Source organism: Streptomyces roseoverticillatus, assembly GCF_000719265.1.
In the GTDB taxonomy this organism is placed as follows: Bacteria; Actinomycetota; Actinomycetes; order Streptomycetales; family Streptomycetaceae; genus Streptomyces; species Streptomyces roseoverticillatus.
Window position 1 is genome coordinate 1 of record NZ_JOFL01000001.1, and the last position, 226,192, is coordinate 226,192.

Annotated in this window: 199 protein-coding genes, 1 tRNA gene, 4 pseudogenes and 1 riboswitch (1 of these 205 cut by a window edge); of the genes and pseudogenes, 104 read left to right on the top strand and 100 right to left on the bottom strand. The window is 73.7% G+C overall.

Features of this window, described 5'->3' with window-relative positions:
• A pseudogene (locus IF61_RS34975) lies at nt 1-474 on the bottom strand (transglycosylase SLT domain-containing protein); the annotation flags it as partial.
• 106 nt (nt 475-580) lie between these two features.
• Here IF61_RS34975 and IF61_RS0100010 point away from each other — a divergent pair.
• Together IF61_RS0100010 and IF61_RS0100015 are read left to right on the top strand one after the other, a co-directional pair.
• Nucleotides 581-2,107, top strand: a complete 1,527-nt coding sequence (locus tag IF61_RS0100010; RefSeq protein ID WP_052392257.1) for an SDR family oxidoreductase — start codon at nt 581-583, stop codon at nt 2,105-2,107.
• A 132-nt stretch (nt 2,108-2,239) separates the two neighbouring features.
• Entirely contained in the window at nt 2,240-2,692 is a 453-nt protein-coding gene (locus IF61_RS0100015) for a hypothetical protein (RefSeq protein ID WP_107042940.1), read from the top strand.
• Nucleotides 2,693-2,794: 102 nt separating this feature from the next.
• On the opposite strand, the gene IF61_RS0100020 is transcribed toward IF61_RS0100015, so the two are convergent.
• A complete protein-coding gene (locus IF61_RS0100020; protein ID WP_030364034.1) occupies nt 2,795-4,354 on the bottom strand; it encodes an ADP-ribosylating toxin in 1,560 nt (519 codons plus the stop codon).
• Between the two features lie 250 nt (nt 4,355-4,604).
• On the opposite strand from IF61_RS0100020, the gene IF61_RS0100025 reads away from it, so the two are divergent.
• The 7 genes from IF61_RS0100025 (at nt 4,605) to IF61_RS0100055 (ending at nt 12,753) form a co-directional block, all read left to right on the top strand.
• Nucleotides 4,605-5,288, top strand: a complete 684-nt coding sequence (locus tag IF61_RS0100025) for a Crp/Fnr family transcriptional regulator (RefSeq protein ID WP_030364035.1) — start codon at nt 4,605-4,607, stop codon at nt 5,286-5,288.
• Between the two features lie 184 nt (nt 5,289-5,472).
• Nucleotides 5,473-6,339 carry a hypothetical protein gene (locus tag IF61_RS0100030; RefSeq protein WP_043187279.1) on the top strand — a complete coding sequence of 289 codons (867 nt, stop codon included), beginning with the start codon at nt 5,473-5,475 and terminating at the stop codon, nt 6,337-6,339.
• Nucleotides 6,336-8,636, top strand: a complete 2,301-nt coding sequence (locus IF61_RS35675; protein ID WP_052392258.1) for a hypothetical protein — start codon at nt 6,336-6,338, stop codon at nt 8,634-8,636. The genes IF61_RS0100030 and IF61_RS35675 overlap by 4 nt, the downstream gene beginning before the upstream one ends.
• Nucleotides 8,637-8,709: 73 nt before the next feature.
• Nucleotides 8,710-9,909, top strand: a complete 1,200-nt coding sequence (locus IF61_RS0100040) for a hypothetical protein (RefSeq protein ID WP_052392259.1) — start codon at nt 8,710-8,712, stop codon at nt 9,907-9,909.
• Nucleotides 9,906-10,430 carry a Pycsar system effector family protein gene (locus IF61_RS0100045; RefSeq protein ID WP_030364039.1) on the top strand — a complete coding sequence of 175 codons (525 nt, stop codon included), beginning with the start codon at nt 9,906-9,908 and terminating at the stop codon, nt 10,428-10,430. Before IF61_RS0100040 ends, IF61_RS0100045 begins: the two co-directional genes overlap by 4 nt.
• Before the next feature lie 615 nt (nt 10,431-11,045).
• Nucleotides 11,046-12,143 (top strand): M48 family metalloprotease, encoded by a 1,098-nt coding sequence (locus IF61_RS34985; protein WP_052392260.1) that lies wholly within the window; start codon nt 11,046-11,048, stop codon nt 12,141-12,143.
• A gap of 121 nt (nt 12,144-12,264) precedes the next feature.
• Nucleotides 12,265-12,753, top strand: coding sequence for a glutathione peroxidase (locus IF61_RS0100055; RefSeq protein ID WP_030364041.1), 489 nt, complete (start codon nt 12,265-12,267; stop codon nt 12,751-12,753).
• A gap of 46 nt (nt 12,754-12,799) precedes the next feature.
• On the opposite strand, the gene IF61_RS0100060 is transcribed toward IF61_RS0100055, so the two are convergent.
• Nucleotides 12,800-13,855: an aldo/keto reductase gene (locus IF61_RS0100060; protein ID WP_030364042.1), complete on the bottom strand. Its 1,056-nt coding sequence runs from the start codon at nt 13,853-13,855 to the stop codon at nt 12,800-12,802.
• Between the two features lie 94 nt (nt 13,856-13,949).
• On the opposite strand from IF61_RS0100060, the gene IF61_RS0100065 reads away from it, so the two are divergent.
• The 3 genes from IF61_RS0100065 to IF61_RS0100075 all read left to right on the top strand — a co-directional run bounded on the left by IF61_RS0100065 (nt 13,950) and on the right by IF61_RS0100075 (nt 15,866).
• A complete protein-coding gene (locus IF61_RS0100065; protein ID WP_030364043.1) occupies nt 13,950-14,570 on the top strand; it encodes a TetR/AcrR family transcriptional regulator in 621 nt (206 codons plus the stop codon).
• A gap of 113 nt (nt 14,571-14,683) precedes the next feature.
• Nucleotides 14,684-15,343, top strand: a complete 660-nt coding sequence (locus IF61_RS0100070) for a dienelactone hydrolase family protein (protein ID WP_030364044.1) — start codon at nt 14,684-14,686, stop codon at nt 15,341-15,343.
• A 103-nt stretch (nt 15,344-15,446) separates the two neighbouring features.
• A complete protein-coding gene (locus tag IF61_RS0100075; RefSeq protein WP_030364045.1) occupies nt 15,447-15,866 on the top strand; it encodes a hypothetical protein in 420 nt (139 codons plus the stop codon).
• A 63-nt stretch (nt 15,867-15,929) separates the two neighbouring features.
• On the opposite strand, the gene IF61_RS0100080 is transcribed toward IF61_RS0100075, so the two are convergent.
• The gene (locus tag IF61_RS0100080) at nt 15,930-16,343 is read right to left on the bottom strand and encodes a hypothetical protein (protein WP_157848523.1); all 414 of its coding nucleotides are present in this window, start codon (nt 16,341-16,343) and stop codon (nt 15,930-15,932) included.
• 119 nt (nt 16,344-16,462) lie between these two features.
• On the opposite strand from IF61_RS0100080, the gene IF61_RS0100085 reads away from it, so the two are divergent.
• From IF61_RS0100085 to IF61_RS0100100, 4 genes are all read left to right on the top strand, one after another.
• Nucleotides 16,463-17,563: a polyprenyl synthetase family protein gene (locus IF61_RS0100085; protein ID WP_030364047.1), complete on the top strand. Its 1,101-nt coding sequence runs from the start codon at nt 16,463-16,465 to the stop codon at nt 17,561-17,563.
• A gap of 168 nt (nt 17,564-17,731) precedes the next feature.
• Nucleotides 17,732-18,844 (top strand): PP2C family protein-serine/threonine phosphatase, encoded by a 1,113-nt coding sequence (locus IF61_RS0100090; RefSeq protein WP_043187282.1) that lies wholly within the window; start codon nt 17,732-17,734, stop codon nt 18,842-18,844.
• A 41-nt stretch (nt 18,845-18,885) separates the two neighbouring features.
• The gene (locus IF61_RS0100095; protein ID WP_030364049.1) at nt 18,886-19,410 is read left to right on the top strand and encodes a GNAT family N-acetyltransferase; all 525 of its coding nucleotides are present in this window, start codon (nt 18,886-18,888) and stop codon (nt 19,408-19,410) included.
• A gap of 76 nt (nt 19,411-19,486) precedes the next feature.
• The gene (locus IF61_RS0100100; protein ID WP_030364050.1) at nt 19,487-20,266 is read left to right on the top strand and encodes a class I SAM-dependent methyltransferase; all 780 of its coding nucleotides are present in this window, start codon (nt 19,487-19,489) and stop codon (nt 20,264-20,266) included.
• Here IF61_RS0100100 and IF61_RS0100105 read toward each other — a convergent pair.
• Both IF61_RS0100105 and IF61_RS0100110 read right to left on the bottom strand, forming a co-directional pair.
• Nucleotides 20,253-20,531, bottom strand: a complete 279-nt coding sequence (locus tag IF61_RS0100105; protein ID WP_223267682.1) for a DUF1540 domain-containing protein — start codon at nt 20,529-20,531, stop codon at nt 20,253-20,255. The genes IF61_RS0100100 and IF61_RS0100105 overlap by 14 nt on opposite strands.
• A 230-nt stretch (nt 20,532-20,761) precedes the next feature.
• Entirely contained in the window at nt 20,762-21,154 is a 393-nt protein-coding gene (locus tag IF61_RS0100110) for a DUF5997 family protein (RefSeq protein WP_030364052.1), read from the bottom strand.
• Between the two features lie 58 nt (nt 21,155-21,212).
• On the opposite strand from IF61_RS0100110, the gene IF61_RS0100115 reads away from it, so the two are divergent.
• Nucleotides 21,213-22,019, top strand: coding sequence for a LysR family substrate-binding domain-containing protein (locus tag IF61_RS0100115; RefSeq protein ID WP_030364053.1), 807 nt, complete (start codon nt 21,213-21,215; stop codon nt 22,017-22,019).
• A gap of 24 nt (nt 22,020-22,043) precedes the next feature.
• On the opposite strand, the gene IF61_RS0100120 is transcribed toward IF61_RS0100115, so the two are convergent.
• The 3 genes from IF61_RS0100120 to IF61_RS0100130 all read right to left on the bottom strand — a co-directional run bounded on the left by IF61_RS0100120 (nt 22,044) and on the right by IF61_RS0100130 (nt 24,975).
• Nucleotides 22,044-23,312 carry a DUF1266 domain-containing protein gene (locus IF61_RS0100120; protein ID WP_030364054.1) on the bottom strand — a complete coding sequence of 423 codons (1,269 nt, stop codon included), beginning with the start codon at nt 23,310-23,312 and terminating at the stop codon, nt 22,044-22,046.
• Nucleotides 23,313-23,474: 162 nt separating this feature from the next.
• Nucleotides 23,475-23,906: a protein-tyrosine phosphatase family protein gene (locus IF61_RS0100125; protein WP_030364055.1), complete on the bottom strand. Its 432-nt coding sequence runs from the start codon at nt 23,904-23,906 to the stop codon at nt 23,475-23,477.
• Between the two features lie 10 nt (nt 23,907-23,916).
• Complete coding sequence (locus tag IF61_RS0100130) at nt 23,917-24,975, bottom strand: CaiB/BaiF CoA transferase family protein (protein WP_030364056.1); 1,059 nt, start codon at nt 24,973-24,975, stop codon at nt 23,917-23,919.
• Between the two features lie 146 nt (nt 24,976-25,121).
• Here IF61_RS0100130 and IF61_RS0100135 point away from each other — a divergent pair, with 146 nt between their 5' ends.
• Nucleotides 25,122-25,538, top strand: a complete 417-nt coding sequence (locus tag IF61_RS0100135; protein WP_030364057.1) for an organic hydroperoxide resistance protein — start codon at nt 25,122-25,124, stop codon at nt 25,536-25,538.
• Between the two features lie 78 nt (nt 25,539-25,616).
• Here IF61_RS0100135 and hemL read toward each other — a convergent pair whose 3' ends face one another.
• From hemL to IF61_RS0100195, 12 genes are all read right to left on the bottom strand, one after another.
• The gene (gene hemL, locus IF61_RS0100140; RefSeq protein WP_030364058.1) at nt 25,617-26,915 is read right to left on the bottom strand and encodes a glutamate-1-semialdehyde 2,1-aminomutase; all 1,299 of its coding nucleotides are present in this window, start codon (nt 26,913-26,915) and stop codon (nt 25,617-25,619) included.
• Nucleotides 26,916-27,017: 102 nt separating this feature from the next.
• The gene (locus IF61_RS0100145) at nt 27,018-29,075 is read right to left on the bottom strand and encodes an acetate--CoA ligase family protein (protein ID WP_030364059.1); all 2,058 of its coding nucleotides are present in this window, start codon (nt 29,073-29,075) and stop codon (nt 27,018-27,020) included.
• Nucleotides 29,072-30,433 carry a glutamyl-tRNA reductase gene (gene hemA, locus IF61_RS0100150; RefSeq protein WP_245684342.1) on the bottom strand — a complete coding sequence of 454 codons (1,362 nt, stop codon included), beginning with the start codon at nt 30,431-30,433 and terminating at the stop codon, nt 29,072-29,074. Before hemA ends, IF61_RS0100145 begins: the two co-directional genes overlap by 4 nt.
• 132 nt (nt 30,434-30,565) lie before the next feature.
• Nucleotides 30,566-31,588, bottom strand: a complete 1,023-nt coding sequence (hemB, locus tag IF61_RS0100155) for a porphobilinogen synthase (protein ID WP_052392262.1) — start codon at nt 31,586-31,588, stop codon at nt 30,566-30,568.
• Nucleotides 31,589-31,596: 8 nt separating this feature from the next.
• Nucleotides 31,597-32,406: an aspartate/glutamate racemase family protein gene (locus IF61_RS0100160; RefSeq protein ID WP_030364062.1), complete on the bottom strand. Its 810-nt coding sequence runs from the start codon at nt 32,404-32,406 to the stop codon at nt 31,597-31,599.
• A 66-nt stretch (nt 32,407-32,472) separates the two neighbouring features.
• Nucleotides 32,473-33,678 (bottom strand): FAD-dependent oxidoreductase, encoded by a 1,206-nt coding sequence (locus tag IF61_RS0100165; protein WP_030364063.1) that lies wholly within the window; start codon nt 33,676-33,678, stop codon nt 32,473-32,475.
• A complete protein-coding gene (locus tag IF61_RS0100170) occupies nt 33,675-34,427 on the bottom strand; it encodes a maleate cis-trans isomerase family protein (protein WP_030364064.1) in 753 nt (250 codons plus the stop codon). The genes IF61_RS0100165 and IF61_RS0100170 overlap by 4 nt, the downstream gene beginning before the upstream one ends.
• Before the next feature lie 141 nt (nt 34,428-34,568).
• Nucleotides 34,569-35,111, bottom strand: a complete 543-nt coding sequence (locus IF61_RS0100175) for a helix-turn-helix transcriptional regulator (protein ID WP_052392263.1) — start codon at nt 35,109-35,111, stop codon at nt 34,569-34,571.
• A gap of 199 nt (nt 35,112-35,310) precedes the next feature.
• A complete protein-coding gene (locus IF61_RS0100180; RefSeq protein WP_030364066.1) occupies nt 35,311-36,261 on the bottom strand; it encodes a DMT family transporter in 951 nt (316 codons plus the stop codon).
• 274 nt (nt 36,262-36,535) lie between these two features.
• The gene (locus tag IF61_RS0100185; RefSeq protein ID WP_052392264.1) at nt 36,536-37,498 is read right to left on the bottom strand and encodes a LysR family transcriptional regulator; all 963 of its coding nucleotides are present in this window, start codon (nt 37,496-37,498) and stop codon (nt 36,536-36,538) included.
• Nucleotides 37,499-37,511: 13 nt separating this feature from the next.
• Nucleotides 37,512-38,429, bottom strand: coding sequence for a TIGR03619 family F420-dependent LLM class oxidoreductase (locus tag IF61_RS0100190; protein ID WP_030364068.1), 918 nt, complete (start codon nt 38,427-38,429; stop codon nt 37,512-37,514).
• Between the two features lie 337 nt (nt 38,430-38,766).
• A complete protein-coding gene (locus IF61_RS0100195) occupies nt 38,767-40,044 on the bottom strand; it encodes an MFS transporter (RefSeq protein ID WP_107042941.1) in 1,278 nt (425 codons plus the stop codon).
• Nucleotides 40,045-40,338: 294 nt separating this feature from the next.
• Here IF61_RS0100195 and IF61_RS0100200 point away from each other — a divergent pair, with 294 nt between their 5' ends.
• On the top strand, nt 40,339-42,009 hold the full coding sequence (locus IF61_RS0100200; RefSeq protein WP_030364070.1) for a glutamate--tRNA ligase: 1,671 nt from the start codon (nt 40,339-40,341) through the stop codon (nt 42,007-42,009).
• 120 nt (nt 42,010-42,129) lie between these two features.
• Here the strand turns inward: IF61_RS0100200 and IF61_RS0100205 are convergent, their stop codons facing one another.
• Nucleotides 42,130-42,687, bottom strand: a complete 558-nt coding sequence (locus IF61_RS0100205) for a LuxR C-terminal-related transcriptional regulator (RefSeq protein WP_397945438.1) — start codon at nt 42,685-42,687, stop codon at nt 42,130-42,132.
• Nucleotides 42,688-43,040: 353 nt separating this feature from the next.
• Between IF61_RS0100205 and IF61_RS0100210 the strand changes: the two genes are divergently transcribed.
• From IF61_RS0100210 to IF61_RS0100220, 3 genes are all read left to right on the top strand, one after another.
• Nucleotides 43,041-47,102, top strand: coding sequence for a type I polyketide synthase (locus IF61_RS0100210; protein WP_052392266.1), 4,062 nt, complete (start codon nt 43,041-43,043; stop codon nt 47,100-47,102).
• Nucleotides 47,103-47,400: 298 nt separating this feature from the next.
• On the top strand, nt 47,401-48,063 hold the full coding sequence (locus tag IF61_RS0100215; protein ID WP_030364073.1) for a TetR/AcrR family transcriptional regulator: 663 nt from the start codon (nt 47,401-47,403) through the stop codon (nt 48,061-48,063).
• 223 nt (nt 48,064-48,286) lie between these two features.
• Nucleotides 48,287-48,907, top strand: a complete 621-nt coding sequence (locus IF61_RS0100220; RefSeq protein ID WP_030364074.1) for a 2OG-Fe(II) oxygenase — start codon at nt 48,287-48,289, stop codon at nt 48,905-48,907.
• On the opposite strand, the gene IF61_RS0100225 is transcribed toward IF61_RS0100220, so the two are convergent.
• Both IF61_RS0100225 and IF61_RS0100230 read right to left on the bottom strand, forming a co-directional pair.
• Nucleotides 48,908-50,152: a sulfite oxidase gene (locus IF61_RS0100225; RefSeq protein WP_245684343.1), complete on the bottom strand. Its 1,245-nt coding sequence runs from the start codon at nt 50,150-50,152 to the stop codon at nt 48,908-48,910.
• 346 nt (nt 50,153-50,498) lie between these two features.
• Nucleotides 50,499-51,761 (bottom strand): MFS transporter, encoded by a 1,263-nt coding sequence (locus IF61_RS0100230; RefSeq protein WP_052392267.1) that lies wholly within the window; start codon nt 51,759-51,761, stop codon nt 50,499-50,501.
• Nucleotides 51,762-51,857: 96 nt separating this feature from the next.
• Between IF61_RS0100230 and IF61_RS0100235 the strand changes: the two genes are divergently transcribed.
• Nucleotides 51,858-52,850 (top strand): ArsR/SmtB family transcription factor, encoded by a 993-nt coding sequence (locus IF61_RS0100235; protein ID WP_030364077.1) that lies wholly within the window; start codon nt 51,858-51,860, stop codon nt 52,848-52,850.
• A gap of 133 nt (nt 52,851-52,983) precedes the next feature.
• Here the strand turns inward: IF61_RS0100235 and IF61_RS0100240 are convergent, their stop codons facing one another.
• From IF61_RS0100240 to IF61_RS0100250, 3 genes are all read right to left on the bottom strand, one after another.
• Complete coding sequence (locus IF61_RS0100240; protein ID WP_030364078.1) at nt 52,984-53,199, bottom strand: hypothetical protein; 216 nt, start codon at nt 53,197-53,199, stop codon at nt 52,984-52,986.
• 181 nt (nt 53,200-53,380) lie between these two features.
• Entirely contained in the window at nt 53,381-53,686 is a 306-nt protein-coding gene (locus IF61_RS36465; protein ID WP_030364079.1) for a hypothetical protein, read from the bottom strand.
• A 101-nt stretch (nt 53,687-53,787) separates the two neighbouring features.
• A complete protein-coding gene (locus tag IF61_RS0100250; protein WP_030364080.1) occupies nt 53,788-54,144 on the bottom strand; it encodes a hypothetical protein in 357 nt (118 codons plus the stop codon).
• A gap of 216 nt (nt 54,145-54,360) precedes the next feature.
• On the opposite strand from IF61_RS0100250, the gene IF61_RS0100255 reads away from it, so the two are divergent.
• Nucleotides 54,361-54,753 (top strand): hypothetical protein, encoded by a 393-nt coding sequence (locus tag IF61_RS0100255; RefSeq protein ID WP_030364081.1) that lies wholly within the window; start codon nt 54,361-54,363, stop codon nt 54,751-54,753.
• A 40-nt stretch (nt 54,754-54,793) separates the two neighbouring features.
• Nucleotides 54,794-55,003: riboswitch (cobalamin riboswitch) on the top strand.
• Between the two features lie 178 nt (nt 55,004-55,181).
• Complete coding sequence (metE, locus tag IF61_RS0100265) at nt 55,182-57,506, top strand: 5-methyltetrahydropteroyltriglutamate--homocysteine S-methyltransferase (RefSeq protein ID WP_030364082.1); 2,325 nt, start codon at nt 55,182-55,184, stop codon at nt 57,504-57,506.
• A 69-nt stretch (nt 57,507-57,575) separates the two neighbouring features.
• Here the strand turns inward: metE and IF61_RS31930 are convergent, their stop codons facing one another.
• Entirely contained in the window at nt 57,576-58,349 is a 774-nt protein-coding gene (locus tag IF61_RS31930; RefSeq protein ID WP_043187291.1) for a TetR/AcrR family transcriptional regulator, read from the bottom strand.
• 114 nt (nt 58,350-58,463) lie between these two features.
• Between IF61_RS31930 and IF61_RS0100275 the strand changes: the two genes are divergently transcribed.
• Nucleotides 58,464-58,739, top strand: coding sequence for a hypothetical protein (locus IF61_RS0100275; protein ID WP_030364084.1), 276 nt, complete (start codon nt 58,464-58,466; stop codon nt 58,737-58,739).
• 103 nt (nt 58,740-58,842) lie between these two features.
• The gene (qcrB, locus tag IF61_RS0100280) at nt 58,843-60,489 is read left to right on the top strand and encodes a cytochrome bc1 complex cytochrome b subunit (protein WP_043187293.1); all 1,647 of its coding nucleotides are present in this window, start codon (nt 58,843-58,845) and stop codon (nt 60,487-60,489) included.
• Here the strand turns inward: qcrB and ctaF are convergent.
• Together ctaF and ctaD are read right to left on the bottom strand one after the other, a co-directional pair.
• Nucleotides 60,486-60,881, bottom strand: a complete 396-nt coding sequence (gene ctaF, locus IF61_RS0100285; protein WP_030364086.1) for an aa3-type cytochrome oxidase subunit IV — start codon at nt 60,879-60,881, stop codon at nt 60,486-60,488. The two genes, qcrB and ctaF, sit on opposite strands and share 4 nt — an antisense overlap.
• A gap of 61 nt (nt 60,882-60,942) precedes the next feature.
• Complete coding sequence (gene ctaD / locus IF61_RS0100290; protein ID WP_052392268.1) at nt 60,943-62,625, bottom strand: aa3-type cytochrome oxidase subunit I; 1,683 nt, start codon at nt 62,623-62,625, stop codon at nt 60,943-60,945.
• Nucleotides 62,626-62,785: 160 nt separating this feature from the next.
• On the opposite strand from ctaD, the gene IF61_RS0100295 reads away from it, so the two are divergent.
• The 3 genes from IF61_RS0100295 (at nt 62,786) to IF61_RS0100305 (ending at nt 65,668) form a co-directional block, all read left to right on the top strand.
• A complete protein-coding gene (locus tag IF61_RS0100295; RefSeq protein ID WP_030364088.1) occupies nt 62,786-62,941 on the top strand; it encodes a DUF5670 family protein in 156 nt (51 codons plus the stop codon).
• A 136-nt stretch (nt 62,942-63,077) separates the two neighbouring features.
• Nucleotides 63,078-64,478 (top strand): glutamine synthetase family protein, encoded by a 1,401-nt coding sequence (locus tag IF61_RS0100300; RefSeq protein WP_052392269.1) that lies wholly within the window; start codon nt 63,078-63,080, stop codon nt 64,476-64,478.
• Between the two features lie 32 nt (nt 64,479-64,510).
• Nucleotides 64,511-65,668, top strand: coding sequence for an amidohydrolase family protein (locus IF61_RS0100305; protein ID WP_211264822.1), 1,158 nt, complete (start codon nt 64,511-64,513; stop codon nt 65,666-65,668).
• Nucleotides 65,669-65,672: 4 nt separating this feature from the next.
• Here the strand turns inward: IF61_RS0100305 and IF61_RS0100310 are convergent, their stop codons facing one another.
• From IF61_RS0100310 to IF61_RS0100325, 4 genes are all read right to left on the bottom strand, one after another.
• Nucleotides 65,673-65,882: a hypothetical protein gene (locus IF61_RS0100310; protein ID WP_030364091.1), complete on the bottom strand. Its 210-nt coding sequence runs from the start codon at nt 65,880-65,882 to the stop codon at nt 65,673-65,675.
• Nucleotides 65,883-66,020: 138 nt separating this feature from the next.
• Nucleotides 66,021-67,277: a hypothetical protein gene (locus IF61_RS0100315; protein WP_157848524.1), complete on the bottom strand. Its 1,257-nt coding sequence runs from the start codon at nt 67,275-67,277 to the stop codon at nt 66,021-66,023.
• Between the two features lie 167 nt (nt 67,278-67,444).
• On the bottom strand, nt 67,445-68,725 hold the full coding sequence (locus IF61_RS0100320; RefSeq protein ID WP_030364093.1) for a cytochrome P450 family protein: 1,281 nt from the start codon (nt 68,723-68,725) through the stop codon (nt 67,445-67,447).
• Between the two features lie 98 nt (nt 68,726-68,823).
• Nucleotides 68,824-69,486 (bottom strand): DUF4360 domain-containing protein, encoded by a 663-nt coding sequence (locus IF61_RS0100325; protein ID WP_030364094.1) that lies wholly within the window; start codon nt 69,484-69,486, stop codon nt 68,824-68,826.
• A gap of 267 nt (nt 69,487-69,753) precedes the next feature.
• Between IF61_RS0100325 and IF61_RS0100330 the strand changes: the two genes are divergently transcribed.
• Entirely contained in the window at nt 69,754-70,749 is a 996-nt protein-coding gene (locus tag IF61_RS0100330) for an NAD(P)/FAD-dependent oxidoreductase (RefSeq protein ID WP_052392271.1), read from the top strand.
• Here IF61_RS0100330 and IF61_RS0100335 read toward each other — a convergent pair.
• Both IF61_RS0100335 and IF61_RS0100340 read right to left on the bottom strand, forming a co-directional pair.
• Nucleotides 70,727-71,389 (bottom strand): NADPH-dependent FMN reductase, encoded by a 663-nt coding sequence (locus IF61_RS0100335; RefSeq protein ID WP_030364096.1) that lies wholly within the window; start codon nt 71,387-71,389, stop codon nt 70,727-70,729. The genes IF61_RS0100330 and IF61_RS0100335 overlap by 23 nt on opposite strands.
• A 1-nt stretch (nt 71,390) precedes the next feature.
• Nucleotides 71,391-73,250 (bottom strand): glycosyltransferase family 2 protein, encoded by a 1,860-nt coding sequence (locus tag IF61_RS0100340; RefSeq protein WP_397945430.1) that lies wholly within the window; start codon nt 73,248-73,250, stop codon nt 71,391-71,393.
• A gap of 236 nt (nt 73,251-73,486) precedes the next feature.
• Between IF61_RS0100340 and IF61_RS0100345 the strand changes: the two genes are divergently transcribed.
• Both IF61_RS0100345 and IF61_RS0100350 read left to right on the top strand, forming a co-directional pair.
• On the top strand, nt 73,487-74,404 hold the full coding sequence (locus IF61_RS0100345; protein WP_078659867.1) for an ATP nucleotide 3'-pyrophosphokinase: 918 nt from the start codon (nt 73,487-73,489) through the stop codon (nt 74,402-74,404).
• Between the two features lie 259 nt (nt 74,405-74,663).
• The gene (locus tag IF61_RS0100350) at nt 74,664-74,993 is read left to right on the top strand and encodes a putative quinol monooxygenase (RefSeq protein WP_030364099.1); all 330 of its coding nucleotides are present in this window, start codon (nt 74,664-74,666) and stop codon (nt 74,991-74,993) included.
• Here IF61_RS0100350 and IF61_RS0100355 read toward each other — a convergent pair.
• The gene (locus tag IF61_RS0100355) at nt 74,974-75,177 is read right to left on the bottom strand and encodes a hypothetical protein (RefSeq protein WP_030364100.1); all 204 of its coding nucleotides are present in this window, start codon (nt 75,175-75,177) and stop codon (nt 74,974-74,976) included. The two genes, IF61_RS0100350 and IF61_RS0100355, sit on opposite strands and share 20 nt — an antisense overlap.
• 279 nt (nt 75,178-75,456) lie before the next feature.
• Between IF61_RS0100355 and IF61_RS0100360 the strand changes: the two genes are divergently transcribed.
• From IF61_RS0100360 to IF61_RS0100370, 3 genes are all read left to right on the top strand, one after another.
• On the top strand, nt 75,457-75,963 hold the full coding sequence (locus IF61_RS0100360) for a hypothetical protein (protein ID WP_030364101.1): 507 nt from the start codon (nt 75,457-75,459) through the stop codon (nt 75,961-75,963).
• A 116-nt stretch (nt 75,964-76,079) separates the two neighbouring features.
• On the top strand, nt 76,080-76,793 hold the full coding sequence (locus IF61_RS0100365; RefSeq protein ID WP_052392272.1) for a L,D-transpeptidase family protein: 714 nt from the start codon (nt 76,080-76,082) through the stop codon (nt 76,791-76,793).
• Between the two features lie 185 nt (nt 76,794-76,978).
• Nucleotides 76,979-77,170 carry a hypothetical protein gene (locus tag IF61_RS0100370; RefSeq protein WP_030364103.1) on the top strand — a complete coding sequence of 64 codons (192 nt, stop codon included), beginning with the start codon at nt 76,979-76,981 and terminating at the stop codon, nt 77,168-77,170.
• A 53-nt stretch (nt 77,171-77,223) separates the two neighbouring features.
• On the opposite strand, the gene IF61_RS0100375 is transcribed toward IF61_RS0100370, so the two are convergent.
• The 12 genes from IF61_RS0100375 to IF61_RS0100430 all read right to left on the bottom strand — a co-directional run bounded on the left by IF61_RS0100375 (nt 77,224) and on the right by IF61_RS0100430 (nt 90,804).
• The gene (locus tag IF61_RS0100375) at nt 77,224-77,985 is read right to left on the bottom strand and encodes an SDR family NAD(P)-dependent oxidoreductase (protein ID WP_030364104.1); all 762 of its coding nucleotides are present in this window, start codon (nt 77,983-77,985) and stop codon (nt 77,224-77,226) included.
• Between the two features lie 22 nt (nt 77,986-78,007).
• Entirely contained in the window at nt 78,008-79,696 is a 1,689-nt protein-coding gene (locus tag IF61_RS0100380; protein ID WP_030364105.1) for an FAD-binding oxidoreductase, read from the bottom strand.
• 33 nt (nt 79,697-79,729) lie between these two features.
• Entirely contained in the window at nt 79,730-80,248 is a 519-nt protein-coding gene (locus IF61_RS0100385) for a cupin domain-containing protein (protein ID WP_245684344.1), read from the bottom strand.
• 223 nt (nt 80,249-80,471) lie between these two features.
• The gene (locus IF61_RS0100390) at nt 80,472-81,551 is read right to left on the bottom strand and encodes a hypothetical protein (protein WP_043187296.1); all 1,080 of its coding nucleotides are present in this window, start codon (nt 81,549-81,551) and stop codon (nt 80,472-80,474) included.
• Between the two features lie 51 nt (nt 81,552-81,602).
• A complete protein-coding gene (locus tag IF61_RS0100395) occupies nt 81,603-83,210 on the bottom strand; it encodes a M48 family metalloprotease (RefSeq protein ID WP_030364108.1) in 1,608 nt (535 codons plus the stop codon).
• A gap of 181 nt (nt 83,211-83,391) precedes the next feature.
• Entirely contained in the window at nt 83,392-83,808 is a 417-nt protein-coding gene (locus IF61_RS0100400) for a hypothetical protein (protein ID WP_030364109.1), read from the bottom strand.
• A gap of 122 nt (nt 83,809-83,930) precedes the next feature.
• Nucleotides 83,931-85,169 (bottom strand): MFS transporter, encoded by a 1,239-nt coding sequence (locus IF61_RS0100405; RefSeq protein WP_211264823.1) that lies wholly within the window; start codon nt 85,167-85,169, stop codon nt 83,931-83,933.
• Nucleotides 85,166-86,662 (bottom strand): FAD-dependent oxidoreductase, encoded by a 1,497-nt coding sequence (locus IF61_RS0100410; protein WP_030364111.1) that lies wholly within the window; start codon nt 86,660-86,662, stop codon nt 85,166-85,168. The genes IF61_RS0100405 and IF61_RS0100410 overlap by 4 nt, the downstream gene beginning before the upstream one ends.
• Nucleotides 86,659-87,027: a hypothetical protein gene (locus IF61_RS0100415; RefSeq protein WP_030364112.1), complete on the bottom strand. Its 369-nt coding sequence runs from the start codon at nt 87,025-87,027 to the stop codon at nt 86,659-86,661. The genes IF61_RS0100410 and IF61_RS0100415 overlap by 4 nt, the downstream gene beginning before the upstream one ends.
• Nucleotides 87,027-88,442, bottom strand: a complete 1,416-nt coding sequence (locus tag IF61_RS0100420) for an aspartate aminotransferase family protein (protein ID WP_030364113.1) — start codon at nt 88,440-88,442, stop codon at nt 87,027-87,029. Before IF61_RS0100420 ends, IF61_RS0100415 begins: the two co-directional genes overlap by 1 nt.
• Before the next feature lie 14 nt (nt 88,443-88,456).
• Nucleotides 88,457-89,833: an NAD(P)/FAD-dependent oxidoreductase gene (locus IF61_RS0100425; RefSeq protein WP_052392273.1), complete on the bottom strand. Its 1,377-nt coding sequence runs from the start codon at nt 89,831-89,833 to the stop codon at nt 88,457-88,459.
• A complete protein-coding gene (locus tag IF61_RS0100430) occupies nt 89,833-90,804 on the bottom strand; it encodes a glycosyltransferase family 2 protein (protein ID WP_157848525.1) in 972 nt (323 codons plus the stop codon). Before IF61_RS0100430 ends, IF61_RS0100425 begins: the two co-directional genes overlap by 1 nt.
• A gap of 373 nt (nt 90,805-91,177) precedes the next feature.
• Between IF61_RS0100430 and IF61_RS0100435 the strand changes: the two genes are divergently transcribed.
• Nucleotides 91,178-92,191, top strand: coding sequence for a hypothetical protein (locus IF61_RS0100435; RefSeq protein WP_245684345.1), 1,014 nt, complete (start codon nt 91,178-91,180; stop codon nt 92,189-92,191).
• Nucleotides 92,192-92,227: 36 nt separating this feature from the next.
• Nucleotides 92,228-92,542, top strand: a complete 315-nt coding sequence (locus tag IF61_RS0100440) for a putative quinol monooxygenase (protein ID WP_030364117.1) — start codon at nt 92,228-92,230, stop codon at nt 92,540-92,542.
• Nucleotides 92,543-92,566: 24 nt separating this feature from the next.
• Here IF61_RS0100440 and IF61_RS31935 read toward each other — a convergent pair whose 3' ends face one another.
• Nucleotides 92,567-93,946: an LCP family protein gene (locus IF61_RS31935; protein ID WP_078659869.1), complete on the bottom strand. Its 1,380-nt coding sequence runs from the start codon at nt 93,944-93,946 to the stop codon at nt 92,567-92,569.
• Complete coding sequence (locus IF61_RS0100450; RefSeq protein WP_157848526.1) at nt 93,939-94,364, bottom strand: DUF6542 domain-containing protein; 426 nt, start codon at nt 94,362-94,364, stop codon at nt 93,939-93,941. The genes IF61_RS31935 and IF61_RS0100450 overlap by 8 nt, the downstream gene beginning before the upstream one ends.
• Before the next feature lie 307 nt (nt 94,365-94,671).
• Here IF61_RS0100450 and IF61_RS0100455 point away from each other — a divergent pair, with 307 nt between their 5' ends.
• The 10 genes and pseudogenes from IF61_RS0100455 to IF61_RS0100500 all read left to right on the top strand — a co-directional run bounded on the left by IF61_RS0100455 (nt 94,672) and on the right by IF61_RS0100500 (nt 105,331).
• A complete protein-coding gene (locus IF61_RS0100455; protein ID WP_030364120.1) occupies nt 94,672-95,091 on the top strand; it encodes a hypothetical protein in 420 nt (139 codons plus the stop codon).
• A 198-nt stretch (nt 95,092-95,289) separates the two neighbouring features.
• A pseudogene (locus tag IF61_RS0100460) lies at nt 95,290-96,333 on the top strand (chitinase); the annotation flags it as partial.
• Between the two features lie 297 nt (nt 96,334-96,630).
• Nucleotides 96,631-97,248, top strand: coding sequence for an RNA polymerase sigma factor (locus IF61_RS0100465; protein WP_052392275.1), 618 nt, complete (start codon nt 96,631-96,633; stop codon nt 97,246-97,248).
• Between the two features lie 5 nt (nt 97,249-97,253).
• Nucleotides 97,254-98,114, top strand: a complete 861-nt coding sequence (locus IF61_RS33120; RefSeq protein ID WP_157848527.1) for a hypothetical protein — start codon at nt 97,254-97,256, stop codon at nt 98,112-98,114.
• A gap of 61 nt (nt 98,115-98,175) precedes the next feature.
• Nucleotides 98,176-99,336: a thioredoxin family protein gene (locus IF61_RS33125; protein ID WP_107042942.1), complete on the top strand. Its 1,161-nt coding sequence runs from the start codon at nt 98,176-98,178 to the stop codon at nt 99,334-99,336.
• Between the two features lie 53 nt (nt 99,337-99,389).
• On the top strand, nt 99,390-100,760 hold the full coding sequence (locus tag IF61_RS0100480; protein ID WP_030364125.1) for an OFA family MFS transporter: 1,371 nt from the start codon (nt 99,390-99,392) through the stop codon (nt 100,758-100,760).
• A gap of 26 nt (nt 100,761-100,786) precedes the next feature.
• The gene (locus IF61_RS37660) at nt 100,787-100,870 is read left to right on the top strand and encodes an MFS transporter small subunit (protein ID WP_424888802.1); all 84 of its coding nucleotides are present in this window, start codon (nt 100,787-100,789) and stop codon (nt 100,868-100,870) included.
• A gap of 177 nt (nt 100,871-101,047) precedes the next feature.
• Complete coding sequence (locus tag IF61_RS0100490; protein ID WP_030364126.1) at nt 101,048-103,288, top strand: HelD family protein; 2,241 nt, start codon at nt 101,048-101,050, stop codon at nt 103,286-103,288.
• A 196-nt stretch (nt 103,289-103,484) separates the two neighbouring features.
• Complete coding sequence (locus IF61_RS0100495; protein ID WP_052392329.1) at nt 103,485-104,498, top strand: alpha/beta hydrolase family protein; 1,014 nt, start codon at nt 103,485-103,487, stop codon at nt 104,496-104,498.
• Nucleotides 104,499-104,557: 59 nt separating this feature from the next.
• Complete coding sequence (locus tag IF61_RS0100500) at nt 104,558-105,331, top strand: SDR family oxidoreductase (protein ID WP_052392278.1); 774 nt, start codon at nt 104,558-104,560, stop codon at nt 105,329-105,331.
• 60 nt (nt 105,332-105,391) lie between these two features.
• Here IF61_RS0100500 and IF61_RS0100505 read toward each other — a convergent pair whose 3' ends face one another.
• The 4 genes from IF61_RS0100505 to IF61_RS0100520 form a co-directional block, all read right to left on the bottom strand.
• A complete protein-coding gene (locus IF61_RS0100505) occupies nt 105,392-105,781 on the bottom strand; it encodes a VOC family protein (protein WP_030364129.1) in 390 nt (129 codons plus the stop codon).
• Nucleotides 105,782-106,025: 244 nt separating this feature from the next.
• Entirely contained in the window at nt 106,026-106,655 is a 630-nt protein-coding gene (locus IF61_RS0100510) for an MBL fold metallo-hydrolase (protein WP_030364130.1), read from the bottom strand.
• Nucleotides 106,652-107,791 (bottom strand): S-(hydroxymethyl)mycothiol dehydrogenase, encoded by a 1,140-nt coding sequence (locus IF61_RS0100515; protein WP_052392279.1) that lies wholly within the window; start codon nt 107,789-107,791, stop codon nt 106,652-106,654. Before IF61_RS0100515 ends, IF61_RS0100510 begins: the two co-directional genes overlap by 4 nt.
• Before the next feature lie 99 nt (nt 107,792-107,890).
• Complete coding sequence (locus tag IF61_RS0100520; RefSeq protein ID WP_030364132.1) at nt 107,891-108,772, bottom strand: LysR family transcriptional regulator; 882 nt, start codon at nt 108,770-108,772, stop codon at nt 107,891-107,893.
• Nucleotides 108,773-109,084: 312 nt separating this feature from the next.
• Here IF61_RS0100520 and IF61_RS0100525 point away from each other — a divergent pair, with 312 nt between their 5' ends.
• Nucleotides 109,085-109,636, top strand: coding sequence for a hypothetical protein (locus IF61_RS0100525; RefSeq protein ID WP_030364133.1), 552 nt, complete (start codon nt 109,085-109,087; stop codon nt 109,634-109,636).
• Between the two features lie 120 nt (nt 109,637-109,756).
• On the opposite strand, the gene IF61_RS0100530 is transcribed toward IF61_RS0100525, so the two are convergent.
• The 3 genes from IF61_RS0100530 to IF61_RS0100540 are packed head-to-tail and all read right to left on the bottom strand — an operon-like array spanning nt 109,757 to nt 111,907.
• Nucleotides 109,757-110,494, bottom strand: coding sequence for a dienelactone hydrolase family protein (locus IF61_RS0100530; RefSeq protein ID WP_030364134.1), 738 nt, complete (start codon nt 110,492-110,494; stop codon nt 109,757-109,759).
• A 40-nt stretch (nt 110,495-110,534) separates the two neighbouring features.
• Nucleotides 110,535-110,732, bottom strand: a complete 198-nt coding sequence (locus IF61_RS0100535; RefSeq protein WP_030364135.1) for a DUF6372 family protein — start codon at nt 110,730-110,732, stop codon at nt 110,535-110,537.
• A gap of 56 nt (nt 110,733-110,788) precedes the next feature.
• On the bottom strand, nt 110,789-111,907 hold the full coding sequence (locus IF61_RS0100540; protein ID WP_030364136.1) for a GNAT family N-acetyltransferase: 1,119 nt from the start codon (nt 111,905-111,907) through the stop codon (nt 110,789-110,791).
• Nucleotides 111,908-112,157: 250 nt separating this feature from the next.
• Between IF61_RS0100540 and IF61_RS0100545 the strand changes: the two genes are divergently transcribed.
• Nucleotides 112,158-112,364, top strand: a complete 207-nt coding sequence (locus IF61_RS0100545; protein WP_030364137.1) for a cold-shock protein — start codon at nt 112,158-112,160, stop codon at nt 112,362-112,364.
• A 37-nt stretch (nt 112,365-112,401) separates the two neighbouring features.
• Here IF61_RS0100545 and IF61_RS0100550 read toward each other — a convergent pair whose 3' ends face one another.
• Genes IF61_RS0100550 through IF61_RS0100560 form a run of 3 tightly spaced genes read right to left on the bottom strand, consistent with a single transcriptional unit; the run spans nt 112,402 to nt 116,790 of the window.
• Nucleotides 112,402-113,595 carry a MalY/PatB family protein gene (locus IF61_RS0100550; RefSeq protein WP_030364138.1) on the bottom strand — a complete coding sequence of 398 codons (1,194 nt, stop codon included), beginning with the start codon at nt 113,593-113,595 and terminating at the stop codon, nt 112,402-112,404.
• Nucleotides 113,596-113,647: 52 nt separating this feature from the next.
• Entirely contained in the window at nt 113,648-116,041 is a 2,394-nt protein-coding gene (locus IF61_RS0100555; RefSeq protein ID WP_052392281.1) for a glycoside hydrolase family 65 protein, read from the bottom strand.
• The gene (locus tag IF61_RS0100560) at nt 116,038-116,790 is read right to left on the bottom strand and encodes an HAD family hydrolase (RefSeq protein WP_030364140.1); all 753 of its coding nucleotides are present in this window, start codon (nt 116,788-116,790) and stop codon (nt 116,038-116,040) included. Before IF61_RS0100560 ends, IF61_RS0100555 begins: the two co-directional genes overlap by 4 nt.
• 149 nt (nt 116,791-116,939) lie before the next feature.
• On the opposite strand from IF61_RS0100560, the gene IF61_RS0100570 reads away from it, so the two are divergent.
• The 5 genes from IF61_RS0100570 to IF61_RS0100590 all read left to right on the top strand — a co-directional run bounded on the left by IF61_RS0100570 (nt 116,940) and on the right by IF61_RS0100590 (nt 122,174).
• Nucleotides 116,940-117,458 (top strand): hypothetical protein, encoded by a 519-nt coding sequence (locus IF61_RS0100570; RefSeq protein ID WP_157848528.1) that lies wholly within the window; start codon nt 116,940-116,942, stop codon nt 117,456-117,458.
• 319 nt (nt 117,459-117,777) lie between these two features.
• A complete protein-coding gene (locus tag IF61_RS31945) occupies nt 117,778-118,359 on the top strand; it encodes a hypothetical protein (protein WP_043187302.1) in 582 nt (193 codons plus the stop codon).
• A 208-nt stretch (nt 118,360-118,567) separates the two neighbouring features.
• Complete coding sequence (locus IF61_RS0100580; protein WP_043187305.1) at nt 118,568-119,101, top strand: 2Fe-2S iron-sulfur cluster-binding protein; 534 nt, start codon at nt 118,568-118,570, stop codon at nt 119,099-119,101.
• Nucleotides 119,098-120,108, top strand: coding sequence for an FAD binding domain-containing protein (locus tag IF61_RS0100585; RefSeq protein WP_030364143.1), 1,011 nt, complete (start codon nt 119,098-119,100; stop codon nt 120,106-120,108). The genes IF61_RS0100580 and IF61_RS0100585 overlap by 4 nt, the downstream gene beginning before the upstream one ends.
• Nucleotides 120,105-122,174 carry a xanthine dehydrogenase family protein molybdopterin-binding subunit gene (locus IF61_RS0100590; RefSeq protein ID WP_030364144.1) on the top strand — a complete coding sequence of 690 codons (2,070 nt, stop codon included), beginning with the start codon at nt 120,105-120,107 and terminating at the stop codon, nt 122,172-122,174. Before IF61_RS0100585 ends, IF61_RS0100590 begins: the two co-directional genes overlap by 4 nt.
• A gap of 33 nt (nt 122,175-122,207) precedes the next feature.
• Here the strand turns inward: IF61_RS0100590 and IF61_RS36725 are convergent, their stop codons facing one another.
• The 4 genes from IF61_RS36725 to IF61_RS0100610 all read right to left on the bottom strand — a co-directional run bounded on the left by IF61_RS36725 (nt 122,208) and on the right by IF61_RS0100610 (nt 125,410).
• On the bottom strand, nt 122,208-122,333 hold the full coding sequence (locus IF61_RS36725) for a DUF6126 family protein (RefSeq protein WP_245684346.1): 126 nt from the start codon (nt 122,331-122,333) through the stop codon (nt 122,208-122,210).
• Between the two features lie 433 nt (nt 122,334-122,766).
• On the bottom strand, nt 122,767-123,573 hold the full coding sequence (locus tag IF61_RS0100600; protein WP_030364145.1) for an alpha/beta fold hydrolase: 807 nt from the start codon (nt 123,571-123,573) through the stop codon (nt 122,767-122,769).
• Nucleotides 123,574-123,617: 44 nt separating this feature from the next.
• Entirely contained in the window at nt 123,618-124,451 is an 834-nt protein-coding gene (locus tag IF61_RS0100605) for an ABC transporter permease subunit (RefSeq protein WP_030364146.1), read from the bottom strand.
• On the bottom strand, nt 124,448-125,410 hold the full coding sequence (locus IF61_RS0100610; RefSeq protein WP_052392282.1) for an ABC transporter ATP-binding protein: 963 nt from the start codon (nt 125,408-125,410) through the stop codon (nt 124,448-124,450). Before IF61_RS0100610 ends, IF61_RS0100605 begins: the two co-directional genes overlap by 4 nt.
• 152 nt (nt 125,411-125,562) lie before the next feature.
• Between IF61_RS0100610 and IF61_RS0100615 the strand changes: the two genes are divergently transcribed.
• Complete coding sequence (locus IF61_RS0100615) at nt 125,563-125,850, top strand: dsRBD fold-containing protein (protein ID WP_030364148.1); 288 nt, start codon at nt 125,563-125,565, stop codon at nt 125,848-125,850.
• Nucleotides 125,851-125,948: 98 nt separating this feature from the next.
• Here IF61_RS0100615 and IF61_RS0100620 read toward each other — a convergent pair whose 3' ends face one another.
• On the bottom strand, nt 125,949-126,992 hold the full coding sequence (locus tag IF61_RS0100620) for an ABC-2 transporter permease (RefSeq protein ID WP_030364149.1): 1,044 nt from the start codon (nt 126,990-126,992) through the stop codon (nt 125,949-125,951).
• A 101-nt stretch (nt 126,993-127,093) separates the two neighbouring features.
• On the opposite strand from IF61_RS0100620, the gene IF61_RS0100625 reads away from it, so the two are divergent.
• The 8 genes from IF61_RS0100625 to IF61_RS0100660 all read left to right on the top strand — a co-directional run bounded on the left by IF61_RS0100625 (nt 127,094) and on the right by IF61_RS0100660 (nt 136,501).
• Nucleotides 127,094-127,546: a MarR family winged helix-turn-helix transcriptional regulator gene (locus IF61_RS0100625; RefSeq protein WP_030364150.1), complete on the top strand. Its 453-nt coding sequence runs from the start codon at nt 127,094-127,096 to the stop codon at nt 127,544-127,546.
• 141 nt (nt 127,547-127,687) lie between these two features.
• Complete coding sequence (locus IF61_RS0100630; protein ID WP_169748791.1) at nt 127,688-131,575, top strand: nSTAND1 domain-containing NTPase; 3,888 nt, start codon at nt 127,688-127,690, stop codon at nt 131,573-131,575.
• 194 nt (nt 131,576-131,769) lie between these two features.
• Nucleotides 131,770-132,465: a CHAP domain-containing protein gene (locus tag IF61_RS0100635; protein ID WP_030364152.1), complete on the top strand. Its 696-nt coding sequence runs from the start codon at nt 131,770-131,772 to the stop codon at nt 132,463-132,465.
• 37 nt (nt 132,466-132,502) lie between these two features.
• The gene (locus IF61_RS0100640) at nt 132,503-132,724 is read left to right on the top strand and encodes a hypothetical protein (RefSeq protein ID WP_030364153.1); all 222 of its coding nucleotides are present in this window, start codon (nt 132,503-132,505) and stop codon (nt 132,722-132,724) included.
• Between the two features lie 11 nt (nt 132,725-132,735).
• Entirely contained in the window at nt 132,736-133,413 is a 678-nt protein-coding gene (locus IF61_RS0100645) for an AIM24 family protein (protein ID WP_030364154.1), read from the top strand.
• 5 nt (nt 133,414-133,418) lie between these two features.
• Complete coding sequence (locus IF61_RS0100650; protein ID WP_030364155.1) at nt 133,419-134,081, top strand: lysophospholipid acyltransferase family protein; 663 nt, start codon at nt 133,419-133,421, stop codon at nt 134,079-134,081.
• A 669-nt stretch (nt 134,082-134,750) separates the two neighbouring features.
• Nucleotides 134,751-135,143 carry an SDR family oxidoreductase gene (locus IF61_RS0100655; RefSeq protein ID WP_030364156.1) on the top strand — a complete coding sequence of 131 codons (393 nt, stop codon included), beginning with the start codon at nt 134,751-134,753 and terminating at the stop codon, nt 135,141-135,143.
• An 83-nt stretch (nt 135,144-135,226) separates the two neighbouring features.
• Nucleotides 135,227-136,501 (top strand): benzoate/H(+) symporter BenE family transporter, encoded by a 1,275-nt coding sequence (locus IF61_RS0100660; protein ID WP_078659872.1) that lies wholly within the window; start codon nt 135,227-135,229, stop codon nt 136,499-136,501.
• A gap of 2 nt (nt 136,502-136,503) precedes the next feature.
• Here IF61_RS0100660 and IF61_RS0100665 read toward each other — a convergent pair whose 3' ends face one another.
• The 6 genes from IF61_RS0100665 to IF61_RS0100695 form a co-directional block, all read right to left on the bottom strand.
• Nucleotides 136,504-137,001: a nucleoside deaminase gene (locus IF61_RS0100665; protein ID WP_030364158.1), complete on the bottom strand. Its 498-nt coding sequence runs from the start codon at nt 136,999-137,001 to the stop codon at nt 136,504-136,506.
• Nucleotides 137,002-137,095: 94 nt separating this feature from the next.
• Nucleotides 137,096-137,566 (bottom strand): cyanase, encoded by a 471-nt coding sequence (gene cynS / locus IF61_RS0100670; protein ID WP_030364159.1) that lies wholly within the window; start codon nt 137,564-137,566, stop codon nt 137,096-137,098.
• A gap of 101 nt (nt 137,567-137,667) precedes the next feature.
• The gene (locus IF61_RS0100675; protein ID WP_030364160.1) at nt 137,668-138,255 is read right to left on the bottom strand and encodes a carbonic anhydrase; all 588 of its coding nucleotides are present in this window, start codon (nt 138,253-138,255) and stop codon (nt 137,668-137,670) included.
• Between the two features lie 134 nt (nt 138,256-138,389).
• Complete coding sequence (locus IF61_RS0100680) at nt 138,390-140,804, bottom strand: SpoIIE family protein phosphatase (RefSeq protein ID WP_030364161.1); 2,415 nt, start codon at nt 140,802-140,804, stop codon at nt 138,390-138,392.
• Between the two features lie 183 nt (nt 140,805-140,987).
• Nucleotides 140,988-141,380, bottom strand: coding sequence for a thiol-disulfide oxidoreductase DCC family protein (locus tag IF61_RS0100690; RefSeq protein WP_030364162.1), 393 nt, complete (start codon nt 141,378-141,380; stop codon nt 140,988-140,990).
• A gap of 73 nt (nt 141,381-141,453) precedes the next feature.
• The gene (locus IF61_RS0100695) at nt 141,454-142,581 is read right to left on the bottom strand and encodes an FAD-dependent monooxygenase (RefSeq protein WP_030364163.1); all 1,128 of its coding nucleotides are present in this window, start codon (nt 142,579-142,581) and stop codon (nt 141,454-141,456) included.
• Between the two features lie 202 nt (nt 142,582-142,783).
• On the opposite strand from IF61_RS0100695, the gene IF61_RS0100700 reads away from it, so the two are divergent.
• A complete protein-coding gene (locus IF61_RS0100700) occupies nt 142,784-143,782 on the top strand; it encodes a TetR/AcrR family transcriptional regulator C-terminal domain-containing protein (protein ID WP_245684347.1) in 999 nt (332 codons plus the stop codon).
• 145 nt (nt 143,783-143,927) lie between these two features.
• Nucleotides 143,928-145,130, top strand: coding sequence for an acyltransferase family protein (locus IF61_RS0100705; RefSeq protein WP_245684348.1), 1,203 nt, complete (start codon nt 143,928-143,930; stop codon nt 145,128-145,130).
• Nucleotides 145,131-145,473: 343 nt separating this feature from the next.
• Here IF61_RS0100705 and IF61_RS0100710 read toward each other — a convergent pair whose 3' ends face one another.
• The 3 genes from IF61_RS0100710 to IF61_RS0100720 all read right to left on the bottom strand — a co-directional run bounded on the left by IF61_RS0100710 (nt 145,474) and on the right by IF61_RS0100720 (nt 147,904).
• Entirely contained in the window at nt 145,474-146,124 is a 651-nt protein-coding gene (locus IF61_RS0100710) for a DUF4360 domain-containing protein (RefSeq protein ID WP_030364166.1), read from the bottom strand.
• A gap of 67 nt (nt 146,125-146,191) precedes the next feature.
• A complete protein-coding gene (locus IF61_RS0100715; RefSeq protein WP_030364167.1) occupies nt 146,192-146,839 on the bottom strand; it encodes a DUF4360 domain-containing protein in 648 nt (215 codons plus the stop codon).
• Between the two features lie 384 nt (nt 146,840-147,223).
• Nucleotides 147,224-147,904 carry a ribonuclease H family protein gene (locus IF61_RS0100720; protein ID WP_030364168.1) on the bottom strand — a complete coding sequence of 227 codons (681 nt, stop codon included), beginning with the start codon at nt 147,902-147,904 and terminating at the stop codon, nt 147,224-147,226.
• Between the two features lie 263 nt (nt 147,905-148,167).
• On the opposite strand from IF61_RS0100720, the gene IF61_RS0100725 reads away from it, so the two are divergent.
• The 9 genes from IF61_RS0100725 to IF61_RS0100770 all read left to right on the top strand — a co-directional run bounded on the left by IF61_RS0100725 (nt 148,168) and on the right by IF61_RS0100770 (nt 167,986).
• Nucleotides 148,168-149,427 carry an MFS transporter gene (locus IF61_RS0100725; protein WP_211264824.1) on the top strand — a complete coding sequence of 420 codons (1,260 nt, stop codon included), beginning with the start codon at nt 148,168-148,170 and terminating at the stop codon, nt 149,425-149,427.
• 589 nt (nt 149,428-150,016) lie between these two features.
• Nucleotides 150,017-151,312 carry a condensation domain-containing protein gene (locus IF61_RS0100730; protein ID WP_043187310.1) on the top strand — a complete coding sequence of 432 codons (1,296 nt, stop codon included), beginning with the start codon at nt 150,017-150,019 and terminating at the stop codon, nt 151,310-151,312.
• A 131-nt stretch (nt 151,313-151,443) separates the two neighbouring features.
• On the top strand, nt 151,444-154,593 hold the full coding sequence (locus IF61_RS0100735) for a non-ribosomal peptide synthetase (protein WP_030364171.1): 3,150 nt from the start codon (nt 151,444-151,446) through the stop codon (nt 154,591-154,593).
• On the top strand, nt 154,590-155,771 hold the full coding sequence (locus tag IF61_RS0100740; RefSeq protein ID WP_030364172.1) for an acyl-CoA dehydrogenase family protein: 1,182 nt from the start codon (nt 154,590-154,592) through the stop codon (nt 155,769-155,771). The genes IF61_RS0100735 and IF61_RS0100740 overlap by 4 nt, the downstream gene beginning before the upstream one ends.
• Before the next feature lie 56 nt (nt 155,772-155,827).
• The gene (locus tag IF61_RS36735; protein WP_245684349.1) at nt 155,828-160,048 is read left to right on the top strand and encodes an amino acid adenylation domain-containing protein; all 4,221 of its coding nucleotides are present in this window, start codon (nt 155,828-155,830) and stop codon (nt 160,046-160,048) included.
• The gene (locus tag IF61_RS0100755; RefSeq protein WP_030364173.1) at nt 160,045-162,759 is read left to right on the top strand and encodes a condensation domain-containing protein; all 2,715 of its coding nucleotides are present in this window, start codon (nt 160,045-160,047) and stop codon (nt 162,757-162,759) included. Before IF61_RS36735 ends, IF61_RS0100755 begins: the two co-directional genes overlap by 4 nt.
• 364 nt (nt 162,760-163,123) lie before the next feature.
• Nucleotides 163,124-165,919 (top strand): M4 family metallopeptidase, encoded by a 2,796-nt coding sequence (locus tag IF61_RS0100760; protein ID WP_030364174.1) that lies wholly within the window; start codon nt 163,124-163,126, stop codon nt 165,917-165,919.
• Nucleotides 165,920-166,129: 210 nt separating this feature from the next.
• Nucleotides 166,130-166,558 (top strand): hypothetical protein, encoded by a 429-nt coding sequence (locus tag IF61_RS0100765; protein WP_030364175.1) that lies wholly within the window; start codon nt 166,130-166,132, stop codon nt 166,556-166,558.
• Between the two features lie 228 nt (nt 166,559-166,786).
• Nucleotides 166,787-167,986 carry a PP2C family protein-serine/threonine phosphatase gene (locus IF61_RS0100770; RefSeq protein ID WP_425428194.1) on the top strand — a complete coding sequence of 400 codons (1,200 nt, stop codon included), beginning with the start codon at nt 166,787-166,789 and terminating at the stop codon, nt 167,984-167,986.
• A 13-nt stretch (nt 167,987-167,999) separates the two neighbouring features.
• On the opposite strand, the gene IF61_RS35680 is transcribed toward IF61_RS0100770, so the two are convergent.
• The 3 genes from IF61_RS35680 to IF61_RS0100785 form a co-directional block, all read right to left on the bottom strand.
• Nucleotides 168,000-171,143, bottom strand: coding sequence for an NACHT domain-containing protein (locus tag IF61_RS35680; protein ID WP_052392285.1), 3,144 nt, complete (start codon nt 171,141-171,143; stop codon nt 168,000-168,002).
• Nucleotides 171,144-171,417: 274 nt separating this feature from the next.
• Nucleotides 171,418-172,197 (bottom strand): AfsR/SARP family transcriptional regulator, encoded by a 780-nt coding sequence (locus IF61_RS0100780; protein ID WP_030364178.1) that lies wholly within the window; start codon nt 172,195-172,197, stop codon nt 171,418-171,420.
• An 81-nt stretch (nt 172,198-172,278) separates the two neighbouring features.
• Nucleotides 172,279-172,352 (bottom strand) — tRNA-Lys (locus IF61_RS0100785).
• A gap of 159 nt (nt 172,353-172,511) precedes the next feature.
• Between IF61_RS0100785 and IF61_RS0100790 the strand changes: the two genes are divergently transcribed.
• The 3 genes from IF61_RS0100790 to IF61_RS0100800 all read left to right on the top strand — a co-directional run bounded on the left by IF61_RS0100790 (nt 172,512) and on the right by IF61_RS0100800 (nt 174,459).
• The gene (locus tag IF61_RS0100790) at nt 172,512-172,925 is read left to right on the top strand and encodes a DUF7144 family membrane protein (RefSeq protein WP_030364179.1); all 414 of its coding nucleotides are present in this window, start codon (nt 172,512-172,514) and stop codon (nt 172,923-172,925) included.
• Nucleotides 172,926-173,089: 164 nt separating this feature from the next.
• Entirely contained in the window at nt 173,090-173,428 is a 339-nt protein-coding gene (locus IF61_RS0100795; RefSeq protein ID WP_052392286.1) for a hypothetical protein, read from the top strand.
• Nucleotides 173,429-173,493: 65 nt separating this feature from the next.
• A complete protein-coding gene (locus IF61_RS0100800; protein ID WP_030364181.1) occupies nt 173,494-174,459 on the top strand; it encodes a MurR/RpiR family transcriptional regulator in 966 nt (321 codons plus the stop codon).
• 375 nt (nt 174,460-174,834) lie between these two features.
• Here the strand turns inward: IF61_RS0100800 and IF61_RS0100805 are convergent, their stop codons facing one another.
• Nucleotides 174,835-175,863: an Lrp/AsnC family transcriptional regulator gene (locus IF61_RS0100805; RefSeq protein ID WP_245684351.1), complete on the bottom strand. Its 1,029-nt coding sequence runs from the start codon at nt 175,861-175,863 to the stop codon at nt 174,835-174,837.
• 115 nt (nt 175,864-175,978) lie between these two features.
• On the opposite strand from IF61_RS0100805, the gene IF61_RS0100810 reads away from it, so the two are divergent.
• Nucleotides 175,979-177,523, top strand: coding sequence for an MFS transporter (locus IF61_RS0100810; protein ID WP_030364183.1), 1,545 nt, complete (start codon nt 175,979-175,981; stop codon nt 177,521-177,523).
• A 129-nt stretch (nt 177,524-177,652) separates the two neighbouring features.
• A complete protein-coding gene (locus IF61_RS0100815; RefSeq protein ID WP_043187319.1) occupies nt 177,653-178,930 on the top strand; it encodes a phosphatidylserine decarboxylase family protein in 1,278 nt (425 codons plus the stop codon).
• A 60-nt stretch (nt 178,931-178,990) separates the two neighbouring features.
• Here the strand turns inward: IF61_RS0100815 and IF61_RS0100820 are convergent, their stop codons facing one another.
• The 5 genes from IF61_RS0100820 to IF61_RS33135 form a co-directional block, all read right to left on the bottom strand.
• Entirely contained in the window at nt 178,991-180,328 is a 1,338-nt protein-coding gene (locus tag IF61_RS0100820; RefSeq protein WP_030364185.1) for a ferritin-like domain-containing protein, read from the bottom strand.
• Nucleotides 180,325-180,984 (bottom strand): HvfC/BufC N-terminal domain-containing protein, encoded by a 660-nt coding sequence (locus tag IF61_RS0100830; protein ID WP_052392287.1) that lies wholly within the window; start codon nt 180,982-180,984, stop codon nt 180,325-180,327. The genes IF61_RS0100820 and IF61_RS0100830 overlap by 4 nt, the downstream gene beginning before the upstream one ends.
• Entirely contained in the window at nt 180,977-181,840 is an 864-nt protein-coding gene (gene bufB, locus IF61_RS0100835; RefSeq protein WP_052392288.1) for an MNIO family bufferin maturase, read from the bottom strand. The genes IF61_RS0100830 and bufB overlap by 8 nt, the downstream gene beginning before the upstream one ends.
• Nucleotides 181,833-182,315: a hypothetical protein gene (locus IF61_RS33130; RefSeq protein WP_052392289.1), complete on the bottom strand. Its 483-nt coding sequence runs from the start codon at nt 182,313-182,315 to the stop codon at nt 181,833-181,835. The genes bufB and IF61_RS33130 overlap by 8 nt, the downstream gene beginning before the upstream one ends.
• A 137-nt stretch (nt 182,316-182,452) precedes the next feature.
• Nucleotides 182,453-183,295, bottom strand: a complete 843-nt coding sequence (locus tag IF61_RS33135; RefSeq protein WP_157848529.1) for a hypothetical protein — start codon at nt 183,293-183,295, stop codon at nt 182,453-182,455.
• A gap of 69 nt (nt 183,296-183,364) precedes the next feature.
• On the opposite strand from IF61_RS33135, the gene IF61_RS0100850 reads away from it, so the two are divergent.
• A complete protein-coding gene (locus tag IF61_RS0100850; protein ID WP_030364189.1) occupies nt 183,365-184,090 on the top strand; it encodes a VC0807 family protein in 726 nt (241 codons plus the stop codon).
• 87 nt (nt 184,091-184,177) lie between these two features.
• Here IF61_RS0100850 and IF61_RS0100855 read toward each other — a convergent pair whose 3' ends face one another.
• Entirely contained in the window at nt 184,178-184,591 is a 414-nt protein-coding gene (locus IF61_RS0100855; protein WP_052392290.1) for an esterase/lipase family protein, read from the bottom strand.
• Nucleotides 184,592-184,696: 105 nt separating this feature from the next.
• Nucleotides 184,697-185,708: pseudogene (locus tag IF61_RS31955) on the bottom strand (RNA-guided endonuclease InsQ/TnpB family protein).
• A gap of 477 nt (nt 185,709-186,185) precedes the next feature.
• Between IF61_RS31955 and IF61_RS34995 the strand changes: the two are divergent.
• Complete coding sequence (locus IF61_RS34995; protein ID WP_030364191.1) at nt 186,186-186,806, top strand: LuxR C-terminal-related transcriptional regulator; 621 nt, start codon at nt 186,186-186,188, stop codon at nt 186,804-186,806.
• Nucleotides 186,807-186,820: 14 nt separating this feature from the next.
• Here IF61_RS34995 and IF61_RS0100870 read toward each other — a convergent pair whose 3' ends face one another.
• Entirely contained in the window at nt 186,821-188,065 is a 1,245-nt protein-coding gene (locus IF61_RS0100870) for an alpha/beta hydrolase (protein ID WP_030364192.1), read from the bottom strand.
• Nucleotides 188,066-188,223: 158 nt separating this feature from the next.
• Here IF61_RS0100870 and IF61_RS0100880 point away from each other — a divergent pair, with 158 nt between their 5' ends.
• Nucleotides 188,224-189,207 carry a helix-turn-helix domain-containing protein gene (locus tag IF61_RS0100880; RefSeq protein WP_030364193.1) on the top strand — a complete coding sequence of 328 codons (984 nt, stop codon included), beginning with the start codon at nt 188,224-188,226 and terminating at the stop codon, nt 189,205-189,207.
• A gap of 192 nt (nt 189,208-189,399) precedes the next feature.
• Here the strand turns inward: IF61_RS0100880 and IF61_RS0100885 are convergent, their stop codons facing one another.
• Nucleotides 189,400-190,674 (bottom strand): MFS transporter, encoded by a 1,275-nt coding sequence (locus IF61_RS0100885; protein WP_030364194.1) that lies wholly within the window; start codon nt 190,672-190,674, stop codon nt 189,400-189,402.
• Nucleotides 190,675-190,762: 88 nt separating this feature from the next.
• On the bottom strand, nt 190,763-191,332 hold the full coding sequence (locus tag IF61_RS0100890; RefSeq protein ID WP_030364195.1) for a helix-turn-helix domain-containing protein: 570 nt from the start codon (nt 191,330-191,332) through the stop codon (nt 190,763-190,765).
• A 117-nt stretch (nt 191,333-191,449) separates the two neighbouring features.
• Between IF61_RS0100890 and IF61_RS0100895 the strand changes: the two genes are divergently transcribed.
• A complete protein-coding gene (locus IF61_RS0100895; protein WP_030364196.1) occupies nt 191,450-192,307 on the top strand; it encodes a class I SAM-dependent methyltransferase in 858 nt (285 codons plus the stop codon).
• 44 nt (nt 192,308-192,351) lie between these two features.
• Here IF61_RS0100895 and IF61_RS0100900 read toward each other — a convergent pair whose 3' ends face one another.
• Nucleotides 192,352-193,140, bottom strand: a complete 789-nt coding sequence (locus IF61_RS0100900; protein ID WP_030364197.1) for an alpha/beta fold hydrolase — start codon at nt 193,138-193,140, stop codon at nt 192,352-192,354.
• Nucleotides 193,141-193,355: 215 nt separating this feature from the next.
• Between IF61_RS0100900 and IF61_RS0100905 the strand changes: the two genes are divergently transcribed.
• The 3 genes from IF61_RS0100905 to IF61_RS0100915 all read left to right on the top strand — a co-directional run bounded on the left by IF61_RS0100905 (nt 193,356) and on the right by IF61_RS0100915 (nt 196,673).
• Entirely contained in the window at nt 193,356-194,162 is an 807-nt protein-coding gene (locus tag IF61_RS0100905; protein ID WP_052392292.1) for an endonuclease/exonuclease/phosphatase family protein, read from the top strand.
• Between the two features lie 408 nt (nt 194,163-194,570).
• Complete coding sequence (locus tag IF61_RS0100910) at nt 194,571-195,230, top strand: DUF4142 domain-containing protein (protein WP_043187451.1); 660 nt, start codon at nt 194,571-194,573, stop codon at nt 195,228-195,230.
• Between the two features lie 6 nt (nt 195,231-195,236).
• On the top strand, nt 195,237-196,673 hold the full coding sequence (locus IF61_RS0100915) for a DUF1996 domain-containing protein (protein WP_030364200.1): 1,437 nt from the start codon (nt 195,237-195,239) through the stop codon (nt 196,671-196,673).
• Between the two features lie 264 nt (nt 196,674-196,937).
• Here the strand turns inward: IF61_RS0100915 and IF61_RS0100920 are convergent, their stop codons facing one another.
• Entirely contained in the window at nt 196,938-198,026 is a 1,089-nt protein-coding gene (locus IF61_RS0100920) for a PucR family transcriptional regulator (RefSeq protein ID WP_342667951.1), read from the bottom strand.
• 530 nt (nt 198,027-198,556) lie between these two features.
• Between IF61_RS0100920 and IF61_RS31960 the strand changes: the two genes are divergently transcribed.
• The 4 genes from IF61_RS31960 to IF61_RS0100940 all read left to right on the top strand — a co-directional run bounded on the left by IF61_RS31960 (nt 198,557) and on the right by IF61_RS0100940 (nt 202,304).
• Nucleotides 198,557-199,198: a hypothetical protein gene (locus IF61_RS31960; RefSeq protein WP_043187321.1), complete on the top strand. Its 642-nt coding sequence runs from the start codon at nt 198,557-198,559 to the stop codon at nt 199,196-199,198.
• A complete protein-coding gene (locus IF61_RS0100930; protein ID WP_030364203.1) occupies nt 199,195-200,709 on the top strand; it encodes an NADH-quinone oxidoreductase subunit NuoF family protein in 1,515 nt (504 codons plus the stop codon). Before IF61_RS31960 ends, IF61_RS0100930 begins: the two co-directional genes overlap by 4 nt.
• Before the next feature lie 124 nt (nt 200,710-200,833).
• On the top strand, nt 200,834-201,811 hold the full coding sequence (locus IF61_RS0100935; protein WP_030364204.1) for an SCO0930 family lipoprotein: 978 nt from the start codon (nt 200,834-200,836) through the stop codon (nt 201,809-201,811).
• Nucleotides 201,812-201,947: 136 nt separating this feature from the next.
• Entirely contained in the window at nt 201,948-202,304 is a 357-nt protein-coding gene (locus tag IF61_RS0100940) for a peptidase inhibitor family I36 protein (RefSeq protein ID WP_030364205.1), read from the top strand.
• Between the two features lie 74 nt (nt 202,305-202,378).
• On the opposite strand, the gene IF61_RS0100945 is transcribed toward IF61_RS0100940, so the two are convergent.
• The 3 genes from IF61_RS0100945 to IF61_RS0100955 form a co-directional block, all read right to left on the bottom strand.
• Entirely contained in the window at nt 202,379-203,464 is a 1,086-nt protein-coding gene (locus IF61_RS0100945; protein ID WP_030364206.1) for a polyprenyl synthetase family protein, read from the bottom strand.
• A 166-nt stretch (nt 203,465-203,630) separates the two neighbouring features.
• Nucleotides 203,631-204,128, bottom strand: a complete 498-nt coding sequence (locus tag IF61_RS0100950; protein WP_030364207.1) for a flavin reductase family protein — start codon at nt 204,126-204,128, stop codon at nt 203,631-203,633.
• Nucleotides 204,125-205,135: a D-2-hydroxyacid dehydrogenase family protein gene (locus tag IF61_RS0100955; RefSeq protein WP_030364208.1), complete on the bottom strand. Its 1,011-nt coding sequence runs from the start codon at nt 205,133-205,135 to the stop codon at nt 204,125-204,127. Before IF61_RS0100955 ends, IF61_RS0100950 begins: the two co-directional genes overlap by 4 nt.
• 952 nt (nt 205,136-206,087) lie before the next feature.
• Between IF61_RS0100955 and IF61_RS0100960 the strand changes: the two genes are divergently transcribed.
• On the top strand, nt 206,088-207,605 hold the full coding sequence (locus IF61_RS0100960; protein ID WP_052392333.1) for a glycoside hydrolase family 47 protein: 1,518 nt from the start codon (nt 206,088-206,090) through the stop codon (nt 207,603-207,605).
• 30 nt (nt 207,606-207,635) lie between these two features.
• Here IF61_RS0100960 and IF61_RS0100965 read toward each other — a convergent pair whose 3' ends face one another.
• A complete protein-coding gene (locus IF61_RS0100965) occupies nt 207,636-208,307 on the bottom strand; it encodes a hypothetical protein (RefSeq protein ID WP_030364210.1) in 672 nt (223 codons plus the stop codon).
• Between the two features lie 667 nt (nt 208,308-208,974).
• On the opposite strand from IF61_RS0100965, the gene IF61_RS33805 reads away from it, so the two are divergent.
• The 4 genes from IF61_RS33805 (at nt 208,975) to IF61_RS0100985 (ending at nt 213,907) form a co-directional block, all read left to right on the top strand.
• Nucleotides 208,975-210,480 carry a serine hydrolase gene (locus IF61_RS33805; RefSeq protein ID WP_245684352.1) on the top strand — a complete coding sequence of 502 codons (1,506 nt, stop codon included), beginning with the start codon at nt 208,975-208,977 and terminating at the stop codon, nt 210,478-210,480.
• 130 nt (nt 210,481-210,610) lie between these two features.
• Entirely contained in the window at nt 210,611-211,639 is a 1,029-nt protein-coding gene (tdh, locus tag IF61_RS0100975; protein WP_030364212.1) for an L-threonine 3-dehydrogenase, read from the top strand.
• A gap of 79 nt (nt 211,640-211,718) precedes the next feature.
• The gene (locus IF61_RS0100980) at nt 211,719-212,918 is read left to right on the top strand and encodes a glycine C-acetyltransferase (RefSeq protein ID WP_030364213.1); all 1,200 of its coding nucleotides are present in this window, start codon (nt 211,719-211,721) and stop codon (nt 212,916-212,918) included.
• A 74-nt stretch (nt 212,919-212,992) separates the two neighbouring features.
• Complete coding sequence (locus tag IF61_RS0100985) at nt 212,993-213,907, top strand: LysR family transcriptional regulator (protein WP_030364214.1); 915 nt, start codon at nt 212,993-212,995, stop codon at nt 213,905-213,907.
• A 59-nt stretch (nt 213,908-213,966) separates the two neighbouring features.
• On the opposite strand, the gene IF61_RS0100990 is transcribed toward IF61_RS0100985, so the two are convergent.
• Nucleotides 213,967-214,602, bottom strand: coding sequence for a DUF4352 domain-containing protein (locus IF61_RS0100990; RefSeq protein ID WP_030364215.1), 636 nt, complete (start codon nt 214,600-214,602; stop codon nt 213,967-213,969).
• Between the two features lie 204 nt (nt 214,603-214,806).
• On the opposite strand from IF61_RS0100990, the gene IF61_RS0100995 reads away from it, so the two are divergent.
• Together IF61_RS0100995 and secD are read left to right on the top strand one after the other, a co-directional pair.
• On the top strand, nt 214,807-215,244 hold the full coding sequence (locus IF61_RS0100995) for a hypothetical protein (RefSeq protein WP_030364216.1): 438 nt from the start codon (nt 214,807-214,809) through the stop codon (nt 215,242-215,244).
• A gap of 98 nt (nt 215,245-215,342) precedes the next feature.
• Nucleotides 215,343-217,682: a protein translocase subunit SecD gene (secD, locus tag IF61_RS0101000; protein WP_052392294.1), complete on the top strand. Its 2,340-nt coding sequence runs from the start codon at nt 215,343-215,345 to the stop codon at nt 217,680-217,682.
• 91 nt (nt 217,683-217,773) lie between these two features.
• Here secD and IF61_RS0101005 read toward each other — a convergent pair whose 3' ends face one another.
• Complete coding sequence (locus IF61_RS0101005; protein ID WP_157848530.1) at nt 217,774-218,820, bottom strand: hypothetical protein; 1,047 nt, start codon at nt 218,818-218,820, stop codon at nt 217,774-217,776.
• A gap of 219 nt (nt 218,821-219,039) precedes the next feature.
• On the opposite strand from IF61_RS0101005, the gene IF61_RS0101010 reads away from it, so the two are divergent.
• Nucleotides 219,040-219,882 (top strand): hypothetical protein, encoded by an 843-nt coding sequence (locus tag IF61_RS0101010; RefSeq protein WP_030364219.1) that lies wholly within the window; start codon nt 219,040-219,042, stop codon nt 219,880-219,882.
• A gap of 70 nt (nt 219,883-219,952) precedes the next feature.
• Here the strand turns inward: IF61_RS0101010 and IF61_RS0101015 are convergent.
• The 3 genes and pseudogenes from IF61_RS0101015 to IF61_RS0101025 form a co-directional block, all read right to left on the bottom strand.
• A pseudogene (locus IF61_RS0101015) lies at nt 219,953-220,405 on the bottom strand (DUF4291 domain-containing protein); the annotation flags it as partial.
• A 40-nt stretch (nt 220,406-220,445) separates the two neighbouring features.
• Nucleotides 220,446-221,159, bottom strand: coding sequence for a creatininase family protein (locus tag IF61_RS0101020; protein WP_043187323.1), 714 nt, complete (start codon nt 221,157-221,159; stop codon nt 220,446-220,448).
• 32 nt (nt 221,160-221,191) lie between these two features.
• Entirely contained in the window at nt 221,192-222,475 is a 1,284-nt protein-coding gene (locus IF61_RS0101025) for a tetratricopeptide repeat protein (protein ID WP_030364222.1), read from the bottom strand.
• An 83-nt stretch (nt 222,476-222,558) separates the two neighbouring features.
• Between IF61_RS0101025 and IF61_RS0101030 the strand changes: the two genes are divergently transcribed.
• From IF61_RS0101030 to IF61_RS0101050, 5 genes are all read left to right on the top strand, one after another.
• Nucleotides 222,559-223,065, top strand: a complete 507-nt coding sequence (locus IF61_RS0101030; RefSeq protein ID WP_245684353.1) for an ATP-binding protein — start codon at nt 222,559-222,561, stop codon at nt 223,063-223,065.
• A gap of 1 nt (nt 223,066) precedes the next feature.
• Entirely contained in the window at nt 223,067-223,231 is a 165-nt protein-coding gene (locus IF61_RS35685) for a hypothetical protein (RefSeq protein ID WP_157848531.1), read from the top strand.
• Nucleotides 223,232-223,764: 533 nt separating this feature from the next.
• Nucleotides 223,765-224,034 (top strand): hypothetical protein, encoded by a 270-nt coding sequence (locus tag IF61_RS0101040; RefSeq protein WP_157848532.1) that lies wholly within the window; start codon nt 223,765-223,767, stop codon nt 224,032-224,034.
• A 58-nt stretch (nt 224,035-224,092) separates the two neighbouring features.
• The gene (locus IF61_RS37370; RefSeq protein ID WP_030364225.1) at nt 224,093-224,374 is read left to right on the top strand and encodes a CPCC family cysteine-rich protein; all 282 of its coding nucleotides are present in this window, start codon (nt 224,093-224,095) and stop codon (nt 224,372-224,374) included.
• A gap of 1,416 nt (nt 224,375-225,790) precedes the next feature.
• Nucleotides 225,791-226,192 carry the 5' portion of a hypothetical protein gene (locus IF61_RS0101050; protein WP_030364226.1) on the top strand. It continues 180 nt past the right edge of the window, so only the first 402 of its 582 coding nucleotides appear in the window; the start codon lies at nt 225,791-225,793; its stop codon lies off the right edge, out of view.

Genomic DNA, 226,192 nt, shown 5'->3' on the forward strand with positions numbered 1-226,192 from the left:
CGACTCACGCATCACGTTCTTCTTGATGCCCTCGTACGAAGCCGGAATGCCCTTGGCCCGCAGAATGTCCAGGGCCTCACTGATCCAGCCGTCCACATTATTGGCGTACGTCTTCTTCGCCGGAGCGGCGGGCTTGGCCTCGAGGGCCTTGCGCTCGGTGGAACGGTTGGCGGCCTGCTTCTCCGCACGCTCCTTCTCGGCGCTCGCCTTGCCGGCGTCGGCCTTGGCGGCCGTGACGGCGGCGGCGGTGTGCTGCTCCAGCGCGTCGTGCTGCGTCTCACCGAAAGCCTTGGCGTTCCACGCGACCGTCTTCACCGCAGCGGTCGACGCACCGGAGGCGGAGGCGGTGTCGGCGGCGAAGGCGTGCGGGGCGACAGCGACCGCGACGACGGCGGCACCGGTCGCGGCAATGCCGGCAACGGAGAACTTGTGAATCTTCGGGAGACGGGTATAGCCGGAGATGGTGGAGCGCATAACTGAGCTGAACCTTCCAATCGCGGATGTCGCCCGGCCCTGAAGCGCGAGCGCGGTACTGCGTGGCGTCAACCAACCCGGGGACGCGTAGGGAAACGTGGAGCCCATGGACACCAGCGCGCACGTCCCCGGCACCGCAGCGGAACCGTCCCGCGTGCTCGTCGTCGGTGCGACGGGCTACATCGGCGGGCGGCTCGTGCCCGTGCTGCTCGGGGCCGGGTACCGGGTGCGGTGCCTCGTCCGCGAGCCGCGGCGGCTGCGGGACCAGCCGTGGGCCGACCGGATCGAGACCGTCAAGGCGGACGTCACCGACCCCGGCACCCTCCCCCCGGCGTTCGAGGGCGTGGACGTCGTCTACTACCTCGTGCACGCCCTCGGCGCCGGCACGGACTTCGAGGAGAAGGACCGGCGGGCCGCGCTCGCGGTCGCCCGGACGGCGAAGGAGGCCGGCGTACGGCGGATCGTCTACCTCGGCGGGCTCGCTCCCCGGCAGGTGCCCGAGCGGGACCTCTCGCCCCATCTGCGCTCGCGCGCCGAGGTCGGCCGCATCCTGCTCAACAGCGGCGTGCCCACGGCGCACCTGCGCGCCGCGGTCGTCATCGGCTCGGGTTCGGCGTCCTTCGAGATGCTGCGCCACCTCACCGAGCGGCTCCCCGTGATGATCACCCCACGCTGGGTGAACACGCGCATCCAGCCGATCGCCGTCCGTGACGTGCTGCGCTGCCTGCTGGCCGCGGCCCGGCTGCCGGACGAGCTCAACCGCGGTTTCGACATCGGCGGCCCCGAGGTCCTCACGTACCGGCAGATGATGAACCGCTACGCGGCCGTCGAACACCTCCCGCGACGCCTCGTCCTTCCGGTGCCGGTGCTCACGCCCGCGCTGTCGAGCCTCTGGGTCGGCCTGGTGACCCCGGTCCCCGGCAGCATCGCCCGGCCGCTGGTGGAGTCGCTGCGCCACGAGGTGGTCTGCCGCGAGCACGACTTCGCGCGCTACGCCCCGGATCCGCCCGAGGGGCTGCTGGGCTTCGACGAGGCCGTCCGCCTGGCCCTCAAGCGCGTACGGGACGCGGACGTGGCCACCCGCTGGTCCTCCGCGTCGCTGCCCGGCGCTCCGAGCGACCCTTTGCCGTCGGATCCCCAGTGGTCGGGGGGCAGCCTCTACGAGGACCGCCGCGAGGTGGCCGTGGCCGCACCGGCCGGGGAGCTGTGGCGGGTGGTCGAGGGCATCGGGGGCGACAACGGCTGGTACTCGTTCCCGCTGGCGTGGTCGGTGCGCGGGCTCCTGGACCGGCTCGCCGGCGGCGTCGGGCTGCGCCGCGGCCGGCGGGACCCGCACTCCCTGCGCATCGGCGACTCCCTCGACTTCTGGCGCGTCGAGGAGATCGAGCGCGGCCGTCTGCTGCGGTTGCGCGCGGAGATGCGCCTGCCCGGGCGCGCCTGGCTGGAGCTGACGGTCACTCCGGACGGGCCGTCGCGCGCCGTCTACCGGCAGCGGGCGTTGTTCCGCCCGCACGGCCTGGCCGGGCACGCCTACTGGTGGAGCGTGACGCCCTTCCACGCCGTCGTCTTCGGCGGCATGGCGCGCAACATCGCGGGGCGGGCCGTCGCGGACGCTCCGGCACCGGGCACGTGAAGGAGCCCAGCGCGCTACGGGACCCAGGAGGCGCGCGCCGCTTCCCGCACCACCGCTCGCCCGAGCCGTACCGCACCGTTCGGGCGTCACTCCGTGTCTGATAGGGACAAAGCGGGAAAAGGAGACCGATCCATGCCCATGCGCGTACCCCTGTCCACATACCGTTCGCGTGCCGCCGGCGTCACCGCAGGCTGCGCCCTGGCCCTCGCGCTGAGCACGGCCGGCATCGCCGGTCCGGCGCCGGTGGCCGCAGCCCAGCCGAAGCAGTACACGGCGGCGCAGGTCCGCAGCTTCCTCGTGAAGTTCTACGGCCAGCACGGCCCGAGCGCGTCCGACCGGATCCACAAGGTCGATGCGGAGCTCCGGCGGAGGGCCGCGGCGGCCAAGGGCCAGGACGTGCTGCTCTGCGCCCGGAGCACTCCGCGGCACATCGTCGTCGGCAAGGTCACGGCCGAGCCGTCGGGCATGGGGTGGGCCACGGTCACCACACGGTGGAAGGCCGGCCCGGACAAGCACCTCACGGCGTACGTGGGCCTGAAGGGCAGCCTGCCGTTGAAGCTGTACGACGTGACGTGCGACGGGTGAACCGGCAAGAACAAGAACCTGCCCTCGTACGTGGACGCCCGGAAGTCCGTCACCGGCAGCTGACGGTGACGGACCCGGGAGCGGACCGCGGGCGCTTCGGCGTCAGCGCTCCCAGTCCTCGTTCCAGATCAGGGTGTTGCACTGCGCGATCTCGGACTTCGCCCGGACCACCGCCCGCTGCTTCGACTCCAGGACCCTGCCCTGGTCCGTCTTGAGCCGGTAGAAGACGTCGAAGGTGCGGGTGGTGCCGTAGCCCTTGGGCACCAGCCAGCCGGGGGACTTCCCGTCGGCCACCGGGTACGTGTACTCGCTGCCGCCCCGCTCCCGCACCACGACCTGCGTCTTCGAGGGGACCTTCTCGTTCGCGGGCACCTTCCCGGCCGTTTCCCACAGGACGTCCATGTACGTCCACCACACGCTGCACGGCAGGGACGCCCGCGGCACGGGCAGCATCGGCAGGGCTCCGGCGTCGAGGCGCGGCGCCGGGGGCGGGTCGGCCGTCGCCGTGCGGAAGACGTCCACGAGCACCTCGACGAGCTGCTCGGTGAGGAGGACGGCGTCGACGACCTCGCCGACGACGGGGACGACCTGGGCGGCCGCGAGCGCGGCGAGGGCCACGGCGTTGACGGCGATCGCCTCGGGGTCGCCGTGCTGGATCCCGTCGGCGATGCCGAGCGCCTGGCCGAGGCCCGGGACGACCGCGCCGGTGACGGCGGCCTTGTCGAGGGTGGTGGCGTTCTTGTCGGAGAACGTCTTCGCCATGCCGTAGACCCAGGTCCCGACGCCGGCGGCGGAGGCGGCCACGTGGGCGCCGCTGACCTCGCGGACCTTGGCGTGGGTGAGCTCCGCGGTGGAGTGCGCCTCGCCCCAGGTGGGCCCCTTGGGGCTGCGCTTGGGCAGCCGCTCCACGTGCTCGGCGTCCTGTGCGACCTTCTTCGCCGTGGCCTTGGCCTTCTCCTCGACCTTGTCCCAGTCCACGGGCAGGCAGCGGTCGGCCGACCGCTTGACGCGTCCGGTGGGGGCGAGGCAGTTGGCCGGGGCCGCCGCGTAGATCGCGGCGTCCATGGCCGAGTTCTTGCCGCGGAACTCGACGGCCTTCTCGGCCTTGGCGCGCTCGGCCATCTTCCAGGGGACGATGAACTCGCTCTGTCCCGTGCCGTCGTCGGCGATCTTCAGGACGGTGTTCTTCTCCCCGAGCGCGTCCATCAGCGGCTTGCCGGCGGGAACGCCGAACTCTTCCTTGACGAATCTCAGCTGGCGGTCGAGGAAGGCGTCGCCGGTCTCGTCGGCTCTGTGCGCGAGGTGGACCGTGGCCACGTTCACCTCGTCCGGCAGGGTCACCCGGACGACTCCGCCGGCGGCCGTGCCCTCCTCGTTGGTGCTGTAGCCGGCGGCGTGCCCGGTGGTCTCGGCCAGGTAGAGCCCCTTCCAGTCGGGGTCGTGGTTCCCGGCGCTGCCGACCGGGCGCAGCCCTTCGAGGATCGAGTCGAGGTGGCCGGGCTTGTAGCCGTGGAACGCTTCCAGGCCGGTCTGCGTGGCCTGGGTGATCCGGTCGCCGCCGGGGGCGGGGGTGGGGGCGGCGTGGGCCGGTTCGGCGGAAGCGGCCGCCATCATTCCGGCGAAGGCCGTGGTGGCGAAAACGCGCTGCGTCGATATGCGCATACTGCTCCTCATGCGTGACGAGGGGGGACAGGAGGGGTGATGCGGAAGTTGAGGATGATCCTGCCGTAGAGGATGAGACCGGGAACATTGGCCTCAAGCAGGACAGTCCGCGCCACGACCCCCGCCGGGGGAACGGCCCACCCCCGCCAACCGGAGGGGTTTAGTCCGCGGTCGTGGCCGTACTCTCCGTCTTCCCGCATCCGGACCGGACGCGGAGGCCGTCGGGCAGGCGGGAGAGGAGAGGCAGGCGATGGAGTTCGAGGACCGTGTTCCCTTCGTGGTCCGGCTGGAGGCCGAGGACCGGCAGGCGCTCTTCGAGAGCGCGACGCCCCTCGTCTTCAGCGCCCGGCAGGTGCTCCTGCGCGAGCACGAGCCCACGGCGCACGTGCTGATCCTGCTCTCCGGCTGGACGAAGGTGACCTCCGCGGCCGCCAACGGCTACGAGGCCCTGCTCGCCCTGCGCGGGCCCGGCGACATCGTCGGGGAAGGGGCCGTGCTCAGCGGGCGCCCCCGAGGGGCGACGGTGACGGCGCTGGGACGGGTCGAGACGCTGGCCGTCGACGCGGACCGGTTCAGCGGCCTCCTCGACGAACGGCCCGACATCTCCCGGAAGTTGCTGGCGCTGACCGCGGACCGGATGCGCGACAGCGACCGCCGCCGCCTGCAGTACGCGGCCCTGAACGTCCAGGAGCGGCTGGCCCTGCTCCTGCTGGAGCTGATCCGCAGCCACGGCGAGGAGGCGGAGGACGGCGTGCAACTGACGCCCGGGCTCACCCAGAGCGAACTCGCCGGCTCGGTCGGCGCCTCCCGCGAGGCCGTCGCCCGGCTGCTGAAGGGGCTGCGGGAGCGCGGCATCGTCCGCACGGGGCGGCGCGGGCTGGTGGTGATGCGCCCGGACGTGCTGCGGAGGATGGCGCGCCAAGGGGACCGGTGACGGGGCGGCGGCCGGCGGGTCCCGCGCTTCCCGGGGGCCGTTGTGTGTACGCCGTCACATCGCGAGTGTGCTAGTTTCCGTCGCCTCAAACTCCGTTTCAGTGGCACCTTTCCAGTGTCAAGAAGGCCTTAACGGCCCATGTCTCCAAAGGCCTTCACGGCCACGTCTCCAGCGGAAGGCGGCCATGCGCGAGCCTGTCAACCGGACCATCCTGCTCCTCGATATCGAGCGGTTCAGCCGCCGCGACGACGTGGTGCAGGCCGTGCTCCGGCGCACCCTGAACACGGTCGTCGACCAGACCCTGGTGACGGCCGGCGTCGAAGCCACCCAGCAGTACCGCGAGGACCGCGGTGACGGCCTGATCGTGCTCATCAGCGGGGACGTGGCCAAGACCGCGGTCCTGCGCGCGCTCCTCACGATCACGCCCGAACTCCTCCACGACCACAACCGGCTCGCCTCGGGCGGCGCGCAGATGCGCCTGCGGATGGTGCTCGCCGCCGGCGAGGTCGCCCACGACCCGCAGGCCGGCACCACCGGAGGGCTCGTCGGGCACGACCTCAACCAGGCCTTCCGCCTGCTCGACTCGGACGCCCTGCGCCGGGCGCTCGCCGAACAGGCGGACGAGCACTGCGTCCTGGCCGTGAGCACGCCGGTGTACGAGGGGGTGGTCCGGCACGGTCACCACGGGGTCCGGCCGGAGCTGTTCCGGCGCACGGACGTGACGGTGAAGGACGGGGTCCTGTCCGCGTGGATCCAGGGGGGCGGGACGGAGGTGCCGGCCGAGGGCGGGGAGGCCGGAGGCGTCTCCTCCCGGTCCCCCGCACCACAGCCCCCGGCCCGGGCGCAAGCTCCCGCTCCCGAGCGTTCCGGTGGCGCTGTCTTTCACTTCCACGGCGCTCCGGTGGTGCACGGCTCGCTGGTCGGCGGCGACCAGCACGGGGTGAGCGGCGGACAGGTCACCGGCGACGTCATCCTCGGCGGCTCCGGCACCAAGTCCGCCCCGGCCGACCGCGCCGGGGAATCCCGTACCGAGGACGGAGGCCGGTCGTGAACGCCCCCTACGAAGCCCCGTCGGCCGCCGGCGAGCCGGCGCCGGCAGCGTCCGCCCCGCCGGGCCACGACGCGGGCCGTGCTCCGGGCGCGGATCCGGAACCGGGCCCGGCCGGCCCGGACTCCGCAACCGCCACCGGCCCCGAGCCCGACCCCGAGACGGAGCACGCCTGGGACTCCCGCCGCGACCTCTACCGCCACAGCCCGGGCATCATGCTCGGCCGCTCCGCGCAGCTCGGCGGCTCGCTGGTCGGCGGCGACCAGCACGGCGTGAGCGGCGGACAGGTCACCGGCGACGTCATCCTCGGCGGCAGCAAGGTCGAATACCGTCTCGGCGGGGACGAAGAGGAGCGGTCCGGCGAGATCCCCGCCGCGGAAGTCGAGGCCCTCGCACGGAACTTCGCCTTCCCCTCCTGCGGTGAAGACGGAGACGGCGCACCGGGCGACACTTGGGAGCCCGGCAGCCCCTTCGGCCTCGCGCTCACCCGGCTCAGGGAACACCGCGTCGCCGTCCTCTCCGGCCCCGCGACCACCGGGCGCCGCGCCGCGGCCCTCATGCTGCTGCGCGCCGTCGGCTCGACGGCCTACCGGGCCCTGGACCCCGCGCTCTCCCCCGGGCGCCTCGCCGGGGAAGTGCGCGACGGGTGCGGGCACCTCATCGACGACTTCCCCACCAGCGCGGAACAGCCCCTGCGCGAGCACCACTTACGCGCCCTGAGCGAGAAGCTCGGCGCGGCCGGGAGCCACCTCGTGGTGGTGGTCGGGCCGCACCCCGTCGTCCACGGTGGCGCCGGGCCCGTCCCGTGGCGGCCGCCGGAGCCCGCGGCCCTGCTCCGCAGCCATCTGCGCCACAAGGACCTGGCCGGTCACAGCATCGGAACGCTCCTGGCCCTCCCCGAAGTACAGGCGGTCCTGGGACACCGGCGCCCCGTCGCCGACCTGGCCGCCTTCGCCGACCGCATCGCCGCACACGCCCAGGGGATCCTTCCCCTCGCCGGCCTCGCCGCCTACGGCCACTACGCCGCCGAGCGGCAAGTCCGGACCTGGTTCGACGGCACGGAACAGACCCTGCACGACAAGGCGTTCCTGATCGCGCTCGCCACCTTCAACGAGGCCCCGTACCCGCTCACCGCCGAGCTCAGCGACGTCCTCTTCGGCCTGCTGCAGCGCATCGAGAACCCCGGGGAGCCGGCCCGCATCCCCGTCTTCGGCACCTCCAGCGCCCAGCGCGTCGAACACGCACAGGCCGACCGTTACCTGGAGACCGAGGAGACCGAATGGGGGCCGGTGCTGCAGACGAAGGTGCAGTTCCGGGACCCGCTCACGGCCATCACCCTGCTCCGTGAGGTCTGGACCGGCCACCCGTCGGCCCGCCCCGCCCTCGTGACCTGGCTGCGCCGCCTGGCGGACGACCCCCGCCCGGTCGTCCGCACCCGGGCCGCCTCCACCGCGGCGGTCCTGGCGCACGCCGACCTGCCGTCGACCATGGCCCTCCTCATCCGCCCGTGGGTCTTCGAAGCACGGCTGCGCGCGCGGCTGGCCGCCGCCAACGCGCTCGCCCTCGCCCACCACCTGGGCGCGCCCCACGTGCCGCGCATTCTGCGGGAGTGGTGCACGACCAACGACCACCGGCTGCGCCGGGCGGCCGTGCGGACGTACGCCCTCGTGGGGGACGCCTTCGCCGGGGAGGCCGTCGAGGCGCTCCTGGCGGCGGTGCGCGCCATGGAGGCGCGGGGCGGACCGGTCCGCACGTGGCCGGCCGAGCTCGACGAACTCGCCCAGTCCGCCGCCGCCGTGCTGCTCGCGGCAGGCCAGAACGCGGGCGCGTGGGAGGCCGGGGGCGCCGCGGCCGAGCTGTGGCCCGCCCTCGTGCCGCTGACCCGCGGCGGCCTCGCCCGGGACTTCGTCCTGCGCACGGTCGTCCACGCCTGCGGTCCCGTGGACGGCGCCGGCGGCCGCCCGCTCCTCCTCGACCTGTTCGGCCGTGCCGAGGCCACCGCCGGCACCCCCGGCGCGCTGCTCCGGCAGTCGCTCGCCGCCCTGTGGCGCATGGTCCTCAACGACCCGCTGTACTCCGCGTCCGGCCTGGAGGCCATGCGCGGCTGGGTCCGGGCAGCGGGCAACGACCCGGACGCCGAACGGGTCCTCTCCGAGCTGCTCCCGCTGCTGGCCGTGTCCGTCGAGGACACGAAGCGGCTCGTCTACCTGCTGGAGAACCTGCGCGCCGGGGCGGACCCGGCTCCGCCCGCCGTCGCCCTCCGGCTGCGCGGGGAGCTGTCCCCGCCGCCCGCACCGTGACCGGCGCCGTGACCATCCGGCAGCCCCGCTCCACTCGTTCCCGCCTGCAACCGTCCCGAGGAGAAGCCGCACCATGAGCCCGCAGCCCCAGTGGCAGCAGGACGCGAACCGCCACTCACAGCTCGTCGACCCCGTCGTCACCATCCAGGAGCTGTCGCGCTTCAAACCGCTGCGCACCACGCGCGTCGACTACGCCCTGGTCTTCACCACGGCCCAGGGCGGACTGGACACCTTCCTGCCTCCGAGCCGCCCGAGCCGCGCCGAAGTCGCCACCCGCCGGTGGACCACCGTGTACGAGGTGGACATGGGCCTGCACGACGCCGGCGCGGTCCTCTCGCTGCCCAGCAGCAACGACGCCTTCCTCTTCGAGGTGACCCTGACCTGCAGCTGGCAGGTGCTGGACCCCGCGGCGTTCGTCTCCAGCGGAGAGCGCAACGTGCCCGCCCTCGTGCAGCGGCGCGTCGACGACGCCGTACGGCCCGTCCTGCGCGCGTACGCGATGGAGGACAGCGCGGCGGCGGACAAGGAGGCGCAGCAGGCCCTCGCCGCCGCCGGGCCGCTGGGCGCGGGCGCCGGGCTGCACGTGCGGTGCGGCATCCAGATCCGCCGGGACGAGGAGGCCCTGACGCACGCGCGGGAACTGCGCGACATCGAGTTCGCGCGGCAGAAGCTCGACCCCCAGCACGCCCTGCTGATGCGGGAGGACGAACTGGCGGCCGAGCGGGCGCTCGCCCAGGGACAGCACGAGCACCGGATCGAGCTGCAGCACCAGAACCTCGGGCACGAGCGGCAGCTGATCCGCGGGCAGCAGGAGCTGGAACTGCAGGAGATCGAGGCCCAGAAGATCCAGTACTACGCGTACTACCTGGAGCGCGGCGGGCCCGCCGCCCTGGCCTTCCACCTCGCCCAGCACCCCGAGGACGCGCGCATGGTCCTGGAGAACCTCCGGGCGGACCAGACCCACGCCATGCAGAACCAGCTGCAGGTCGCGCTGCAGGCGTTCGGCGGCGGACCGGGCCGACTGGAGGAGCACCAGCTGGACGAGCTGCGCAGGCAGACGATGAACGCGGCGAGGGGGGCGCTCATGCCCGACGGCGCGCCCGCGGTCGAGGGGCCGGCGCGCGACGACGCGTCCGACGGCCACGGGTCCGCGGTGGAGGGCGACGCCGTACCGCCGGCCGCACCGCCGCAGGAGCCCCGGGACGGGACGCCCCCGCAGGACGCGGGCCCCGTCTTCGGGTACCGTCCCCCGACGCCGCCTCCCGGCCGATGACGACCGGCGGGCCCGCGCCGACCGCCGCCGCACCGCGCACCGCCGAGCGGCTGCTCTCCGAACTGCGCCAGGAGGCGGCCCGAGCCGACACCAAGGGCTCCGTCCTGGTGGCGGCGCAGGGCATGGCCGCCTCCGTGCTCGTCGGCGTGCTCGCCGTCCGGGGCTGGCAGCCGGCGTCCCTCTCGCTCCTCGGAGAGGTGCTGTGGTGGGCGGGCGCGGTGTGCTTCCTCGGCTCGCTGCTCTCCCTGCTGATGTCGGTGATCCCGCGCTACCGGACGCGCGGTTGGCGCCCCGGCCTGCCGATCACCCACTTCGCCGACATCCGCGGGGCCGCCCGCCGTGGACCGGAGGCGCTGGAAGAAGCACTACGGGAGACCGAGCGCGCTCCCACGGCCGCGGTCCTCGCGGCGCTCACGGAGAACAGCCGGATCGTCGCCGGCAAGTACGGGTGGCTGCGCGCGGGCATGGCCGGTTTCACGACGGCGATGGTGCTGCTGCCGGGCGCGCTCCTCGTCGGCTGACCCGCCGGCCACCTTCTTTTCGTACGACCAGTCAGGAGGCGCACAGCCATGCCCGAACAGAACCGGCCCGGCACGCCCGAGGCACCACCGCCGACGGCTCCGTTACGGCAGGAGCCGCCGATGCCGCCGCCGTACCCGCAGGCACATGGGGCGGCGCCCCTGCCGGGGTATCCGGGGGAGGAAGCGGCGCCGGGGTATCCGGGCGAGGACGCGCCTCCGGCCTACCCGGACCCGGCAGAACCTCCGGCGTACCCGGGCCAGGAGACAACGCCGCCGTACCGTCACCAGGCAGAGCCCCCGGCATACCCCGAGCAGACGCGCCCTCCGGCCTACCCGGGCCCGGCAGAACCCCCGGCGTACCCGGGCCGGGAATCGCTCCCGGCGTACCCGGGCCAAGCAGGACCCCCGGCCTGTCCGGGCGAGGAAGCGCCACCCCCGTACCCGCGGGAAGCAACGCCCCCGCCGTATCCGGGTCAGGAGACCCCACCCGCCTACCCGCAGGAAGCACCCGCGGCGTACCCGGGCGGCAGCGCACCGCCACCGGCGTACCCCGCCGATGCGGCCCCTCCCGCCTCCCCCGGGCCCGTTCCGCCTCCCCCGGCAGGGGACCTCGGGGTGCCGCCCCGGCCGGAGCTCCCGCCGTCCGTCGCCGTCAACGCCGTCGGCCATGACGACTTGACGCTGCAGTCGGGGCGCAAGCACCTCAAGGCGTACCAGCGCGGAGTGGACGGCGCGGCCCTGTCCCAGCTGGTGGTGACGATTCCCACGGCGCTGATCAGTCTCGCCGTGGTCTCGTTCGCCTCCTCCCTGCTCAACCCCGTACTCGGCCTGGTGCTGCCCGTGGTGTGGCTGCTGTCCGGGCCCCTGGTCTTCCACCGCTCCGCCGAGGCGGCCATCGCCCGGTACGTGCTGCGCATGCGGCGCCCCACTCCCGCGGAAGCGGAACGGCTGAGCGCGGTGTGGGAGGAGGTGACGCGTCGTGCGGGGGTGAACCAGGGCACCTACGAGCTGTGGGTCCAGGAGCGTGCCGAGCTCAACGCGACGGCCGCGGCCGGCCACATCGTCGGTGTCACCCGGCACGCGCTGGAGCGGCTGCCGAACTCCCGGCTGGCGGCCGTCCTGGCCCACGAGCTGGGCCACCACGTGGGCGGGCACACGTGGGCGGGCATGCTCGCCGACTGGTACGCGCTGCCGGCCCGTACGGTGTGGCGGTTGATCACCACGGGCCTGCTTCTGCTCCTGGGCTCGAGGAACGTGGCGGGCATCGCCTGCGGGGGGTGTCTCTCCGTGACGTTCGTGTGGTTCGTGTACGTGCTGACGTTCACGGAGTCGATGTGGTGGCTCACCCTGCCGGTGGCGATCGGCCCGTTCCTCGTCGCCTGGCTGCACCGCCGGGCCGAGTGCCGGGCGGACGACTACGCGGCGGGGCTCGGGTTCGGCGACGAGCTGATGGCGGTGCTGGCCGAGGAGCACCAGGCGCGGACGATGCCGCCCGTGCCGGCCGCGCCGCCGGTGCCGCCGACGGCACCGGCACCGTACGGGACCTACGGGCCTCCCGCCCCGCCGGACGCTCCGCCGGCGCCCCCGCGGCCCGCCGAGGCCGAGCCAGCCGCCCACCCGGCAGTGCGCGGAGCCCACTCACGCTTCGAGGCCCGCCTGCAACACCTGCAACGCAAGGCGTCCGCCCGCCACCGCCTCACCGGGCGGCCATAGGGCCCGGAAGAAGACCGTGTGCCCCGGGGCCTGGAGGCCGGGCCGCGAGGGGCTGGGGCGGGGCGGGCATACTGGGGCGCGGATGCAGTGACCTGATCATGCAGAGAGCAAGGAGCACGACGTGTCCGTCCACGAAGTGGAGATCGGCGCCCTCCAGGGCGGCCCCGCGAATCTCGCGCAGTACCGCGGCAAGGCCGTCCTGGTCGTCAACGTCGCCTCGAAGTGCGGCCTGACCCCGCAGTACGCGGCGCTGGAGAAGCTGCACGAGAACTACGCGCCGCGCGGCTTCACCGTGCTGGGCGTGCCGTGCAACCAGTTCATGGGGCAGGAGCCCGGCACCGCCGAGGAGATCGCCTCCTTCTGCTCGGCCACGTACGGCGTGACGTTCCCCATGACCGAGAAGACCGACGTCAACGGCGCGGACCGGCACCCCCTGTACGCCGCCCTCGTCGGCACGCCGGACGCCGAGGGGCACACCGGTGACATCCGCTGGAACTTCGAGAAGTTCCTCGTCGGCCGCGACGGGAGTGTCCTCGCCCGTTTCAGCCCGCAGACGGAGCCGGACGCCCCCGAGGTGCTGGCGGCCGTCGAGGCCGCTCTGCCCGCCTGACGGCCCCTCCTTGCCCGCCGCCCGGCCCGCGGCGGGCAAGGGCGCGTCAGACCGCGCCGTCCGCGCGCCGCAGCGGGTGCGGGTTGAGCCGTGCGAAGCCTTCCTGGCGCTCGTACGGGAAGTAGGGGTACGGAGCCGCCTTCGCGCTCGCGGCGTCGAGCCGTGCCACCTGATCGGCGGTCAGGTTCCAGCCGAGCGCGCCGAGGTTCTGCCGCAGTTGTTCCTCGTTGCGGGCGCCGATGATGACGGAGGAGACGGTCGGGCGCTGCAGCAGCCAGTTCAGGGCGATCTGCGGGATGGTCCTGCCGGTTTCGCCGGCGATCTCGTCGAGGGCGTCGACCACGCGGTAGAGGAGTTCGTCGTCCACGGGCGGGCCGTAGTCCGCGGTGGCGTGCAGGCGGCTGCCGGCCGGCAGCGGCTGGTCCCGGCGGATCTTGCCGGTGAGGCGTCCCCAGCCCAGGGGGCTCCAGACGACGGCTCCGACGCCCTGGTCGAGCCCGAGGGGCATGAGTTCCCACTCGTAGTCGCGGCCGATGAGGGAGTAGTAGACCTGGTGGGCGACGTAGCGCTGCCGGCCGTGCCGGTCGGCGGCGTCGAGCGACTTCATCAGCTGCCAGCCGGCGAAGTTGGAGACGCCGGTGTAGCGGAGCTTCCCGGCCCGTACCAGGTCGTCGAGGGTGGAGAGGACCTCCTCGACGGGGGTTGCCGCATCGAAGGCGTGGAGCTGGAAGAGGTCGATGTAGTCGGTGCCGAGGCGGCGCAGCGCGTCGTCGACGGTCTTGATCAGGCGTGAGCGGGAGGTCCCGGCGTCCGCCGGGCCGTCGCCCATCGGCAGTCCCGCCTTGGTGGAGAGGATCACCCGGTCGCGGCGGCCCTTGACGGCGGCGCCGAGCACCTCTTCGGAAGCTCCGGCGGAGTACACGTCGGCGGTGTCGAACATGTTGAGCCCCGCGTCGAGGCAGATGTCGATGAGGCGGCGCGCTTCGGCGGCGTCGGTGTCGCCCCAGGCGCCGAAGAGCTCGCCGCGCCCCCCGAAGGTCCCCGCGCCGAAGCTCAGTGCCGGAACCATCAGTCCTGAAGCGCCCAGTCGTCGGTATTCCACAGCCGTTCCCTTCCCCTCACTATCGGGACGCACATCCCGTTAAGATGGGTCCACCGTAACAGAGCTCAGCCGCTAATGGAATGGGAGTCCCGTTATGACATCCAGGAGTGCGGACCCCGGCACCCTGCGCCCGGGCGGGCGCACCGCGCGCGTGCGGGCCGCCGTCCTGCAGGCCGCCGGAGACGCGCTGGCCGAGGGCGGGCTCGCCGGTCTCGACCTCGCCGACGTGGCCCGCCGCGCGGAAGTCGGCCGGACGACCGTCTACCGCCGCTGGGGAACGCCCGCCAACCTCGTCGCCGACCTGCTCGCGGACATGGCCGAGCAGTCGCTCCCGCGCACCGAGACGGGCACGCTGCTGGGCGACCTGCGCGCCAACGCCCGCCTCGTGCAGCGCACGCTGGCCGACCCCCGGCAGGGGGCGCTGTTCAAGGCGGTGATCGCCGCGGCGACCTGTGACGACCAGGCGGCCGCGGCCCTGCACCGCTTCTACGACACCCGGGTCACGGAGTGGGAGCCCTGCGCACGGCAGGCCGTCGAACGGGGCGAGCTGCCCGCGGGGACCGACACCCGGGAGGTCGTCCGCGCCGTCTCCGCCCCCCTCTACTACCGTCTGCTCACCACCGGCGAACCGCTCGACGAGGCGGCGGCGGAGCGTGCGGCGGCGGCCGCGGCGGCAGCCGCGCAGGCGGGGGCCTTCGTCAGCGAAGCCGCCTGAAGCGAAGCACCCTGAACGGCGCGGACGCTGCGCGCGGCACCGCGACGGCGCCCGGCTGGTCGTGACGCCCGTGCAGAGAGAGGCTGGAGAGGGGCGGAAGAGGGTGAATCGCGATGACCTCCGACGCAGTGCTCATACCCGCCGGCGGCGCGGCACTCGCCGGCGACCTCGTCGTTCCCGCTTCTGCCGGCGCGGTGGTGCTGTTCGCCCACGGCAGCGGCAGTTCGCGGCTGAGCCCGCGCAACCGGGCGGTCGCCGCCGCGCTCCAGCGCTCCGGGCTGGCCACCTTGCTGATGGACCTCCTGACCGAGCAGGAGGAGGCGGTGGACGCCCTCACGGCCGGGCACCGCTTCGACATCGCCCTGCTGAGCAGCCGCCTGACGGCGGCGATCGACTGGCTCGGCGGTCACCCGGGCACGGCGGACCTGCCGGTGCACTTGTTCGGGGCGAGCACGGGTGCGGCGGCAGCGCTGACGGCGGCGGCGGAGCAGCCGGACCAGGTGCGGTCGGTGGTCTCGCGCGGCGGCCGCCCCGACCTCGCCGACGACGCGCTCAGCCGTGTCCGGGCGCCCGTCCTGCTGATCGTGGGCGGCGAGGACCACGAGGTGCTGCGGCTGAACCACGCGGCAGCGGCCCGGCTGCAAGTGCCCCACGAAGTCCACGTCGTACCCGGCGCCACCCATCTGTTCGAGGAGCCGGGGGCGCTGGAGGAGGTCGCCGAGGTGGCGTGCCGCTGGTTCCTCCGGCCCTCGCAGCCTCAGGGCGAAGCGTGAACGGAGCGTGAGACGGTCCGGGTGACGACGAGGCGGTGCGTGTCCGTAAGGCCCGCCGGTCGTTCTCGTGAGAAGACCCGCTCGCGTCCCCGGAGGAGACCTGATGCGCCGAGCCATTGCCACCGCCGCGCTGGCCGCGGCCGCCCTGACGCTGGGGTCGGCCGCCGCCTCGCACGCCGCCGACCGGCCGAAGCCGCCGGACCTCGGGGAGCTGGCCGCCGTCGACGCCGGCAACCTGGGCGACAGCCTCGACGGAGTCGCGCAGAAGGCGACCACCCTCGCGGGGGCGTCGGGAGCCGAGCTGGTGAAGCAGGCTGTTCCCGCGGTGGGCAAGGCGGCCGGCTCGGCGGTGAAGAAGACGACGGATCCGGTTCAGCGGACCATCGGCACCGCGGCGGGGACGGCGGGGCGCGGCGTGGGCGACACGATGACGGCTTCGCAGGGCAGGTCGGCGCCCGCTCCGCTCCCGGCGGGACCGCTCCCGATCGCAGGCCTGCCGATCGCCGGACTGCCGACCGGCTGAGATCTCCCGCAGGGCCGTCCGCGCCGGAGCCCTCTGCGCGCCGGCCTCACCCGTGCGCCGGCCTCACCCGCGGGCCGCGCACACCACGAACGCCCGCATCGACTCGCTGCCGTTGCTGGTGTTCGTGCCGCGCGTGACCCATTGCGGGCCCTGCGCAAAGGAGTCGGTGAGGTAGATGCGGTGCGCGGAGGTCTCGCCGCCGCCACCGACCGGCACGCGTCCGACCGGACAGACCGCCACGGCAGGGGCGTTCGCCCCCGGCCCGACTTCGACGGGATCTCCGAAGACCTGCAGGAATCCCCCCGCCTCCGCGCCGGCCCCGGCGGCCTGCTGCGGGGCCGCATGGGGCGTGGAGGCGAAGCCCTGCGCCTTCTCGTGCTCGCTGTACGCCCCCTGCTCGCCGTGCGCGTCGGCGGTCGCCACACCACAGGCAAGGGCGGCGGCAGCCGCACACGCAAGGCTGGCGATACGTTTCATCGTGACCCCCTCCGGACGTCCGGAACCCCTGATTCCACAATGCTACGTAGAGTGTTGCGGCGATGACAAGACGTAGCGACGGTCGCACCCTTCCCCGGCTGCTGGAAGGGTGGACCCCCATGAGCACCACGAACCATGCGCAGCGCACGACCGCGGCCGCCGCCCGGGAGCGGCTCGCCGGATACCGGCACCGCTTCGACGCCCGCTTCGAGGCGTACTTCGACTCCCTCTCCGAGCACCTGGACACCCCGCCGCTCAGCCGCTTCACCCCCCGCTGCCTGGACCTCCTGCGCGACCTCTCCCTGCGCGGCGGCAAGCGCCTGCGCGTCGCCCTGCTGTACGAGGCGGCCCACCTGGTGACCGACGAGGAACCGCCCGGTCTGGAGGAAGCCGCGCTGAGCATCGAACTGCTGCAGACGCACGGGCTGGTCCACGACGACATCATCGACGACGCCCCCGTGCGGCGCGGCGGCCCGTCCACGTACTACGCCTACCGCCGCGAGTTCCCCGGAGATCCCCGGACCGCGCTGGGGCTCGCCGTGCTGGCGGGGGACCTCGCCGCCTTCCTGTCGATGCAGGTCCTGCTGGAGGCCGCCGCGCCCGCCGCGGTCAAGCAGGGCATGCTGGAGGTGCAGTTGCGCGCGGGCGCGGAGACCGTCGCCGGCCAGATCACCGACCTGGAACGCGACTTCGAGCCGCTCCCCTCCGAGGACCTGCTGCACACCGTCTGCGAGTACAAGTCCACCCGGTACTCCATCCTCGCCCCGCTGCGGCTGGGGCTGCTGGCCGCGGGAGAACACCTGGCCGACCATGACGAACGCCTGCGCCGCTACGCGACCCTGGCCGGCATCAGCGGGCAGATGCGGGACGACTACCTCGACCTCTTCGGCGACGAGCGCACCACCGGCAAGTCCCCGGGCTCCGACATCCGCTCCGGGCGCCGCAGCTACGCCGTCCGCGCCGTACTGGCCGCCGCGACCACCGCGGAGCGCACGCTGCTGGAGTCCGCACTCGGCGACCCGGGGTGCACGGCCGCCACGATCGACCGCATACGCGGCATCGCCCGGGACCGCGGCGTCGACGACGAACTCCGCGCCGCCGTACGGCACTACGCCGAGGACGCCGCCGCCGAGGCCTCCTCCTGGCGCCCGCACTGGCGCACGGAAGCCGTGTCCTTCTTCGAAGGCCTCCCCTTGTGGAACGCACAGCGCACGCAGTGATCGTCTGCGGCACCGGCGGCCGCCCGATGACGCGGGCACGGCGACGTGGAGTACACGCTTACCCGCCGGGAGTGGCTGCGCCATACGGGCGCCTCATGACTGGCAGCCCTCATCCGGCCCGACGATGCTGGAGCGTGTCGTACGACGCGGAAGAGCGGGAGCGGGCACGTGAGGGCACCGGGCACGGAGCGTACCGGCGTCGGGCGCTGGTGCCTGCGTCACCTGCAGTGGATGCCCGCCTTCCTGCTCGTCGGGGGCGCCGCCCTCGACTACAACACCCCACCGCACTTCAGCGCGGAGGCCTTCTACACGGCCGCGCCGATGTCGGCCGCCGCACTACTGTCGCTGCGGGCGACGATCCTGGCGGGCATCGGCGCGTGCGCGGCCGACACCGCGCTGCTGATCCACTTCGGCTTCCTCGGGGACTCCGGCGGGCAGAGCGAGCTGGCCACCGTCACGGTGGTCTCGGCCTTCGCCGTCGTCGTCAACCGCCTCATGTACTACAGCGACGTGCGGCTGCAGTCCGCACGCAAGATCGCCCTCGCCGTACAGCGCGCCGTGCTGCCGCAGCCGCCGGCCTCGATCGGGCCGTTGCGGATCGCCGTGCGCTACCAGTCGGCCGTGAAGGACGCACACATCGGCGGTGACCTCTACGGCGTGCAGGACACCCCGTACGGCGTACGCTGCCTGGTCGGCGACGTGCGGGGCAAGGGCATGGACGCGGTCAAGGCCGTGGACGTCGCCCTGGGGGTGTTCCGGGAGGCCGCCGACGACGAACCCGCGATCACCACGGTCGCCGCCAGGCTGGAGCGGGCGCTGCGCCGGGAGGCGGACCGGCGGAACGGGGTCGAGCGGACCGAAGGGTTCGTCACGAGCATCCTGGCCGGCATCCCGCACTCCGGCGACGCGCTGCAGCTGCTCAACCGCGGTCACCCGGCGCCCCTGCTGCTGCACGGCGGCCGGGCGCGCTACGCGGAGCCGTCCGAACCGGCCCTCCCCCTCGGTCTGGCGGACCTGGGCGCCGGCGAGGACCGAACCGACACGGTGCCCTTCCCACCGGGAACGACGCTCCTGCTGTACACCGACGGCCTCACCGAGGCACGGGACCGCGCCGGGGTCTTCTACGACCCCGGCGCCAGGCTGACCGGGCGGGAGTTTTCCGGGCCGGACGCCCTGCTCGACGCCCTCCTCGCCGACGTCGCCCGCCACACCGGCGGCTGCATCACCGACGACCTGGTCCTGCTCGCGATCACCCGCGGCGAGGGTCCTGAGGCCGCCTAGCAGCACGTACGTGCAGCATGACGCACCGGTAGCCTGCCACCATGCTGACTGGTGATCTTGTACGGCTCCGGCCCCTCGAACCGGCCGACGCCGAGACGATGTGGCGGTGGAACAACGACCCCGAGATCGGGCGCTGGATGTTCGGCGGCTACCCGGAATCGCTGGCGCAGATCACCGAGCGCTTCGCGGCCCTCCCCCGCAACGCGTACGCGGGCACGTTCCTCGGCGTCGAGCCGCTCGGCGAGCGGCGGCTGATCGGCTCGGTGCGGCTGCGCGACGCCGCACCCGAGACCGGCGCGGCCGAACTCGACCTCCGCATCGGCGACAAGGACTACCAGGGGCGCGGCTACGCGACCGACACCATGCGCGTGATCTGCAGGTTCGGCTTCGACGAGATGCGCCTGCACCGCATCGCCCTGACCGTCGTCGCGGACAACGAGCCGGCCCGCCGCGTGTACGAAAAAGTCGGCTTCGTCGAGGAGGGCCGGCAGCGGGAGTGCTTCCGCCGCGCCGGCAAGTGGCACGACATGATCCTCATGGGGCTCCTCGAAGGCGAACTGCGCTGACCACGCCCGTCACACCGGCCGCTCCCGTACCCGGAATTCCCGGCGGGAGGGGAAGGTAGGGAGCGAGGATGGGCGGATGAACGCCCACTTGCGCGCCCAGTCGTTCAACGCGGCCGCCGCCCAGTACGCCGCGAACCGGCCCTCCTACCCGCCCGCCCTCCTCGACGCCGTCGAGGAGCTCGCGGGCCGCCCCCTCGCCGGTGCCCGCGTCGCCGATGTCGGCGCGGGCACCGGGATCGCCACGGCCCTGCTGCGCGAGCGCGGCGCGGAAGTCGTCGCGGTCGAGCCGGGCGAGGGCATGGCGGCCCGGTTCCGCCGTGATCTGCCCGGCGTGCCGGTCGTCCGGGGTGACGGCAATGCCCTGCCGCTCGCCGACGCGTCCGTCGACCTCGTCACGTACGCGCAGGCCTGGCACTGGACCGACGCCGCCCGCTCCGTCCCCGAAGCGCTGCGGGTCCTGCGCCCGGGCGGCGCGATCGCCGTCTGGTGGAACACGACCGCGCTCGACGTGCCGTGGCTCGCCGCCCAGCACGAGCGGATCGCGCGCCACACCGGCACGGAACCGCCGACCAGGGAGCCGGACGACGACCGTGCCGTCCGGCTCGCCGGCTTCGGGAGGCTGCACTGCGTGCGCCGCCAGGTGCGCTGGAGCCGGGTCGTCCCCCTCGGCGTCCACCTCGCCAACATCGGCAGCCACTCGGCGTTCCTCGTACTCGGCGAGGCCGGCACCCGGGAGTTCCTTACCGCCGAGCGCAGCCGCCTGCGCGCGCTCTTCCCCGGCGAGGAGATCGAGGAAGCCTACGTGGCCGACCTGTTCGTGGCCGGAGAACAGCCCCTCGCCGCTACCTCGCCGTGAACGTCAGGCAGTCCGCCGAGGCTCCCAGGGCGGCCACCGTGATGCCGGGGGCCTGGCATTCCAGCCCGACGTTGTGCAGGCACCCGGCCATCTTGCAGGCGCCGACCCGGCCGACGGACGAGGCGTCTCCGCCCTTCGAGGGGAAGACGAAATAGGTGTCGCAGTGGGCGTGGGCGGAGTCGCCCACGGTGATCGCGAGTGCGTGGCAGGCGCTGTCCTGGTTGTAGGCGCACTCGTCCACCTGACAAACGCTCACCTGAGGCATTTCCACGGCGCTTCTCCTCGGCACGACGTCCCGACCCGGCCACGGTCCGTTCTCCCGACGCCTTCCTCGGGCGCCGCAGGGCGACACCGGTGACCCCGGGTGTTCACCCGGACGCCGGACCGGCAGTCGACGGCGCCGCGTGGGCGGAGGAGCGCAGGCCCGTGCCGGGACGGCCGGGCCTGCCGCCCGACATGCGGATCTCGTTCACCGGGGACGGGACGGGCGCAGGGTCAGGCGCCCTGGTCCGCCTGCTTCGCCTGCTTCTCCTTGATGCGCACGGCTTCCTTGCGGACCTCGGCCTGGGTGGCGCGCTCGCGCTGCAGCCACTCGGGCATGTCCTTCTTCAGCTCGTCGATCTGCTCGGTGGTGAGGGGGTCCGTGATGCCGCCGCGGGCGAGGCCCGCAATGGAGACGCCCAGCTTCGCCGCGACCACCGGCCGGGGGTGGGGGCCGTTGCGCCGCAGCTCCTGCAGCCACGCGGGCGGCTCGGCCTGCAGCGCGTTCAGCTCACTGCGCGTGACGACCCCCTCCTGGAACTCGGTGGGGGTGGCCTGGAGGTACACACCCAGCTTCTTCGCCGCGGTCGCGGGCTTCATCGTCTGGGCGGTCTTGTGCGACGTCATGGCGTCAAGGGTATTCGAGCATGTGCACTACCTCGACCACGACCGGTAGCCTGGCGGAGTGACAGGCTCGGAAGTTTCCCCTTCGTTCCGGCTCGCCTATGTCCCGGGAGTGACGCCCGCCAAGTGGGTGCGAATCTGGAACGAGCGGCTGCCCGACATCCCTCTGCAGCTCGTGGCGGTCCCCGCCACCGAAGCGTGCGACGTGCTGCTGGGCGGCGACGCCGACGCGGGTTTCGTCCGGCTGCCGCTGCCGGCCGACCGCACGGACTTCAGCGCGATCCCCCTGTACACCGAGACCACGGTCGTCGTGATCCCGAAGGACCACGTCGTGGCGGCGGTCGAGGAGGTCACCTCGGCGGACCTGGCCGACGAGATCGTGCTGCACCCCCTCGACGACGTGCTCGGCTGGGAGCGGCTGCCGGGCCGGCCCGCGATCGAGCGCCCGGCCACGACGGCGGACGCCATCGAGCTGGTGGCCGCGGGGGTGGGCGTCCTCGCCGTCCCCCAGTCGCTGGCCCGCCTGCACCACCGCAAGGACCTCACGTACCGGCCGCTCACGGACGCCCCCCAGTCGCGGGTCGCCCTGTCGTGGCCCGAGGACGCGACCACCGACTTGGTCGAGGACTTCATCGGGATCGTCCGCGGGCGGACGGTCAACAGCTCGCGCGGCCGCACCCAGCCCCAGGCCGAGGCCCGGTCCTCCAAGGCCGCGGCCAAGTCCCCGGCCAAGGGCCAGGGCAAGGCGCAGCCCAAGGGGAAGCGGCCCGGTGCGGGCGGCGGCGCCCCGCGCAAGGCCGCGGCCGGCAAGAGCCCGCGGGGCGGTTCCGGCGGTGCCAAGCGCGGCAAGCCCCGCCGCCGCTCGTAGCGGCGGGCCGCCGCGTGGCGGAGCTCACACCCCGGGTGCGGGCTCTTTGAAGGGCACCGTCCGCCACGGGCTGTCCGGGTCGCTGGTCAGTGCGCGGTGCGCGTCGAGGACCGTCGTGTACCAGGGGCCGAACTCCTCCTCGTCGAAGTGCAGGCACCGGCCGAGTACGTAGCCGGCGGAGAACTCCTCCCACGAGTCGTACGCGGCCCGCGCGGCCACGGCCGCGCGCTCGATCGCCGCGTGCATCTCGGCCTCCGTCGCGTAGCGCGCGCCCCTGCCCCAGCGGGCCATCTTCGAACCGCGGCCGATGTCCCAGGCCGCGACCGTACGCACGAGGCCGTCGGGCGGCAGGAGGCCGTCGGCGCGGAACCGGGCCTCGTAGCGCAGCACCTGGCCCACGAGGTCGCGCAGGTGCGCCACGAACCCGGCGAAGTCGGGGTCGCCGGCGGGGGTGCCGTTCTCCAGGGCGCGGGCGCGCACCGTGGCCTCGACGGTGTCCCGCCACTGCCCCGGGTCGGCGCGGCCGCCGCCCTGCGACCGGAGCAGCGCGGTCCGCGCGCCCAGGACGAAGTCCCAGTACCAGGGGCTCACGTCCTGGCCGAGGAGTCGCTCCTCCGTCTCCAGCCAGTCCTCGCGGCCGTGCACGCCCCAGTCGTCGGCGATCCGCTCGGCCTCGCCGCGGTAGCCCATGCCGTGCCAGTGGAGGGTGTTCCACGCGTCGCCGTTGCGGAAGCACAGGTGCGCGCCGCAGGCCAGGCCATGCAGCAGCGGGCCGGGGGCGGGGGCGCCGGTGCGGCGGGTCACGACGCGGTCCATCAGGTCGTCCGGGGAGAAGAGGTCGTGGTGCAGATCCAGCCACACCTCCCGCTCCTCGTCGCTGACCAGGAAGTACTGCTCGCAGGGCGTGGCCGCGTTGACGGCGAGGACGTCCACGCCGTCCGGGACGATCTGCGCGAGCGCGCCGAGGGTCGCGTACTCGTAGACAAGGAACGGGTGCGGGCGCGGCAGCATGCCGGAGGTGTAGACCTGCAGGACGGTGCGCCCGTCCGGGGTCTCGATGGTCAGCATGGGGTGGGCGTCATCGCCGGCGGCCTGCGCCTCGTCGAGGCGGACCGGGTAGTAGACGCCCTCGATCGCGAGGGTGCGCAGGTAGGCGTAGGAGTCGTCCGACCTCGTCACCTTGTACAGGTACTGCTCCACGTCGGTGGGGGCCTGCCAGCGGGCGCCGTCCTCCGGTGCCGGGACGAAGGGGAAGAACTCGTCGTGGGCCTCGTCCTGGGCTGCGGCGTGCATGGGGCTCCTGTTCACTCCGGTCCGGCCGGCCGGTTCCGGCTCAAGATCGCCCGAGTACGGTAACGGTGGCGATTCCGGGGGTGCGGGGAGGGGCGGCGGGCCACCATGGACGCCGGGTGCCGGAGCCGGCCGGATTCGCGCGGCGGCTGGTCCGGGGCGGCGTCAAGCGGTGAAGCGCCGCACGTAGCGCCTCTGCCAGGGCGTTTCGACCGCGTGGCGGTCGTAGTGGTGGCGGACGTAGGCCACGGCACGGTCCGCGGGGACGCCGTCGAGGACGGCCAGGCAGGCCAGGGCCGTGCCCGTGCGGCCGCGGCCGCCGGCGCACGCGATCTCGACGCGTTCGGCCGCGGCCCGCGTCCACGCCTCGCCGAGGACGGCGCGGGCCCCGGCGGGGCTGCTGGGGAGGCGGAAGTCCGGCCAGCGCAGCCACGCGGCCTCCCAGGGGACTTCGGGAGGCCGCTTGCCGAGCAGGTACACCGCGAAGTCGGGATCCGGCCCCGCGGGGAGGGGGCGGCGCAGGCCGCGGCCACGGACGAGGCGGCCGGAGGGCAGTTGCAGGATCCCGGCGTCGCCGGCCTTCCACGTCTCGGTCACGCCGCCGAGGTTACGCCCAGGCGCTCAGGACGTCGGCGGCCGTGTGCGCGCCGGGCGCCGGGGCCGGGGCGGGGACGGCGGCGGGGGTGCGGCTGAAGCGGGGGGCCGGGGCGGGCTGGGGCGCGCCGGCCACGTCCACGAAGGCGGCCCGCTCGCGCAGCGCCGGGTGCGCGGCGGCCTCGGCCGGGTCCAGGACCGGGACGACGCACGCCTCGTGCTCGTCGAAGACCTTGGTCCAGTGGTGGCGGGGGTGTTCCGCGAAGGCGGCCGCGAGGAGGTCGCGCAGGGCGGGCCAATCGGCCTCGTCGGCGCGGTCGGGCAGGGCGGCCGGGTCGAGGGCGAGGCACTCCAGCAGCGTGTCGTAGAAGCGCGGTTCGATGGCGCCGACCGCGACGTGGAGGCCGTCCTGGCAGGCGTAGGTGGTGTAGAAGGGGGCGTCGGTGACGGTGGTCATGCCGGGGAGGTCGCGCCATTGACGGGTCATCACGTCCAGCATGGCGGCGCCGTCGACCATCGCCGCGTCGACGACCTGGCCGCGGCCGGAGCGGTCGCGCTCGTGGAGGGCGGCCAGGATGCCGAGGGCTTGGAGCATGCCGCCGCCGGCGAAGGTGGACAGGTAGGTGGACGGGGGCACCGGAGCGCCCCCGGCGGGGCGGTTGCCGTCGAGGAGTCCGGCCATGGCCAGGAAGCTGATGTCGTGGCCGGGCCGCGCGGCCCAGGGGCCGGTGCGGCCCCAGCCGGAGAGGCGGGCGTAGACGAGGCGCCGGTTGCTCTCCATCACGTTCTCCGGGCCCAGGCCGAGCCGTTCGCACATGCCGGGGCGCAGCCCCTCCAGGAACACGTCGGCGCGGTCGATCAGTGAGCGGACGGTGTTCAGGTCGTCCTCGTCTTTGAGGTCGGCGGCGACCGAGCGGCGGCCGCGGCCGAGGGGGTCGGCGGCCTGGTGGCGGCTGCCGGGGCGGTCGATCCGTACGACGTCGGCGCCGAGGTCGGCGAGCAGGGTGGCGGCGTAGGCGGTGGGGGCGCCGGCGGCGAGTTCCACGACGCGGAGGTGGTCCAGGGGGCCCATTTCGGGTTCCTCACTTCTGTTCTGAGCAATGCGTCTGTTCTGAGCGGTTCGGTTCGGGGTTCCGTATGGCCTGCCGGCCGTCTCTCTTCCTAAGTTCCGGGTGTTTTCCCTTTCTGTTTCTCCGGTCGTGAATGGAGTGTTTTTCCATGGGAGTTGTGTACACAGCCGATGTCGTGTCGTCGGGGGACGGCCGCAACGGCAGCGTGCGTTCGCCGGACGGTGTCCTGGAGCTGGGTCTGGCCGCGCCCAAGGAGGTCGGCGGCCCGGGTGGCGCCACCAACCCGGAGCAGTTGTTCGCGGCGGGTTACGCGGCGTGCTTCCACAGCGCGCTGCGGCTGTCGGCCCGCGAGGCCAAGGTGGCCCTGGCGCAGGACACGGTGTCCGCGCGGGTCCACCTGGAGCGGGACGAGAGCGGGTACTCGATCAGCGCGGACCTCGTGGTGGACCTGCCGGGGGTGCCGGAGGACGTCGCGCGGTCCCTGGTGGAGCAGGCCCACGGCCGCTGCCCGTATTCCAAGGCGGTGCGTGACACCATCCGGGTCGGCATCTCGCTGGCGTCCTGACGGCTCCCCCGCTCCCCCGCTGCCGGGTCCGGTGATCGCACCGGGCCCGGCAGCGCTGTCGTCACGCGCCCGGGCGCCTCAGGCGGGCTGCGCCGCCGCGGCGGCCTTGGCGGCCGCGGGCAGGGCGGACAGCACCCGGTCCACGGCGCGGTCGTCGTGGGACGCCGACACGAACCACGCCTCGAACGGCGACGGGGGCAGGTACACGCCCTGGCGCAGCATCGCGTGGAAGAAGGCGCGGTAGCGGTGCGCCTCGGTGGCCTTGACCGCGTCGTAGTCGGTGACGGGCGCGGAGGCGAAGAAGACGGAGAACATGGTGCCGGAGTACTGCAGCCGGTGGGCGACGCCCTCGGCGTCCAGGGCCTGCGAGACGTGGCTGCCGATGGTGGCGGAGACCGTCTCCAGGCGCTCGTAGACCTCACCGGTGCAGTGGCGCAGCGTGGCGAGGCCGGCGGCGGTGGCCACCGGGTTCCCGGCGAGCGTGCCGGCCTGGTAGACGGGGCCGGACGGGGCGAGGTGCTCCATGACGTCGGCGCGGCCGCCGAAGGCCGCGGCGGGGAAGCCGCCGCCCATGACCTTGCCGTACGTGAAGAGGTCCGCGGCCACGCCGTCGCGCCCGTACCAGCCGTCCCGGGCGGCGCGGAAGCCCGTCATGACCTCGTCGGAGATGTAGAGGGCGCCGTGGCGCCGGCAGAGGTCGGCGAGGCCCTGGTTGAAGCCGGGCAGGGGCGGGACGGCGCCCATGTTGCCGGGGGCGGCCTCGGTGATGACGCAGGCGATGTCGCCGCCCTGCTCGGCGAAGGTCTTCTCGACGGCGGCGAGGTCGTTGTAGGGCAGGACGATGGTGTCGGCGGCCTGAGCGCCGGTCACGCCGGGGGTGTCGGGCAGGGCGAAGGTGGCGAGCCCGGAGCCGGCGGCGGCGAGGAGGGCGTCGACGTGGCCGTGGTAGCAGCCGGCGAACTTCACGATCTTCGTGCGGCCGGTGAAGCCACGGGCCAGGCGGATGGCGGACATCGTCGCCTCGGTGCCGGACGTCACCAGGCGCACCCGCTCGACGGGGGCGACGCGGTCGGTGATCTCCTCGGCGAGGGCGATCTCGCCCTCGGTGGCGGTGCCGAAGGACGTTCCCTTGGCCAGGGCCCCGCGGACGGCGTCCATGACGGCGGGGTGGCGGTGGCCGAGGATCATCGGCCCCCAGGAGCAGATCAGGTCGACGTACTGGTTGCCGTCGGTGTCGGTGAGGTAGGGCCCCTGGGCGGAGGCCATGAACACGGGGGTGCCGCCGACCGAACCGAAGGCTCGTACGGGGGAGTTGACGCCGCCGGGGATGACGGTGCCCGCGCGGGCGAACAGCGTCTCGGACATGGGGGTGGTCATGACACGGGCCTTTCACAAGGAGAGTTCACAAGACAAGAAAGAAAGAGGGAGGGGAAGGGGGGCGGAGCCGGCGGCCTCGGGGGCCGCCGGCTCCGGTGTCCGTCAGGCGGGGGTGCCGGCCTCGGCCACCGTGTACGCGGCGTCGAGCACCACCGCGCCCGCGCCCTCCTTCAGGACGCGCACGGGGTTGAGGTCGAGCTCGAAGCCTTCGGGCCAGTCCTGGACGGCGAGGGCGACGTTCTCCAGGAGGCGGGCGAGGGCGGTGGTGTCGGCGGCGGCCGTGCCGCGGGCGCCGTTCAGGAGGGCCGCGCCGCGCAGTTCGGCGATCATCGCTTGGGCGTCGCCGGGGGCCAGCGGCAGCAGGCGGTGGCTGACGTCGTCGAGGATCTCGGCGAAGATGCCGCCGAGGCCGACAGTCAGGACGGTGCCGAGGGCGCTCGTGCGGGCGCCGACGATCATCTCGACGCCGGCGGGGGCGAGTTCCTCGACGAGGACGTCGCCGCCGAGTGCGGCGAGCTTGTCGTAGGCCCCGGGAGCGTCCTGTTCGGTGATGCCGACGAGGACTCCCCCGGCCTCGGACTTGTGCAGCAGCCCGGGGACGACGGCCTTGGCGACGGCGCGGCCGCCGAGCTCGGCCACCAGGCGTGCCGCGTCCTCGGCGCCGGTGGCGGTGCGGCCCTTGGGGACGGTGGCGCCGGCGGCCGCGAGGAGCGACTTGAGCTGCGGCTCTGTGGCGTCCTGCGCGGGGGCGGGGGCGCCGGGGCCGGCGGGGGCGGTCGTGGCGGTGCGCGGGCGGCTGACCTGCCAGAGGGCGGACGCGGCGCGCAGGGCGCGGGCGGGCGTGGGGTAGTCGGGCAGGCCGGCCTCGCGGAGCTGGGCGGGGGCGTCGGGGGCGAGGAAGTCGGCGCCGGTGCGGGCGACGAGGATGGGCTTGCCGCCCTTGCGGGCCGCCTTGGACAGGGCGGTGACGGCCTTCTCGACGTCGGGGCCTGCCATGACGCAGAAGCAGGCGATGATGATGTCGACGGCGGGGTCGGCGATCAGGACGTCGAGGGACTTGTCGAAGAGCGAGGGGTCGCTCAGGACGGTGGCGGTGATGTCGACGGGGTTGTCGACGGCGCCGAAGGGCGGGACGATCTCGGCGAGCGCGGCGGTGCTCTCGGGGCTGAGGGCGCTCAGTTCGAGGCCGGCGTCCTCGACGGCGTCGGCGGCGAGGATGCCCGAGCCGCCGGAGGTGGTGACGACGGCGACCTTGGGGCCCTTGGGGCGCAGGGGGAACTCGAAGGCCTGGGCGACGTCAAGGAGTTCGTCGATGTCGCCGACGCGGACGATGCCGAGCTGGCGCAAGGCGACGTCCAGGACGCGGTCGTCGGTGGCGAGGGCTCCGGTGTGGGAGGCGGCGGCGCGGCCGCCGGCCTCGGTGCGGCCGGACTTCAGCAGGGCGACGGGCTTGCCGGAGTCGGCGAGCGTGCGCAGGGTGGCGGGGTCCGGGGTGTCTTCCAGGTAGCCGAGGAGGCCCGTGCACTCGGGCTCGGCGGAGAGCTCGCGCAGGACTTCGAGGGCGGTGACGTCGGCGTCGTTGCCCGTGCTGACGACCCAGCCGGGGCGCAGTCCGCGCTGCAGGGCGAGGCTGGCGGCGCCGAAGCCGAGGGCGCCGCTCTGGCTGACGAAGGCGAGGGTGCCGGGCTCGAAGGGGACGCTCTCGGCGCCGAAGAGCGGGCTGAAGGTGGCGAGGACGCGGTTGTTGAAGCTGACGGCGCCGATGCAGTTGGGGCCGATGAGGCGCAGCCCGCCGGCGCGGGCGCGGGTCACGAGGTCGTCCTGGAGGGCGGCGCCCTCCTCGCCGGTCTCGGCGAAGCCGGAGGAGGCGATGATGGCCAGGGGGACGCCGGCGGCGATGCAGTCGTCGACGGCGCCGGGGACGCGGTCGGCCGCGACCATGATCAGGGCGAGGTCGACGGGCCCCTGGACATCGGTGAGGCCGGGGTACGCGGGGACGCCCAGGACCTCGCCGCCGCGGGGGTTGATGGGCAGGATGCGGCCCTTGTAGCCGTGGCGCAGCAGGAAGTCCATGGGCTTCCTGCCGAGGGCGCCGGGGCGTTCGGTCGCTCCGATGACGGCGATCGAGTCGGCGTTCCACAGGGCGGATATTGCACTCATGCCATGATCTCCTGGGCGGCGGGGGCGGTGTTCGCGGTGGGCGAGCCGGCTGCGGCGGCGGCCCCGCGCGGACCGGTCTCGGGGGCGAAGAGGGCGCGCAGAGCGTCGACGTAGACGTCGCCGTCGGGGGCGCCGGCGAGCCGGCGGGCGCGCACGGTGGGCTGGTGGAGCATCTTGTCGACGATGCGCCGGACGCTGTGGGCGACCTCCTCCTGGGCGGCGCTGTCCATGGCGTCCAGGCGGCGGCTGAGCCGGTCGAGTTCGGTGGCGGTGGCCTCGGCCGCGCTGGTGCGCAGCGCGGCGAGGATGGGGGTGGCGCGGGCGGCGCGGCGGTCCGCCTTGAAGGCGGCGACCTCGGTGTCGACGATGCGGTGGGCGGACTCGACGCTGGCGACGGAGAGTTCGTCGTCCCCGCCCTCGGCGGCGATGCGCTGGAGGTCGACGAGGACGGTGCCCCCGGCCTCGGCGACGCCGGCCTCGATGTTGCGGGGCAGCGAGAGGTCGAGCAAGTACAGTTCGCGGCCCGCCCGGGCCGCCATGGCCTCGTCGACGTGCCGGCGGGTCACCAGCGGGACGGTGGAGGCGGTGCAGCTGACGACGACGTCGACCTCCGCCAGGAGGCGGGGGATGTCCTCCAGGGGGTATCCGGTGCCGCCCGCGGTCTCGGCCAGGCGCTGGGCCTTGTCGGGCGTGCGGTTGGCCATGTGGACGGTCTGCAGGCCGGAGCGGCGCAGCGCGGCGAGGACGACGCCGCCGAAGGAGCCGGCGCCGATGACGAGGGCGGTCTTGCCGTCGAGCGAGCCGACTAGGCGCTCGAAGAAGGCGAGCCCGGCGGTGGCCAGGGAGCGGCCGGCCTCGTTCAGGCCGGTCTCGTTGCGGGCGCGCTTGCCGGCGCGCAGCGCGGCCTGGACGGCCTGGTTGAGGGTCTTGCTGGCGGTGCCGGTGCGCTGGGAGCGGTCGAGGGCCTCCTTGACCTGGCCGAGGATCTGGTCCTCGCCCAGGACGACTGAGTCGAGGCCGGCGGCGACCTGGAAGAGGTGGCGCAGCGCGTCGTCGGCGGAGCGCACGTAGGCGTACGGGGCGATCTCGTCGGCGTGGACGCCGGTGTGCTCGGCGATCAGGTGTGCGACGGCGGGCGCGGGGTCGGTGCCGGGCTCGGCCTCCAGGTAAACCTCCATCCTGTTGCAGGTCGACAGGACGAGGGAGGAGCCGAGGCCCGGGGCGCCGGCCATGTCGCCGGCCAGGTCCTCCAGCGGGCGCGGGGTTTCGTAGAGGCGCTCGAGGAGGTCGAGCGGGGCGGTGGCGTGGCTGATGCCCACGGCCATCAGCCGGCTGTCATCGGGTGTGTGTCGTTCCACGGTCTGTGCACCTTGGTGTGTGGCGGGCGGGAAGCGGGGCGCCTGCCGGCCGGGCGGAGGGGGGCCGTCCCGGCCGGCAGGAGAGGGCGGTTCGCCGCGCGGGGCGCGGGACGCGGAGTGCGGGACGGCGGGTCAGCGGCCCACGCGCGGGGCGAACTCGGTGGCCCAGTACGTGATGATCTGGGAGGCTCCGGCGCGGTGGATGGCGGTGAGGCTCTCCACGATGGTGCCGTCGCGGTCGATCCAGCCGCGCTCGGCGGCCGCCTCGATCATGGAGTACTCGCCGGAGACCTGGTAGGCGGAGACGGGCACGTCGACGCGGTCGGCGATGAGGCGGACGATGTCGAGGTAGGCCAGGGCGGGCTTGACCATGACCATGTCGGCGCCCTCGGCGAGGTCGAGGTCGACCTCGCGCAGGGACTCCCGGATGTTGCCGGGGTACTGCTGGTAGGTGCGCCGGTTGCCCTGGAGGGAGGACTCGACCGCGTCGCGGAAGGGCCCGTAGAAGTGGGACGCGTACTTGGCGGAGTAGCCGAGGATCGCGACGTTGTGGTGGCCGGCCTGGTCGAGGGCGGCGCGGATGTGGCGAACCTGGCCGTCCATCATGCCGCTGGGGGCGACGATGTGGGCGCCGGCGTCGGCCTGGACGACGGCGGCCTGGGCGTAGAGCAGGACGCTGGCGTCGTTGTCGACGTCGCCGTCGGCGCCGAGGACGCCGGTGTGGCCGTGGGTGGTGTACTCGTCGAGGTTGATGTCGCCGATGACGACGGTCGCGTCGCCCACCTCGGCGGTCACGTCGCGCAGGGCGGTCTGCAGGATGCCGTCGGGGTCGACGGCTCCGCTGCCCCGCTCGTCCTTGTCCTTGGGGATGCCGAAGAGCATGACGCCGCCGACGCCCGCGGCGACCGCCTCGGCCGCGGCCTTGCGGAGGCTGTCGCGGGTGTGCTGGTAGACGCCGGGCATGGAGGGGATGGGGCGGGGCTCGGTGATGCCCTCGCGCAGGAACAGCGGCTGGATGAGGTTGTTGGCGTTGACCTGGGTCTCGGCGGTCAGGCGGCGCAGCTGGGGGGTGCGGCGCAGCCGGCGGGGCCGGTGCAGCGGGGCCGCGGCGGGGGTGCTGGCGGGGGCCGGGCCGAGGGTGGAGTGGGTGTTCATGGGGTCTTTCACGCTCCCTGGAGGGTCGAGCCGAGGAATACCTTTTCGAGGTGGTGCGCGATGTCGGAGGGCGGCCGGTGGAACCAGTAGCCGGCGGTGGAGCGGGCGAAGACGCCCAGGCGCCCGAGTTCGGCGGTGAGTTCGGCGAGCTTGACGGCGAGGCCCGCGGGGTCGACGACGGGCATGCCGGCGAGTTCGCGGACGCCGAGGTGCCAGAGGATCTCGTTGGGGATCCCCTCGGCGGGGACGATCACCTCGGCGCCGGCTGCGCGGGCGCGTTCGGCGGCTTCGGTGTAGACGGTGAGGAAGGGGTCGCAGTCGCCGTCGAGGGCCCGGTGGACGCCGTCCCAGCCGCCGGGGACGACTTCGTACGCGGCGAGGTGGGAGTCCAGGCCGTAGCGGGTGATGTTGGCGCGGATGGGTTCTTCGAGGGGCGGCATGAAGCCGAGGAGGCCGAAGCGCTGGCCGGTCATGGCGGAGAGGAAGAAGGCGCTCTCGCCGTAGCCGAGGGTGGGGATGCCCGCGAGGTGGCGGGCGTCGCGCAGGCCGGGGTCCTGGCCGGCGGCGGTGATCCAGGCGTCGTAGCCGGAGCGTTCGGCGCGCACCGCGGCGTGGGCGAAGTGCTGGGAGAACAGCACCTGGGCGGCGTGGTGGCCGACCAGGCCGAAGGGGGTGTTGTCGGGGTAGGTGTCGGCGGGCAGGGTGTGGACGTCGATGACGGTGCCGGGGGCGGCGATGGCGTCGAGGTGGTCGCGGTACCACTGGTCGAGGAGGGGGATGCGGCCCTCCACGGTGTGTTTGTGAAACCAGATGCGCATGGGGTTCCTTTGGGCGGATGACGTTCCATCAGAGGAAGGGGGGGTGGCCCGTGAGGGGCCGGAGGCTCAGGCCGCCACGCGCCCGGGGCGGGGAGCGCAGTCCAGCAGCGACGCCTTGAGGAGGTAGTCGGTGCGGGCGTCCGCGTCGGCGGTCATGCGGCCGATGTCGTCGAGGGCGGAGCGCAGGGCCGTGGCGTCGTCGATGCCGGCGGTGCGGGCCTCGCTGCGCGGGATGACGGCGTCCTGGACGACGGCGCGGCGGGCCGCGGCCACGGTGGTCAGGGAGCGGTCCCCGGCCTCGCCGCGGTACAGGCGGATCAGGGCGCGGCCGTAGGCGACGGCGTCGTGCAGGCCGCAGTTCATGTTCATGCCGCCGGCGGTGGAGGTCAGGTGGGCGGCGTCGCCGGCGAACAGCACGCGCCCGGCCCGGAACCGCGGCAGGACGAAGGCGGCCAGGCGGTACGTGTGGGCGTCGAGGATGCGGATGCGGGAGTCGAGGCCGGGCAGGCTGCGCGCGACCAGGGCGTGCACGGCCGCGGGGGCGGTGACGTGCTCGCGGGGGGTGGTGGCGGGGATGCGGTGGATCAGGCGCCAGTGGTCGGGCATGCCCAGCACGCTGAAGGAGGTGCGCGCGTCGCGGACGTACGTCAGCGGGGACAGGTCCGGCACCAGGGCGTCGAGCGGGGTGTCGGTGACGATGCGCAGGGCGTAGGAGGGATAGGGGCGGGCCCGGGAGTCGAGCTGCAGCAGGTCGCGGACGGTGCTGCGGGCGCCGTCGGCAGCGATGACGTGGCGGGCGGTGACCGGGGCGCGGGCGCCGTCGGGGCCGCGGGTCCACACGCGCAGGCCGTCGGGCTCCTGGCGGAGGTCGAAGACCGTGTGTCCGAAGGCGACGTCGGCGTGGGGGTGGCGGCCGAGGGCGGCCAGGAGCAGCGGGGTCAGGCGAGCCTGTTCGGCGTGGACCCGGTAGGGGTGGGCGGTGCGGCCTTCGAGGGGCGCGTAGGGCAGGCGGTGCAGGAGGTTCCGGTCGAGGTCGCGCCACTGGATCTCGGTGACGTCGCGGCCGGCCGCGCGCAGGGGCGCGGCGATGCCGAGTTCGTCGAGGAGGTCGAGGGTGGCGGGGTGGAACGTCGACGCCCGGGAGGCGGTCGACAGCCCGTCGGCCGCTTCGAGGACGGTGACCGGCACGCCGCCGTGGGCCAGGACGAGGGCGGCGGTGAGCCCGACGGGGCCGGCGCCCACGACGACGACCCGGTGCCGGCGTGGGTTCATGCCCGGCTGCCGGCGCGGTCGGCGAGGCGCTGCAGCGGCCGGGGCAGGGCGCCCTCGGGGCCGGCGGGCGTGGCGTCGGTGTGCTTGAGGGCCCACCGGGCGGAGCAGATGTTGGAGGTGAGCAGGGTGCGGTCGTTGCCGTCGCCGATGCGCTCCAGGGCCTCGAAGGTGAACATGCCGGTGCCGGTGAACAGCAGGGTGGCGTCCGGGGCGAGATCAGTGGCGCCGGCCTGGCGCACGAGGTCGTCGGTGGTGACGTCGTACGGGGAGAAGCGCTCGCCCGCCCGGACGGGGACGACACGGGTGATGTTCAGGCCGGCCTTCTGCCAGTACCGGGCGGAGAGTTCGGTGAGCCACGGCTCGTACGGGGAGACCAGCACGATGTCGGTCAGGCCGAGGTCGGTGCAGGTGTCGAGGGTGGCCAGGGTGGAGGAGGCCACGGGATAGCCGGCGCTCTGCGCGATACGGTCGCACAGTTCGCGGTCCCCGTCGGGGTCGAGGAGGTAGTGCGAGCCGCTGCAGGCGACCACGACGGCGTCGAGCGCCAGTCCGCCGAACCCGGCGATGACGCCGGGCAGTTGCTCGTTGTAGACGTCCAGGCGGTCGCGCAGGGTGCGGCCGGGCAGGACGGGGAAGCGGGAGGTGTGCAGGTGCATGGCCGGGGCCGTGAGCCGGGCGATCTCCGGTTCGGCGGCGGCGTTCCCGGACGGGACGACGACGCCGAGGCGCGCGGTGCTGTGCATGGTCATGGAAGGAAGCCCCCTGGTGTGCGGAATGGCGGCGGCAACGGCCGCGGGAAGTCCTCGGTCGCCGCGGGCCGGTGCGTGTCCGGCGCGCCCTGCGGCGTAACTGGACGGTATGACGGGGGCGTTGGGTGGTGCACTACGGGATCACGCAGTCAGCCGTTCCTGCGGGCGGGCCGGGGTGAGGGTCTCGGGGAGGGTGGCGCCGAGGGCGGGGGCGAGCTGGGCGCGGCGCCGGATGGAGAGCTTGCGGTAGACGCGGGTGAGGTGCTGCTCGACGGCCCGGCAGGAGACGCCCAGGCGCGCGGCGATGTCGTTGTTGGTGTGCCCGGCCAGGACGAGGCGGGTGATGCGCCGCTCGTGCGGGGTCAGGGCGGCCGCCGCGGGCGGAGGGGTGCGGGTGGCGCCACCGGTGAAGTCCGGGCGGCCGTAGGCGATGTTCCAGTTGCGGATCCGGGACTGGGCGACGAGGGATTCGCGGACCAGGGGGTCGGGGCGCAGGGCGCGGTGGAGGGCGATCTCGTCGGGGGCGTCGACGAGGAGGATCTCGCCTCCTTCGCCGTCCCAGGGGCCGCCGCCGATGAGGGTGCCGCGGGCGGACAGGGTGTGCAGGAAGGTCTCGTGCGCGCCCCAGAGGCGGCCGAAGCGGTGGTCCAGGGTCCTGAAGGTGCGTTCGACGACGTACGTCATGGCGGGTTCCTCGGGTGCTTCGTCGCGTCCGGCCGGTGGCGGGCGGGCCGGGCCGGTGCGCGGGGTGGGCTGGTGACGGCGAAGGGGGCGGGATGGCGGGGACACGCGGTGTCCGCCGGGGCGGTGCGTGCTTCCCGAGTCCCGCCCCCTGGGGGCGAGGCCGCCGGGGAGGGGGCGGCCGTCGGTGCGGTGCGGCGGGCTACTGGGCGCCTGCGGCGGGGGCCGTGCCCACCCGGGAGGCCGGTGCGGCGTCCGCGGCCGGCGCGGGGGCGGCGGCGGGGGCCGGCTTGCGGCGCAGCAGGGCGGTGGCGGCGAGGACGGCCGCGGTGCCCAGCAGGACGGTCCAGCCGAGGGGTTCGTCGAGGAAGACGGCGCCCAGGACGACGGAGACGACGGTCATGAGGTAGATGACGGTGGCTGCCGCGGCGGCGCCGTCCTTGGTGATGATGATGGTGTTGAGCAGGACGGCGAAGCCGGTGCAGACGATGCCCAGGATGATCAGGGCGATGACGGAGTCGGTGCGCCACTCGACCGGTTCGAGGCCGATGAAGGGCACGGCGACGAGCGTCATGAGGGCGGCGATGGCGAGCTGGCCGCCGGCGAGCATGAAGACGGGGATGCCGCGGCCGGCCAGGAAGCGCCCGACGTAGGCGAAGCTGCTGCCGAAGCTGACGGCGCCGAGCACGAAGCAGACGATGCTGCCGGTCGAGGCGTGCGTGCCGTCGCTCCAGGGGGCGGCGACGAGGACGACGCCGAGCAGGCCGATGGCCATGCCCCAGATGCGGGCCGCGCCGAGGCGCTTCTCGGAGCCGAGGAGGACGGCGGCTCCGAGGGTCCACACGGGGCCGGTGCCGCTGACGATGCCGGCGATGTTGCTGGAGCCGGTGCGCTCCCCTTCGGCGAACAGCAGCCAGGGGACGGCGTTGCCGAGGAAGGCGGCCACGGCCATGTGGCCGAGGACCTTCTTGTCGCGGGGGAGCTTCTGGCCCTTGGCCACGCCGATGGTCAGCAGGACGGCGGCGCCCAGGACGAGGCGGACGAAGACCATCTCCACGGGGGAGAAGGCGTATCCGGAGATTTTGATCCACAGGAAGACGGAGCCCCACAGCAGGCTCAGGGCGGAAAGCCGCAGGACGGCACCCTTCGACATGATTCTCCTCGGCGTCGCGGTGCCCCGGGGGTCCGGACGGTCACGTCCACGGACGGGCCATTCGGGGCATTTCGGTCTCGTTGGGGGCAGGGCCGTACCGGGCGCAACAGGGGGAACGAGCAAGGGCGTTGCGGCGCCGGTGCGGGCCGAGCCGGGCAGAGTCCCGGGGGTGGTGCGGCGGCCGGGCTCTGGGATAGAGCCTCACACCGCCGCCCCCGCGGCGTCCATCGAGGGATTCTTCCGATGATCGTGAAGGCGGGCTTACGGTTCGCTTCTACCGTTCGCCGTCGTCCTGCGCGCGGGCCGTCGCGGCCGCCTGCGCCAGGGCCTCGACGACGGCCGCGACCTGGGGCAGGCTCCCGTCGCCGGCGCGCACGGCGGCGAACACCTGCCGGCAGGGCGCGTCGTCGAAGGTCTTGACGACCACGCCGGAACGGGCCGCGGAGCGGGCCAGGCGCGGGACGAGGCTGATGCCCATGCCGTGCCGGACGGCCGCGAACGTGGCCTCCCAGTCGCCGATGGCGTGCGTGGCGCGCGGCGTGAACCCGGCGGCGGCGCAGGCCGCCAGGGGGATCTCCTGGCACATGCCGGCGGTGGCGAAGATCCACGCCTCGTCGGCGAGGTCGGCGAGCGTCAGCGACGCCGCCTCCTCCAGCCGGTGGCCCAGGGGCAGCGCCACGTCGAAGATCTCCTGCATGAGGGGGAACTTCTCGAACCGCGGGTCGCCGACGGGCGCGTTCGGGGACTCCACGGCGATGACGACGTCGGTGCGCCCGTCGGCGAGCATCTCGAAGCTGACCGGCGGGTCGACCTCGGCGAGGGTCGTGCGCAGCTGGGGCCGGCTCTCCTTGAGGATGGCGGCGGCGGGCAGGATCAGCGGGGTGAGCGTGGTGGCGAAACCGGCCACCGACACCTCGCCGGTCTCCCCCTCGCGCCAGGCGGCCACCGCCTCGTGGAGCCGGTCGGTCCAGGTGAAGATCTCCTCGGCGTGGCGCAGCACGATGCGGGCCGCGCCGGTCAGGCGCAGCCGGCGGCCGGCCGGTTCGGTCAGGCGCACGCCCAGCTCCTTGGAGAGGGCGGCCAGTTGCTGGGACACGGCGGAGGGCGTCAGGTGCAGGGCGGCCGCGGCGGCGCTGACCGTCTTGCGGCGGTCGAGCTCCGCCAGGACTCTCAGGCGGCGCAGGTCCACGTCGGGGTGGCGCGGCGCGGGGGCCGCGCCGGGGGTGGGTGTGGTCATGCTGCGGGCAACATCAGCGCAGGCGCTGCTGTTCCGGGTCGATGACCTTACGGGCGAGGGTTTCGAGGGCGTCGAGGTCGCGGGCGTTGCGCTCGGGGGTGCGGGGCTCGCCGGGGAACGTCGGGTCGAGGACGACGGTGGGGACGCCCAGGGCGTCCAGGAGGGCCAGGTCCTGGTGGATCTCGTCGAGGCTGCCCTCGCCCATGAGCCGGCCGTTGCCCAGGGGACGGGCGGTGACGCGGAGTTTGATGCGGGGCACGAGTGCGGGCACGGGCAGGTCCAGTTCCTTGGCCGTCCGCTCCAGGGCGGGCAGGCCGTAGCCGGTCAGCCACTGGGCGGTGACGGAGGTGGGGTGCCAGGCGTCGCCGAAGCGCACGGCGCGGCGCAGGGCGCCGGGGCTGTGCCCGCCGACCCACACGGGCGGGCCCGGGCGCTGCAGGGGTGCCGGGCCGGTGTGCAGGTGGTCGAAGGACACGAACTCGCCGTGGTGGCTGACCACGTCGTTCGCCCAGCAGGCCTTGATGACGGCGAGGTACTCGTCGCTCCGGGCGCCGCGGCGGGCGTAGGGGACGCCGAGCGCGGCGAACTCGCCCGGGGCCCAGCCCGCGGCCGCGCCGAGGACGAAGCGGCCGCCGCTGAGCCGGTCGATGGCCGCTGCCATGCGGGCGGTCAGGACGGGGTGGCGGTAGGGCAGGATCGTCACGGTCGTGCCGAGCCCGATCGTGCGGGTCACGCCGGCCAGGTAGGACAGCACGGTGAACGGGTCGTAGAAGGGGGCGGCGAACAGGCGCTGGACCTCGGGGGTGGGGGCGACGTGGTCGGACACCAGCAGGTGGTGGTAGCCGAGCTGTTCGAGCCGGCCGGCCCACTCCCCCAGGGTCTCGGGGGTGGCGCCGGGGCCGTAGTTGGGGACGTTGACGCCGAACTTCACGGGGATCTCCGATCGCTGGGGGCCGGGGTGGGGCCGGGGGGCGGTGCTGATGACGGGTGACGGGTGGGTGACGGGTGACGGGTATCGGGTTGCTGATGCGGATTTCGGGTTACGGGTTACGGGTCCGGCGACCGGTCACGGGGGGGCGACCGGTTACGGGGCCGGACGGCTGATGACGGAACGGCCGGCTGATGACGGGACGGACGGACACCGCATCGCGGGGTGCCCAAGCCGGCGTCCGGTGCCGGCCACCCCACTTCCGCCGCGGCGGCGGTGTGCCACAACGGTGGCGATCGGCGGTGCCGTGCGGCCTGAGGCCGGGCGACGGCACCGCCGGTCACCCGGGCGGGGGTTGCGCGCCCTGGCGGCGGGAGCCTTGTTGCCGCGGTAGCCGGCGGGGCCGGGTGCCTTGGGGACCCGGGACGGGGCCGTGAGGCGGCGGGCCCGGAGCCCCGTCCCGGCGGACGCCGCGACGGGCGCCGCGGCGGGCACCACGGCGAGCACCGGCCAGGTGGACGGCCAACGCGACCACGGCGCAGCCGGACGCGGCCAGCGGCAGGTCGTACGGGGCGAGGCCCGCCGCCAGGGCCGCGCCGCCGAGGGCGGCGCCGGCCGATCCGCCGAGGTACGTGGCCGAGCTGTTGAGGGCGAGGGCCGCGGCCCCGCGGGCGGGCCCGGCCGCCAGCAGGCGGTGCTGCTGGGGGACGACGAAGGCCCAGCCGGCCGCGCCCCACACGGCCAGCAGCGGCCACAGCCACCACGGGCCGCGGGCGAACCCGATCGCCGCCAGGGCGAGGGCGAGTGCCGACAGCAGCACCCCGGTCAGCAGGCCGGGACGGGGGACGCGGTCCAGCAGAGGGCCGATGGCGAAGCTCCCCAGCACGCCGCCCAGCCCCCACACCCACAGCCCGGCGCCGCCGGGCCCTCCGTCCGCCGCGTCCAGCACCGGCAGGAGATACGTGTAGAGGCCCAGGCTGGCGACGGTCTGGCAGAAGGTGGTCAGGACGGCGGCGCCGGTCCGGGGGGCCTTCAGCTGGGCGGCGCGCTCGGCGAGCGAGGGCAGGGTCGCGCCGCCCATGGGCGGCAGCAGGAGGGCCGTGCCCAGGTGGGCGGCGGCTCCGATGCCGGTCACCAGCCACAGCGCGGAGCGCCACCCGGTGTGGCCGGCGAGCAGCAGGCCCACGGGGACGCCGAGGACGGTGCCGCAGCTGAGCCCGCCCAGGACCACGGCCAGGGCGCGGCCCCGGCGTTCGGGTCCGGCGAGGAGCGAGGCGGCCGCAGCGGCGGTGGGCATGAAGACGCCGGCCGCCGCGCCCGCCAGCACGCGCGTGCCCGCCAGGCTCACCGCGTCCGGGGCGAGCGCGCCGGCGGCGTTGGCCAGGGTGAAGGCGGCCAGGGAAACGAGCAGGATCCGGCGCATGCCCAGGCGGCCCAGCGCGGTCTGCGCGAGCGGGGCGAGGAGCGCGTAGGAGACGGCGAAGACGGTCACGAGCTGACCGGCCGCCGCGGCCCCGCCGCGGAACTCGCCGGAGATCTGCGGCAGCAGTCCGGCCGTCATGTAGGCGTCGGTGCCCACCGCCAGGGCGCCCAGCGCCAGCAGGATCACGCGCAGCACATCGGCGTCCTTTCCCTCCGTCCGGGCCGGCCCTCTTGCGGGGCAGCCGGGAACAGCGTGGCTCACCGCCCGTCGTGACGGGCCGGTGCGCGGCGCGGAGGGTTCGGGTTCCCACATCACCGTCAGCGCCGGGACGGGGCACGGGGGCCGGGGCGACCTAGTGTCGGCACCCGGACACCCGCTCTGTTCACCGCAGTTGACCCGTTGCCCCGTTCATCGCTGCTGCTTCATCGCTGCCGATGCTGCCGATGCCGATGCCGCTGATGCCGCTGTTGCACGACGGAAGGATGTGCCATGCAGGACCGTGACGTCATCGATTCGTGGTTCCCCGCCGACCTGCGCTCCTGCGAGGTCTGGGAGGAGCACTTCGCCCCGCGCAGGCTCCCGCAGGACGCGCACGTGACGCGCTTCGCCCCCAGCCCGACGGGCTCCGTGCACCTGGGCGGGCTGTACGTGGCGCTGCTCGCGCAGGAGGCGGCCCGGCGCAGCGGCGGCACGTACGTCGTGCGCATCGAGGACACCGACAAGCGCCGGGAGGTCGCGGGCGCGGCGGAGGAGTTCGCGCGGGTCTTCGGCTACTTCGGCCTCGACCCCGACGAGGGCGCCGGCCGGCCGGGCGCGTGGGGCCCGTACCTGCAGTCGGACCGGGAGGGCATCTACCTCAGCTACGTGCGCGAGCTGGTGCGCACGGGTCAGGCCTATCCCTGCTTCTGCTCGCCGGAGGTGCTCGCGCGGAACGCGGACGAGCAGCAGCGGACGCGGTCGCCGCTCGGCTACTACGGCAAGTGGGCGCGGTGCCGTGGGCTGAGCGTGGAGCAGGCGCAGGAGCGCATCGCCGCGGGCGAGGCGTTCACCGTCCGCTTCCGCTGCCCGGTGGGGCTGCCGGGCCGGGTGCGCTTCCGCGACCGGGTCCGCGGTGCCCTGACGATGCTCGACAACGGCAACGACGTGGTGATCCTCAAGTCGGCGGAGCAGGGCCGGCGGCTGCCCACGTACCACTTCGCGCACGTCGTCGACGACCACCTGATGCGGGTGACCCTGGTGATCCGCGGCGAGGAGTGGATCTCCTCGCTGCCGGTGCACCACCAGCTGCACCGCGCCCTGGGCTTCACGCCTCCCCAGTACGCCCACATCGCCCCGCTGATGAAGGTCGAGGGCTCCAGCAGGCGCAAGCTCAGCAAGCGCAAGGACCCGGAGTCCGCCGCCGCGTTCTACCTGACCGCCGGCTACCCGGCGCAGGCCGTGCGGCACTACCTGCGCGGCCTGGCCAACAGCCGGCTGGCCGACCTGCCGGCCGGCCGCGCCCTGGCCGAGCCCGTGCGCCTGGAGGAGGCGGGGACGGCCGGCCCCATGGTGGACCTGGGCAAGCTGCGCTCGGTCAGCCGCGACTACATCGCCTCGCTGTCCCCGGACGAGGCCCTGCGGGCCCTGTCGGCCTGGGCCGGGGAGAACGACCCCGCGCTCGCGCGCGTGCTGCGGGCCCACGGGGACCTGGCCGTACAGGCCCTGGAGATCGGCCGGAGCGGTACGGGGACGCCGCGCAAGGACCTGGCCTGCTGGAGCGAGTTCCGCCGCGCGTACGGGTTCTTCTTCCCTGGCCTCCACACTCCGGTGGGCGCGCTGGACGACGCCCGGCTGGGGCTGCCCGCCCGGCAGGTCGCCGAGCTCGTCACCGACCTCGCCGGCAGCTACCGGCACGCCGGCCCCGCCGAGGTCTGGTACGCGCAGTGGCGCGACCTGGCGCAGCGGCACGGTTTCGCGCCGGACGTGCGGACGTACCGGGCGGATCCGCAGGCGTACCACGGCTCGGTGCGCGAGGTCGTCAACGTCCTGCGCGTGTGCGTGACGGGCACGGACCGCAGCCCGGACCTCTTCCAGGTCACCCGCGCCCTGGGCGAGACGGAACTCCTGGACCGGCTGCGCCCGCTGGCGGACGCGGCGGCCGCGGAGCACGCGGCCGTGTAGCGGAGGGCTGCGCAAGAAGAGCCGTGGCGGAAGACGGCGCACGGGAAGCGGCCGGTGCCGGGCGGGCTGGGGGTCCAGCTCACCCGGCACCGGCCGCTTCGGCGTGCTGCGGGAGACGTCTCAGCCGGCGGCCGCGAGCTCGCCGGCCCTGGGCAGGTCGCCCTGGATGGCGACGGCGAGCTGCGCGCGGCGGCTGATGGACAGCTTCCGGTAGATCCGGGTGATGTGCTGCTCCACGGCACGGGGCGAGACGGCGAAGCGCTCGGCGATCTGCCGGTTCGTCAGGCCGGCGAGCATCATGCGGGCGACGCGCCACTCGTGCGCGCTGAGCTGCGTGTCCGTGCGCGGTCCGGCCTCCCCGGCCGGCCCGCTCTCCCCGGCGGGCCCGGGCCGTCCGGGCACGGCGGCCGGCGGCTGCTCGGCGGCCTCGACGAGGGCTTCCAGAGCCCTGATGCGCGTCTCCAGGACGAGGTGCTCCTGTACGTACGGGTCCTCGCCCAGCACCTGCTGGAGCTCTCCGCGGGTCGCGGCCTTGACGACGAGCATCTCGCCGCAGCCCTCCCGCCAGGAACCGCCGTGCAGCAGCACGCCCAGGCGGGACATCCTGCGCCAGTAGGTGCGGTGCGCCGGAAGCGTCCGCCGCAGGCGGTCGTCGTCCCGGAACTCCCTGTCGACCAAGTACCTCACCATCGCTGCCCCCGTCTGTCGTCCGTCACGAAGCCTGTTGTGAACCAGCGCCTAAATTTATATTTGCATGCAATCTTGAACTCAAGCCCAACTTTTCGGAAGGACTGCACCCCCGGCGGACGCCCGCCGGGCATCACAGAAACCGATCAACCGGGATGCAACGGACGGAACATGGCGCGGATTCAGCCAGTCCAAGGAGGGACCTACAGGCCAACATTGATCTCCAGTGCATCTTTGGACCACAATCGCCCACGCCAGTGGGGCCGTTGCTTCCTCTCTCGCCGCCCCGCCGCTCCGCACACGTTCGGCAATGACCTTCAGCACGTGACGAAGTGGGGTTTCACATGGACGTCTTGGCTCCCGAACACACCGTCGCCGTGGTGGGCATGGGATGCCGGTTCCCGCAGGCCACCGGGACCGGCGAGTTCTGGCACAACCTCCTCGCCGGGCGGGACTGCGTCACGCCCGTCCCCCGCGAGCGATTCGACATCGCCCCGTACCACACCGACACGCCCGGCACTCCGGGCAAGACCGTCTCCCGCCACGGCGGCTTCCTCGGCGACCCGTTCTCCTTCGACGCCGCCTTCTTCGGCATCTCCCCCGCCGAGGCCGCCGGCCTCGACCCCCAGCACCGGCTGCTGCTGCCCGTGGTCTGGGAGGCCCTGGAGGCCGCCGGCATCACCCCCTCCTCCCTGGCCGGCAGCCGCAGCGGCGTCTTCATCGGGCAGGCCACCGCCGACTACGCGGACGGCGGCCGGCACACCCTCGGCGACGTCACCGGAAGCCACCTGCGCGCCATGGCGGCCGGCCGCATCTCGTACGCCCTCGACCTGCGCGGCCCCAGCATGACCCTGGACACCGCCTGCTCGTCGTCCCTGGTCGCCGTGCACTCCGCGCGCCAGAGCCTGCTCAGCGGCGAGACCCGGCTGGCGATCGCCGGCGGCGTGAACGTCATCCTCTCCCCGCAGGACGCCATCGCCTACTCCCAGGCCGCGATGCTCTCCCCCGGCGGCCGCTGCAGGTTCGGCGACGCCGGCGCCGACGGGTTCGTCCGCAGCGAAGGGGCCGGCGTCGTCGTCCTCAAGCTCCTCGCGGACGCGCTGCGCGACGGCGACCCCGTGCTCGCCCTGCTGGCCGGCAGCGCCGTGACCAACGACGGGCGCGGCAGCGGGCTGCTCCTCAAGCCCGCCGTCTCCGGGCAGGTCGACATGCTCACCGCCGCGTGCGCGAGCGCCGGGATCCGCCCCGCCGACCTCGCCTACATCGAGGCCCACGGCACCGGCACGCCCGTCGGCGACACGGTCGAACTGCGGGCCCTGGCCCAGGCCCTGGAGGACCTGCCCGCCGGCCGGCGCATGCGCACGGGCTCGGTCAAGAGCAACATCGGCCACACGGAGGCCGCCGCCGGCATCGCCGGGCTGATCAAGACGATCCTCGTCGCCCGGCACGGCATCGTGCCCGCCTCGCTGCACCAGCACACGCCCCACCCCCTGCTCACCCGCCCGGGCTTCCCCGTCGAGGTCATCACCCGCAACGAGCCCCTGCAGCGGGCGGAGGACGGCGCCGGAGCGCCGGGCGGGCGCACCCTGCTGGGCGTCAGCTCCTTCGGGCTGTCCGGCACCAACGCCCATGTCGTCGTGGCGCGTTACGACGCGCCCGCGCCCGAACCCGCGGCGCCCGCCGTCGCGTTCCCGCCGCGGACGGCGGACCCGGCCGCGCCGTCGACGGCGGTGCGGCCGGTCCACCTGCTCGTCCTCAGCGCCCGCTCCCGCTCCTCCCTCGCCCGGCTGGCCACCGCCTACGCCGATCACCTCGGCCCCGGCGGCGCGGGCCGCGACCTGCCGCTGCGCGACATCTGCGCCACCGCGGCCCTGCGCCGCGACGCCCACCCCTACCGGCTGTGGGCCACCGGCGCCGACCACGACGGGCTCGCCCGCACCCTGCGCGACCTGGCCGCCGGCACCGGCACGCCGCACGGGGCCCCGGGCCCGGGCGTCTTCGGGCCCCCGCGCCGCACCGTGCTCGTCTTCCCCGGGCAGGGCTCGCAGTGGGCGGGCATGGGACGGTCCCTGCGGGCGTCCTCCCCCGCCTTCGCCCGCGCGCTGCAGGCCTGCGACGAGGCCGTACGGGACGAGGCGGGGTGGTCGCTCACCGAGCTCCTCGACGCCCCGGAGGAGGACTTCCCCGCCGAGGTGGACAAGGTCCAGCCCCTCCTGTGGGCGGTCGAGGTGGCGCTCGCAGCGCACTGGCAGGACATGGGCCTGCTCGCCGACGCCTGCACGGGCCACAGCATGGGCGAGGTCGCCGGGGCCGTCGTCTCCGGAGCCCTCACCACCGCGCAAGGGGCCGCGGTCATCTGCCGCCGCAGCCGCCTCATGCGCACCGTGGCCGGGCAGGGCGGCCTGCTCGCGGCCGAACTGGCGGGCCCCCAGGCGCAGGAGACCGCCCTGCTGGAGGGTCCGGGCGTGTGCGTGGCGGCGGAGAACGCCCCCACCACCACGGTCCTCGCCGGCGACCTGGCCGCCCTCCACCGCGTCAAGTGCCGCCTGGACGCGGCCGGTGTCTTCAGCCGCTTCGTCAAGGCCGACGTCGCCTCCCACTCCCCCCTCATGGACCGGCTCACCGGCCCGCTCCGCGAGCGGCTCGCGGACCTGGCCCCGTCAGCCGCCGGCATCCCGCTGCACTCCACCGTCCGCAGCGCACCCGTCGGCGGCCACGAGCTGGACGGCGCCTACTGGGCGGCCAACCTGCGCGAGCCCGTACGGTTCCACGACGCCGTCCAGACCTTGGCCAAGGCGGACGACTCCGTCTTCGTCGAGGTCAGCCCGCACCCCGTCCTCCAGGCCGCGATGGAGGAGACCCTCGCCGAGACCGGCGTCCCCGGTGCCGTCGTCGCCTCCGGCCACCGCGGCCGGGACGAGGGCACGGAACTGGCCGGGGCGCTCGGCCGGCTCTTCGCCGCGGGCGGGCGCGTCGACTGGGAGCGCTGGTTCGGCGGCCCGGCCCGGCACGTGCCGCTCCCCGCCTACCCCTGGGACGAGCAGCACTTGCGCCGCCCGGACGCCCCGGACACCGGTCCCCGGCCGGCCGGGGGTGTCACCGCCGACTTCCCCCAGGATCCCGGCGCACCCGCCGTCTCCCTGCGCGGCCTGGCGCCCATCCCTCCTGTCGTACACCTGCGCGCCCTGCACGAGGCCGCCGCGGCAACGGCGCACGAGGGCGCGAGGTTCGTCATCAAGGACGCGCGCCCGACCTCCGGGGCCGCCGCCGTCACCGCCGCCGGCGGGCCGACCCTGCGCGCTCGTCTGGGCAGCCCTCTGGACGGAGCCCGCCCGGTCCTGGTCGAAGCCCTGCCGGGCGCAGCGCACAGAGCCACGGCCCCCCTGACGTGCCTGACCGCGACGGTGCACGCGGCGGGCGAAGGGGACGGCCCCGCGCCCGACCTCCAGGACGCCGTCGCAGCGGCCCTCTCGCGCTGCCACGACTACCAGCCCGCCGGGCGGTTCCTGTCCGGCACGGCGCAGCGCGGCTACGGCATCCCCGGCGCGTACGGGGCTGCCGTGCAGCACGTGTGGCGGCGCGACGGGGAGTCCGTGGCGCTGGTCGCCCCGCCCGGCGGCCTCGGGCAGGCGGCTTGGGAGGCGTGCCTGCTGCCGTTGCTGGCCGCGGTGCCCGCCGGCGCGTCCGCGCGTCACGCCTACCACCCGGTCTCCTTCGGGCACGTGCGCTTCGACGGCGAACTGAGCCCGCACGTATGGGTGATGGCCGCCTTCGCCCCCGACCGGGCGGGCGCAGGGGCCCGTGCCGACGTGACCGTCGTGGGGGCGCACGGCAGACGTCTGGCCGAATTCCGCGGCATCCATCTCGAACGCCTTTCCGAGTCGCCGGCGACAGGAGCACGGCCCGGTTCGGCACTGCGCCTGCCCGAATTCGCGGCCCATCTCGTGGAAGGTGCGGTGCACGCTCCCAGAACGCTGGCTTCCGCGCTGCGCGGGGCCCTGGCCCCGGCCCGTGCCCGCGCATTCGCGAATTCCCCCGCAATTCCCGCAGCCCTTCCGGCAAATGCCGCGTCCGGTCGCGATCCGGAACCCGGATCCGGCCATGAAGCGGAAGAGGCTCCCCGAATGCCTGACAGAGCGGGCCCGGCCGGCGGCCGGGCGACGGAGGGGGAAGCGGCCGGGCCGACGGCGCTCGTCCACGGCGCGGCCCGCCTGCTGGCCATGGCCCCCGACGGCATCGACCCCCGCCGTCCCCTGCGCGATTATGGCCTGGATTCACTCATGGCAGCCCGGCTGCGGCAGCAACTGCTCGCCGAGCACGGCCTGGTGGTGTCCGTCACCCGGCTGCTGGGAGAGGAGAGCGCCGAGCGGCTGGCCCGCGATCTGCAAGGAACCGACATCTCGTAACCGGAAGGCGGGCGGGCTTTGTCGGGCGGGGATACGGGCGGGGATACGGCGCGAAATGCCGTATCCCCGCATCGCCTCACAGCGCCTCCACACTTCGTGAACTTCCAACCATTCATGGATCGTGGTACAAGTAGATCGCCAGACGGGGGCGGGGTCTTCATGCCGGGGACGCACGACCGTGTCGGCAAGGCGACGGCATGATCATCCATTCGCGGCGGGGCGGATTCGCCGGTCCACCCCGGGCAGCTGGCATGCGAGGCCGCAAGCCGGAGAAGCGATGAACCCAGCAGGAGCAGCCATGGATGACACGCCCGCCACGACGGATTGCGCCGCCCCCCTCGGGCGCCGCGAGCGCAACAAACTCAAGGTCCGCAGCCGCCTGTACGACTCGGCGCTGAAGCTCTTCACGGAGAAGGGCTACGAACAGACCTCGGTCGACGAGATCGCCGAGGCCGCCGACGTCGCGCGCGGCACGTTCTTCAACCACTTCCAGCGCAAGGAAGACCTCATCAGCGCCTGGGGGGAACAGCGGCGCGCCCGCCTCAGGGACGGCCTGAGCACCTCCGGGATCGAGCAGCAGGAGACCCTGCGCGCCGCCCTGGAGCGCTGCATGCGCATCCTGGCCGACATCAACGAGGAGGAGCGGGACGTCACCCGCTCCATGCTCATGGCCTGGGTGAAGGCCGGCCGCCCGATGCAGGAGGCCCCGTACGCCGGCGAGATCTTCGCCGAGGTCGTCGACGCCGCCCTGGAGCGCGGCGAACTGCCCGCGGACATCAACGCCTACCGCGTCGGGTGCCTGCTGCGCGACATCTATCTCGGGACGCTCTACCGCTGGTCCCAGGCGGAGGAGCGGGACGCCCACCTGGAGCTGAGCACCGAACTCCACGCGGCCTGCGGCATCATCCTCGACGGGATCCTCCCCGCGGGGCGGGCGGAGCCGGCAGCCGTGCCCTGCTGACGGGGGCCGCCGCCCTACGGGGCCTCCGCTGCCGGTCCTTCCTCTGCGGTCCCTCTTCCGCCGGTGCTTCCTCTACGGGTCCTCCGCTACGGACCGTCCCCCGCGGTCGTCGTTCCTGTACGGATCTCCGTACAGCCCGCCTCCCGCCGGCGCGCCTAGCATCACCGCCTGCCCTCGCCCGCACCCCGTGCGGGCGCCCGCCAGCAGGAGAGGTCTGTTCCAGATGCTGCGCACCACCGCCGAATTCACCAGGACCAGCGGACCGATCGCCGCCCACGTGGCGACGGGGATCCTCACGGAGTCCGCGATCCGGGAACTGGACGCCGCCTATCCCGGTGACGACCGCTTCGGGAAAGTGGTCTTCTCCAGCCCGGTCAAGCGCTTCCGGCTGGGCTCCCTGTGGCTCTCCCGGGACGGCAAGCGGCTGCCGGCCGCGGAGAGCCTGCCCGCGGTCTGGTCGCAGCTGCTCGACGGCCTCGACGGGCCGGAGTTCACCGCGCGGCTGGAAGAGGTCACCGGGCTGGCGCTGGCAGGCCTGCCGCGCGACACCGGGCTGTTCACGCACGCCGAGGGCGAGTTCATCTCGCTGCACCACGACGAGCCCGAGAAGGCCCTGACCGTGGTGCTCTACTTCAACCGGGACTGGCCCGCCGACGGCGGGGGCCACTTCGAAGTCCGCGCCTCGCACAACCCCACGACCGCGCCCGTGCGTTCCCTGCCGCCCGTGGCCGGCACGGCCGTCGCCTTCGACTCCTCCGTCTGGCACGCCACCTCCACGGTGACCACCGGGCGCACGCTGCGGGCGGCCGTCCTGGAGTTCTGGCGCGACCGCCCGCAGCGCTGATCAGACGACGCGGACGGGGTGGCGGACCACCGCGTCGAAGAAGAAGCCCTGGTCGTTGGGGACCGAGCGGAAGGGCTGGGTGACACCGGACGTGTCCGTCGCCCGGGCCATGAGGCGGGCGGGGCCGGGCTCCTGCGGGTGCCAGTGGGTGCTCCAGCGGACCCAGCCGCCCGGCCGGGGCGCGTCGTGCAGGCGGGCCTCCCGCCACGAGGCGCCGCCGTCCGTGCTGACCTCCACCCGGCGGATGCCCCCTCCCCCGGACCACGACCGGCCCGTCAGCCGGTGCCCCCGGCCCGCGGCGAACGCCTCACCAGGGGCCGCTTCGAACGCGCTGCGCACGGGCTGGCGGGTCAGGGGAGCGCTGCCGCCGGGTGGGTGGGCGGAGCCGAAGAGGCGATAGAACACGGTGTTCCACGGGGAGAACAACGGACGGTCCGACACCTCGACGTCCCCGACCCACTTCACGGACGCGATGCCCACCCAGGACGGCACCACCAGGCGCGCCGGGCAGCCGTGGTCGGGCAGGAGCGGCCGGCCGTTCATCTCGTACGCCAGCAGGACGTCGTCGAGGGCCTTCGCCACGGGCAGCGGCCGGCGCACGTGCCCGTAGCCCGTCCCGCCCGCGGTGAACACCGGGTCGAGGCCGCGCGGCATCACGTCCACCGCCCGCCGCGACAGGCCCGCCGCCCGCAGGACGTCCGACAGGCGCGCGCCCCGCCAGCGCGCCGCGCCGACCGCGCCCATCGTCCAGGGGGTGCCGGTGACCCGGTCGCCCTGCTGGGAGGCGTAGTAACTGCGGCCGTTGCCCGCGCACTCCAGGCACGCGCTCGACGTCACGGCCGGCAGGGACCGCAGGTCGTCGTAGGAGAACTCCACCGCCCGGCCGCGCAGTCCGCCGCCCCACACCGTGAGGCGCCACCGCGCGGGGTCGAGGACGGGGGTCGACGTGTGGTTGCGGACGAAGAACCGGTCGACCGGCGTGTGGTAGCCCGTGCCCCGCAGCGCCGCCCAGTTCGTCTCCGCGTTGGTGTCCCGTACGGTGAACAGCTCAGGCGGCAGGGGCTTGACGATCCCCGGCCTCCCCGCGGCGGCCGCCGCGCCCGCTCCGGTGCCGGCCCCGGCGGCGGCGAGCCCTGCCGCGGCGCTCAGCATGCGCAGCACGCCCCGGCGCGAGAGCCCTTCCCCCACGGCTTCACCCGACAGGAACTGCCGCAGCCTGTCGCGGTCGTAGGCGCGCTCGGACATGTACCGGTTCCTCCCCGACATCCCGTAGAGCGGGCGTCCCGAAGAGCGGGGCGCGGACTCCACCACACGCTGGAAGCAGACTCCACCACACGCTAGGACACGCCCGGCGCTCTGTCCCCACCGCAATCCGGCCGCACCACGGGTCCGGCCGTGCCGGGTTGACCTGAGCCGAGCAGAGCACTGACGGCCGCAGCGACCCCGGATTTCGCCACCACGGCGTTCTCGCCCGACGGGCGCTTCGGCAGCCGCCACGGCAGCGACGAGGCGCTCGCCAGGGGCACCGCCGAGGAGTGAGCGACCGCGCCAAGGCCTGATCGACGGTACGGGGTACCGGCAGAGGCTCCTGTCACAGGCCGGGGATCTCGCGCAGCCGACGCAAGGGTGAGCAGTTGACCGGCACCCAGGCGAGCGCCAGGCCGAGGGCGCCGGCCCAGAGCGCGGCGCGGACCGAGAGCAGCTCGCCGAGGAGGCCGGCCAGCGCGGCGCCGACGGCGAGGGAGCCGGTCAGGACCAGGCGCATGGTGGCGTTCATCCGGCCGAGCAGCCGGTCGGGGGTGGCGCTCTGCCGGAAGGTGACCAGCAGGACGTTGTGCACGCCGACCTTGAAGGTGGTGACCAGCCAGCCGCCCGCGGCCGCCCAGAGGGCCGGCCCCCGGTCGGCCACGGCCAGGAGCAGGCCGAACGGCGCAACGGCCGGGCCCAGCAGCCGGAGGACCCGCCCGGCGCCGAGCCGGCGGGCCAGGGCGCGGGCCGACAGCGAGCCGAGCAGGACGCCGGCGGCGCCGGCGGCGAAGAAGAGACCGACGGCGAAGCCGGGGAGGGCGAGTTCGCGGACGAGCAGGAGCGGGAGCACGGTCTGGCAGAGCTGGATCGACAGATTGGTGCAGGCGCCCGCGACGGCGACCGCACTCAAGGACGGGTGGCCGAAGACGAAACGCACGCCCTCGCGGATGTCTGCGAGCAGGCGACCGCGTTCGGTCGGCTCCGGCGCCGGTTCCGGCCGGCGGATCCGCGCGAGGCAGAGAGCCGAGCAGAGGTAGCTGGCCGCGTCGGCCACGATCGCCGCGGGGGCGGACAGCAGCCCGATGAGGAGTCCGCCCACGCCGCGGCCGCCGATCTGGGCCGCGGCGTCGACCGTCACCAGCAGGGAGTTGGCCGGGGCGAGCCGGTCCCGGCCGATCAGGTGCGGCAGGTGGCTCAGCGCGGCGACGTCGTAGAAGACGGTGGCCGCGCCCGACAGCAGGACGACGACGTACAGCTGTCCGATGGTCAGGACGCCGAGCGCCCAGGCCGCCGGCACGGAGAGCAGGAGAGCCGCTCTGAGCAGGTCCGCGGCGATCATCACCGGCCGCCGGCGCATCCGGTCGACCCAGGCCCCGGACGGCAGGCCGATCAGCAGGAACGCCAGGGTGCTCAGCGTCGCCAGCAGGCCGACCTGGCCGGCGGTGCTCCGCAAGGCCACCACGGCGACCAGGGGGATCGCCAGGTAGCTGATCGAACTGCCGAGTTTGCTCACCGCCGTCGCGGTGACGAGCAGCCGGTAGCCGGGGTCGTGGAGCAGGGGGCGGGGAGTCGTGGCCGGACGTATGTCCGGTTCGGTCGTGGTCATGGCGGGAGCCTGTCCGCCGCCCCGCGTCCGGGGCCATGAATTTAGGCTGTACTGAATCTACGGAGCCACCGGATGGGGCGAGGAGAGGGGCGCGGCATGCTGGAGCTGGAGTTCACGGCCCGGGACGTGGCGCGGACGAGGTTCGCCCTGTCCCCCCTGTGGGAGGTCGTGGCCGGCGTCCGGATCCTGAAGAACGACACCGGGGAGTTCGGGCTCTTCCGCCCCTGGGCGGAGCGGGCGAGGCAACGGCTGGCAGCCGCCGGGCTCGACTGGGGCCTGCTGGCCGATCTGGTCCCCGCCCCGCCCCGGACCATCCCGCTCTTCGTCGCGCCGCCTCCCACGACGCCGCTGGCCGATCTCGGGGTGGAACTGGCCGTGCTCCGCGCCACCCCCGTGGAGCAGGTGCGCTCCGGCCTCGGCGGAAGGCGGGCGCCGCGATCCGCCCGCCTCGAGGCCCTGCGCGAGGACCCGCGGCGCGGCCTCGCGGAGCTCGCCGAACTCGTCGAGGCGTACTGGGAGATCGCGCTCGCACCGTACTGGCCGAGGATGCGCGCGCTGCTGGAGGGCGACGTGCTCCACCGGGCGCGGCTCCTGGCCGAGGGCGGCGCCGACAGGCTGCTCGGCGACCTGGACCCCGCCGTCGGCTGGGACACCGACACCCTGCGCGTCCGGCACCTCCACGCCCGGGACACCCGCCGGCTCGACGGGCGCGGCCTGCTGCTCGTGCCGTCGGTGTTCGCGTGGCCGCGCGTCTTCTCGATCACCGCCCCCGGCTGGCAGCCCACGCTCCGGTACCCGCCGCGCGGCGTGGCCACGCTGTGGGAGCGGCGCACAGCGGTCGCCGGGCCGCTCGCCGCGGTCATCGGCCGCGGCAGGGCCCGGCTCCTCGCCGAACTCGACACCCCCGCCTCCACCACCGAGCTGGCCCGCCGTACGGGCATGACCCCGGGCGGCGTCTCCCAGCACCTGACCGTGCTCCGCTCGGCAGGCCTGATCGACGGCCATCGCACCGGCCGCTACGTCCTCTACACCCGCACCGAGGCCGCTGAGGTCCTGCTGACCGCCGCGGCCGAGGGCCTAGGGCACTGACAGCGCCGCGCGCTCGGCCTTCTCCGGCCGGCCGGGGCCCCGGCGGTTCTTGCGGGTCACGGGATTCCGCCCCCTGCCCACAGCCGGCTCCGGCCACGCAGAAGTTCCGGCCCCGACCGGCAAGGCTCCGGCGTCAGGAGTCCTTGCCCTCGACGACGCGCCGGGCCGCCTCGCTCTCCGCGGCGGCCGGTGACAGCTCGCTCAGCGTGTCGAGGTCGGTGTCTTCCCGGAGCTCGGTCTCCCAGGCGGCGGCCAGCTTCTCCTGCTGCTGGCGCGGCTGCCTCCGGACCTCCTCGCGGTGGGCCGGGCTCAGGGCCTCCAGGAATCGCGCGACATCGTCGGTCGGCATGGGTTCTCCCTCGTCAGCGTCGACGGCCAATCCCCTTCCCGCTGCCGGGAGCCCCCGGATCAACCGGCCCCTCCGCTTCACCTGAAAGGGGACCGGGCGGGCGCCGGCAGGCGGAGCGGCCGCCGGGCGGCTGCCCGTCCCGGCGAAAGCGAAGGGACGGGCAGCCGCGCGACGGCGGGGACTACTCCTGCCGTACGTACAGCAGCAGCCGGGCGAACAGGCCGGGCCTGCGCGGCGCACCGCGGGGCGCGGCGGGCCCGGCTTCCGCGACGGGCGCGCCGGGGGCGGCGGGCGGCTTCTCCCCGCCCCGGCTCGCGGGGGGCGTGGTGCGCGGTCCTCCCGGCGGGCCCGGTGGGTTCTGCGGGTCCGGGGCGGTGGCCGGGGGCTGCTCGCCGCCGGCGGAGGCGTGCTCGGGGCCGGGTTCGGGGGCGCGGTAGACCTGGGCGCGCAGATAGGCGCTCAGGACGCGCGCGGGATCGAGGGGCATGACGTCTCTCTGCTTCTCGTGCCTGCAGGTGTGAGGAAAGTTCCGGGCGTGCCGGACGCGGCTGCCCGTCCCGTACGGGGCGGGACGGGCGGGGGTTCCTCTCAGCAGCGCAGGACGTCGTTGCGCGCGTGGCCCGCGGTGGCCGCGGGGCCTTCGGGGGCCGGCGGTGTCAGCCGGCAGCCGGGGGCCGGCGGGGATCCGGCTCCCGTGGAGTCCTGCGGGGCGGGGATGCAGGTGCGCCTGCCCGGAGACGCCTGGACGCGGGGCGTGCGGTTGTCCGCGACGCAGTCGTCCGCGGTGGCGAACTCCACGGACACGGGGGTCTCTTCCGGGCCGGAGCCCAGGGCGAGCACCGTGCCGCTCCCTCCGGAGAAGAGCAGCAGGACGGAGACCAGCACGGCGACCGCGGCGCGCAACACGGGCTGCGACGGCGGCGGTGCGGGGCTCCACAGGGTCATGCACCAAGCGTAATCAGTCAATTACTTTGGGCGCATTCCACCGTTCGGGTGAGGCCACGGGCGCCGGGGCGGCATCTCCCGGCGGGAACGGGGCAGCTGGCCCGTATGGTCGCACAGCCCGCGGCACGGAACCCGGGCGCGCCGTACGGTCGGAGCAGGGCTTCTCCGCGCACGGCGGCGGCCCCGGTCACGGCAACGACGGCGGAGGAGGAGCAGGTGACGGATGCCCGGGAGAGTGCGGACCACGTCAGCGTGCATCTGACGGACTGCGGCCACCAGGACGCGGGCGCCGTCTTCGGCGTCCTGGAGGCCGTCTTCCCCGAAGCCGGTCCGCCGCGCAGCGAGACCAGCCCGGGCGCGCCCGGCGCGGGCCCGATGATCTGGTGCATGACGGTCGACACCCGCACGCGGCTGGGCGAGGGCACGGCGCAGCCGGGGAAGGCTCCCCTCTCGGGCACGGTCACGGCCGACCTGTTCGGCGCCGCCGACCCGGTCCGCCAGGTCAAGGAGGAGCTGGAGCGCGCCTTCGCCGCCGAGCACCGCGGTCACGTCTCCGGCGAGCACGAGATGGAGCTGCGGCTGCGGCTGGCGACGCGAACCGGCTCGTGAGGCGCGCCACTTCACTCTTCCGTGACCCTGCCCCGCGGCCTAGAGTGACGGTGCAGCTGGTTCGCCCTGCTCTCCAGGCAGGCGCGTCGCAAGAGGGAACCCGGTGGGAATCCGGGACTGCCCCGCAGCGGTGAGCGGGAACGACCGCCGTCATACGCACTGGATCCGTACGGGTCCGGGAAGCGACGGCCAGTAGGTGCCATGTGGCGTGCCCGCAAGTCCGAAGACCTGCCAACTGCCCGTGCGCAGCCGAGCGCACGGAGATCCCGGTGACCTCGAGGGCGGGTCGGCGCACACATCAGGCGGGCACACGCGGCGGCGCGACGAGCGACCGCATCGCGGCGGCGGCCCGCCCGGTCTGCCGTTCCTTCGCGCCTTCCGCCCGTCCCGGGGTCATGGACGCACGCACGCTCGCGAAGGAGAGTTCCGTGACCAGCAAGTCCGCAGCCGCGGCAGCACAGGCCACCGTCCACGGCTACCCCCGGCAGGGGCAGGGCCGTGAACTGAAGAAGGCGATCGAGGGGTACTGGAAGGGCCGCGTCACGGCCGGTGCCCTGCGGGACACGGCCGCCGCACTGCGCCGTACGAACTGGCAGCAGCTGGCCGGGGCCGGTGTTCACGAAGTGCCCACGGGCGACTTCTCGTTCTACGACCACGTCCTGGACACCAGTGTGATGGTCGGTGCGATCCCCGCGCGGCACCGCGCGGCCGTCGACGCCGACGCCCTGGACGGCTACTTCGCCATGGCCCGTGGCACGCAGGAGGTGGCGCCGCTGGAGATGACCAAGTGGTTCGACACCAACTACCACTACCTGGTCCCCGAGCTCGGCCCCGACACGGTCTTCGCCGCGGACTCCGCCAAGCAGGTCGCGGAGCTGAAGGAGGCCCTCGCGCTCGGCCTGACGGCCCGTCCGGTGCTTGTCGGCCCCGTCACGTACCTGCTGCTGGCCAAGCCCGCGCCCGGCGTCGCCGCCGGCTTCGAGCCGCTCACCCTCCTCGACCGGCTGCTGCCGGTGTACGCCGAGGTCCTCGCCGACCTGCGGGCCGCGGGCGCCGAATGGGTGCAGCTGGACGAGCCCGCCCTGGTCCAGGACCGCTCCCCCGCCGAGCTGAACGCCGCCGCCCGCGCCTACCGCGACCTGGGTGGTCTCACCGACCGGCCCAAGCTGCTGGTCGCCTCCTACTTCGACCGGCTCGGCGAGGCCCTCCCGGTCCTCGCCAAGGCGCCGGTCGAGGGCCTCGCCCTGGACTTCACCGGTCCCGCCGCCGCCAACCTCGACGACCTCGCGGCCGCCGGCGGGCTGCCCGGCAAGCGGCTCCTCGCCGGCGTCGTCAACGGCCGCAACGTGTGGATCAACGACTTCGAGAAGTCCCTGTCCACCCTCGGCACGCTCCTCGGCCTCGCCGGCCGGGTCGACGTCTCCTCGTCCTGCTCCCTGCTGCACGTGCCGCTGGACGCGGCGGCCGAGCGGGACATCGACCCGCAGATCGCCCGCTGGCTCGCCTTCGCGCGCCAGAAGGCCGCCGAGGTGGTCACGCTGGCCCGCGGCCTGGCGCAGGGCCCGGACACCATCGCGGCCGCACTGGCCGCCAACCGCGCCGACCTGGCCTCGCGGGCCGGCTCGGCCATCACCCGGGACCCGGCCGTCCGCGCCCGCGCGGCCGCCGTCACCGCCTCCGACGGCCGCCGCTCGCAGCCGTACGAGCAGCGGGCGGCCGCCCAGCGGGCCCACCTCGGCCTGCCCCTGCTGCCGGTCACCACGATCGGCTCCTTCCCGCAGACGAGCGAGCTGCGCACCGCCCGTGCCGACCTGCGCTCCGGGCGGATCGACACCGCGGCGTACGAGGAGCGCATCGAGGCCGAGATCCGCGAGGTCATCTCTTACCAGGAGAAGGCGGGCATCGACGTCCTCGTGCACGGCGAGCCCGAGCGCAACGACATGGTGCAGTACTTCGCCGAGCAGCTGACGGGCTATCTGGCCACGCAGCACGGCTGGGTCCAGTCGTACGGCACGCGCTACGTCCGCCCGCCGGTCCTCGCCGGTGACATCTCCCGCCCGGAGCCGATGACGGTCCGCTGGACGCGCTACGCCCAGTCGGTGGCGGGCAAGCCCGTCAAGGGCATGCTGACCGGTCCGGTCACCATGCTCGCCTGGTCGTTCGTCCGCGACGACCAGCCGCTCGGCGACACCGCCCGCCAGGTCGCCCTCGCCCTGCGCGACGAGGTCGCCGACCTGGAGGCCGCGGGCACGTCGGTGATCCAGGTGGACGAGCCGGCGCTGCGCGAGACGCTGCCGCTGCGCGCCGCGGGCCGCGCCGGGTACCTGGCGTGGGCGACCGAGGCGTTCCGCCTCTCCACCGCGGGCGTCCGGCCGGACACCCAGATCCACACGCACATGTGCTACGCGGAGTTCGGCGACATCCTCCGGGCCATCGACGACCTCGACGCCGACGTCATCAGCCTGGAGGCCGCCCGCTCGCACATGCAGGTCGCCGCCGAGCTGGCCACGGCGGGCTACCCGCGCGAGGTCGGGCCCGGCGTCTACGACATCCACTCCCCGCGCGTTCCCGGCGCGGACGAGGCCGCGGCGCTGCTGCGCAAGGGCCTGGAGGCGATCCCCGGCGAGCGCCTGTGGGTCAACCCGGACTGCGGGCTGAAGACCCGCGGCTGGCCCGAGGTCCGGGCCTCGCTGGAGAACCTGGTCACGGCGGCGCGGGAGGTCCGGGCGGAGCTGCCCGGCGGCGCTTCCTGACGCTGAAGTGAAGGAGTGACGGAGGGGCGGGCGCCGGTGCGGCACGGCGTCCGCCCCCCTGCCGTGAGGTCACCGCGCGGGCAGGATCCGGTCGAGGTGGTAGTCCAGCGTGGTCCGCACGTCGGCGAGGGTGCGCCGGCCGTGGAGCACGTCCATCCCCAGCCCCGTCACCCCTGACACCAGCAGATCGGCCTCCCGTTCGGGGTCGAGGCCGGGCGCCGGCCCGCCGCCGGCCGCGCACGCCTGCCGGATCAGGCCGGCGACGAGCCGCTCCACGGGCTGGGCGTCGTGCAGGAAGACCTCGGCGAGGGCGGGGTCGTTCAGGCTGCGCACGTAGTACGCGACGAAGACGCGCAGCGCGCGGCGCCGCTGCTCGTCCAGCGGCAGGAATTCGCCGAGGACGGCGCCCAGCACGGCCCGCAGGTCCGCCGGGTCGGCGAGCCGCGCCATGCGCGCCCGGGCCCGCCGCTCGTTCTCCTCGTGCAGCAGGTGCAGCGCGGCGACGAGGAGTCCGTGCTTGCTCCCGAAGTGGTACTGGACCACGCGCAGGGAGACCCCCGCCGCGGCCGCGACCTCGCGCATGCTGGCGGCCTCCAGGCCCCGCTCCGCGGCGATCCGCCAGACGGCCTCGGCGATCTGCTGCCGCCGCGATCCCCCCTCGGTGCGAGGAGCGGTGGGCTCGGTGGCCGCGGGCGGGGCCGCCGCCCGGCCGCGCGCACCGGCCCGCCGCCGGTAGGCCTTGGCCTGGCAGCCGCGCGAGCAGTAGACGGGCGGGCGACCCCGGACGGCTGTGGCGAGCGGCGCCCCGCAGACACGGCACCCCACCGGATTTTCGTCACGCATGAAAACACTGTACTCCGCCAGAAAATGCGTGCCGAAATACGCCCTGGTGCCCGATTTCCATGCATCATTGATACAGTCGTATCAAGCAACCGAACCGTGGTCGGAGGAGGCGTCGTGCACGAGGCCTGGTACAGGGTGATGTCCATCGTGGTGCTCATCGTGGGTGTCTGGGAGGGACCGCTGGCGATCGTCTACCGGCTCGTCAGCGGCGACGAGGGCACCGTCATGCGAGCGGCGAACTACCTCCCCTCGCCCTGGTGCTACGTCGTGGCGGTCGTGGCGGCACTCCTCCTGTACGGCGTGCTGGCCGTGCTCGACACCGGGCACAAGAAGGCGCTGGCCCGTCAGAAGGCGCGGAACGACGCCCGGAGCGCCGCGCAGTCCGGGTGACACCCGGCGACCATGCGGTTGAGCTCCCGGCGCGCCGGTTACCCATCAGCCGCGGCCTCGCGCGAGGACGCGGGTGCGGGCGAGCCGACAGGGAGCGTGGCGGGTGAAAGAGAAGGTCCGGGAGGCGGCCCTGACCGGCTTCGTGGCGCTGGACCGGCGGCTGCCGGCCGCCGAGGCGGCGAAGGCGCTGCTGCGCAAGGCGTTCCCCGACCACTGGTCGTTCCTGCTGGGGGAACTCGCCCTCTACAGCTTCGTCGTCCTGGTGCTCACCGGCTCCTACCTGACGCTCTTCTTCGACCCGGGCATGACGCAGAGCGTGTACGCCGGCCCGTACGAGCCGCTGCGCGGCCTGCGGATGTCGCAGGCCTACCTGACGACGCTCGACCTGAGCTTCGAGGTGCGGGGCGGGCTGCTCATCCGTCAGGTCCACCACTGGGCCGCGCTCGTCTTCGTGGCGGCGATCGCGGTCCACATGCTCCGCGTGTTCTTCACGGGCGCCTTCCGCAGGCCCCGGGAGGCCAACTGGGTCGTGGGCCTGACGTTGTTCGTCCTCGCGCTCCTCGAAGGCTTCGCCGGCTACTCGCTGCCGGACGACCTGCTCTCCGGGACGGGGATGCGGACGGCGCACACGATCGTGATGTCGATCCCCGTCGTGGGCACGTACCTGAGCTCGTTCATCTGGCGCGGGCCGTTCCCGGGGCATGTGATCCTTCCCCGGCTGTACGTCGTGCACGTGCTGTTCGTGCCCGGTGTGCTGATCGCCCTGATCACCGTGCACCTGATCCTGGTGGTCTACCTCAAGCACACGCACTGGGCGGAACGCGGCCGGACGAACCGCAACGCCGTCGGGCAGCCCATGTTCCCGCAGTTCGCCACGAAGTCCACGGGCCTGTTCCTGATGATCTTCGGCCTGCTGACCGCGCTCGGCGGGCTCGCCCAGGTCAACCCCGTCTGGGCGTACGGGCCCTACCGGGCCGACCAGGTGGCCACCGACGCCCAGCCCGACTGGTACGTGGGGTTCCTGGAGGGCGCCCTGCGCGTGATGCCCCCGTGGGAGACGGTGCTGTGGGGGCACACCTTCATGTGGAACGTGCTGATCCCGGCGGTCGTCCTGCCGGGCCTGCTGTTCACGGGCCTCTACCTGTATCCCTTCCTGGAGAAGTGGATCGCCGGGGACCGCTCGGAGCACCACCTGGCCGACCGCCCGCGCAACCAGGCCGCCCGCACGGCGCTGGGCGTGGCCGGCATCGTCTTCTACGCCGTCCTGCTGGCGGCCGGCGGCAACGACGTGATCGCGTACTCCTTCCGGGTCTCCGTCAACACCCTGACCTGGATCTTCCGCATCGCGGTGGTCCTCGGCCCGGTGCTCGCGTTCTGGGTCACCCGGCGCATCTGCCTGGCCCTGCAGGCCCACGACCGCAGACTGCTCACCGAGGGCCAGGAGAGCGGTGACGTCGAGCAGGACGTCCAGGGCGGGCTCGGCGAGGGCCACGAGACGCTGTCCGCCGGGCAGGGCTACCGCCTGATGGTGCGTGAGGTGCCGCGGCCCCTGACGGCGCCCCGGGGCGAGCTGCCGCGCCGGCAGCGGCTGCGGCTGGCCCTCAGCTCCTGGTACTACGGTGACCGCGTCGAGCTCCCGGTGACGCCCGAGCAGCGGCGCGCCATCGAGGAGCGGACGGCCGCACCGGTCGAGCCGGAGGAGCCGGGCACGGCCGCCGAGCGGGGCGAGCCGGCCGGGCGCGGTTCCTAGCGGTTCTCGCGCTGGACGTACTGGAAGGCCATGCCGCCCACCCCGGCGGCCAGGACGCCGAAGCCGATGACGAACAGCCACAGCCCGTAGACGATGCCCAGGGCCGAGAGGGCGGCGCCCAGGGCGGTCAGCGGAGGGTAGGCGCTGCGCGGCGGGAAGAAGTCCAGCGGGCCCGCGCGGTCGGCGATCGCGGCCTTCTTGTCGTCCTCCGGCCGGGCGCCCCGGCGGCGGTAGTTCATGGCGAAGAAGAAGGACATCAGCGACGCCATGATGAAGGAGACCGTCAGCGCGGCGGTCCCCGCGGGTTCCCGCCCGGAGAGCCAGACGTAGACGGCTCCGGTGACGAGGAAGAAGCCGGCGACGCCGGCGAAGAGGACGGCCTCGGTCTTCATCGGGACATGTTCCTCGCTATCAAGGGAGGCGCTATGAGGGGAAGTGCAATGAGGGGAGGTGCTACCGGGGGAGGCTCTTGGCTTCCGCCGCCTCCAGGGCTTCCGGGTGATGCAGGTCGAAGGCGGGGGAATCGGACCTCACCCGCGGCAGTGCGCGGAAGTTGTGGCGCGGCGGCGGGCAACTCGTGGCCCACTCCAGGGAACGGCCGTAGCCCCAGGGGTCGTCGACGGTCACCTTCGGCGCGTGCCGGGCGGTGCGCCACACGTTGTACAGGAACGGCAGGGTCGAGATGCCGAGCAGGAACGCGCCGATGGACGAGACGGTGTTCATCAGGGTGAACCCGTCGGCGGCGAGGTAGTCGGCGTAGCGCCGGGGCATGCCGGACTCGCCGAGCCAGTGCTGCACCAGGAACGTGATCTGGAAGCCGGCGAAGAGCGTGAAGAAGTGGATCCGCCCCAGCCGTTCGTCGAGCATGCGGCCCGTCCACTTCGGCCACCAGAAGTAGAAGCCGCCGAACATGGCGAAGACGACGGTGCCGAAGAGCACGTAGTGCAGGTGCGCGACGATGAAGTACGTGTCGGTGACGTGGAAGTCGAGCGGCGGCGAGGCGATGAGGACACCGCTGAGGCCGCCGAGCAGGAAGGTGACGAGGAAGCCGACCGCCCACAGCATGGGCGTCTCGAAGGAGATGCTGCCGCGCCACATCGTGCCGATCCAGTTGAAGAACTTCACCCCGGTGGGGACCGCGATCAGGAAGGACATCAGGGAGAAGAAGGGCAGCAGGACGGCTCCGGTCGCGAACATGTGGTGCGCCCACACGGAGGCCGACAGCATGGTGATGGCGATGGTGGCTCCCACCATCCCGGCGTAGCCGAAGAGCGGTTTGCGGCTGAACACCGGGATGATCTCGGTGATCACGCCGAAGAACGGCAGCGCGACGATGTAGACCTCGGGGTGGCCGAAGAACCAGAACAGGTGCTGCCACAGCAGGGCGCCGCCGTTGGCCGCGTCGAAGACGTGGGCGCCGAACTTCCGGTCCGCCTCCAGGCACAGCAGGGCCGCGGTGAGGACGGGAAAGGCGAGCAGCGCCAGGATGGAGGTGAAGAGGATGTTCCAGGTGAAGACCGGCATGCGGAACATCGTCAGGCCCGGCGCACGCAGGCAGACGATGGTGGCGATGAAGTTCACCGACCCCAGGACCGTGCTGAGGCCCGCCACGACCAGGCCCATCGCCCACAGGTCGCCGCCCGCGCCGGGCGAGTAGACGGCGCTGTTGAGCGGGGCGTAGGCGAACCAGCCGAAGGGCGCGGCACCGCCGGGCACGACGAAACCGGAGACGACGATCAGCCCGCCGAGGAGGAACAGCCAGTACGTCATGGCGTTCAGCCGCGGGAACGCCACGTCCGGGGAGCCGATCTGCAGGGGCATCACGGCGTTGGCGAATCCGGCGAACATGGGCGTCGCGAACAACAGCATCATGACGGTGCCGTGCATGGTGACCAGCTGGTTGTACTGGGCGGTGCTGACGAGTTGCAGCCCCGGCCGGGCCAGTTCCGCCCGCATGACCATCGCCATGAGCCCCGCGAGGAGGAAGAAGCAGAAGGCGGTCACCAGATACATGTTCCCGATCACCTTGTGATCGGTGGTGGTGAGGTACGTCAGCATCCTGCCGCCCAGCCGGCCCGGAGGGCCGTCGGCGGTCTCCGTCGCCCCGTCGGTTCTCTCCTGCTCCAGCTGCGGCATCGCCCCTCCGTGGGCCCGTGCCCGTTGCGGCGGGCGCCTCGTGTGTAGCCGGGTGCGCCGGAGCGCAAACCACGACTGGGCCATTCGGACGGGCGGCCGGAAGCACACCGGTCATGACCGGCCCGGATGCGGGCAGACGAAGGAAAAGGAGGTGAACCTCATGGTTCCACTGCTGATCGTCCTGCTCCTCGCGCTGCTCCTCTTCGGCGCCGGCTTCGCACTCAAGATCCTCTGGTGGGTCGCGATCGTCGTGCTGGTCCTCTGGCTCCTCGGCTTCCTCGTCCGTTCCGGCGGGGGCCGCTGGTACCGCTGGTAGCAGCCGGGCCCGGCTTCGGCTCCGAGGCCGACGGCCTGATCGGGCCAGGGGTACGGCGTTTCGTCACCGGGCGCGCCCTCGTGCGGTGTAATGGCCCACAAGAGTGGCGAGACACCGGCACCCCTCAGGAGCGAGCGTGGACACACCACCGCACGAAGCCGCGGCCTCGGCCGCACGTCAGGAAGCGGCGCGGCTGACGGCCAAGGACATCCACGGCATCGCCCTGACCTGGGTCGACAACGCGGGCATCACCCGCATGAAGGCCGTCCCGACCGCCCGGCTCGCCCACGCGGCACAGTGGGGCGTGGGCATGTCGCCCGTCTTCGACGTGTACCTCAGCGACGACTCCGCCGTCACCAGCCGCCACATCGGCGGCCCCGACGGGGACCTGCGCCTCTTCCCCGACCTCGACCGCCTCACCGTCCTCGCCGCTCAGCCGGGCTGGGCCTGGGCCCCGGCCGACCGCCACGAACAGGACGGCACCCCGTACGCGGCCTGCCAGCGCCTGTTCGCGCGGCGCATGACCGACCGGGCCGCGCAGGCCGGCCTCGAACTGCGCATGGGGTACGAGACCGAGTGGGTCGTCACCCACGCCGCGGGACGGGCCGGCGAGCAGGCCGCCGGGAACGGCTCCCGCACGGAGGAGGGTGCGCCGCGCTACGCCGGCCCCGGCCCCGCCTACGGCATGACGCGCGTCGTCGCCCTCTCCGACTACGTGCGCGACGTCCTGCAGGCCCTGGCCGCCCAGGGCATCGACGTGCTGCAGATCCACCCGGAGTACTCCCCCGGCCAGTTCGAGGTCTCCACCGCCGCCGCCGGCCCCGTCACCGCCGCCGACCACACCGTGCTCGTCCGCGAGACCATCCGCGCCGTGTCCGCGCACCACGGCCTGCACGCCACGTTCGCGCCCCTCGTCGAGCCCGGGACCGTGGGCAACGGCGCGCACCTCCACCTCAGCCTCTGGCGGGACGGCGCCAACCTGTTCCGCGGCGGCGACGGGCCGTTCGGCATGACCGGGCCCGGCGAGGCGTTCCTCGCCGGCATCCTCCACGAGCTCCCCGCCCTGCTGGCGATCACCGCCCCGCACCCCGCGGGCTACCTCCGGCTCACCCCCTCCCGGTGGGCCGGCGCCTTCCAGTGCTGGGGCCCCGAGAACCGGGAGGCGGCGCTGCGCTTCATCCCCGGCCCGGCCCGGGACGCGGGCAGCGCCAACGCCGAGATCAAGTGCGTCGACGCGACGGCCAACCCGTATCTGACCGCAGGCGCGGTCATCGCCGCGGGCCTCAACGGCATCGAGCGGAAGCACACCCTGCCCGACCCCGTCAGCGGCGACCCGGCGGTCACCGGCGCCGACGTGCCCCGCCTGCCCACGAGCCTGCCGGAGGCCCTCGACCGCCTCCGCGGCTCGGAACTGCTGCGGGACGCCCTCGGGGAGCCGCTCTACGAGGCGTTCCTGGCCGTCCGCGAAGGTGAGCACGCGCGCACGCAGCACGACTCCCCGGAGGCCGTCGTCTCGGGCCTCCGGCACCGGTACTGACGACGACCCGACTCCAGGGAGGGACTGCGCCCATGGTGAACCCGGCGGGAACGGGGCCGTACGACGACGGGCCGGCGGACTTGGTGGACTCGATGGACCTGGTGGACCACCACTGCCACGGCGTGGCGCGCGGCCCCCTCGACGAGACCCGGTTCCTGTCCTACCTGACCGAGTCCGACGCGCCGGCCGCCGGCGGCACCACGTTCTTCGACAGCCAGCTGGGCTTCGCGGTGCGCCGCTGGTGCCCGCCGCTGCTCGGGCTCCCCGCCCACTGCCCGCCCGCCGACTACCTCGCCCGCCGCGCCTCACTGGGAGAAGAGGAAACCGGCCGGCGGCTGCTGCGCGCCACCGGCATCAGCGACTACCTCGTCGACACCGGCCTCGCCGACGGCCTCACCACCCCCGAGGAGCTCGCCGCGGCGGGCGGCGGGCGCGCCCACGAGATCGTCCGGCTGGAAACCGTCGCCGAGCACACGGCACAGAAGGCCGGCACCGGCCGGGAGTTCCTCGGCGGCCTGGAGGAGGCCGTGCACGAAGCGGCCCGTACGGCCGTGGGCTTCAAGTCGGTGGCCGCCTACCGCCACGGCCTCGACTTCGACCCCGCGCCACCGGGCCCCGGAGAGCTCGGCGCCGCCGTGGACCGGCTGCTGGCCGCGCGGGACGCAGGCCGGCGCCTCCACGACCCCGTCCTCCTCCGGCACCTGCTGTGGACGGCCGCCGGTACGGCGCTGCCGCTGCAGATCCACACCGGGTTCGGCGACCCCGACCTGCGCCTGCACCGCAGCGACCCGGCCCTGCTCACCGACTTCATCAAGGCCGTACGGCCCACGGGCTGCCCGCTGGTCCTCCTGCACGCCTACCCGTACCACCGCAACGCGGCCTACCTCGCCCACGTCTTCCCGCACGTCTACGCCGACGTCGGGCTGACGCTCTCGTACACCGGGGCGCGCGCCGCGGCCGTCCTCGCCGAGGTGCTGGAGCTGGCCCCGTTCGGGAAGGTCATGTTCTCCACCGACGCCTACGGGCTGCCCGAGCTGTACGTGGCCGGCAGCCGCCTGTTCACGCAGGCGCTCCGGCAGTTGACGCGTGCGTGGGTGGGCGAGGGCGCGTGGCCCGCCGCCGACGCGCCCCGGATCGCCGCACTGATCGGCTCCGGGAACGCGCGGCGGCTGTACGGGCTGGCGCCCTGAGCCGTCAGACGATGCCTTCGAGCGGGTTCTGAACGCTCACGACGGTGCCACCGAATAGGCCCGCCTCGATCACTCCGTCCAGCCCTACCGCGACAGCGTCGCCCAGGATGCTGACGCTGCCCTCGGCATGGGCCGGGGACGCCGGCACCACCCCGCACACGCTCAGCAGGACGGTGGCGGCGGCCGTCGTCAGGGCGGAGCGCAGACGCTTCATCGCGAACTCCTCGCTACGTGGGGAACTGTCACCCGACTGCTACCGTCCGGGCACGCCCGTCACCCCCGTTCTGCCCGCACGCGCCGAAGCGCACCACCGCGCGCCCCGGTGGTGAGCCGGGGCCGGCCTGGCGGGGCGTCAGCGGGCTACCGTGGGCGGGACGTTCTCCTCCGCTCCCTGCAGGTGCGCCCGAATGTGACCGGCCGCGCCCTCGCCGCCGGGGACCCGCTCCCACAGGGCGAGCAGGTCGGGGGCGAGACGGTGTGCCTGGTCGCCGCTGTGCTGCCAGCAGTAGTGCGCGCGTTTCAGCGCCGCCAGGGCTTCTCCGTCGGCGGGTCCGCTGCGGCCGAAGCGTGCGGCGGCGGCCGTCATCCACAGTTCGGCGGCCCGGGAGTGGTCGCCGGCCATGCGGGCGAGGTCCGCGCGGACTTCGACCCACAGCCCCGCCTCGGGGCTGTCCGGCCCGTAGTGGCGCAGGGCTTGCTGCTCGCCCGCGGCGGCCATGGCTGCGGCCTCGTTGTGCCGGCCGGCGTGAGCGGCGGCCAGGATGCCGGGCAGGAGGTCGTCCTGCGCGGGGACGGGAGCGGCGGCAGGTGCGGGACCGGGGTCCGGGGGCCGGACCGGGGCGGGCTCCGGCTGCCGCAAGGAAGCCGGTGGCTGCAAGGAAGCCGGTGGCTGTAAAGGGGCCGGTCCGCCGGCCGGCCGGGGCTCCGGCTGCGGGTGCGGGCGGGCCGCGGCGGCGACGTTGGCCAGGACCGGGCCGGGCGCTCCCCACTGCAGGGGCACGGTGTCGGGGCCCGGGCCCGCTGCGAGCAGGGCGCGCCGGTGGACCGTGGGCACGTCGAGCACGGGGCCCGCGTGGGGGTCGCCGGTCTGCAGGGCTTCGATGAGGGCCCGCGTGTACGGGCCGGCTTCGCGCGCGGGCACCGGCGGGACGGGGTTGACGACGCCGAACAGGGGCACTCCCCCGGCGAGTTCGCCGGAGCCCGCCCCGTTCACGACGTGGGGCCGGGCGGCCGCGTCGGCCTCCAGGTCCGCCATCAGCAGCACCGGCCCCGCGTGGGCCTGCAGGGTGCGCAGCAGCCACGCCCAGGGCAGCCCGGTATAGCGGACGGTGGCCGGAGTGCTGCCGGACAGGGCCAGGTGCAGTTCGCCGCCGCGGCGGGCGGGGACCATCAGCCGTCCCGTCACCCAGACCAGGAGCGGCCCGGGCACCGCCGCGGCGTGCTGCAGATAGGCGAGGGCGCTCTGCGGGCCCTCCACCGCGGGCAGTTGGACCACGTCCACGGCATCCGCGGCGAGGAAGCGGCGGGGGTGGGCGCCCGCGACGGCGTGCGCGGTCGGATTCGGCAGGACACCTCGTCGCCGGTCAGGCGTACCGTCCAGTAACAGCACGCAACCCCGGACCGTGTCGACCACTACGCACTTCCTCCCTGGCAGCACACAAAGGCACAGGCCACTGTAGAGCCCATGCGTGCGACCGGGGGAGGAAGTCCCTCCGACCACCCGGCCGACAGGTCTGCGGAGGTCGTGGCCTCAGCACCCGGGCGGATCCGGACGGGTCAGCCGGAGGACCCGGCGCTGACCACCGGGAGGTGCCGCGGGCCGCGGACGAGGAGACCAGGGCGGTAGGGAAGCGTGGCGGGGTCGGCGGCGAGGGTGAAGGCCGGCATCCGGCCGCCCTCGCCGAAGAGCATCGGAAGAGCCACCTCCGCTTCAAGCCGGGCGAGCCGGGAGCCGAGGCAGAAGTGCGGGCCGTGCCCGAAGGCCGCGTGGGGCGCCGCCCGTTCAGCAGCCCGTTCAGTCGCCCGTTCGCCGGAGGAGGCGTAGCGGCCGGGCCGGAACGCGTCCGGCTCCGGGAAGACGCCGGGGTCGCGGTTGGCCGCGGCGAGGACCACGAGGACCGAGGCGTCGGCGGGCAGCACCACCCCGTCGCCCAGGTCGACCTCCTCGGTCGTGCGCCGCCACGTCGTCCCCTCCAGCGGGCTGGCGTGGCGCAGGGCCTCCTCGGCCACGGCGGCCCAGCGCGCGGGCCCGCCCTGCCGGGCCGCGGCCAGTTCCGCGGGGTGGGTGAGCAGGAGGAGCGAGGCGGAGGCGAGCAGGTTCATGGTCGTCTCGTAGCCGGCGAAGAGCAGCAGGAACGCCATCGCGAGCAGTTCGCCGTCGTCCAGCCCGCCCTCGGCCTCGTCGTGGACGAGGGCGCTGAAGAGGTCGTCCCCTGGGGCCCGCCGCTTCCGGGCGATGAGCGCGGTGAAGTAGCCGTGGAGGCTGGTCCACGCCCGGTCGACGGCGCCGGCGGGGAGGGCGTCCGCGGGCGAGCCGACCTGGTAGGTCCAGGTGCGCAGGTCGGCCCGGTCGGCGGTGGGCACGCCGAGCACCTCGCCGATGACGAGGACGGGCAGCGGGAAGGCGAAGGCGTCGACGAGGTCGGCCGTGCCTTCGCGGGCCAGCCGGGCCGCCACGTCCGTCACCAGTTCCGCCGTGAGCTGCTCGATGCGGGGGCGGAGGGCGTCGACCCGGCGCGGGGTGAAGGCGGCGGTGGTCAGCCGGCGCAGCCGGGTGTGGTCGGGTGCGTCGGTGTTGAGCATGTGGCGGGCGAGGCAGCCGCGGGCGCGCTGGGCCGGCGAGTCCGGCTTGGGGCGGCCCGCGGCGCGCGGGGGCACGTTGGAGAAGCGCGGGTCGGCCAGGACCTCGCGGGCCTGCCGGTAGCCGGTGACCAGCCAGGCGTCCGTGCCGTTGGCCAACGCCACGCGTGCCGCGGGGCCCGTGGTGCGCAGGTGCGCGTAGTACGGGTACGGGTCGCGTGCGAAGGAGGGGTCCGCGGGGTCGAGGGTGTCGAGCACCTGTTCATCCTCGTCGGTCCCTGCCGCTTCGGGACAGCGGGGCCGATACCAGTGCCGGCGAGGGGTACCTTGTGCGGTTCCCACAACCCCGGGGGCGGCTACCGCTTGGGCGGGCACTCCTTCCAGGCCAGGCGGTAGACGGTGTTGATGGCGCCGTCCGTGGAGTCCATGGCCATGAAGCTGGTGGTCTTCGCGGGGTCGGAGGTGCCCGCTCCGACGGTCAGCTCGGTGTTGACGTTGAAGTTGCGCTGCTCCCCGCAGGGCGCCCATACGTACTGCGCGATCTCATTGGTGTCGGTCGACTGCCAGCTGTCGTCCAGCGCGCCCTTGAACTGGTGCGATTTGACGGCGGTCTGCGATTGTCCCTGGAAGTAGTACGAGGCCTTCTGCTCGCCGGTGGCGCCGGATTCGAGATGGGCGTATCCGCGGTAGTCGACGCTCGCAATCGCGTACGTGAATCCGTGCGGCACATGGACGATCAGATTCAATTGGCAGTTCTTACGGAAGTCCGTCGGTTTCGTCCCCAGTCCCACCTGGGCGAGGTATTGGCTGTACGTGACGGTGAACGCGGTGTTGTCGAGGGAGACGGCTACTGCCGCGGTGCCCTGGGGGCAGCCGGAGCCATTCACGGTCGCGACCTCGATCACGATTTTGTCCGGCGGTACGGCGATCGCCGGGGCCGCCGCGTGCGCGGGCAGCACGGGACCGCACAGTGCGGCGATCGCCGCACTGCTGAGGACGAATACTCTGGGTCTGGACATGGCGCTCCCTTGGCTGGTTGTCGCTGTGCTCAGGGGGCATCTCTCCCGGAGGACCGGAATGGCGAAAGGCCGGATCCGGGTGAGGAATCCATTCCACAGGGCGGCGGAGAAGTCAACAGCGCAATATCTGGGAAATGAAGTTCCGGACGCGTGCACGTGCCGTTCTCCGCGCCTGCTCGCGGTGCCGGAATCCGGTGCCGCGATCCGGCGCGGGGCCCGTCGCCCCTGCGGGCCGCAGGCCGTCGCCCGCGGCGGTAGCGTGTCGCCATGCCGAGCGATGCGATCGTCGTGGGAGCCGGGGTCATCGGGCTGACCACCGCGGTGGTGCTGGCGGAGGCCGGGCGGCGGGTGGAGGTGTGGAGCCGGGAGCGGCCCGCGGAGACCACCTCCGCCGTGGCCGGCGGCCTCTGGTGGCCGTACCGGATCGAGCCCCGGGAGGCGGTCGCCGCCTGGGCCCTCGCGTCCTTCCGGCAGCTGTCCCTCCTCGCGGACCGGCCGGACGAGACGGGCGTCCGGCTCGTCGACGGGACGCACGCGAGCACGGGGCCGGAGGAGCGGGCCGGCTGGGCCGCGGGCGTGCCCGGGCTGCGGCCGGCCGGAGCCGGCGAACTGCCCGCGGGCTACGGCCACGGCCTCCGCGCCCGTACACCCCTGGTGGACATGCCGGTATATCTCGGATATCTGCAGCGGCGGTTCGCCGCGGCGGAAGGCATCGTCGTCCGCCGGGCCGTACCGCACCTGGCCGAGGCGGGCCGCGCCGCACCGGTCGTCGTCAACTGCACCGGGCTCGGCGCCCGCGACCTCGTCCCCGACCCGCGGGTGCACCCCGTGCAGGGGCAGGTCGTCGTCGTGGAGAACCCGGGGGTCACCGAGTGGCTCGTCGCCGAGGACAGCGCGACGGGAGAGTTCGTCCACGTCTTCCCGCAGCCGTACGGCGTGGTCCTCGGCGGGATCGCGCGCGAGGACGTCTGGGACCGCACCCCCGCACCCGCCACGGCCCGGTCGATCATCGGCCGCTGCGCCCGCGTGGACCCCCGGCTGGCGGTGGCCCGGGTCCTGGCGCACCGGGCGGGCCTGCGCCCGGCCCGCTCCCCCGCGCGGCTGGAGGCCGGCCGGCTGCCGGGCGGCGCACGGCTGGTCCACAACTACGGCCACGGCGGGGCGGGGGTGACGGTGTCGTGGGGCTGCGCGCTCGCGGCGGCGGAGCTCGCGGACGGGGACGGCGGCCGGGAGGGCCCGGTCAGTCCTGGGCGCGCTGGGTGACCGGGGCGTCCGTGCAGTCGCCGAGGAACTCGTACCAGCGGCGGCGCAGGCAGACGTAGCGCGTGTCCGCCTCGACCAGCCGCAGGAACGACGTCACCGCCTCCGCCAGGCGTGCGTGGAGTCCGCCGTCGGAGAGGTCGCCGTCGCCGGTGAACCCCTCGTGCGCCTTGGCGAGGCTGAACATGTCGGGGTACACGCGCGTGCCCAGGTGTTCGAGCGGGACGCGCAGCGCCCACAGCCCGCGGTTGCCGCCGACCATGGAGGGCGACGCGGAGACCAGCAGGGCGTGCTTGTCCTTGAACGGCTGGGGGCGGACGCGGGAGACCCAGTCGATGGCGTTCTTCAGCACGCCGGGCATCGAGGCGTTGTACTCCGGGGAGGAGATGACCAGCGCCTGGCAGGCGGTCAGCCGGTCGCGCAGCGCGAGCGCCCCGGGCGGCAGGCCCTCGGCCTCCTCGGTGTCGCCGTTGTAGAGCGGCATGGCAAACTCGTCCATGTGGGCGTGGTCGACGTCCGCACCCGCCTCGTCCCGCACCAGGCGGGCCACCAGCGAGGCCAGCCGGGCGTTGAGCGAGTCGGTGCGCAGGGACGCGCCGAGCACGAGCACGCGCATGGGGCCGGGGGCGGTTCCGCCGGCCATGTCAGGCGGCACTGTGCTGGGTGCGGGGGCGGGAGACCGCCGGGCCGTCGCCGGTGCCCCGGCCGCTCGGCCAGCGGTCGCGCGCCCGGCCCGCCAGCCACACCCCGGGCGGCCCCAGCGCGGTGACCAGCGCCATGCCGGCCCATACGCGCATGGCGACCGAGGAGTGGCCCATCAGCACCGACGCCACCAGGCACACCCCGAACATGCAGGCCCACCACAGATGCGTGCGGAACGTCGCCGTGCAGTCCCCCGAGGCCGACGCGCCCTTAGGCGTCACCACGAAGCCCGAGCGGCGGCGCAGCAGGGCCTGGCCCATGGCCCGCGCGTACAGGGGGGCCGACACCGCCGACATCACCATCCCGGCCACGCCCGAGGAGCCCTCCGGCTCGTGCGGGCTGACGTTGTGGCGGCGGTTGATGACGTACAGGCAGATCTGCAGCACGGCCGCGTCGCCGTAGAGCATCAGCCACACCTGCGAGGGAACGTTGATCCCCGAGGCCCCGAGCCCGAGGAAGAGGACGCAGGAGACGCCGCCGAGGACCCAGGTCATGGCGGCCATGGGGTAGTAGGCGACCAGCAGGCAGTAGTTCCACAGGCGGCCCGGGGACAGGGACCACACCGCGCGCCCGAACTGCCGCAGGAGCGTCTCGAAGGTCCCGCGCGACCAGCGCAGCTGCTGGGAGAAGAAGTCCGTCCACGACGAGGGGCCCTCGCCGACCGCCAGGACGTCGGGGGTGTAGACCGAGCGCCAGCGGCGGCCCGTCGCCGGGTTCTTCCGCCGGTGGATCTCCAGGCCCGTCGCCATGTCCTCGGTGATCGAGTCGTAGAAGCCGCCGATCTGCTGCAGGACGCTCACGCGCACGCAGTTGGACGTCCCCACGAACATCGGCGACCCGTACCGGTTGCCCGCGCGCTGCACCAGGGCGTGGAAGAGGAACTGCTGGCTCTCGGCGGCCTTCGTCACCCGGGCCGAGTAGTTCCCGTACACCTGGGGGCCCACCACGAAGGCCACGTCCGGGTCGCGGAAGTAGCCCAGCATGCGCTCCAGGAAGTTCGGCAGCGGCACGTGGTCGGTGTCCACGCACGCCACGAAGTCGTAGTCGTGGCCGTGCGCGTCCAGCCAGGCGTTGTAGTTGCCGTGCTTCGTCCGGGCCCGGAACTTCCCCGACGGCCGGTTGTAGCGCGCCACGCCCTTCCGGGAGAAGTGCCGTACGCGCAGCCGCTCGCACAGCGCCCGCGCGCCCGGGTCGTCGCCCTCGTCCAGCAGCCACACGTCCACCAGGCCGTCGTAGCCGACCCGCACCGCCCCCTCCAGCGTCGCCGACACCATGGCGAGGGGCTCCTTCCCCGGCACGAACGTCGTACAGAAGGCCACCCGCGCGCCGGGCTGCGCGCGCACCGGCACCGGATCCCGCGCCACGCACGAGGCGTGGGCCACCGAGACCACGTTCACCACGCGGAACACCTCGACCAGCCCGACCGACGCGAGCATCACCGCGTCCACCGTCCCCGGCCATCCGTCCCGCACCACCCAGTGCCCCGGCCACAGCAGCCACACCAGCACTCCCGCCGCCGTCAGGGGCGCCAGCCCCACCAGCAGCCCCACCCAGACCCCCGCGAAACCCGCCCGGCCCCGCAGCGCCCGGTACCCCACCCGGTAGGACCCGCGCGGCGGGGGTTCCTCCACCGTCCCCGCCAGGCGGCTGAAGCCCTCGTAGTCGTAGTCCCCGCCCGGTGCCGCGGTCACCACGGGCGACGCCGCGCGCCACTCCCCCGCGGGCCCCGGTACGGCGCTCCCGCCGCCGGCATCCTCGTCGGCGACCACGCCGCACCCCGACACCCGCACTCCACCCGCCACCGCAACCACCGCCCATTCCCCCACCGCCGGAACTACCCCAAAGGGGTCATTAGTCAGCAAAACCTAACAACGCGCCGGAGCGATCATCCGAAGAATGCGGCCAACACACCCCCTGGTCACCCGCACGGCCCACAGGGCTCGGACGGCCACATTCCGCCCCGCAACCGCCGTGATCCGGCCAAAGGCGGGCCGTGGCGCGTGCCGTTCAGTTACCGGTGCGGGTGACGACCAGTTGTATGGGGCGCCGGACACCACACCTCACGCGCCGAAGGACGAATCACACGGTGATCAACAACCGCACTGCCCCTCGACTCGCTGTCGCCGCGGCGCTCGCCGCCGCCCTGGGCGCCGGACCGGTGCAGAGCGCCCTTGCCGACGTCCGGGCCGGGGCGCACCCCTGGTCCGCCGGCAAGACGGTCACAGCAGCCAAGGCGGCCGAGCCGGTCAAGGCGGAGCGGCTCCCCGACGGCGACGGCGGATGGCAGGGCGACGGCCTGTCCCTCAACGCCGCGGACAACAAGAAGGTCGACGCGTTCCTCACCCGCGCCCGGTCCGCCGAGCGGACGGTCAGCCCCGAGATGGAGGCGGTGGCCCGCATCAGCCACGCCACCCTCGTCGGCTTCGACCACCGGCTGAAGTCGCCGGACTCGCTCAAGCGCAAGGTCGCCACGGCCATGAAGGAGGCCCCCGGGCAGACCGTGGACGCCACCCTGGCCAGGATCAGCGACTCCGTCCGCTACACCCTCCAGTGGCCGGACGGCAGCTACACCAACGGAGTGACGATCGCCTCCTCCGCCCTGGCCCTCTGGGGCAACGACAGCGTCAAGTGGTCCAACACCTGGGGCCGGAAGCACGGCTACAAGGGCATCAACGCCGCCTGGCGCGACCCGCACTCCCAGCACGTCTTCGAGGTGCAGTTCCACACCCCGTCGAGCAAGTGGGCCCAGGAGGCGACGCACAAGCTGTACGAGGAGCAGCGGCTGCCCACCACCTCGCCCGAGCGCGCCCGCGAGCTCCAGGAGCGGCAGGACGCCATCTTCATGTCCGTGCCCGTCCCCGACGGCGCGGAGGACCTCGCCGTGCCCGCGCAGGCCCGGCCGCAACAGGCGCAGACGCTTCCGGCCCCGGTCGAGCGGACCGCGCCGGCCGCGTAGCGGGCTCCGGCGGACGGGTCCGCGGCCCGGCGGGCGGCTCCGGCGGACGGGCGGACGGCCGCCTGCCCGACTGGCCGTCCCGCCGCAACCGGGGTGCAATTTTCCGGGAGGGCCGGAATCGCTGTCGTCCCTGCTTCACCGGGTGCCCACGCCTCCGCCAGCGTGGGCACCGGCACGGGCGCTCCCGCCCGCCGCCGTCGGCAGGGGCCGGGAACCGGCCCGGTGCCCGGACCGCCGCCCGAACACGACAGGAGCCGCCATGATCTTGATCGTCGTCAAGATGACCGTCCGCCCCGAGTACACCGAGAAGTGGCTCGACCTCGTCAAGGACTTCACCCAGGCCACCCGGGACGAGCCGGGCAACCTGTTCTTCGAGTGGTCCCGGAGCGTCGACAACCCGAACCAGTTCGTCCTCGTGGAGGGCTTCGCCTCCCGCGAGGCCGGTGACGCGCACGTGAACTCCGCGCACTTCAAGACCGCCATGGACGAGATGGCCGAGGCCATCGCCACCACGCCGCAGATCATCAGCACCGAGGCCCCCGGCAACGGCTGGTCCGCGATGGCGGAGCTCACCCCGCGCAACCTCTGAGCGGCGTCTTCCGGTGGCGGAGCGGCACGGCCGTTCCGCCACCGTGGCGTTTCCCGGGGGCCCGGCGCGTCAGTCGGGCGTAGCCGACGGCGGCCATCCCGCCGAGCCAGGCCCTGCGGCGCAGGAGTTGGGCGAAGAGGGACAGCCGCAGCACCGAGAAGAGGATCGCGGGGAAACTCCGCACGATGCCGCTCCTTTCGGGCCCCACCGCCGGAATCGGGTATTCCTAGGCGGTGCATCCGGAATGCTCACTGCTGCCTGTCTTCTGCCGGTCACGGGCACATGCGGACCAGGCACACGACGGACGCCCCGGCACCCATGGCGGAGAATCGCTGACCGTCCGCACGGAGAACTGAGCGGACATTGACAAGCGGGCGCGGCGCCGCAAGGGTTGGCCCGCAAGCGAAAGGCACGGGAATGCAAGCGAGTTGAGCTCATCCCCTTCTCCGCAGCTGGAGGAAAAGTGTCCAGACGCTCGTGGTTCGCCGCCCTGGCCCTCGTGGCCGCATCCGTTTCCGGTCTCGCGGCGGCCCCCGCCGCCCAGGCCTCCGGCACCGCTCGGGAATCGGCCTCCGCATCACCATCCGGCGCCGCGGAGCTCCGGGGCAGACATCCCGAACTCAACGGCGCCCGGCTCAAGGGCGTGAACAGCCCGGCCGTCTATCTGATCCTCGACGGCAAACGCCGCTGGATCCCCAACCCGGCCACGTACAACAACCTGTTCCGCAACTGGAACGGAATTCAGTCCGTCGTCGACATCGATGCCATCGACGACGGCGGGCAGCTGTCCGACGGCGCCATTCTCGCGAAGTCGCCCAGCGGGCCGGCGGTTTACCTCGTGAGCAATGGAATCAAGCGCTGGATCACCAGCCCGGCCGCGATGGACAAGTATTACTTCGACTGGAACAAGATCGTGAACATCTCGCCCGTCGCCCTGAACTCGATCCCCACGGGTGCCCCCGTCTCGTAGCGGCGCGCCCGCTGCTCCGTTCGAGGGGTCCCCGTCCGGAGTGGCGGCGCCCCCTCCCCCTCGCCCCCTCCGGTCCCGGCTGCAACCACCGGCCGGTGCTATCAGTCTTACGTCATATGGGAACACTTAGCAGGAACAAGACGGTGCGCCCGGTCGCGGCACGCCGGCTCGGGGTGCTGCTGGGCACGCTCGGGCTGACGGCGCCGCTGACGCTGGCGATAGGCGGGCCGGCCCAGGCCGCGCCCGCCTGCACGACCCGGACCGGGCCCTACCAGAAGGAGGCCGAGAAGTTCCTGGGCAGACCGGTGGACGGTCAGCAGTCGCCCGCCGACTGCAAGGCCATCCAGGACTTCCAGACCAGTCACCGCATCACGCCGAACATCGGCTTCGCGGGGCCCATCACCTGGGCGGCCATGCAGGACGAGATCACCCGGCGGGACCCCAACGCCGCCGGGAAGTGCCCGGTGAACAAGGGCCGGATCGCCTGCGTCGACCTCACCCGCCAGATCAGCTGGATACAGGACGGCCGGACCGTCAGGTTCGGCCCCGTGCCGGTCCGCACGGGACGGGCCGGCTACGAGACGCGGACCGGCCCGAAGAAGATCTACTGGCGGGCGATCGACCACTGGTCGACGATCTACAAGGTGCGGATGCCCTACGCGCAGTTCTTCGACGGCGGGCAGGCCTTCCACGCCATCGACGGCAGCGTCTGGTCCCCACCCGGCTCGCACGGCTGTGTGAACATGCGCACCGGCGACGCCAAGACGTACTGGTCCATGCTGGGCAACGGCGACAACGTCTTCGTCTACGGCCGCAAGCCCGGCACCTGAGCGGACCCGGAGAACCCCTCCGCTCCGCGGTCCGGACGGCCCCCGCTCCCCGAGCGCGGGGGCCGTCCCCGCCACCCGTACGGCCGAGGCCGACGTCGTCGTCCTCGCCGCCCATGCGATCGAGAACGCCAAGCCGCTCCCCTCGCCCGGCTCGGCAACCACAGCGACCAGGCCGGGCGGATCTGATGGCCCACCCGGTGCTGCTCGGCCGGGGGCTCCTGGACCACCCGGTCGGACCATTCCGCGGGCCCGCTTCCACCGCGGGCCTGGAGTGCTTCCGCACGGGCCCCGCCCGGCGCTCCCGGTCCCCCGTCCGCGTCGCCACGTACGAGATCACCGACGAGCTCCTCGGCCGGGCCCGCCGGAGCCTGTGGTGAACGCACGGGTGCGGGGCGGGCGCCCGGCGCCCGCCCCGCACCCCTCGTGGTGCTCAGGCCGTCATGCCGCCGTCCGCCACCAGGTCGTGGCCGACGACGAAGCTCGCGGCGTCCGAGGCGAGCCACTGGACCGCGGCGACGATCTCCTCCGTCTCGGCGACGCGGCCGATCGGCACCGTGCCGGCCACCCGCGCGTTGCGGTCGGCCTCGCTCTCGCCGGGACGGAAGGACATGGAGGTGTTGGAGGCGCCGGGGCTCACGGCGTTGATGCGGACGCCGTCCTTGATGTGGTCCAGCGCGGCCACCCGCGTCAGGGCGCTGACGCCGGCCTTGGAGGCGACGTAGGCGGCCATGCCGGGGCGGCGGCCGTGGAAGCCGATATTGGACGAGGCGTTGACGATCACTCCGCCGCCGTGCTCGCGCATGTGGGCGACCTCGTACTTCATGCACAGCATCACGCCGGTGAGGTTGACGCCGACGAGCCGGTGCCAGGTGGCGAGGTCGGTGTCGGCCAGCGGCGCGGGCGGGGCGAAGAGCCCGGCGTTGTTGTGCGCGATGTGCAGACCGCCGTGGCGGGCGACCGCCGTGGCGACCATCGCCTCGACGTCCTGGGCGCTGGTGACGTCGGCGGCGACGGCACTGGCCTTGCCGCCCTCCTCCTCGATCAGCCGCACGGTCTCCGTGGCGGGCTCCAGCGCCACGTCGACGGCCACGACGGTGGCCCCCTGGCGTGCGAAGGCCAGGGCACTGGCCCGGCCTATGCCGGAGCCCGCCCCGGTGACGAGGGCGACCTTGCCTTCGAACTGTGCGGTCATCTGGTTCTCCTCCATGAGGGGGTCACTGCTTGGGCAGGGCGATGGACTGCGAGTGGCGGAAGACGTTGCGCGGGTCGTAGGCGGCCTTCACGCGCTGCAGGCGGGGGTAGTTGTCCTTGTAGTAGAGCGTGGTCCAGGGCACCCCGGACTTGTTCTGCTGCGGGTCGGTGATGTCGCTGTCGGGGTAGTTGATGTAGCAGCCGTCGGCGGCCGGGCCGGGGACGGGATAGCCGCCGGTGGAGGCGAAGACGTCGGCGTAGACCTCGCGGGTCCAGGCGAGGTTCTGCGGATCCTGGTCCTTGCCGGGCCAGAAGCTCTGGAAGAGGCCCTTGAAGATGGAGTCGCGCTGGGCGGAGGCCGTGTCGCCGGAGCGCACCGTGTTGATCTTCCCGCCGTAGGAGAGCAGGACGACCATCGAGTTGGGGTTCTGCAGGTCGGTGCGCGTCAGGTGCTTGTAGAGGGAGGCGATCTGGGCGTCGTTGAAGGCCTTGCGCAGGTAGGCGGACTTGTGGATGCCGCGCAGGGTGGGGTTGGTGAGCGTGGGGTTGTTGGTGCCCAGGAAGCGGACTGAGGCCAGCCAGGGCACGCGCTGCGGGGTGAAGAAGTCGGGCATCGGGCCCTGCTCGCCCACCGCGGAGGTCAGCGGCTCGGCCTTGATGCCGAGGGCCGAGGTGATCGAGGCGACGTAGGCCGTGATGAGCTTCTCCGCATCGGGCACGGTGGCGTCCATCTGCGTGAGCAGCCCGATGCTGTTGTTCGCCCGGTGGTTGATCATCAGGAAGCTGCAGAGCGAGGCGTACGGCGAGTCGGGGCTGCCGTTCTTCTCGTGCCAGGTCCCGAAGTTCTTCACCAGGGTGGCGAAGCGCGTCTTGTCCAGCTTGCTCCAGGGCAGGGAGATCGCGCTGACGTAGACGTCCTTCGGCGGGTGCATCAGCTGCTTGGCGGGCTCGCTGCCGGTCGCGTCCGGCGAACGGAACCAGTAGCGGGTGATCACGCCGTAGTTGCCGCCGCCCGCGCCGGTGTGCGCCCACCACAGGTCGCGGTTCGGGTCGTCGGGCTCGCGGGTCGCCACCACGGCCCGTGCGGTGCCGTCGGCGTTCACGACGACGACCTCGACGGCGTAGAGGTGGTCGACGGTGAGGCCGTGCCTGCGCGAGAGCATTCCATAGCCACCGCCGCTGATGTGACCCCCGACGCCCACGGAATAGCACATGCCGCCGGGGAGGGCCACCCCCCAGCCCTTGTAGAGGGATTCGTAGACGTGCAGCAGCGTGGCCCCGGCCTCGACGACGAAGGCCTTGCGCTGCTCGTCGTAGCCGACCTGGTCCATGGCCGTCATGTCGACGACGATCTGGACGTCGGGGTTGTAGACGAAGTCGGCGTAGCAGTGCCCGCCGCCGCGTATGGATATCCGCTTGCCGGCTCGGACGGCCTCCTGCACGGTCCGGACGACCTGTTCGGTGGTGTGCACGATGCGCACGGACTCGGGTCGGCCCACCCAGCGGGTGTTGTTGCCGACGACCAGGTCGGCGTAGCGCGGGTCGTCCGGGAGTACGGTGACCGCCGCAGGTGCACCCGCGCCGGCCTCCGCCCCGGCGCCGGTGCCCGCCGCGGCGGCCCGGGTGGGCGCGAGGCCCGTCTGTGTCACGGCGACGCCCGCCACTGCGGCGGCGGTGCCGGTCAGCATGGTTCGTCTGTTCAGCATGCCCATGGTTCTCTCTGTGCGTACCAGTGTTTTCGCCGGTCAGCTGCCCCAGATGATGCCGAGACCGAGCTTCTCCGCGACCTCCTGCGTGCGCTCGACGGACCAGCGGTCACCGACCGGTGCGGCGGCCCCCATGTGCACGGGATATCCACCGTCCAGGAAGAACCGCTCGAATCCGCCGGGGCAGGTCAGCACGTACAGATCGGCCGTCTCGCTCTCCACCAGATACGAATGCGGGATTCCGCGCGGCAGGAAGAGCACGCTGCCGCCTTCGAGGAGTTCGGTGCGGTCGCCCACGGTGGCGCGTACGCCACCGCTGCCGATCATGAAGATCTCGTCCTCGAGCGTGTGGATGTGGCTCGGGGAGCGCTCGCCGAGCTTCGCCGCGAAATGGGTCATCCCCATGGCGCCCCTGGTCTGTTCGGCCGTGAGCTTCACGGTCACCAGGGATCCCTTTCCCCACAGCCGCTGTGCTCCGTCACCCGGTTTGAGGACGGCCGGCAGGATCTCGTCCTTGCCGAAGGGGAGTTCTTCCCGCCCGTGCGGCGCTGTCGTCATTTCTCCTCCAGATCCCTTGCGGTGCTGGGCAGCGCCCGACCGGCTGGTTCCGAGCGTTGCCCAGGGAACCCGGGAGCGACAAGACAGCTGAGCCCAATCCGTCAAGTGGCTCTGCGCAGCGATGAGTTCACGCTGCGCGAGACCGGAAACGGATTGGGCTCTGCTTTTCTGTTCGGTTGTGGTGGGGGCGGGCGCAGGCTGCGCGCCGCTGAACGGAAAGTGACTACCGGGCGCCCTGAACGGCTCGTTCCCGGTAATCGCAGTACTTTTCCGCGGGGTTCTCGAAGTAGCTCCAGGGCAGGGAGCCGACGCAGCCGTCGACGAGCCGGAATTGTTCGAGGGCCTCCGCGTGGCGCTTCTGCTTGACGAGGAAGAAGGCCAGCAGGTGCCGGGCCTCGGGCAGGCGCGGGTGGTCGGGCCGGACGGCCGGGAGGTCGGCGAGCAGGGCGTCGACCATGGCCGTGGCCTCGGGGGTGCGGTAGTGCTTGCCGTTGAACGGCCGGTCGAGGTGCTCGAAGTGGGCGACGAGCCGCAGGGCGGGCAGGAGGGTGCCGGCCGGGGCGCCGGCTGCCGCCTTGTCCGCGAAGTCGCGGGCCAGTTCCGCCGAGCCGTGCCACTTCTCGCACCAGTACTGGAGGGCGCTGTAGTGCGCCTCGTAGTGCAAGGGGGCGCGGCCGGTGATCTCGGCCCAGAGCTCGTGCACGTACGCGTGCGGGTAGCCGAGGCCGAGTCCTGCCCAGAGGTCGGAGACGAGCGGGGAGGGGTCCTCGGGGTTGAGCTCGACCGCCCGGGTGATGTCCTCGCGGGCCCGCAGCAGGACGCGGTGGAAGCCCTCGAACTGCTCGGCCGAGGTCCGGTCCGCAGTACTGGCGCCCCGCAGTTCCCAGGCGAGGAAGACGGTGGACCGGGCGCGCACGGCCGCGGCGTCGGGGTCGCCCGGGCGTGCGGCCTCCCAGGCCGTGAGCCAGGCGTCCTCGTCGGCCGCGGCCTGCGCGAGGGAGATGACGAGCGCGGTCCGGCGCTCCCAGTCCTTGCCGATGGCGGTCATGGCCCGGGCCGCGGGCTCCCAAGCGCCGCGCTCCGCCGCCTCACGTGCGCCGTCGATCTGCGGGTCGTGCAGCAGCCGCTCGGCGTCCTGCCGGTCCTGCGGGAGCAGGCCGAGGGCGGCCGCTTCCTTGGAGAGCCGGGCGGGCGAGGGGGTGGTTGCCTTCTCGCGCTCGGGCCGTGCGGCGGCGCCCTTGCGGTTCCGGTACCAGAAGTAGATCCAGACGGCTATGACGAGGAGGGGCAGCAGTCGTGCCACGGGAGTTCGGCTCGATTCGTGAGAACGGGAAAAGGAGACTGGGCGCGGAGGTCACGCGTGCGCGGCCCGCGGCAGCAGCCTGCGCAGCGGCGCGGTGTCGGGGACGTCAGCGACGGCCGCCTCCAGGGCCTGCGGCAGCAAGGTGTCGTAGCCGTCCGGCAGGTGCAGCCGGGCGCTCTCCGCCCAGGACAGCTCCCACCAGGCGGCCCGGGCGTCCACGAGCTCCAGCAGGACGAGGCTGGACAGGCCGTCGAGGAGCGCCGGGCGCAGGAATTCGCGCGCGGCCCGGCCGCTCGCCTGCTGCGCGGCCCGCGACTGCGGGAGGCCGGCGGCTATCTGCCACATGGTGCCGCGGTCTGCCGCGTCGAGCAGGGCGTGCACGGTGGTGCGGCCGCCGATGACGCGGGCCATGGCGTCCCGGAGGGGCTCCGCGTCGGCCTCGTGGCCGGCGCGGATGCCGTGGTGGACGAGCTCGGGCCAGTCGGCGCGGGGCATGTGCAGCGCTTCCCGGGTGAGGGTGGCCGCTTCGAGGTCGGCGAAGACGCGAGCGGGGTCGTCCAGCAGGGCCATGGCGGGGCCGGCGGGCCGGCCGCCGCGCCCGTCGTCGGGCATGGCCTCGATGAGGCGGACCCGCTCGGCGGTCGGGGGGTGCGCGTCGTACGGGGAGGGGTCGCCCGGCGGGAGGTCGCGGCGCAGCGCGTCGAGCTCTTCCTGGCGGGCCGGTTCGGCGAGCAGCCGGCCCAGCCCGCCGTAGAACTGGCCGTACGGGGGCAGGAGTCCGGCGGCCACGCCGACGGAGGCGTACCCGCGGAGGTAGAAGCCGTGGGCGGCGTCGAGGACGACGGTCTCCCGCAGGGCGGAGGCGGTGGCGTCGCGGCCCGCGATCCGGGCGGCGAGCCGGTCGGCGGCGAGCTCCTGGCGGCGGGCGTCGCTCCGGGTGGCCCGCAGGGCGAACTTGCCGTAGGCGATGAAGAGCTTGCTCATCTGACGGTAGCTCCACCCGGCGCCGCGGGTGTCCACCTCCTTGGCCTTGCGGCCCTTGCGGAGGGCCTTCTCGGCGGCCTCCTCCTGGCGCAGCCGCTCCTTCTCCACCCGCTCCTCCGCCCGCTCGGCGAAGGCGTTCACCGTGCGGGCGACGGCGTGCCGGCCGCGGGCGGTGATGGCGGAGAGGCGGGTGTCGGCGTGCCCGTAGTGGCCGAACTCGTGGGCGAGGACGGCGCGCAGCTGGGCCTCGTCGAGGCCGGTCATCAGGGGGACGCCGAGGTAGAGCCGGCGGCGGCCGGGCAGGAGGCCGAGCAGACGGGCGTTCTCGGAGACGGCGGCGTTGACGGTGCCGGTGAGGAGGATCTCGTCGGGCATGCGGGTGCCGGCGGCGCCGGCCACCTCGCGCACGGCGGCCCAGAGCCGCGGCTGCTGCTGCTCGGTGACGGGCAGGCCTTCGTCACCGTCGTCCTTGGGAGTGCGGACGAGCAGCATTCCGCGGATGACGGGGAAGGCCAGCAGGGCGAGGACGACGGTGAGCTTGAGGGCGAGGGGATTCACGCCCCGCCAATAAACGGCGACTCCGATTCCGGCGAAGACGCCGAGGACGACGAAGCACAGGAGATAGAAACCCGCGAGCACGACAAGTGCACGCAGGGCACGCAGAACAACGCCCATGGGGCAGGGGCCCTCACACGGAAATAGAGGAATGGTCGGTGCACCGGGGGGAGAATCGCCAGTATGCCGCACAGGGTTTTGAATTGGCAAAATATTATGAAATGCGGCAACACGTGCAGCGGCGGCGGCCCGAGGGGCCGCCGCCGCTGGGTACCGGACGGGTCCGGGTCAGGTCAGGGCGTCAGGTCCAGGTCTCCGGCCGCGGGTCGTGGAGGGCGGGGTCCTCGGGGGCGGGGCGGTCCCGGAGCTCGGGCGGGACGGCTCCGTTCGACGGGTAGAGCAGGCGCCCGAGGGCATAGGGCTCGGCGTAGGTGGTGACCAGGCGGCGGACGGTGGCGGCGTCGGCCGTCACCGGGAAGGGGCGGCGGTCGGCGTCCGCGTCGTCCGCGCTGGGGTCGGGGTCGGTCAGGGTCGACCACATGTCCTCGGCCGCGCTGATGAGCTGGTCGAGTTCGTCGCGCACCCCCTGCCAGGCGCCTTCGCGCACCGCCTCGTCGATGCGGGAGAGGGTGCCGAGGATGCTGGCGTAGTCCTCGGCCAGCTGGTCCTCCTGGGGGGACGGGGCAAGGGTGTTGGCGACTGGCTCGGTGGTGTACACGGCACCTCCACGCAAGGGGAAACGGTCAAGGCCGGGGTGGATGCGTACGAAACCCCCGCCCCGGCATCGTCGCGCGCCGCGGGGCCGACCAGCGCTCTCCACCGTCACCGGTCGGCGATATATCACTCGCACGGGCGAGCGGGGTGGTGACGCCGCGGGCCGGGGGGCCGCGGCGGCCGGGTCGCCCGGGCGAGCCACACCGTCGCGAGCAGGCACACCGCGGTCATGGCGCACAGCACCGCCGGCACCGCCCGTACGCCCGACAGCTCGATCGCCCTGCCCAGTGCGGGGCCCGCGGCGACGCCGCCCACCATGGACGCGGCGATCACGTAGGCGGCGGCGCGGCGGGCGGTGGGGACGGTGCGGTGGAGCCACGGCAGGCCGGTGGGGAAGATCGGCGCGATGAACAGGCCCACGCCCGCGTACGCGTAGGGGGCGAGGCCGGGCACGGCCGCGGCGCCCGTGCAGAGCAGCATGCCGGCGCAGCTGACGGCGACGATCACCGGCTCGGTCAGGCGTACGGCCAGCGGCACCACCAGGAAGCGGCCGGCCGTCAGCATCAGCCAGTAGACGGAGGTGGCGGATGCGGCCGTCGCGGTTCCGTATCCGACGGTTTCGAGGTGGGTGGGCTCCCAGCCGCCGACGCCCGCTTCGACGCCGACGTGCACGACGTACAGCAGGACGAACGCGCCCATGAGCAGCACCGTCCGGCCGGCTCGCGGCGGAGGGGCGGGCGGCCCGGCCGGGCCTTCGGCGGCCGGGGCCGGTTCCCGGTCACGGACCCCCTTCAGGAAGAGGAGGAGGCCGGCCGCGAGGGCTCCGCAGGCGAGGAAGGCCACGGGGTAGCGGCCGGGTCCGAGGAGGCCGATGAGGGCGGGGCCGGCGACCGCGCCGATGCCGAAGTGGGCGTTGAGGACGTTGAGCATGGCGGTGCTGCGGCGTCCGAAGCCGGTGGCGAACAGCTGGTTGAGGCCGTAGTCGATGCCGCCGAAGCCGAAGCCCGCGACCAGCGCGGCCGCCAGGGCGAGCGGCCAGGCGGGGGCGAGGGCGAAGGCGATGCTGCCGAGGGCCATCAGGGCGTAGGAGGAGCCGAGGAGCACGCGGTTGCCGGTGCGGCCGTGGATGCGGTTGAAGGCGAGGACGCCGGTCACGCCGCCGGCGAAGTGGGCGCTCAGTCCGAGCCCCGCGGCGGAGGGGGACAGCCCGAACTCCTCGCGCAGGGCGGGGATCGCGGGCCCGTAGAGGGACTGGAGGGCGCCGATGAGGACGAACCCCACGCAGGAGGCGGCGACGGCGGCGCGCGTGAACAGGGCCGTGTCCCGTCGCACGGGGACGCGCACGCCGGTGATCGGGTCGGTCATGGGCGCCCCGGTGCCGTGTTCAGGAAGCGTTCGGCGATCTCGTGGGCGAAGGCCATCACGGTGCCCTGCGGGCTGATGCCGGTGACGCCGGGCAGGACGCTCGCGTCGCACACGCGCAGGCCCCGGAAGCCGTGGGGGCGGCCGTGCTCGTCACAGACGCCGCCGCGCTCCGGGAGGCCCATGCGGGCGGACGCCATGCCGTGCACGGACACCAGTTCCCAGTCGCCGGGGCGGACGCGGCGGCAGAACTCCTCGGCCTCGGCGCGGGAGTGGAGCGGGCGCGCCGAGGCCACCGGCGGTATCAGCTCCCGGGCGCCCGCGGCGAACAGCACCTCGCAGGTGTGCCGGAACGCCTCGCGCAGCCGGCTGTGGTCGGCGGAGGTCATGCCGTGCCGCAGGAGGAGCCCGCCGCGCGGCATGGCCGTGATCCGCGCCCTGCCCTGCATGCGGACCTGGGTGGTGTACGACCCGAGCGTCGCGAAGGCGGCGAGCAGCCGGTCGAGGAGCTGCGGGGGGCGGCTCGCGAGCGCGGCGGCGAGCGTGCCGCGCGTGACGTTGGACGGCATCATCAGCACCCCGTCGCCGGCGAATTCGTGGACCTGTGCGGTGAAGATGGTGCCCCGGTCCGCGTGGACGGGCTCGTCGAAGCGGGCGACGGTGCGGAGGTTGACGTGCAGGGCCAGCTCGCGGCCCGCGGTACGGCGGTGGATGCGGCTGCGCTGCAGGAGCGCGGGCGTCTGCAGCGGGCCGGCGGCGAGGAAGACCTCGCGGGCCCGGTGGACGGCGGTCCGCCCGCCGGGCCCCGCCGCGAGGACGCCGACCGCCGCGCCGTCCTGGTGCAGGATCCGCAGGACGCGGGTGCCGGGGAGGATCCGGGCGCCCAGCGCCTCGGCTTCGGGGAGGTAGCTGACGGCCATGCTCTGTTTGGCGCCGGTGGGGCAGCCGGTGGTGCAGCGGTTGCTGTGGCGGCAGCCGAGGACGGCCCGCCGGGCGTGCTGCCAGCGCCGGCCGAGCCGCTCGGCCCCGGCCGCGAGCAGGCGGGAGTCGTGGTTGCCGGCCCCGTGCGGCTGGGCGGCGACGCCGAGGCGGCGGGTGATGAGGGCAAGGTGCGCGGCGAGGTCGGCGGCGAGGTATCCGGCCACGCCGGACTCGGCGGCCCAGCGGCCCAGCAGGGCGGGCGGTGGCTCCCACAGCAGCCCGCCGTTGACGACGGTGGTGCCGCCGACGCAGCGCCCTTCCCCGTAGGCGAAGGTGGGGGTGCCGAACACGGGGGTCAGGCCGCCCTGCCGGTAGAGGCCGCGCATGTTCTCGGCGGGCGTGGCGGCGGCGATGCGGTCGGTGCTGACGCGCGGGCCCTCCTCCAGGACGGTCACCTGCAGCCCGGCGGCCGCGAGTTCCCGCGCGACGACGCTGCCGCCGGCGCCTGATCCGACCACGAGGATGTCGCTGTCGGTGCCGGCGGGGTGCCGCGTACGGAAGGGACGCGGGCTCACCGGTCCGCTCCCCGGTGCGGCGCCGGCGGCTGCTGCCCGGAGCGGCCGTCGAGGGCGCCGAGCAGGGCGAGGGCCGTGCTCGACCGGACGACGTCCCCGAAGCCGGGCAGGGCGGCCAGCCGTTGCATGCCACGGCGGCCCTCGGCCGCGGAGGCCGTGCGGAGGCCGCGCCCCGACACGAGGAGGAAGGCCGCCGGGAGCAGGCGCAGCGTGAGGGCGTATGCGGCCCGGTAGGGCAGCGGGAGGGTGTTCAGGGTGCCGGCGACATGGGCTTCGGCGGCGGTACGGGCCTGGAGGGTGCGCAGGCAGCCGTACTGCCGCAGCCAGTACGAGCGCAGGCCGCTCGCGCGCAGCGCGCCGCGCATCAGGCGGTCACCTTTTCCTTGAGGAACGCGGCCAGCAGGCGGGTCGCGCCCTTGGAGAGCACGTCGTCGAGGGCGCGCAGGAAGAGGGCCGTCTCCTCCTCGCCCGCGACCAGGGGCGGGGAGACGATGAGGGCGATGTCCCGGTTGGAGCCGAAGAAGGTCAGGATCCCGTGCTCGCGGTACAGGGCGGCGATCACGGCAGCGGTGAGCAGTTTGGGTACGGCCTGCGGGTCGCGGGCGGCCGCGGGGAGCAGGGTGCGGACGGGGTCCGGGAGCTCCGGGCCGGATCGCAGGAAGACGCCGTGGAGGGCGCCGCGCCCCGTGGTGGAGGCCACGAGGCGGGGGTGGCGTGCGGCGATGCGGGCGAGGCCGGCGGACAGCTGCTCGCCGAGGGCGCGGGCGCGGGCGGGGAAGTCCTCCTCCACCGCCACCAGGACCGCTTCGAGGGCGGTAGCGGTCTCCTCGCCGAACCCGTAGTAGGTGGTGCTGTGCAGCGTGGCGTCGGCGAGGTTGTCGTAGGCCCTGCGGAAGACGGGTTCGCGGGCCACGTACCCGGAGATGGAGGACTTCCCGCCGCCGAAGGACTTCGACATGGTGAGGACGTCGGGGACGAGCCCGGGGCAGCGCATGAAGTGGAAGAGCTCGCCGGTCTTGCCCCAGCCGGTGTACACCTCGTCGAAGACCAGGACGATGTCCTGCCCGGTGCACAGCCGCCGGACCTCGCGCAGGAACGCGGGCGGGCACTCGCGCAGGGCGGAGGCGCTGAAGGGTTCGAGCACGACGGCGTAGACGTCGCTGCGGCCGGTGGAGTCGCGGTGGCGTTCCAGGGCCAGTTCGAAGGAGGCGAGGTCCCCGTAGGCGAAGGAGTCGGTCCCGGGGATCCGGGGGAACTCGAAGTGGATCTCGGGGGAGGCGGTGAGGCTGCCCGCGCCGAGGAGCTTGCCGTGGAAGGCGATGTCCGTGTGGAGGACGGTGCCGCGTCGGCCGCCGTGGTATTTGTACGCCAGTTTGACCGCGCCTTCGACGGCCTCCGCCCCGGAGTTGGGGAAGTAGCAGACGTCGAGGTCGCCCGGGAGCAGCGCGGCCAGGTTGTGGCTGAGGGCGGCGACGTAGGGCGAGAAGAAGTTCTTGTGGACTTCCATGCGGCGGTGCTGCCGGAAGCGGTCGCGGGCGGCGAGGACGCGCGGGTGGTTGTGGCCGTGGTTGAGGACGCCGATGCCGCCGGTGAAGTCGAGGATGCGCCGGCCGTCGCGGAGGGTGATCCACGCTCCTTCGGCGCGCTCGACGAGGTCGCGGCCGAAGCCGAAGGAGCCGATGAGGGAGACCTGGCTGCGGCTGACGTGCTTCTCGTAGAGGTCGTGGATCTGGTCGATGCCGAGGTGTTCGGCCTGGTCCAGGGAGATGAGTTCGGGCATGGGGGTCCTCGGGTTCAGGCGTGGGAGTCCTCGGGGGAGTTCCGGCGGCCGCCGGGTTCGGTGCGCAGCCGGTCGGCGATGAGGCGGCCGGCGCGGCGGCCGTCCCGCACGGCGTAGTTGGTGCCGCGGTCCTCGGGGAAGACCTGGGCCATCCCGGCGAGGTAGAGGCCGGTCACGCGGCTCTGCACGGGGGGCATGATGCGGGTGTAGCCGGGGGTGATGACGGGCTGGGCGTGCTCGGCGCGCCACACGTGGTAGGCGTCGACCCAGGTGCGGTCGAAGCCGGGGAACATCCGCCGCAGGTACGGCAGGCTGTGTTCAAACACCTGCGCGTCGTCCATCCGGTACAGCTCCGCGTCGGCGGGCAGGTACTTGGAGAGGTACGCGATGTGCCGGCCGCCGTAGCGGGCCGGGTCGTCCATGTTGGTGTGCTCGATCACGCCGACGTAGGGGAACGACGGGTCGTTGACGTTGAGCCAGTAGGTGTCGGAGAGCCGGCGGTTGTTCTCCAGGACCAGGCAGATGTTCGCGAGGTAGCGGATCCTGCGGAGCTGCCGCAGGAGGGGCGGCACGGAGGGGTGGGTGTCGCTCTGGTCCTCCAGCATCCCGGCGGCCAGTGCGGGGGCCACGGTCAGCAGGACCTGGCGGGCGGGGTGGAGCTCGCCGTCCGCGGTGCGGACGCCGGTGACCCGGCGGCCGTCGGTGACGACGGACCGCACGGCGGTGTCCGTACGGATGTCGACGCCGTGGTCGGCGAGGCGTTTGCGGAGGGCGGTGAGGAGGGCGTCGCTGCCGCCGCGCAGGTAGTAGAGGGTCTCGCTGCCGGAGCGGGTGCGGCTGCCGCCGCGCAGGTGGAGCTTGGTCCACATCCAGGTGGCGCCGACCTCCGCCGCGTGGTCACCGAACTTCCCCTCCAGCAGGGGCCGCCACACGACCTCGTAGACCCGGCGGCCGCCGAGGGAGACCAGCCATTCCTCGGCGGTGCGGTGCTCCAGCAGGCGCCAGTCGCGCACGCGCTGGGCGCGTACGGTCAGCAGGCCGAGCCGGAGCCGGTCGAGGAGGGGCAGCGGGGCGAAGCGGAGCAGGTCGAGGGGTTTTGACAGGCGGTAGACGGAGTTGGCGTAGTACATGCCGGTGCGCGTCAGGTGGGGTTCCATCAGGCCGGCGATGCCGAGCCGGGCGCAGAGCCGCAGCATCTCCTCGTCGGAGGCGAACCAGTGGTGGTAGAAGCGTTCGAGGCGGCGGTCCCCCACGGTGAAGCTGCCGGCGAGGCCGCCGACGTCGGAGTCGCGTTCGAGGAGCCGTACGGTGTGGCCGAGCTCCGCGAGTTCCAGCGCGGCGGAGAGGCCGGTGAAGCCGGCGCCGACGACGATGACGTCCGGGTGCTGCATCACGCGACCTCCTCGACCGAGGCGAGGACGGCCCCGGGAATCGTGCTCCGTATCCGTTCACTGACCACGTAGGCGGGCCTGCCCTGCACTTGGCGCAGGACCGCGTGGAGGTACTCCCCCACGGTGCCGACGGCCAGCGACTCCAGGCCGAACAGGGCGAGCGGCAGGGCGTTGGCGCGGCCGCGGCGGGTGAGCGCCATGGCGAGGGCCCCGGCGAGGGAGGCAGTGCCGGTCCACAGGGGAAGCCGCAGCGGGAGGACGGAGCCGCTGGTGAGGAAGGCGCTGCGGGAGAGGGCGACCATTTTGGGAAGGGTGTATTTGGATTCGCCCGCGGCCCGCGAGTCCCGTTGGTATTCGATGGCCGTCTCGGGGAATCCCGCCCAGCTGACGGCGCCGCGCAGGAAGAGCTCCCGGTCCGTCAGTCCGGTGAGCAGGTCGACGACTTCCCGGTCGAGCAGCCGGAAGTCTCCGGTGTCGAATGCGACGGGGTGGTCGGAAATCCTGCCGAGGAGCCGGTAGAAGGCGAACGCCGATAAGTTCTTGAAGGCGGTCTCGCCGTGTCTGGCGGTGCGCCGGGCGGAGACCACGTGCCATCCCTGGCGCCAGCGGGCCACCATTTCCGGGATGATTTCGGGAGGGTCCTGCAGATCGGCGTCGATGACGACGACCGCGTCGCCCCGCGCCTCCTTGAGCCCGCCGAGGCAGGCCGCCTGATGACCGAAGTTGCGGCTGAAGCGGACGGCCCGCACCATCGGGGACTCGCGGGTGAAGGTCCGTATCAGGTTCCAGGTGGCGTCGGCGCTGCCGTCGTCCACGTAGATGACCTCGTAGCGGACGCCTTCCACGGGGCGCAGGGCCCGGGCGATGCGGTCGTGGGTGCGGGCGAGCACCGCTTCCTCGTTGTAACAGGGCAGGACGACGCTGATCAGGTGGGTGGTCGGGGACGGTGGGCTGGTCTGGCTGGCAGGCATGGGCCTCTCCTGTGCCGGGAGCCGGTTGTCGCCGTGCGGGATTGTTGCCGCAGGGGATTGTCTCCGTGCCGCGCTTTTCGCCATGCCGGCGTCTTCGCGCTGCCTTCATTGCCGCGCTTTTTGGATACTTTCCCCTTGCATCGATCGACGGTAGCCGACGGCCGAGCGGGCGGGCAAGATCCCTGCAGCCGGGGACCGCGGCCCCGCGAATACCGGTTTCCGGACCGTATTTCCCGGGTGGCTCAGTGCCGCGTGCGGTGGCGGCGGCACCGGCCGAGACTGGATGCGGGCCCCGGCCGGCTGCCGCCCCCTGTCCGGGCGGTGCAGGCCCCGGACCGGGCATGACCCGGACGTCTGGAGGAAGGGGACGCGCGTGTCCGGACACGGCGTGCCCCGCGGCCCGGAGGCTCCCGCGGCCGCTCCCACGAGGCCCGCGGTGCTGGGCCGCCGGGCCGTCCTGGCCGGGGCCGCGGGCCTCGCCCTCGGCGGGTCCGGGTGCGGGACCGCGCCCCCGCGCAACGCCATGGGCAGCGGGCCGCCGTCACCCGCCGGGCTCCCCCGCCCGGCGGCGTGGCGCCCCGATCCCTCCGACGTCCGGCCGGACGTGAAACTGCGCGCCGTACAGCTGGTCGAGGCCCTGGGCACCTGGCGCGACGGCGCCGGAGGCCTGGCGAAGGCGCGGGAGCGGGTGGCCGCGCTCGGCCTGCCGCCCGCGCTCGCCGGGCAGGCCGGACCGCTGCTGTCCGGCGCGGACGCGGCCGTCGTCGAGGTGACGGACGCCCAGTACGGCGGGATCCTGGCCGGCTCCGCGAGCGTCCTGGTCGTCTGCCGGCAGTGGACGCGCACGGGCGGCGGGCCCGTGGTGGCGGGCGGGACGACCGTGGACGTGCGCCTGACCGAGGGGGCGCCGCGCTGGGCGGTCGGCGAGCTGCACCCGGCCGCCCCCGGGCCCGCGGCGGACGGCCTGCCGGAGGAAGCACGGCGGGTGCTGGACGAGGAACGGATCCGGCTGCCCGCGGCCGCCGAGGCCGACATCCGGGGCGGCGGCGTCCACGCGAGCGTGCTGCGGGCGATGCTCCGGCTCGCGCAGCGCTACCGCATCGACGTCAGCGTCGTGCGCTCCGGCCATCCCCTGAACGTGTTCGGCACCGGCCGGCCCAGCGACCACCCGCCGGGCCGGGCCTTCGACGTGTGGCGGATCGACGGCCGCGCGGTGGTCGACCGGGCGACGCCGCGCGCGCTGGTCGAGGCGTTCATGCGCGACGCCGCCGCGGCCGGCTCGTACAACGTCGGGGGCCCGCTCCTGCCGCCGGGGGCGGGCGCGGGGCGGCAGTTCTTCACCGACGACACCCACCACGACCACGTGCACGCCGGCTTCGGCAGCTGAGCAGGCCGACCGCAGGGCGCGGCAAGAGGAGTCTCCATGACCGTCGAGTACATCCGCTACCGCATCACCGACCCGGAGCGGCGCACCGCCTTCGAGAAGGCCTACGCGGCGGCCGCCGAACACCTGTACGCGGCGCCGCAGTGCCTGGGTTACGAACTCGCGCGCGGGGTGGAGGAGCCGGAGCGGTTCGTCCTGCGGATCGAGTGGACGTCGGTGCACGACCACGAGCAGGGCTTCCGCGAGGGGCCGCACTTCCGGCCGTTCCTCGCGGAGATCCACCCGTTCGCGGGCGACATCGAGGAGATGAAGCACTACGAGCGGCTCCTCGTCGTCGCCAAGGGGCGCGTATGAGGTCACGCGGGGGCCCTCGGCGGGTCAGTCGACGCAGGGGACGCCCCCCATCTTGACCGTCGGGCCCTGGAAGGAGTCGGAGGAGACGGGATCCGACCCGTCCGGCTTGGCGTCACCGCCAGGTTTGGCGTCACCCGGTTTGGCGTCACCCGGTTTGGCGTCACCGCCGCCCGAACCCTGCCCCTGACGCTGCGGCCCGGCCGCCGGCGTGTCCTTCTGCCCAGCCTTCGGCCCCGTCATCGCCTGGACGAGGGACTTGACCTTGGCCGGGTCGACGAGGTTGACGGCCTCTCCCTTGCGGGTGGCGAAGCCCTCGATGGGGAGGGTGTGGAACTCGGCGTTGCCGCCGGTCAGGTTGGGCGCCTGCCGGGCGAAGTCCAGGATGTTCCACCGGTTGTCGATGACGACGTCCTTTTTGATGACGTCGAACAGCCCCTGCAGCTTGCCGAGGTCGCTCCAGACGCCCTGTTCCTGGAGCTTGTGCGTGACCGACGACAGGAACGCCTGCTGGCGGCGGGTGCGGTCGAGGTCGCCGCCGGCCAGGCCGTGCCGCTGCCGGACGAAGGACAGCGCCTGGCGGGCGTCGAGCTGCTGCGGCCCGGCGGGGAAGTCGGCGCCGGAGTAGCGGTCACGCACGGGGTGCTTCAGGCACACCGGGACGGGCTGGACCACCTTGGCGATGTCGTAGAAGCCCAGCAGGTTGAGCTCGGCGAAGTGGTCGATGGGCACGCCGAGGAAGCGCTGGACCGTGGCCAGCGTGGCCTCGCGGCCGGCCTCGCGCCCGCGGTGCTCCAGCTCGGCACCCTTGACTCCCCGGGCCGACAGCTTCTCCTCGGCCTCGGCCTTGGCGATCCCGTACGCCTCCTTGATCTTGTGCTCGCCGCGCCCGCCGGCGATCTCGACGTAGTCGTCGCGCGGTATCGAGAAGGCCGTCACCTTGCCGCCGCCGGGCGGGATGTGCATGAGGATGAGGGTGTTGGTGTTGTAGCCGCCGATGTCGCTGGAGCCGGCGTGCAGTTCGTCCTGGACGAACTCCTTCGGCAGGTCGTTGCCGTTCATGTCCTTGCGGCTGTCGAGGCCGATCAGGAGCAGGTTCACCGCGCCGTCGCGCCCCGGCGGCGCACCGTCGCGCAGGGCGTCCAGCGCGCTGGAGGTGTTCACGCCGCGGTCCAGCCAGTGGTAGGCGCACCAGCCGACGCCGCTGGTGAGCATGACGAGCGCGGAGGTGAGACAGACCGCGATGCGGGCCGCGCGCCCGGGTTTGAGGGAGGGGCCGGCGCGGCGCCCGCGGGGGCGCGGCCCGCCGGCAGGGCGGCCGCGGCCGGTGCCTTGCGCACGGGGCCGGGCTCCGGGGCGCCGGCTGTCGCGGCCACGGTTGCGGTCGTGGCGGTACGGCTCAGGCATGGCAGGCCCTCCTCCCCCGGCCCGGGCGCAGCGCGCGCCCAGCCAGGACGACGGCCGCCGCGGCCTCGGCCGCCGCCATGGCGGGGAACGTGTCGAGGGCCCAGTGCACGACGGCCATCACGAGGCTGCCGCCGCTGCTGCCCGCGCCCGCGGCGAGCTGGGCGCCGACGGCCACGACGGCGATGACCAGGGGCGGGGCGGCGAGCACCCACCACGTACGGCCGCGGGGGCAGAGCGCCGCGGCGAGGGCGGCGGCGGCCGCGGCGGTGAGCACGAAGACCAGGCCGAGGCCGGCTCCTGCCGCCTCGTCCGCGCCGGCGCCCGCCACGAGCAGCGCTGCCGGGGCGGACACCGCCGCTCGGGCGCGCCGCCCCCGCTGCCGCACCTTCCCCGGCGCCTCGGTCCGCCTACGACCCATACGTGCTCCCCATCGGATCCGGCCGCCGCACGCCCGCGGCAACCTGGCAACTTTCACAGTTGCGCAATATAGCAAGTGTTATTTCCGGACCGCTCCACGACCCCCGGATCCCCGGCCGCCGGAGGGCGGCGGGTCCACGACCGGCACCCCCGGAGGCGTATCGTCTCATTCGCCGGGACCGTACCAATAACAGTGGTTCAAAGGGGAGTTAGCGCGGAAAATATGAATTCCCCGGAAAAATTCCATGTGCACGACGGAATCAGCGGCACGACCGGAACCGCATGCTGGAACCGCAGAAGGGTGGGCCATGACACTCGACCCCAAGCGCCACCTCCCCCGCGCCGCCGCCGCGGCACTCCTCGCCACCGCCGCCGTCCCCCTCCTCGCCGTCCCCGCGGCCGCCGAAGGGGCGATGGAGATCACCGCTCCCGGGCATCCCGTCCGCACCGGGCAGGCCCTGCGCATCAGCGGGGACGGTGACGACGACGCCGCGCGGTACCTGCGCGCCTGCGTCCAGGAACGCACACTCGGCGCCGGCGCCTGGCGCACGGTGGGCTGCGGCCGGACCGTGGCCTCGGGCGACGGCGCGACCGTCGAGGCGCTGGTGCGGGCCCGGCGCCGCGGCGCGCTGCAACTCCGCGGCATCCTCTACGGCCTCGACGCGCCGGGGGACCCGCACCCGGACGTGGTGCGCAGCTCCGCCGTGCGCATGGTCCGCATCCACTAGCGCCCGCAGCCACCGGGCCCGCACGCCGCACGTCCCGCCCGGGAAGCCCGCGACGCACGTCCCGCCACGGAGCCCCCGCGGAACGAGCCCTGCCGGAAGCCTTGACACAACTCTGGTCCAGACCAACGATGTTCAGCGCGCAACCGGTCCCCCGCCCCTCGCGCGCGTCCGGCCCCGCCCGGACCATCGGGAGCTTCCGTGAGACGACACCGAATACGCCGTGCCCTGCTGTCCTCCCTCGCCACCGCGGCCACGGCCGCCGGGCTCGTCCTGGGCGGGGGCGGCGGCGCCCGCGCCGCCGTGGCGCCCCTGCCGCCGCACGTCTTCGCGCCCTACTTCGAGACCTACAGCCCCGAGAGCCCGGCGGACCTCGCCGCGCGGTCCGGGGCGAAGCACCTCACCATGGCGTTCCTGCAGACCGAGGCCCCGGGCTCCTGTACGCCCTACTGGAACGGCGACACCGGCAAGCCCGTCTCCGCGTCCGTCTTCGGCAGCGACATCACCACCATCCGCGCCCGCGGCGGCGACGTCATCCCCTCCTTGGGCGGATACGCCGCCGACAACGGCGGGACGGAGCTGGCGGACAGCTGCCCGGACCCCGCCCGGATCGCCGCCGCCTTCGAGAACGTCGTCACCACGTACGGCGTCACCCGTATCGACCTCGACATCGAGGACAACTCCCTGACGAACACCGCCGGGATCGACCGCCGCAACAAGGCCGTCAGGCAGGTGCAGGACTGGGCGGCGAGCACCGGCCGCACCGTGCAGTTCTCCTACACGCTGCCCACGACGACCCACGGCCTGGCCGACAGCGGGCTGGCCGTGCTGCGCAACGCCGTCGCGAACGGCGCGCGCGTCGACGTCGTCAACATCATGACGTTCGACTACTACGACGGCGCCGCGCACGACATGGCCGCGGACACGGTGAGCGCCGCGAACGGGCTCCAAGCCCAGCTCGCACGGCTCTACCCGGCGAAGACGCAGGCGGAGCTGTGGGCGATGACCGGCGTCACCGAGATGCCGGGAATCGACGACTACGGCCCGGCCGAGACGTTCACCGCGCAGGACGCGGTCCGCGTCCGCGACTGGGCGGTCTCCCAGGGCATCAACACCCTCTCGTTCTGGGCGCTGCAGCGCGACAACGGCGGCTGCCCGGGGACGAAGGGGTCCGACTCCTGCTCGGGCATCGAACAGGACACGTGGTACTTCAGCCGGACGTTCGCGCCGTTCACGAGCGGAGGCTGACGGCCCGGCCGGCCTCGGAGATTGACGTCCCGTCGCGGAGGCCGGCAACCCGTCCGGTCGCGCCGGGGGCGCGCGGCCGGCGCCACGCGCCCGCTATGTGTCCCTTGCCTCCCTCTCGGCACGACATTCGGACGATCGGCCTGCACGCCAGGGGCTCCGTTTCGCTTGGCTGATGGGTGAGGGCCCTGTGGCCCTCGGGTGCCGAGAGGACGGCACCGTCCATCGGCGAAGGGACGTACAGGTGCAGGTACAGGCATGCGATTATCGGCCGCCCGGGCCCGGGGAGGGAGCCGCATGACCGGCATGACCGGGCGGCGGACCGGGCCCCGGCCCTGGCCGGCACTGCGGGAGGACCTGTCGGAGGGCCTGCCGGCCGACTTCGTCGCCTTCTTCTCGCTCCACCACCGGCCCTACCTCCGCTACGCCCACCTCCAGCTGGACAGCGAGCCGGACGCCGAGTGGGTCGTGGAGGAGGTCTTCTGCCAGCTGGCGCTGGCCTGGGGCGAGGTGCGGCGGCAGCCGAACCCCGCCGCGTACGCCCTGGCCGCCCTCAAGGAGAAGATCACCAAGCTGCTGGCGGCCAGGCGGCGCGGCGCCACGGCGCTCGTCGAGACGGCGGCGTTCGCGGTGGTCCGGCAGGCGAGCCGGGCGCGCATGGAAGTGCTGGAGTCGCGGCTCGGGCTGTACGCGGCCATCACCCGGCTCCCCGACCGCCAGTTCGACGTGGTCGTGCTGCGCTACGTGCTCGGCTATCCCGTGCACCGCGTCGCCGGGATCATGGGCATCTCGCCCGCCACGGTGCGCTCGCACGTCCGGGGAGCGAGACGGCGCTTGGCCCGCGATCTGGAGATCGCATGGACTCCGGAAGCCCCTGACGCTCCGGAAGCCCCGGAAGGAGAAGAGGAGGCGTGAACCACATGCGCCAGGAACAGGGAAGCGACCGGCCGGCCGGCATCGACGGGGTGCTCGCGGAAGCCGCCGTGCCGGCGGGCACGTTCGACGGCTACAACGAGCGGGCCGCCCTCGCGCGGATCGCCGGCCGCGTCGTGTGGAACCGGGCGGACGCCATGGACCGCCGCGCCCAGAGCATCCGCCACGACCACGACCGCGCCGGCCGCGCGGTCCCCGCCGCCCCGCCCCTGGGCACCGGCAGGCGCACCGCCCTGCACGAGCGGGCGGCCACGGAGCTGAGCTCGCTCTCGGCCCGCGTCGTCCACGACCGCTCCGCGGTCGCCGCGATGGCCCGGCTGGTCGACGACCCGGCGATCGAGCCGCGCGGCGCGCTGGCCTTCGCCTGCCTGCTGCACCTCGCCGGACGCCACGAAGGCGCGGCGTTCTGGTGGCGGTTCGCCGCCGGCGCCGGCTCCGCGACGGCGGCCCGCTGCCTGTACCTGCACCACTTGCAGCACAGCGAGCGGCAGGCCGCGCAGTGGTGGCTCCAGCAGGCCGCCGGGCTGTACGCGCAGGACGGCGACCGGATCCTCGGCACGCCGCCCACCCCCATCCGCGGCGACCGGCGGCCGAGCCGCTACGGCGTGGTCGAGTCCTCGGCACGCTTCTTCTGGGAGGAGGGCGAGGAGGGCACGGACCGGCCCGCCGGCCCGTGCGCCCCCGCCGCGCCCTCGCCCGACGAGCGGTGGTGGCGGGCGGTGACCACCCATCTCACCGCCGCCGTACGGAACCTGGAGGCGCACAGCGACGCCGACTACGGCACGGTCCCGCGGCCCGCGCCGTACCTCGCCGCGGAGCTGGAGGACTGCGCGGGGACCCGGGCCTGAGCCGTACGGCCCGCGGTGGACGGCCGGCTCGGCGCCACCGGGCCGCGCCTAGCATGGAGGCATGAGCGCACGTGTGATCGAGTTCCCCGAGCAGGGCATCCCCGGCACCCTCGTCCGCTACACGGAGGGCGGCGGCGAGCCCGTGGAGCTGGCCGCGTGCGGCCCGGTGGCGCTGTCGTCCGGCTCCCGGCTCGTCTACGTGCTGGACGCGACCGGTGCGGACGGCGGCGAGGGCGGCGAGGACGCCTTCGACGCGGACGCCGTCGCCACCGCCCTCGCGCAGTTGCCGTCCGACGCGTTCGTCGTCGCCGACCTGGCCGGGGCGACGGACGCCATGGTCCGGGCGATCGCGGGGCAGCGGGCGCTCAGGACGCTCGTGCTGGCGGGCGACTTCACCGACGAGGGCGTCGCCGCGCTGGGCGGCATGCCCGAGCTGACCGATCTCGTCCTGGAGTCCCCGCGGTTCACCGGCGCGGGGCTGGCCGCGCTCACGGGGTCGGAGACGGCCGCGTCCCTGGACTCCCTCGTCCTCAGCGAGGCGACGGCCTTCCGGCCGGAGCACCTCCGCGCCCTCGCGAAGACGCCGCACCTCACGTCCCTCACCTTCGACGGCATGCCCGTCGGCCACGATCTGGCCGGCGCCGTGCTCGCACATCTCCCGCGGCTGGCCGAGGTGTCGGTGGCCGAGCGCCCCGGGCACGCGCTCGACCCGGCCGTGCTGGAGCGGCTGCTGGCCGCCGGGCTCTGCGTCAACGGGATCTCCGCTCCGCCCGAGAACGCCGCCCTCTTCGCCGGTGCGGCCGCCGAGGCCGCGACACCCTCCTCCGCCGCCGGGCAGGACGACGAAGACGAAGACGGGGAGGACGGCGAAGAGGCCCCGGAGGAGCGCGGCGTCCTGCGCGAGGTCGTGGCAGAGGACGAGCTGGAGCGGCTGCTGGCCGGACCCGTGCCCGTACTGGTCGACCTGACGGCTCCGTGGTGCGGCCCCTGCGCCTTCCTCACCCCCGTCCTGGAGGACGCGGTCGAGGCCCGTGGAGCGGCCCTGACCGGCGTGAAGGTCGACGTCGACCGGGCGGCGTGGGCGCAGGAGCGCTTCGGCGTCCTGGGCGTCCCCACGGTGCTGCTGCTGCGCGAGGGCCGCGAGGTCTTCCGCTTCAGCGGTGTCGCCACGCGCCGGCAGATCGACGGCTGGCTGGCCACGGCGGGGGTCGCCGCCCGCTAGCCCGGGGGGTGCGCGGTCTGTCCGGGAGCCGCCGGGCGCTGTAGCGTCCGGGCATGCCTGCCCGATCCGGTGTCGTCGCGCCGCCGGGATGGAGCCGCTGGCTGGTCCCGCCCGCCGCGCTCTCCATCCACCTGGCCATCGGCCAGGTCTACGCCTGGAGCGTGTTCAAGCCGCCGCTGGAGTCCTCGCTGGGCCTGTCCGGCACCGCGTCGGCGCTGCCGTTCCAGGTGGCGATCGTGATGCTCGGCCTGTCGGCGGCGTTCGGCGGCACTTTTGTTGAGCGCAGGGGTCCGCGCTGGGCGATGGCCGTGTCGGCCGCGTGCTTCTCGTCCGGTTTCCTGGTGGCCGCTCTGGGAGCGGCCACGCGCGAGTACTGGCTCGTGGTGGCGGGCTACGGCCTCATCGGCGGTACGGGGCTGGGCATCGGCTACATCTCGCCGGTGTCCACGCTCATCAAGTGGTTCCCCGACCGTCCGGGCATGGCCACGGGCATCGCCATCATGGGCTTCGGCGGCGGCGCCCTCATCGCCTCGCCGTGGTCGGCGGAGCTGCTGTCGGCTTTCGGCACGGACGCGCCGGGGATCGCCCGGACGTTCCTGGTGATGGGCGGCGCGTACGCCGTCTTCATGACGCTCGGCGTGCTGCTGGTCCGGGTGCCGCCGGATTCCCCGGAAGCGGCGGCCGGACGCGCGGCGGGAGCACCGTCCCGCGGATTCGTCACGACGGGGCAGGTGTCGGCGCGCAACGCCCTGCGCACACCGCAGTTCTGGTGTCTGTGGGTCGTCCTCTGCACGAACGTCACCGCGGGCATCGGCATTCTGGAAAAGGCCGCCCCGATGATCACCGACTTCTTCGCGGACTCCTCCTCCCCCGTCGGTCCCGCCGCGGCCGCGGGTTTCGTCGGTCTGCTCTCGCTCGCCAATATGCTCGGCCGGATCGTATGGTCCTCCGTCTCCGACACCGTGGGGCGGAAGAACATCTACCGCCTGTATCTCGGGGCGGGTGCGCTGATGTATCTCCTGCTCGCCCTCGCGGGCGATTCCGCGAAGCCGCTGTTCATCGCGTGCGCGGCGGTGGTGCTGTCGTTCTACGGCGGCGGGTTCGCGACCGTGCCCGCCTATCTGAAGGACCTGTTCGGGACCCACCAGGTCGGTGCGATCCACGGCCGGCTGCTGACGGCCTGGTCCACGGCCGGGGTACTCGGGCCGCTCATCGTCAACGCGGTCGCCGACGCCGGGAAGTCCGCGGGCCGGACGGGGCCCGGCCTCTACACCACGTCGTTCCTCGTCATGATCGGGCTGCTGGCGGTGGGCTTCGCCGCCAACGAGCTCGTACGGCCGGTGCACCCGCGCCACCACGAGCCGGCCGGCGGCGGGGACGGGCGGCCGGCGGCCGCCGTACCGGAGAAGGGAGCTGGCGCGTGACCCCGGTCCGCAAGGTGGTGCTCGTGGTGAGCTGGCTGTGGGTGGGAGCGCCTTTCGCCTACGGCGTGTACGAACTCACCCTACGGCTTCGGCAATTGTTCACCGGGTGAGCGGGCCGGGAATTTAAGCAGAGGGGCTCCGGCGCACGAGAAATCCCCCGGACGTATTGACGTCCGGGGGATTTCTCTGCGTATATTGGGGGTTTCCCTGCCTTGCGCAAATCGGGGCAGGGGGAAGCTTTATGAGGCCATCATATCCCGGCGGGAGCTGAATTGTCAATCGCGGACATGCGCAACGAGCAAGAATTCATCGATCTGCTCCACGAGCGGCTCGCCGAACTGCGCGCCGAAGCCGAGAAGGCGGTGGCGCAGGCCCTGGCCCAGGGCGGCAGCACCTTCCAGGCGCGGCTGGAACGCGATGTCATGGTGGCCGAGCAGTCCGGGCTCCTCTCCGCGTTCAACGCCGGAGAGCGCGGCCTGTGCTTCGGCCGGCTCGCCTTCCGCGACGGCCGCGACCACCACATCGGCCGCATCGGCATCCGGCGCGATGCCGCCGATGACACAGAGCGCACCCCGCTCGTCATCGACTGGCGCGCCGAGGTCGCGCGCCCGTTCTACCTCGCCACCGGGCACACGCCCATGGGGCTGCGGCGCAGGCGCCACATCACCACCGAGGGCCGCCGGGTCACCGCCCTGCACGACGAGATCCTCGACCTCACCGACACCGAGCGCACCGGGCACGAGGGCTCCGACGCGGACGCCGTGCTGCTCGCCGCGCTCGACGCGGCCCGCACCGGCCGGATGCACGACATCGTGCAGACCATCCAGGCCGAACAGGACCGCATCATCCGCGCACCGCAGCCCGGCGTCCTCGTCGTCGAGGGCGGGCCGGGCACCGGGAAGACCGTCGTCGCCCTGCACCGCGCCGCCTACCTGCTGTACGCCCACCGCGAGCAGTTGTCCCGGCGCGCCGTGCTCATCGTGGGCCCCAACCCCGCGTTCCTGGGCTACATCGGCGAGGTGCTGCCCTCGCTCGGCGAGACGGGCGTGCTGCTCGCCACGCCCGGCGAGCTCTTCCCCGGCGTGACGGCGACCGGGACCGACACGCCGCGGGCCGCCGAGGTCAAGGGCGCCGCCGCGATGGCGGACGCCCTAGCCGCGTACGTCCGCGACCGGCAGACCCTCCCCGACCCCGTGATCGTCATCGACCACGAGGACGGCGAGCTGCTGCTGGACGCCGGCATCGCCTCCGACGCGCGCCACCACGCCCGCGCGGCGAAGCTGCCGCACAACCTCGCCCGCCCGTACTTCGCCTTCCACGTCATCGACGCGCTCACCCGGCAGCTCGCCGACCGCATAGGCGCGGACCCCTACGGCGGGCCGAACTTCCTCGGCCCGGACGACATCGCCCAGCTCGGCAAGGCCGTCGCGGCCAGCCGCGAGGTGCACGCCGCGATCGACGAGCTGTGGCCGCAGCTCACGCCCCGTCAGCTGGTCGCGGACTTCCTCGCCGATCCCGCCCACCTGCCCGCCGCGGACGCCGGGGCGATCCGGCGCACCGGCGGCCCGTGGACACCGGCGGACGTCCCGCTCCTCGACGAGGCCGCCGAACTGCTCGGCGAGGACGACTCGGCCGCCCGCGCCGCCGCCGAAGCCGAGCGGCAGCGGCGGGTCGCGTACGCCCAGGGCGTGCTCGACCTGTCGTACGGCTCGCGCACCCAGGAGTTCGAGGACCTCGCGGACGACGATTCGGAGGTGCTGGCCGCGCACGACCTCGTCGACGCCGAGCGGCTCGCGGAGCGGCACGAGGAGGAGGACCACCGCAGCGCCGCCGAGCGCGCCGCCGCCGACCGCACCTGGGCGTTCGGCCACGTCATCGTGGACGAGGCGCAGGAGCTGTCCCCGATGGCGTGGCGGCTGCTCATGCGCCGGTGCCCGACCCGGTCCATGACGCTGGTCGGCGACCCGGCGCAGACGTCCGAACCGGGCGGCTGCGGCGCGTGGGCCCCGATCCTGGAGCCCTACGTCGGCGATCGCTGGGAACACGTGCGGCTCGGCGTCAACTACCGCACGCCGGCCGAGATCATGGAGGTCGCGGCGGACGTGCTGCGCTCCGCGGACCCGTCGTTCGAGCCGCCGCGCTCGATCCGCTCCACGGACGTGAGCCCCTGGGCGCACCGTGCCGGGGACCTGCCGGACGCGGTCGCCGCGGCCGTGGCCCGGGAACTGCCGCAGGACGGCCGCCTGGCCGTGATCGCCCCGCGGGCGCACCACGCGGCCCTGTCCGCCGCGCTCCCCGACGCGTCGCACGGCCCCGCACCGGACCTGACCCGGCCGGTCGTCCTGCTGGACCCCCGGCAGGCCAAAGGCCTGGAGTTCGACGCGGTGGTCGTGGCGGAACCGGCGGAGTTCGGCGTGAGCGACCTGTACGTGGCCCTGACCCGGGCGACGCAGTCGCTCGGAATCGTCCACACGGGAACGCTCCCGGAGGGATTGAAGTCCCTGGCCCCGGCCGCCCTCGCGAGCTGATGCGTACGGGCCGGGCGCCGCGGAACGCGTAGCGACCCGGCCCGCCTCGGAGTCCCCTTCGAGGGGCGCGGCCGGGTGCCGGCCCGTACCGTGGCGTCGGCGGCTGCCACTCTCACCATAGGTGACAACCAAAAGTTGTCGGCTTCCCTGATGGGTTGTTGGATCGCGGAGCCGCCGCCGGGGTTGCATGCCCGGCATGCAAAGAGAATTCGCCGACGCCCAGTGGACGCGCGCCACCGGCGCGGGCGTCGACCCCCACGAGTACCGCCGCGTCACCGGCGGCCTCGCATCCGTCGCCGACTGGGGACCGTCCTTCGTGCGTACGGGACAGGCCTACCTGGAGCGCGCGGAGATCGCGGAATCCTCCGTCTCGGCAGGCGAGCACCTGCTGATGGCGGCCCGGTGGTTCCACCTCGCCACGCTCGCGCCGTACGCGGAGGCAGGCCGCGCCGCCGCCGAAGCGGACCGCGCCCTGGGCCGCGCGCTCGCCGTGCTGGAACCCGGTGCGCGGCGCGTGAGCGGCGAGGGCTTCACCGGCTGGCTGCGCGGCCCTTCCGACGCGCCCGGCACCGTGGTCGTCGTCCCCGGCCTGGACTCGGCCAAGGAGGAGTTCCTCGATCTGGTGTCCGCGCTGCTGGCCAGAGGACTGGCGGTGTTCGCGATGGACGGCCCGGGGCAGGGGGCGCTCGCAGCCACGTCGTCCCTCCGGCCGGACTACGAGCAGGTCGTGGGCCGGGTCATCGACGCCCTCGGCGTCCCACGTGTCGGGCTCGTCGGCCTCAGCCTGGGCGGCTATTTCGCGGCCCGGACCGCGGCACTGGAGCCCCGCGTGGCGGCGGTCGCGACTGTGAGCGGGCCTTTCCGCCTCGACTGGGAGGAACTTCCCCCGCCCGTACGGGACATCATGTCGCTACGTACCGGAGGAATCGACGCCGCCCGCGCGTTCGCCCGCCAGGTGGACCTCGCCGCACTGGCACCCCGCATCACGGCCCCGCTGCTGGTCGTGGACGGTGGTGAAGACGTCATTCCCGGCGTGACGAACGGCGAGCCGCTCGCCCGGCCAGCACCGCACGCCACCCACCTGTCCGTTCCCCACGGTGACCATCTCCTCGGGAACGCCCGGCCCGACTGGCTCCCCCGCCTCACCGACCACATCCGTCAGGCACTGGAGGAGGAATCGCGGAGAGGAGACGTCACGGAGACGGAATGAAATGATCACCGGTGGGGTTCGGCCGAGCAGAGTCCGCGTCCCACCGAAAGGCGAACCGCATGACTGCCCCTGCTTCCCCCGCTTCCCCCGCCCCCGCTTCCGCTCCCGCCCCCACGCTCACGCTCACCGGCCGCGACGTCGTCATCGTCGGCGGGAGCTCCGGCATCGGCCTGGAGGTCGCGCGGCGCGCCGTCGCCGCCGGTGCGCGCGTCGTGATCGGCGGGCGGAACGCGGCGAAGCTGGCGTCGGCCGCGGAATCCCTGGGGGACAGGGCGAGCTGGGGCGTGGTCGACGCCACCGACCAGGGGTCTCTGGCCGCTTTCTTCGACGGCATCGACCGGATCGACCACCTCTTCACGCCCGCCGCCTCCTACCAGGTCGGCCCCATGCGGGAGCTGACCGACAGCGAGGCCGAGAGCCCCTTCGTGTCCAAGTTCTGGGGGCAGTACCACGCGGTTAAGCACGCGGCGCCGAAGTTCACCGCGGGCGCGTCCGTCGTGCTGATGTCCGGAGCGGCGAGCGTCCGCCCCCCGGCCGCCGCGCCCGCCTACGTGGCCTGCAACGCGGCGATCGAGGGGCTCGGGCGCGGGCTCGCCGTGGAGCTCGCGCCTGTCCGCGTCAACGTCGTCTCGCCCGGCACGGTCGACGGCAACCTGTGGGCGCAGCGCCCGGCCGAGGTGCGCGAGGAGAGCTTCGCGCAGTACGGCCGGGACGCCCTGCTGCGCCGGCCCGGCACCGAGGGCGAGGTCGCCGACGCGGTGCTCTTCCTGTTCACGAACACCTTCATGACCGGCTCGACGCTCTACCCGGACGGTGGCTATGCCCTGCGCTGACCGCGCCCCGCCGAGCGGGCCCGGCGGGGCGCAGTGAGTGGGCGAGGCCCTGGCGAGGTCCTAGGAACCGCTGCCGTACGGGCGGGTGAGCACCTCGAGGTAGTGGCCGGAGGGGTCGGGGAAGTAGACGCCCCGGCCGCCGTCGTTGTGGTTGATCTCGCCCGGGCGGGTGCGGTACGGATCGGCCCAGTAGGGCAGGCCGGCTTCTTGGATCCGCGCGAAGACGGCGTCGAAGGACTCCTCCGGCACCAGGAACGCGTAGTGCTGCGGGACGATGTTCTCGGGCTGGTCGCTGGTGGCGAAGTCCAGCGCGACGCCGTTGCCGGTGACGACGGGGACGAACGGCCCCGTCTCCGGTGCGACCTCCAGGCCCAGGATGTGCGCCAGGAACTCGGCGGACTCCTTCTTATCCCGGGAATGAACGATGGTGTGATTCAGCTCGACTGACACGATGCAATGCCTCCACAGGCATCTCCCGGACACCGGCCCTCCTCCCACCCGGATGGTGGAAGCGACCGATGTCCGTAAACGACCCTAAGCGGCTGTCCATGAGATGTCATGGGGCTTCGGACCTACTCCGCGAGGACCGGTCAGCGGGCCCACCGCGGGAGCGTGACCGGCCTCCCGCGAGCCTTCCGCGGGACCACGACCAGCCCTCCGCGAGCCTTCCGCCGGCCTTCCCCGGGCCCCGCTTTCAGTGCCCGCGCGCGATCCACTCCGGCAGGGCGGGCGCCTCGCCGCCGACCGTCGTGTTCTCCCCGTGCCCCGTGCGCACCACGGTCTCCGGCGGCAGCGACAGCAGCCGCTCCCGGATCGAGTCGACGATGGTCGGGAAGTCGGAGAAGGACCGGCCGGTCGCGCCCGGCCCGCCGTGGAAGAGCGTGTCGCCGGTGAACACCGTGCCGAGCTCCGGGGCGTGCAGGCAGACGCCGCCCGGGGAGTGGCCGGGCGTGTGCAGCACCGTCAGCGCGGTGCCCGCGACGGTCAGCACCTGGCCGTCCGTCAGTTCCCCGTCGGGGGAGGTGCCCGGGTGGGTCTGCTCCCAGAGCTCCCGGTCGGCCGGGTGGAGGAGCACGGGAGCGCCCGTACGGGCCGCGAGCTCCGGCGCCGCGTCGATGTGGTCGTTGTGCGCGTGGGTGCAGACGATCGCGGTCAGCCGGCGGCCGCCCACCGCCTTCTCGATCGCGGCCGCGTCGTGGGCCGCGTCGATGACGAGGACCTCCTCGTCGTCGCCCACGAGCCACACGTTGTTCTCGACGTCCCAGACGCCGCCGTCGAGCGCGAAAACGCCGGACGTGACGAGGTGTTCGATGCGGGCCATCACACGGTCCCCGGCGCGGTCGTCGGCGTCGCGGGGGACGGGCCCTCCGCCCCCGGCATCAGCACCACCGAGCGCAGCACCTCGCCCTTCTCCATGCGGTGGAAGGCCTCCTCCACCTCGTCCAGTGCGATGGTCTCGCTGACGAACGCGTCGAGGTCGAGGCGGCCCTGCTGGTAGAGGTCGATCAGCAGGGGGAAGTCCCGGGAGGGCAGGCAGTCGCCGTACCACGACGACTTCAGCGCGCCGCCGCGCCCGAAGACGTCCAGCAGCGGCAGCTCCAGCTTCATCTCCGGCGTGGGCACGCCCACCAGGACGACGGTCCCGGCCAGGTCGCGCGCGTAGAACGCCTGGCGGTACGTCTCCGGGCGGCCGACCGCGTCGATGACGACGTCGGCGCCGAAGCCGCCGGTCAGCGAGCGGATCGCCTCGACGGCGTCCACCGAGGACGAGTTGACGGTGTGGGTGGCGCCCAGTCCCTTCGCCTGCTCCAGCTTGGCGTCGGAGAGGTCCACCGCGATGATCTTCGCGGCGCCGGCCAGCCGGGCTCCGGCGACGGCCGCGTTGCCGACGCCGCCGCAGCCGATGACCGCGACGGAGTCGCCCCGGCCCACGGCGCCGGTGTTGATGGCGGCACCCAGGCCGGCCATCACGCCGCAGCCCAGCAGCCCGGCGGCGGCCGGCGACGCGGCCGGGTCGACCTTGGTGCACTGCCCGGCGGCGACCAGGGTCTTCTCGGCGAAGGCGCCGATGCCCAGCGCGGGCGAGAGCTCCGTGCCGTCGGTCAGCGTCATCTTCTGCTTGGCGTTGTGCGTGTTGAAGCAGTACCAGGGGCGGCCGCGCAGACACGCGCGGCACTGCCCGCACACGGCGCGCCAGTTGAGGATGACGAAGTCGCCCGGAGCCACTTCGGTCACTCCGTCACCGACCGACTCGACCACACCCGCGGCCTCATGGCCGAGGAGGAACGGGAACTCGTCGTTGATTCCGCCTTCCCGGTAGTGCAGATCGGTGTGGCACACCCCGCACGCCTGGATCTTCACGACGGCCTCGCCCGGGCCGGGATCCGGGACGAGGATCGTCTCGACCCGTACCGGATCGCCCTTGCCTCGGGCGATGACACCGCGTACTTCTTGCGCCATGGGGGTGCTGCCTTTCTCGGTGGTCGGATCTCTGCGTCGGACCGCACCCCACTCTGCGCGGGAATCCGTGCGGTGTCCAACATCCCTTCCCGATCACATTCAGCAGTCCTGATGATCAATCATGGCCAGCAGGGCCCGGGCGGCGGCCGTCGGCTGACCCGCCGCCGGCACGGCGACGGCCACCTTCCACCGCGTGGGCCCCGCCAGCGGTACGGCGCTGAGCCCGCGTGCCTGCTCCTTGAGCGTCACCGGGCGCGGCACGACCGCCGCGCCCAGGCCGCGCGAGACCAGATCGAGCAGCGTGTAGACGTCGTTGACCTGCAGGGCGACCTTCCGCGCCACGCCCGCGTCGGCGAACGCGAGGTCCGCGGCCCGGCGTGCGCCCCAGTCCGGATGGAGGTCCACGAACACCTCGCCGGCCAGCCGCGCCGCCGGCACCGGCCCGCCGATCCCGGCCAGCGGATGATCCGCCCGGCAGAGCAGCATCAGCGGCTCCTCCGCGACCCGCCGCAGCCGCACCCCCTCGTGCAGCCCGTCGTGCACGACGAACGCCACGTCGAGCTCGCCGCGCCGCACCTGCTCCAGCAGCCGGCCCGAACCCGCCTGCTCCATGTGCACCTCCACCTGCGGGTGGCGCGCGTGGAAGGAGGCCAGCAGCGCGGCGGCGTCGACCGTGCCCATGCACTGCTCGGTGCCCACCGACAGCGTGCCGCCCATCAGCCCCTGCACCGCCGCGACGGCCTCCCGGGCGGCCGCGGCGCACGCCAGCGTCCGCCGCGCCTCCACCAGCAGCGCCCGTCCGGCGTCCGTGAGCCCCACCCGCCGCGTCGTGCGCAGGAACAGCTCGGCGCCCAGCTCCCGTTCCAGCGCCCGCACCGAGGCCGACACCCCGGACTGGGCCACGCGCAGCCGCTCGGCGGCGTGCGTGAAGTGCTGCTCCTCGGCAACCGCCACGAAGTGCTCAAGGTGTCGGAGTTCCATGATTCAGCATCGTAGGTGCTGGATGGGAATTCCCTCCCGCCCACCGGGAACCGTCCGGCGCCACCGGCGCGTCCCGCCCTTCAGGCGGTCCCCGCCCCTGGCCGATACGGGGCCTTCCAGCACCGCGAGTCGGCCATCCGCGACCCCTGTCACACCCGTCCCGAGGGTATTCCCGGCCAACTACGTCACTGGCGGAACCGCTGCCTCACGGCCCGTACCTGGTCAGCAGGGCGTGGAGGGCGTTCCGGCGGTGGCCAATCCTCTACCTGTGGTGCAGTCAGGACGCGAGGGGTCTGTCTAATGTCCCTCGCCATGCGCAGACACACGTTCGGACGCCTCGGGCTGTCCGCCACCCTCGCCTCTGTCGTCGCCCTCATGGGCATGGCTCCGTCGGCTTCCGCCGCCGACACGCCTCCGATGACGGTCACCGCCGACAAGGCGTCCGCCTCGCCGGGCGACACAGTCACCATCACTCTGAAGTTCACCAACGACCAGACCACGAACACCCAGTTCGTGTACCAGTCGATACAGCCGACGTGGAACACGTCGCAGGACCCCGCGCTCAAGTACGCGTTCGCCTCCTGCACGGGTGACGTGACCCGCTGCGACGTTTCGGGCAAGCAGAGCGGCTCGATGAACTACAGCGTGCCGGTCCTCCCCGGCGCCAGCCGCACCGTGACCCTGAAGTACAACATCGCCGCGGACTCGGCGTGCGGCCCGAGCCGGCGCATCGAGTTCTACACCTACCTGTACTACGAGTACCAGGGCGGCCAGGCCAAGAAGGACGGCGTCAACTCCATCGGCACGGACATCGCCTGCAAGACGCCGGCGGCCCCCGCGAAGGCGGCTCGCGCCGGGCTCTGAACCACGCTGGACCACCGCGGCACCACGCCGTAGGTCCGGCCCCGGCCAGGAGCGCGCCCTGGCCGGGCCCGGTCCGCCCGGTCCCCGGCCGGGTGCTTGCCGGAGAAGGCCTCGGTCCGCTCAGTCCGCGGCCAGGTGCCTGCCGAAGAACGCCTCGATCCGCCGCCAGGCGTCCGCGGCGGAGGCCGGCTCGGGCCCGATGCCCATGACGGCGCGCATGACCGGCCGCAGCAACGGCGGCACGTTGTCGGTCTCGTTGAGGAACGAGTGCCCGGCATCCGGGTAGAGCTTGACGTCGTGCTCGACGCCGGCGCGCTCCAGCGCCGTCCTGACCTTGGCCGCGTAGCCGCGGAAGGCCCGGTCCTCGGCCCCGTAGCTGGCGATCACCGGGCACGCGCCCTTCATCGCCGCGTCCACGTCCGACGGCGCCCGGCCGTAGTTGGCCGAAGCCGCGTCGAACCGCCCCTGGCCGGCCAGCACGAGCGCGAAGCCGCCGCCCATGCAGAAGCCGATGACCCCGACCTTGCCCGTACAGCCGGGGTCGGCCAGCAGCCACTGCCGGGCCGCCTCGATGTCGCCGTACACCCGGCCGCGGCCGGAGAACACCGACCGCATGGTCGGCACCAGGCAGCGGTACGGGGACCGGCCGTGGTAGAGGTCGGGCATCAGGGCCAGGTAACCCGCCTCGGCCATCCGCTCGTTGAGCCTCTTGTTGACCGCGTCCGCGCCCGAAGCCTCGAAGAGGACGACCACTCCCGGCCGCGGGGCGTCCCCCGGAGGCCGCGCCAGAAAGCCCCGGAGACCGGGGAGGCCGCCGTACCGGGTGCTGAACTCGGACAGATCGACTTGTTCGGTCATCCCTGAACCGTATGTCAACAACGGCCGGGACGGGGGAGGTTCAGGACTGGTGGTGCCAGCGCGGCGACGCCGCGTCGTAGCAGGTCTCGCAGACGGGGAACGACATGCTGCCCAGGGCGGGCACCCGGAGGGTCAGGGCGAGGCCCGGATAGGCCTCCTCGGAGCAGATGTGCGTCATGCCGTGGTGCGCCAGGGCGCATACGCAGTGGCACGGCTCGACCTGCTCCACCGAGCCCATGGCCGGTGCGGGCGCCCGTTTAAGGCTCCCGAAAACTGACATACAGGGATTTTATCTCAGACGGCCCATGACGGCCTCTTCCATGCCGACGGCGACTTCGGCACCGGCCCGTCCGCCTCGGGCGCCGGATCCGGCAGGTCCACGGCCCGGGCCGCGAGACCCTCGCGCGCCAGGTCGCGCACCCGGCCTCCCGCGGTGACGGCCACCGTCCACAGCGGCTCCAGCCGCGCGCCGCGCCGCGCCTTGGCCCGGGACGTGCCGATGCCGAGGTGCACGGCGCGGGCCCCCAGCTCGTGGGCCAGCCGCAGCGGCTCGTAGAACATCAGGCCGAAGTAGCAGCCGCGCGTGCCGGGCCGGGTCTCGTCCACGCCGATCAGCCGCACCCACAGCACGTCGCCGTAGTGGAAGACCAGGTGGCAGCCGACCGTGCGGCCGGCGAGCCGCGCCCGCACGACGTACGCGCCGGGGAGCTCGGCGCAGCGGGCCAGATAGCGGGAGAAGCGCCCGCCGGGCCGGTCGTAGGCGGTGCCATACATGCGCTCGTGCAGTACCAGCAGGTCCTTGATCTCGTCGTCGGGGCCGGTCAGCGGGCGGGTGGAGAAGGCGACGCCCGCCATGGTGTAGCGCCGCAGGTCGTCCTTGACCTGATTGCGGTGGGTCTTCTCCAGGCCGGAGAGGTAGCCGTCGAAGCCGGTGCCGGGCACGTCGAGCCAGGCGTCCCACGCGATCAGGCCCGCCGGGTGGCCCGCGCTCTCGAAGGCGGCCGCGGGCCCGCTCGGCAGATACGGCAGGAGGGCGGCGCCGGGCGGCCGCTCCCGGTGCTCCCCGGCGAGCAGGCCCTCGGCGACCTCGGCGGCCGGCAGCCGCTCCGGCCCGTAGCGGAGTTCGTTGAGGTAGCCCGTGCGGGGCCCGGCGACGACGCAGCGCTCGGCCGGGAGCCGCTCGTCGAGGAGGAACCCCGGGCGGTAGCGCCCGGCCTGCACGGCCGGGCCGTCGGTGACCGGGGCGAGGGCCGCCGCGCGCTCCCGCGCGCACATCAGCAGCCAGCGGTACCGGTGTCCGTGCTCACGCAGCAGCTCCAGCCAGGAGTCGCTGCTGTACAGGCCGCGCGCCGGGGCCAGGGGATGGCGCGCGGTCGCTTCCGGCAGTGATGCGTACGCGTACGAGCCGATCACTTGGTCCTTTCCGCCGCTCCGCGGTCACGGACACCGTCGAATATAGCGGCGGCGCGCCACCAAATGGGGTCAAACGAGGACGGGGGCCGGGAAGCGGCGGCTTTCCCTCCGAAGGGGTGAAGAGGGGAGGACGGAGGTCATCTCCGCCCGCACGGCGGGGAAAGGTGAGGGACCGGGCCGGCCGTCACCGGTCTCGGCCGGCGCGTCGAACCCGTCGCGCCGCGCGAGAAGGACGAAGGACTGGAAACACATGGCAACAGGCACGGTGAAGTGGTTCAACGCGGACAAGGGCTTCGGCTTCATCACGCAGGACGACGGCGGCCCGGACGTGTTCGTCCACTTCTCCGCCATCCAGACGGCGGGGTTCAAGGAGCTGCACGAGGGTGACCAGGTCGAATACGACGTCACGCAGGGCCCCAAGGGGCCCCAGGCGGAGAACGTCACGGTCCAGCGGTGAGCGTCCGGCGGTGAGGCCGTAACGACTCCCGGCAGGCCTACGGCAGGGCCGCCGCCATCCTGCGCACCCCCTCGGTGAGCAGCTCCGGCGACGTGGCGAAGTTCAGCCGCACGTGCCCCGCTCCGCCGGTGCGGAACGGCAGCCCGCCGGTCAGGGCGACCCGGCCGCGCTCCAGGAACACGGCGGCCGGGTCGTCCCCCAGCCCGAGCTCCCGGCAGTCCAGCCACGCCAGGTAGGTGCCTTCCGGCCGCAGGTAGCGGACGGCGGGCAGGTGACGCTCCAGCAGCTCGCCGAGCAGCCGCCGGTTCTCGTCCAGCCCCGCCAGGACGGCGTCGAGCCACTCGGCGCCGTCCCGCAGCGCCGCCGTGTGCGCGAGGACTCCGAAGTGGCTGGGGCCGTGGCTGACGATCCCGGGCAGCCGCGCCAGGTCGTCCGCGGCGGCCGGGCCGGCGACGGCCACGGCCGCCTTGAGCCCGGCCAGGTTCCAGGCCTTCGACGCGGAGAGCAGGGCGAAGGCGTCCTCCGCGCCGGGCACCGACAGATACGGCACGTACTCCGCGCCCGGCAGCACCAGCGGGGCGTGGATCTCGTCGGCCACGACCCGTATGCCGTACGCGCCCGCCAGCTGCGCCACCGCCGTCAGCTCCGCGCGCGTGTGCACCGTGCCGGTCGGGTTGTGGGGGTTGCACAGCAGGTACGCGGCCCGCCGCCCGCCCGCCGCGGCCCGCCGGAACGCCGCTTCCAGGGCCGCTGTGTCAAGCCGCCCGTCCGGGCCCAGCGGGGCCTCGGCCACGCGCCGGTCCTCGTGCTCCAGGAAGCCGAAGAACGGCGGGTACACGGGCGGGTTGACGACGACCGCGTCGCCCGCGCCGGTCACCAGCTTCAGCATCTCGACCGAGCCGCGCATCACGTCCGCGACGGTCGCCGTCCGCTCGACCGCCACGCCGTCCCAGCCCCAGCGCTTCCTGGCGAAGGCGTCCAGCGCCTCCGCGTAGGCCGTGCCGGAGGCGTAGCCCGTGTCGCCCAGGGCGACCGCCTCGGTGAGCGCCCGCGCCACGGGCGCGGCGGGCATCACGTCCATCTCGGCCACCCACAGCGGCAGGACGTCCGGCGGGTAGGCGCGCCACTTCGCGCTCGTACGGCGCTGCAGCTCGCCGGGGGAGAGCCTGCGCAGCGGATGCGTCCCGCCACCGGGCAGGTCGTCGCGAGAGTCGTATGACATGGAGGTCATTGTGCGAACGCGGGTGCGGGACCGGTAGAGGGGCGGCGCACGCGCCGCGTGCTCACTTCTCCGCCGCCCCGACCGGCCCGCTCTCGTGGCGTCCCGCCGCCCAGCCCCGGTGCGCGGGATGCCGGCCCGCCGGCTGCCCCACCTGCGGGACCTCGGGGAGCTGCGGCACCTGCCGGGTCACCACCGCGCCCTGCTTCAGCGTCACCGTCTCGCCGTAGTGCTCGATGTCCAGCGTGTCGCCGTCCACCAGCTCGTACGTGACCGCCGGTCCGGTGATCTCGACCCGCAGCCGGCGCTGCAGGACCTGCACCGTGAACGCCAGCCGGCCCAGCTGCTCCGGGAGCTTCGGCGCGAAGCCGACCGAGCCGTCGAAGTGGCGCAGCCCGCCGAAGCCCGCGACCAGGGCGATCCACGCGCCCGCGAGCGAGGCGATGTGCAGGCCGTCGCGCGTGTTGCTCTCCAGGTCGGACAGGTCCATCATCGCGGCCTCGCCGAGATAGTCGTACGCCAGCCGCAGCTGGCCCACCTCGGCGGCCATGACGGCCTGGACGCACGCCGACAGGGAGGAGTCGCGCACCGTCAGCGGCTCGTAGTAGGCGAAGTTGCGGGCCTTCTCGTCGGCGGTGAAGGCGTCCCCGCGCAGGTACATGGCCATGACCAGGTCCGCCTGCTTGATCACCTGCTTGCGGTAGATGTCGAAGTAGGGGAAGTGCAGCATCAGCGGGTACTGGTCGGGGTGGGTCCCCGCGAAGTCCCACAGCTGGTGGCCTGTGAAGCCGTTGGACTGCTCGTGGACGCCGAGCACCTCGTTGTACGGCAGGTTCATCCGCTCCGCCGCGTCCCGCCACTCGGCGGTCTCCTCGTCGTCCACGCCGAAGTCCGCCGCCAGGTCCGGGTGGCGCTCGGCCGCGTCCGCCGCGGCCCGCAGGTTCTGCTGGGCCATCAGGTTCGTGTAGACGTTGTCGTCGGAGATGGCGCTGTACTCGTCCGGGCCCGTCACCCCGTCGAGGTGGAACCGCCCCTGGTGGTCGTGGTGGCCCAGGGAGCGCCACAGCCGTGCCGTGTGGACCAGCAGCTCCAGGCCGACCTCCCGCTCGAAGGTCGTGTCGCCCGTGGCGTGCATGTAGCGCACCACGGCGTCCGCGATGTCCGCGTTGACGTGGAACGCCGCCGTGCCGGCCGGCCAGTACGCCGAGCACTCGTCGCCGTTGAGGGTCCGCCAGGGGAACGCCGCCCCCTTCAGGCCCAGCTGCTGGGCGCGGTTGAGCGCGGCCGGCAGGGTGGCGTGGCGCCAGCGCAGCGGCTGCGCGGCCGCCAGCGGGGCGGTGCACGTGAGCACCGGCAGGACGAACGTCTCGGTGTCCCAGAAGCTGTGCCCGTCGTAGCCCGGGCCGGTCAGCCCCTTGGCCGCGATGGCCCGGCACTCCGCGCGCGCCCCCGCCTGCAGCACGTGGAACAGCGCGAACCGCACGGCCTGCTGGATCTCGGCGTCGCCGTCGACCTCCACGTCCGCGCGCTCCCAGAACTCGCTCAGGAACTGCTCCTGCTCGGCGCACAGCCCCTGCCAGCCGGTGCTGGTCGCGCCCGCGAGCGCCGCGTCCACCTGGTCGTGCATCGCCGGCAGGGAGCGGGTGCCCGACCATCCGTAGGCGACGGTCTTCTCCAGCCGCAGCCGCTGCCCGCGGCGCAGCACCGACGTGACCGTGTACCGGCTGAGGTCGTCGGTGCTCGTCGCGTACGTGCGCGTGTTCTCCGGGCCGTCCACGGCGTGGACGGCGGCGGTCGCGATGCGCAGCCCGCTGCGCTGGGTCCGGTGCACCAGCCGCAGCACGTCCCCGTCGGCGGAGTGCTCCTCCGCCACCAGCGGGGACTCCAGCACGGACGCCACCCGGGGGTCCCCGGCGGCCTTGGGCAGCTGCTCGTTGGCCACCAGCTCCGACTGCAGGACGATCCGCGCGTCGCCGTTGACCGGCTCGACCTCGTAGGCGATGGCGGCGACCGCGCGCTGGGTGAAGGACACGAGCCGGGTCGAGCGCACCCGCACCGTGCGGCCGGAGGGGGAGGTCCACTCGACGGTGCGCTCCAGCAGGCCGGTGCGGAAGTCCAGCACCCGCTCGTGGTGGAGGAGCCGGCCGTAGCGCAGGTCGAAGGGCTCGTCGTCGACGAGCAGCCGGATCACCTTGCCGTTGGTGACGTCGATGACGGTCTGCCCGGACTCCGGATAGCCGTAGCCGGCCTCGGCGTACGGCAGCGGCCGCAGCTCGTACACCCCGTTGAGGTACGAGCCCGGCAGGCCGTGCGGCTCGCCCTCGTCCAGATTGCCGCGCCAGCCGATGTGGCCGTTGGCGAGGGCGAAGACGGACTCGCTCTGCGGCAGCACCTCCAGGTTGAGCGCGGTCTCGCGCAGGCACCAGGGCTCGACGGCATAGGCCGGATGGGTGATCACGTGTGCTCGCCCGCCTCTCCCAGCAGTTGCTCCAGGTCCTGGACCACCACGTCCGCGCCGTGGCTGCGCAGGGCCTCGGCCTGGCCGGCGCGGTCGACGCCGACGACGTAGCCGAAGGCTCCCGCCCGGCCGGCCTCCATGCCCGCCAGCGCGTCCTCGAAGACCGCCGCCTGCCCCGGCTCCGCCCCGAGCTCCTGAGCGGCCTCCAGGAAGGTGTCCGGGTGCGGCTTGCCGGGCAGCTTGCGCTCGGCAGCGACCACGCCGTCGATCCGCACCTCGAACAGGTCGTCGATGCCCGCGGCGACGAGCACGTCGTGGCAGTTGGCGCTGGAGGAGACGACGGCCCGGCGCAGCCCGGCGGCGCGGGCCGCGTGCACGTAGCGCACGGAGCCTTCGTACGCCTCTACGCCCATCTCCTTGATCTTCTCCAGGACGATCGCGTTCTTCCGCGTGCCGAGGCCCTGGACGGTGTCCCGCTCGGGCGGGTCGTCCGGGGCCCCCTCGGGCAGGCGGATGCCCCGCGAGGCGAGGAAGGAACGCACGCCGTCGGCCCGGGGCATGCCGTCCACGTACTGGTCGTAGTCCAGGGCCGCGTCGAAGGGGCGGAAGCCCTCGCCGTCCCGCGCTCTCAGGAAGGCGTCGAACATCTCCTTCCAGGCGGCCGCGTGCACGGTCGCCGTCCGCGTCAGCACCCCGTCGAGATCGAACAGACATGCGCGAATGGACTCGGGAAGGCCGAGGCTCGTCATGCGGCCATGATGCCCCGTCGGGCGGGCGTGCGCCCGGCGCATACACTCGCTTGCGCCCGTCGCCCACCAGCCGCCCCGTCCACCCAACGGTCGCGTACGCCCGGGCAAGGGCGTGCGGAACGCTCCGTTCAGACCCGTAAAGTGATCAAATGACCCATCCTGTTGATGTTGTCGATGCCGCCGCGGTCGCCCTGGGCGAGCGTGCCTGGATCCCCCATGACGACGAGGTGGCCCTCGGCCGCACGTTCCTCTCCCACCGCGACGCGCTGGAGCCGCGCCTGCTGCCGGACATGCCGCGCAGCACCGACCCGCAGGGCTGGATCACCCAGCACGTGCTGTGGCTGGAGGACGTGGCGGCCCTCGCCGAGAACCTCCGCAACCAGTGGTACGGCCACCTGCCGGTCAGTCACATGACGGCCCTGATCTCGGCCTACGCCGAGCACGCCCGCGCCGTGACCCCGCTCGCCGCCCACCTGCGCGACGCCTGGGCCGCCGAGTCGCCCACGCCGCGCACCCAGGAGCAGGTCACGTGGTGGGAAGACTGGCACCTCCCGCCCGCTCAGCGGCAGCAACTCGACGCACTGACCCACCGGCTGATCGTCATCGGCTCGGTGGTCGTCGCGGCGGTCACGGGCGCGTGGAACGAGGCGCCGGCGCAGGAGGTCTGACCCGGCGCAGGCGGAGGGCGCCCCGACGTGCCCCGCGTGCGGCGCCTCGATCACCCGGGCCCTAGCAGCGTCGCAAAGGGTGGCCGGGCCGCACCGGCCCGGCCGCATCGCGGCAGTTGCCCGCTCTCCCTCGGCCACGGCCGGAGGACTCGGCCACAGGTCGGGCACGGCTCCGTCGCCATTCTGTCGCGATTCGATCATGGTCGAGCAAACGGTCGATTTTCGCCATGACCATGCCCATAAACTTCCGGCCTGTTCGTAAGTAGTTCACCGTTCAACCCCGGCGTATCGACGCCGGGCAGCACCCTGGGGGATCCCTATGTCCATTCGCCATGTCGTCGCCGCCGCGCTGGTCGTCTCCGGCGCACTTGCCCTGACCGCCTGCGGGCCCACCGAGGACGGCGGCAAGGACGACGCCAAGGGTCCGGCGAGCGCGGCGCCGTCGCAGCCCACCGGGGGCAAGGGCGACAAGGGCAAGGACGGCTACAAGGACCCGTGCGCTCCGCTGCCCAAGGGCCACAAGCTCATCAAGGTGAACGTCGTCGAAGGCGCGATGAACAACATCGTCGCGCAGGACGCCAAGGTCTCCTGCAACACGAAGATGGACGAAGGCGCCTTCTACCGCCCCGAGGGCGCGACGAACACCTACGCCTTCGACAACGAGCACGCGAAGGTGACCGTCATCGGCCAGGACGGCCCGGAGGTCCGCCCGGCGCGGCCGACCGACAAGGTCCTCTCCGGGATCGGCCACGTCAAGGAGTGCGCGGACCCGAACCACCAGCAGTACGACAACCAGAGCAAGGCGGACCACAAGGAGTGGTGCGCCGGCCAGAACTACTACAACGTGACGCTCGGCCCGGGCAACAAGATCACCGAGATGGTCGAGCTCTCCGGCTCGTGACGCCCGGGGGAACCGTGGGGCCCGGCACCGGCCGGCGGCCTCTGCCACCGCCGCCCGCATCACCGTCCCCGGCTGGGAACCATGCGGAGGAGCCCGCCTGAACCGAACGGGTGCACTGCCGCGCGAGCGCGTTTGCGGGCGGGCGGAGCGGGGACCTCGTGACGGTGTCGGCAGGAGACTCGGCAGGAGACAAGGAAGGCGAGGCGCCGTGGAGCCACCGCAGACCAGCTCCGCCGTGACCCTGCGCGTCAACGGCGTCCGGCATCGTCTTCGCGACCTCGACCACCGCACGACCGTGCTCGACGCGCTGCGCGAGCACCTGGGGCTGACCGGGGCCAAGAAGGGGTGCGATCACGCGCAGTGCGGGGCGTGCACGGTGCTGGTGGACGGGCGGCGCGCGAACAGTTGTCTGCTGCTGGCCGTCGCGTACGACGGGGCGGAGGTCACCACCGTGGAGGGACTGGCCGATGGGGACGCGCTGCATCCGCTCCAGGAGGCGTTCCTCGTGCGCGACGGGTTCCAGTGCGGCTACTGCACGCCGGGGCAGCTGTGTTCCGCGGTGGGAATGATCGCCGAGGCGGGCGGGGGCGCGCCGTCCGTGGTGACGCCCCCCGGGACAGCGGCCGCCGGTGCGCCCGTCCCCTTGTCTCCGGAGGAAATCCGCGAGCGGATGAGCGGGAACCTGTGCCGGTGCGGCGCGTACGGGAACATCGTCGCCGCGGTCGAGGACGTGACGCGGTGAGGGCGTTCGCGTACACGCGCGCCGGCGGCGTCGACGAGGCGATCGCGGCGCTCGCGGCCTCGCCCGGCGGGATGTTCCTCGGCGGCGGTACGAATCTGGTGGACCTGATGAAGCTGGGGGTCGCCTCCCCCGGTCTGCTGGTGGACATCGGCCGGCTGCCGCTCACGGAGGTCCGGGAGACGCCCGACGGCGGCCTGCGCATCGGCGCGAACGTCCGCAACAGCGATCTCGCCGCCCACCCCGCCGTGCGGGCCCGCTACCCCGCGCTGTCCCAGGCGGTGCTGGCGGGCGCCTCCGGGCAGATCCGCAACACGGCCACCACGGGCGGGAACCTCCTGCAGCGCACCCGTTGCCTGTACTTCCAGGACGTGGCCAAGCCGTGCAACAAGCGGGAGCCGGGCAGCGGCTGTCCCGCCCGCGAGGGCGTCCACCGCGACCTCGCCGTGCTCGGCCACTCGGCGGCGTGCGTCGCCACGCACCCCTCCGACATGGCCGTGGCCCTCGCGGCGCTCGACGCGGTCGTGCACCTGCGCGGCCCCGGCGGCGAACGGACCGTTCCGCTCTGCGACTTCCACCGGCTGCCCGGCGACGAGCCGCAGCGCGACACGGTCATCGAGCCCGCCGAGCTCGTCGTGGCCGTCGGGCTGCCGGCACCGCCCGCGGGGCGCTCTGCGTACCGGAAGGCGCGCGACCGTGCCTCGTACGCCTTCGCGCTCGCCTCCGTCGCCGCGGCGCTCGACCTCCGCGCCGGAGTCGTGGAGGAGGTCCGGCTGGCCTTCGGAGGGCTGGCCCACAAGCCGTGGCGGGCGCGGGTGGCGGAGGAGGCGCTGCGCGGCGCCCCGGCCACCGAGGAGTCGTATCGGCGGGCCGCGGAGGCCGAGCTGGCGGCGGCCGAGCCGCTGCGCGACAACGCCTTCAAGGTGCCGCTGGCCCGCAATCTGGCGGCACGGGTGCTGGGTGATCTCGCCGCGGAGGCCGGGAAGGCCGAGGGGGCGACCGCGCCGTGAGCGACCCCGGACCCGTACGCCTCGAAGGCCGCGAGAAGGTCACCGGCACGGCCCGCTACGCCGCCGAGCACACCCCGCCCGGCACGGCGTACGCGTGGCCCGTCCCCGCCGCGGTCCCGCGCGGCCGGGTCGTGGCGGTCGACGCCGGCGCGGCGCTGGCCGAGCCCGGTGCCGTGGCCGTCCTGACGCACGAGAACGCGCCGCGGCTGAAGCGGGTGGACGACGACACGCTGCTGGTGCTGCAGAACGACCAGGTGCCGCACCGCGGCTGGTACGTGGCGCTGGCGGTCGCCGACACGCCGGAGGCCGCCCGCGCCATGGCGGCCGCGGTCCGGGTCTCATACGCCCCCGAGGAGCACGACGTCGTGCTCACGCCCGGCCACCCGCGCCTCTACGTCCCCGAGAAGGCCAACGCCGGCGTCCCGGGCAGCCGGGAGCGGGGCGACTTCGACGGCGCGTACGCGAGCGCACCCGTACGCGTCGACGCCACGTACACGACGCACGCCCTGCACAACCACCCCATGGAGCCGCACGCCACGACGGCCCGCTGGGAGGACGGCCGGCTCGTCGCGTACGACTCCTGCCAGGGCGCGAACGCCGTGCAGGAGACGCTGGCCGGGCTGTTCGGCGTGGACAAGGGGCGGATCACGGTCGTCGCCGAGCACGTGGGCGGCGGATTCGGCTGCAAGGGCACGCCCCGCCCGCAGGTCGTCCTGGCCGCGATGGCCGCCCGGCACACCGGACGCCCCGTCAGGCTGGCACTGCCGCGGGCCCAGCTCGCGGCGGTCGTCGGCCACCGGGCGCCGCTCGTTCAGCGGCTGCGGCTCGGGGCGGGCGAGGACGGTGTGATCAGCGCGCTCGCGCACGAGGTCACCACGCACACCTCCACCGTGCGCGAGTTCGTGGAGCAGGCGGCGGTCCCGTCGCGCGCCATGTACGTCTCACCGAACAGCCGCACCACGCACCGGGTCGTCGCCCTCGACGTCCCGAGCCCGTCGTGGATGCGGGCGCCGGGCGAGGCCCCCGGGATGTACGCGCTGGAGTGCGCGATGGACGAGCTCGCCTGTGCCGCCGGGGTGGACCCGGTCGAGCTGAGGGTGCGCAACGACACCGCGGCCGAACCGGACAGCGGGAAGCCGTACAGCAGCCGGCACCTGGTCGAGTGCCTGCGCGAGGGGGCGCGCCGCTTCGGCTGGGAGGCGCGCGACCCCCGCCCGCGCTCACGCGCCGAGGGGCGGCTGCTCGTCGGCACCGGGGTGGCCTCCTCGTACTATCCCGTCTTCCACATGCCGTCCTCCGCGGAGGCGCACGTCACCGAGACCGGCCGCTACCGCGTCCGGATCAACGCCACCGACATCGGCACGGGTGCCCGCACCGTCGTCGCGCTGATCGCGGCCGAGGCGCTCGGCGTGGCCCTCGACCGGGTCGCCGTCGAGATCGGCAGCAGCGACCTGCCCGCGGCGTGGCTCGCCGGAGGGTCCGGGGGCACCGGCTCGTGGGGGTGGGCCGTGCACAAGGCCTGCCGCGCGCTGAACGCTATGGTCGACGCGCGCGGCGGGACCGTGCCGCCCGGCGGCCTGACCGCCACGGCCGACACCGCGGACGACATCCCGTCCGATCCGCCGCACGCGATGGCGTCCTTCGGCGCGCAGTTCGCGGAGGTGACGGTCGACACGGACACCGGGGAGGTACGGGTCCGCCGGCTCCTGGGCGTCTTCGCCGCCGGCCGGATCCTCAACGCCCGTACGGCGCGCAGCCAGTTCATCGGCGGGATGACGATGGGGGTGGGCATGGCGCTCCTGGAGGGCAGCACCATGGACCCGCGGTTCGGCGACTTCGCGGAGCGGGATCTCGCCTCATACCACGTGCCGACGCATGCGGACGTCCGCGGCATCGAGGCGCACTGGATCGACGAGACCGATCCTCTGCTCAACCCGATGGGCAGCAAGGGCATCGGCGAGATCGGTATCGTCGGCACGGCCGCGGCGATCGCCAACGCGGTGCACCACGCGACGGGGGTACGGGTGCGGGACCTGCCGGTCCTGCCTGAGAAGGTGCTGGGCTGAGCGAGCGGGGGGTGCGGCCCGCGGGGCGCCCGATCACTTGTCGGCGTGCCCGCCGATGTAGAACAGCAGCCAGATGAAGCCGGCGAAGAGGTGCGTGATGAACACGTAGACCAGCACCCGGAAGGCGATCTGGCGCTCCGCCCGCTTCTCGCCGTCCATTACGGGTCTCCTCCTGACCGGTGCGGTCACGCTTGCCGCGTGGCGCGTGGCGCTCGCCGCGTGGCGCTCGCCGCTGTAGGAAGGCGATTCTACCGTTCGGGCACGGCCACGGATCTGCGCAGGGTGACGACGGGGGACCGCGGGCCGGGCCGGCTCGGCACCGCCGGATGCCGCCGTGGTGGTTGATCGCCGCCGCGGCGGAAGAAAAGCGGGGGTTCCGCGCCCTCGGATCCGCCGACCGCGGCGGAGACCGGCGGTGCTCTACGAACCGGGGTTCGCCCGACACCGCCGGATGCCACCGTCGTCGCTGAGCGCCGCCACGGCGGAAGAAAAGCCGGGGTTCCGCGCCGTCGGATCCGCCGCCGCGGCGGGAGACAGGCCACGAGCCCGCGGCCTTGGAGGCGCCGTCGCGGCGGGTGAGAAGTGAGTGCCCTCAGCTCGCCGGCCCCTCGCATGCTTCCAGGATCAGGCTCGCGACCGTTTCCGGTTCGCGCAGGGTCGGCAGGTGGTCGCTGCCGCCCAGCCTGACCAGGCGGCAGCCGGGGATGCGGGCTGCCATGTCCTCGTTGCAGCGGATCACCTCGGGCTGGTCCCGTTCGCCGAGGGCCAGCAGGCACGGCATGCTCAGTTCGCCCAGCCGGTCGAAGGCGGGTGCGTCGGGCACCTGGTGGGGGTGGTTGGTGAACCACGCCCGGATCGCCGACCGCACGTGGGCCGCGGCCTCCGCGTCGCCGTCCGTGCCGGCGGCGCCGAAGGTCCGCAGGGTGAGGGCGACCAGGCCGTCCATGTCGCCCGCCGTGGCCAGCTTCTCGGCCTCGGCCATGAAGCCGGACGCGGCGAGCCCTTCGTAGCCCGTCACGCCCGGGACCAGGAGCGCGAGCGCCGCGACCCGTGCGGGGTCGGCGAGCGCGAGGTTCACGGCGGCGGCACCGCCCATGCTGGAGCCGACCAGGGCGACCCGGCTCAGGCCGAAGTGGTCGAGGACCGCCACCAGGTCTTCCACCAGCGAGAACTTCGCCGTGGGCGCCGGGGAGCGCCCGTACCCGCGCACGTCGAAGCGGATGACCCGGTGCCGCTCCACGAGGCGCGGGAGGACCGGGTCCCAGATCCTCGAGTCCGCGACGCCGGGGTGCAGCAGCACCAGCGGCAGGCCGTCCGTCTCCCGGTGTTCCCCCTTCCCTTCTCCTTGCGAGTCATCCGCCCAGACCTCACCGTCTCCGACCGACACCATCTGCTCCATGCGTCAAGTCTGCGGGCTGCACGGCCCGTTCCACCAGGAGTGCGTCACGGGGCGAGGTCGCGGCGGGCGAGGAGGCGGAAGGCCAGGGCGATGCCCGCGGCGCCGGTGCCGGCGAGGACCGCGAGCTGTCCCCAGGGGACGGCGCCGTGGGCCAGCACGTCACCGGGCGTGTAGTAGTGGAAGGGGCTGACGAACCGCAGGGGCGCGGCCTTCGACCAGGCCAGGGCGACGAAGTTGACCGCGAAGCCGACGGCGCCGAAGGCGATGGTGGCTCCCACGACGTGCGCCCGGCTGCGGCCCGCGGCGGAGACGGCCAGCGCGGGCCCGGTCAGGCACAGCGAGAAGCCGAAGCCCAGCAGGCCGGCCGCGAACACGCCGCCGAGCGGGACGGCGTCGTGCAGGTCCGGCGACAGCGCCACGCCGGCGGCCACGGCGAGCGTCGCGGCCGCGTTGAGCAGCAGGGAGACCAGGAGGAGCGCGCCGGTCCGCTCGGCCAGCAGCCGGGCCCGGGACACCGGCCGGACCATGAGCAGCTCGACGGTGCCCGCCTCGACGTCGGCGGCGACCGCGGCGGCGGCCAGTGAGCCGATGGCGGTCAGCTGCAGGGCGATCCAGAACGGGTGGGTGAGCCCGGCGCCCAGCAGGCCGGGGTAGCTGGCGATCGTCACGTCGCCGTTCGAGCCGCTGAACGCCTTGAACGCGCCCGGCGGGTTGCGTCCGCCCGCGCCGAAGATCTGTTCCGCCGACACGGTGGTCGTGATCACGACGATGAGGGCCTCGAAGACGGCCATGCCGGCGGTCAGGGCGGCGATCATCCTGCGGCGGCGGTGCAGGGCCAGTCGCATGAGGGGGAAGCGGGAGGCGGTCCGGCCGGTCATGGGGGCGGCTCCCCCCGCTCCTCCGGCTCCCCCGGCCCCCGCGGCCCCCGCGCCGCCGTCCCGCGGTAAAGGTCGAGGAACGCCTCGTCCAGCCCGGCCTCCTCGACCGTGACGTCCTGCACCGGCAGCGCCAGCAGCTCGCGGAGCGCGGCGACCGTCCGGTCCGGGGGGATCATGAGGACGGCCTGGTCACCGTGCCAGTCGGGCGACCAGCGGTCGGCGGCGCCCAGGGGCCGCCGGCCCAGGCCGTCGGCGAAGGTCAGCCGCACCTTGCGGGCCCGGGCCTCGCGCAGGGCGGCGACGGTCGCGGTGGTCACCAGGCGGCCGGCCCGTACGATCGCCACCCGCCGGCACGTCCGCTGCACCTCGGGCAGGACGTGGCTGGAGAGCAGAACAGTGCGGCCGGAGCGGCCGAGCTCCGCCAAGAGGGCGTAGAAGGTCTCCTGGACGAGGGGGTCGAGGCCTTCGGTGGGCTCGTCGAGGACGACGAGTTCCGGTTCGTGCTGCAGGGCCTGGACGAGACCGAGCTTCTGCTTCATGCCGCGCGAGTACTCGCGCACGGTGCGGTCGAGGTCCGCCCCGGAGAGGTTCAGGCGCGCGCACAGCTCGTCCTGGCGGGGCGCCGGGGCGCCCTGCAGCGTCGCGAGCAGCCGCAGGGTCTCGCGGCCGGTCAGCTCGGGGTAGAGGCGCAGTTCTCCGGGGAGGTAGCCGAGGTACGGGGCGAGGCTCAGGTGCTCGGTGACCGGGTCGCGGCCGAGGACGCGGACGCTGCCCTCCGTGGGCCGCAGCAGTCCGACGAGGCAGCGCATGGTGGTGGTCTTGCCCGCGCCGTTGGGCCCCAGGAAGCCGAAGACCTCGCCCTCGGCGACGCTGATGCCGAGGTCTTCGATGCCGACCGTGCTGCCGTAGCGCTTGGTCAGCGAGACGATGTCGATGGCGTTGTCGACGGCATTGCCCATCGGTGTCCCCAAGGCTGTCCCGTGCGGCGTGCTCCTCTCCAGCTTGGTCCCGCGAGGGCCGGGCCGCCAGGGCTCGCGGAAGCGTCCGCTGAGGGGCGAAGCTGGAGGGAGACCAGCAGAAGAGGGGCGGGCTGAAGGCAGAGGAGCCGGCCATGCCGCACACAGTGGAATGGAACGTTCACCTCGACCTGTTCGAGGACGAGGGCACGACGAAGGCCCGCGCCACGCTCGACACCGGGACGACGACCGTCACGGGCCGCGGGGTGGCGATGTGCGCGCCGGGCGACAGGGACATCCCGGAGATCGGCGACGAATTCGCGGCCGGCCGGGCCCTGCGCGATCTCGGCGAGCAGCTGCTGCACACCGCGGAGCACGACGTCGCCGCGGTGGGCGCGGCGCCGGAGCCCCGGAGGTCGCCGATGTACGGGTGGCCGTTGTAGGAAGGACCCGGCCCGTCGGGACCCTTACCCACCGAGGCCCGCCCGTCGGGGCCCGGAAGGCGGGCCGGGCGGTACGCCCGGCCCGGAGCCCGGGTGTCTCAGACCCCCACCGCCTCCTCCATTTCCTCCTCCGCCGCGGGCCCGGCGCCCCCGTGCCCCACGGCGGCCGGCCGGCGCTTCCGCGTTTCCACGAACCACGCGGCGGCGGTCACGGCCAGGCCGGCGACCAGCCACAGCGCCAGCGTGAGCACGTGCCCGCCGAGTCCGTTCCTGTCGAAGTAGACGAGGCTGCGGGTGCCCTCGACGAAGCCGGCGCCGTTCCAGAAGGAGTGCAGTCCGGCGAAGAAGCCGTTCTGCAGCTCGGGCCGGTACACGCCGCCCGCGCTGGTGAAGTTGAGCATGACGAAGAGCACCATCATGCCCAGCGTCGTCCAGCGCTTGAGGAAGGTGTGGAGGCCGACGCCGACGAGGAGGATGCCGGCCGAGTAGGCCCAGGCCATGCCCCACAGGCCGCCGAGGCCGTGGTCGGCGAGGTGGAAGACGGGCCCGGCCAGGACCGCGCCGAAGACGCTGACGACCAGCGAGGTCACCACCGCCAGCGCGGCCCGCAGCCGCATCGGCAGGACCGCGCCCGCGCCGCCGAGCACGGCGACGGAGGCGTACGAGCCGATGCTGAGCGCGACCAGCAGGAAGAAGATGCCCTGGCCCGTCGGGTCGCCGTCGGCGGGCCGCGCGACGTCGGTCACCCTGAGCGGGGCGCCGGTGCGGGCCGCGACGGGTGTGAAGACCTTCTGCACGGCCACGGCGGTGGTGTCGGAGCCGGCGGAGGCGACCAGCAGTTCGGGGGCCTGCCGGTCGGGTACGTAGGCGCCGAATATGTCCTGGTGGCGGAGGGCGCGTACGGCGGCGTCGCGGTCCGTGACGGTGCGGACGGCGAGCTTGTCCCCCGCCTTGCCGGCGATGCCGTGCGCCAGGGTGCTCGCGCTCGGACCGGATCCCACGACGGCGACGGGGAGTTCGTGCGGTTCGGGCTGCGAGAACGCGCCGAGGTAGGCGAGGCCCATGCCGATGCACATCAGCAGCGGGGTGAGCAGGTGGGTCAGTACGTGGCGCAGCGCGCCGCGGGGGGTGTCGGGTCCCATGGTGCTTCGTCGGCTCCCGGAAATAGTCGCTTGCAGATAGTTGGCTTTTACAACTACACCTTTAAGTTGTACTATACAACCAGACCTCGAAAGGAAGCCCCGTGACCGACCGTGACGCGTCCCTGGAGACCATCCAGCGCGAACTGACCGCCTTCGCCCGCCGCGCGCGGGCCGCCGCGGCCCGCCTGCACCCCGAGTTGTCGCTGGTCTCCTACACGCTCCTCGCCCACCTGGAGGAGCGGGGCGGCTGCCGCGCGACGGACCTGGCGGCGCACTACCTGCTGGACAAGTCCACGGTCAGCCGGCAGATCGCGGGCCTGGAGCGGCTCGGCTTCGTCGAGCGCCGGCCCGCGCCCGAGGACCAGCGGGCCCAGGTGCTGCACCTGACCGCCCGCGGCGGCGACACGCTCGCCCAGGTCGCCGCCAACCGCCGCGACGCCTTCCGGGAGCGCCTCGCCGACTGGGACGGCGCCGACCTCGACCGCTTCGCCGGCTACCTGCTGCGCTACAACGCCTCGAACAGGACCCCTGGCCGGCGCACCCCGCAGGCCTGACGCACCCCTCGAAACCAAGGCATTTAGTCACTCGTTGGGCTGTTTTGTCGCCATGAGGGGTGAGCTGCCCTCCCCCGACCCGCTATGCAGGCCTGGAGTAAGCGACCTGCCGGCAGGCTCGGATGGAAGGGTGTGGGGACCGTGCACCCACGCGGAGACGACCGTGACCAGGGCGGCCCTTCCCCCTCCCTGGCCGCGGCCCCCGGCGAGGAGCTGCGCCGGCTGCGGCAGCAGCGGGGCATGTCGCTGGCCGGGCTGTCCCGGCTCGTGCACTACACCAAGGGCTATCTGAGCCGGGTCGAGACCGGCGAGAAGCCGATGACCCCGGAGGTGGCCCGCCGGTGCGAGGACGTCCTCGGGGCCGGCGGCGCGCTGACCCGGCTGGTGCCGGAGCCGGACGGCGGGCGCCGGACCGGGCGCGGCGGGCTGCTGGAGGTGTGCCCGTACCGCGGCCTGGCCGCCTTCGACGCCGCCGACGCCGGCTGGTTCTTCGGCCGGGACCGGGCGACGGCCGCGCTCGTCCGGCAGCTGACCGAGCGCCTGGACGGCTCCGGGCCGACCGCCGTGGTCGCGGCCTCGGGCACGGGCAAGACGTCGCTGCTGCGCGCGGGGCTGGTGCCCGAGCTGCGCCGCGGCGTGCTGCCGGTGCCCGGGTCGAGCCGCTGGCCGGTGGTGACGATGCATCCGGGCGAACAGCCCGTCGGGGAGCTCCTGGCCCGGCTGGCCGACGCGACCGCGGCGGACCCGGACCACTTCCGCCGGGCGCTGGCCGGCGGCGGAGCGGGGGCGCTGGCCCGGGCCGTGCACGCCGCCCTCAACCGCCGGCCCCGGCAGGCGGGCCGCCGGGCGGGCGGGACGGACCCGGACGGTGCGGCGGCGCCGAAGCGGGCGGTGCTGGTCGTCGACCAGTTCGAGGAGGTCTTCACGCTGTGCCCGGACCCCCGGGAGCGCGCGGATTTCGTCCGCGCGGTGCACGCGCTGGCAACGGGCCCGGAGCCCGCCGGCGGCCGGGGCGGCTCCGTGGCGCTGGTGGTCCTGGGCATGCGGGCCGACTTCTACGGCAGGTGCCTGGCCTTCCCCGAGCTGGCGGCCGCGCTGCGGGCGGGGCAGCTGCCCCTGGAGCCGATGCGGGCGCAGGAGCTGCGGGACGCCGTGGTGCGGCCGGCCCGGACGGTGGGCCTGGAGCTGGAGCCGGGCCTGGCCGAGCTGATCCTGCGTGACCTGGGGGCGGGCGGCGACGGTCTCGGGGAGAACGGCGGGAAGGACGGCGGCGCGTACGAGCCCGGTGCGCTGCCGCTGCTGTCCCACGCCCTGCTGGCGACGTGGCAGCGGCGCCGCGGCAGGCTGCTGACCGTCGAGGGCTACCAGCAGGCCGGCGGGATCGCCGGGGCGGTCGCGGCGACGGCGGAGCGGGCGTACGGGCGGCTGTCCCCCGGCTGCCGGGAGGCCGCGCGGGCGGTCCTGCTGCAGCTGGTCCGGGTCGACCAGGACGGGCGGTCGGCGCGCCGGAGGGTGTCGCAGGAGCGGCTGTCGCAGGACCTCGGCGCGCAGGCCGGGGCGGCGCTGGAGGTCGTGGAGGCCTTCACCCGGGCGCGGCTGCTGTCCGTCGACGCCGACCGGGTCACGCTGGCCCACGAGGCGGTGCTGCGGGCGTGGCCGCGGCTGCACGGGTGGATCGAGGCCGACGCCGCGGCGCTGCACGGCCTGCAGCAGCTGGGCGCGGCGGCCGGGCAGTGGGAGGCGGAGGGTCGCGACCCGGCGCTGCTGCCGCGGGGCAGCAGGCTGGCGGCCGCCCGCGAGGTGGCCGGGCATCCCCTCGCGGCCGTGGGCCGGACCGAGCGGGCGTTCCTGGAGGCGGCGACCGCGCTGGCGGCGGCCGAGCAGGAGACCGAGCGCCGCCGGACCCGGCGGTTGCACCGGCTGCTGGTGTCCTTGGCCGTCCTGCTGGTGCTCACGCTGGCCGGCGGGGCGACGGCGGTGCACCAGAGCCTGCGGGCGGAGGCCGAACGGCACGTGGCCCACTCGCAGGAGCTTGCCTTCCGCGCCGTCTCGGGCGGCGCGCCCCGGCCCGAGGTGGCGATGCTGCTCGCGACGGGCGCGTGGCACGACGCCCACACGGCGGCCGCGGCCAGCGCCGTGCTGAGCACGCAGGCGCTGCCGTACGCCGGGCGGCTGACCGGCCACCGCGAGCGCGCCTTCGCCGTGGCCTGGCTACCCGGCGGGAAGCGGCTGCTGTCGGCGGGCGCGGACGCGACCGTACGGGAATGGGACGCCCGTACGCACAGGCAGGTAGCGGTCACGGGGAACGGGGCCGCGGTCCGCGCGCTGGCCGCGGCCCGGGTCCGCGGCACGGTCGCGTGGGGCGACGAGGCGGGCGCCGTGACGCTGCGGGACCGCGCCGGCGGCCGCTCGGCACCGCTTGTCCTGCCCCGGGAGAGCAGGCACCGCGGCCCCGTCCGCGGCGTGGCCCTCTCGGACCGCGGGGAGCTGCTGGCCTCGGCGGGCGAGGACGGCACGGTACGGCTGACGCACCTGGACGGCGGCCGGCCCCGTACGGAAGTGCGGGACCCCGGCCTGGGGCTGCTGTACTCCGTGGCCGTCAGCGGCGACGGCGAGCAGGTCGCGGCCGCCGGCCGGGACGGCCGGGTGTGGCTGCTCCACGTGCCCGGCGGGCGCGCGGAGGTCGTCGGCACGCGGGAGTTCGGCCGCGTCCGGGCCCTGGCCTTCTCGCCGGACGGGCGCCGTCTGGCCACCGGCGAGTGGCAGGACCGCATCGGCCTGTGGGACACCCGCACCGGCCGGCGGGAGGCCTCCCTCGACGGCCCCTCGGACTCCGTGTTCGGCGTGGCGTTCTCGCCGGACGGCAAGCAGCTGGCCGCGGCCAGCCAGGACGACACCGCCGGCATCTGGGACATCGCCGAGCACCGCCGCATCGCCCAGCTCGCCAGCCACATCGGCCCCGTCCACGGCATCGCCTACTCCCCCGACGGCCGCACGCTGGCGACGTCCGGCGAGGACGGCTCGGTGCGCCTGTGGACCCCGCAGGCCGCCGTCACCACCCCGCTCCCGGGCTCGGCCTGGCAGGACGGGGCGCTCAGCCCGGACCGCTCCCTCCTCGCCGTCGCGGGCCGGGACGGCACCGTACGGCTGCTGCGCACCGCCGACCGCGGCCTGCGCACGGTGACGGCGGGACAGGAGCCGGTGCGGGCGGTGGCGTTCAGCCCCGACGGGGCCCTCTTCGCGGCGGGCGACGAGCACGGCACCGCCACCGTATGGCGCACCGCCGACCCCCGGTGGCCGGTCCACCGCTGGCGGGCCCACGACCGGGCGGTCACTTCGGTGGCCTTCCGCCCCGGGGACGCCGGAGTCCTCGCGACCGCCAGTGAGGACCACAGCGCGAAGGTGTGGCGGCTCGCCGGGAGCGGCGCGCTGCCCGAGCAGTCGCTGCAGGGTCACGACGACGCCGTCTACCGCGTGCTGTTCCTCGACCGGGCGACCCTCGTCACCGGCAGCCTCGACAACACCGCCCGGATCTGGCGGCTCTCCGACGGCCGCGAACTGCGCCGGCTGGCCGAGCACGAGGACACCGTCCTCGGCCTGGCCGCGGGCCCGCACGGGATGCTGGCCACGGCGAGCCGCGACCACACCGTCAAGCTCTGGGACCCCGCGGGCCGCGGGAGCCTGCGCACCCTCGCAGGGCACACCGGCCCCGTCACCTCGGTGGCCTTCAACCCGGCCGGCACCCGGCTGGTGAGCACCGGCCGCGACAACACCGTGCGGATCTGGGACCCGGGCACCGGCCGGCCGCTGCTGACGCTCACCGGCCACACCGGCCGCGTCCGGTCCGCGGCCTTCCTCGGCGACGACGGGCCGGTGGTGTCCGTGGCGGAGGACGGCACGGTGCGCTGGTGGGACCTGGACATCCCCGGCGTCCTCGCGCGCACCTGCAGGGCGCTGGGCAGCGCCACGGACCGGCCGCTCTGGGAGCGCCTCCTGCCGGACGTGCCGTACGCCCCCGGATGCCCCTGACGCTCCCTCAGGCGGCGCTCTCCCCCACTTGCGCATCACGGCCGGTGACGGGCGGTTGTCCGCCGCCTCGTCCACCGAGGCAACGGGCAACCCCTGTTCCGCACGGCTGCCCCGCTCCGAGACTCGAACCATGGGAAACGGGACGAACCCACCCCATGCAGCGCATTCCTCCGAGTCCGAGACAGGGAACCGCCATGGACAACCGCCGCGTCCTCGCTCCGGTCACCGCCGCGCTCCTGGTCCTCGCCGGCGCCACGGCCGGTCCGGCCCTCGCCGCCGCACCCCCCGCGGCCCGCCCCCACACCCACGCCCGCACCCTCGCCGCCACGGAACCCGACGCCGAGGACGAGGCCGCCGAACGGCAGCGGATCGTCGGCCGCACCACCGACGCCCTCACCACCCCCAAGCGCTTCCGCCTCAAGCGCGGCGGCCCCGTGCTCCGCAGCGTTCCGGGCCGCCCGGACCAGGACACCAACTACCTGGGCAAGGGCAGGAGCAACGCCAACATGAACGAGTACAACGACTTCGCGCGGAACCCGGACCACAGCCAGTGGTGCGGATTCTTCGCGGCGGCGATGTGGGGCCGGCGCGGCATCCCGGCGGACCCCGGCAGCAGCCGGGCCTGGCGCACCGGCACCGGCGGCCGCTGGCACCCGTACGCGGCGGACCGCCTCCCGCGGCCCGGCGACGTGCTGATGTGGGCCGGCCGGGGCACCGCGGGGCACGTCGGCGTCGTGGCCGCCGTCTCCGGCACGCGGGTCACGACCGTCGAGGGCAACACCGGCTACCACAACGACAGCATCGCCCGGCAGCGGTACGAGTGGACGGGCGCCGGGCCGGTGCTGAGGGACCGGACCAAGACCATCCAGGGCTTCGCCTCCCGTTTCTGATCCTCCGAGAACCCGCAATTGCGCAAAGGACACCGCCATGGACACCCGCCCCTCCGCCCTCACCGGTCTCCGCCGCACCGGCGCGGCGCTCCTCACCGCCCTCACGCTCGCCGGCGGCGCCGTCGCCGCCACGTGCACGACGAGCGTGACCGTCACGGCCACGACGACGGCCACCGGCGGCACGGACGGCGCCGCCGGGGTGTGTCCGCCCGCATCCGTGCCGGTTCGCGCCGTTGCCTCCCGGCCTGTCCATGGGTGATCATGCGGTCCATGCACAGCGACCTCTTCGCCCACCAGAACATGGCCAAGCCGGCCACCGCCCCCGGCATGGCCGTCCACAACGCCAAGTCCATCGTCTACGCGGTCGACGGCGAGTGCTACGCACGCCAGGGCTCGATGGTCGCCTTCCGCGGCGACCTGCAGTTCGAGAAGCTCGGCCAGGGCGTGGGCAACTTCCTCAAGCGCGCCGTGACCGGCGAGGGCCTCGCCCTCATGGCCGTGCGGGGCCGCGGCGAGGTCTGGTTCGCGCACGAGGCCGAAAACTGCTTCATCGTCGAGATAGCCGCCGGCGAGAGCCTCACCGTCAACGGCCGCAACGTGCTGTGCTTCGACCCGACCCTCTCCTACGAGATCCAGACCGTGAAGGGCGCGGGCATGACGGGCGGCGGGCTCTTCAACTCCGTCTTCAGCGGCCACGGGAAGCTCGGCGTGATGTGCGAGGGCAACCCCATCGTCATCCCCGTCTCCGCCCAGGCCCCCGTGTACGTGGACACCGACGCCGTCGTCGGCTGGTCCACCGCGCTGCGCACCTCGCTGCACCGCTCCCAGAGCCTGGGCTCGATGCTGCGCGGCGGCTCGGGCGAGGCCGTCCAGCTCAAGCTGGAGGGCGAGGGCTTCGTGATCGTACGGCCCAGCGAGGCGAAGCCGCAGAAGCCGCAGAACGGCTGAGGCGGATGCTCGGCCGGCTCGCCTCCGCCGCGGTGCCCGCCCTCGGGCGGCTCACCGTCACGTCCGACGCCGGCGCCGCACTGGCGCCCGGCAGCATCATCGCGGCCAACCACACCTCGCTGGCCGACCCCGCGGTTGTGCTCGCCGCGCTCCACCGGCTCGGCGCGGCCCCCGTCGCCCTGGCCGCCGCCGGCCTGTGGCGGATCCCGCCGCTCGGACGGCTGCTCACCCGCGAGGGCTACGTGCCCGTCCACCGCAACGACCCGCGGGCGGTGCAGGCGCTCGACGGCGCGGCGGCCGCCCTCGCGGACGGCCGGCTCGTCCTCATCTACGGGGAGGGCGCCGTGCCCCGCCGCAAGGACGCGGGCGAGGCGGCGCCCCGCCCCTTCCGCGGCGGGCTCGCCCACCTCGCCCTCGCCACCGGCGCCCCCGTCGTGCCCCTCGGCCAGGCGGGGGCCCGGCGCGTCACCTCCGGCAGCCGCCCCAAGCAGCTCGCCGGACTGATCACCGCGCCCGTGCGCCGGCCCGCCCTGCACGTGCACGTCGGCGCACCCGTCCGGCTGACCGGCGACCGGGCGTCGGCCACCGTGCGCGCCCACGCGGCGGTGACCAGCGCCTGGCGCACCGCCGCGGAACGTATAGGAGAGCCGGTCGGCCTGGCGGCCTGAGGGCCGCCCGGGCCGCGCCCGGCCGCGTTTCGCCCTAGCGTCTGGCCTGGGGGTCGTCGCACCCCTGGCCGGTGCCGCCCTTCCCTTCCGGAGCGATCTCCGAGGCCCACCCCTCGGGGGGCTCCTGGTACGGGCTGCAGGTCCCGCACGAAGCACACGTCCACCTGCCGTGTACCCCGAGGACGACGGACCCGCAGCCGCTACAGGTGTTGGTGGTGTAGTAGGGCTCGCCGGGTGCGGCGTGTGAGCGCCATGCCTGCTCTTCCATGTCACCCAGACTGCCATGAACACTGTGAGCACGAGGACTTCCCGTCGGGACCGTTGATGGTCGACGCGCCACATTCGGGACAGTTCATGACCCCCCTTCCTGCCTGCGGCGCCTGCCGAGCAGCAGTCAGAAGCCGGTCACCCGGCCTTAGTTGAGCCTTGGTTGCCTTCACCATCGGCCAACTGAAGCGAAGGCACCAGACACCGCGCCCGAAGTGTGATATGCGCGATGCCGGCCGGCGACGGCCGCCCCTTGCGGCGGCGCGCGGCCCGTGCGGGCCCGGCAGCGCCTTCGGCCGACCGGCCCAGTGACACGCACCGGCACGGCGGGGATGCGCCCCGTCGCCCGCCCCTGCCCCTAGCGTCGGACCGAACGCCACGTACGAGCGCGAGGAGGGCCCTGTGGCCGGTGTTCTCAGCGGAAAGGCCGCCATCGTGACGGGCGGCTCGGCCAATCTCGGGAAGCGTTTCGCCACCGCCCTCGCCCAGGACGGCGCCGACGTGATGGTGCACTACAACAGCGACGCCAAGCAGGACCAGGCCGAGCAGGTCGCCGGGGAACTGCGCGGGCTCGGGGTGCGGGCCGCGATCCGGCAGGGGGACCTGACCCGGGTCGAGGAGGTGACGGGCCTCGTCGACGCCACGCTGGAGGAGTTCGGCATGAGCATCAACGGCGACATCGGCGACCCGGACGACGTCGTCCCCGTCGTCCGCTTCCTGGCCTCCCCCGAGGCTCGGTGGGTGACCGCACAGACCGTCTACGTCAACGGGGGCCTCGTCTCCCCGGCCAGCTGACCCTCCCCCGGGCCCCCGGCGCTGATCCCGGCGCGTCCGCAATCCGGTTGACAAGGATCAACCCGTGTAGTGGATTCACCACCGTGCACTCCCCTCAACTCACCCGACTCGCACGGCTCTCCGGGCACATACGCTCCGCCGCTCCCGCGGACGCCGTCACGGCGGGCTTCCTCGCCGTACTCATCGGCATCACGAGTTCCGTGGCCATCGTCGTCACCGCGGCGCAAGCGGCGGGGGCCACCAGCGCCCAGCTCACCTCCTGGATGTTCGCCCTGGGCATCGGCATGGGCGTCACCTGCGCCGGGCTCTCGCTGCGGTACCGGGCGCCGGTGGTCACGGCGTGGTCCACACCCGGCGCGGCGCTGCTGGCGACCGGTCTGCACGGCGTGTCGATGGCGCAGGCCGTCGGCGCGTTCCTGCTCTCGGCGGTCCTGGTGATCGTCAGCGGCGCGACCGGCTGGTTCGAGCGCGTCATGGACCGGATCCCGGTGCCGCTGGCGTCGGCGCTCCTGGCCGGTGTCCTCGTGCAGTTCGGCACCGGTCTGTTCACGAAGATGCAGCAGGACTTCGCCGTGGTGTTCCCGATGTTCGCGGTGTACCTGGCCTGCAAGAGGTGGCTTCCGCGGTACGCGGTCATCGGCGCGCTGGCCGCCGGCGTGGCGGTGAGCACGGCCCGGGGCGAGTGGCGGCTGCAGGGGCTGCACGTGGCGCTCGCCGAACCCGTCTTCGTGCGCCCCGAGTTCTCCTGGCAGGTGCTGATCGGCGTGGGGCTGCCGCTGTACGTGGTCACCATGGCCTCGCAGAACCTCCCGGGCGTGGCCGTGCTGCGCGGCGCCGGCTACCGCACGCCGGTCTCACCGCTGCTGACCTGGACCGGGATCGTCAACGCGGTGCTGGCCCCCTTCGGCTGCTTCGGGCTGAACCTGGCCGCCATCACCGCCGCGATCTGTACGGGCCCGGACGCCCACCGCGATCCCCGCAGGCGCTACCTGGCCTCCGTCTGGGCCGGTCTGTTCTACGTGACGGTGGGCTTGTTCGGCGGTGTGGTGGGCTGGCTGCTGACCGCCATGCCCACCGCTCTGGTGATGGGCATCGCCGGGCTCGGTCTCCTGGGCACGATCGGCTCCTCCCTGACGGCCGCTCTGGCGGACGAGCGCATGCGGGAGCCCGCGGTCGTCACCTTCCTCGCCACCGCCTCGGGGATCACCCTGGCCGGCATCGGCTCGACGTTCTGGGGGCTGCTGGCCGGGGTGCTGGCCGTGTTCGTCCTGGGCGGACGGCGCCGCGGGAGGACCGCGGCGCCGGAGGAAGAGCGAGGAGGGGCGAAGGAGCCCCTGCCGGAGGGCGCGCCCCGCTGACGTCAGGCGGTGGGCGCCCCGGGCACCCGGCGTTCGCCGCCGTTGCGCTCCTGCCAGGCCCGGTAGACGTCGGTGGCGGCGTCGCGGGGCTCGTGGCACATCGGCAGGCGGCGCTCACTCCAGTCCTTGGCGAACTCCGCGTAGAAGGTGTTCAGCTCGAAGTACTTGCGGTCGTCCACGTAGTGGGGCTCATAGTCGTCGCGCCCGGTGAGGAAGACGACCTCGTCGGGGCTGCAGTAGTACAGCGAGCCCAGGCACATCGGGCAGGGGTGGGCGAGCACGTAGATGGTGGTGCCGGTGAGGTGCTCGGTGCCCAGCCGGGTGCAGGCCTCGCGGATGGCGAGGATCTCGGCGTGCGCGGTCGGGTCGGAGGTCTGGGCGACGAGGTTGGGGCTCTCCGCGAGGATCTCGCCGTCCTTGACGATGACGGTCGCGAAGGGGCGGCCGCCCTCCTCGACGTTCTTGCGGGCGATGTCGATGGTGCGCTGAATGAAGTCCATGGGTGCGTGCTCCTGGAGTGGTGCGGTCCCCCGCACCCGGCGCAGTGCCGGGTGCGGGGGCCGCGGGGGAGATCCGTTCGCCGGAGGGGCCGGGTCAGAAGGGCTTCGTCGGCAGGTACTTGCCGTCGAGCGTGATCACGGCGCGCTCGCCGCCCTCGGGGTCGGCGACCTTCTTCACGTCCAGCTTGAAGTTGATCGCGCTGATGATGCCGTCGCCGAACTGCTCGTGGACGAGGGCCTTGAGGGTCGTGCCGTAGACCTGGAGCATCTCGTAGAAGCGGTAGATGGTCGGGTCGGTCGGGATGCCGCCGGGGATGGAACCGCGGGTGGGAATGGTCTGCAGCACCAGCGCGTCGTCGGCGTCGAGGCCCAGGAGCCCGGCGACGGCCTCGGCCGAGGCCTCGGGGAGCGGGTGCTGGCCGAGGACGGCGGCGGTGACGAAGGCGACCGAGAGGCCCGCGGCGTCGGCGATCTGCTGCCAGGACAGGTCCTTGCGGACCTTGGCCTCGACGGCCTTGGCGGCCAGGGCCTGACGGGCGGCGGAGTCGAACTGGGCGTGGATCATGGGAGGGGTTCCTTCCGTGGGTGGGAATCCGTGAGCGGGAATCCGCGGGTGAGAAGTCGCGCATGACGCGTCATGCGTGGCGGAGAGGGGTGGACGGGCGGTCAGGCCGCCGCGGTGAAGGGGCCCGCGATGTCGAGTTCCTCGACGGCGCCGCTGCCGATGTCGTAGCACCAGCCGTGCAGCGTGACGGTGCCCTGTGCGAGGGCACGGGCCACCGACGGGTGGGTGACCAGATTCGCCAGCTGGGCGCGGACGTTGCTCCGCACGAGAGCGTCCACCCCGGCGGCCGTGGTGCGGGCCCGTGCGGCGTCCGCGTGGCGCAGCCAGTCGGCGGTCGTCGGCAGGGTGCCCATGTCGTGGCCTTCGGCCAGGGCGGTCATCGCGCCGCAGGCGGAGTGTCCGCAGACGACGATGTCGGTGACGCCCAGAGCGGCGACCGCGTACTCGATGCTGGCCGCGATGCCGTCCGTACGGGGCGCGTAAGCGGGGACGAGGTTGCCGGCCGTGCGGATGACGAACAGCTCGCCGGGCTCGCTCTGGGTGATCAGCTCCGGCACCACGCGGGCGTCGGAGCAGCTGATGAACAGCGTCGTCGGCCGGTGCGTCGCGGCGAGGCCGGCGAAGAGCTCCGCCTTGGCGGGGTAGACGTCCCGCTGGAAACGCGCGACGCCCTGGGCGAGGTCTTGCATGGTCACTCCTTCGGTGGTTGCCGGCCCGTTGGGCTGACGTGTTCCACCATGCATGACCAGGCTCTATAGAGTCCAAGAGTTGAAACCCATGAAAGCTATAGACCTCATCTATAGGTGCGCGCGGCGGCGCGCTTCTACGGCAGCTGCTGCTCCGTCCAGACCGTCTTGCCCTCGCGCCCGTAGCGCGTGCCCCAGCGCTCGGTGAGCTGGGCGACGAGGAAGAGCCCGCGGCCGCCCTCGTCGGTCGTCCGGGCCCGGCGCAGGTGGGGCGCGGTGCTGCTGGTGTCGGAGACCTCGCAGATGAGGCGGGGGCCGCGGATGAGCCGCAGGGTGACGGGCCCGCCGGCGTAGCGGTAGGCGTTGGTGACGAGTTCGCTGACGATGAGCTCGGTGGTGAAGGCCAGTTCGCCGAGCCCCCAGGCGCTGAGCGTCTCGGCCATCAGCGTGCGGGCCTGCCCGGCGGCCCGCGGGTCCGCGGGCAGCGTCCAGGTGGCCACGCAGTGCTCGGGGAGCACACGGGTGCGGGCGAGGAGGAGGGCGACGTCGTCGCCCGGCTCGGCGGGCAGGAGGGCGTCCACGACGGCCTTGGCCGTCTCGTCCAGCCGGCAGCCGGGGCGGGCGAGTTCCTGCGAGAGGCGGTCGAGCGCTGCGTCGACGTCGAGGGCGGGGATCTGGATGAGGCCGTTGGTGAAGAGGGCCAGGAGGCTGCCTTCGGGCAGTTCGAGCTCGGTCGCCTCGAAGGGCAGTCCGCCGAGGCCGAGCGGCGGCCCGGCGGGGAGGTCGGGGAAGCTCACCTTCCCGTCGGGGGTGACGACGGCGGGGGGCGGGTGGCCGGCGCGCGCGAGGGAGCAGCAGCGGGAGACCGGGTCGTAGACCGCGTAGAGGCAGCTCGCGCCGGTGACCTGGTCGAGGGGGAAGTCGCGGCTGTTGTGCTCTTGTTCGGCGGCGAGGCCGTGCACGAGGTCGTCGAGGTGGGAGAGGACCTCGTCGGGGTCGAGGTCGAGTTCGGCCAGGGTGTGGACGGCGGTGCGCAGGCGGCCCATGGTGGCCGCGGCGTCGATGCCGTGCCCGATCACGTCGCCGACGACGAGGGCGACGCGCGCCCCGGACAGCGGGATGACGTCGAACCAGTCCCCGCCGACGCCTTCCGCCGCGCCCGCGGGGATGTACTGGTGGGCGACCTCGGCGGCAGGCAGCTCGGGCAGTTCGCCGGGGAGCAGGCGGACCTGCAGGGTGAGGGCCGCCTGGTGCTGGCGGGTGTAGCGGCGGGCGTTGTCGATGCAGACGGCGGCGCGGGCGGCGAACTCTCCCGCGAGGGTGAGGTCGTCCTCCTCGAACGGCTCGGGGGTGCGGGAGCGCCAGAGGCTGACGAGGCCGAGGACGAGACCGCGGGCGGCCAGCGGCAGCATCATGACGGAGTGGGTGCCCAGGGCGCGGGCGGCGTCGGCGCGTTCCTGCGCGACGGCGGCGTGGTCCTCGATGGTGCGGACCTCGGGCACGAGGACGGGGGTCTGCTCGGCGAGGCACCGGCCCTGGGGGGTCTCCGGGGCGAAGCGGATGAGGCTGCCCAGCGGGTTGAGGGCCTCCTCGGCGCCCGGGGTGTCGGTCCTGATGGCCGTCCTGCGCACGGGCCCGAAGCCGTCCTGCGAGGGCTCCTCGCCGCGGCTGACGGGGTCGAGGAGGTCGACGGTGACGCAGTCGGCGAGTTCGGGGACGAGGACGTCGGCCAGCTCGTGGGCGGTGGTGGCAACGTCCAGCGTGGTGCCGATGCGGGCGCCCGCCTCGTTGAGCAGGTCCAGCCGGAGCCTGGCCCGCTCCCGTTCGGTGACGTCTTCGACCAACTGGGTGACGCCGAGGATCTCCCCGGCGGAATCCTCCATACGGAACGCGGAGACGGAGACGTAGCGGATGCGGGAGGGGTCGCTGCGCAGCCGGCACGGCTGGTCGGTGAAGATCATCGGGTGTCCGGTGTCCAGGACGTGCTGCAGGCCGCGCTCCACGGTCTCCGTGTCGGCCGCCACGACGAAGTCGCCCGTCCTGCGGCCGCGCGCCTGCTCAGGGGTGATGCCGCCGATCCGGGCGACGGCCCGGTTGACCCGCAGGATGCTGAGGTCGGGGGCGTGGACGGCCAGGCCGATGGGCGCGCGCCGGAACAGCCCGTCGAGGACCGAGCGGTCCGTCTCCCACTGGATCACGTCCCGCGCGGGCGCGCCGACCAGGAACCACTCGCAGTCGGGGCTGCCGCGGGTGACGCAGCGGGCCCGGACGCCCATGGGGATGCGCCGGCCGTCGCGGTGGCGTACGGGCACGACGCCGAACCAGCCGGGCGCCTGCAGGCACGCGGCGGCCGCGGCCACGACCCGCTCCCGGTCGGCGGGGTCCACCAGCACGTCGAGCGCGAGCCGGCCGATCACGTCCGCGTCGCGGTGGCCGAGGAGGGCCTCCGCGCGGTCGCCCCAGCCCACGACGGTGCCCCGGTGGTCCAGCACGGCCGAGGCCGAGTTGCCGACCGAGAAGGGGTCCTCGGGGCTCTCGTGGACGCGCCTCATGGGTTCGTCCGTCAACGGGGCCTCCTTCCGCCGGACGCGCCGCGGCTGCCGTCTCCTCCTTCCACAGTGATGCGTGCGGGGCGTCGGCGCTTGCCGGCCGCCGGGCCGGGGGCGGCGCGCACGGGGGCGGGCGCTCGCCCGGACGGAGCAAGGAGGGCCGGGCCGCCCGGTGGCGAGCGGTGCCTACCGGGCCCCGGGGCGGCGGTCCGCGGGCAGCGCGCAGGCGGCCGTTCCGCCAGGGAGCCGGTGCCGGTTGTCCGCGATCAGGCGGTACAGGCCGTGGCCGGCCCAGCGGGCCGGCGGCAGGGTGAGCACCGCGCCCGGGACGGCCCACGCGCCGGGCGCGCTGAGGAGGAGCTTGGCGACGGCCTGGGCGCCCCCGTGGACGGTGCCGCCGGGGGCGATCCACAGCAGTTCGTGCTCGGCCCGTTCCCGGGTGACGCCCAGCTCGTCCAGGTCGGCGAACTGCCAGGCCACGACGGTGCAGCGGGGCCGGACGTACTTCTCGGCGAACCGCACCGAGGTGGTGCAGAAGGCGCAGTCGCCGTCGTAGACGAGCACAGGTCGGGTTCCCATGGGGCCATCATGCCCGCGCCGGAGCGCGCGGTCGGACGCCGGGGGCAGCCGTCGAGCGCGATGCCGGAGGCGGTCAGCTGTCGAGCGCGATGCCGTTCTTCGCCTCCTCCATCGACTCCTCCGAGTGGTCGCCGGCCGCGTGGGCGTGCGCGAGGGCCTGGTTGAGGGCGACGAAGGGGCGCATGCGGGTCTCGTAGCGGGCGAACGCGGCGGCGTGCCCGCCGTCCCGCCTGCCGAGCTCGGCGGCCAGCACGTAGGCGCCGACGAGCGCCAGGCTCGTGCCCTGCCCGGAGAGCGGCGAGGGGCAGTAGCCCGCGTCCCCGACGAGCGCCGTCCTGCCGCTGGTCCAGCGGTCCATGCGGATCTGGGCCATCTGGTCGAAGTAGAAGTCGGGTGCCTCGCGCATGGCCTGGAGCAGCCGCGGCGTCTCCCAGCCCACGTGCGCCAGCCGCTCGGCCATGAGGGCCTTCTGCCGCTCGGTGTCGCGGTGGTCGTAGGCGATCTGGTCCGACGCGAAGCCGAGGGTGGCCCTGATCTCGGTGTTGTCGCGCGCGGGGTAGACGCAGCAGCTCGCGGTGCGGGCGCCGGCCGACTCGTCGTTGAGCCATATCTCCCAGTTGTCGAGGCCGAGGAAGTTGGGGGCGCTGAAGACCGTCAGGTAGGCGCCGAGGTGCTGGACGTACTCCCGCTCCGGTCCGAAGGACAGCGCCCGCACCTTCGAGTGCAGGCCGTCGGCCCCCACGACGAGGTCGAACGTGCGCTCCGGGCTCCGCTCGAAGCTCACCCGCACGCCGTCCGCGCGGTCGTCGAGCGCGGCGATGGAGTCGGCGTAGACGAACTCCGTTCCTGCGTCGAGCGCCTGACGGTGCAGCAGCCCCGTGAGGTCTTCGCGCAGCAGCTCGATGTCCGCGCTGTCGAGCCGGCCGCCGCTCAGGGTCATCTCGGTGGAGCGTCCCGTCTCGTTGCCCTGGCCGTCGAGCATGGTCATGCCGCGCAGGCGGGTGCGGAGGGCGCGGGCCTCCTCCAGGATTCCGGACCGGTCGAGGACGTCGAGGGCGGCGCCGCGCACGTCGATCGCCTGGCCGCCCGGGCGGACGGCGGGGGCCCGCTCGACCACGGTCGCGGCGAAGCCGTTGCGGCGGAGCCAGTAGGCGAGCGAGAGGCCGGCGACGCTGGCACCGGAGACGAGGACGGTCTGCATGGGAATCACCTTCGCTGGAGCAGTGGCTGTTCTGTACGCGACTCTTCTGTACGGTGTACGCAACTGAATGTACGCCGTACGCGCACGCCCGCCAAGTGCCTGTTCGAGCCCTCTGGGCTAGTACAGAAAGGGCCTCCACCAGCGATTCCCCGGCGCTTCCCCTGCTAGTCTGTGTACTAGTACAGATGAAGGAGGCCGTCCCGTGGCCGGAAAAGTGGCCGGAAATCCGGTCCCGCCGTACCTGCGCATCGCCACCGAGCTGCGCCGCCGCATCACCGGCGGCGAGCTCGCGCCGGGCGACCGCGTCCCGTCCACCCGGCAGATCGCCCAGGAGTGGAACGTCGCGCTCGCCACGGCGACCAAGGTGCTGACGACCCTGCGCCAGGAGGGGCTCGTACGGGCCCGGCCGCGGGTGGGGACCGTCGTCGCGGGCCCGGACCGGCAGCCGGGAGCAGCGCCGGAGCCGGCCGCGACGGCCGCCGCCGCGCCCGCGGTCACCGCGGCCGGGACGACCGACCACGAACTGACCCGCGACCGCATCGTCCGCGCCGCCGTCGGCGTCGCCGACGCCGAAGGGCTGTCCGCCCTGTCCATGCGCGGGATCGCCGGGCGGCTCGGCGTCGCGGCCATGTCCCCGTACCGGTACGTGAACAGCAAGGACGACCTGGTGTGCCTCATGGCCGACGCCGCGTTCGCGGAGCTGTCCTATCCCGCGGACGCCCCCGGGGACTGGCGCCGGTGCCTCGAGCTGGGGGCCCGCGCGCTGTGGGCGGTCCACCGCGCGCATCCCTGGCTCGCGCACATCGGCCCCCTCACCCGCCCGCCGGCCCTGCCGCACCTGATCGCGTACTCCGAGTGGATGCTCACCGCCCTCGACGGCCTCGGCCTCTCCCCGGCGACGATGCTCGACGTGAACGTGCTGCTCTACAGCTACGTCCAGGGCACCGCGGTGCACCTGGAGCGGGAGAAGCAGGCCGCGGGGGACACCGGGCTCTCCGGCGAGCAGTGGATGGACTCCCAGGCCGCGGCGTTCGATGCCCTCACCACCTCCGGCCGCTACCCCGTCTTCGCCAGGGTGACCGGGGCCTTCGACGGCGAGAACGGCTACGACCTGCGCCTCGACGAGGTCTTCGAGCTCGGCCTCACGTCCATGCTGGACGGCCTGGCCCTGCGGATCGGGGGTGCAGGAGCGAGCCGGTGACGCCTCCGCGCAGGCGCACCCCGTACCCGTAGTACTGCAGAGCTACGCCGCAGTGCACTCCCCGGTACGACGCCGGCCACGGCGTCCTCTTCATAGCTTCCGTGCCGGAAGCACCGCCCACCTCCGGCACGGAAGGCCCGACCCCATGGCGTCCTGCACGCTCGCCCCCGCGCGCCGCGGCGGCGGCATCGCGCACCGCATCCTGCTCGGCACCCCGCCCGGCCGGGACCGGGCCGTCGACGCCCTCCGGGCCTTCGCCGTGCTCGGCGTAGTGCTCGGCCACTGGCTGGTGACGGCCCTGGTCGCGGAAGGGGGTGCGGTGTACAGCACGAGCCCGCTCGCGTACGTGCCCGGGCTCGCCCCGCTGTCCTGGGTGTTCCAGACCCTGGCCGTCTTCTTCCTGGTGGGCGGGCTCGTGGGCGTCAAGGGCCACGCGTCCGCACGGGCCCGGGGCGTCACCTACGGGCAGTGGCTCGGAGCCCGGCTGAAGCGGCTGTTCCGGCCGGTCGCCGCGCTGCCGGCCGTCTGGGCCGCCGTGACCGGCACGCTGCTCGCGTCCGGCGTCGCGCCGGAGACCGTGCGGACACTGGTCAGCCTGGTGTGCTCGCCGCTGTGGTTCCTGCTGGTGTTCGCGGCGCTGACCGCCGCGACTCCCCTGGTCGCGAAGGTACGGCCCTGGTGGCCGCTCGCCGTGGTCGCGCTGGTCGACCTCGTCCGGTTCGGCGCGGGCGGGCCGGCCTGGCTCGGCTGGGTGAACGTGGCGGCGGGCTGGCTGGTCCCGTACTGCCTGGGCGCGGCGTGGGCGCAGGGCGAACTGCAGAGCCGCAGGACCGGCTGGGTGCTGCTGGGCGGCGGTGCGCTCGCCGCCGCGCTGCTCGTCGCCTTCGCGGGGTATCCGGCCTCCATGGTCGGCGTGCCCGACGCGGCGGTCTCCAACCTCAGCCCGCCGACGCTCGCGGCCGCCGCGTTCGGCCTCGCCCAGTGCGGCGCGGCGCTCCTGCTGCTCGGCCCGCTGCGGCGGGTGCTGCAACGCCCGGCGGCCTGGGCGGCGGTGGCCGTGGTGAACCTCTCCGCCATGACGATCTTCCTCTGGCACCAGACCTCGATGATGGCCGTCACCATGGCCGGCCTGCTCGCGGGCGCGCCCTTGCCCGGCCTGCACACCGTGCCCGGCGGCCCGCTCTGGCTCCTCGCGCGCCTCGCGTGGCTGCCGGTCTTCGGCGCGGCGCTACTCGTGTGCTGGGCGCTGTTCCGCCGCTTCGAGCACGGGCGCCCCCGGCGCCGGGGGCGCTCGCGGGTCGTGCGAGAGCACCTGCACGTCCCGGCCGCGGCGGTGCGGCGCCCCTAGGGTCCTGGGCCTGCTCGACGCCGACGAGTCCGCCACGGCAAGCCGTGGCCCTGGAGCATGGCCGGAATCAGCCTGCGCGCCCTCGTCCTGCTCCTCCTCTCGCTGAGGATCCGCCCCGGAGCGCGGCCGTGGCTCCGGGCATCACCGTGCTGCCGGGCATGGCCGACGCGGCCCCGGCGGAGCCGCGGCGGGTCATGGGCGTGCTGCGCTCGGAGGACGCCCGCGCCGACGGGGTGCGGCACGCCCCGCGGCCCAGGAGCCGGGCCTGCGCGACCGGACGCAGGCCGCGGTCTTCGCGTACGAGAGGGGACCGGTCCGGCCGGCGAGCTGCCGGGGCCGCGCGTCAGCCGCGGGGACACTGCTTCCAGGCGAAGTGGTAGAGCGTGTTGATGCTGCCGTCCGTCGAGTCCATCGCCAGGAGGCTGGTGGTCCGCGTGGGGTCCGAGGTGCCGGCGTCCACGCGCAGCTCCGTGTTGATGTTGAGGTAGCGGACCGCCCCGCAGGGGGCGTAGACCACCGCGTCGAGGTCGGTGGTGTCGGACGCCTGCCAGTTGTCGTGCAGCGGGCCGGTGAAGTGGTGGTTCACGTACGTGGTCTGCTGCATGCCCTGGAAGTAGTAGTTGGCCCGCTCCAGGCCGGCGGCGCCCTTCTCCAGGTGGGCGAAGCCCCGGTAGTCGGCCCTGGCGACGGCGTACGTGAAGCCCTGCGGGACGTGGACGTTCAGGCTGAGCTGGCAGTTCTTCCGGAAGTCGATGGGCTTGGCGCCGACGCCCACCTGCGCCGTATAACTGCTGTATGTCACGGTGAAGGCCTGGTTGTCCGGAGAGACGGACACGTTGGCCGTCCCGGCGGGACAGCCCGAGCCGTTGACCGACACGACGTCGATCACGATCCGGTCGGGCGGAGGCTCACCATAGGGAGCGGCCGACGACGGTGCCACCGGAGCGGCGAACATGGCCACGGCGGCACAGCCGATCGCCACCGGTCCCAGCATGGGGGTACCTCCTGCTGCTTCGGGTTCCACGGTCGGACGCATGCGGCCGGAGGCCGCCGGTCAGCGGTCAGGGGCATTCCTTCCACGCGAAGTGGTAGATCGTGCTGACGCTGCCGTCCGTCGAGTCCATGGCCATGAAGCTGGTGGTCGCCGCCGGGTCCGAGGTGCCGGCGCCCACGCGGAGCTCGGTGTTGACGTTGAGGATCCGCGACACGCCGCAGGGGGCGTAGACGATGTCGGCGCCTCCCGTCTCGTCCGTCGTCTGCCAGTCGTCGCTGTACGGGCCCGTGAAGCGGTGGCTCACCGAGGTCGTATGTGACATGCCCTGGAAGTAGTAGCTGGCCCGCTCCATGCCCGACGCCCCGCTCTCCAGATGCGCGAAGCCGCGGTAGTCCGCCTTGGCGACGGCGTACGTGAAGCCCTGCGGGACGTGGACGTTCAGGCCGAGCTGGCAGTTCTTCCGGAAGTCGGTCGGCCTGGCGCCGACGCCGACCTGGGCGAGGTACTTGCTGTAGGTCACCGTGAAGGCGGTGTTGTCCGGGGCGACGGCCACGGCGGCCGTCCCCGCGGGGCAGCCCGAGCCGTTGACCGCGACGACGTCGATCACGACCCTGTCCGGCGGAGGCACCCCCTCCGACGATGCGGACGAGGGTGCGAAGGACGCGGCGGCCATCAGGGCCACGGCCGCGCCGGCGGTCAACACCGGTCTGAACATGGGATTCCCCTTTCCTTCCCTGCGTGGGGGACGCTGTGCACGCGGCCCATGCCACCACCGGGGGAGGGGCACGTACAGGTCAGGTTGAGCCGTCCCGGCGGACCGGCCGGTCACCTCAGGAGCCCCGGCGGCCCTCCGCGCACCACCGGGCGCGCTCCTCCACGCGGTCCGGACCTACGCCCGCACGCGGGCCGCGCCTATATGCGGTCGAAGACGTGCATGCGGACGGTCTCCGCGAAGCCGCGGCGCGCGTACCAGAGGCGCGGCCGGTCCGCGGCTTCGGCGGTCAGGAAGCGCGTGCGGCAGCCCGCGTCGGCGGCCAGGCGCAGGGCGGTGGAGAGGCACCGCGCCGGTGTGGCCGCGGCCGCGCGGGGCGCGAGCGGATTACGCGGTGGCGGCGCAGGCCGGGTGGCCCCATCCGCGCTCGCCCTTGGAGATCTTCTCGCCGGCCGCGTACGACTGGCCGCACGGGCAGCGGCCCGCGAACTTCGCCTTGATCGTCGCCGTCCCGGAGGAGCGCGGCTTGCGGCTCTTCGGCGGGCCGGCGCGCCGGGCCGCCGAGGGCTCGCGCGGGGCCGGCACGGGCAGGCCCTCGGCGCCGTGCGCGGTGCCGGCCGCCTGCTGCTGGGCCGCCGCGTCACTCGCCGCCTGGTCGGCGATCGCGTTCAGGGGGTCGCCGTTCTCCTGGTGGGCCGGCACGTACCGGAACTCGACGGCACGGCCCGCGAGGAGGGCGTCGATGCGGATGACGAGCTCGCGGTTGGCCACCGGCGAGCCGGACGAGGTCTTCCACCCGTTGCGCTTCCAGCCCGGCAGCCACTTGGTCACGGCGTTCATCGCGTACTGCGAGTCCATCCGCACCTGCATCGGCACGGCCGGGTCCGTGGCCTCCAGGAGCCGCTCCAGGGCGGTCAGCTCCGCGATGTTGTTGGTCGCCCTGCCCAGCGGGCCGGCCTCCCAGCGCTCGGGGGCGCCCGTCGCGTCGGCCACGACCCAGGCCCAGGCCGCGGGCCCCGGGTTGCCCTTCGATGCCCCATCACAGGCGGCGATGATCTGTTCAGACATCCCTCGATGATGCCAGGGATCCGGAGACGGCCGTTCTGCGGTGTACGGGCACCGAATACCGGACATTCGTCCAGTGAGCCCCGCGGACCGCGGCCCCGGGGCGCCCGGTCGGACCGTCGCAGGTCACGGCGAGTGCCGTTCAGATGAAAGACATCGCCGGTTCACCAGGCGGACAACGGGAGTTGTCCATATTGAGAATGGTAATGACCGAAAATGCCCGTCATTTTTGACTGAGGGCCATGTCATGCCCAAATGTCTGCCAAATGTTGTCAATGAAGACTCATGGCGGCGGCATCTTACGGAATAGGGACTTCCGTCTCCTTCTGGCCGGTGCCGCCGTGAGCCAGGTCGGCGCCCAGGTGACCGTGGTGGCGCTGCCGCTGGTCGCCGTGGTCGCGCTCGACGCCTCCGCCCTGGAGGCCGGGCTGCTGACCGCCGCCGAGACCGCGGCGTTCCTGCTGGTCGGCCTGCCGGCCGGGGCGTGGCTGGACCGGATGCGCCGGCTGCCGGTCCTCGTCCGCGCCGACGTCGTCCGGGCGGTGGCGATGGCGACCCTGCCGCTCGCCGCCTGGGCCGGAGCGCTCACCATGGGGCAGCTCTACGTGGTCGCCCTGGTCACCGGCGTGGCCACCGTCTTCTTCGACATCGCGCACCAGAGCTACCTGCCGTCCCTGCTCCCCCGTGAACATCTGGTCGCGGGCAACGGCGCCCTGGAGACGGCCCGTTCGTCCGCCCAGGTCGCGGGCCCCGGGCTGGGCGGCGCCCTGGTGCAGCTCCTCGGCTCGCCCTTCGCCCTGCTCGCCGACGCGCTCGGCTACCTGCTGTCGGCCGTCTTCCTGCGCGGCATACGGGCCCGCGAGCCGCAGCCCGCCCCCGCGCCGGGCGTGCCCCTGCGCGCCCAGGTCGCGGAAGGGCTCGCCTTCGTCTTCCGGCACCCCGTCCTGCGCATGATCGCCTGCGCCACGGCGCTCGCGAACTTCTTCACCGCGATGCTCATGGCGGTCCAGACGGTGTTCCTGGTGCGCGTCCTGGAACTGCCGCCCGGCGTCATGGGCTTGATGATGTCCGCCTCGGCGATCGGAGGCCTGGCCGGCGCCCTGTGCGCGGGAGTGCTCGCGCGCGCGGTCGGCCAGGCGAGAGTGATCTGGCTGTCGACCGTGGTCACCGGTCCGTTCGCCCTGCTGTGGCCGCTGGCCGGCCGGGGCGTGTCCGCCGCCTGGTTCGCCCTCGCGTCCGCCGCCGTCTTCTTCGGCGCCGTCGTCTACAACGTCGCCCAGGTCAGCTTCCGGCAGCTGCTCTGCCCGGACGAGCTGCTGGGCCGCATGAACGCCACGCTGCGCTTCATGGTGTGGGGCACGATGCCGCTCGGCGCGCTCGCCGGCGGCGCGGTCGCGGAGGCGGCCGGGGCCCGTACGGCGGTGTGGGTGTGCGCCGTGGGGATCCTGCTGGTGCCGGTGCCGCTCCTGGCGTCGCCGCTGCGGGGCCTGCGCGAACTGCCTGCGGCGCCGGCGGTCACGGGCTGACACGGCAGGGCCTGCGGCCCGCCTGCCGACGACCGGAGCGGCCGGCCGGGCCGCGGCCCTCCGAACCGCACCGGCCCCGGCCGACGGAGCCACCCGGCCGCGGCCCCGGACGACCCGGCTCTGCAGCCCGACGATACGCAGCGCACGCCCCGCCGGCCCGGACCACCGGGTCACGGCCCCGCCCCGAGGAACCGCCCCGACCGGCTGGGCCGCCGGTCAGGACCCGTACCGGCACCCGGCCTCCGACACCGCCCGGACCGTACGAGCGACCCCGACCGTCCGCGCCGCCCGACCACGAACCCGTCCCGACCTCACGAACCGTCCCGACCGACCGCGCCACCCCGGTCACCGGCCCCCGGTCACCGGCCAACCGCAGCACCCGATCCGAGTCGAGCCGACTCCCGGCACCGCCCCGACCGTACGAGCCGTCCCGGGCGACCGGGCCGCCACGGTCGTCGGTCGGCCCGACACCGATACGTCCCGACCGGTCCGCCACAACCGCAACCCGCAGCACCACCCCGCCCGGCAACCCGCCGGCTCCCCTCTCGTCCCACGAGCCGTCGCGCCCCTCGGCGCACGGGAGGTCATCGTGCAACCCAGCAGCATCACCTCGTCCTACCTCGCCCACTACCAGCGCCTCACCGACGGCGCCGGCGCCCCCGAAGGCGCCCTGCCCGTCACGGGTGCGCAGCGCAGGTTCCTGCTCGCCCGGCGGCTCGACCCCGCGGGACGGGCCACACTCGTCCCGCTGTTCTTCGCGTTCCCCGCGGGGGCGGTCGACCCGGAGCGGCTGCGGACGGCCGCGGGCCGTCTGGCCGCCCTGCACCCGGCGTTGCGGGCGCGGCAGCTGGTGCGGCGCGGGGTGCCGCTGCAGGTGCCGGGCGCGCCCGCCGGGCACGTCGAGCGCGTCCGGCCGCGTCCCGGGGAGTCCGCCCGCGCCGCCCTGCTGCGAGCCCTGGGCGAGTGGTCCGCCGACGGGCCGCCGCTGCGGTTCTTCCTCGCCACCGACGGCGACCGGGACGTCCTCGCGCTGGTACTGGACCACGCCGCCTGCGACGAGCAGTCGCTGGGCCTGATCACCGCCGGCCTCACCGACGCCTACCGCGACGGGCTCGGCCCCCGGGACGTGCCTGCGGACACGGCGGCCGACGGCCTCGCCGCGTACCGCGACGCCGTGCACCTGCAGCTCGCCGCCGAGGAGAGGGCGTCGCACCCGGACGCCCTCGCGTACTGGGCGCGGCGCCTGGCCGGCATACGCAGCAGCAGCCCCACCCCCATTGACTCCCCGTCAGTCCTCGGTACGGGCACGGCCCTGAGGCGGCTGTCCCTCGGCGCGGACGGCGGGCGGGCCACGGCCTTCCCCGTCCTCCTCGGCGCCTGCGCGACGGCTGCCCGTGCGCTCCACGGCCCGGGTTCCGTGCCGGTGCTGGGCTACCCGTGGGGCGGCCGGCCCCCGGCCGCGGCCCCGGTCCTCGGCTGCTTCCTCAACACGGTCACCCACCCGGCGGACGAGGGCGACCTGGCGGGGCGGGCCGCCGCGTGGTGGGACGACCTCGACCGCGCCGACACCCCGTTCGACGAGGTCGTCCACGCGGCCCGGCGGGCCGGAGCGCCCTGGTCCGGGCGGCTCGACGGCCTCCTCACCTTCGAGGACCTCGGCCGCCGGCCGCCGCTGCGGCTCGGCGACGCCACGGGCCGCGAGATCCACTTCGACGGCCGGCCCGTCCAGGCACCGTTCGCCGTCTCCGTCTCGTACGGCTCCGACCTGCTCGTCCGCATGGCCTGGGACCGGTCGGCCGTGCCGGACCACCGCGCGGAGGCGGCCTTCGCCTCCCTGACCGAGGCGCTGGGCACGCGGACCGCGCACCCCGTGCCCACGCCCTGACCCCCTCGCACACCGGCCCCGTGCCGCGCCGCCCGACCGGCGCGCGGCGCCCGGGGCGCCCCCCACCGGCCGCACCGGCCCACCCGGCCGCCGGCCCGTGAAATCCCGAACCAGAACCGGAAGGGTTGACCATGTTCGGACTCTCCACATCCCAGGAGATCGTCTGGCTGCACGAGCAGATGCTGCCCGGCAGTCGCGCCTACAACTTCACCGCCACCGTGGACCTGCGGGGCACGCTCGACGGGGACGCGCTCCGCGAGGGACTGGCGGCCGCGCTCGGCCGTCACCCCGGTCTGCGTCTCGAACTCGTCGACTCCCCCGGCGGTCTGCCCGGCCAGCGCGTGCGGGAGCAGTGCGCGCCCCGGCTGCGGACGGCCGACCTCGGCGGCGAGGCGGACCCGGAGGCGGCGTTCGCCGCCCTGCTGCGCACCGAGGCCGAGACGCCCCTCGACGTGTACGAGGCGCCGCTGCTGCGCTGGTCCCTCGTCCGGCTCGGCCCGGACCACCACCGGCTCGTCCACGTCGAGCACCACCTCGTCCACGACGGGCACTCGTTCGCGATCCTGCTGAACGACGTGTTCACCGTCTACCGGGCGCGCGTGCTCGGCGAGCAGGCGGTCCTGCCGCCGGCCCGCTCGTACACCGATCACCTTGAAGCCGCCGGCAGTCCCGAGCGGGCGGACCGGCGCGCGGCGGGCCTGGCGTACTGGCGGCGCGAGCTGGGCGACGCGTCGTTCGACCTGCCGCTGCCCGGCCTCGCCCGGCCCGGGGCGCGGCGCCGGAACGCGGGCGGGCAGCTGCGCCAGTCCGTGGACGCTGAGCTCGCCGAGCGCCTGCGCGCCCACAGCCGCGCCCAGGGCCACACCCCGTTCTCCACGCTCCTCGCGCTCTTCGCCGAGCTGCTGCGCCGCCACAGCGGCCGCGCCGACCTGGTCGTCGGCACCGCCGCCGGCAACCGCCCCGAGGGCTTCGAGTCGGCCGCCGGCATGTTCGTCAACACGATCCCGCTGCGGCTGCGCCTCGACCCGGCGACCGGTGCGGACGAGGCGGTGGACGAGGTCACCGACAGCCTCATCCGCGCGCTGCCGCACCAGGACGTCCCCGTGCAGGTGCTCACCCGCGAGCTCGGCCTGCACACGTCCGGCGCGGACAACCCGCTGTTCAGCGTCATGTTCAGCGCTCACGACGCGGCACTGCCGGAGGTGGAGACGCCGGGCCTGGAGGTGTCGCTGTTCGAGGGCTTCAACACCGGCACCACGCGCTTCGACCTCGACCTGGTGCTGCTGCCGGACGACCGGCGCACGGTCGGCCCGCGGCGCGGCCCGGCCGGCATGACGCTGGTCTGGGACTACGACCGGGACCTGTTCGACGAGGATGCCGCCCGGCTGCTCGCCGACCGCTTCCTCGGTCTCGTACGGGCCTATCTGGCGGAGCCGGAGGCACCGCTCGCGGCGCTCGGCGCGCAGCCGGAACGCCTTCCGGCACAGGCCGGGGAGTCCGCGGACCCCGGCGCCGTCCTCGACCCCGTCTCCCGTCACGACCCCGGCCTCCCCGCCCTCGTCAGCGGCGCCCGGAAGATCTCCTACGGCGAACTCGACCGGCTGGCCGAGGAGCTGGCCGCGCGGCTGCGCGCGGCGGGCGTCGCCGCCGGTCAGCCGGTCGCGGCCGTCCTGCCGCGCGGCGTGGACACCGTCGTGACGCTGCTCGCGTGCCTGCGCGCGGGCGCGGTCTACTGCCCGCTGTCGCCGGGCGACCCGGCGAGCCGCCTGGAGACACTACTGCGGCGCCTGTCCCCGGCCCTGGTCCTGGCCGACCGCGAGAGCGCCCTCGCGCTGCCCGCGGAGGGCCTGCCGGCGCCGGTCGCGCTGCTCGGCACCGACGGTCCGTTCCCCGCCGCGGCGCCGGCCGCGCGCCTCGACGGTGCCGCGTACGTCATCCACACGTCCGGTTCGACGGGTCTGCCCAAGGCCGTGGCGGTCGGCCGCGCCGCGCTCGCCCACCACATGACGACCGTGGCCGCGCGCTTCGGGCTGCGCTCCGACGACCGGGCGCTGCTCTTCGCCCAGCCCTCGTTCGACGTGGCGCTGGAGGAGGTGCTGCCGTCCCTGCTGGCCGGTGCGTGCCTGGTGGTGCCGCAGCGGGAGGTGCCGACGGCGGCCGAGCTGATCGCCGTCCTGGCGGCCCGCCGGGTCACCGTCGCCAACCTGCCGACGAGTTACCTCCTGGCCGTACGGGAGGAGCTGTGCGAGGCGCTCCGCGACGGGATGTGGGAGCCGCGGCTGCTGGTCGCCGGCGGCGAGCGGCTGCCGGCCGCCGCCCTGCGGGACGTCCTCGCCGCGACCGGCGCGGTGGTCCTCAACGCGTACGGGGTGACCGAGGCGACCATCACCTCCACGGTCCACGAAGTGAGCCGCGAGGGTGCCGGCGGCTCCGGGGAGGGCGGCGAAGTGCCGCTGGGGACCGCGCTGCCGGGGGTCGGGGTGCACGTCCTGGACGCGGGTCTGCGGCCGCTGCCGGTGGGCGCGGTCGGCGAACTCGCCGTCTCGGGCGCTGCGCTCGCCGACGGCTACCTCGGCGGCGGCGAGGCCGGCGCGGCGACCGCGGAACGGTTCGTCACCGTGCCCGGGCTCGGCGGAGCGCGCGCCTACCTGACCGGCGACCTCGGGTACCGGGACCGCGACGGCCTGCTGTGGTTCCTCGGCCGCCGCGACAACCAGGTCAAGCTGCGCGGCTACCGCATCGAGCTCGAAGAGATCGAGGCGGTGGCCTCCGAGGTGCTCGGCGGGCGCTCGTGCGCGGTCGTCCTCGGCCACGACGCGGCCGGCGCCCCCTGCCTGACCGGCTTCGTCGACGGCGGGGAGGAGCCGGACCAGGCCCTGCTGCACAAGGCGCTGTCCGACCGGCTGCCCGCCGCGCTCGTCCCCGCGCGCTGGCTCCGGCCGGCGGAGATGCCGGTGCTGCCCGGCGGCAAACCGGACCGCGCCGCGCTGGCCCGGCTCGCCGCCGAAGCGGCGACGGCAGGACACGCCGCGGCCCCGGAGCAGGAGGAGAGCACCGACCCGGCCGTCGCCCTGCTGGCCGAGGGCTGGCGGGAGGTGCTGGGGCACGACCGGTTCTCGCCGTCGTCGCACTTCTTCCAGGTCGGCGGGCACTCCCTGCTCGCCGCGCACCTCGCCGCGTGGCTGGAGCCCCGGCTCGGCGCGCGCCCGCCGCTGCGCGTCCTCTTCCAGCACCCCGTCCTCGCCGACCAGGCCCGCGCCCTGACGGAGACCGCCCGATGAGTACCACGACTCCTTCGTCCGTTCTGGAAACGGAGCACCGCGAAATCGTCGCCGCCTTCACGGCGTTCGTCCGCCGGGAGCTGGTGCCGCTGGCCGCCGAGCTCCCCGAGGACGGAGGCCTGCCGCCGGCCGAGCTCCGCCGTTACGTCCGCCGCCGCTCGGCCAAGCTCGGGTTCTACGCCGGTGACCACCCCGAGGAACTCGGCGGCTCCGGCATGCCGCTGCGCGCCGTGGTCATGCTGCACCACGCGGCCGGGCGCAGCGGCTGCCCGCTGGCCCCGTACGCGCTGGCCGGGTCGGACGGCCCGAGCCCGCTGCTGCGCCGGGGCACGGAGCAGCAGATCGAGCGGTACCTGAAGCCGCTCGTGCGGGGCGAGGCGACGCGCTGCCTCGCGCTGACCGAGCCGAACGCCGGATCGGACGCCTTCCACCTCACCACGACCGCCCGGCGGGACGCGGACGGCGGCGGCTGGGTGCTGTCGGGGCGCAAGACGTTCGTGAGCAACGCCGGGCACGCCGACTTCGTCATCGTCGTGGCCCGCGCGGTGGACGGCGACGGCAAGGACCTCGGGCCGACCGCGTTCGTCACGGGCATGGACGCACCGCGGCTGCGCATCGGCCAGCGCTACGAGGGCATGTCCGGCGAGGAGCTGTACGAGCTCGTGCTGGACGAGGTGCGGCTGCCCGCCGACGCCGCCGTCGGCGGCGAGTCGGGCGTGGGCGCGGCGCTCGGCAACGGCTTCGACAGCCTCTCGCGGGGCCGGCTCGTGGTGGCGGCGATGTGCAACGGCATCGCCGAGTACGCGCTGGAGCTCGGGGTCGCGTACGCCCGCGAGCGGAAGGCGTTCGGCGAGCGCATCGGCGCGTACCAGCACGTGCAGGAGCACCTCGTGAGCAGCCGGGCCGAGGTGGAGGCGGCCAAGCTGCTGACGCTGGCGTGCGCGCGGCTGGTGGACGGCGGCGTGGAGGCCCCGGAGAACGCGGCGCTCGCCAAGCTGACGTCCTCCGAGACCGCGGTCCGCGTCGTGGACCGGGCGCTGCAGGTGCACGGGGCGACGGGGTGGGTGCGCGGCCACCCCCTGGAATTCCTCTACCGGTACGTCCGGATGATGACGATCATCGAGGGGACCTCCGAGATCCAGAAGGTGATCGTCGCCCGGGCCATGGGGCTGGGCTGAGCGCGCCCGCCCCCGCCCCTCATCCCTTCTCCTGCCGACGACGTCACGGAGGAACCATGACTTCTTCACGTACTGCTGCACACCTGTCCATTGCACACGGCGGCACCGCGACCACTGAGGGCTGGGACGACGTCCTGGCCCGGTACGCGCACCACGTCTCCGCGACCCCGGACGCCCCCGCCGTCGAGGACGGCGAACTGACCTGGACCTACGCCGGACTGGACGCCCTCGCCGACCGGACGGCCGACGCGCTGCGCGACCGGGTGCGCCCCGGCGACCTCGTCGCCGTCTGCCTGGACCGCTCCGCCGCCCTGGTCGCCACGGCCGTCGCCGTGGCCCGGCTCGGCGCCGTCTACCTCCCGCTCGGGCCGCGCCCCGGCGAGCGGCGGCTGGCCGCGGTGGCGGACGGGCTGCGCGTCGCCTGCCTGATCGGCGCGCCCGGCGTGCTGCCCGAGGCGTACGCGGGCGCCGAGCTGCTGTCCCTGCCGCTGCCCGCCGAGGGCGCCAACGCGCACGGCAGGGCCGTCGCGGCGTTCCCCGCAGCCGCCCCGGACGCCGGGCGCCCCGCCGTTCCGGACGGCACCTTCTACGCGGTGCTCACCTCCGGCTCGACCGGCGTGCCCAAGGCCGTCGCGGTGCCGGGCACCGCCCTCGCCGCCCGGCTGCGCTGGTACGCCGCGCGCACCGCCGCCCGGCCCGGCGACCGGCACAGCCTGCTGGTCGGCGTCTCCTTCGACCCGCACGTCCTGGAGCTTTGGACCGCCCTGACCTCCGGCGGGGCCCTCGCCGTCCCCCCGGACGACGTCCGCTGGGACCCCGAGGTCCTCACCGCGTGGTGGCGGCGGGCGGGCGTGAGCGTGGCCATCCTGCCCACGCCGCTGGCCGAGATCGTCCTCGAACGGCCCTGGCCGGACCTCCCCGCGCTGCGCCACCTCAGCATCGGCGGCGACCGGCTGCGCCGCCGGCCCGGGCCCGGCGTCACCGCCCGCGTGGACAACGCGTACGGGCCGGCCGAGGCCGCCGTCGTGGCGACCGCCCATGCCGTGGAGGCGGACAGGGACGCCCCCGGCACTCCCCCGCCGATCGGCACGCCCGCCGACGGCACCGTCGTGTGCGTCACCGGCCCCGACGGGCACGTCGTGCCGCGCGGCGAGGCCGGCGAACTGCGGATCGGCGGCGCGGGCCTCGCGAGCGGGTACCTGGACGAGGCCCTCACCGCCCGCCGCTTCGTCGCCCCGCCGCCGGAGGTGACCGGCACCGGCCGCGTCTACCGCACCGGGGACCGGGTGCGGATGCGGCCGGACGGCGTCCTGGAGTTCCTCGGCCGCCTGGACGACCAGGTGAAGGTGCGCGGCGCGCGCATCGAACCGGCCGAGGCGGAGGCCGCGTTCGAGGACGACCCGCGCGTCCTGCGGGCCGTCGTCGCGGCGGAGTCCGCCGCCGGCGGCGACGTCCGGCTGATCGCGTTCGTCCGGCTCGCGCCGGACGCGGGCGCCCTGCCGCCGGCAGAGCTGCTGGAGGCTGTACGCGGCCGGCTGCCCGAGCAGGCGGTGCCGTCGGCGCTGCGCTACGTGGAGACGTTCCCGCTCGACGCCAACGGGAAGGTGGACCGGGCGGCGCTGCTGGCCGGTGACGCCCCCGTGGCGGCAGGGGACGACACCGGTACGGACACGGACACGGAGCGTCTCGTGGTCGAGCTGTGCCGGGGCCTCCTCGGCCGGCCGGAGACGGGCCCCGGCGACAACTTCCTCGCCTCGGGCGGCGATTCCCTGACCGCGGCCCGGCTGCTGACCGCCCTGGAGGAACGGTTCGGCGTCCGGCTCCGGGCACCGCAGCTCCTGCGCCAGCCGGATCTGCACAGCCTGGCGGCGCTGGTGGACTCGCGCCGGGAACACGCGCCTGCGGCGCCGGCCGGCCCGGCGGGCGCGGCCGAGCCACGGGGGGCGGGCGTCCCCTCCGCCGCACGGGCGGAGGACGGTGACGGCAGGGTCCCGGGCACCCGCCCGGTGGAGCCCCACCAGCACGCCGTCCCTGCCGCCGCAACGGCGGTGCACCACGACGGCCGGGCCCCCGGCACCCCTCCGGTGGACCAGGACCACAGCCCGGCAGGCACCGCCGAGCCGTCGATGCAGGCCGTCCCCTCCGCCCCAACGGCCGGGGCCCACGGCAGCGAGACCCCGGACACCCGTCCAGCCGAGCTCCACCAGGACCACGGCCCGGAAGACAGCATCAAGCCGTCGGAGCGCGCCGTCTCCTCCGCCCCGACGGCGAGTGACCACCACGCCGAGAGCCCGAGCACCCCTCCGGTGGACCAGGACCACAGCCCGGCAGGCACCGCCGAGCCGTCGCAGCGCGCCGTCCCCTCCGCCCCGACGGCGGGGCGCCATGACGGCCCGACCCCGGCGGAACACCCGGCCCCCGGGGCCGGCACGCACACCGCGTTCGGCCGGCCGCGCCCCGGCGGCGTCCTCGGCCGCGTGCTCGACCACGCCTCTGCGGAGCCGTCGGCCCTCGCCGTGACGGACGGCGAACTCACCCTCACCTACGGGGAGCTGGCCGCTGCCGCCCGCCGCCTGGCGGGGGCCCTGCAAGCCCGCGGCGTCGGGCGGGGCACGCCCGTGGGGCTGCTGCTGCCGCATTCGGTGGGCGCCGTCGTGGCGAAGGCCGCCGTCTGGTGGGCGGGCGGCCACTACGTGCCGCTGGACGCGGCGTACCCGCGCGCCCGTACCGAGGCGATGCTCGCCGACGCCGGCGTCTCCCTCGTCGTCGGCGAGAAGGACCTCCTCGAAGCGGCGGGCATACCGGCCGTCCGGACGCTCGTCCTGACCGCGGGCGGGCTCGCCGGATGCGGCCTCGACGCCGCCGACGGCGACCTGCCGGAGCCTCCCCCCTACGAGCCCGGCGCGACGGCGTACGTGATGTACACCTCCGGTTCGACCGGCCGGCCGAAGGGCGTGGCGATCACCCACCGCGGCATCGCGGGGCTGACCGCCGGCCCGGACTTCCTGACGGTCACCCCGCGGGACCGGGTGCTGTTCCACTCGGCGCTGACCTTCGACGGCTCGCCGTTCGAACTGTGGGTGGCCCTCGCCAACGGCGCTGCGGTGGCCGTCTCGACCGCGGGACGGCGGTCGCTGGAGGGCCTCGCGCGGGACGTGGAGCGGCTGGGTGCCACGGTGGCGTTCCTGACGACGGCGCTCTTCCACCACCTGGCCGCGCGCCGCTCTCCGGTCTTCTCCGTGCTGCGCTCGGTGATCGTGGGCGGCGAGGCCCTGTCGGCGCGGCACGCGCGCGCCGTCCTGCGCGCCCACCCGTGGCTGGAGCTGGTCAACGGCTACGGGCCGACCGAGACCACGTCGTTCGCCACGGCCCACCACGTGCGGGACGCCGACTGCGACGCCCCGCCGCCCGTCGGGCGCCCCCTGGCCGGGGCGACGGCGCACGTCCTGGACGAGCACGGCGCCGCGGTGCCCGCCGGCACCCGCGGCGAGCTGTGGGTCGGCGGCCCCCGCCTCGCGACGGGCTACCTCGGCCAGGAGGCCCTGACGGCGGAGCGCTTCGTCGAACACCCCTCGGCGGGGCGGCTCTACCGCACGGGCGACATCGTGTCGGCGCGCCCGGACGGGACGCTGGACTTCCACGGCCGCGTGGACGACCAGGTCAAGATCCGCGGCTTCCGGATCGAGCCGGGCGAGATCGAGCACGCCCTGCGCGACCACCCGCGCGTGGCGGACGCCGCCGTCACCGTCGTACGGGCCGGTGAGGACGACGCGCGCCTGGTCGCGTTCGTCGTGCCCGACGGCGACGGGCAGCCCGCCGTGGCGGCCCTGCGCGACCACCTGGCCGGGCGGCTGCCCGCGCACCTGCTGCCCAACGCGTGGTCCGTGGTCGACGCGCTGCCGCTGACCGGCAACGGCAAGGTGGACCGCCGGGCCCTCGCCGGGCGGCCGGTGCCGGGCCTGCCGCAGTCCCCGGACGCGCCCGGGCCCGTACGCCGCGAGCTGACGCCCCTTCAGCGGGCTGTCGCGGACGCCTGGGGCCGGGCGCTGGAGTGCGAGGTCGGCGACCCGGACGCCGACTTCCTGGCCCTGGGCGGGCACTCGCTGCTCGCGCTGGGCGTCGTGGACGACCTGCGCGAGGACCTCGGCGTGGAGCTGACGCTGGCCGCGTTCTTCGCGGCGCCCACGGTGGCCGGGCAGGCGGCCCTCGTCGAGGAGGCACTGGCGGAGACGTTCGGCACGGAGCCGGACGCGGAGCGGAACGGGGCGGGACAGTGAGCAGCGGTACGGCTTCGGAGGTCGCGCGGCAGGAGGCGCTGCTGCGGCTCGCCCGCCGACGCAGCACGGACGCACGGGCCCGCAGGCCGGAGCGGCCGGCGCCTGCGGCGGCGGACGGCGGGACCGCGCCGCTGTCCCACGCTCAGCACCGGATGTGGCTGATGGAGCGCCTGGGCCAGGGCGGCGCGGTCTACAACGTGCCGTTCGCGACCCGGGTGCGCGGCCGCTTCGACGCGGAGGCGTTCGACCGGGCCCTGACCGGCCTGGTGCGCCGCCACGAGGTGCTGCGGACGCGCTACGGGCGGCGGGACGACGAGCCGTACCAGGAGGTGACGGCGGCGCGCCGGGTGCCTGTCCGTACCGTGGACGCCGCCGGGGACGCCGCGCGGAAGGCGCTCGGCGAGGAGGCGGCGCGCGGCTTCGACCTCGCGGCCGGTCCGGTGCTGCGGGCCCTGCACGTGCGGCACGCCACGGACGACCGCACACTCTTGCTGACGTTTCATCACATCGCGGTCGACGGCGGCTCCCTGGACGTGATCGCCCGCGAGCTCGGCGACCGCTACCGCGCCGAGCTGGAGGGGCGCGACGCGGAACCGGAGCGCCCCGCGCCGCGGTACGCGGACTTCGCCCGGCGGGAGCGGGCCGGTTCGGACGCGCTCGACGAGGGCCTCGCCTACTGGACCGGGCGGCTCGCGGGCGCCCGCCCCGTGCCCCTGCCCCGGGACGGAGCGGAGCCCGGCCGCCGGGGCGAGGCGCGGGTGCTGTCCGCGCCGCTGGGTCCCGGCACGGTCGAGGGGCTGCGGGCGGCGGGCCGCGCGCACCGGGCGACGCTGTTCACGGTCGTGCTGTCCGCGGCGTTCGCGGCGCTCCTGGAGGCGACCGGCGAGGAGGACCCCGTCATCGGCTGCGCCAGCAGCCACCGCGACACGGCGGGCGCGCGCGGCCTGGTGGGCCTGTGCGTGAACACGCTCCCGGTCCGGCCCGGGCTGTCCGGGGCCGGGGACACGGGCACGCTGCTGGCGCGGGTACGGGACGCGCTCCTGGAGGCGCAGCGCCACCGTCACGTCCCGTTCGACCTCATGGTCGAACGGCTGGGGGCCGCCGCACGCGATGCCGGCGGCAACCCGTTGGTGGGCGTCACGGCGGACGTCCTGACCCCGCCGCCAGTCCTGCGGCTGGCCGGGGCGGAGTGCAAGCCCGTCGATGTCGCGCTGGACGGCGTCAAGTTCGGCCTCGGCCTCTACCTGGAGGAAGGAACGGCTGACAGCGGCCCGCGCTGCCTGATCCGCTACGACCGCGGCCGCCTCGGCGAGGAGGCGGCCGGCCGTCTGCTGGACGGCTTCGCGGAGGTGCTGACGTCACTGTCGACGGGCGAGAACCGGCCGCTGGTCACGGCGGGTAGGCGGCTCCTGGTGCGCGACGCGTCCCGCGAGCGGGACGGGGGCCGCGGACCCGGTGGCCTCTCCGGGCCCGTCCGGCACCCGGATGCCGGCGGGCGCTCCGAGCCCGGCTCGTCCTCCCGCACCCCCGCGGACGCGGGCCCCGTGGCCGCCGTCGTGGACGTCTTCACCGAGCTGCTCGGTGAGCGGCCCGGCCCCGACGGGGACTTCTTCCTCCTCGGCGGGCACTCCCTTCTCGCGGTCCGGGTCGCCGAGCGGCTCCGGGAGCGGCTGCGGGTGCCGCTGACGGGGCTCGACGTCCTGGAGCAGCGCACCCCGCGGGCGCTGGGGGCGCTGCTGGACGAGAGGGCGCGGGCTCGGGCGAGCCGCCGCCCGGCGGCCCGTACGTCCTCCGTCGCCGCGCGGCCCTCCGCCGGGGGCACGGTGCTCGTCACGGGCGGCACCGGCGGTGTCGGGGCGTTCGTGCTGCAGGAGCTGGCGGCCCGCGGCCGGCCGGTCCGGGCGCTCGTGCGGCCCGAGTCGGCGCACCTGGTGGCGGCCGACGGGGTGGACGTGGCCGAGGGCGACCTGGCCGACGCGGACAGCCTGCGCGCCGCGGTGTCGGACGACGTGACCGCGGTCATCCACGCGGCCTGCACGTTCACCTCCCCGGAGGTGGACGTCGCGGCGATGCGGGCCCTGCTGGACGGCTGGCGGCGCGGCTCGTTCGTCTTCGTGAGCAGCGTGGACGCGTACGGCCGGCCGTCGGTGACCGATGTCGCCGAGGACACCGCGCCGGAGGAGCCGCTCACCGCGTACGGGCGGGCGAAGCTCGACTGCGAGCGGATGCTGTGGGAGGCGGCGGGCACGGCGGGCCGGGGCGGGGCCGCCGTGGTCCGCGCCCCGATCGTGTGGGGCCCGCACCCCCGGCTGCGGGACCAGCTGCGCTGGGGGGCGACGGGTGCGCTCTTCCAGGCGGCCCGCGCCGGGGAGCCGGTCGTGCTGCCCGCGGCGGGCGCGGTCCCGGCCTCCGGCGACCCGTGGTCCGGCGTTCCCTGGATCCACGCCGCGGCCCTGGCCCGGACCCTGGTGGCGTGTGCCGAACGGCCCCCGGAGGGCACGGTCAACGCCATCGGCGGGCATGTCGGCTGGGAGGAGTTCGCCGGCGAGCTGATCCGGCTGCTGGGCAGCTCCGGCACCGTCGTCGCCGGCGGGCGGGCGCCCGGTCTCCTGCACCGTCACCGCTACCGCGCCGAGGCCCTGGCCGAGGAGCTGGTGGCGCGCCCGGGCGAGGACTGGCGCTCGGCGATCGCCGCGATGCTGGCGCTCTGACCGGCCGCACGCCCTGACCGTACGCACTGGGCCATGCGCACGCCTGGGCCGTACGCACACCGGAAAACCGTCGGGCCACCAGGACATCGCCCTGGTGGCCCGACGGTATTACGTGCACCCGCCGTGAAGAACGACGGAGCCCGCCGGACGTCACGGGCACAAAACGGACGATCGTCTGCCGAGGGGCCGAAAGGTGCCCACGGGACTGCGCGGACCATTGATGAAAGGGCACCGCCCCCGCTTCCATGGCGCTGCCCCGGCACGCTCAGGTGCCGGGCACGTCGCGAGGGGGGACACCTTGCCCGGCTTACGCAGACCCGGATCCCGTCCGGGAAGACCGAGAGCATGCGCAGCACAGAGCGGCATCACCGGTGCGGCGGCGCTGATCAGCGCCGCCGCACTCGTCGTCTCCGCGGCGCCCGCCGGCGCGGCGGCACCGCCGCCCCCGGGCCCTGGTGAGGTGATCCCCGGTCAGCGGACCGAGACCCCCGCGCTGGTGACGGGGATCCGGGAGGGGGCCGACGCCGCGGGGAGCGCGGCCGACGCGGCGCGCGGGCACCTGGCGGAGAAGAAGGACCGCTACCGGATCGCCGAGCCCGGCCGCGACCTGAAACCCGTACGGACCACCGCGGCCGGCGGGGCGGAGACCGTGCGCCTGCAGCAGAAACACCGCGGCGTCGACGTGCTCGGCGGGCAGTACGTCGTCCGCATGGAGAACAAGGGCGGCAAGCGCGTCGTCACCGGCACCTCCGGCAAGTACTTCACCGGCCTGACGGCGGACACCACGCCCGGGGTCGACGAGGCCCTGGCCGTCGAGCGGGCGGTGGACGCGACCGCGGACCGGCTCCATGCGCAGCACCCCGGCTCCGGCAAGGGCACGGAAGGAGACGGGAAGGACGCGGCGGCGCAGCCGCTGACGGGCACCCACCGCGGGCTGGTCGTGCTGCCGAAGGGCCCGGGCGTGCTCACCCGGCACGTCACGGTGCGGGGCACGGACCCGGCCACCGGTGCGCCGGTGCTGCAGGAGGTGTACGTCGACGCGAAGGCCGGCTATCCGGTCCTCCAGTACAGCGGAATCAAGACGTTCCGGGCCGCCGGGCCGGCAGCCGGCGCGACGAACGCGCCCGCGGCGGACGCGCGCGGCTCCCGCGCTGCCGCGGACGATCCCGGAGTGAAGGGTTCCGGCGTCACTCTGGGCGGCCGGACCGTCGGCCTGGACCTCGCCCGCGACGAGACGAGCGGCGCGTACGTGATGCGCGATCACTCCCGCATGCGCGACAGCAGCAAGAACGTGCTCGCCACGTGGGACGCGCGGGGCAGGAGCGTGTGGGAGACGTCCGGTTCCTGGCCGGAGGGCATCAAGGAGTTCGCCTCGCCGACGCCCGCCTTCGGCAAGGAGGCGACCGACGCGGGCGCTGTCGACGCCCACTGGGCCGCGGGCAAGGTCTACGACTACTACAAGAAGGTCCACGGCCGCGACAGCCTGGACGGCCGCGGCATGACCCTCAACTCCCTGGTCGGCATCACCGCGTTCGGCGGCGGCTACGCCAACGCCTTCTGGGACGGCGCCAAGATGGTGTACGGGATCGGCGACGCCGAGTACCGCCCGTTCTCCGCGGCGCTGGACGTCGTCGGGCACGAGATGACGCACGGCGTCGTGGAGAACAGCGCGGAGCTCGTCTACGCGGGCCAGTCCGGCGCCCTGAACGAGGCCCTCGCCGACTACTTCGGCGACGCCGTCAAGACCGACGTCCTCGGCATCGCCATGGACAACCCGGACGCGGGCCTGCTGGGCGACGGGCTGTGCCGGACGAAGGGCCCGCGCGAGTGCGCCGTGCGCGACCTCAACGACGGGCGGAACACCTCCAAGTCCTTCCTCGGCGTGGGCTTCGCCACGGACAACGGCGGCGTCCACCTCAACTCCACGATCTTCTCGGGCGCGCTGTGGGACCTGCGGGAGGACATCGACCGGACGCTGGCCGACCGGATCGTCTACAAGGCGCTCACCGAGTACATGACCCCGCTGGACGGCTTCACCGAGGGCCGGGCCGCGGTGCTCGCCGCGGCCAAGGACCTGAAGGTCACGGACCGGGAGCTCCGGGCGGTCGAGCGGGCGTTCGCCGCGCACGGCGTCGTGCCCGGCTGGGAGCTCGCCCTGGGCGTGGACTCGGACCAGCTCTTCGGCAGGGTCAGCACGGACGGTTCGCGGGTGGGCGCGGGCGGCGGCTGGTGGGCCGCGTCGAGGTCGAACGAGACCGGCGCCGAGCCGTACTCGGTCTGGGCCGGGCGCACGGACGGCACCGGCGCGCCGAAGCTGATCAGCCCCAACGACGGCCGCTACCACGTCAACCCGGTCACCGACGGCAAGACCGTGGTGTGGGAGGCGTACGGGCGGCGGTCGGTGGAGGTTCTCGCTCGGCCGGTCGCGGGAGGGCCGGTCAAGAGCTTGCGGTCCCTGCGGCGCAGCTTGTCCCCGCTGGGCGTCGAGGGCGACGTCGTGGTCATGGAGACCAAGGGGCGCACGGTGTCCCGGTACGTGGAGTACGTACGGCTGAGCGACCGGATCCCCGTGCAGCTGGTGGACAAGCCCGGTGTGACGACGGCCTCCCCGTCGATCAGCCACGGCCGGATCGCCTACACCAGGATCGACCGCGGGTGGGACACGGGCACGCGCACGTCCTCCGTGGAGGTGTTCGACCTCGCCACGGGCCGGACGACGGTGGTGCAGAAGCTCGGCGGGTACCCGGCCCTGGGACCCACCGGTATCAGCGGCAACAGCGTCTACTGGCTGGCCAAGGACGACGCGTCGGCGGACCGGACGGCGATACGCCGCGCCGGCCTCGACGGCACGGGGCTCACGGAGATCAGCCCGGCCACGGGCCCGGGCGCGATCGACGCCGCTGATCTGACGGCCTCCGAGGAGGCAGTGACCGTCGCCGTGGCGACGCCCGTGACCGGGCCCGGGACGTACGACAACGCGACCCTGACGAAGCTCTGGCAGTTCTCGGCGGACGGCAAGCAGAAGGGCCGGGTCTCGTGCAACCGCGGTGAGCAGCTCTCCGCGACCGCGACCGGCGCCAGGCAGGTCGTGTGGATCGACTCGACGACCGGCTACAGCGATGTGGTCACCCGCGCCCGCCCGGCGGGCGCCTGCGGCTGACCGGCAGACCGGCAGACCGGCGACGTGCCGCGCCCCGCCCCGGTGCCGAGTGCACGGGGCGGGGGCGCGGCCTCCTCGGACATGGCCTGAAACCACCGCTGTTCATGCGGGATGTCACGTAATATCCGTGGCCTCGCACGACATACGAACAACTGTCGCAGCGCTCGGCGCGGCCGGGCTCCGCGGCGGTCCAGGGGGAAAGGAAACTCGATGACGTCGTCCCGCTTCGCGCGCCGCCTCGCCGGCGCCGCGGCCGCCGCACTCGTGATCGGCGCGGGCGCGCTCGCCACCGCTCCGTCCGCTGCCGCGAAGGCCAACCTCCTGGCGATCGACAAGGTGGCGCTCCACGAGCCCGGCCTGCAGGTGGACGTCACATACTCCTGCGACCCGGGCATGAACCACCAGCTGGTGGCCAACGCGGCCAAGCTGGGCACGAGCGCCCACGACGAGTCCGTCGCCGCCGGGACGATCAAGGTCGGCAAGCTCGTCTGCGACTACAACAGCCACGCCGTCCGGGTGCCCCTGCGCACCGCCGTCGGCTCGCACTTCGCGAAGGGCGACCGGGTGAAGGTCACCGTCTTCTACTTCGACGACGAGGGCTTCAGCTACGCCCGCCAGGAGACCGTCGCGGGGCTGTGACCCGGACGGCGACCGGGTGCGGCCGACACGGGACAGACATACGAGTATTGGCCACGCTCCGGACGCCGAGTCACTAGCCTGTGCCCGGTGGCAGCAAGCGAGACAGATCACGACGGCCGTTCCCCGCACAGCCCTGCCCGCAGGCGGCCGAGCCTGAGCACGGACCTCGACCGGCTCGGGGAGCAGCTGGCCGGGTTCGCCCGCGCCCAGGAGCGGATGCGGGGCTTATTGGAGGCCATACTCACGATCAGCGGGGAGCTGGAGCTCCCCGTGGTGCTCCGCCGCATCGTGGCGACGGCGATGGAGCTCGTGGGGGCCCGCTACGGGGCCCTCGGCGTGCTGGACGAGGAGGGCACCAAGCTCGCCGAGTTCATCCCCGTGGGCCTGCACGGCGAGGAGGAGGACCGGCTGACCGGGGTGGCGCTCCCCCACGGCGAGGGCCTCCTCGGACTGCTCATCACCGACCCGCGCCCGCTGCGCGTCGACAGCATCGCCGACCACCCGCAGGCCGCGCAGTTCCCGCCGGGGCACCCGCCGATGCGCTCGCTGCTCGGCGTCGCCATCACCGTGCGGGGCAAGATCTACGGCAACCTCTACCTCACCGACCGGCAGGACGGCGCCTCCTTCGACGCCGACGACGAGTCCGTGGTGGTCGCGCTGGCCGGCGCGGCCGGTGTCGCCATCGAGAACGCCCGCCTCTACGGGCGCGTCCGCTCCGGCGCGGAGCAGTTCCAGCGGTTGCTCCTGCCGAGCCTGCCCGACCTCTCCCCCTTCGACGCCTGGGCGGTGTACCAGCCCGCCGCGGACCCGGCGCTGCTCGGCGGCGACTGGTACGACGCGATGGTGCTGCCCGACGACACCCGCGTGATGATCGTCGGAGACGTGCTCGGCCACGACGTGCGGGCCGCCGCCACGATGGCCCAGATCCGCAACATGCTGCGGGCCCTCGCCTACGACTCGGACGCCCTGCCCAGCGAGCTGCTCAGCCGCCTGGACCGCACCCTGGAGGCGGTCGCCGAGCCCACCATGGCGACCGCCTGCCTGGTCCGCCTCGTGCCCCGGGGGGACGCGTGGTCCCTGGTCTGGAGCAGCGCCGGCCATCCCCCGCCGCTGGTGGTGACCGCGGACGGCACGACGCGCTACCTCGACGGGGAGCCCGATGTGCCGATCGGCGTCGACGCCCGGTTCGCCCGCCACGACCACCGCTACACGCTGCCCGCCGGGGCCACCGTCCTGATGTTCACCGACGGGCTGGTGGAGCACCCCGGCCACGGTCTGGACGAGGGCCTGCGCACGATCGCCGAGGTCGCCGCGGCCCACGCCGGGGCCCCGCTCGACGTCCTCGGCCGGGCCGTCGCCGAGGCCCGGCCGAGCGACGGCCACGACGATCTGGCGCTGCTCGTGCTGCGGGCGCCGGTGGCGGGTTAGGCGCGGACGGGGATCACCCGGAGGGGGTGCGTGACCGGTCCGCCATGTCTCCCCAGAACGCGTGCAGTTCCCGGTCCGTCATGTCCTGCCACGACGCCCTCTTGCGCGTCCACGACAAGGGGTTGAGGTAGCTCCTCCAGCGGTAGCGGCGCAGGAGCGCCTGCTGCTGCCGGCAGAAGACCTCGCGCACTTCGGCCCGCGGCTGCACGCCCATGGCGGGGTAGGGGCACAGCTCGAAGGGGCAGTCGCGGCAGGTGCTTTCCGCACGGCAGCCGCTTCCCGGTGGTGCGTCACCGGTCATGCCCACGGTCCGCCCGGGCCGGAGCGCTCCCCGGTGCCTGACCAGGCACGGGGGCAGATCGGTGCGGTCCCCACGCACGAGGCACTCCTCCAGCTCGGCCGGCTGCCGCGTGTCCCGCTCGGTGAGGTTGCGCAGCAGGAAGACGTCGGCGAGCAGCTGCTGGGCACGCGGGTGCAGGGTGCTCCACCCCACCGACGGCGGGATCCAGAGGCGGGGCTCGCTGTGGTCACCGGGGTCCGCGGTGAACGATCCGATCTTGTTCATGATGCCGATCTCGTCGATCCAGACGAACCGCTCGGGCCGGCCGCTCTCGAGGGCGAGGACCGCGAGACCGGCAGCCGCGGAGACGAAGGGGTGCACGCGATCGCCCTTGCGGGTCCGGTCCCCCGGGTGCAGGGCACGCGGGTCCTGCTTGCTGCCCGCGAGAGCCAGCCAGCGCCGCACCGCCTTCGTCGGGTCGGCCTTGCTCACCGGACGGCCGGATCCGGAACCGCTGTGCGGGGCCCTTCCCGTGCGGTCCGGGAGCTCCCACAGACACAGCGCCTGGATGAGCGTCATCTGCGAATACCAGTAGCGGGCGTCGGCAAGCATGGCCTCCGCCTGGGCCACGAGGAACTCCCGGGCCTCCTCGTTCGTCTGCGGGTGCGCCCGTCTCCGGTTGGCCGCGCTCAAGAACCCCTGGGCAAGGGCGGTCTCCAGGGAGATCGGCAGGTCCGCCCCGTGCGGGCGGGAGTGCTCCGGCTCCAAGTGGTGCAACCAGAGGCGGAGCCTCTCCATCGCCTGCTCCCTGTGCTTCCGGCTCACCGATCCGACCGTCATGGGCACGAGCCAGGCCCGCATGACGAACTTCCGCCAGATCCGAAGCCGCTGCTCCTCCCCCTTCTCGGTGATTTCCTTGTCCTTCTTGTCGTAGACGTCCTGCGGTACGCCGTTCCGCCTGACGAGGTTCTCGCGGTCCCAGTGCTCGGCATCCGACTGCTGGCCGATTTCCGCCTCGTACTGCGCCCAGGGGTCGTACCGGCCGAGCTCGTCCTTCCTGGGCAGGGGGAACATGGCGCGCAGGGCTTCGAACGCCTTGTCCCCGCCGGCGCCCATCTCCTGGGCGACGGCCAGTCTGATCTGGTACGAGGGCTCGACGGTGGCGATGGTGAAGAACTGCTCGTAGGCCGGGCACGCGACCGCTCGCAGGACTTCTCCGAACCGGTGCACCAGACGTTCCTTCGCCTCTTCGATCGTCCTGCGGTCGCCGGACACGATGTCCGGCCACTGCTCGCGGAGCGCCCCGGCGATGCGCTGGTGGTCAGAGGCGCCTGAGGCCCTGTCGATGTCGAGTGCGACGGCGTACATGTCGAGGGCCTTGGCGTCGTTGCGGTGCCCGGCCGCTGCGAGGATCCGGTCGACGACGGGCTGCTGCGGGGCGTGGTGCCGTGAACGGGAGTGCAGGCCCAGCCCTATGAGGAGTTCGCGGCCGGGGCCCTCCTCCTTGCCCAGGGCGACGTCCAAGAAGGCGCAGTCCTTGACGTCGAGGTAGCCGGAGCCCAGGTACGCCTGGAGGATGCTGTGCTGGAAGCGGATCTTCTCCCCGCGGGTCTCGACCAGACCGAGCTGCTCTCCCTGCGTGGCGCACAGCGCCCGGAGTTCACGCTGCCGCTGAGGATCGATCTTGTCGCAGCACCCCTCGAGCCGCTGCATGAGCCGGGCCAGGATGTCCGGTTCACTTCCCAGATCGTCGATCCGGACCTCCAGCTGATCGCGCAGGAGTCCGATCCCGGCCAGCGCGGAGACGAGTTCGACGACCTTTTCGCGCTCGACCGGGGCCAGCGCCACTTTGCCGCAGAGACGTCCGGTGACCAGCGCCTCCCGCCATTCGTCGAGCAGGCGCCGCTGTGATGCCGTCCGGTCCCTGTTGCGCATGTTCAGCCCCGCCCAGCGCCGGGCGTCCGCCGTCTCGTCCCGCGGGGGGTGCTCCCGCAGCTCACGCGCGATCTGCAGATACAGCGGGGACTCGGGCCCGCCCGCCATCTCGACGACGCGGTCCATGTGGTCGCATTCCCGGTCCCGGTGGTCACGCTGCAGGTACTCCAGTGCCGCCTCGTCGCTCAGCGGCTCCAGGTCGACGACGGCGGCCCGCGTGTGCTCCAGCGGTGCGTGCGGACGGGAGGCGATCACCAAGGGAAGCTTCTGCGCTTCCGCCCGCTCGATCGCCCGGCGGATGAGAACGTCCCGCTCCTTCTGGCTGCCGTCGTCGGCGAAGGTCTCCTCCAGCCCGTCGGCGAGGACGACGGCCTTGTCGTCCATGCACAGCTGGCGCCACACCCGCTCGCTGTGCCGCTCGGAGAGCACCTTGCGGGCCGCCATCTCGGCGAAGCGCTTCATGGCCACTTCGTGGAAGTCGAGGCGCTCCGCGCCCATGTCGACGTCCCGCAGCCTGATCGGGACGGGGACGGCACCCTTCTCGGCCAGCATCCGGGTGAGCTGCACGATGACCGACGTCTTCCCGGTGCCCACACCGCCCACGAGGAGGTACGGGCGCCTGGTGCGCTTGTCCCGCAGCGCCCGTGCGATGACCCGGCACATCTCCTCGCGGCCCACGACGTCGCGGATGGCCGGTCCCGCCGTCGGCACCATGCCGCGCGGGTCCTTCCTGGCCGCCCGGATCACGGTCCTGCGCACCGAGCCGTAGGTCACGCAGAAGAAGACGACCGTGGCCAGACCGATACTCAGGAACGGGCCCAGGAAGCCGTAGACCACCGCGCAGCCGCTGCCGCTGCCCGCGCACCCCTTCTCCAGGGGGGACTTCTCGCGTTCGACGAGAGCCCAGACGCCGAAACCGACCCAGCAGACGACAGCCGGCACCGCTAGGTAGGGCAGGAACCGCCTGAGCGACCACCTCGTCCACCACCACTGAGCCGGCGCCACCTTGTTCCGGGCGGCCAGCCGGACCCGCAGCGACCGCGCGCGACGCCCTACGGCATCGGCCGCACGGGACACCAGCCGCCGCGGCCGGACCAGGAGCGGAGCCTTCCTGGGGGCGACCTTCCCTCTGGGGTGCTTGATCACGTAACCCATGGACGTCAACCCATGCTGGTGAGCGCGTTCTGTCGCTCACCCCATCATGGCCGCCGCACCATCACCGCCGCGTGACCGCCGCGTGACGCCCGTCCACGCGGGACGCGTCCGGGCGGAGGCCTGCCACGAGGCCGAGCAGCCCCGGCGTCGGGCTCAGGCCGAGTTCGCTGCGGAGGAGCGTCCGGTAGCTCCGGAAGGCGCGGAGCGCCTCGGACTGGTTGCCTTCGGCGAGGTGAGCCCTGATCAGGGCCGCATGGGCGCTCTCCCGCAGCGGTTCGGCGCGCACGGCCGCCCCGGCGGCCGACACGGCGTGGCCGTAGCGCCGCGCCCCGACGAACCGGCCCGCGAGCACTTCGAGGGCGTGCAGCCGCAGCTGCCGCCACTCCTCCGCTTCGCGCAGCGCCCAGTCGTCGCACCAGCCGGGCAGCAGGTCCCGGGAGAGGCCGTCAATCTCTCCGGTGCCGATCCCCTCGACGGTGCCGCGCACATCTTCCGTGGCGTCCAGGAGGCCCCGTGCGAGGGCGCGCAGCTCGTGGAGGTCGACCGCCACGCCTTCGGCCAGGGCGAGCTCCGCCGGGCCGGTGTCGAGGGCCCGGCAGCAGCCCGCGCCGCGCAGGCGGGTGAGGGCCGAGCGCAGGGACGCGTGTGCCCGGGCCTCGGAGGTGCCGGGCCACAGGTTCTCCGCAACGTCACTCCGCGCGACCGGTCCGGAACGAAGGGCGACGTAGGCCAGCAGGCGTTCGGAGCCCGCGGGAATCCGCACGGAGCCGTCGGCTCCGGCCAGCCGGAACCCGCCGAGCAGGGTGATGCGGAGGGGTGCGCCTTCAGCTGGTGACGGCATCCCTCCATCGTGCGGTGGGCGCCGGCGGGTGTCGAACCGAAGAAAAGCCCCCGCCGACGGATCGGCGGGGGCTTTCTCTTGTGCGCCGCCAGGGACTCGAACCCCGGACCCGCTGATTAAGAGTCAGCTGCTCTAACCAACTGAGCTAGCGGCGCGCGACATGAATATTACATGACTTCCGTGGGCGTGCTGACCAGCAGGAACCCGGTTCCGGCGGATCTCCCCCGCGTGGACATCGGCGGCGGAAGGGGAAACCATGGAGATGAGGGTCCGCCTGCCATACGGGCTGTCGTACAGGCAAGGGAGGTAGTCCCATGTCATCCACCCTCAATCCGCACTCGGAGAGATCCCAGGCCGCCGCCAGTGGCCTGACCCTGTTCGCGGCCGTGATGATGCTGGTCGTGGGCTTCGTCGATCTCGTCCGGGGGATCATGGCCATCGTGCATGACGACGTCTTCGTCAAGACGCCGGACTACGTGTTCAAGTTCAGCCTGGCGGGCTGGGGCTGGATCCACCTGTTCCTCGGCATCGCGGCGCTCATGGTGGGCGTCGGCCTGTTCCGGGTGACCCTGTGGGCCAGGATCCTCGGCGTGGTCGTCGCGTCCCTGCTGCTGATCGTCAATTTCCTGTCCATCCCCTACTACCCGCTGTGGTCGATCGTGGTCATCGCCCTGAGCGCCTTCGTCATCTGGGGCCTGTGCGTGGTCCGGCCCGAAGACTCCTCGTAGCGGCACGGCCGGTCTCCGGCCCGATCCCCGGCCCGGCGGGAGTGCCGACGGGCCGGCCGGTCGTGTCCGGCGGGGGTGACCATGCCCGCCCGGCGTCGTTCACCGTGTGAAGACTTTCCGGGCATTACCGGGAATTCTCCTGCAATCGAGTCGAAGGATCAGTGATGCGCTTCTTCCGTCCCGTACTCGCCGCCGCAGCCGTCGCCGGATGCGCCCTCGCCCTGGCCGCGCCCACGGGCGCGGCGGCCACCGCAAAGGCGGGCACCGCAAAGGGGTGGTTCGCCTGGGTGGGACCCAAGGGCGCCCCCTTCTTCATCGAGAACCCGCCGGACGGCCGGTGCCTCACGATGAGCCAGGAGTCCCAGGGGGCTCACAACGCAACGGCACTTCCGGCGACCGTGTACCCGCAGAAGGAGTGCAAGGGAACGCCGCTCCGCCTCGCACCGGGCAGCCACGCGCCCCGGAACGCCTCCTTCGCCAGCGTGAAGTTCGGTTCGCACTGACGAACGGGGACCGGCGCGCCCATCCGCTATGTTGAGCGGAAGCGGTACGAGAAGGAGGCGCACCGGTGCCATCAGGGCAGCAGGCACGCGCGCAGGCGTCGCAGCAGGCCCGCGCGCAGGCGTCCGCGATCACGCCGGGCGGCCCGGGGAAGCCGGGCGGACCGCCCTCCGCGGCGGAGCCGGCCCCTGCGGACAAGGTCCGGGCCCTGTTCGGCGGTCACCGGCTGTCCCCCGGGCAGCGGCGCATCGCGCAGTACATCACCGACCACCTCACCGAGGCCGCTTTCCTGTCGATCACGGATCTCGCGGAGCGGGTCGGCGTGAGCCAGCCCTCGGTCACCCGCTTCGCGTCCTCCGTGGGCTTCAGCGGATACCCCGCCCTGCGGGAGGCGCTGCAGCCCATCGCGCTGAGCGCGGTCGCGAACGTGCCCGGCGCGCGCGAGGAGGACCGCCGCAACGAACTGCAGGCGGCCGTGGACGCCGAGATCGAGAACCTGGAGAGCCTGCGCCGCGCCTTCACGGACACCGACCGCGTGCTGGAGATCGGCCGCGAGCTCGCCCGGTCCGTCCCGCTGACGATCCTCGGCCTGCGGATCTCCGTCTCGCTGGCGGAGTACTTCGCCTACGCGGCGATGCGGATCCACCCGGACGTGCGGCTGGTCTCCCGCGGCGGCAGCGTCGCCTACGACGCCCTGCTGCAGGCCCGGGAGGCGGGAGGCACGTGGGTGCTCGCCTTCGCGATGCCGAGGCACTCCAAGGAGATGCTCGCGGCGATGCGGGCCGCGCGCCGCACGGGGCTGCGCGTCGCGCTGATCACGGACGCGGGCCTGGGCCCCCTGGCCGGGGAGGCCGACGTGACGCTCACGGCCGGCACCGGGTCACGGCTCGTCTTCGACTCGTACGCGGCGCCCGGGATTCTGTCGGCGGCGCTCCTCCAGGCCATGGCCGACGCCGATCCGGAGCGCACGCAGCTGCGGCTGGAGAAGTACGAGCAGGCGGCGGAGCAGCACGACTTCTTCCTCGACGACTGATCCCGCGGCCGGCCACGGCGGCTGCCACGGCGTCCGTCCCGTGCCCGTCTCCGCACCCGATATCAGGACTTTCGGTTCCGGATCGGTCTCGACTGCGAATGAAAATTTTCATTCCCTTGCTTACTGGGCAGTAAATATATTTACTGCGTGTGGCACCCGGGCCTGCAGCGCTCGCGACGGCGAGTACCCGGGGCGCCAGTGGCGAACACCAGGGACGAGACCCTCCTCATCGGCCCTGCGCGTTCCGTTCGGGTGCTCCGCTCCCCTCGGACACCCCCGGCGGCCCCGGTCTACCCCTGGACCGGGACCGCCGGTAACACTCTTCGCGACGTACGGTGGTACGGCGTCACGCGGACGGCGGTACGGCTTGCGGCGTCACGGGGCGTCGTAAAGCCGGCTGCCGTCGCTCAGCAGCCCCGCCCGCTTCACCTGCCGCAGCACCGGAAGGACCTCCAGCCGGTGCACGGCCGTCAGCGCGCCGATGCCCTCGGTCATGTACCGGTACAGATCGCGCTGGTCGCGGCAGAGCACCGTGGCGGCGAGGTTGGCCGCACCGGTCACGGCCGCGGCGAACGGCACCTGGGGGTGCTCGGCGAGCGCCCGCCCCGCCGCCGCCAGATCGCTCGGCGCGACCGTGGCGGAGATCCCCGCCTCGATCCCGAAGCCGAAGTGGATGGAGTGGACTTCCACATGGAAGGAGATCGCGCCGCTCCCCCGCAGGTACTCGATGCGCCGCCGGACCGTGGACTCCGACCGGCCCGCCGCCTTCGCGAGCTCCGGATAGCCCGCCCGGCCGTCCCGGGCGAGGACGGCCAGCATCGCGTGGTCGGCGTCGTCGAGCCGTACGAGGTCTTCACTGTCCTCGCCGGCCCCGCCCTCCCCGTCCACCGGACCCGGCTCCAGCGCCGCGATCTCCTCCGCCGTCAGCCGGTCCCGCCCGAACCGGCGGTTCGCGCCTCCGGTGTACTCGTGCAGCATGGTCTGCGCGGTGACGCCCGTGACCTGCTGGGTGCGCGGCAGCTTGCGGAGCAGGAGCGCCTCGTGGTCCTCGCGCGTGCGCGAGCTGACGAGACAGCCCACCTCCGTACCGCCCGAGTAGATCTTGACCCAGGCCGTGTCCGGGCGGCGGGCGAGGGCCTCGGCGATGGCGACGGCCGCTCCCGGGACGCACTGGATGCGCAGCCTGGACTCGTAGAGGCCGACGCGCTCACCCTCCGGCAGACCGAGCACCCGGAGCAGCCCCGCGCCGCGCAGCCGGCGGTAGCGGCGGATCACCGTCTGGTCCGTGGTGCCGAGGACGGCGGCGATCCGGCTGAACGCGGCCCGGCCGTCGACCATCAGCGCCTGGACCAGCCGCTGGTCGAGTAGATCGAACACCTGCTCGTCACTAGTCACGGTTTCCATCATTCCACAGCCGCACAGCATGGGATTCCGTCACCGGACCGGCCCTGGGTTCTGAGAAAAAGCCACCGGATGCGACCTTCGACCTCCTCGGACAAGACCCTCTGGAGGTTGGGAAATGCGGAAATGGCTGCCGCTCGTCGCGGTGTGCCTGGGGACGTTCATGCTGCTCGTGGACGTGACGATCGTCGTCGTGGCACTCCCCGACATGGCCGAGAGCCTGCGCACCTCGTTCGCGGACCTGCAGTGGGTGATGGACGTCTACGCGCTCGCGCTCGCCGCGCTGCTGCTGGGCGTCGGCTCCCTCGCGGACCGGATCGGCCACCGCCAGGTGTACGTGGCGGGCCTCGTGCTCTTCGCCCTGGCCTCACTGGCCTGCGGGCTGGCGACCGGCCCGCAGGCGCTGATCGTCTTCCGCGGCGTCCAGGGCATCGGCGGTGCCGCGATGCTCGCGACGACGACGGCCCTGATCAGCAGCATCTACCACGGCAGGGACCGCGGCGTGGCGTTCGGCGCGTGGGGCGCGGTCAGCGGGGCCGCCTCGGCGGCCGGGCCGATCATGGGCGGGCTGCTGACCGAGCACCTGGACTGGCGCTGGATCTTCTTCGTGAACCTGCCCATCAGCGTGCTGGCCATCGTGATGACGCTGCGGTTCGTCGCCGCGGCGCCGCCCCGCCGGGGCCGCGGCGTGGACCTGCCCGGCCTGGCCGCGTTCACCGTGGCGGCGGGCGCCGCCACGTACGCGCTGATCAAGGGCAACGACTACGGCTGGACGTCGGCCGCCACGCTGGGGCTCTTCGGGCTCGCCGCGGTCGCGCTGGTCGCGTTCCTGCTGATCGAGACGCGCCGCGAGCAGCCGCTGCTGGACCTGTCCCTGTTCCGCGGGGCGTCGTTCTCGGGCCTCATGGTGGCCGCGGTGCTGCTGTCCGTCGCCGCGTTCTCCTACCTCGCCTACACCTCGCTGTGGCTGCAGTCCGTCCGCGGCATGGGGCCGGTCGCGGCGGGCCTCACGTGCCTGCCCATGAGTGCGGCGGCGTTCGTCGTCGCCTCGCTGGCCGGGCGCTTCCTGCACGACGTCTCCCCGCGCTGGACCATCGGCGCCGGGCTGCTGCTGATCGGCGCGGGCGCGTTCCTCCAGGCGACGGTGGACGCGGGCTCGACGTGGACCGTCCTCGTGCCGGGCCTCGCGGTGACCGGCATCGGCGTCGGCATCGCCACGCCCATGCTGGCGTCCGCGGCGATGGCCTCCGTCGCGCCGGAGCGCGGCGGGATGGCCAGCGGCGCCGTCAACACCGCGCGCCAGCTCGGCAACGCCCTGGGCATCGCCGTCCTGGGCGTCGTCTTCCACGCCGGGCTGGCGGGCGCGCTCCGCGACAAGGGCGCGGGGGCCGTCGCCGACCCCTCCGCCACCGCCGACGCGCTCGCGGGCGGCCAGGCCGGCGCGGTCGTCGCGCGCGTGGCCCCCGCACAGCGGGAGCTGCTCGGGCAGCTCGTGCACGAGGCCTTCGCGGCCGGACTGCGCCAGACGTTCCTCGTCTCCGGCTCGCTGGGGATCCTGGGCGGGCTGGTGGCGCTCGCCCTGGTCCGCCGCCCCGCGAAGCCGGCCGCGCCCCGGCCGCAGCAGGACCGGGCGGCCCGGGCGGTGCCGGCCGGCCGCGGCTGATTCGGGCTCCTGCGGCCTTACGGAACGGCCCACTACGGTCGGACGTCCGACGCACGACCGGCGTACGGGGCGGGTGTTCCCGTGCGCCGGTGCGGCGTCGTTCCAGGTCCGATCGACGAAGGGACGACCATGGTCAAGCCCGGCCCGGCCGCAGCGCTCGAAGCGCGGTACCAGAACTCGTTCGGCCGCGCGGCCGGTTATCTGCCGCGCAACCGCAAGGCGGTCGACGCGTGGCTGACGGAGTTCGTGGCCAAGGCCCGGAAGCGGACGGCGGACCACGTCGATTCCGTGAAGCAGCTGGAGGCACTCCTCAACAGCGACAAGGTCCTCAAGGACCTTGTGAACCAGATGATCGACCAGGCGCAGAAGCTCGACCCGCAGCAGAAGCACAAGCACGTCAAGAGCATCGACGAGATGCTGAACTGTCTCGACGAGATCACGGTGACCGCGCCGGAGTACCGCCTGGATCCGAATGAGCGGGTCTTCTTCCCCATGTCCGCCCTGTTCTGCTACATGATGGCGACGCAGGCGGGCTGGGATGCCTTCCGCAACGAGCAGTTCAACGACAAGCTCCTGGGCGTCCTGTCCGCCTGGTGCGCGTTCCTGGACAGCCCGGAGAGCCGCTACGTCCTCAACGAGGGCCCGGACGGCTGGCTGTGCCAGGCCGCGTACGAGCAGAACAAGCTCTACGAGTTCGTCATCCCCGAACCCGGCGCCCTCTACGGCGGATTCGTGTCCTTCAACGCCTTCTTCAACCGGCACATCAAGCCGGAATTCCGCCCCAACGGCGCCAAGGACGACCCGCGGGCGATCGTCTCGCCCAACGACGGTTCGGTGGTGCGGTTCCTCTCGGGCGTCCAGGAGGACGCCGACATCACGCTCAAGGGCCAGCCGTACTCGCTCCGCAGGATGCTGGGCGGCTACGAGCACACGGACCGGTTCGTCGGGGGCGACGTCTTCCAGTCCTTCCTCTCCGGGGCGAACTACCACCGCTGGCACGCGCCGGTCGACGGGATCGTCAAGCACGTCGAGAAGATCCCCGGGCTGATGTTCAGCGAGCTGCAGACGGACAAGGTGGACGACAGCGCCGGCACGCTCTCGCAGGGCTACCAGGCGAACGTCAACACCCGCGGGCTGGTGGTCATCGAGAGCACCGTCCCCGACATCGGCCTGGTGTGCGTCATCCCCGTCGGAATCACGGAGATCTCGTCGGTCCGCTTCAGCGTCACCGAGGGCGACCGGGTCACCCGGGGCGACGAGCTCGGCTACTTCAGCTACGGCGGGTCGAGCATGGCCCTGGTCTTCGAGCCGGGCAAGGTCGGCTTCACCGTGCCGAACAACACGATCGAGACCGCCGACGACGGCGCTCCCATCTTCGTCAACAGCAGGATCGCGACCGCCAAGTGACGTGGTGAAGCGGCGCCCCGCCGGCGAGGGCGGGGCGCCGCAACGCGCTGCCCTGACGATTCAGCGGGGCAGATCCGGCAACGCGGGAAGCAGACCGATCTGCCGCTGCACCCCGTCGTCGCCGCCCAGCTCCGGAAAGTGGGCGAGCAGGGCGGTGCACCGCTCCACGAGCTCGGTCTTCGGCTCCTTGGCGAACTGGTGGAACTGGAACGGCGGGCCGGCGTGGACGAGATCCTGCGGCGGGGTCTTAAGGTCGTCCGCCGTCAGCGGGGTGCGTACCAGGAGGTCCGCGACCGGGTACAGCACTCCCTGCATCACGGCGATGAAGGCCCGTTCCAGCCCGTACCGGCGGTCCTTGGTGAACGCGTCCTTGTCCGTGGGCGGGGCGGCCGCCATCGGCGCTTCGTAGATGGCGTCGAGCAGGGCCAGGACGTAGCAGTAGACGGCGTTGGAGAGCACCATCAGGTCCCGGACCGGGCTCGTGTCCTTGAGCAGGTCGATGCCCGGGTCGTCGAGCACCGGCCAGATGACTTCCTTGCTGTCGATCGTGAACTTCTGCACGCCGTTGTCGTCGACGACGACGCCGATGCCGTTGAGGCCCTTCTTGATGTCGCTGAACTTGGTGTAGTGGGACGCCTGCTGCTTCCCGATCTCCGGCGGAGGGTACGCGTTCGCCGGGTCGCGGACGATCGGGTCGGGCAGGTAGCCGTGGTCGTCCCACGCGCCCTCGCCCTGGTCGACGATGACCTCCATGGCCTGCAGGGCGGTGTCCTCGCTGACGATGAGGCGGGGTCCGTCGGAGCCGCCGTTCTGGTTCCAGTACCCCCGGTGGTACTGGTACTTCCACAGATTCTCCCTGGCCTGATCCCAGTCGATGCGCTCGTCCTTCGCGGCCTCGCTGCTGAGGAAGCGGATGCCCTTCTCGATGCGCCGGTAGAACTCGCCGAGGGACAGGTAGGGGCGGACGGCCGCGGGCATCGGGGGCCGGACGCCCTCCGGCTCCTCGATCCCCCGGAAGATGTCGATCTGGTCCGTGGACAGGCGGCGCAGGTGCAGCATGAGCTCGGGGACGCGCCCCGCCATGGGTTCCGGGTACTTCGGGATGAACTGCTGGTCGTAGCAGCGGAATTCAGCGCCCTTCCCGATCGCCACCAGGAGGTTGCGCACGTTCGTCAGGTGGAGCATCTCCTCGATCGCGATGCCGGTCATCAGACGCTGGGCCGACGCCCCGGCGGCCCACTGGGAGTAGCCGCGCGTCTTGATCGAGTACGTGGCGTAGAGGTAGATCGGGATCGTGGACAGCTCGACGTGCGCCGCGGCCTTCAGATGGTCGGCCAGGTCCTGGATGGTGGCGATGTCCTGGTCCGCTTCCACGGCGAACGATGAGAAGGCGGTCATGCGGCGTCCTCCTGGTGTGAGTGCAGTCGGTCGTACGCCGCCCGGCTCAGCTCCCGGGTGACGACCGTGTAGTCGCGGCGGGTGACGGCGAGGCGGACCGGGCGCGGGGCGGGGGGCCCGGGGTCCCGGCCGCGGCGGACCTCGGTGAAGTAGGCGTGCACGGGCGCGCAGGCCAGGAACAGCCTCAGGGGCGGGGCGTCGCCCGCGCCGTCCTCCGGGCCGGGCGCGTCCAGGACCTCGCTGAAGACCCGCTCGAAGCGGACCAGGTCGATGAGCAGGTCGATCCACGGCTCCCGCTCGGCGCCGGGCGCGGAGTCCGGCCGTGTGCGGGAGAGGTGGCCGGCGAATCCGTCGCTCAGGCCGGCCAGGGTGGGCGAGCGCGAAGGGTGTTCTTCCAGGTAGGCCAGCGCGAACCCGTCGAAGATCTCCCGGCCGAGCAGGTGCGCCGACCCCGGGTGCAGGCCGCGCATGCACTCCGCGAGGCGCAGCCGGTAGCCCTGCTGGTGGATGCGCAGGCGTTCGCGCGCGGACAGGCGGCGGGAGGCGGTCACCACGTCACCGGGTGCGTACGGGCCGGGCGCGTACGGGTCGAGGATGGCGGACTGCATCCAGCGCTGGGTGGCCGCGAGACCCGGCCCGCGGATGCCGTCAGCCATGCCCGCTCCCGGTCGTGACGGCCGCCACGGACTCGGCGACGGCCCGCGCCCGGTCCAGCTCGGCCATCAGCTCGGGGAACGGCGGCAGTTTGTCGTCCCGTTCGAGCAGGGTGGACACCCCTCCCCCGGTGAGCTCCACCGCCGTGCGGTACAGCTCCCAGACGGGCTCGGCCACGGGGGCGTCGTGCGTGTCGATGATGTGCGTGCCGTGGTCGGTGTGGCCCGCCAAGTGCATCTGGACGACACGCTCGTGCGGCAGCGCCCGCAGGTACGCCTCCGGGTCGAAGTCGTGGTTGTACGCCGAGACGTGGACGTTGTTGACGTCGAGGAGCAGCCCGCAGTCCGCTTCCTCCGCCAGCCGGGCCAGGAACTCCCACTCGGTGAGCGTGGACGCGCGGAACTCCACGTAGCTGCTGGGGTTCTCCAGGATCAGCGGCCGTTCCAGCACGTCCTGGACGATCCGGGCCCGGCCCGTGACGTGGGCGAGCGTCTCCTCGGTGAAGGGCAGCGGCAGCAGGTCGTGCGTGTTGATGCCCAGCACGCCCGTCCAGCAGACGTGGTCGGACACCCACGGCGCGTCCACGTCGTCGGCGAGCCGCTTCAGGCGGCGCAGGTAGCCGGAGTCGAGCGGGTCGGTGCTGCCGATGGACAGCGACACGCCGTGCAGGACCACGGGGTAGCGGTCCGTGATCTCCTCCAGCGCCTGCCGCCGGCCGCCGTGGCAGTCGAGGAAGTTCTCGGAGATGATCTCGAAGAAGCCTACGGGGGGCAGGTGTTCGCGGATGTACGGGAGGTGAGGTGTCCGCAGGCCCGCTCCGAATCCGAGGCGTGGCGTGCCGAGCCGGGGCTCACTCACGGTCGTCCCTCGCGCTCCGGCCGTGCCCCTGCCCCTCCTGCGGCTGCTGCATGTAGTCGTAGTGCGGCATCCGGTCGTCCGGGATGCCCTGCCCCGGGGCCGGGCCGAACGCCTTGCCCGCCGCGTACATGCGGGCCTCGAAGAGGCGGCGGGCCTGCTTCCAGACGCTCTTGCCCTTGAGAGGCCCGGCCGAGAAGACCCTGCTCTCGTTGATCGGGCTGGCGCAGCTGCCGTTGTACCGGCAGTCCTGCTCGCCGGGGTGGAACTGCTCGTAGTCCGTGCCCGCGTAGCCGCAGCCGCCCTGGCCGCGGCAGGACCCCTCGCCGTGACAGACGTGGAAGACGGTGGCGCACGTGCCGGTCCCGGCCATCGGTGCGTTTCCCGAAGCGTCCAGGCCGGCGCAGGAGTTGAGTCCCATGCAGACGTGCAGCTCCCTCGGGACCTCCTGGGGGAGCGGGGCGGGTTCGTCGCGCATGACGGTCGTTCCTTTCGGCTCGACGACGAAAGGGCATACCTTTGCAGCACCGTCCGGAGGGACGGGAGGGAGCGATCCGGCCACGGCCGGACGCCCCGGAGGTTTCCGGCCAAGGGCGACTTGGCCTGCGGGCCGCGTCACGCACTGCTCTCGGAGATGACCCCTTCCGCGTACGCGATGACGGGCGGCCCGAAGTGCGCGTACGTCCGGCCGACCGCGGCCAGGAGCGCGGGCAGGGACCAGTCGTCCGGGAGGAGTTCGGGCGGCAGGCCGGGCGGGGTCCGGAGGGTGTCGGTCAGGCTGCCGCCGAAGAGCCGCGCGTAGGCCGCGAGGGCGGCGGCGCTCGGCCCGGGCGGCACCGGCTGCCCGGCGATGGCGGCCAGGAGGCGCGCGGTGTGCTCGCGGTAGCGGCGGTCGAGCTCGGCGAGCTCCCAGGCGCGGTGGGCGACCTCGGCGGCGTCGGCGGTGGAGAGTTCGACGCGCCCGAAGTAGACGGTCCCCTCCTCGGGGGGTCCGCCGAGCTCGGCGAGCAGGTGGTCGCGGCGGTCGGCCGGCGAGATGAGGACGCCGGGCTGCATGAGGCCGTAGCGGGCCAGGGAGGCGGCGCGGCGCAGCCGGTCGCGGTAGGCGCGCCGCGCTTCCGGGACGGTGTAGAAGACGGCGTGGAAGAAGCCGTCCCAGGGCGGGGGTTCGGGGCGGCCGTGGCGGACCTGGCGGAAGGACTCCAGGAAGGCGCCGGCGAGGTGGTAGTCGGCGCCGCGGCCGCGGGGGGTCGCGGCGATGAGGCCGTCCCGGCGCATGCGGGCGATGAGGGACCGGGCTGCCGCGGGGGTGAGGCCCACGTCTGTGAGCAGCCGCACCAGCGCGACGCCGGGCATCTCCTCGCGGCCGGCCACTCCGTAGAGGAACGGCACCAGGGCGACGTTGGCTCCGCGCGAGACGCTCGCACCCTCCTGACGACCTGTTACTCTCTCGTTCACGATCGTGAGCATATGCGATACAGATCAAAAATGCATGTGGGTACCAAGAAAGATGAACGGGGCGGGAAAATGACGAACGCGCACGTCGCCGGTGAGAACGGCAAGAGAAGCGGCGGGGCCAAGGGGCTGATGAACTGGGGGCCGGCGATCCTGTTCGGCGTGATCCTGCCGTTCGTCACCTACGGAATGCTCACCGACCACGGCGTGAGCCAGGTGAACGCGCTGCTGCTGATCACGCTGTGGCCCGCCGTCGAGACGCTGCTGCACCTGGCGATCAGGCGCCGGGTCGACGAGTTCGGCATGATGATGCTGGCCCTGATGCTGCTCGGCGCGCTGAGCGCGGTGGCGTACAACAGCACCGAGCTGATGTTCATCAAGGAATCGGCGATCACGGGTCTGCTGGGGCTGGCGTTCCTGGGCAGCCTGGCGATGCGCCGGCCGGCGATGTTCTACCTGGGCCGCAAGTTCGGCACGGACGGCTCCCCCGAGGGCGTGGCCCGCTGGAACGGCCTGTGGGAGTTCCCGGGCTTCCGCCGCATGCAGTACCTGCTGACGTCGGTGTGGGGCGCCGGCTTCCTGCTGGAGGCGGCGATCCGCGTGGCGCTCACGTACGTGCTGCCGACCAAGGCCATGGTGCTGGTGAACAACCTGTTCCCGCTCGTGGTGATCGCGGCGCTGGTCACCTGGACGACGGTGATGGGCAAGCGCGGCCGCGCCCGGTCGGCGGCGGCCCAGGCCGCGGTGCGGGCGGCGGAGACGGCGGAGGGCGCGCCCGCGGTGCAGAGCGCGGCGTAAGGCGTAAGCAGCAGTCCTGCTCCCAACCGGTCCGTGGCGCCCGGCTCGGCTTGCCGCCGGGCCGGGCGCCGCGCGGTGGGGGGCGGCTCAGGCCTTGAGGGCGGACGCCACCTGCGTCAGCAGTCCGGCGTCGGTCAGGAACCCGAGGTGCGTCTCGCAGGGCACCAGGGTGTTGACCGCCCCCTGCAGCGGCGTGCTCGTGAAGGGGTTGATCACCCCGTCGCACGGCGAGTACCAGGTGCGGTAGTCCACGGCGCCGGGCGTCTCGTCGCCCGACGCGAGTCTCTTCAGGAAGTCGGAGCCGGGCGACATCTCCTGGCAGGAGACGGACAGCACGGTGCAGAGCCCGGCGATGTACGTGCCGTGGTGGGGCGCCGCCAGCGAGGCCATGTGCTTGATGTCCGCGGCGCCGCCCAGCTCCTTCGCGTACCAGAGCGAGACCAGGCCGCCCATGGAGTGGTTGACGATGTCGACCTTCTCGGCCCCGGTGCCGGCCTTCACCTTCGCGACGAAGGCGGCGAGGCCCTGGGCACTCGACTTGTTCGAGCCGAAGAAGTCGTAGGAGTAGTTGAATCCTCCCCTCCCTGAAGGGAGGGGATTCCTGGCTCAGGCCGCCTCCTGGAGCGGCGCTCCAGGAGGTCTTGCGCCATCAGCACCAGCCGGGGTGAGACCAGCCCGGACGAGCATCACGTGTGCGGAGTTCTTGTCCCGTGGACACACGGTTCCACACGCGGTGCAGGTGTAGGTACGCCCACCCAGCGGCAGTACGTGCTTGGCTCTCGCATCGCACCGCGCGCAGTCCATCGTGGTGTACGCAGGGTGTACCAGGCGGATATCCCGCCCATGCTTGCGGCCCATCTCGATCAAGGCACGCTTGGTGGCGCCGATGGCGGCGTCAGCGGCCTTACGAGCCATCGTTGTCTTGGCCAGGAACTTCGGACGGAAGTCCTCGACGGCGAAGGCGTCGTGATCGCGGGCAACGGACTTGGCCCACTTACGACCGGTGTCCTCACGCTGCCTCGCGACCTTCTTGTGCAGCTTCGCCCGCAGTTTCTTCGCCTCGCGGTAGCCCTTCGATCCCGGCTGTCCCTTCTCCGGCTTGCGGCGGGCCATCATCCGGTCATACCGGGCCAGCTTGGCAGCGGCCCTCTTGCCGTGCTCAGCGTGCGGGAGATCATGCGCGTCGGACGTGGTGGTAGCGGTCTCCTTCACGCCCCAGTCCACGCCGATCACACGCCCAGTCCCGGGCAGCGGTTCACACTGGGCGGGGACGACGAAGCTGGCATACCAGTGACCGAGGCTGTCGCGGTAGACGCGCACCGAGGACGGCTCAGCCGGCAGATCCCGCGACCACGCCACGGTCAGCACGATCCCACCCGCCAAGTGCAGACGCCCGTCCTTCAACCGGAACCCATGCCGGGTGTAGTTCAGGGACGGCAACGCCTCACGCTTGGTCTTCCAGCGCGGCATCCCGGCGCCGCTGCCGCACCGGCAACCGCTCACGGATATCCTTCTGCGCCTTGGCACGGGACTTACCGAAGTCCCGGATGACCTGCTGCTGAGGAACACTGGAACCCTCGCACAGCCAGGACATCAACCGGCGCGCCTCAGTCAGCATCTTGTCCAGCTGAGCCGGGCCACAGGTCCGCTTGTCCTCGGGGTGGGCTTTGTTGTGCAGGTGGACGGCCTTGGACTTGGCGACGCACTCGTTCCAAGTCCAGCGGCACCGGTCCCACTCGCCGAGCAGCTTGCCCAGGGCGGTGGACGACACGCGAAGCCGGAAGGTATAGCGGGCATGCCCACCCTCCACAGCCGCCCCCACCCACACCACCCCGCCCCCACGGTCCCCGGCCGGGAGTCATGGCATCCCCAGCCCTCTGGAGGACCATATGCGCGACCGCCGCACACACGTACCCAATCCCACAGCCACCACCCCAACCAGCGAGCACGGGTACACACGTTCGCACCCCCGGCGGCACCCGACAGCGATACGGGCGCTCCGCGCCCTGAACCGGATACGGCGACGCTCCGCGCCGCAACACCCGGATGCGATTCCTCCCCGGCGTGAACGCCGGGGCCTCCTCGCAAGAAACAGGTGGAGGCCGTCGCCCTCGCCGTCGCCGGACTCCCGGCCCCGGCGCGGAAGCGGGCCTGCCGTCAGGCGCGGCTGATCCTGCGGACCCTGGAGGAGTGGGCGGAGGCGACCGGCGACCAGCGCGCCCGGGCCACGGTCCTGCACTGCCGGGCCGTGCTGGCCGCCACCGCGGCGCCCGCCTGCGCGGACCCGTGCTTCGGACGGGCCCTGGCGCTGGTGGAGCGCGTGGGCTCCGAGTTCGCCCAGGCCCGTACGAAGCTGGCGTTCGGCATGGCGCTGCGGCGCCTGCGGCGGCCCGGGGACGCCCGCGCGCACCTGCGGGGCGCGATGCTGCTGTTCGAGGCGTGCGGGGCGGAGGTGTGGACGGAGCGGGCCCGCGACGAGATGCGCGCCGCCGGGCAGGCCGAACCGGGCGGCCGGCCCCGGCCCGCGGCCTCACTCACCCCGCAGCAGCTGCGGGTGGCGCGGCACGTCGCCGAGGGCCGCACGAACCGCGAGGTCGCCGCCCTCCTCGCCGTCAGCCACCGGACCGTCGACCACCACCTGCGCAACGTCTTCGCCGCGCTCGGGATCCGCTCCCGCGTCGAGCTGGTCCACGTGCTGACGGCGCATCAGCCGTGAGGTTCCGTGCCCGCTCAGTGCGCCGGCAGGTGCCGGGCGAAGAACGAGCGCAGGTGGTGGCGCACCGCAGGCACCGCTGCGGCCGGGTCCGCCGTCCCGACCATCTTCGCGCGGTCGGCGGCCGTCACCAGCCCGGCGGTCTGCAACTGCGGCACCAGGGCCGCGTAGTCGGTGAACACCCAGTGCGCGGCGTGGTCGAGCTGCCGGCGGCAGGCGCGTCCCCGCGAGTGGGCGAGCACCGCGGGCCACGAGCGCTCCAGGGCCTTGCGGTCGCGGAAGCCGTCCGTGCCCAGCAGGAGCAGCGGCCGGGCGGCTCCGTACCGGGCGACCGGGTACAGCTCGCCCTGGCCGCCGGGCGTATCGGGAGCCCGGTCGAGGTAGCCCTCCAGGTCGGCAGCCGCACTGATGCGCCGGTCCTCGTACATCGCCAGGGCCGCCGCGGTGCCGCCCGCCGAGTGGCCGTAGACGCCGATGCTCCGCAGGTCCAGCGCCCGGCCGAGGTGTTCCGGCAGGGGGCGGCCCGCCGCGTCCGGGTTCCGCCCGGCGGCCAGTTCCTCCAGCCGGCCGATCACGAACCGGAGGTCGGCGACGCGGGTGTCGATCAGGGTGCGGAAGAGGCCCGGGTCCGTCCTCGGGTCGTAGCGCAGCACCGTCGGGCGGACGGTGTCCCGGCCGGTCATGGCGACGGGGAACTCCACTTCGCAGGCGTCGCCCGGGTGGTCGACGGTCACCACCACATAGCCGTGGCTCGCCAGTTCCTCCGCGGGGCCGGTGCCCATGGTGCGCGCGTCGCCGCCTCCCGGGCTGTACAGCAGGACGGGCCGCCGGCGCGCGGCGTCCGCGGGGGCGCCCGTGTACGAATGGGTGGTGGTCGCCGCCCAGTTCACGCCCGAGGCGGGCAGCTCCGGGTGGCTCCTGCGGCCGTCCGCGCCGAAGTCCGCGGCGGCGCCCGCGGTCATCTGCGGTGCGCGGCGGCAGCCGCGTACGGTGCGGGCCGGGTAGAACACGGACGCCATCACCTCGCGGACGGGGATCTCCGGCTCCAGCGGGTCGCGCCGGGAGCGGTCGACGAGGTAGAGGGTGGTGACCCCGGTCCAGTACGGGCCCGTCGGCGCCGGCAGCCGCAACGTGATGCCGTCCGCGGTCCCCCGCGCCTGCGCGGCGGCCGGGGTGGCGGTGCCGCCCGCGAGCAGCACCCCCGCAGTGGCCGCCAGGGCCGACTTGGTGACGGCCCGTCGGCCGACGTGACGATGAAGCATGGCGCTCCCCTTACCTGCGGTGATGTAGGTCCTTGTGCCACCCGGCGGCCGTTTGAGTGAATGCCGTGGGCACGGCCTGCATGCTGGTGCCCGGCGGCGGCCCCGGGCGAAGGTTCAGGCCCTGCCCGAAACGATGGCGCGGTGCCGGCGGGAGTGCAGTGATACGGATCCGGTTCTCGGCCGCGGACTTCGCGCGCGTGAGGTTCGCGCCGCGGCCCGTGCCGCTGCAGGCGCTCAACACGGCCTTCATGATGCTGTTCCGCGGCGACGACCACCTGCTCTTCGGCCGCTGGCGGCAACGGCTGCTCCGTAACCTGCCGGCGGCTGTGGAGCCCCTGGGCGACCTGGTCACCGCGGCCGGAGCCCCGCTCTTCCTCGACGAGTTCGGCGAGGAGTCCGGCGATGCACCGGAGCACGGCCTGGACGCCGTGCGGGCCGCTCCCCCGGGCCTGGTCCGTACGGAGCTGGAGCGCGTGTACGCCGGCCATCCGGCGCCGCCCCCGCCGTGGGTCCGCGACCTGCACCGGGGTGATGCCGGTGCCTGGCAGGTCCTCCGGCGCGCCCAGCACGCGGCGTTCGAGACGGCCGTGCGGCCGGTGTGGCCCCTCGTGCAGGACCTGCACCGGGCGGAGTTCACCCGCCACGCCCTGGCCGTGGCCGAGCACGGAGTCGGCGCGGCCCTCGCCGCGCTCGTGCCCGGCGGCCGGCTGCGGGGGGACGTCTGGGAGCTCCCGGCGCCCGGCGAGCGGGACCTCGCGCTGCGCGGCCGGGGCGTGCTGCTCCTGCCCGCGTTCCAGTGGACCGGCCATCCGCTCGTCGCCGACCTGCCCGGCCGGCCCCTCGTCCTGAGCTACGCGGCCGGCCCGGGCCTGCCCCTCTCCCCAAAGGGAGCGGGCGGCAGGGAAGGGTCCCTGGCCGAGGTGCTCGGGCGGACCCGCGTCGACGTGCTGGCCGTGCTCGCGCAGGAGCACACCACGAGCGGCCTGGCCCGGCGGCTCGGCGTCAGCAACGCCACCGCTTCCGCCCACGCCGCCGCGCTGCGCGGCGCGGGACTGGTCACCTCGGCGCGCGCGGGACGAGCGGTGCTGCACCGGCGCACGGACCTGGGGAGCCTGCTGCTGCGGGGGCGGGAGCACGGCTGACGCCGGCGCGGGAGCGCACGGAGCGGACGGAGCGGACGGTCAGCAGCGGGACGCCTGAAGAGCAGCTTGCCGCGAAGGGGCCGTATGCGCCGCGGGGCGGGCACCGCCGGCCGCTGCCGGGCTGGCGGGCGAGTGACCGGCGACGGCGCGACCGTCTCTGCCCGGCCGGGCGCCGGCGCGCGCCCTCTTCCCCTACGGCTGCGGCGAGCGCGCGTCGTAGCGCGCGAAGTTGCGCCACTGGACGGCGATGAGCGCGGTCGCCGCCAGGCAGGCGAGCCCGCCGCCGACGACCGCCCAGGACGGTGAGGCGAGGTCCGCGGCGGATCCCGCGAGGAAGTCGCCCAGGCGCGGCCCGCCCGCTACCACGACGATGAAGACGCCCTGGAGCCGGCCCCGCATGTCGTCGGGGGTGGCCGCCTGGAGCATGGTGGTGCGGAAGACCGCCGAGATGCTGTCGGCGCATCCGGCGAGCCCGAGGAAGAGCAGGCCGAGCCAGAGGTTGCGGCTCAGCCCGAAGACGGTGACGGCGGCGCCCCAGCCGCCGACGGAGAGCAGCACGGCGAGCCCGTGCCGGTGGATGCGGCCGAGCCAGCCGGAGAACAGCCCGCCCAGCACCGCCCCGACGGCGGGCGCGGCGACCAGCAGGCCGACGGTCTTGGTGTCCCCGCCGTACCAGAGCCCGGCTATGGCCGGGAAGAGCGCCCTGGGCTGGGCCAGGACCATGGCGGCCAGGTCGGCGAGGAAGGTGATGCGCAGGTTGGGGCGGGTGACGAGGAAGCGCAGGCCGCCCCGGACGGAGGCGCGTCCCTTCCCCGGCCGGCCGTCGCTCTTCTCGGGGCGCATGGAGGGCAGGCGCCACATCGCGTACAGGGCGAAGGCGAACGAGACCACGTCGACCAGGTAGGCGGCCTGGAAGCCCCAGAGGCCGACGACGGCGCCGCCGAGCATGGGGCCGCCCATGAGCCCGAGGTTCGTGGTCAGGGAGGTCAGGGCGTTCGCCGCGGGAAGCTGCTCCGGGGACAGGAGCTTGGGGATCATCGCGCTGCGGGCCGGGCTGTTCATGGCGAAGCAGACCGACTGCAGGGCGACGACCGTGTAGAGCAGCCACACCTGCCGCAGGTCGAGCAGCGCGGCGGCGGCCAGCACGACGGACAGCAGTGTGGCGCCGGAGGCGCTGGCCAGGCCGAGGGTCCGGCGGTCGACGGTGTCGGCGACGGCTCCGCCGTACAGGCCGGCGGCTATCAGCGGGACGAGGGAGCACAGGCCGACCAGGCCCACGGAGAACGTGGAGCCGGTGATCGCGTAGACCTGCAGGGAGACCGCGAGGGCGGTCATCTGCTGGCCCACCCAGGACACGGTGTTCCCGGCCCACAGGCGGCGGAAGTCCGCGGAGCGGCGCAGAGGGGTGATGTCGGCGAGGTAGCGGGTGCGCTGCGCGGGCCGGGCGGCGGGGGGAGCTTCGGGCACGGGACGTCTCCGGGGATGGGCACAAGGGCGGCAGCCCACAACATCGCCACGGAGGTCCGCCTGCGGCAACAGGAATTTTGAGCGAGTGTCAGGTCTCGTCCGCCGGCCGGGCGCGGACGTGCATGCGCTCGCCCTGGGGGCCGAACAGGCTGATGATCTCCACGGGGCCGTCGCCGGTGGAGCCGAACCAGTGCGGCAGCCGGGTGTCGAACTCGGCGACCTCTCCCGTCTGGAGCACGATGTCGTGGTCGGCGAGCACCATCCGCAGCCGGCCGCTGAGCACGTACAGCCACTCGTAGCCCTCGTGGGTGCGCGGCTCGGGCGTGCTCCGGGTGGGGCCGATGACCATCTTGAAGGCCTGCAGCCCGCCCGGCTGCTGGGTCAGCGGCACCACGGTCGAGTCTCCGCGGCGGACCGGTTTGAGGCGGACCCGCGGGTCGCCGACCGGGGGCGCGCCGACCAGCTCGTCGAGGGGCACCTGGTGGGCGTGCGCGATCGGCAGCAGCAGCTCCAGGCTCGGCTTCCGCTGCCCGGACTCCAGCCGGGACAGCGTGCTGACGGAGATCCCTGTGACCTCCGACAGCGCGGCGAGGGTGCACTGGCGCTGCCTGCGGATGCGTTTGAGCCGCGGTCCGACGGCGGCGAGCACTTCTTCCATCCCTCTATTGCAGAAACAGCAACAAGGTTTGTCAAGGAGTCCGGTCAGGCCGCACAGTCTGCGCCAAGACGGCACGAACGCGCGCCCGGCACGGGCACGAGACCAGGAGCGGATGAGATGGCGGACGAGACGAACGACTTCGACTGGGCCGCGCTGGCGGGCATGCTGGAGCTCGAGGGCGAGGCCCACAGCCCCTACGTGCAGCAGGCCTTCGAAGAGCTGGAGCGGCTGGTTCCGGCGCCGGGGCGGATCCTGGACGTCGGCAGCGGCCCGGGGGTCGCGGCCTGCCGGCTCGCGTCGGTGTTCCCGCGGGCCGAGGTCGTCGCGGTCGACGGCGCGCCGGAGCTGCTGGCCCTGGCGGAGAAGAGGGCCGCGCGGCTCGGCGTCCGGCTGCGGACGCGGGCGGCGGAGTTCCCGGAGGGGCTCGACGGCCTGGGGACCGCGGACCTGGTGTGGTCCGGGCAGGTGGTGCACCACGTCGGCGACCAGCAGGGCGCCCTGGACCGGCTCGCCGGGCTGCTCGCGCCCGGCGGCGTGCTGGCCGTCGTCGAGGGCGGGCTGCCGGCCCGGTGCCTGCCGCGCGACCCGGGCTTCGGACGGCCGGACCTGCACAGCCGCCTGGACGCGGCGATGGCGGGCCGCTTCGCCCGGATGCGCGAGGAGCTGCCCGGGTCCGTGGCGGTGACCGAGAACTGGTCCGGGATGCTGCGGGCGGCCGGCCTGACCGAGGTGCGGAGCAGGACCTTCCTCGTGGACCGGCCGGCGCCCCTGGACGAGGAGACACGGAAGTTCGTGCGGCAGACGCTGGAGCGGCAGCGCCGCATCAGCGCCGAGGCGCTGGACGCGGAGGACACGGCGACGCTGGACCGGCTGCTCGATCCGGCCGACCCCGCGGGGGTCGACCACCGTCCGGACCTGTTCCTGCTGGTCGCGAAGACGGTGCATTTCGGCCGCCGCCCGGCGGCACGCTCCTGATCGCCGAGCCGGACTGACGCGGGCTCCCCTTCACGTACCGCCGTTCACGTGCCGCGCTCGCACTCCGCGAGGAAGTCCAGCACCAGCGGGCTCGCCACCGCCCGGAACTCCTCGAAGTAGGCGTGCCGGGCGCCGGGGATCAGGTGCAGCCGGGCGCCCGGGATGCGGTCCGCGAGGAGGCGCGCGTTCGCGGCGGGGTTGAGGAGGTCGTCGCCGCCGTGCACCACCAGCGTGGGCGCGGAGACGCCGGGCAGCGCGTCCCACGCGTCGTGCCCGTTGCTGGCCGCCAGGTGCCGGCGCCGGGCGTACGCCGGCATGGCCGGATCGCCCAGCACGCGGGAGGGGCCGCCATGCGCGGCGGGCCAGGCCGGGGTGTACATCAGGGCGCGCAGCGCCTGCCCCGCAGCGGGCCCGGGCCGGGCCAGGGACCTGCGGACTTCGTCGCTGCGCTCGACCGCGTGCCCGCCGCCCGGCGACGTGCAGCCGAGGACCAGGGCGCGCACCCGCTCCGGGTGCCGGACGGCGAGCTGCTGCGCGACGCGTCCGCCCATGGAAGTGCCGTAGACGTGGGCGCGCTCGACACCGAGGGCGTCGAGGACCGCGATCACGTCCTGCGCGAACCCCTCGGTGCTGTACGGCTCGTCGGGCTTATCGCTCGCGCCGGTGCCGCGGTAGTCGAGGGTGACGGTGCGGTGGGCGGCCCGGAAGTCGTCGCGGACGCCGTCCCACCAGTGGTGGTTGTTGGCCTGGCCCGCCAGCAGCACGAGCGGGGACCCGTCCCCCTCGGTCTGATAGGCGATGCGGATCCCGTCCGCGGTCCCGGCGTACGGCATGGGCGCATCCTTCCGGCAGGTTCGTGCTGGTGACGATCAGTCACAGTAAGCATCACAGGCACCAGAAGCCGCAGTGACCGGCATCACGGGAACGCGCCGCGGCGAGCGGACGGCGGCAGGATCCGGGCGCCGGGGCCGCCGCGCTCCTTGCCCCCGCGGCCGCGCACCGGGAGGATCCTCTGGGACGTTCCGGACCCTCCCGACGAGGAGGCACCATGCCTGCCCCTGTTCCGCACGCCGGCCGGTGGGGACTGCGCGTGATGACGTTCAACCTGCGGTACGCCTCGGAGAACGACCCCCATCCGTGGTCGCGGCGCCGGCCCGTGATGCGGCGGCTGCTGCGCCACGAGAGACCCCACGTGCTGGGGACACAGGAGGGCCTGCACCGGCAGCTGCGCGACATCGCCGAGGACCTCGGCCCCCGCTACGCCTGGCTCGGACTGGGCCGGCACGGCGGCAGCCACGACGAGTTCGGGGCCGTCTTCTACGACGCCCTGCGGCTCGCGCCGGAGGAGTTCGACCACTTCTGGCTGTCCGGCACCCCGTCCCTCATCGGCTCGGCCACCTGGGGAAACACGGTCGTCCGCATGGCGAGCTGGATCCGATTCACGGACCGGCACTCCGGTGCGGGCTTCTACCTCCTCAACACCCACCTCGACCACGCCCACCAGTACGCGCGGGAGCGCAGCGCGGAGCTGATCACCGAGCGGCTGCGGGCCCTGGACCCGGCGCTCCCCCGCATCGTCACGGGCGACTTCAACGTCCCGGCCCACGCCAACCCCGTCTACGACGCGCTGCTCGGCGGCGGCGCCCTGGCCGACACCTGGGACACCGCGGCCGAACGCGGCCCGCAGTACGCGACGTTCCACGGCTACCGGCCGCTGGTCCCGGACGGGGACCGCATCGACTGGATCCTGGCGTCTCCGCCGGTCCGTACGCTGCAGGCCGCCGTCAACACGTACTCCCTCGACGGCCGCTTCCCGAGCGACCACCTCCCGGTGCAGGCGCTCGTCGAGCTGTGAGCGGGCACGGGGTCAGCCGCGGGGGGCGGTCCCGGCCGCGCGGGTGAGCAGGCAGGGGACCACCGCGTGGTGGACGGGGGCGGCGGCGCGGCGTAGCCGGGCGCCGTGAACGCGCCGACGCCCGGGACGTCGCGCGGGACCCGGACGCGCCGGACACGTGAAGTGGTCATGTTCCAGGGCTCCTTCGGCGTCGGCTGATGTGAACATTCCGTGCGCGCGCGGAACGGTAGCAGCGTAGGACGGCCCGGGACGGGGGTTTGTCACCGGGGGCGAATCCTCGTCCGCCGCGTTCGCGCGGCGATTAGCGTCCGTGGGCGTTCAGCCGAGTCGAGCGAAGAAGGTGCCATGCGACCGGTACGTCCCTTGCGATCCGCACGCCCCTTGCGGTCCGTGTCCTCCCTGCGATCCGTGTCTTCCCTGCGGGCGCTGTCGCCCGCGTCCCGGCGGACCCTCGGCACCGGGCTCGTCGTCTTCTCGCTCGCCGCGACCCTGCTGGCACTGCTGATCCCCGTATACCTCTTCGGCGGTGCCGGGACCGCGGCGGCCAGTGCGCGCACCGCGTGGACCGACGACGGCGAGGGCACCCGGCAGACGCCGTCGGGGCCGCTGACCGCGCTGGACCGGGACTTCGTCCGGCGGGTCCGCCTCGCCGGGCTCTGGGAGAAGCCCGCGGGGAAGCTCGCCCTGGAGCGCGGCACCACGGACGCCGTGCGGATGGCCGGCGAGCACCTCGTGGACGGCCACACCGAGCTCGACCAGCGGTCCGCGGACACGGCCCGCTCCCTGGGCGTGAGCCTGCCGGAGCGGCCGAGCGCCGAGCAGCAGGGGTGGCTGGACCAGTTGCAGGGCTCCCGGGGCGCGGCCTTCGACCGGCTCTTCGCGAACCTCGTGCGCACCGCCCACGGCAAGGTCTTCGGCCTGGTGGCCCTCGTACGCGACCGCACTTCCAACGCGCTGGTACGGGCCCTGGCGACGCGCGCCAACACCGTCGTCCTCGACCACATCACCGTCCTCGAGAACACCGGACTCGTCGACTTCCCCCACCCAGGCGACAATGAAAAGAAGTGACCCCACATGATGCGACAGGCCCACAAACGCTCGAAGTTGAGGACCCGGGCGGTGGTCGCGGCCGCGGCGCTGCTGCTCGGCGGAGGCGGTACGGCGATCGTCGCCAACCACGCCTCGGCCGGGGCCGCCCGGGACGCCGGCGGAAGCGAGCGGCAGAACGTCTCACCGGCGGCGACGACCATCTCCTGCCCCGACGTCGGCGACCGGCTGCGGGACGTCCCCGCCGCCGCGCAGCCCGCCGTCTCCCGGGGGCTGTCCCAGCTCGACGCCCAGGTGGCCCAGGCCTACGGGCGGCTGACGGGCGCCGGTCACGACTCCGGCGGCCACGACTCCGGCGGCCACGGCGGGGCGGACGCGGGTGCCGGCGCGGTGCTCGGCGACCTCCAGCAGCAGCGCACCGAGACCATAGGCCGCATCGCCGGCTCCATGCGCGCCGCGGGGAACACCGGCTCCGCCACGGACGGGCTCACCGGGCTGAGCCGCTGCACCACCAGCGAGGTCAGCACGGCAGCGGCCGACGACTCCTCCCGGCCCCTCAGCTCCCAGCTGGGCGACCGGGGCATGCCGGGCGGCCCGTCCCGCGCCGACTTCGCCGACATCAGGAACGCCCCCGTGAAGCGCACCCCCGCCGCCGGCCGGGCCGGCTCGACCGGCACGTTCACCACTGTTTGCGGACGCAATGAAAATGGGCACTTCAACCCCGACAACGTCATCGTGACGCCCGGGGTGCGCAACGGCGCACACCACATGCACGATTACGTGGGCAACAAATCCACCGACGCCTTTTCCACCGACGCGAGCCTCGCCGCCGCAGACACGACCTGCACCAACGGGGACAAGTCGACGCACTACTGGCCCGTGCTGCGCGTCCTCAACGGAAAGGCCGCGCCGGACGCGAATGCGCCCGGCGGCGGGCACGACGGGAACATGGGAACCATCCTGCGGCCCGCGTCCGTGACCCTGCAGTTCCGCGGCAGCCCGGCGACGAAAGTGACCGCGATGCCGCGATTCCTCCGCATCATCACAGGAGACGCCAAAGCACTCACGAACGGGCTCGCCAACGCGAATGCCTCGTGGAGTTGCACCGGCTTCGAGAACCGGCAGCTGAAGGACAAATACCCGATCTGCCCGGACGGCTCGGACGTGGTCCGCACCTTCGCCTTCCAGAACTGCTGGGACGGGCGCAGCACCGACAGCGCCAACCACCGCACCCACGTCGCCTTCGCCCGCGCGGACGGCTCCTGCCCGCGGGGCTTCCGGGCCGTGCCGCAGCTGGTGCAGCGCATCACCTACGACGTGCCCGCCGGCGTCCCGTTCGCCGTGGACAGCTTCCCCGAGCAGCTGCACAAGCCCGTCACCGACCACGGGGACTTCATCAACGTGATGCAGGACGCCCTGATGGCGAAGGCGGTGTCCTGCATCAACTCCGGCCGGACCTGCTGACACCCCCAGCCCCCGGCGCGGGTGCGCTCACCCCCCACTGCCACCCGCGCCGGGAAGGCGGCGGCCCCGAACTGCCGGATTCGGGGCCGCCGTGTGCCGTTCCGGCGGATCAGTTGTGTCTCCGGTTGCGGTCGGCTGACCTTCCGCCGGACTCTCGCCGCTGCGGCTTCTCGCCGTTGCGGCGGGTCTTTTTTGCCGCAACGGCGGCGCCGTCCGGCGCGGGGCACGTCCGCACGTGCCCGTTCCACGGCGCCACGCCACGGCTCACAGGCCGTTGACCCGGGCCGCCCGGCCCGCCGCCCCGAGAGGGTGTACCGCGGCGCCGAGGGCCCGGGCGGAGCCGTGGGCCCGGGAGCGCAGCAGCCGGGCCCTGGCCATGAGCCGCCGGCTGCGGAGGGCGAGCTCCAGCTCGAAGCGGCTGTGCGGCTCGCGCATCGCGGGCCCGAAGAGCTTCTCGATCTGGCGGAGGCGGTAGCGGACCGTCTGCGGGTGCACGTTGAGCGTGCGGGCCGCCTCCGGGGCGCCGCCGCTCTCCAGCCAGGCCAGGAGCGTCACTTCCAGGCGCTCGCTCTGCCGCGGGGTGAGGTCGTCCAGCGGGCGCAGCCACCGCGCCGACAGGGCCCGCGCCAGGGACTCGTCCTGCAGCACGAGCAGGTCGGACAGGTGGTCGTCGACGAAGGTGATGCGTTCGGCCGGGCCGGTCACCGCTCCCGCGAGCCCCAGCAGCCGGCGCGCCCAGCGCAGCGACGCGGCGGCCTCCGCGACGGGCACGGAGTGGCCGACGGCGGCCGGGCGGCCGCCGAGCGCCGCGTCCAGGGCCGCCTCCAGGGCGGGGCGGGCGCGCGGCCCGGGGTCGGGGATCAGCAGGCACAGGTCGGCCTCGACCGTGCCGGGCAGGCCCTGGCCGAGCGCCGCCGCCAGCTGGGAGGTGAGCTGCGGGGAGGGCGGGGGCACGAGGTGGGGCGCGGGCACCGGCGCGTCCGCGGTGCCGGCGCCGGCGAGGACGACGGCCCGGACCCGGCGCGGCAGCGGCCAGGCCGCCTGGGCGGCGAGTTCGGCGAGCACGTCGGCGGGGATGCACCGGTCGTCGGCGAGGGCGGCGAAGAGGGCCTGGCGCGCCCGGGTGCCGGGCATGGGGGTGACGACGCGGGCCGGTTTTCGCCGCTGCTGCGGTATGCGGGGTTGCTGCGGGTCCGGCGCGGGCCGCAGCCCGAGGGTCAGCAGCAGCGCCTGCTCGACGGCGGCCTGTGTCGCTTCCGTGCCGATGCGCCGGGAGACCGCCGCGAACGCCGGTGTGCTGCGCTGCAGTTCCTCGACCACCTGGGCGGCGACCGCGGGGAGCTCCTTTCTCACCACCCGGGTCCACTCGCCGCGCGGTCGTGACCAGATGCGGTTAAGGATTTCGCACATCGTCTACCTCCGGACTTCCGTACCGGGCGCGAGGGACGGGAAGCCGTGCATTGCGGTCCGGGCCCTCTCGCCTGAGTGGGCATCATCAGCAGTCGGCGGCCGCCGGGGGGACAGCCGTACGGGAATTTGTCACAGCGCGATAAACCTTATGAAGATCCTGCGGAGATGGACGATGCTTCTGCACATTCGGCCGCCGGACCTCCGGTGGCCGGCCGGTCACACCGCGTGAATTCAACAAGGGCCCTCCCGGCGGACAACGCCGATGCGAGGGATTTCCGGATTTCTCAGGAACACGGGCGGTTGCCGGAAGCACCGGCGGCCACCTGTCGGAGACCCGCATGCACATGTCGCGAATGCAAACCATCCCGCCGCCGCCCCGACCGCGGCCACGGCCGCGCCCACGGGCCCGGCCCCGCGGCCGGTCCCGCCCCGCCGCCGGGAGCCGGGCCGGCAGGGCGCGGGGCCGGCCGCAGATGCGGCCCTCGGCCCGCCCGGCCCTGCCCGCGGCGATCCTGCTGCTCCTCGCCGTCGCCGCACAGGCCGGCGTGGCCGAACGGACGCAGGAGTTCCTCGACTTCGGCGCGGGAGTGCTCGCGCTCGTCTCGCTCACCTCCACGGTGCTGTGGGGTCTGGCGGCGACCGACCGGCGCCTGCTGGGCTCGGCCCACCGCCTCCTCGCCCAGGGCGTGCACCGCGGACTGGCCGTGGCCGGGCTCGGCTTTCTCGCCCTGCACATCTGGGTCAAGGTTGCCGAGGACCGTACCAGCCCGGCGGCCGCGGCCGTTCCGTTCGCCGACAACGGGCAGCCGTTCCTGATCGGCCTGGGCACGATGGCGGGTTACCTCTTCGTCGCGGTGGCCGTCAGCGGTGCCTTCCGCAGCGCGTTCAGCAGCGTCGGCGGCTCGCGCCGGTGGCGGGCTCTGCACATGGCGGCCTACCCGGCCTGGGGCGCGGCCCTGGTGCACGGCCTGCACGCGGGCCGGCCGGCGGCCGGCTGGGCCACCGCGGCGTACGCGCTGTGCCTGGCAGGAGTGGCCGCCGCCCTGACCCTGCGCCTGCGCGCACGGCTGCGCGAGGAGCGCGCGGAGCGCACCGGCGCCGGGGGGCAGTCATGAACCGGACCGCACCCGGGCCCGTGCCCTCCCTGGCCACCGTCGGACCGCCGCGGCTGCTGGCGGGGCTGGACGAGACGGCGTGGATGGACCGCGAGGCCCACCTGGCCGCGCACGGCCCCGCCCCCGGCCCGGACGTGGACGAACTCGCCGCGCTCGCCGAGGACATCGGGCTGCGCGGCCGGGGCGGCGCGGGCTTCCTGTTCGCCCGCAAGCTGCGCGCCGTCGCCGCGGCGCAGCGCCGCAAGGGCTCCTCCGCGTCCGTCGTCGTCAACGGCAGCGAGGGCGAGCCCGGCTGCCTCAAGGACACGGCCTTGCTGCTCTACGCGCCCCACCTGGTCCTTGACGGCGCGCTCATGGCGGCGCGGGCCCTCGGCGCCGACCGCGTGGCCGTCGGCGTGACCCGGCCCGACGTCGAGCGGTCGGTGCGGCGCGCCCTCGCCGAGCGCGGGCCGGAGCCCGGGCCGCAGGCCGACGTGACCCTGCTGCCCGAGCGCTTCGTCACCGGCGAGAGCTCCGCGCTCGTCCGCGGCATCGAGGGCGGCCCGGCCCTGCCGTCCGGGCGCAGGGTCCGCACGAGCGAGAGCGGACTCGGCGGCGCCCCCACCCTGCTCTCCAACACCGAGACGTTCGCCCAGCTCGCCGCCGCGGCGCGGCTCGGGGCCACGGGCTACGGAGCCTGCGGGCTGCCCACCGAGCCCGGCACCGTGATGCTGACGGTGGCCGGCACCCACGTCGTGGAGACGCCGACCGGCGTGCCCCTGACGTACATCCTCGACCTGTGCGGGACCGCACCGGGCCAGGGTGTGCTGGTCGGCGGCTACCACGGCAGCTGGCTGCCGCCCGAGGCGGCCCGCGCGGCCACGGTCTCCCGCGACTCGCTCGCCGCGGCCGGCGGCGTCCTCGGGGCCGGCGCGGTGCTGCCGCTGCCCGAGACGACCTGCCCCGTGGGCGAGGTCGTGCGGATGGCCCGGTGGCTGGCGGCGCAGTCGGCCGGGCAGTGCGGGCCGTGCGCCCTCGGCCTGCCCTCCCTGGCGGACGCGCTCGCCGAGGCGGCGGACGGCGGCGGGCAGCGTGCCCTGGACGCCGCGCGCGCCCGGATGTCGGCGGTGGAGCAGCGCGGCGCGTGCGGGCACCCCGACGGCAGCGCCCGCTTCGTGGCGTCCGCCCTCGCGGTCTTCGCCGACGAGTTCGCGGCCCACGCCCTCGGGCACGGCTGCGCCCGCCCGGTGCTCGGCGCCCTGCCGCTGCCCGAGGGGGAGCTGCACACCGCCGTGTCCGGGGCCCGTACGGACTCCTCCGCGCAGGCCCCGGCCGAACAGCTGCTGGTGGACTGGACGCTGTGCCGGGGGCACGGCCTGTGCGCGGACCTGCTCCCCGGGCTGCTGCGGCTCGGCGCGGACGGCTATCCCGAACGGGCCGTGATGCCCCTGCCCGCACGGATGCGCGGACGGGCCCTGCGAGCGGTGCGGCGCTGTCCCGCCCTCGCCCTGCGCATCGCGGCCGCCGGCTGAACACCTCGTGCCGCTTTCTGTCACCGGATGACAAGTTTCCGGCCCCGCTGAGCGTACGGCGGGCCGGCCCCGTATCTCCCCTGCAACGGCGGACCACCGCCGGCACACGAGCAAAGGACGATTCATGAACAAGCTGCGTCACGCCTCCCTCGCGGGAACGGCGATCACGGTCATGGTGCTCACGGCGGCCTGCGGCGGCAGCGGCTCGTCGGCGAAGGACGACTACGGCAAGGCCCCGGCCGGGAGCTCCTCGAAGATCGGCGAGGGGTACGGGGCGGGCCCGGCCGGCTCCTACGGCTCCGGCGGCTCCTCGCAAACACAGGCCAAGAACGCCCCGGCCAAGGAGATGACGGTGCGTGAGGCCCCGGGGATCGGCTCCGTCGTCGCGGACAGCGCCGGCATGACCCTCTACCGCTTCGACAAGGACACGGCCCAGCCGCCCGCTTCCATGTGCGACGGCGACTGCGCGAAGGCCTGGCCGCCCGTGCCCGCCGGCGACGCGACCGCCGCGTCCGGGATCGGGGCGGCGGTCGGGGAGGTGCAGCGCACCGACGGCACGAAGCAGCTCACCCTCGCGGGGTGGCCCGTCTACCGCTACGCCAAGGACACCGCGCCCGGCGACACCAAGGGGCAGGGCGTCGGCGGCACGTGGAGCGCCTTCGCTCCCGACGGCAAGAAGGCCGGCGGCGGCAAACAGGACGGATCACAGGGCGGGAAGCCGGACGCGCAGGCCCCCGCCGGCGTCTCGGTGGCGGACAACCCCGCCCTCGGCAAGATCGTCGTCGACGGTAAGGGCCGTACGCTCTACCGGTTCAACAAGGACAGCGCCTGGCCCATGAAGTTCGCCTGCACCGGCACCTGCCTGGACACGTGGAAGCCGGCGGAGCCCGTCGAGAAGAGCGCCGTGCGCGGGGTGCCCGACAAGCTGATCGGCACGGTCACGCGGCCGGACGGCACGAAGCAGCTGGCGGTCGACTGCTGGCCGGTGTACTGGTTCACGGGCGACAAGAAGCCCGGCGACACCGCGGGGCAGGGCAAGCAGGGGCTGTGGTTCGCCGTGAACGACCAGGGCAAGAAGGTCACCTCGGCACCGCAGGGCTGACGCGGGGCGTCCCCGGGGCGGCGGACACGTGTGTGCTCCTTACGGGTGCGCCGCCGGGGAGGTCACGCCCGTGCCCCGCTCCGCGCGCAGGACGCTCTCTCCGTAACCCGCCCCACGCACATCCCCGGAGGAAGAGATGATCGCGTCCCGCGTCCGTGCGTCCCTCGTTCTTGCAGCCGCGGCGGCCCTGTGCCTGCCCTGCGCCCCGCCGGCCTCCGCCGCCGCGGCCCCCGCGTGCCCGGGAGGGTCGGTCTGCTTCTACAGCGCCGAGAACTTCGGCGGAAAGGCCTGGGAGTGGACCGCCAACAGCGGCTACCGCGACCTGCCGCCGGTGCTCCACGACCACGTCGGCTCGTTCGTCGCCTCCACCGACGCCTGCTTCAAGGGCTACGAGCCCAGTGAGAAGCGCGTGACGCACAACGGCGACTGGCGTTCCACCTACCTCAGGGACTTCGGAGGCAGGATGGACGGGGTCGGCCCGGGCAGGTGCTGAGCACTGCCGGCGCCCCGGCCACGCGCGCACTGACGTAGCGCCACGCCGCACGACGGACCGCGCGTCCCCCCGGATCACGCGGTCCGTACGGCCGCCTCCCGGGCCAGGCCGCGCAGCGCCGTGCGCGCGGCGGGCGGGAAGGCGTCGTGGTCGAGGGCCTGTTCGGCCTGGGCGCAGCGGGACTGGATGAGCTGCTCGACGGTCGCGTGGGCGCCGGTCTCGGCGAGCAGGCGGCGGATGCGGTCGGCGCCCCGCTCGTCCAGGTCGGGGTTGCCGAGCAGGGTGTGCAGGACCCGCCGCTGAGCGCGGTCGGCGCGTTCGAGGGCCAGGGCGACGAGGGTGGTGTGCTTGCCGTCCCTGAGGTCGTCCAGGCGGGACTTGCCGGTGACGGCCGGGTCGCCGAAGACGCCGAGGAGGTCGTCGCGGAGCTGGAAGGCGTCGCCCAGCGGCAGGGCGTAGTCGCTGAGCAGGGCGCGGAAGGCCGGGCCGGCGCCGGCGAGGGCGGCGCCGATGTGCAGAGGGCGCTCCACCGTGTACTTGGCGGTCTTGCAGCGGGCGATCGCGAGCGCGTAGGAGGTGCTCGCCGTGGGCCGGCCGGTGGCCAGCAGGTCGAGGCACTGGCCGTACATCACCTCGGTGCGCATCGCGTCGATCAGCGGAAGGAGGTGCGCGAGGCGGCCGGGGCGCAGCCCGGCGGTGTGCAGGAGCTCGTCGGACCAGACGAGGGCGACGTCGCCGATGAGGACGGCGGCGCTGCGGCCCAGCCGGTCGGCGCAGGCGCTGCTGCGGCCGGTGCGGTGGCGGTCGGCGAAGGCCCGGTGGACGGTGGGCCGCCCGCGGCGGGTGTCCGAGTCGTCCATGAGGTCGTCGTGGATGAGGGCGAACGCGTGGAACATCTCCAGCGAGGCCGCCACTCTCACGGTGGGGGCGGGGATGCCGTGGCCGCCCGCCGCGTGCCAGCCGATGACGCACAGCAGGGGCCGCAGGCGTTTGCCGCCGGAGAAGAGGAAGTTCCGGAGGAACGCCGTGACCACCGCCGGATGGCTGTCCGCGGCGGCCTCGCGGGCCTTCTCCTCCAGGAATGCGGACAGCACGACATCGACCCGGCCCCGTATGGCGGGCAGGTCCAAGGGCGTGGTCGCGAGATCAGGGGTCGACATGAGGCGGTTCCCTCCAGTGTCGCGTCCCGTCGCGAATATACCGCCGGGCGGGTCCCGTTCATCAGCAGCGCTCGGGGAGCGAACGGAGCACCGCGCGCCGTCGTACCTACGGGGAGACCCCGGGGGCGCCCCCGGGGCCGCCTGTGGTGCCTGCCGTGCCGTGGTGTCAGGTCCGCGCGGGCACGCTGGAGCCGACGGGGCGCAGGACGCCCTGCAGGTGGACCAGGCCGGCGCCGGGCTCGCCCGGCTCCGCGTGCTCGACGGCGGCCACGACCAGGTGGTGGTCGCCGACGCGGATCACCTCGCGGCGCGAACAGACGAGCCGCGCCCGGCAGCCCTCCAGGAGCGGTACGTGGTGGGGGCCTCCGGTCCAGCGCGTTGGCGGCGCGAACCGGTCGGTTCCCCGGGCGGCGAATCGTTCCGCCAGATCGGTCTGGCCGGCCCCCAGGACGTGGATGCCGTACCAGCGCGCGTCCTTGACGCGCGCCCAGGTGGACGAGGAGTCGGCGAGCGCGAAGGAGACCAGGGCGGGTTCGGCGCTGAGCGAGGTGAAGGAGGTGATGGTCACCCCGGCCGGACCGGCCGGGGTGGGCGCCGTGAGGACCGCCACGCCCGACGCGTGGGCCCGGAGCACCGAGCGCAGGGTGGCCGCGTCGACGGTCACTGCCCGGCCCCGGTCCGGGCGAGGTCCGGGCGGGCCGGCCCCGGGTGCCCGCCGAGGAGCCGGACCGGCGTCCCCGCGAGGTACGCCCGGATGTCCTCGACGGCCTGGCCGTAGTACGTCGCGTAGTTGGCGCGGGACACGTAGCCGAGGTGCGGGGTCGCGAGGAGGCGCGGCGAAGTGCGCATCGGGTGGTCCACGGGCAGCGGCTCGATGTCGAACACGTCGATGCCCGCGCCCGCGATGGTCCCGGTGTGCAGGGCCTCCACGAGCGCGTCCTGGTCGACGATCGCGGCCCGCGAGGTGTTGATCAGGTAGCTGGTGGGCTTCATCAGACCGAGCTCCGCGGCACCGAGAAGACCGTGGGTCCGGTCGCTCAGCGCGAGGTGGACGGATACGAAGTCGCTGGTCCGAAGGAGCTCTTCCTTCGACGCCGCGAGGCCGACGCCCACCTCGTCGGCCCGCTCCTCGGTGAGGTTTTGGCTCCAGGCCACCACGTCCATGCCGAACGCGAGGCCGACCTGGGCGACCCGGCCGCCGATCTTCCCCAGGCCGAGCAGGCCGAGGCGGCGGCCGTACAGGTCGACGCCGACGGTGGACTGCCAGGGGCCGCCCAGGCGCAGGGCGGTGGCCTCGGGCACGATGCCGCGGGCCAGGCCGAGGAGCAGCGCCCACGTCAGCTCGGCGGGCGGAGTGGAGGAGCTGGCCGTGCCGCACACGGTGACGCCGTGCCGCTCGGCGGCGGCGTAGTCGATGACGGAGTTGCGCATGCCGGAGGCGACGATCAGCTTCAGCCGGGGCAGCCGGGCGAACAGCGACGCCGGGAAGGCGACGCGCTCGCGCAGGGTGACGGCGATGTCGAAGCCGGCGAGGGCGGCGGCGAGGGCGTCCTCGGTGCCGAAGTGACCGGGGAAGGAGACGACGTCGACGTCATCGGCGACGGGCGACCAGTCGGCGGCGGTGGTGGCGACGGACTGGAAGTCGTCGAGCACGGCGCAGCGGAGTTTCATGTCAGCGCTTTCCCTTGGGGTGTGGATGGCGGTCACGTGTCGGTGCGATGGGGCTTTGCAGCCGGGCGGCCCAGTCGTGTCGGGTGCCGGTCGGGGCTTCGCAGCCGGGCGGCCGTGTCATGCCGGATGCCGGTCGGGGCCTTGTTCGCGTCGGGTGTCGGTCGGGTGGTTACAGCCGGGTGCCCCTGTCATGTCGGGTGCCGGTCGGGGCTTCGCAGCCGGGCGGCCCTGTCACGGCGGTGCCGGACAGGTCTTCGCAATCGGGCGCCCACGTCGTGCTGGTCGGGTTCGCGGGAATGCGGGCGGCCCGTGGACGTCCGGATCATCCGGCCGCGGGCAGGGCGTCGAGCCGGGCGCGCCCGGGTCTCCAGGCCGACCGTGTCGCGAGCGGGGACCGGGGCCCGGACGGTGCCGCGCCCGCCCGCTGCCCGGCGCGCCGCCGGGGCCCGATGGCGCGCCGGGCGGGTGACGGTCGTCGGGGGCAGCGTCGCGGGCCGGCGACGAACAGCGGGCCCGGAGACCCGGGCAGCGAATCCGTAGCGGCGGCGACCGGCGAGGCTGACGGGTCGTGCCCGCACGGAAGTTGACCGCGCCCCGGCGGCATCCGGGTCGGCTGCGGCGGATGCAGCCGGGACACCCGCGGCGGCGATGACGCCGACGGCGCCCGCGCAGATGACGCCGTACCCGCCGGAGGCGGCCCCGTGCCCGGATCGCGATGCGCCATGTCGGAACTCACGCCCATCCCCCAAAGGCCTGGTTTTTGATCATCCTGGCCAAGGCGGCCGATGGAGGTCAATGGAGGCCGGACAGGCCGGTGGAGTGATCCGGGACACAAGAGCCCGGGGGCTCCGCGAGGAGCTCCGCCGCGCCTGCCGCCCGCAGCGGCGGAGCCGACGCATACTGCGATCAAGTGTCCGGGTGGGGAACCGGTGACCAGGAGGACCTGCCCGTCATGACGTACGCATCGCTCGGCGCCCGGACGGCCCGGCTCGGGCCCACGACCCGCCGCAGCCTGCTCCGCGCGCTCGCCGTCACGGGCGGGCTCGCGGCGAGCGCCGGGCCCGGTCTCCTGGCGGAGCCGGGCGGCGGGCGGCGCGCCGTGGCGCCGCTGCCCGGCGGCACGTCCCGTTCGCTGCCCCGGGCCGCGCCGCCCGGCGCGCGGCGGCGGGCGGCGCGGCCGGACCGGGCGAAGGCGCAGGAGATCCGCGCCGAGTTCGGCCACGCGTGGGAGGGGTACAAGCGCTTCGCCTGGGGGCACGACGAGGTGCTCCCGGTGTCGGGCCGCCACCGCGAGTTCTTCGCGAAGAACCACCCGGTGGGCCTGTCGATCGTCGAGGCGGTCGACACGCTGCACCTGATGGAGCTCGACGACGAGGTCGACCGCTGCGTCGACTGGATCAAGGATCACCTGGACTTCGACGTGAACGCCGACTTCCAGGTGTTCGAGTCCACCATCCGGCTGGTGGGAGGCCTCCTCTCGGGCTATCTCGCCACCGGCGAGAAGGAGCTGCTCAGCCGCTGCACGGACCTCGCGGACCGGCTGCTGCCCGCCTTCACCGCGTCGCCCACCGGCATGCCCTACCGGTACGTCAATCTTCGGACGGGGCACGTCCGGGGCGCCACGCTGCCGCTGGCCGAGATCGGCACCAACGTGCTGGAGTTCGGGGCGCTGTCCCGGCTCACCGGCGACGCCCGGTACCGGCGGGCGGCCGAGGGGGCCCTGCGCGCGATCGTCGAGCGGCGGTCGTCGCTCGACCTGCTCGCCACCCGGATGAACGTGGAGACCGGCCGGTGGGCCGACCGGGAGAGCGTCGCCGTGAACCCGCCTGCGGACTCGTTCTACGAGTACCTGTGGGGCGCGTGGGTGATGTTCGGCGACAAGGAGTGCCGGGACTGGTTCCGCATGTTCGCGGCCGCCATGCGCCGGCACCAGGCCGAACACGTGGACGGGCGGCTCTGGTTCAAGCACGTCGACTTCGCCACCGGGGAGCTCATCAGCCGCAGGGCGTCCGCGCTGTCCGTCGCCGTGCTGCCGGTCGGCGGGGACAACGAGCTGGCCGCCGGCCACTACCGCTCCTGGACGGCCGTCCTCGACAAGTACGAGGTCGTCCCCGAGGAGATCGACTACGGCCGCGGGCTGAAGGTCCTCAGCCCGCGGAACGACCTGCGCCCCGAATACGCCAACTGCGCCTTCCAGATGTACTGGCAGACCGGGGACCCGTACTACCGGACGACGGCGTGGCGCTACTTCCAGAACCTGAAGCGGCACCACCGCGTGCCGGGCGGCTACACGGTGCTCACCGACGTCACCAAACGGCCGATGGCCAAGGGCGACCACTGCCCGGCGTACGTGTTCGCCGAGAACTTCAAGTGGCTCTACCTCACCTTCGCCGAGCCTCCGCGCTTTGACTACGAGCGGGGCTGGCTCAGCACGGAGGGGAAGGTCCTCGACGGCTTCCGGGACGCGTGACCCCTCGGTCAGGGCCCCGGCTGACGGTCATCAGGGCTTGAGCTGCTGCTTGACCTCCGCGACCTGCGGCCCGGTGTCCACGGCCGGGACCTTCCAGCGGTCGTCGCTCTTCGTCCCGTCCGTGTAGACGATCGTGCCGCCCCTGGCCTGTGCTGGCGTGAGGTCGAAGACCTTGGCGCGCACCTGCGACGCCCCCGGTGCGATGCCGCCGGAGTGCCGGTACTTCTCCAGGACCACCTCGGCGGCGTTGCCGTTGCCCGCCGGGACGGACTGCCCGTCCGCGGCGACCCAGCGCCAGCCGCCGCCCTTGGCGGGCGCCTCCTCGTCGGCGGGGTTGGCGCTCAGCGACTTCTCCAGCAGCGTCACCACGGCGAACGTGCCGTGCTGCGGTGTCACGCGGCCGGCCGCCCGCGCGTAGACGACAGTCGCCGGGGTGATCTCCAGGATGCCGACCGTGCCCGCTCCGACGGTCCGCGAGGGCTCGCCGAAGGCGAGTGCGGCGCCCTTGGGGCCGCTGTCGGAGGCGGTGGGGACGGAGGGGACGGTGGGCCGTGGCGTCGCCGGTGACGTGGCCGGTTTGCCGGTGGTGACCTGCGACGGGCTGGTGCCGCCGCTCTTCGCGTCGTCGTCGTTGCAGGCGGTGAGGGTGAGGCAGCCGACGGCGGTGACGACGGCAGCGGCGGCGAGCAGGTTCTTGCGCATGGATTCCCCCCAAGGCTTCGGCGCGCACGGGGACCGTACTGCCGCCGGGACGACCGCGGAGGGCCGTTGACCGAGCCGGTACCAACAGGATGCTTCCGTGACGAACACCCACTCATCGGATCCGTTGATTGGTAACGGAACCAGCAGGTATGTCGCTCTCGTCTAGCACGTCGGTTCGAAGACGAGTGGTGACGATCTGGAGGAGGCACCGGTGGCAGGCGAGTCCCCCGGCATGGCGGAGCGGAAGAAGGAGCCGGCGGAGACCGCCCAGTCCTCGCCGGAAGCTCCGGAGCGGTCCACCGGTATCCCGGCGCGTCCGGGAGGACTTCCGGACCAGTCGCCGGAAACTCCGGAACAGCCGGCGAAGACTCCGGAGTGGGCACTGGAGCCCCGGAAGCAGCCGGCAGAGGCTCCCGAGCGGCCCGCCGACGCCCCGGCACAGCCGCGGACGGCTCCCGGCCGGTCGGCGGAGGCTCCGGCACAGCCGGAGGAGACTCGGAAGCCTTCAGCGGAGACTCCCGGGCAGCCGGCACATGTTCCGGCGCAGCCGCAGGCGGCGCCGGAGCCGCCGGAGGGCGCTCCGAAGCCGTCAGCAGAGCCTCCCCGGCAACCGGCCCGGGCCCCGGCACAGCCGGGGGACGCTCTGACGCAGCGAGCCGACGCTCCCGTGCGGCCCGCCGACACCTCGGCACAGCCGCAGGCGGCTACCGAGCAGCCGCCGGAGGGTGCTCCGGCGCCGCCGGCAGAGGCTCCCCCGCAGCCGGCTCAGGGCCCGGCGCAGCCGAAACCGCAGCCGGACGCTCCGGCAAACCCCCGGCCGGAGGCTGCCCCGCACGCCCCGTCGACCCCCCGGCCGGAGGCTGCCCCGCCTTCGGCGGACACCCCGCCCCTCGCCCTGCTGGCGCAGCTGACGAACCGCCCCGCGCCCCCGCCCACCGCGGCCCGCACCGTGGCGCGGCGGCTGAAGATCTGGTCACCGCTCGTCCTGCTGCTCGCCGTCCTCCTCGGCACCGTCCAGCTGCTCCGGCCCCTGCCGGACCCGAAGTTCGTGGTGGCGGGAGACCCGTACACCTTCACGGGTGACGCGTTCGCGATGCCCTGGCCGGGCGAGGGGCAGGCCGCGGCCGAGGTCGTGGGCGTCGGCAGCCTGGGCACGTACGGCGAGCAGAAGCCCGTACCGACGGCGAGCGTCGCCAAGGTCATGACCGCGTACGTGATCCTCAAGGACCACCCGCTCAAGGCCGGCGAGGAGGGCGACCGGATCGCGATCGACGCCACGGCGGCCAAGGAGGCGGGCGCCGAGGAGGAGTCGCGGGTGGACGTGTCGCAGGGGCAGAGCTACACCCTGTTCCAGATGCTGCAGATGCTGCTGATCCCGTCCGGCAACAACATCGCCCGGCAGCTCGCCCGCTGGGACGCGGGGTCCGAGGACGCCTTCGTGAAGAAGATGAACGAGGCGGCGAAGGAGCTCGGCATGGACGACACGACGTACACCGACCCGAGCGGCCTGGACGCGTCGACCGTGAGCACCGCCGTGGACCAGGTCGAGCTGGCCCGGGAGGTCATGAAGAACGACGTCCTCCGCAAGATCGTCAAGATGCCCAACGCCGACGTCCCCGGCCTCCCCGGCCGCATCTACAACAACAACGACGACCTGCTCGTCAGCAACCCGGGCGGGCTCGGCATCAAGACCGGGTCGAGCGGCCCGGCGGGCGGTGCGCTGATGTGGGCGGCGAAGCGGACGATCGACGGCAAGGAGCGCCTGATCGTCGGCGCCACCATGGCCCAGCGACAGGCGGGCAGCAACGACGCCAACGCCCACCTGAAGGTCGTCAAGGAGCGCAGCTACAAGATGATCAAGGCGGTGCAGGACGCCCTGGTTCCCGCGACCGTCGTCCGTAAGGGTGATGTCGTCGGGCACGTGGACGACGGGCTCGGCGGCCGGACGCCGGTCGTCGCGACCAAGGACCTGCAGGCCGTGGGCTGGGGCGGCCTGAAGGCGAAGCTGGAGCTCACCGGCGGCGGCAAGCTCGTCCCGCACGAGGCCAAGGCCGGTACGGAGATCGGCGCGCTCGCCGTCGGGACCGGGCCGGGCCGGGCGCAGGTGCCGGTCGCGCTCCAGCGGGACCTGGCGGCGCCGGGCGCGGGGGCCAAGCTGACCCGCCTCGGGTGAGGCACGCGCGCACCGTGTGAAGTTCTGCTGTTGGCCCGCTTAAGAAAACCTCGATGGACTTCACGGTCATCACTGGGCACATTGGTGCGCGCACGTAAAAGATCGCCCCACCACGCCTGGAGCCGCAGCCATGAAGGCACTCGTCAAGCACAAGGCCGAGCCCGGGCTGTGGCTCATGGACGTCCCGGAGCCGGAGTACGGCCCTGGCGACGTCATGATCAAGGTGCTGCGCACCGGCATCTGCGGCACCGACCTGCACATCCGCTCCTGGGACGGCTGGGCCCAGGGCGCGGTGCGCACCCCGCTGGTGCTCGGCCACGAGTTCGTGGGCGAGGTCGCGGCCGTCGGCGCGGACGTCCGCGACATCGAGGTCGGCGACCTGGTCAGCGGCGAGGGCCACCTGGTCTGCGGCAAGTGCCGCAACTGCCTGGCGGGCCGCCGCCACCTGTGCCGCAGCACGGTCGGCCTCGGCGTGGGCCGCGACGGCGCGTTCGCCGAGTACGTCGTGATGCCCTCCTCCAACGTGTGGGTGCACCGCACGAAGGTCGACCTCGACGTCGCCGCGATCTTCGACCCGTTCGGCAATGCCGTGCACACCGCGCTCTCCTTCCCGCTCGTCGGCGAGGACGTGCTGATCACGGGCGCGGGCCCGATCGGCATCATGGCCGTGGCCGTCGCCAAGCACGCCGGCGCCCGCAACGTCGTCATCACCGACGTCAGCGAGCCGCGCCTGGAGATCGCCCGCAAGGCCGGCGCGACCCTGGCCCTCAACGTCTCCGGCGCCTCGATCGCGGACGCGCAGCGCACGCTGGGCCTGCGCGAGGGCTTCGACATCGGCCTGGAGATGTCGGGCCGGCCCGAGGCCATGCGCGACATGATCGCGAACATGACGCACGGCGGCCGGATCGCCATGCTGGGCCTGCCGGCCCAGGAGTTCCCCGTCGACTGGGCGAAGGTCGTCACCTCGATGATCACTGTCAAGGGGATCTACGGCCGGGAGATGTACGAGACCTGGTACGCGATGACGGTGCTGCTGGAGGCCGGCCTCGACCTCAGCCCGGTGATCACGGGCAAGTACTCGTACAAGGACTTCGACGCGGCCTTCGACGAGGCCGCCACCGCCCGCAGCGGCAAGATCATCCTCGACTGGACCGCCTGACCCCGCCCGGCCGCCCCTCCCGCCGGGCGGCCGCCCCCGGCCAGGCAGTCACCGCTTTCTTCCGTAAGGAGTCCCCCGCATGTACGCGTCCGTCCGCGACGACCTCCGCGCCACCCTCGACGAGATCCGCGAGGCCGGTCTCTTCAAGCCCGAGCGCGTGATCGGCACCCCGCAGAGCGCCTCCGTCAACGTCACCGCCGGCGGCGCCCCCGGCGACGTCCTGAACTTCTGCGCGAACAACTACCTGGGCCTCGCCGACCACCCCGAGGTCGTCTCCGCCGCCAAGGACGCCCTCGACCGCTGGGGCTACGGCATGGCGTCGGTCCGCTTCATCTGCGGCACGCAGGACGTCCACAAGGAGCTGGAGGCGCGGCTGTCGGCGTTCCTCGGCCAGGAGGACACGATCCTCTACTCCTCCTGCTTCGACGCGAACGGCGGCGTCTTCGAGACCCTGCTCGGCGCCGAGGACGCGGTGATCTCCGACGCCCTCAACCACGCGAGCATCATCGACGGCATCCGCCTGTCCAAGGCCCGCCGCTTCCGCTACGCCAACCGCGACCTGGCCGACCTGGAGAAGCAGCTGCAGGCGGCGAACGAGGGCGGCGCCCGCCGCAAGCTGATCGTCACCGACGGCGTCTTCTCCATGGACGGCTACGTCGCGCCGCTCCGCGAGATCTGCGACCTGGCCGACCGCTACGACGCGATGGTGATGGTCGACGACTCGCACGCCGTCGGCTTCGTCGGCGCGGGCGGCCGCGGCACCCCCGAGCTGCACGGCGTCATGGACCGCGTCGACATCATCACGGGCACCCTCGGCAAGGCCCTCGGCGGCGCCTCCGGCGGCTACGTCGCCGCGCGCGCCGAGATCGTCGCCCTGCTGCGCCAGCGCTCGCGCCCGTACCTCTTCTCCAACTCCCTCGCGCCGGTCATCGCCGCCGCCTCCCTGAAGGTCCTCGACCTGCTGGAGTCCGCGGGCGACCTGCGGGAGAAGCTGAAGGCCAACACCGAGCTGTTCCGCACAAAGATGACCGAGGCGGGCTTCGAGATCCTGCCCGGCGACCACGCCATCGCCCCCGTCATGATCGGTGACGCGGCGGAGGCCGGCCGGATGGCCGAGCTGCTGCTGGAGCGCGGCGTGTACGTCATCGGCTTCTCGTACCCGGTGGTGCCGATGGGCGCGGCCCGCATCCGCGTCCAGCTGTCCGCGGCGCACTCGACCGAGGACGTCGAGCGGGCAGTCGCCGCGTTCATCGACGCGCGCAAGGCGCTCCGGGGCTGATCCCCGGTATCCCCGGCGGGGGCCCGGGCCGGGCCCCCGCCGGGGATACCGCCCGTTCCTGGCAAAATGGCGGGGTGATCGACCCCCGGCGGCTGCGCGTCCTGCGGGCCGTGGCGGACCACCGTACGGTGACCGCCGCGGCCGCCGCGCTGTACCTGACCCCCTCGGCCGTCTCCCAGCAGCTCGCCGCGCTGGAACAGGAGACCGGCCACGCCCTGCTGACCCGCAGCGGGCGGGGGGTGCGGCTGACCGCGGCGGGCGAGATCCTGCTGACCCACGCCCACGAGGTCCTCGCCCAGCTGGAGCGGGCCGAGGCCGAGCTCGCCGCGTACGCGGGCGGCACGGCCGGGGAGCTCACCGTCGCGGCGTTCGCCACAGGCATCGCCGAGGTGCTGGCCCCCGTCATCGCCCTCCTCGCCGGCCGCCACCCCGGCATCCGGCTGCGGGTGCGCGACGCGGAGGGCGACGCGAGCCTGCCGATGGTGCTGGACGGGGAGGCCGACGTTGCCCTCGCCGTCGAGTACCGGGGCGCGCCGCGCGAGGACGACCGGCGGCTCGTGCGCGTACCGCTCTACGCCGAGCCGTTCGACGCCGTCCTGCACGCGTCCCACCCGCTGGCGCGGAGCCCCCGCGTGGGCCTGGACCAGCTGGCCGACTGCGACTGGATCGGCCCCTACCCGGGCAACCCGTGCCACGACGTGGTGGTCCTGGCCTGTGAGCTGGCCGGCTTCCAGCCCCGGCTGGTGCACTCCTCCGACGACTTCCGCGCCGTGGTGGCCCTGGCCGGCGCCGGGGCCGGGGTGGCGCTCGTGCCGCGCTCGGCGCTGCGCGGCATGGAGCTGAAGGACACCGTCGTCCGCCCCGTGGGGGGCCTGGCCGCGACGCGCCGCGTGTTCGCCGCGGTGCGGCGGGGCTCCGAGGACCACCCGCTGTTCCGGCCGGTCCTCGACGCGCTCACGGAAGTCGCGGGCTCGCTGTCGACGAACTGACGGGCGTCGCTGCCTCAGGACTTCCTCAGGACTTCCTCAGTAACTTCCTCCGGACTTCTTCAGGACTTCTTCAGGGTCCACTCGCCCGTCTCGTTGGCGAAGCCGCCGTCCATCGTGAACTGCACCTTGGCCGTCTTGGAGTTCTCGGGGACGGAGAAGACGACCCAGCCGAGGGCCTTGGCGCCCTGGGCGAGGTTCACGGTGACCGGGAACTTCGGGCCCTCGGTGACGCCGCCCATGGTCTGGGTGAAGGCCTGGCCCTGCTCGTCGATGACCTTGGCCCCGCTGGAGGGGCTGTCCGAGTAGGCGACCGTGCCGGTGTTGACGAGCTCGAACTGGGCGGCGACGAAGCGCTTGCCGGCGGACGGCTTGTTGTACTTGTTGTCGCTGTGGGCCGGGTCGGCGAAGCCCTTCAGGGTGACGTCGAGCTGCTCGCCCGCCTTCTTGCCCTTGAGGGTGAGCTTGCCGCCGACGGCGTGGGCGTCGCCGCCCTGGCCCTTGTCCTGACCCTGACCCTTGTCCTGGCCCTGGCCCTTGTCCTGGCCTCCGCCCTGGCCTCCGTTGCCCTGGGCCGCGGGGCTCTGGTCCGCCGAGGCGCTGGCGTCGGCCGCGGGGTCGGTGCCGTCGCCGTTGCAGGCGGTGGCGGTGGTCGCGAGCACGATGACGGCCGCGGCGGTGAGGAGCTGACGACGCATGATGAATCCCCCGTGATGAATGCGTTGCATGTTTTGACGTGCACATTTCCGTGCTTGACGTGCACATTCTTACCGCGCCACCGGGCGGGTTCCGGCCAATCGGGGGGTCGATGGGGCTCCTGTGACAATTGAGTGATCAAATCGTGGCATCGGAACAGCGGGCCGGACCATCGGGCCGGACCATCGGGAGCGAACGGAGGCGCCGTGAGCCGTCACCCGCGGCGTACGCCTGTACCGGTCGCCCTGTGGGCCCTGCTCGTCCTCCTGCTCGGTGCGGTCTGCGGAACAGCCGCCGGCAGTACGGGCAGCAGCAGCGCCGCCCTTCCTCCCGCCGTCTCCGTCACCGGTTCCGCCGGACAGGCCGGACAGGCCGGACAGGTCCGCGCCGCCGTCCGCGCGCCCGGCGCGCACCTCGCGGCGGCGGACCATGCCCTCGCCGCCCACGGCCTCCACGCGTCCGCGGCGATCCAGCACATGCGGCTGCCCGGGCTCCCCGGAGCGGTGCCCGGCCCGGTGGCGGGGCCGCTCGGCGTCCCCCTGCCGCCCGGCGAGCTCGCCGGCCCGCGCCAGGAGCGCGCGCCGCCCGCCGCGGCCCCCTCTTCCCGCAGCACTCGCGGTCCTCCCTCCCCACGGAGCAGCTGACGCCACGAGCGCGGCCCCTCCACCCTCCCGGCCCCCGGCCGGAGCGGGCGGCACGGCGGCCGGCGCTCCGCCTCCGTATGCCGTGAAGTGGAGAACCCATGCCATCCCGGACATCCCGGAAACCCCGGCCTCGCCGTGCCCCGCTGTGGCGCGCGCTGTTCGCCCTGGCCGCCGTCGCCGCCTCGCTGTACTTCGCCCTGACCACCCCGCCCCGGCTCGGCCTGGACCTGCGCGGCGGCACCCAGATCGTGCTGGAGACCCGTAACGGGCCCGCCACCCGTGCCGATGCCGCCGCCACCGACCGGGCCCTGGAGGTGCTGCGGCAGCGGGTCGACGCGCTCGGCGTGGCCGAGCCGTCGCTGGCCCGCTCCGGCGAACGCCGCATCGTCGTCGAGCTGCCCGGCGTCCAGGACCCCCGCAAGGCCGCCGAGGTCGTCGGGCGCACCGCGCAGCTCACCTTCCACCCCGTACTCGCCGCGTCCGCACCGGACGGCGGCGTAGCGCGCACGCTGCCCGACCCCGACGCGCCGGGGCAGCACCTGCGCCTCGGGCCTCCGGCCCTGACCGGCAAGGAGGTCAAGGACGCCCGGGCCGTCCTCGACACGCAGACCGGCGGCGGCTGGACGGTCGCCCTCTCGTTCCGGGGCGGCGGGGAGAAGAACTGGGCCCGCGTCACGGGCGAGGCCGCCTGCGCCGCGCCCGGGGACACCGCCCGGCGCGTCGCGATCGTCCTCGACGACCGCGTCGTGTCGGCACCGGCGATGCAGCAGAGCGTGCCGTGCCGCAGCGGCATCCAGGGCGGCAGCGCGCAGATCACCGGTGGGTTCGGCGACGCCGAGGCCCGTGACCTGGCGGCGCTCGTCAAGGGCGGCGCCCTGCCTGTGCCGGTCGAGGTCGTCGAACAGCGCACCGTCGGGCCGACGCTGGGCGCCGAGGCGATCCGGGCAAGCGCGGCCGCGGCCGTCATCGGCCTCGTGTGCACGGCGGTGTTCGTCGTCGCCGTCTACCGGCTGCTGGGCGTCCTGGCCACGGTGGCGCTCGCACTCTACGGCCTCATCTCGTACGCCGCGCTGGTCGCGCTCGGGGCCACGCTCACCCTCCCGGGGCTGGCCGGCTTCGTGCTCGCGATCGGCATGGCCGTGGACGCGAACGTCCTGGTCTTCGAGCGGACCCGCGAGGAGTACGCGCGCCGCCCGGCGGCCCCGTCCGACCTCCGCGGACCGCTGAGCAAGGGCTCCGGCAAGGCGTGGAGCGCCGTCGTCGACTCGAACGTCACCACGCTGCTGGCCGCCGCTCTGCTGTTCTTCTTCGCCACCGGCCCGGTGAAGGGCTTCGGCGTCACCCTGTCCGTGGGCGTCGTGGCCTCCATGGTCTCCGCCCTCGTCATCACGCGGGTGCTCGCCGACCGGGCGCTACGGCTCCGCGGCGTCCGGCGCCGGCCGCGGCTCGCGGGCGTCGCGTCGGCCGACCGCATCCGGGCCCTCCTCGCCCGCCGCGGGCCGCGCCTGATGCGCCGCCGGCGCACCTGGCTGGCCGTCAGCGGCGCGCTGCTGGCGCTCGCCGTCACCGGGATCGGGGTGCGCGGGCTGCAGCTGGGCGTCGAGTTCACCGGCGGCCGGCTGGTGGAGTACGGCACGAGCCGCCCCGTGGACGTGGAGCGGGCACGGGCCGCGGTCGGGGACGCCGGGTTCCCCCGCGCCGTCGTCCAGAAGGCGGGCAACGGGGACGTCGTCGTCCGCTCAGGCGATCTCTCGGACCGCGACCAGCAGCGCATCAGGACGGCCTTGGAGGAGCACGGCGGAACCGTCACCGTCGAGCGCGACGAACGGATCGGGCCGAGCCTGGGCAGCGAGCTGCGCGACAAGGCGCTGCTGGCCCTGGGCGCGGCGGTGGCGGCCCAGCTCCTGTACCTGAGCGTGCGGTTCCGCTGGACCTTCGCGACCGCGGCGGTGGCTGCGATGGTCCAGGACGTGCTGCTGGTGACCGGGCTGTTCGCGTGGCTGGGCAGGCCGGCCGACAGCGTCTTCCTGGCCGCGCTGCTCACCGTGGTCGGCTACTCCGTCAATGACACAGTGGTCGTCTTCGACCGGATCCGGGAGACGCACCGGATCCGGGAGACGCACCGCCGGCCGGGTGCCGGACGCGCCTCGCTCGCGTCGGCCGTCGACAGCGCGATCCTGCAGACGGTGCCGCGCACGCTCAACACGGGCATGGGGGTGCTGTTCGTGCTCACCGCGCTCGCGGTCCTGGGCGGCGACTCGCTCGCCGACTTCTCGCTGGCGCTCCTCGCCGGGGTGCTGTTCGGCATCGCCTCGACCGTCCTGACGGCGGCACCGCTCGCGGTGGTCCTCGAAGGACGTCATCCCGGAGCCGTGGTGGCATCGCCGGCGCCCCGCGCCGGGACGAAGGCCGGGCGGGGCTCGGGCGCGGTGGTCTGACGGACTGCCGTGCGCTGCTTCCCGGACGGGACGCGGCGCACGACGGGGCGGGCGGCGGCAGCGCGTCCGCGCGCGGGCCGCCGCCCGCCCTTCACGTCCGGGTGACCGTCCCGCACCCCTCGCCCCTGCCGGTGTCCAGGTCCCGGCTGCGGTCGTAGGGGTCGACGGCGGGGCCGGAGGGGGCCTTGCCGGAGGGGCGTCCCTCGTCGAAGACAGGGTGCAGGAACCCGTCGTGGACGCCGCAGGCGGAGTTGGCGATGTCCACGTCGTAGGAGCGGACGGTCAGCCTGCCCGGCGTCACCCGGAACCGCTCGGGGTCGAGGAGATCGGTGTCCAGGACGCGCCGCACGATCGTGCGCTCGACCGCCCGGGAGCCCTGCGCCTTCTTGGCGAGCGGATAGACGAAGGTGACGTCGGCGTGGATGCCCACGGAGCCGTCCTTGTGCTCCGCGAAGGTCAGCCGGCCGCGGGTCTTCACGGTCTCCCCCACCATGCGCACCTCCTTGGCGTCGAAGCGGCTGAAGAGGGTAACCGGGTCGTGGTCCCGGTCCGGCTTGCCGAGGGCAGTGTTGGTGTGGGTGACGAGGTCGTCCTGGTACGGGTCGAGCAGGGCGAGGGCCGCCGCCGGGCGCTCGCCCCGGATGACCGCCGGGTCCAGGTTGGCGGCGACGAGGAAGTCCTTGGCCAGCTTCAGGCCCGCGGCGACCTGCTCCTGCGACATCGTCCCCACTGCCTGCGCCTCGGGCAGGACGATGCCCGCCGCGCCGTCGGCGTACTGCTCGGCCGGCGATCCGGCGAAGGGCCGGTCGGGGGTGGCGACACCCTCCGTGCTGCCGGGGGCACCGCTGGGGCGCGCGGTCTCGGGGGCCATGGGCGCCGGGGTGCCGTGGGAGGCCGTCTTCGCGTCGCTCTTCCCGCCGTCCCACGCGCCCGGTATCCGGGAGAGGACCAGCTCGGGCCGGAGCACGGCCAGGGTGGCCGCGGCGGCGGCCACGACACCGACGGCACCGAGGATCCGCCGCTTGCGGGCCGCCCGCCCGTTCATCTCCCGCCAGGCGGGACCGGTGCGCCAGCCTTCGGGCTCCTGGGAGGAAACGTTCTTGCTGCGTCTCCCGGACGCAGGCCTCTCGACTGACACGCACGCTCTCGCTTTATCTCGCACTTACCTGTTCGAAGCGGCAACTGTAGACGTGCCCACGCCAGGCCCTTCGGGCACCCCGCGCCCCGGGAGGCACAGCACGTGACACCACCAAAAATGGCCGGATTTAACCCCTGCCCTGTTCCCTTTTCGGCCCCGGAGGCTCTACCTGTAGCGGGGCGGCCTCCGGCCGGCCCCAGGGGCGAGAGGATTTGTACGATGACCTCCGGGATGACCTCGTTCGACAAGATCTACGACCAGCCCGACCCCCGGGCGTACTTCACGGTGCTGGGACCTCTGGAGTACCAGACACCGCATCATGCCCAGGCCGTCTTCCGGCGTATGGCCGAGACCCGCAGGGCCACGGCCACGACCGAGCCGCTGACGGTCGTCGACATCTGCTGCTCCTACGGCATCAACGCGGCACTCCTCAACCACGACGTCACACTGGACGAGCTCTACACGCGCTACACCTCCCCGCAGGTCGCGCCGCTCACCACCGCCGAGCTCATCGAGGACGACCGGGCGTACTTCGCGGCACGGCGGCGGCCCGGGGCCGCACGGGTCATCGGCATCGACGTGGCCTCTCAGGCCGTCTCCTACGCCCGGGCCGTCGGCCTGCTGGCCGAGGGCTTCGCCGAGAACCTGGAGACCGCCGAGCCCAGCCCCGAGCTGCTGCGGCAGACCCGGCGGGCCCGGCTCATCACCATCACCGGCGGCACCACGTTCCTGTCGGCCAGAACCCTCAAAGCACTCACGGCGGACACGGACGAACCGGCCTGGGTGGCCTCGTTCGTGCTCCGCACCGCCTCGTACGCCCCGATCTCCGACGCCCTGGCCGCACACGGCCTCCACACCGAGAAGTACACGGCCCGCACGTTCCCCCAGCGGCACTTCAGCGGCCCGGAGGAGCAGGGCTACGCGGTCGCGGCCGTCGAAGCCGCGGGCGAGGACCCCTGGGGCAAGGAGACCGAGGGCTACTTCCACACGACGCTCTACGTCTCCCGCCCCGCGGAGGACGCCGCGGCCCAGCCCCTCGCGGAGCTCCTGGCGGACATCTGACCGCCGGGCACACGCGCGAGCAACGGCGGGTTCATGGCAGGGCGACGGACGTCTTCCGGCCATGAACCCGCTACGGGCGCCCGGCGCCGCCGGCCGGCTCGTAGGGGCGTTCCTGCGGCAGTCTGCTGCGGGCCTCGTCCAGGTCGCCCGCGATGACCAGGCCGTGGATCTCGCGGGCCAGCGGGGTCACATCCGTGATGGAGACCGTCCACTCATCGGCGTACCGGCGCGCCGCCTCGCCCGCGAGACCGAGCTGCAGAGAGCGGTGGGGCAGGGCCTGCAAGTGCAGGTCGCGTTCGGGGTCCCACTGCACGCGGGCCGGTGACGCCTTCAATTCGCGCCGCCAGGCGGCCTGGTCGGCGTGGGCGTCCCGGTCGTAGTGAGACAGACAGGCATTGGCCAGAGCCCAGTCGAAGCCGGCGCGGTCGATCTCGATCGCGAGGACGCACTCCTGATCGGCCTTGGTACCCCACCCACAGCGGTACATCATCCAGAGGAAGGAGGGCTTGATCCAAGTCAAGCGGTGTTCGTAGGCCTTTTAGGCTTAGCTGTATTCACGCAGGTCAGGGCACAGCTATCGCGTCCAGGTGAGCGCGTGCCGAACGGGAGAAGCTGTCCAAGAGCGCCTTCCCCTTGGCAGCAGTGGCCAGCGACGGCTGGCCGATGATGCCGTTGGCGGTGTAGCCCGCCATGCCCAGGGTGAGCAAGTGAGGGCGCTTGGGGGCTGAATGGTCGTCTTGCTCGAAGCCCTCGTGTACGAGATGCGGCGCGCCGTGGAGGAGTAGAGAGACCTCGAACTCCCCGCCGTGCATGTCCTCGGCGCTGCTGCTCTCCAGCTCGGCCTCGGCGCGGGCCCGGGCCCGGTCTTCACTGACGGGGAAGAGGGCGACGCGGGGGCCGCTGACGTTGAGTTCCTGGACGACGTTCGACAGGACGTAGTTGCCGCCGTGGCCGTTGACGATGATCAGCCCGGGGTGCCCCGATGCTTCGAGCGATCTCCAGATGTCGTTGACCATGGCGTACAGCGTCCCAGCGCTGATGCTGACCGTGCCAGCCATCGGGGCGTGCTCGTGAGAACACGCCATAGTGATCGGCGGCAGCAGGAACAGGCCGTGGTCATCGGCCAGCCGACGAGCGATCAGGCAGGCAATGACCGTGTCGGTGATCAGGGGCAAGTGATCGCCGTGTTGCTCGAAGCTCCCGATGGGTAGGACGGCGACGGCGGGACCTCGGCGGCGCTCGTCGCCGGTGGTGGCTTGCGTGATCAATTCGTCCATGACCCCAGCATCTCTCATCACTTCCGGCCCAGTCATGCCGCGAACTGGTCACGAACGGCCGCAAAGCGTTCAAGAAAGGCCGCTACGGTCGGTAGTCGCCGCTCTCCTGTCAGGGAGTCCGCCACTGCCGAGAGCACGCCGAATGTACGGGCGGACCCTGTGTGCCGGACGACCCCGAGTGACTTCGTCGCGGCCTCGGCCCCACGCTCCAACTCGCCGGCGCGGACGTAAGCGCGAGCGAGCCGCGCGAGATAGACGCCGCGGTCGTTGCGGTAGACCTGCGGCAACTCTGCCAAGTGCCCTTCGAACAGCTCGATTGCCTGTTGAGGCTTGCCGAGATCGATCCAGCAGTTCGCGCGCTGCATCTCGATGTACGTCGGTGTGCAGTACGAGGTGTCGAGCCCGGAAACCGTCCCGGCCGCGGCGGGATCAGCCACGAGTGCACGTGCTTCGTCGAACCTGGCCAGCGCCGCCTTCGGGTTCCGCATCAACGCGTACCCCTGGGCCTCCTGCTGAGCGGCAAGCGCCACGATCTGAGGCGAGAGTCCGGGCAGGCGCTGCGCCGCCTTGGCCAGCCCGACCGCCCTGTCTGCGCTGGCGCGCGCAGTGGCCTGGTTGCTCTTGCGGAAGAGAATGTACGACTGCATGTGATCGTCTGCGGCCTCTTGTGCCCACTCCATCGCGCGGTCGGACCAGAGCGCCGCGCGCCGGAAATCGCCCAGGTCCTGGTACAGCCATCCGACGAATTCGGCAACTCGTCCGCCGGTCTGCAGAAGCGCTTCCCGCGGCGCCCCGGTGTTGCCGCTTTCCAGCAGCCTCGTGATGGTCTGAGCGTGCTGCACGACGGCAGGGATGGTGTGACGGGCACCGAAAAAGTTCGAGCTCTTGTAGTGCTGGGGCAGTTGGCTCTCGATGAGCGTGGCAACGAACTCGGGGTCGGTGAGATCGTCGTCCGGCCCAGTGTCGGCCAAGCAACCGAACGGGTCCACGTCGCCAGACGCCACCGGAACGGCCACCGGGGCATCATCTGCCTCCCAGCCACGGCGGGCGAGGCCGAGCATGCTGCCCGGGATCCGCAGGCCATCGGCCACGCGCTCAACGACGCTGATGTTGGTGATCTCGCGGTTCCCCTTGATGATCTCTCCGACAGCACTCGGCGTCATCTCCACGCACCGCGCGAGGCGCGAAGGGTAGAGACCTGCCCGCCTCGCCAACTGGAAGATCGCGGAGAAGTCGCGGACGCGACACGCCTCGATCACCGCTTCTTCTCGCAGCAAGCGTGCCGGGAAGCCTTGGTGGGGCTCGGACTTGGGCATGAGCGGGGCTCCGGGGAGGGACGGAATCCGCGGTGGAGGCCATGCGGTCGGGTTACCGGCGATGTTACCCATCATGGGTAACCATGCCGGGCTCGTTTCTCGAACTGTCACCCGTGATGCTGCTTGGCATGGAGAGACGACAGGAAGACGCGAACGGCGAAGAGGTGAAGCGGCGTTGGCCCCGACACCCGCGCTGCGTCGGCCTGGCGCGCGCCGAGTTGCGCAGAGCACTTGAGGCCTGGGGGCTGACATCGATCGAGGACGAGGCGCTCCTGGTCCTCTCCGAGCTGCTGACCAATGCCGTGGTGCATGCGCGCGTCTCACCTGGCCGGGAGATCGAGACCTGGTTCCGGCTGGAGGCGGGCGCTCTCCGCATCAGGGTCGATGACGCCTGCGAGGGGTGGCCTTCCGCCCGCCCCCGGAGCGTTGAGGGAGGCCGGGGACTTTCTCTGGTGGCCGCGCTGTCGACCTCGTGGGGTGTGAGCAACCGGGTGGGCGTCGGCAAATCAGTTTGGGCGGTGCTGGCAGTACCGGCCGTGAAGGGAGATCACAGTGGCACGCATCAGTGCGTCACAACTGCAGCACGGTGACATGGTGAGCATCCGCGGCGACATCCGCGAGATCAAGGCCATCCGCAACATCGAGACGTCGCACGGTACAGAGCTGGTGCTGGTCTTCAAGACCGGATCATCCTTGCGTCTGCAGCCGACGGACGAAGTGCAGACGTCGCTGCACTGGCGTCAGCTGAGGCGATGACCGCGGCCCGGCGGCGCATCTCGGATCAGAGGCTGGACGAGGCGCTGAAAGGCCTGCGTCTGCGCCTGCCACCGGTGGCGCCGGAGAAGAGCGAAGCTGTGTTGCGACGGATCCTTGATCGTGTAGCGCGGCGGCAACGGGAAGGGCAGGCGCCCCCATAGACGGGGCGGGGGCTGCCCCGCCTGGGAGGGTCCGGCAGCCTTCGCCCTCTGATTCCCTCGGGGGCAGCGCTCGCAGCGGTCACTGTTCCGCTGCTGTGAGCGCTGCGGATCCCCGCACTCCGAGGGGAGGCGGCGTACTGAAGATCCGCCGCCTGCGGCCCTGCTCCACTCACGGGACTGATCGGAGCAGGGCCGCGCACAACAACCGCACACGCAAAACCGGACCACCCCTGAGCCTGGAAGCAAGAGAGGTGGTCCGGCAGGAGACCTTCAAGATCCCCGGTGCCGATGGTACCGGGGTGGTCGCCGTGTGTCAGTGCGATGAACCCCACGTGGTGCCAGTCCAGTTCGCAATGAAGGGATATGGGGCAGATGGAGTTCGACGTCGAGGAGTTCGACCCGGACGACGTGACGTGGGTCCGCGGGGTGAACTACGTAGCAGGCTGGCGTGAGGCGACGAACGCGGCCTCGGACTTAGTGGCGGCGCTGACCGCGGCTGGGGTGCCGCTGGACGGTGCGAGGGCTACGGCGCGCTCGGCGGCGGACGGGTCGGGGGTGGTGCGCCTGATGTGGCCGGTTGAGACCGTGCGGGCGGTGGCGGAGCTGGTACGCAGGAACGGCCCTGGCTCGCTGGCTGCGTGACCTACGGGGGAGTCCGGTAGGTCACCCATGACCCGCCGGACTGTTCCAGTGGGGTTTCATGCACTATGGCCAGGTGACTGTGCCATTCATCAACAACCACGGCGTTCCGGAGGACGGCTCCTACGCCTGTCCCTGCTGCTTCCACATGACCCTCAGGGAGCGTGGCGGCTTCGAGATGTGCTACGTCTGCTCGTGGGAAGACGACGGCCAGGACGACCACGATGCCGCGATTGTCAAAGGCGGACCGAACGGTGACCACAGTCTGACCGAGGCGCGCCGCCACTTCCAACTCCGGCAAACCTGCGACAGCCGTTGCTCTCCCGTACGCCAACCCGGGTAGGCCCCGGCCCGGAGTCAGCCGGACGCGCAACCACGATGGCGCCAAGGCGAGTGGAACGCCCATGACGGGCTCAGCCACGGCCGGAGGGCGCGGTCTCCTCACGCGCCCGCATCCGCGACGGCAGGAGTACGGCGCCCGGCCTCCCGGCCGCACGGCTCGACCACCGAAGCCGCGCCCCCCACCTCTCTCCCCCCGCTGCCAGCCTCCTTGACGCGCGCAACGACGATGCCGTCGGACGGCGGATCACCCGCCACGTGTGCCGCCGTGCGTAACCGTGCCACCCGGAAGGCTGCAGTCAGCGGGGCCGGGGCGGTGGCGGATGGCTTAGCCGTGGCCCTTGTCGGCCTGTGCCACCGACAGTCAGCCACGATGGCGGGGCGGCCGGACGATCACCTGCCACGTGTGCACCTGCGCCATATTCCGGTCTCAGCCATACTGACATGGCTTTTCCCCACGTCACGGCCGGTACCACCCGAGACTCCGCGGCGATGCTGCTGTCCCCCTCCTGCAGACAGCGACGGTGCCGACGCGCGAAGCGAGCCAAGCCACGACCGTCAGCCCCCGCCGGTCCGCGGTCGACGATCAGCCGGCTCCCGGTCTGCTCTTGCTGACCGCAACTGGTAACCGTCGGGAAGTCGAAGTGCCCGGCGTTGTACCGCCGGGGCCGGGGTGCTCGCCGTCTCGTCACGCCACGGCGGGCTCGTGGTGTGCGTGGGCGGTGGGGCGTCCGGCGGGACCGGCCGCCAGGCCGCAGCCCGCCGGGGCGCCCCGGCCGCCCGGCGCGCCAACGGCGCGCCCTTGAGGAAGTGAAGAAGATTTCGACCGATTGCCGGTTCTCGGCATCCGCTCGGCTGCGACTCGTCGCCGCCTTTCTGTGACACACGAGGTACCCACGCTGGCACTCAGGTTGGGCTGCTGCTGGGGAACAAGGTAATTCGTTGGTAGGCCGCCGCACCGCTTGAGAGCATGTAAGGACGAGTGACAACAGCGCCTGCGCCAGGCGCATCACCCGCTGACGAAAGTCAGCCGAAGAGATTGAGCTGCTTATGAACTGCCGCGCCCCACCACTCACGCGATGCCCTCGGAGGCCCGCCGATTGCTTGCCGAACTTGGCACCCCCTTCTCTCGAATAGTCACCCCCACCACCTCGACCAACGTCAACGTAGACGTCGCTTCCCGTCACGGCGCCGCCCCCATCGCGGGAGCCGCCTGGTGACCAAGCCTGACCGTGAGGCCGAACTGGCCCGGCACTTGGATCGTGTCTGCAGGAAGTTCTCTACGAAGATCAGCCCGGAGGCCGCAAGACGCCTGGCTCGGCTTCTGGAGCGTCAGCCCGGCGGGCAGATCGAATGAGGCAGCGCTCGCCTTGGTTACGCTGCACGGGCCGCCAACCAGGACTTCCAGCACGAGGACACGATGTTCACCGAGTACCAGCAGGAACTGAGAGAGCGCTTCCTCTCCGCCCCCGTCGTGCCTGCGCCGGAACCCTGGCGTCCGGCCGCACGACTGATACCCGTCGGCGGCCTCCTCGGGGTCGGCTTCGCGCCTGACCCGGTCAGCGGGAAAGACCTGCTGATGGTCGTGTCCAGCAGCGGCCACGGCCTCTTCGACGCGTCCACGGGAGAGAAACTCGCACGGGACTACGATCCCGACCCGGAGACGTGCACGCCCACCGGGCCCGATCTGTCCTGCCCGGGGATCGGCCCCCTCGCGGGCACACAGGTTCGGATTGCCGGATTGTTCGGCGGAGGCTTGCATACCACCACGGATGACGGCTGGACTGTCCAGGTCTTCAGCCCCGACTGGCCCCACCACCGG

Coding starts and splice junctions, on each gene's coding strand:
- IF61_RS0100165 (WP_030364063.1), bottom strand. CDS start 33,678: ATGAACCCACGCCGGCACCGGGTCGTCGTCGTGGGCGCCGGCCCCGTC.
- IF61_RS0100795 (WP_052392286.1), top strand. CDS start 173,090: ATGCGCTTCTTCCGTCCCGTACTCGCCGCCGCAGCCGTCGCCGGATGC.
- IF61_RS0100895 (WP_030364196.1), top strand. CDS start 191,450: ATGGCGGACGAGACGAACGACTTCGACTGGGCCGCGCTGGCGGGCATG.
- IF61_RS0100490 (WP_030364126.1), top strand. CDS start 101,048: ATGCGCAACGAGCAAGAATTCATCGATCTGCTCCACGAGCGGCTCGCC.
- IF61_RS0100520 (WP_030364132.1), bottom strand. CDS start 108,772: ATGGAACTCCGACACCTTGAGCACTTCGTGGCGGTTGCCGAGGAGCAG.
- IF61_RS0100350 (WP_030364099.1), top strand. CDS start 74,664: ATGATCTTGATCGTCGTCAAGATGACCGTCCGCCCCGAGTACACCGAG.
- IF61_RS0100980 (WP_030364213.1), top strand. CDS start 211,719: ATGTACGCGTCCGTCCGCGACGACCTCCGCGCCACCCTCGACGAGATC.
- IF61_RS0100455 (WP_030364120.1), top strand. CDS start 94,672: ATGACACTCGACCCCAAGCGCCACCTCCCCCGCGCCGCCGCCGCGGCA.
- ctaD (WP_052392268.1), bottom strand. CDS start 62,625: ATGCCGCAGCTGGAGCAGGAGAGAACCGACGGGGCGACGGAGACCGCC.
- IF61_RS0100440 (WP_030364117.1), top strand. CDS start 92,228: ATGACCGTCGAGTACATCCGCTACCGCATCACCGACCCGGAGCGGCGC.
- IF61_RS0100430 (WP_157848525.1), bottom strand. CDS start 90,804: ATGCCTGCCAGCCAGACCAGCCCACCGTCCCCGACCACCCACCTGATC.
- IF61_RS36725 (WP_245684346.1), bottom strand. CDS start 122,333: ATGGACGGCGAGAAGCGGGCGGAGCGCCAGATCGCCTTCCGGGTGCTG.
- IF61_RS0100010 (WP_052392257.1), top strand. CDS start 581: ATGGACACCAGCGCGCACGTCCCCGGCACCGCAGCGGAACCGTCCCGC.
- IF61_RS0100690 (WP_030364162.1), bottom strand. CDS start 141,380: ATGGGAACCCGACCTGTGCTCGTCTACGACGGCGACTGCGCCTTCTGC.
- IF61_RS0100945 (WP_030364206.1), bottom strand. CDS start 203,464: ATGTCGACCCCTGATCTCGCGACCACGCCCTTGGACCTGCCCGCCATA.
- IF61_RS0101020 (WP_043187323.1), bottom strand. CDS start 221,159: ATGGACGAATTGATCACGCAAGCCACCACCGGCGACGAGCGCCGCCGA.
- IF61_RS0100240 (WP_030364078.1), bottom strand. CDS start 53,199: ATGCCGACCGACGATGTCGCGCGATTCCTGGAGGCCCTGAGCCCGGCC.
- IF61_RS0100325 (WP_030364094.1), bottom strand. CDS start 69,486: ATGTCCAGACCCAGAGTATTCGTCCTCAGCAGTGCGGCGATCGCCGCA.
- IF61_RS0100200 (WP_030364070.1), top strand. CDS start 40,339: ATGCAGGACCGTGACGTCATCGATTCGTGGTTCCCCGCCGACCTGCGC.
- IF61_RS0100605 (WP_030364146.1), bottom strand. CDS start 124,451: ATGACCGGCCGGACCGCCTCCCGCTTCCCCCTCATGCGACTGGCCCTG.
- IF61_RS0100220 (WP_030364074.1), top strand. CDS start 48,287: ATGCTGCGCACCACCGCCGAATTCACCAGGACCAGCGGACCGATCGCC.
- IF61_RS0100665 (WP_030364158.1), bottom strand. CDS start 137,001: ATGGACTTCATTCAGCGCACCATCGACATCGCCCGCAAGAACGTCGAG.
- IF61_RS0100385 (WP_245684344.1), bottom strand. CDS start 80,248: ATGACGACAGCGCCGCACGGGCGGGAAGAACTCCCCTTCGGCAAGGAC.
- IF61_RS0100615 (WP_030364148.1), top strand. CDS start 125,563: ATGCCGCACACAGTGGAATGGAACGTTCACCTCGACCTGTTCGAGGAC.
- IF61_RS0100640 (WP_030364153.1), top strand. CDS start 132,503: ATGGACACCCGCCCCTCCGCCCTCACCGGTCTCCGCCGCACCGGCGCG.
- IF61_RS0100185 (WP_052392264.1), bottom strand. CDS start 37,498: ATGACCACACCCACCCCCGGCGCGGCCCCCGCGCCGCGCCACCCCGAC.
- IF61_RS31935 (WP_078659869.1), bottom strand. CDS start 93,946: ATGCCTGAGCCGTACCGCCACGACCGCAACCGTGGCCGCGACAGCCGG.
- IF61_RS0100120 (WP_030364054.1), bottom strand. CDS start 23,312: ATGCACGCCGCAGCCCAGGACGAGGCCCACGACGAGTTCTTCCCCTTC.
- IF61_RS0100545 (WP_030364137.1), top strand. CDS start 112,158: ATGGCAACAGGCACGGTGAAGTGGTTCAACGCGGACAAGGGCTTCGGC.
- IF61_RS0100500 (WP_052392278.1), top strand. CDS start 104,558: ATGACTGCCCCTGCTTCCCCCGCTTCCCCCGCCCCCGCTTCCGCTCCC.
- IF61_RS0100175 (WP_052392263.1), bottom strand. CDS start 35,111: ATGACGTACGTCGTCGAACGCACCTTCAGGACCCTGGACCACCGCTTC.
- IF61_RS0100710 (WP_030364166.1), bottom strand. CDS start 146,124: ATGCTGGGACCGGTGGCGATCGGCTGTGCCGCCGTGGCCATGTTCGCC.
- IF61_RS33120 (WP_157848527.1), top strand. CDS start 97,254: ATGCGCCAGGAACAGGGAAGCGACCGGCCGGCCGGCATCGACGGGGTG.
- IF61_RS0100075 (WP_030364045.1), top strand. CDS start 15,447: ATGCGCCGAGCCATTGCCACCGCCGCGCTGGCCGCGGCCGCCCTGACG.
- IF61_RS0100250 (WP_030364080.1), bottom strand. CDS start 54,144: ATGACCCTGTGGAGCCCCGCACCGCCGCCGTCGCAGCCCGTGTTGCGC.
- IF61_RS0100955 (WP_030364208.1), bottom strand. CDS start 205,135: ATGAAACTCCGCTGCGCCGTGCTCGACGACTTCCAGTCCGTCGCCACC.
- IF61_RS0100705 (WP_245684348.1), top strand. CDS start 143,928: ATGGCGTCCTGCACGCTCGCCCCCGCGCGCCGCGGCGGCGGCATCGCG.
- IF61_RS0100905 (WP_052392292.1), top strand. CDS start 193,356: ATGCCTGCCCCTGTTCCGCACGCCGGCCGGTGGGGACTGCGCGTGATG.
- IF61_RS0100420 (WP_030364113.1), bottom strand. CDS start 88,442: ATGCCCGAACTCATCTCCCTGGACCAGGCCGAACACCTCGGCATCGAC.
- secD (WP_052392294.1), top strand. CDS start 215,343: ATGCCATCCCGGACATCCCGGAAACCCCGGCCTCGCCGTGCCCCGCTG.
- IF61_RS0100525 (WP_030364133.1), top strand. CDS start 109,085: ATGCGCAGACACACGTTCGGACGCCTCGGGCTGTCCGCCACCCTCGCC.
- IF61_RS0100425 (WP_052392273.1), bottom strand. CDS start 89,833: ATGCAGCACCCGGACGTCATCGTCGTCGGCGCCGGCTTCACCGGCCTC.
- IF61_RS0100210 (WP_052392266.1), top strand. CDS start 43,041: ATGGACGTCTTGGCTCCCGAACACACCGTCGCCGTGGTGGGCATGGGA.
- IF61_RS0100380 (WP_030364105.1), bottom strand. CDS start 79,696: ATGGGCATGCTGAACAGACGAACCATGCTGACCGGCACCGCCGCCGCA.
- IF61_RS0100550 (WP_030364138.1), bottom strand. CDS start 113,595: ATGACCTCCATGTCATACGACTCTCGCGACGACCTGCCCGGTGGCGGG.
- IF61_RS0100095 (WP_030364049.1), top strand. CDS start 18,886: ATGCTGACTGGTGATCTTGTACGGCTCCGGCCCCTCGAACCGGCCGAC.
- IF61_RS0100600 (WP_030364145.1), bottom strand. CDS start 123,573: ATGGAGCAGATGGTGTCGGTCGGAGACGGTGAGGTCTGGGCGGATGAC.
- IF61_RS0100805 (WP_245684351.1), bottom strand. CDS start 175,863: ATGGAAACCGTGACTAGTGACGAGCAGGTGTTCGATCTACTCGACCAG.
- IF61_RS0100415 (WP_030364112.1), bottom strand. CDS start 87,027: ATGCGCGGCGCGCTGCGCGCGAGCGGCCTGCGCTCGTACTGGCTGCGG.
- IF61_RS0100370 (WP_030364103.1), top strand. CDS start 76,979: ATGGCCCACCCGGTGCTGCTCGGCCGGGGGCTCCTGGACCACCCGGTC.
- IF61_RS0100675 (WP_030364160.1), bottom strand. CDS start 138,255: ATGCAAGACCTCGCCCAGGGCGTCGCGCGTTTCCAGCGGGACGTCTAC.
- IF61_RS0100025 (WP_030364035.1), top strand. CDS start 4,605: ATGGAGTTCGAGGACCGTGTTCCCTTCGTGGTCCGGCTGGAGGCCGAG.
- IF61_RS35685 (WP_157848531.1), top strand. CDS start 223,067: ATGGTGAGCATCCGCGGCGACATCCGCGAGATCAAGGCCATCCGCAAC.
- IF61_RS0100620 (WP_030364149.1), bottom strand. CDS start 126,992: ATGGGACCCGACACCCCCCGCGGCGCGCTGCGCCACGTACTGACCCAC.
- IF61_RS0100765 (WP_030364175.1), top strand. CDS start 166,130: ATGACGTCGTCCCGCTTCGCGCGCCGCCTCGCCGGCGCCGCGGCCGCC.
- IF61_RS0100820 (WP_030364185.1), bottom strand. CDS start 180,328: ATGACCGCCTTCTCATCGTTCGCCGTGGAAGCGGACCAGGACATCGCC.
- IF61_RS0101010 (WP_030364219.1), top strand. CDS start 219,040: ATGACCTCCGGGATGACCTCGTTCGACAAGATCTACGACCAGCCCGAC.
- IF61_RS0100695 (WP_030364163.1), bottom strand. CDS start 142,581: ATGCAGACCGTCCTCGTCTCCGGTGCCAGCGTCGCCGGCCTCTCGCTC.
- IF61_RS0100930 (WP_030364203.1), top strand. CDS start 199,195: ATGAACCGGACCGCACCCGGGCCCGTGCCCTCCCTGGCCACCGTCGGA.
- IF61_RS0100040 (WP_052392259.1), top strand. CDS start 8,710: ATGAGCCCGCAGCCCCAGTGGCAGCAGGACGCGAACCGCCACTCACAG.
- IF61_RS0100790 (WP_030364179.1), top strand. CDS start 172,512: ATGTCATCCACCCTCAATCCGCACTCGGAGAGATCCCAGGCCGCCGCC.
- IF61_RS0100870 (WP_030364192.1), bottom strand. CDS start 188,065: ATGCTTCATCGTCACGTCGGCCGACGGGCCGTCACCAAGTCGGCCCTG.
- IF61_RS31945 (WP_043187302.1), top strand. CDS start 117,778: ATGTCCATTCGCCATGTCGTCGCCGCCGCGCTGGTCGTCTCCGGCGCA.
- IF61_RS0100030 (WP_043187279.1), top strand. CDS start 5,473: ATGCGCGAGCCTGTCAACCGGACCATCCTGCTCCTCGATATCGAGCGG.
- IF61_RS0100645 (WP_030364154.1), top strand. CDS start 132,736: ATGCACAGCGACCTCTTCGCCCACCAGAACATGGCCAAGCCGGCCACC.
- IF61_RS0101025 (WP_030364222.1), bottom strand. CDS start 222,475: ATGCCCAAGTCCGAGCCCCACCAAGGCTTCCCGGCACGCTTGCTGCGA.
- IF61_RS0100735 (WP_030364171.1), top strand. CDS start 151,444: ATGTTCGGACTCTCCACATCCCAGGAGATCGTCTGGCTGCACGAGCAG.
- IF61_RS0100375 (WP_030364104.1), bottom strand. CDS start 77,985: ATGACCGCACAGTTCGAAGGCAAGGTCGCCCTCGTCACCGGGGCGGGC.
- IF61_RS0100680 (WP_030364161.1), bottom strand. CDS start 140,804: ATGAGGCGCGTCCACGAGAGCCCCGAGGACCCCTTCTCGGTCGGCAAC.
- IF61_RS0100330 (WP_052392271.1), top strand. CDS start 69,754: ATGCCGAGCGATGCGATCGTCGTGGGAGCCGGGGTCATCGGGCTGACC.
- IF61_RS0100105 (WP_223267682.1), bottom strand. CDS start 20,531: ATGCCTCAGGTGAGCGTTTGTCAGGTGGACGAGTGCGCCTACAACCAG.
- IF61_RS0100215 (WP_030364073.1), top strand. CDS start 47,401: ATGGATGACACGCCCGCCACGACGGATTGCGCCGCCCCCCTCGGGCGC.
- IF61_RS0100020 (WP_030364034.1), bottom strand. CDS start 4,354: ATGCGCATATCGACGCAGCGCGTTTTCGCCACCACGGCCTTCGCCGGA.
- IF61_RS0100850 (WP_030364189.1), top strand. CDS start 183,365: ATGACGAACGCGCACGTCGCCGGTGAGAACGGCAAGAGAAGCGGCGGG.
- IF61_RS0100960 (WP_052392333.1), top strand. CDS start 206,088: ATGACGTACGCATCGCTCGGCGCCCGGACGGCCCGGCTCGGGCCCACG.
- IF61_RS0100740 (WP_030364172.1), top strand. CDS start 154,590: ATGAGTACCACGACTCCTTCGTCCGTTCTGGAAACGGAGCACCGCGAA.
- IF61_RS0100560 (WP_030364140.1), bottom strand. CDS start 116,790: ATGACGAGCCTCGGCCTTCCCGAGTCCATTCGCGCATGTCTGTTCGAT.
- hemL (WP_030364058.1), bottom strand. CDS start 26,915: ATGACCACCCCCATGTCCGAGACGCTGTTCGCCCGCGCGGGCACCGTC.
- IF61_RS31930 (WP_043187291.1), bottom strand. CDS start 58,349: ATGCGTGACGAAAATCCGGTGGGGTGCCGTGTCTGCGGGGCGCCGCTC.
- IF61_RS0100160 (WP_030364062.1), bottom strand. CDS start 32,406: ATGCGCATCTGGTTTCACAAACACACCGTGGAGGGCCGCATCCCCCTC.
- IF61_RS0100145 (WP_030364059.1), bottom strand. CDS start 29,075: ATGAGTGCAATATCCGCCCTGTGGAACGCCGACTCGATCGCCGTCATC.
- IF61_RS0100535 (WP_030364135.1), bottom strand. CDS start 110,732: ATGGGCTCGGTGGAGCAGGTCGAGCCGTGCCACTGCGTATGCGCCCTG.
- IF61_RS0100225 (WP_245684343.1), bottom strand. CDS start 50,152: ATGTCCGAGCGCGCCTACGACCGCGACAGGCTGCGGCAGTTCCTGTCG.
- IF61_RS0100335 (WP_030364096.1), bottom strand. CDS start 71,389: ATGGCCGGCGGAACCGCCCCCGGCCCCATGCGCGTGCTCGTGCTCGGC.
- hemB (WP_052392262.1), bottom strand. CDS start 31,588: ATGAACACCCACTCCACCCTCGGCCCGGCCCCCGCCAGCACCCCCGCC.
- IF61_RS0100635 (WP_030364152.1), top strand. CDS start 131,770: ATGGACAACCGCCGCGTCCTCGCTCCGGTCACCGCCGCGCTCCTGGTC.
- IF61_RS0101030 (WP_245684353.1), top strand. CDS start 222,559: ATGCCGGGCTCGTTTCTCGAACTGTCACCCGTGATGCTGCTTGGCATG.
- IF61_RS31960 (WP_043187321.1), top strand. CDS start 198,557: ATGCGGCCCTCGGCCCGCCCGGCCCTGCCCGCGGCGATCCTGCTGCTC.
- IF61_RS37370 (WP_030364225.1), top strand. CDS start 224,093: ATGCACTATGGCCAGGTGACTGTGCCATTCATCAACAACCACGGCGTT.
- IF61_RS0100515 (WP_052392279.1), bottom strand. CDS start 107,791: ATGGCGCAAGAAGTACGCGGTGTCATCGCCCGAGGCAAGGGCGATCCG.
- IF61_RS0100990 (WP_030364215.1), bottom strand. CDS start 214,602: ATGCGTCGTCAGCTCCTCACCGCCGCGGCCGTCATCGTGCTCGCGACC.
- IF61_RS0100065 (WP_030364043.1), top strand. CDS start 13,950: ATGACATCCAGGAGTGCGGACCCCGGCACCCTGCGCCCGGGCGGGCGC.
- IF61_RS0100180 (WP_030364066.1), bottom strand. CDS start 36,261: ATGTCGAAGGGTGCCGTCCTGCGGCTTTCCGCCCTGAGCCTGCTGTGG.
- IF61_RS0100720 (WP_030364168.1), bottom strand. CDS start 147,904: ATGTCTGAACAGATCATCGCCGCCTGTGATGGGGCATCGAAGGGCAAC.
- IF61_RS0100310 (WP_030364091.1), bottom strand. CDS start 65,882: ATGAAGCGTCTGCGCTCCGCCCTGACGACGGCCGCCGCCACCGTCCTG.
- IF61_RS0100110 (WP_030364052.1), bottom strand. CDS start 21,154: ATGACGTCGCACAAGACCGCCCAGACGATGAAGCCCGCGACCGCGGCG.
- IF61_RS0100170 (WP_030364064.1), bottom strand. CDS start 34,427: ATGACCATGCACAGCACCGCGCGCCTCGGCGTCGTCGTCCCGTCCGGG.
- IF61_RS0100465 (WP_052392275.1), top strand. CDS start 96,631: ATGACCGGCATGACCGGGCGGCGGACCGGGCCCCGGCCCTGGCCGGCA.
- tdh (WP_030364212.1), top strand. CDS start 210,611: ATGAAGGCACTCGTCAAGCACAAGGCCGAGCCCGGGCTGTGGCTCATG.
- IF61_RS0100830 (WP_052392287.1), bottom strand. CDS start 180,984: ATGGCTGACGGCATCCGCGGGCCGGGTCTCGCGGCCACCCAGCGCTGG.
- IF61_RS0100815 (WP_043187319.1), top strand. CDS start 177,653: ATGGTCAAGCCCGGCCCGGCCGCAGCGCTCGAAGCGCGGTACCAGAAC.
- IF61_RS0100530 (WP_030364134.1), bottom strand. CDS start 110,494: ATGACCGAACAAGTCGATCTGTCCGAGTTCAGCACCCGGTACGGCGGC.
- IF61_RS33125 (WP_107042942.1), top strand. CDS start 98,176: ATGAGCGCACGTGTGATCGAGTTCCCCGAGCAGGGCATCCCCGGCACC.
- IF61_RS0100345 (WP_078659867.1), top strand. CDS start 73,487: ATGGGGCGCCGGACACCACACCTCACGCGCCGAAGGACGAATCACACG.
- IF61_RS0100780 (WP_030364178.1), bottom strand. CDS start 172,197: ATGCCGTCACCAGCTGAAGGCGCACCCCTCCGCATCACCCTGCTCGGC.
- IF61_RS0100940 (WP_030364205.1), top strand. CDS start 201,948: ATGATCGCGTCCCGCGTCCGTGCGTCCCTCGTTCTTGCAGCCGCGGCG.
- IF61_RS0100935 (WP_030364204.1), top strand. CDS start 200,834: ATGAACAAGCTGCGTCACGCCTCCCTCGCGGGAACGGCGATCACGGTC.
- IF61_RS0100570 (WP_157848528.1), top strand. CDS start 116,940: ATGACCCATCCTGTTGATGTTGTCGATGCCGCCGCGGTCGCCCTGGGC.
- IF61_RS0100810 (WP_030364183.1), top strand. CDS start 175,979: ATGCGGAAATGGCTGCCGCTCGTCGCGGTGTGCCTGGGGACGTTCATG.
- IF61_RS0100900 (WP_030364197.1), bottom strand. CDS start 193,140: ATGCCGTACGCCGGGACCGCGGACGGGATCCGCATCGCCTATCAGACC.
- IF61_RS0100100 (WP_030364050.1), top strand. CDS start 19,487: ATGAACGCCCACTTGCGCGCCCAGTCGTTCAACGCGGCCGCCGCCCAG.
- IF61_RS0100480 (WP_030364125.1), top strand. CDS start 99,390: ATGCCTGCCCGATCCGGTGTCGTCGCGCCGCCGGGATGGAGCCGCTGG.
- IF61_RS0100610 (WP_052392282.1), bottom strand. CDS start 125,410: ATGGGCAATGCCGTCGACAACGCCATCGACATCGTCTCGCTGACCAAG.
- IF61_RS0101040 (WP_157848532.1), top strand. CDS start 223,765: ATGGAGTTCGACGTCGAGGAGTTCGACCCGGACGACGTGACGTGGGTC.
- IF61_RS0100725 (WP_211264824.1), top strand. CDS start 148,168: ATGTTGTCAATGAAGACTCATGGCGGCGGCATCTTACGGAATAGGGAC.
- IF61_RS0100405 (WP_211264823.1), bottom strand. CDS start 85,169: ATGACCGACCCGATCACCGGCGTGCGCGTCCCCGTGCGACGGGACACG.
- IF61_RS0100495 (WP_052392329.1), top strand. CDS start 103,485: ATGCAAAGAGAATTCGCCGACGCCCAGTGGACGCGCGCCACCGGCGCG.
- IF61_RS0100305 (WP_211264822.1), top strand. CDS start 64,511: ATGGTGAACCCGGCGGGAACGGGGCCGTACGACGACGGGCCGGCGGAC.
- IF61_RS0100395 (WP_030364108.1), bottom strand. CDS start 83,210: ATGGGCGTTGTTCTGCGTGCCCTGCGTGCACTTGTCGTGCTCGCGGGT.
- IF61_RS0100650 (WP_030364155.1), top strand. CDS start 133,419: ATGCTCGGCCGGCTCGCCTCCGCCGCGGTGCCCGCCCTCGGGCGGCTC.
- IF61_RS0100085 (WP_030364047.1), top strand. CDS start 16,463: ATGAGCACCACGAACCATGCGCAGCGCACGACCGCGGCCGCCGCCCGG.
- IF61_RS0100230 (WP_052392267.1), bottom strand. CDS start 51,761: ATGACCACGACCGAACCGGACATACGTCCGGCCACGACTCCCCGCCCC.
- IF61_RS0100235 (WP_030364077.1), top strand. CDS start 51,858: ATGCTGGAGCTGGAGTTCACGGCCCGGGACGTGGCGCGGACGAGGTTC.
- IF61_RS0100450 (WP_157848526.1), bottom strand. CDS start 94,364: ATGGGTCGTAGGCGGACCGAGGCGCCGGGGAAGGTGCGGCAGCGGGGG.
- IF61_RS33130 (WP_052392289.1), bottom strand. CDS start 182,315: ATGCGCGACGAACCCGCCCCGCTCCCCCAGGAGGTCCCGAGGGAGCTG.
- IF61_RS0100365 (WP_052392272.1), top strand. CDS start 76,080: ATGGGAACACTTAGCAGGAACAAGACGGTGCGCCCGGTCGCGGCACGC.
- cynS (WP_030364159.1), bottom strand. CDS start 137,566: ATGATCCACGCCCAGTTCGACTCCGCCGCCCGTCAGGCCCTGGCCGCC.
- IF61_RS36735 (WP_245684349.1), top strand. CDS start 155,828: ATGACTTCTTCACGTACTGCTGCACACCTGTCCATTGCACACGGCGGC.
- IF61_RS0100045 (WP_030364039.1), top strand. CDS start 9,906: ATGACGACCGGCGGGCCCGCGCCGACCGCCGCCGCACCGCGCACCGCC.
- IF61_RS0100015 (WP_107042940.1), top strand. CDS start 2,240: ATGCCCATGCGCGTACCCCTGTCCACATACCGTTCGCGTGCCGCCGGC.
- IF61_RS0100915 (WP_030364200.1), top strand. CDS start 195,237: ATGATGCGACAGGCCCACAAACGCTCGAAGTTGAGGACCCGGGCGGTG.
- IF61_RS0100130 (WP_030364056.1), bottom strand. CDS start 24,975: ATGGGCCCCCTGGACCACCTCCGCGTCGTGGAACTCGCCGCCGGCGCC.
- IF61_RS0100715 (WP_030364167.1), bottom strand. CDS start 146,839: ATGTTCAGACCGGTGTTGACCGCCGGCGCGGCCGTGGCCCTGATGGCC.
- IF61_RS36465 (WP_030364079.1), bottom strand. CDS start 53,686: ATGCCCCTCGATCCCGCGCGCGTCCTGAGCGCCTATCTGCGCGCCCAG.
- IF61_RS0100890 (WP_030364195.1), bottom strand. CDS start 191,332: ATGGAAGAAGTGCTCGCCGCCGTCGGACCGCGGCTCAAACGCATCCGC.
- IF61_RS0100070 (WP_030364044.1), top strand. CDS start 14,684: ATGACCTCCGACGCAGTGCTCATACCCGCCGGCGGCGCGGCACTCGCC.
- ctaF (WP_030364086.1), bottom strand. CDS start 60,881: ATGAAGACCGAGGCCGTCCTCTTCGCCGGCGTCGCCGGCTTCTTCCTC.
- IF61_RS0100965 (WP_030364210.1), bottom strand. CDS start 208,307: ATGCGCAAGAACCTGCTCGCCGCCGCTGCCGTCGTCACCGCCGTCGGC.
- IF61_RS0100135 (WP_030364057.1), top strand. CDS start 25,122: ATGGGAGTTGTGTACACAGCCGATGTCGTGTCGTCGGGGGACGGCCGC.
- IF61_RS0100080 (WP_157848523.1), bottom strand. CDS start 16,343: ATGAAACGTATCGCCAGCCTTGCGTGTGCGGCTGCCGCCGCCCTTGCC.
- IF61_RS0100295 (WP_030364088.1), top strand. CDS start 62,786: ATGGTTCCACTGCTGATCGTCCTGCTCCTCGCGCTGCTCCTCTTCGGC.